Origin of the sequence: Saccharothrix deserti (assembly GCF_009769385.1) — a bacterium.
In the GTDB taxonomy this organism is placed as follows: Bacteria; Actinomycetota; Actinomycetes; order Mycobacteriales; family Pseudonocardiaceae; genus Actinosynnema; species Actinosynnema deserti.
The window spans coordinates 1-171,345 of the sequence record NZ_VKAB01000027.1 but is presented as its reverse complement, the minus strand read 5'-3'; the positions used below and the strand labels follow the sequence as shown (position 1 = coordinate 171,345).

Annotated in this window: 176 protein-coding genes, 1 tRNA gene and 1 pseudogene; 85 read left to right on the top strand and 93 right to left on the bottom strand. The window is 70.6% G+C overall.

Annotated features, from left to right (window positions below):
- Nucleotides 1-432 precede the first annotated feature (432 nt).
- Together FM051_RS36045 and FM051_RS36040 are read right to left on the bottom strand one after the other, a co-directional pair.
- Entirely contained in the window at nt 433-765 is a 333-nt protein-coding gene (locus FM051_RS36045; RefSeq protein WP_158842777.1) for a nucleotide pyrophosphohydrolase, read from the bottom strand.
- Nucleotides 762-1,673 carry an AraC family transcriptional regulator gene (locus FM051_RS36040; protein ID WP_158842776.1) on the bottom strand — a complete coding sequence of 304 codons (912 nt, stop codon included), beginning with the start codon at nt 1,671-1,673 and terminating at the stop codon, nt 762-764. The genes FM051_RS36045 and FM051_RS36040 overlap by 4 nt, the downstream gene beginning before the upstream one ends.
- Before the next feature lie 71 nt (nt 1,674-1,744).
- Here FM051_RS36040 and FM051_RS36035 point away from each other — a divergent pair, with 71 nt between their 5' ends.
- Nucleotides 1,745-2,545, top strand: a complete 801-nt coding sequence (locus tag FM051_RS36035) for an NAD(P)H-binding protein (RefSeq protein WP_202918770.1) — start codon at nt 1,745-1,747, stop codon at nt 2,543-2,545.
- Nucleotides 2,546-2,585: 40 nt separating this feature from the next.
- Here FM051_RS36035 and FM051_RS36030 read toward each other — a convergent pair whose 3' ends face one another.
- Entirely contained in the window at nt 2,586-3,605 is a 1,020-nt protein-coding gene (locus tag FM051_RS36030; RefSeq protein ID WP_158842775.1) for a helix-turn-helix domain-containing protein, read from the bottom strand.
- Between the two features lie 23 nt (nt 3,606-3,628).
- Nucleotides 3,629-4,273: a hypothetical protein gene (locus tag FM051_RS36025; protein ID WP_158842774.1), complete on the bottom strand. Its 645-nt coding sequence runs from the start codon at nt 4,271-4,273 to the stop codon at nt 3,629-3,631.
- 400 nt (nt 4,274-4,673) lie between these two features.
- Here FM051_RS36025 and FM051_RS36020 point away from each other — a divergent pair, with 400 nt between their 5' ends.
- Both FM051_RS36020 and FM051_RS36015 read left to right on the top strand, forming a co-directional pair.
- The gene (locus FM051_RS36020; RefSeq protein WP_158842773.1) at nt 4,674-5,489 is read left to right on the top strand and encodes an alpha/beta fold hydrolase; all 816 of its coding nucleotides are present in this window, start codon (nt 4,674-4,676) and stop codon (nt 5,487-5,489) included.
- A gap of 5 nt (nt 5,490-5,494) precedes the next feature.
- The gene (locus FM051_RS36015; RefSeq protein ID WP_238412286.1) at nt 5,495-6,694 is read left to right on the top strand and encodes a PP2C family protein-serine/threonine phosphatase; all 1,200 of its coding nucleotides are present in this window, start codon (nt 5,495-5,497) and stop codon (nt 6,692-6,694) included.
- A gap of 34 nt (nt 6,695-6,728) precedes the next feature.
- Here FM051_RS36015 and FM051_RS36010 read toward each other — a convergent pair whose 3' ends face one another.
- The 4 genes from FM051_RS36010 to FM051_RS35995 form a co-directional block, all read right to left on the bottom strand.
- On the bottom strand, nt 6,729-8,717 hold the full coding sequence (locus FM051_RS36010) for a GmrSD restriction endonuclease domain-containing protein (RefSeq protein WP_158842771.1): 1,989 nt from the start codon (nt 8,715-8,717) through the stop codon (nt 6,729-6,731).
- A gap of 90 nt (nt 8,718-8,807) precedes the next feature.
- Entirely contained in the window at nt 8,808-9,188 is a 381-nt protein-coding gene (locus FM051_RS36005; protein WP_158842770.1) for a peptidase inhibitor family I36 protein, read from the bottom strand.
- Between the two features lie 66 nt (nt 9,189-9,254).
- A complete protein-coding gene (locus FM051_RS36000; protein WP_158842769.1) occupies nt 9,255-10,100 on the bottom strand; it encodes a DUF72 domain-containing protein in 846 nt (281 codons plus the stop codon).
- Nucleotides 10,101-10,162: 62 nt separating this feature from the next.
- A complete protein-coding gene (locus FM051_RS35995; protein ID WP_158842768.1) occupies nt 10,163-10,909 on the bottom strand; it encodes a DUF72 domain-containing protein in 747 nt (248 codons plus the stop codon).
- A gap of 54 nt (nt 10,910-10,963) precedes the next feature.
- Here FM051_RS35995 and FM051_RS35990 point away from each other — a divergent pair, with 54 nt between their 5' ends.
- The 4 genes from FM051_RS35990 (at nt 10,964) to FM051_RS35975 (ending at nt 12,516) form a co-directional block, all read left to right on the top strand.
- Nucleotides 10,964-11,257 (top strand): type II toxin-antitoxin system Phd/YefM family antitoxin, encoded by a 294-nt coding sequence (locus tag FM051_RS35990; protein ID WP_158842767.1) that lies wholly within the window; start codon nt 10,964-10,966, stop codon nt 11,255-11,257.
- Nucleotides 11,254-11,664 carry a type II toxin-antitoxin system VapC family toxin gene (locus FM051_RS35985; RefSeq protein WP_158842766.1) on the top strand — a complete coding sequence of 137 codons (411 nt, stop codon included), beginning with the start codon at nt 11,254-11,256 and terminating at the stop codon, nt 11,662-11,664. Before FM051_RS35990 ends, FM051_RS35985 begins: the two co-directional genes overlap by 4 nt.
- 129 nt (nt 11,665-11,793) lie before the next feature.
- Nucleotides 11,794-12,282, top strand: a complete 489-nt coding sequence (locus FM051_RS35980; RefSeq protein WP_158842765.1) for a hypothetical protein — start codon at nt 11,794-11,796, stop codon at nt 12,280-12,282.
- Nucleotides 12,283-12,285: 3 nt separating this feature from the next.
- Complete coding sequence (locus tag FM051_RS35975) at nt 12,286-12,516, top strand: hypothetical protein (protein WP_158842764.1); 231 nt, start codon at nt 12,286-12,288, stop codon at nt 12,514-12,516.
- Here the strand turns inward: FM051_RS35975 and FM051_RS35970 are convergent.
- From FM051_RS35970 to FM051_RS35940, 7 genes are all read right to left on the bottom strand, one after another.
- The gene (locus tag FM051_RS35970; protein WP_158842763.1) at nt 12,513-12,965 is read right to left on the bottom strand and encodes a hypothetical protein; all 453 of its coding nucleotides are present in this window, start codon (nt 12,963-12,965) and stop codon (nt 12,513-12,515) included. The two genes, FM051_RS35975 and FM051_RS35970, sit on opposite strands and share 4 nt — an antisense overlap.
- Nucleotides 12,966-13,102: 137 nt before the next feature.
- Nucleotides 13,103-13,387, bottom strand: coding sequence for a hypothetical protein (locus FM051_RS35965; protein WP_158842762.1), 285 nt, complete (start codon nt 13,385-13,387; stop codon nt 13,103-13,105).
- A 12-nt stretch (nt 13,388-13,399) separates the two neighbouring features.
- Entirely contained in the window at nt 13,400-13,687 is a 288-nt protein-coding gene (locus FM051_RS35960) for a hypothetical protein (protein WP_158842761.1), read from the bottom strand.
- Between the two features lie 278 nt (nt 13,688-13,965).
- On the bottom strand, nt 13,966-16,077 hold the full coding sequence (locus FM051_RS35955; RefSeq protein ID WP_158842760.1) for a 3-hydroxyacyl-CoA dehydrogenase NAD-binding domain-containing protein: 2,112 nt from the start codon (nt 16,075-16,077) through the stop codon (nt 13,966-13,968).
- Entirely contained in the window at nt 16,074-17,294 is a 1,221-nt protein-coding gene (locus FM051_RS35950) for a thiolase family protein (RefSeq protein WP_158842759.1), read from the bottom strand. Before FM051_RS35950 ends, FM051_RS35955 begins: the two co-directional genes overlap by 4 nt.
- Before the next feature lie 82 nt (nt 17,295-17,376).
- Nucleotides 17,377-17,826 (bottom strand): ABA4-like family protein, encoded by a 450-nt coding sequence (locus FM051_RS35945; protein WP_158842758.1) that lies wholly within the window; start codon nt 17,824-17,826, stop codon nt 17,377-17,379.
- On the bottom strand, nt 17,823-18,719 hold the full coding sequence (locus FM051_RS35940; protein WP_158842757.1) for a hypothetical protein: 897 nt from the start codon (nt 18,717-18,719) through the stop codon (nt 17,823-17,825). Before FM051_RS35940 ends, FM051_RS35945 begins: the two co-directional genes overlap by 4 nt.
- 80 nt (nt 18,720-18,799) lie before the next feature.
- On the opposite strand from FM051_RS35940, the gene FM051_RS53380 reads away from it, so the two are divergent.
- Entirely contained in the window at nt 18,800-19,480 is a 681-nt protein-coding gene (locus tag FM051_RS53380; RefSeq protein ID WP_274383534.1) for a MerR family transcriptional regulator, read from the top strand.
- 68 nt (nt 19,481-19,548) lie between these two features.
- Here the strand turns inward: FM051_RS53380 and FM051_RS35930 are convergent, their stop codons facing one another.
- Nucleotides 19,549-20,790 (bottom strand): ribonuclease D, encoded by a 1,242-nt coding sequence (locus FM051_RS35930; protein WP_158842756.1) that lies wholly within the window; start codon nt 20,788-20,790, stop codon nt 19,549-19,551.
- A 67-nt stretch (nt 20,791-20,857) separates the two neighbouring features.
- Entirely contained in the window at nt 20,858-21,574 is a 717-nt protein-coding gene (locus FM051_RS35925) for a response regulator (protein WP_015099292.1), read from the bottom strand.
- A 254-nt stretch (nt 21,575-21,828) separates the two neighbouring features.
- Between FM051_RS35925 and FM051_RS35920 the strand changes: the two genes are divergently transcribed.
- The gene (locus FM051_RS35920) at nt 21,829-22,992 is read left to right on the top strand and encodes a dipeptidase (protein ID WP_158842755.1); all 1,164 of its coding nucleotides are present in this window, start codon (nt 21,829-21,831) and stop codon (nt 22,990-22,992) included.
- Nucleotides 22,993-23,020: 28 nt separating this feature from the next.
- On the opposite strand, the gene FM051_RS35915 is transcribed toward FM051_RS35920, so the two are convergent.
- A complete protein-coding gene (locus FM051_RS35915; protein ID WP_158842754.1) occupies nt 23,021-23,557 on the bottom strand; it encodes a DUF3000 domain-containing protein in 537 nt (178 codons plus the stop codon).
- A gap of 84 nt (nt 23,558-23,641) precedes the next feature.
- Here FM051_RS35915 and hemE point away from each other — a divergent pair, with 84 nt between their 5' ends.
- The 4 genes from hemE to FM051_RS53375 are packed head-to-tail and all read left to right on the top strand — an operon-like array spanning nt 23,642 to nt 26,950.
- On the top strand, nt 23,642-24,694 hold the full coding sequence (gene hemE / locus FM051_RS35910; RefSeq protein WP_158842753.1) for a uroporphyrinogen decarboxylase: 1,053 nt from the start codon (nt 23,642-23,644) through the stop codon (nt 24,692-24,694).
- Complete coding sequence (gene hemG, locus FM051_RS35905) at nt 24,691-26,109, top strand: protoporphyrinogen oxidase (RefSeq protein WP_158842752.1); 1,419 nt, start codon at nt 24,691-24,693, stop codon at nt 26,107-26,109. Before hemE ends, hemG begins: the two co-directional genes overlap by 4 nt.
- A gap of 17 nt (nt 26,110-26,126) precedes the next feature.
- Entirely contained in the window at nt 26,127-26,819 is a 693-nt protein-coding gene (gene hemQ, locus FM051_RS35900) for a hydrogen peroxide-dependent heme synthase (RefSeq protein WP_158842751.1), read from the top strand.
- A complete protein-coding gene (locus tag FM051_RS53375; RefSeq protein ID WP_274383533.1) occupies nt 26,816-26,950 on the top strand; it encodes a hypothetical protein in 135 nt (44 codons plus the stop codon). Before hemQ ends, FM051_RS53375 begins: the two co-directional genes overlap by 4 nt.
- A gap of 48 nt (nt 26,951-26,998) precedes the next feature.
- Here the strand turns inward: FM051_RS53375 and FM051_RS35895 are convergent, their stop codons facing one another.
- From FM051_RS35895 to FM051_RS35840, 12 genes are all read right to left on the bottom strand, one after another.
- Entirely contained in the window at nt 26,999-30,256 is a 3,258-nt protein-coding gene (locus FM051_RS35895; RefSeq protein WP_238412285.1) for a S8 family serine peptidase, read from the bottom strand.
- A 242-nt stretch (nt 30,257-30,498) separates the two neighbouring features.
- Nucleotides 30,499-33,564, bottom strand: coding sequence for a S8 family serine peptidase (locus FM051_RS35890; protein ID WP_158842749.1), 3,066 nt, complete (start codon nt 33,562-33,564; stop codon nt 30,499-30,501).
- Nucleotides 33,565-34,021: 457 nt separating this feature from the next.
- Nucleotides 34,022-37,225: a S8 family serine peptidase gene (locus FM051_RS35885; protein WP_158842748.1), complete on the bottom strand. Its 3,204-nt coding sequence runs from the start codon at nt 37,223-37,225 to the stop codon at nt 34,022-34,024.
- Nucleotides 37,226-37,440: 215 nt separating this feature from the next.
- Nucleotides 37,441-37,977 carry a hypothetical protein gene (locus FM051_RS35880; protein ID WP_158842747.1) on the bottom strand — a complete coding sequence of 179 codons (537 nt, stop codon included), beginning with the start codon at nt 37,975-37,977 and terminating at the stop codon, nt 37,441-37,443.
- The gene (locus FM051_RS35875) at nt 37,959-38,300 is read right to left on the bottom strand and encodes an SCO6045 C-terminal-like domain-containing protein (RefSeq protein ID WP_158842746.1); all 342 of its coding nucleotides are present in this window, start codon (nt 38,298-38,300) and stop codon (nt 37,959-37,961) included. Before FM051_RS35875 ends, FM051_RS35880 begins: the two co-directional genes overlap by 19 nt.
- Nucleotides 38,297-39,094: an MbnB/TglH/ChrH family RiPP precursor modification enzyme gene (locus FM051_RS35870; RefSeq protein WP_158842745.1), complete on the bottom strand. Its 798-nt coding sequence runs from the start codon at nt 39,092-39,094 to the stop codon at nt 38,297-38,299. The genes FM051_RS35875 and FM051_RS35870 overlap by 4 nt, the downstream gene beginning before the upstream one ends.
- 49 nt (nt 39,095-39,143) lie before the next feature.
- Entirely contained in the window at nt 39,144-40,010 is an 867-nt protein-coding gene (locus tag FM051_RS35865; protein WP_158842744.1) for a TIGR04222 domain-containing membrane protein, read from the bottom strand.
- On the bottom strand, nt 39,994-40,914 hold the full coding sequence (locus FM051_RS35860; RefSeq protein ID WP_158842743.1) for a TIGR04222 domain-containing membrane protein: 921 nt from the start codon (nt 40,912-40,914) through the stop codon (nt 39,994-39,996). Before FM051_RS35860 ends, FM051_RS35865 begins: the two co-directional genes overlap by 17 nt.
- Nucleotides 40,911-41,891, bottom strand: a complete 981-nt coding sequence (locus FM051_RS35855) for a TIGR04222 domain-containing membrane protein (RefSeq protein ID WP_158842742.1) — start codon at nt 41,889-41,891, stop codon at nt 40,911-40,913. Before FM051_RS35855 ends, FM051_RS35860 begins: the two co-directional genes overlap by 4 nt.
- A gap of 241 nt (nt 41,892-42,132) precedes the next feature.
- Nucleotides 42,133-42,570, bottom strand: a complete 438-nt coding sequence (gene msrB / locus FM051_RS35850; protein ID WP_158842741.1) for a peptide-methionine (R)-S-oxide reductase MsrB — start codon at nt 42,568-42,570, stop codon at nt 42,133-42,135.
- A gap of 66 nt (nt 42,571-42,636) precedes the next feature.
- Nucleotides 42,637-42,951, bottom strand: a complete 315-nt coding sequence (locus FM051_RS35845; RefSeq protein ID WP_158842740.1) for a hypothetical protein — start codon at nt 42,949-42,951, stop codon at nt 42,637-42,639.
- Nucleotides 42,952-42,989: 38 nt separating this feature from the next.
- Nucleotides 42,990-43,934 (bottom strand): asparaginase, encoded by a 945-nt coding sequence (locus FM051_RS35840; protein ID WP_158842739.1) that lies wholly within the window; start codon nt 43,932-43,934, stop codon nt 42,990-42,992.
- A gap of 72 nt (nt 43,935-44,006) precedes the next feature.
- On the opposite strand from FM051_RS35840, the gene FM051_RS35835 reads away from it, so the two are divergent.
- Nucleotides 44,007-44,651, top strand: a complete 645-nt coding sequence (locus FM051_RS35835; protein ID WP_158842738.1) for a GntR family transcriptional regulator — start codon at nt 44,007-44,009, stop codon at nt 44,649-44,651.
- 18 nt (nt 44,652-44,669) lie between these two features.
- Here the strand turns inward: FM051_RS35835 and FM051_RS35830 are convergent, their stop codons facing one another.
- From FM051_RS35830 to FM051_RS35820, 3 genes are all read right to left on the bottom strand, one after another.
- Nucleotides 44,670-45,533 (bottom strand): alpha/beta fold hydrolase, encoded by an 864-nt coding sequence (locus FM051_RS35830; protein ID WP_158842737.1) that lies wholly within the window; start codon nt 45,531-45,533, stop codon nt 44,670-44,672.
- 76 nt (nt 45,534-45,609) lie between these two features.
- On the bottom strand, nt 45,610-46,779 hold the full coding sequence (locus FM051_RS35825) for an acyl-CoA dehydrogenase family protein (RefSeq protein ID WP_158842736.1): 1,170 nt from the start codon (nt 46,777-46,779) through the stop codon (nt 45,610-45,612).
- An 11-nt stretch (nt 46,780-46,790) separates the two neighbouring features.
- Nucleotides 46,791-47,942, bottom strand: a complete 1,152-nt coding sequence (locus FM051_RS35820) for an acyl-CoA dehydrogenase family protein (RefSeq protein ID WP_158842735.1) — start codon at nt 47,940-47,942, stop codon at nt 46,791-46,793.
- 76 nt (nt 47,943-48,018) lie between these two features.
- Between FM051_RS35820 and FM051_RS35815 the strand changes: the two genes are divergently transcribed.
- The 6 genes from FM051_RS35815 (at nt 48,019) to FM051_RS35790 (ending at nt 54,624) form a co-directional block, all read left to right on the top strand.
- Complete coding sequence (locus FM051_RS35815) at nt 48,019-48,633, top strand: TetR/AcrR family transcriptional regulator (RefSeq protein WP_158842734.1); 615 nt, start codon at nt 48,019-48,021, stop codon at nt 48,631-48,633.
- A gap of 30 nt (nt 48,634-48,663) precedes the next feature.
- Nucleotides 48,664-49,659: a non-homologous end-joining DNA ligase gene (gene ligD, locus FM051_RS35810; RefSeq protein ID WP_158842733.1), complete on the top strand. Its 996-nt coding sequence runs from the start codon at nt 48,664-48,666 to the stop codon at nt 49,657-49,659.
- Between the two features lie 49 nt (nt 49,660-49,708).
- Nucleotides 49,709-50,596, top strand: a complete 888-nt coding sequence (locus FM051_RS35805) for an aminoglycoside phosphotransferase family protein (RefSeq protein ID WP_158842732.1) — start codon at nt 49,709-49,711, stop codon at nt 50,594-50,596.
- Between the two features lie 98 nt (nt 50,597-50,694).
- Complete coding sequence (locus FM051_RS35800) at nt 50,695-50,892, top strand: hypothetical protein (protein WP_158842731.1); 198 nt, start codon at nt 50,695-50,697, stop codon at nt 50,890-50,892.
- 129 nt (nt 50,893-51,021) lie between these two features.
- Complete coding sequence (locus FM051_RS52305; protein ID WP_158842730.1) at nt 51,022-53,775, top strand: glycosyl hydrolase; 2,754 nt, start codon at nt 51,022-51,024, stop codon at nt 53,773-53,775.
- 159 nt (nt 53,776-53,934) lie between these two features.
- Nucleotides 53,935-54,624, top strand: a complete 690-nt coding sequence (locus FM051_RS35790) for a DUF6319 family protein (RefSeq protein ID WP_158842729.1) — start codon at nt 53,935-53,937, stop codon at nt 54,622-54,624.
- Between the two features lie 360 nt (nt 54,625-54,984).
- Here the strand turns inward: FM051_RS35790 and FM051_RS35785 are convergent, their stop codons facing one another.
- Nucleotides 54,985-56,499: an alpha/beta hydrolase gene (locus FM051_RS35785; RefSeq protein ID WP_238412284.1), complete on the bottom strand. Its 1,515-nt coding sequence runs from the start codon at nt 56,497-56,499 to the stop codon at nt 54,985-54,987.
- Nucleotides 56,500-56,649: 150 nt separating this feature from the next.
- On the opposite strand from FM051_RS35785, the gene FM051_RS35780 reads away from it, so the two are divergent.
- A complete protein-coding gene (locus FM051_RS35780) occupies nt 56,650-57,555 on the top strand; it encodes an EamA family transporter (RefSeq protein WP_158842789.1) in 906 nt (301 codons plus the stop codon).
- 6 nt (nt 57,556-57,561) lie between these two features.
- Here FM051_RS35780 and FM051_RS35775 read toward each other — a convergent pair whose 3' ends face one another.
- The 7 genes from FM051_RS35775 to FM051_RS35740 all read right to left on the bottom strand — a co-directional run bounded on the left by FM051_RS35775 (nt 57,562) and on the right by FM051_RS35740 (nt 61,776).
- Nucleotides 57,562-58,041: a hypothetical protein gene (locus FM051_RS35775; protein WP_158842727.1), complete on the bottom strand. Its 480-nt coding sequence runs from the start codon at nt 58,039-58,041 to the stop codon at nt 57,562-57,564.
- A 27-nt stretch (nt 58,042-58,068) separates the two neighbouring features.
- Nucleotides 58,069-59,142 carry an ATP-dependent DNA ligase gene (locus tag FM051_RS35770; protein ID WP_158842726.1) on the bottom strand — a complete coding sequence of 358 codons (1,074 nt, stop codon included), beginning with the start codon at nt 59,140-59,142 and terminating at the stop codon, nt 58,069-58,071.
- A complete protein-coding gene (locus tag FM051_RS35765; protein WP_238412283.1) occupies nt 59,127-59,735 on the bottom strand; it encodes an alkaline shock response membrane anchor protein AmaP in 609 nt (202 codons plus the stop codon). Before FM051_RS35765 ends, FM051_RS35770 begins: the two co-directional genes overlap by 16 nt.
- A gap of 3 nt (nt 59,736-59,738) precedes the next feature.
- Complete coding sequence (locus FM051_RS35760) at nt 59,739-60,032, bottom strand: Asp23/Gls24 family envelope stress response protein (protein ID WP_158842725.1); 294 nt, start codon at nt 60,030-60,032, stop codon at nt 59,739-59,741.
- Nucleotides 60,033-60,203: 171 nt separating this feature from the next.
- Nucleotides 60,204-60,470 carry a hypothetical protein gene (locus FM051_RS35750; RefSeq protein ID WP_158842724.1) on the bottom strand — a complete coding sequence of 89 codons (267 nt, stop codon included), beginning with the start codon at nt 60,468-60,470 and terminating at the stop codon, nt 60,204-60,206.
- Nucleotides 60,470-60,916, bottom strand: a complete 447-nt coding sequence (locus FM051_RS35745; RefSeq protein ID WP_158842723.1) for an Asp23/Gls24 family envelope stress response protein — start codon at nt 60,914-60,916, stop codon at nt 60,470-60,472. The genes FM051_RS35750 and FM051_RS35745 overlap by 1 nt, the downstream gene beginning before the upstream one ends.
- Nucleotides 60,917-61,008: 92 nt before the next feature.
- A complete protein-coding gene (locus tag FM051_RS35740; protein ID WP_158842788.1) occupies nt 61,009-61,776 on the bottom strand; it encodes a pyrimidine reductase family protein in 768 nt (255 codons plus the stop codon).
- Nucleotides 61,777-61,815: 39 nt separating this feature from the next.
- Here FM051_RS35740 and zapE point away from each other — a divergent pair, with 39 nt between their 5' ends.
- From zapE to FM051_RS35725, 3 genes are all read left to right on the top strand, one after another.
- The gene (gene zapE, locus FM051_RS35735) at nt 61,816-62,826 is read left to right on the top strand and encodes a cell division protein ZapE (protein ID WP_158842722.1); all 1,011 of its coding nucleotides are present in this window, start codon (nt 61,816-61,818) and stop codon (nt 62,824-62,826) included.
- Nucleotides 62,827-62,906: 80 nt separating this feature from the next.
- Nucleotides 62,907-63,149 (top strand): DUF3040 domain-containing protein, encoded by a 243-nt coding sequence (locus FM051_RS35730; protein WP_238412290.1) that lies wholly within the window; start codon nt 62,907-62,909, stop codon nt 63,147-63,149.
- Nucleotides 63,150-63,286: 137 nt separating this feature from the next.
- Complete coding sequence (locus FM051_RS35725; protein WP_158842720.1) at nt 63,287-64,906, top strand: ABC-F family ATP-binding cassette domain-containing protein; 1,620 nt, start codon at nt 63,287-63,289, stop codon at nt 64,904-64,906.
- Nucleotides 64,907-64,910: 4 nt separating this feature from the next.
- On the opposite strand, the gene FM051_RS35720 is transcribed toward FM051_RS35725, so the two are convergent.
- Nucleotides 64,911-65,630, bottom strand: coding sequence for a histidine phosphatase family protein (locus tag FM051_RS35720; protein ID WP_158842719.1), 720 nt, complete (start codon nt 65,628-65,630; stop codon nt 64,911-64,913).
- A 74-nt stretch (nt 65,631-65,704) separates the two neighbouring features.
- Here FM051_RS35720 and FM051_RS35715 point away from each other — a divergent pair, with 74 nt between their 5' ends.
- Nucleotides 65,705-66,340 (top strand): hypothetical protein, encoded by a 636-nt coding sequence (locus FM051_RS35715; protein WP_158842718.1) that lies wholly within the window; start codon nt 65,705-65,707, stop codon nt 66,338-66,340.
- On the opposite strand, the gene FM051_RS35710 is transcribed toward FM051_RS35715, so the two are convergent.
- Both FM051_RS35710 and rocD read right to left on the bottom strand, forming a co-directional pair.
- Entirely contained in the window at nt 66,306-67,676 is a 1,371-nt protein-coding gene (locus FM051_RS35710) for a DUF2252 domain-containing protein (RefSeq protein ID WP_158842717.1), read from the bottom strand. The two genes, FM051_RS35715 and FM051_RS35710, sit on opposite strands and share 35 nt — an antisense overlap.
- A gap of 127 nt (nt 67,677-67,803) precedes the next feature.
- Entirely contained in the window at nt 67,804-69,018 is a 1,215-nt protein-coding gene (gene rocD, locus FM051_RS35705) for an ornithine--oxo-acid transaminase (RefSeq protein ID WP_158842716.1), read from the bottom strand.
- Nucleotides 69,019-69,159: 141 nt separating this feature from the next.
- Between rocD and FM051_RS35700 the strand changes: the two genes are divergently transcribed.
- The 6 genes from FM051_RS35700 (at nt 69,160) to FM051_RS35675 (ending at nt 74,457) form a co-directional block, all read left to right on the top strand.
- The gene (locus FM051_RS35700; protein WP_158842715.1) at nt 69,160-70,029 is read left to right on the top strand and encodes a PPK2 family polyphosphate kinase; all 870 of its coding nucleotides are present in this window, start codon (nt 69,160-69,162) and stop codon (nt 70,027-70,029) included.
- Nucleotides 70,030-70,172: 143 nt separating this feature from the next.
- Nucleotides 70,173-71,255, top strand: coding sequence for a lactonase family protein (locus FM051_RS35695; protein WP_238412282.1), 1,083 nt, complete (start codon nt 70,173-70,175; stop codon nt 71,253-71,255).
- Between the two features lie 56 nt (nt 71,256-71,311).
- Nucleotides 71,312-72,052, top strand: a complete 741-nt coding sequence (locus FM051_RS35690) for an SGNH/GDSL hydrolase family protein (RefSeq protein WP_158842713.1) — start codon at nt 71,312-71,314, stop codon at nt 72,050-72,052.
- Between the two features lie 42 nt (nt 72,053-72,094).
- Nucleotides 72,095-72,889, top strand: coding sequence for a HipA family kinase (locus FM051_RS35685; RefSeq protein WP_238412281.1), 795 nt, complete (start codon nt 72,095-72,097; stop codon nt 72,887-72,889).
- Nucleotides 72,873-73,262, top strand: a complete 390-nt coding sequence (locus FM051_RS35680; RefSeq protein ID WP_158842712.1) for a DUF3037 domain-containing protein — start codon at nt 72,873-72,875, stop codon at nt 73,260-73,262. Before FM051_RS35685 ends, FM051_RS35680 begins: the two co-directional genes overlap by 17 nt.
- Nucleotides 73,263-73,305: 43 nt before the next feature.
- Nucleotides 73,306-74,457: an LCP family protein gene (locus tag FM051_RS35675; RefSeq protein ID WP_238412279.1), complete on the top strand. Its 1,152-nt coding sequence runs from the start codon at nt 73,306-73,308 to the stop codon at nt 74,455-74,457.
- Between the two features lie 71 nt (nt 74,458-74,528).
- Here the strand turns inward: FM051_RS35675 and FM051_RS35670 are convergent, their stop codons facing one another.
- The gene (locus FM051_RS35670) at nt 74,529-75,719 is read right to left on the bottom strand and encodes an MFS transporter (protein WP_238412277.1); all 1,191 of its coding nucleotides are present in this window, start codon (nt 75,717-75,719) and stop codon (nt 74,529-74,531) included.
- 48 nt (nt 75,720-75,767) lie between these two features.
- Between FM051_RS35670 and FM051_RS35665 the strand changes: the two genes are divergently transcribed.
- Nucleotides 75,768-76,490: a TetR/AcrR family transcriptional regulator gene (locus FM051_RS35665; RefSeq protein WP_158842711.1), complete on the top strand. Its 723-nt coding sequence runs from the start codon at nt 75,768-75,770 to the stop codon at nt 76,488-76,490.
- 28 nt (nt 76,491-76,518) lie between these two features.
- On the opposite strand, the gene FM051_RS35660 is transcribed toward FM051_RS35665, so the two are convergent.
- Complete coding sequence (locus FM051_RS35660) at nt 76,519-76,686, bottom strand: hypothetical protein (protein ID WP_158842710.1); 168 nt, start codon at nt 76,684-76,686, stop codon at nt 76,519-76,521.
- Nucleotides 76,687-76,881: 195 nt separating this feature from the next.
- Here FM051_RS35660 and FM051_RS35655 point away from each other — a divergent pair, with 195 nt between their 5' ends.
- The 4 genes from FM051_RS35655 to FM051_RS35640 all read left to right on the top strand — a co-directional run bounded on the left by FM051_RS35655 (nt 76,882) and on the right by FM051_RS35640 (nt 81,417).
- The gene (locus FM051_RS35655; protein ID WP_158842709.1) at nt 76,882-77,649 is read left to right on the top strand and encodes a 3-hydroxybutyrate dehydrogenase; all 768 of its coding nucleotides are present in this window, start codon (nt 76,882-76,884) and stop codon (nt 77,647-77,649) included.
- Nucleotides 77,650-77,698: 49 nt separating this feature from the next.
- Nucleotides 77,699-79,036 carry an MFS transporter gene (locus tag FM051_RS35650; RefSeq protein ID WP_158842708.1) on the top strand — a complete coding sequence of 446 codons (1,338 nt, stop codon included), beginning with the start codon at nt 77,699-77,701 and terminating at the stop codon, nt 79,034-79,036.
- Nucleotides 79,037-79,040: 4 nt separating this feature from the next.
- The gene (locus FM051_RS35645) at nt 79,041-80,891 is read left to right on the top strand and encodes a helix-turn-helix domain-containing protein (RefSeq protein ID WP_158842707.1); all 1,851 of its coding nucleotides are present in this window, start codon (nt 79,041-79,043) and stop codon (nt 80,889-80,891) included.
- 247 nt (nt 80,892-81,138) lie between these two features.
- Nucleotides 81,139-81,417: a GatB/YqeY domain-containing protein gene (locus tag FM051_RS35640; protein WP_238412276.1), complete on the top strand. Its 279-nt coding sequence runs from the start codon at nt 81,139-81,141 to the stop codon at nt 81,415-81,417.
- A 77-nt stretch (nt 81,418-81,494) separates the two neighbouring features.
- On the opposite strand, the gene FM051_RS35635 is transcribed toward FM051_RS35640, so the two are convergent.
- Nucleotides 81,495-82,790 carry an alpha/beta hydrolase family protein gene (locus tag FM051_RS35635; RefSeq protein ID WP_274383531.1) on the bottom strand — a complete coding sequence of 432 codons (1,296 nt, stop codon included), beginning with the start codon at nt 82,788-82,790 and terminating at the stop codon, nt 81,495-81,497.
- A gap of 139 nt (nt 82,791-82,929) precedes the next feature.
- Here FM051_RS35635 and FM051_RS35630 point away from each other — a divergent pair, with 139 nt between their 5' ends.
- Both FM051_RS35630 and FM051_RS35625 read left to right on the top strand, forming a co-directional pair.
- Nucleotides 82,930-83,877, top strand: coding sequence for an extracellular catalytic domain type 1 short-chain-length polyhydroxyalkanoate depolymerase (locus FM051_RS35630; RefSeq protein ID WP_158842704.1), 948 nt, complete (start codon nt 82,930-82,932; stop codon nt 83,875-83,877).
- A 113-nt stretch (nt 83,878-83,990) separates the two neighbouring features.
- The gene (locus FM051_RS35625) at nt 83,991-84,266 is read left to right on the top strand and encodes a hypothetical protein (protein ID WP_158842703.1); all 276 of its coding nucleotides are present in this window, start codon (nt 83,991-83,993) and stop codon (nt 84,264-84,266) included.
- Nucleotides 84,267-84,357: 91 nt separating this feature from the next.
- Here the strand turns inward: FM051_RS35625 and secA2 are convergent, their stop codons facing one another.
- The gene (secA2, locus tag FM051_RS35620) at nt 84,358-86,676 is read right to left on the bottom strand and encodes an accessory Sec system translocase SecA2 (protein ID WP_158842702.1); all 2,319 of its coding nucleotides are present in this window, start codon (nt 86,674-86,676) and stop codon (nt 84,358-84,360) included.
- Between the two features lie 76 nt (nt 86,677-86,752).
- On the bottom strand, nt 86,753-89,722 hold the full coding sequence (locus tag FM051_RS35615; RefSeq protein WP_238412275.1) for an acetyl-CoA carboxylase family protein: 2,970 nt from the start codon (nt 89,720-89,722) through the stop codon (nt 86,753-86,755).
- Nucleotides 89,723-89,878: 156 nt separating this feature from the next.
- Here FM051_RS35615 and FM051_RS35610 point away from each other — a divergent pair, with 156 nt between their 5' ends.
- The 3 genes from FM051_RS35610 to FM051_RS35600 all read left to right on the top strand — a co-directional run bounded on the left by FM051_RS35610 (nt 89,879) and on the right by FM051_RS35600 (nt 92,482).
- Nucleotides 89,879-90,844: a sporulation protein gene (locus tag FM051_RS35610; RefSeq protein ID WP_158842700.1), complete on the top strand. Its 966-nt coding sequence runs from the start codon at nt 89,879-89,881 to the stop codon at nt 90,842-90,844.
- Nucleotides 90,845-90,859: 15 nt separating this feature from the next.
- Entirely contained in the window at nt 90,860-91,132 is a 273-nt protein-coding gene (locus tag FM051_RS35605; protein WP_158842699.1) for a GlsB/YeaQ/YmgE family stress response membrane protein, read from the top strand.
- Between the two features lie 84 nt (nt 91,133-91,216).
- The gene (locus FM051_RS35600; protein ID WP_158842698.1) at nt 91,217-92,482 is read left to right on the top strand and encodes a PIN-like domain-containing protein; all 1,266 of its coding nucleotides are present in this window, start codon (nt 91,217-91,219) and stop codon (nt 92,480-92,482) included.
- On the opposite strand, the gene FM051_RS35595 is transcribed toward FM051_RS35600, so the two are convergent.
- The gene (locus tag FM051_RS35595) at nt 92,479-93,102 is read right to left on the bottom strand and encodes a TetR/AcrR family transcriptional regulator (RefSeq protein ID WP_158842697.1); all 624 of its coding nucleotides are present in this window, start codon (nt 93,100-93,102) and stop codon (nt 92,479-92,481) included. The two genes, FM051_RS35600 and FM051_RS35595, sit on opposite strands and share 4 nt — an antisense overlap.
- A gap of 87 nt (nt 93,103-93,189) precedes the next feature.
- Between FM051_RS35595 and FM051_RS35590 the strand changes: the two genes are divergently transcribed.
- The 7 genes from FM051_RS35590 to FM051_RS35560 all read left to right on the top strand — a co-directional run bounded on the left by FM051_RS35590 (nt 93,190) and on the right by FM051_RS35560 (nt 99,909).
- Entirely contained in the window at nt 93,190-94,335 is a 1,146-nt protein-coding gene (locus tag FM051_RS35590; RefSeq protein WP_158842784.1) for an acyl-CoA dehydrogenase family protein, read from the top strand.
- A 112-nt stretch (nt 94,336-94,447) separates the two neighbouring features.
- A complete protein-coding gene (locus tag FM051_RS35585; protein ID WP_158842696.1) occupies nt 94,448-95,209 on the top strand; it encodes an SDR family NAD(P)-dependent oxidoreductase in 762 nt (253 codons plus the stop codon).
- A gap of 98 nt (nt 95,210-95,307) precedes the next feature.
- Nucleotides 95,308-96,513 carry a hypothetical protein gene (locus FM051_RS35580; protein WP_158842695.1) on the top strand — a complete coding sequence of 402 codons (1,206 nt, stop codon included), beginning with the start codon at nt 95,308-95,310 and terminating at the stop codon, nt 96,511-96,513.
- On the top strand, nt 96,510-97,988 hold the full coding sequence (locus FM051_RS35575; protein ID WP_202918768.1) for a vWA domain-containing protein: 1,479 nt from the start codon (nt 96,510-96,512) through the stop codon (nt 97,986-97,988). The genes FM051_RS35580 and FM051_RS35575 overlap by 4 nt, the downstream gene beginning before the upstream one ends.
- Nucleotides 97,975-98,733, top strand: a complete 759-nt coding sequence (locus tag FM051_RS35570; RefSeq protein ID WP_158842694.1) for a hypothetical protein — start codon at nt 97,975-97,977, stop codon at nt 98,731-98,733. Before FM051_RS35575 ends, FM051_RS35570 begins: the two co-directional genes overlap by 14 nt.
- A 22-nt stretch (nt 98,734-98,755) precedes the next feature.
- Nucleotides 98,756-99,340, top strand: coding sequence for a TetR/AcrR family transcriptional regulator (locus tag FM051_RS35565; RefSeq protein WP_158842693.1), 585 nt, complete (start codon nt 98,756-98,758; stop codon nt 99,338-99,340).
- A complete protein-coding gene (locus tag FM051_RS35560) occupies nt 99,337-99,909 on the top strand; it encodes a DinB family protein (protein WP_158842692.1) in 573 nt (190 codons plus the stop codon). Before FM051_RS35565 ends, FM051_RS35560 begins: the two co-directional genes overlap by 4 nt.
- 189 nt (nt 99,910-100,098) lie before the next feature.
- Here FM051_RS35560 and FM051_RS35555 read toward each other — a convergent pair whose 3' ends face one another.
- Nucleotides 100,099-100,551 (bottom strand): MaoC family dehydratase, encoded by a 453-nt coding sequence (locus FM051_RS35555; protein WP_158842691.1) that lies wholly within the window; start codon nt 100,549-100,551, stop codon nt 100,099-100,101.
- A gap of 1 nt (nt 100,552) precedes the next feature.
- A complete protein-coding gene (gene fabG, locus FM051_RS35550) occupies nt 100,553-101,314 on the bottom strand; it encodes a 3-oxoacyl-ACP reductase FabG (protein WP_158842690.1) in 762 nt (253 codons plus the stop codon).
- Nucleotides 101,315-101,420: 106 nt separating this feature from the next.
- Between fabG and FM051_RS35545 the strand changes: the two genes are divergently transcribed.
- Both FM051_RS35545 and FM051_RS35540 read left to right on the top strand, forming a co-directional pair.
- Complete coding sequence (locus FM051_RS35545) at nt 101,421-102,260, top strand: SDR family NAD(P)-dependent oxidoreductase (protein ID WP_158842689.1); 840 nt, start codon at nt 101,421-101,423, stop codon at nt 102,258-102,260.
- Between the two features lie 5 nt (nt 102,261-102,265).
- Nucleotides 102,266-103,219 carry a quinone oxidoreductase family protein gene (locus FM051_RS35540; protein WP_158842688.1) on the top strand — a complete coding sequence of 318 codons (954 nt, stop codon included), beginning with the start codon at nt 102,266-102,268 and terminating at the stop codon, nt 103,217-103,219.
- Between the two features lie 89 nt (nt 103,220-103,308).
- Here the strand turns inward: FM051_RS35540 and FM051_RS35535 are convergent, their stop codons facing one another.
- A complete protein-coding gene (locus FM051_RS35535) occupies nt 103,309-103,725 on the bottom strand; it encodes a DUF6319 family protein (RefSeq protein ID WP_158842687.1) in 417 nt (138 codons plus the stop codon).
- A gap of 102 nt (nt 103,726-103,827) precedes the next feature.
- Between FM051_RS35535 and FM051_RS35530 the strand changes: the two genes are divergently transcribed.
- On the top strand, nt 103,828-104,175 hold the full coding sequence (locus FM051_RS35530) for a DUF6401 family natural product biosynthesis protein (protein WP_158842686.1): 348 nt from the start codon (nt 103,828-103,830) through the stop codon (nt 104,173-104,175).
- A 176-nt stretch (nt 104,176-104,351) separates the two neighbouring features.
- Here FM051_RS35530 and FM051_RS35525 read toward each other — a convergent pair whose 3' ends face one another.
- From FM051_RS35525 to FM051_RS35505, 5 genes are all read right to left on the bottom strand, one after another.
- Nucleotides 104,352-105,239: a mechanosensitive ion channel family protein gene (locus FM051_RS35525; protein ID WP_158842685.1), complete on the bottom strand. Its 888-nt coding sequence runs from the start codon at nt 105,237-105,239 to the stop codon at nt 104,352-104,354.
- Nucleotides 105,240-105,302: 63 nt separating this feature from the next.
- Entirely contained in the window at nt 105,303-105,530 is a 228-nt protein-coding gene (locus FM051_RS35520) for a hypothetical protein (RefSeq protein WP_158842684.1), read from the bottom strand.
- A gap of 34 nt (nt 105,531-105,564) precedes the next feature.
- Nucleotides 105,565-106,767, bottom strand: a complete 1,203-nt coding sequence (locus FM051_RS35515) for a S8 family serine peptidase (protein ID WP_158842683.1) — start codon at nt 106,765-106,767, stop codon at nt 105,565-105,567.
- A 140-nt stretch (nt 106,768-106,907) separates the two neighbouring features.
- Nucleotides 106,908-108,092, bottom strand: coding sequence for a cation:proton antiporter (locus FM051_RS35510; RefSeq protein WP_158842682.1), 1,185 nt, complete (start codon nt 108,090-108,092; stop codon nt 106,908-106,910).
- Nucleotides 108,093-108,097: 5 nt separating this feature from the next.
- Nucleotides 108,098-108,580 carry a cation:proton antiporter regulatory subunit gene (locus tag FM051_RS35505; protein WP_158842681.1) on the bottom strand — a complete coding sequence of 161 codons (483 nt, stop codon included), beginning with the start codon at nt 108,578-108,580 and terminating at the stop codon, nt 108,098-108,100.
- Nucleotides 108,581-108,601: 21 nt separating this feature from the next.
- Here FM051_RS35505 and FM051_RS35500 point away from each other — a divergent pair, with 21 nt between their 5' ends.
- The 7 genes from FM051_RS35500 (at nt 108,602) to FM051_RS35470 (ending at nt 114,622) form a co-directional block, all read left to right on the top strand.
- Nucleotides 108,602-109,717, top strand: a complete 1,116-nt coding sequence (locus FM051_RS35500) for a DUF1015 family protein (RefSeq protein ID WP_158842680.1) — start codon at nt 108,602-108,604, stop codon at nt 109,715-109,717.
- Between the two features lie 90 nt (nt 109,718-109,807).
- Nucleotides 109,808-110,536 (top strand): (d)CMP kinase, encoded by a 729-nt coding sequence (cmk, locus tag FM051_RS35495; RefSeq protein ID WP_158842679.1) that lies wholly within the window; start codon nt 109,808-109,810, stop codon nt 110,534-110,536.
- Nucleotides 110,533-111,177 (top strand): lysophospholipid acyltransferase family protein, encoded by a 645-nt coding sequence (locus tag FM051_RS35490; protein ID WP_158842678.1) that lies wholly within the window; start codon nt 110,533-110,535, stop codon nt 111,175-111,177. Before cmk ends, FM051_RS35490 begins: the two co-directional genes overlap by 4 nt.
- Nucleotides 111,174-112,580 (top strand): ribosome biogenesis GTPase Der, encoded by a 1,407-nt coding sequence (der, locus tag FM051_RS35485; RefSeq protein ID WP_158842677.1) that lies wholly within the window; start codon nt 111,174-111,176, stop codon nt 112,578-112,580. The genes FM051_RS35490 and der overlap by 4 nt, the downstream gene beginning before the upstream one ends.
- Nucleotides 112,581-112,601: 21 nt before the next feature.
- Nucleotides 112,602-113,258, top strand: coding sequence for a response regulator (locus FM051_RS35480; protein ID WP_158842676.1), 657 nt, complete (start codon nt 112,602-112,604; stop codon nt 113,256-113,258).
- A 38-nt stretch (nt 113,259-113,296) separates the two neighbouring features.
- A complete protein-coding gene (locus tag FM051_RS35475; protein ID WP_158842675.1) occupies nt 113,297-114,370 on the top strand; it encodes a sensor histidine kinase in 1,074 nt (357 codons plus the stop codon).
- A gap of 178 nt (nt 114,371-114,548) precedes the next feature.
- Nucleotides 114,549-114,622: transfer RNA gene (locus FM051_RS35470), tRNA-Pro, on the top strand.
- 137 nt (nt 114,623-114,759) lie between these two features.
- Here FM051_RS35470 and FM051_RS35465 read toward each other — a convergent pair.
- From FM051_RS35465 to FM051_RS35445, 6 genes and pseudogenes are all read right to left on the bottom strand, one after another.
- Nucleotides 114,760-115,965, bottom strand: coding sequence for a tyrosine-type recombinase/integrase (locus FM051_RS35465; RefSeq protein WP_158842674.1), 1,206 nt, complete (start codon nt 115,963-115,965; stop codon nt 114,760-114,762).
- 360 nt (nt 115,966-116,325) lie between these two features.
- Complete coding sequence (locus FM051_RS35460) at nt 116,326-117,861, bottom strand: YfjI family protein (RefSeq protein WP_158842673.1); 1,536 nt, start codon at nt 117,859-117,861, stop codon at nt 116,326-116,328.
- Nucleotides 117,862-118,166: 305 nt separating this feature from the next.
- Nucleotides 118,167-118,526 (bottom strand): annotated as a pseudogene (locus FM051_RS52300) (DNA cytosine methyltransferase); the annotation flags it as partial.
- Nucleotides 118,527-118,585: 59 nt separating this feature from the next.
- On the bottom strand, nt 118,586-119,569 hold the full coding sequence (locus FM051_RS52295; RefSeq protein ID WP_238412274.1) for a bifunctional DNA primase/polymerase: 984 nt from the start codon (nt 119,567-119,569) through the stop codon (nt 118,586-118,588).
- Between the two features lie 189 nt (nt 119,570-119,758).
- Nucleotides 119,759-120,649 (bottom strand): restriction system modified-DNA reader domain-containing protein, encoded by an 891-nt coding sequence (locus FM051_RS35450; RefSeq protein ID WP_158851201.1) that lies wholly within the window; start codon nt 120,647-120,649, stop codon nt 119,759-119,761.
- A 28-nt stretch (nt 120,650-120,677) separates the two neighbouring features.
- Nucleotides 120,678-121,814, bottom strand: coding sequence for a hypothetical protein (locus tag FM051_RS35445; RefSeq protein WP_238412898.1), 1,137 nt, complete (start codon nt 121,812-121,814; stop codon nt 120,678-120,680).
- Between the two features lie 428 nt (nt 121,815-122,242).
- Here FM051_RS35445 and FM051_RS35440 point away from each other — a divergent pair, with 428 nt between their 5' ends.
- A complete protein-coding gene (locus FM051_RS35440; protein WP_238412897.1) occupies nt 122,243-123,019 on the top strand; it encodes a MarR family transcriptional regulator in 777 nt (258 codons plus the stop codon).
- A 741-nt stretch (nt 123,020-123,760) separates the two neighbouring features.
- Here the strand turns inward: FM051_RS35440 and FM051_RS35435 are convergent.
- From FM051_RS35435 to FM051_RS35405, 8 genes are all read right to left on the bottom strand, one after another.
- Nucleotides 123,761-124,078, bottom strand: a complete 318-nt coding sequence (locus FM051_RS35435) for a hypothetical protein (RefSeq protein WP_158851199.1) — start codon at nt 124,076-124,078, stop codon at nt 123,761-123,763.
- A 113-nt stretch (nt 124,079-124,191) separates the two neighbouring features.
- A complete protein-coding gene (locus tag FM051_RS35430; RefSeq protein WP_158851197.1) occupies nt 124,192-124,785 on the bottom strand; it encodes a cupin domain-containing protein in 594 nt (197 codons plus the stop codon).
- Between the two features lie 69 nt (nt 124,786-124,854).
- Nucleotides 124,855-125,694, bottom strand: coding sequence for a hypothetical protein (locus FM051_RS35425; RefSeq protein ID WP_158851195.1), 840 nt, complete (start codon nt 125,692-125,694; stop codon nt 124,855-124,857).
- A complete protein-coding gene (locus FM051_RS35420; RefSeq protein WP_238412896.1) occupies nt 125,691-126,059 on the bottom strand; it encodes a hypothetical protein in 369 nt (122 codons plus the stop codon). Before FM051_RS35420 ends, FM051_RS35425 begins: the two co-directional genes overlap by 4 nt.
- Nucleotides 126,041-126,211 carry a hypothetical protein gene (locus tag FM051_RS52290; RefSeq protein ID WP_238412895.1) on the bottom strand — a complete coding sequence of 57 codons (171 nt, stop codon included), beginning with the start codon at nt 126,209-126,211 and terminating at the stop codon, nt 126,041-126,043. Before FM051_RS52290 ends, FM051_RS35420 begins: the two co-directional genes overlap by 19 nt.
- 43 nt (nt 126,212-126,254) lie before the next feature.
- Nucleotides 126,255-126,509, bottom strand: a complete 255-nt coding sequence (locus tag FM051_RS35415) for a hypothetical protein (RefSeq protein WP_158851193.1) — start codon at nt 126,507-126,509, stop codon at nt 126,255-126,257.
- Between the two features lie 84 nt (nt 126,510-126,593).
- Nucleotides 126,594-128,390, bottom strand: coding sequence for a vWA domain-containing protein (locus tag FM051_RS35410; protein ID WP_158851191.1), 1,797 nt, complete (start codon nt 128,388-128,390; stop codon nt 126,594-126,596).
- A 47-nt stretch (nt 128,391-128,437) separates the two neighbouring features.
- Complete coding sequence (locus FM051_RS35405; RefSeq protein WP_158851189.1) at nt 128,438-129,715, bottom strand: AAA family ATPase; 1,278 nt, start codon at nt 129,713-129,715, stop codon at nt 128,438-128,440.
- 748 nt (nt 129,716-130,463) lie between these two features.
- On the opposite strand from FM051_RS35405, the gene FM051_RS35400 reads away from it, so the two are divergent.
- Nucleotides 130,464-130,628: a hypothetical protein gene (locus tag FM051_RS35400; protein ID WP_158851187.1), complete on the top strand. Its 165-nt coding sequence runs from the start codon at nt 130,464-130,466 to the stop codon at nt 130,626-130,628.
- A gap of 29 nt (nt 130,629-130,657) precedes the next feature.
- Entirely contained in the window at nt 130,658-131,125 is a 468-nt protein-coding gene (locus FM051_RS35395) for a winged helix-turn-helix transcriptional regulator (RefSeq protein WP_158851185.1), read from the top strand.
- A 28-nt stretch (nt 131,126-131,153) separates the two neighbouring features.
- Here FM051_RS35395 and FM051_RS35390 read toward each other — a convergent pair whose 3' ends face one another.
- The 13 genes from FM051_RS35390 to FM051_RS35330 form a co-directional block, all read right to left on the bottom strand.
- Nucleotides 131,154-134,198, bottom strand: coding sequence for a BTAD domain-containing putative transcriptional regulator (locus FM051_RS35390; RefSeq protein WP_238412894.1), 3,045 nt, complete (start codon nt 134,196-134,198; stop codon nt 131,154-131,156).
- 214 nt (nt 134,199-134,412) lie between these two features.
- Complete coding sequence (locus FM051_RS35385) at nt 134,413-134,850, bottom strand: hypothetical protein (protein WP_158851181.1); 438 nt, start codon at nt 134,848-134,850, stop codon at nt 134,413-134,415.
- Nucleotides 134,851-134,904: 54 nt separating this feature from the next.
- Nucleotides 134,905-135,294: a hypothetical protein gene (locus FM051_RS35380; protein WP_158851230.1), complete on the bottom strand. Its 390-nt coding sequence runs from the start codon at nt 135,292-135,294 to the stop codon at nt 134,905-134,907.
- An 86-nt stretch (nt 135,295-135,380) separates the two neighbouring features.
- Nucleotides 135,381-135,902 carry a TadE/TadG family type IV pilus assembly protein gene (locus FM051_RS35375; RefSeq protein WP_238412893.1) on the bottom strand — a complete coding sequence of 174 codons (522 nt, stop codon included), beginning with the start codon at nt 135,900-135,902 and terminating at the stop codon, nt 135,381-135,383.
- Between the two features lie 5 nt (nt 135,903-135,907).
- On the bottom strand, nt 135,908-136,360 hold the full coding sequence (locus FM051_RS35370) for a TadE/TadG family type IV pilus assembly protein (protein ID WP_158851179.1): 453 nt from the start codon (nt 136,358-136,360) through the stop codon (nt 135,908-135,910).
- Between the two features lie 5 nt (nt 136,361-136,365).
- Nucleotides 136,366-136,554, bottom strand: a complete 189-nt coding sequence (locus FM051_RS35365) for a hypothetical protein (RefSeq protein WP_158851177.1) — start codon at nt 136,552-136,554, stop codon at nt 136,366-136,368.
- 49 nt (nt 136,555-136,603) lie between these two features.
- Nucleotides 136,604-137,497 (bottom strand): type II secretion system F family protein, encoded by an 894-nt coding sequence (locus FM051_RS35360; protein ID WP_158851175.1) that lies wholly within the window; start codon nt 137,495-137,497, stop codon nt 136,604-136,606.
- Between the two features lie 5 nt (nt 137,498-137,502).
- Entirely contained in the window at nt 137,503-138,420 is a 918-nt protein-coding gene (locus FM051_RS35355; protein WP_158851173.1) for a type II secretion system F family protein, read from the bottom strand.
- The gene (locus FM051_RS35350; protein ID WP_158851171.1) at nt 138,408-139,895 is read right to left on the bottom strand and encodes a TadA family conjugal transfer-associated ATPase; all 1,488 of its coding nucleotides are present in this window, start codon (nt 139,893-139,895) and stop codon (nt 138,408-138,410) included. The genes FM051_RS35355 and FM051_RS35350 overlap by 13 nt, the downstream gene beginning before the upstream one ends.
- Complete coding sequence (locus tag FM051_RS35345) at nt 139,895-140,800, bottom strand: CpaE/TadZ family protein (RefSeq protein ID WP_158851169.1); 906 nt, start codon at nt 140,798-140,800, stop codon at nt 139,895-139,897. Before FM051_RS35345 ends, FM051_RS35350 begins: the two co-directional genes overlap by 1 nt.
- Entirely contained in the window at nt 140,800-141,510 is a 711-nt protein-coding gene (locus FM051_RS35340; protein ID WP_158851166.1) for an SAF domain-containing protein, read from the bottom strand. Before FM051_RS35340 ends, FM051_RS35345 begins: the two co-directional genes overlap by 1 nt.
- A 122-nt stretch (nt 141,511-141,632) precedes the next feature.
- Entirely contained in the window at nt 141,633-142,361 is a 729-nt protein-coding gene (locus FM051_RS35335; protein ID WP_238412892.1) for a hypothetical protein, read from the bottom strand.
- Between the two features lie 293 nt (nt 142,362-142,654).
- Nucleotides 142,655-143,200 carry a hypothetical protein gene (locus FM051_RS35330; RefSeq protein ID WP_238412891.1) on the bottom strand — a complete coding sequence of 182 codons (546 nt, stop codon included), beginning with the start codon at nt 143,198-143,200 and terminating at the stop codon, nt 142,655-142,657.
- 460 nt (nt 143,201-143,660) lie between these two features.
- On the opposite strand from FM051_RS35330, the gene FM051_RS35325 reads away from it, so the two are divergent.
- On the top strand, nt 143,661-144,146 hold the full coding sequence (locus tag FM051_RS35325) for a prepilin peptidase (RefSeq protein WP_238412890.1): 486 nt from the start codon (nt 143,661-143,663) through the stop codon (nt 144,144-144,146).
- A 42-nt stretch (nt 144,147-144,188) separates the two neighbouring features.
- Here the strand turns inward: FM051_RS35325 and FM051_RS35320 are convergent, their stop codons facing one another.
- Both FM051_RS35320 and FM051_RS35315 read right to left on the bottom strand, forming a co-directional pair.
- On the bottom strand, nt 144,189-144,680 hold the full coding sequence (locus FM051_RS35320) for an NUDIX domain-containing protein (RefSeq protein WP_158851162.1): 492 nt from the start codon (nt 144,678-144,680) through the stop codon (nt 144,189-144,191).
- Nucleotides 144,668-145,879, bottom strand: a complete 1,212-nt coding sequence (locus tag FM051_RS35315; protein ID WP_158851160.1) for a helix-turn-helix domain-containing protein — start codon at nt 145,877-145,879, stop codon at nt 144,668-144,670. Before FM051_RS35315 ends, FM051_RS35320 begins: the two co-directional genes overlap by 13 nt.
- Before the next feature lie 1,024 nt (nt 145,880-146,903).
- Here FM051_RS35315 and FM051_RS35310 point away from each other — a divergent pair.
- The 12 genes from FM051_RS35310 (at nt 146,904) to FM051_RS35255 (ending at nt 155,784) form a co-directional block, all read left to right on the top strand.
- A complete protein-coding gene (locus tag FM051_RS35310; RefSeq protein WP_158851158.1) occupies nt 146,904-147,149 on the top strand; it encodes a hypothetical protein in 246 nt (81 codons plus the stop codon).
- Nucleotides 147,150-147,374: 225 nt separating this feature from the next.
- Complete coding sequence (locus FM051_RS35305) at nt 147,375-147,857, top strand: hypothetical protein (protein WP_158851156.1); 483 nt, start codon at nt 147,375-147,377, stop codon at nt 147,855-147,857.
- A 2-nt stretch (nt 147,858-147,859) separates the two neighbouring features.
- Nucleotides 147,860-148,564 carry a 7-cyano-7-deazaguanine synthase QueC gene (gene queC, locus FM051_RS35300; protein WP_158851154.1) on the top strand — a complete coding sequence of 235 codons (705 nt, stop codon included), beginning with the start codon at nt 147,860-147,862 and terminating at the stop codon, nt 148,562-148,564.
- A 281-nt stretch (nt 148,565-148,845) separates the two neighbouring features.
- Nucleotides 148,846-149,544: a reverse transcriptase domain-containing protein gene (locus FM051_RS35295; protein ID WP_238412889.1), complete on the top strand. Its 699-nt coding sequence runs from the start codon at nt 148,846-148,848 to the stop codon at nt 149,542-149,544.
- A 5-nt stretch (nt 149,545-149,549) separates the two neighbouring features.
- A complete protein-coding gene (locus FM051_RS35290) occupies nt 149,550-150,107 on the top strand; it encodes a formylglycine-generating enzyme family protein (RefSeq protein WP_158851220.1) in 558 nt (185 codons plus the stop codon).
- The gene (locus FM051_RS35285; protein ID WP_158851152.1) at nt 150,104-150,574 is read left to right on the top strand and encodes a DUF6884 domain-containing protein; all 471 of its coding nucleotides are present in this window, start codon (nt 150,104-150,106) and stop codon (nt 150,572-150,574) included. The genes FM051_RS35290 and FM051_RS35285 overlap by 4 nt, the downstream gene beginning before the upstream one ends.
- Nucleotides 150,559-151,623: a glycosyltransferase family 2 protein gene (locus tag FM051_RS35280; protein WP_238412888.1), complete on the top strand. Its 1,065-nt coding sequence runs from the start codon at nt 150,559-150,561 to the stop codon at nt 151,621-151,623. The genes FM051_RS35285 and FM051_RS35280 overlap by 16 nt, the downstream gene beginning before the upstream one ends.
- Entirely contained in the window at nt 151,620-152,597 is a 978-nt protein-coding gene (locus FM051_RS35275; RefSeq protein ID WP_158851150.1) for a radical SAM protein, read from the top strand. The genes FM051_RS35280 and FM051_RS35275 overlap by 4 nt, the downstream gene beginning before the upstream one ends.
- The gene (locus tag FM051_RS35270; RefSeq protein WP_158851148.1) at nt 152,594-153,163 is read left to right on the top strand and encodes a phosphoribosyltransferase; all 570 of its coding nucleotides are present in this window, start codon (nt 152,594-152,596) and stop codon (nt 153,161-153,163) included. The genes FM051_RS35275 and FM051_RS35270 overlap by 4 nt, the downstream gene beginning before the upstream one ends.
- 13 nt (nt 153,164-153,176) lie before the next feature.
- Nucleotides 153,177-154,295 carry a glycosyltransferase family 4 protein gene (locus FM051_RS35265; protein WP_238412887.1) on the top strand — a complete coding sequence of 373 codons (1,119 nt, stop codon included), beginning with the start codon at nt 153,177-153,179 and terminating at the stop codon, nt 154,293-154,295.
- Nucleotides 154,295-155,149, top strand: coding sequence for a 5'-3' exonuclease (locus tag FM051_RS35260; RefSeq protein ID WP_158851144.1), 855 nt, complete (start codon nt 154,295-154,297; stop codon nt 155,147-155,149). The genes FM051_RS35265 and FM051_RS35260 overlap by 1 nt, the downstream gene beginning before the upstream one ends.
- A 5-nt stretch (nt 155,150-155,154) precedes the next feature.
- Nucleotides 155,155-155,784: a PIG-L deacetylase family protein gene (locus tag FM051_RS35255; protein ID WP_238412886.1), complete on the top strand. Its 630-nt coding sequence runs from the start codon at nt 155,155-155,157 to the stop codon at nt 155,782-155,784.
- An 18-nt stretch (nt 155,785-155,802) separates the two neighbouring features.
- On the opposite strand, the gene FM051_RS35250 is transcribed toward FM051_RS35255, so the two are convergent.
- The 6 genes from FM051_RS35250 to FM051_RS35225 form a co-directional block, all read right to left on the bottom strand.
- Complete coding sequence (locus FM051_RS35250) at nt 155,803-156,366, bottom strand: flavoprotein (protein WP_158851142.1); 564 nt, start codon at nt 156,364-156,366, stop codon at nt 155,803-155,805.
- The gene (locus FM051_RS35245; protein ID WP_238412885.1) at nt 156,363-157,604 is read right to left on the bottom strand and encodes a helix-turn-helix domain-containing protein; all 1,242 of its coding nucleotides are present in this window, start codon (nt 157,602-157,604) and stop codon (nt 156,363-156,365) included. The genes FM051_RS35250 and FM051_RS35245 overlap by 4 nt, the downstream gene beginning before the upstream one ends.
- A 50-nt stretch (nt 157,605-157,654) precedes the next feature.
- Complete coding sequence (locus FM051_RS35240) at nt 157,655-158,563, bottom strand: phosphotransferase enzyme family protein (protein ID WP_158851140.1); 909 nt, start codon at nt 158,561-158,563, stop codon at nt 157,655-157,657.
- Nucleotides 158,556-159,860, bottom strand: coding sequence for a helix-turn-helix domain-containing protein (locus FM051_RS35235; protein WP_158851138.1), 1,305 nt, complete (start codon nt 159,858-159,860; stop codon nt 158,556-158,558). The genes FM051_RS35240 and FM051_RS35235 overlap by 8 nt, the downstream gene beginning before the upstream one ends.
- Nucleotides 159,861-159,937: 77 nt before the next feature.
- Entirely contained in the window at nt 159,938-160,297 is a 360-nt protein-coding gene (locus FM051_RS35230; protein ID WP_158851136.1) for a hypothetical protein, read from the bottom strand.
- A gap of 14 nt (nt 160,298-160,311) precedes the next feature.
- Nucleotides 160,312-161,595, bottom strand: a complete 1,284-nt coding sequence (locus FM051_RS35225) for a helix-turn-helix domain-containing protein (RefSeq protein ID WP_158851134.1) — start codon at nt 161,593-161,595, stop codon at nt 160,312-160,314.
- Nucleotides 161,596-161,994: 399 nt separating this feature from the next.
- On the opposite strand from FM051_RS35225, the gene FM051_RS35220 reads away from it, so the two are divergent.
- The 11 genes from FM051_RS35220 (at nt 161,995) to FM051_RS35170 (ending at nt 171,069) form a co-directional block, all read left to right on the top strand.
- The gene (locus FM051_RS35220) at nt 161,995-163,353 is read left to right on the top strand and encodes an NsdA family TPR-like regulatory protein (RefSeq protein WP_238412884.1); all 1,359 of its coding nucleotides are present in this window, start codon (nt 161,995-161,997) and stop codon (nt 163,351-163,353) included.
- Nucleotides 163,343-164,200, top strand: coding sequence for an AAA family ATPase (locus FM051_RS35215; protein WP_158851129.1), 858 nt, complete (start codon nt 163,343-163,345; stop codon nt 164,198-164,200). The genes FM051_RS35220 and FM051_RS35215 overlap by 11 nt, the downstream gene beginning before the upstream one ends.
- Nucleotides 164,201-164,334: 134 nt before the next feature.
- Nucleotides 164,335-165,084, top strand: a complete 750-nt coding sequence (locus tag FM051_RS50870; RefSeq protein ID WP_202919185.1) for a 6-carboxytetrahydropterin synthase — start codon at nt 164,335-164,337, stop codon at nt 165,082-165,084.
- On the top strand, nt 165,045-165,794 hold the full coding sequence (locus FM051_RS35205) for a 7-carboxy-7-deazaguanine synthase QueE (protein ID WP_274383835.1): 750 nt from the start codon (nt 165,045-165,047) through the stop codon (nt 165,792-165,794). The genes FM051_RS50870 and FM051_RS35205 overlap by 40 nt, the downstream gene beginning before the upstream one ends.
- Nucleotides 165,784-166,536, top strand: coding sequence for a hypothetical protein (locus FM051_RS35200; RefSeq protein ID WP_158851125.1), 753 nt, complete (start codon nt 165,784-165,786; stop codon nt 166,534-166,536). Before FM051_RS35205 ends, FM051_RS35200 begins: the two co-directional genes overlap by 11 nt.
- Nucleotides 166,533-167,246, top strand: coding sequence for a 7-cyano-7-deazaguanine synthase (locus tag FM051_RS35195; RefSeq protein WP_158851123.1), 714 nt, complete (start codon nt 166,533-166,535; stop codon nt 167,244-167,246). Before FM051_RS35200 ends, FM051_RS35195 begins: the two co-directional genes overlap by 4 nt.
- Before the next feature lie 33 nt (nt 167,247-167,279).
- Nucleotides 167,280-167,732, top strand: coding sequence for a nucleoside 2-deoxyribosyltransferase (locus tag FM051_RS35190; protein ID WP_158851121.1), 453 nt, complete (start codon nt 167,280-167,282; stop codon nt 167,730-167,732).
- Nucleotides 167,733-167,782: 50 nt separating this feature from the next.
- Complete coding sequence (locus tag FM051_RS35185) at nt 167,783-168,715, top strand: sugar phosphate isomerase/epimerase family protein (protein WP_158851119.1); 933 nt, start codon at nt 167,783-167,785, stop codon at nt 168,713-168,715.
- Entirely contained in the window at nt 168,699-169,421 is a 723-nt protein-coding gene (locus tag FM051_RS35180) for a beta/alpha barrel domain-containing protein (RefSeq protein ID WP_158851117.1), read from the top strand. The genes FM051_RS35185 and FM051_RS35180 overlap by 17 nt, the downstream gene beginning before the upstream one ends.
- On the top strand, nt 169,418-170,164 hold the full coding sequence (locus tag FM051_RS35175) for an HAD family hydrolase (protein WP_158851115.1): 747 nt from the start codon (nt 169,418-169,420) through the stop codon (nt 170,162-170,164). Before FM051_RS35180 ends, FM051_RS35175 begins: the two co-directional genes overlap by 4 nt.
- A gap of 29 nt (nt 170,165-170,193) precedes the next feature.
- Nucleotides 170,194-171,069, top strand: a complete 876-nt coding sequence (locus FM051_RS35170) for a hypothetical protein (protein ID WP_158851113.1) — start codon at nt 170,194-170,196, stop codon at nt 171,067-171,069.
- Nucleotides 171,070-171,345: the final 276 nt, after the last annotated feature.

Below are 171,345 nucleotides of genomic sequence, written 5' to 3'. Positions count from 1 at the left end.
AGTTAAGCCTTCCAGCGCCGATGGTACTGCACTCGTGAGGGTGTGGGAGAGTAGGACGCCGCCGAACATTCTTTCCCTCAGGGGCACCCGATACGGTCGGGTGCCCCTGAGGGCTTTTTGCGTTCGGGGCATGTTTCCAACTGACCGCGAACCGTCACTTTCCGGTTGTCTCCACCGCTGTCCGGGCGATGCGCCTGGCGCGAGCGGGTGATGTGCGGCTTGGCCCCCTTGATCGTCCTTACCGTAACGGCATGACCAGCGGTGAGTGGCCAGGGGAGGCGTCAGTGCCGTGGCGAGCGCGCAGACGAAGAGGCAGGCACTCCCGTGCCCGCCCGCCGTCGTCATCCCCGCAGATGTGGGCTCCGGCCCTTCTCGGCTCGATCCTCCTCGTAACGTTGATCCTTCTCCTGCTGACCTACGTCTGACACCGGCTCATTCGACGGGCTTGAGGTCACCGGTCGGGAAACGCCGTTCGTTCCGCTCGATCTTGGCGAACGCGGCCTCGATGAGATCCACGTCCAGCTTGTCGGCCAGCCGCACCAGGTAGTGCATGACGTCGGCCAGCTCGTCGCGCACCTTCCAGGCCAATTCCGGGTCGTCCATCGCGTGCGCGGCCTGTTCGGGCGTGAGCCACTGGAACAGGTCGGTCAGCTCGCCGACCTCCCCGGACAACGCCATCACGAGGTTCTTCGGGGTGTGGTACTGGTCCCAGTCGCGGGCGGCGGCGAACCGGCGCAGCGCGTCCCGCAGGTCTTCCAGGTTCATGCCCGCAGAGCTACCACACGGTGGTCGCTGGGCCGCACGCCGCGTACCCGTTTGAACGCCGTGCTGAACGCGAACCCGTCCGCGTAGCCGACGGCACGCGCGACCGAGTCGATGGTGGTGTCCGGTCGGGTGAGGAGGTTCGCGGCGACGTCCATGCGCCACCCCGTCAGGTAGGTGAGCGGTGGCACGCCGACCAGTGTGGTGAACCGCCGCGCCAACGCCGCCCGCGACACCCCGGCGCGCGCTGCGAGTTCCGCGACCGTCCAAGCGCGCTGTGGTTCGTCGTGCATCGCGCGCAGGGCCGGTCCGACGATCTCGTCGCCCAACGCTCGGTACCAGCCCGGCGTGTTCGCCTCGGGCCGGTCGAACCACTCGCGCAGCGCGTACACCAGGAGGAGGTCCAGCAGTCGGTCGAGGACGATGTCCTGGCCGGGGCGGTCCTTGGCGATCTCCGCGGACAGCACGTCGACAGTCGGGCACTCCCCGTCCGCACACGACACGACCAATGCCGTCGGCAGGGCGTTGAGCAGCCGGTGGGACACGCCGCCCTCGACCTCGTAGGCGCCGGTGATCACCAGCACGTCCCCGTCGGCCGGGAACCCGTAGGTGCGGGTGCCGACGCGCCACTGTTCGCAGTCCGGTTCGTCGAACTCGATCTGCGTCGGCGTCGACGGGTCGTCGGCCAGCACGAACCGCAGCGGTCCGCGGATCAGGCCGATGTCACCCGGACGCATCAACGCGTGGGTGCCGTCCTCGGCGAGTAGCCAGACGTCGCCGCGCACGGCGGCCACGAGGGTGAGCGGCGCCGTCTCCGCGAACGCCAGCGACCACGGCGGTGAGGCGAACGAGCGGCACACGTCGGCGCGCTGCGCGTGCACGCCGCGCAGCAAGTCGGTGAGGGCGTCCATGTAGACGATTGAACATGGATCCGGGACGGTGAGCCATGTTCCGTCCAGCACGATCTTGATTGGCTGGTGGCATGACAATCCTGGTTATCGGCGGCACCGGCAAGACCGGCCGCCGCGTCACCGCCGCCCTCGACGCCATCGGTGTCGCCAACCGTCCCGTGTCCCGCCGTTCGGCGATCCGCTTCGACTGGGCGGACGAGTCCACCTGGGGACCCGCCTTGGACGGCGTCACCGCGGTTTACCTCGTGCCGCTCGGGACGACCCTGGACGACGCCGAGGTGGCGGCGTTCGTGCCGCGGGCGGTGGCGGCGGGTGTGCGGCGGATCGTCGCCCTGTCAGCGCGCGGGATCTCGCCCGAGGACGGCCGCGAGCGCGCGGTGCGGGAGTCCGGAGTGGACTGGACGATCCTGCGGCCGACGTGGTTCTCGCAGAACTTCAGCGAGGACTACTTCCTGGGGGAGGTGCTGGCGGGCGAGCTCGTGCTGCCGCCCGGCGGCGACGGCGCGCACCCGTTCATCGACGCGCAGGACATCGCCGACGTGGCGGTGGCGGCGTTGACGCAGGACGGGCACGCGGGCGTCACCTACGAGCTGTCCGGGCCGGAGGCGTTGACGTTCGGCGAGGTGTTGGCGCGGATCGGTGACGTGTCGGGTCGTTCGATCCGCGTGGTCGACGTGCCCCCGGCCGACTACACCGAGCTCTTGGTGCAGGGCGGTTTCGACCAGGAGTACGCGGAGGTGTTGACGATGTCGTTGACCGCGATGCGTGACGGTCACGACGCCGCGTTGTCCGACGGTGTGCCGTCCGTGCTCGGGCACGACGGGCGGCTGTTCGGCGACTACGTCAAGGAGGCGGCGGGCGCCTGGGCCTGAGCGAGGACGAGCAGGTGCTCTTCGGTGGGCTGGTCCACGGCTACCTCCGGACGAGGGTGAGGTGCGGTTTGGTGGGGTGGCCGCCGTCGCCTTGGCCGGGCAGGGCGGTGAGGACCAGGCCGAAGACGAGGCCGTTGAGTTCTTCCACGTCGAGCAGGAGTTCGCGGGCGACGCCGTGCGGGGTGGTGCCTTGGGCGCGCAGGGTGCGGAAGACCTTGGTGAGCAGTTGGGATGTCTCGCGGCGGGTCATGCCGGTGGTGCGGCGGGCCAGTTGGGCGCACACGGTCGCGTATTGGGGCTGGGTGAGCAGGCCGAGGTCGCGGAGGCGGTGCGCGAGGGTGACCGGGGAGACGTGCCAGGTGGCGCTGTGTGCGAGGACCTGTTCGGTGAGCGCGCCCCGGGGGACGGCGGCCAGCACACCGGCGCGGGGGAGGAGGAACGCGGTCGCGAACGTTTGCGCGTCGTCGTTGCGGGTGAGGTGGCCGAGTTCGCGGGCGGCGTCGAAGCGGGCCTGGTCGGGGGTGGCCGTCGGGTCGAGGAAGACGTAGGGGGTGCCGGCGTGGCGGACGGAGAACGGGCCCGCGGCGGCGCAGTCCTGGGGCAGGGAGAACACCCGGACGCCGTGCGCTTCCAGGAGGTGGACCATGTTGGGCGCCGGGCGGTGCGGGATGCCCCACCGGGCGCGGACCATCTCGGCCGCGGTCTCCGGGTCGTGGTGTTCCCACGTCGGCACGTCCGGTTCGGGGAACGTGAACGCGCGGGTCAGCCAGGCGTCGAAGGCGATGGCGAGGCGGGCGGCGCTGATCGCGGCGTCCCGTTGCCGCTTGGGCGCCGGTCTGGTGAACACCGCCTCGATGTCCGGCACGTCGTCGGCTTCCAGGAAGCCCGCCGGGAAGCCGAGGGCCTCGGTGAGCCTGGCGGTGGTGGCCGGTCGGGGTTGGCGGCGGCCGTGCTCGTAGTCGCCGATGCTCGCCGGACTCGTGCCCGCCTTGCGCGCCAGCTCGACCGCGGTGAGGCCGCGACGGGTCCGGGCCAGGACGAGGCGGGAGGGCGTGAGCATGATCGCGCCATTCTCGCACCCGCCTACCGGCGCAGCGTGACGGTGACGTCGATGTCGTCGATGTCGTCGGGGCCGTCCGTGCCGCGTGGTGTGGGCAGGGGGCCGAACACCAAGGGCGGCAACGTGATCCGGTGCGCCCACCGGTCCACGACCTGGCCCTGCGGCGTGGGCTCCGGCTGCGCCACCTCGCGCAGGACGACCAGCCGTTCACCTTCCTGGTGGGGGTAGGTGACCAGGAACCACAGCTTCCACTCGTGCGTGTGGAGCGAGTCGAAGAGCGTGAACTGGTCCCGGTCGTTGCCGCGCATCATGGCCGCGATGGCGGGGCCCTTGGCGTAGTCGCTGCGCAGGGGAGCGCCGAGCGTGCCGGTGTGGCGGTTGCCCTGGAGGGTGCCGAGGACGACGGGTTTGGTGGGGTGCTGGACGAGCCCGGCGTTCCACTTGTCGACCCGCGTCCAGCCCTCGGCGACGAGCACTTCGCGGAGTCTGCCGACCCGGTGGATCCAGTCCAGCAACCCGGCCCCGTTGGTCGGCCCCAACGGCGGCGCGGACGCCCGCGCGTCGACCCCGGCCCAGATCGCCTCGTCCAGGTGGTCGACCCGCAGCCCCAGCTCGGCCAGCTGAGCGTGGTGGTCTTCGGTCAGCTCGGTGGCGTTCGACATCCTCATGCCGGGCACGGTAACCGCGCCCACCGACAATTCCCGGTCGCGTCGGGCTCGGCCGGGGGTCAGCGTGCCACCTGCGGCAGGTCGTCCTCTCCGGTCGGGGTTTCTTCGGTTTCCCGGTGGAGGGCCGCTGGCCGGCCGGCGGACGACCGGCTGCCGGAACAGCGATCGACCCACATCGACCCACGAGGAACAGGACGCCTGCCAGCGCGGGCGGCACGGTCAGCAGGGCTGGGTAGGCCCGGATACCGGCCGTGTGCCCCACCTCGTCGTGACCGGGAGTCCGTCCGGCGCTCGCCTCGGTGCCACCGTTGGCCGGCTGGGCTTTGGTCGGACGCCGCCACCCTCCGTCGTTCGAAGCCCGAACGGGCGGGTACCACGGTCCGTGGGACAGGATGTGGTGATGGATGTGCTGAGCCGGAACAACGTGGTTGTCACCGGCAACGTCGACGGCCCCGTGGTGGTGCTCGCGCACGGTTTCGGGTGTGACCAGAACTTGTGGCGGCTGGTCGTGCCCGCGCTCGCCGAGAAGTGCCGGGTCGTGCTGTTCGACCACGTCGGGGCGGGGCGGTCGGATCTTTCGGCGTGGGACGCGCGGCGGTACTCGACGCTCGACGCGTACGCCTCCGATGTGCTCGACATCTGCCGTGAAATCTGCCGTGAGCTGGACGTGCGCGACGTGGTGTTCGTGGGGCACTCGGTGTCGGCGATGATCGGTGTGCTGGCGGTGGCCGCGGAGCCGGCGCGGTTCGGCAAGCTCGTGCTGCTCACACCGTCGCCGCGCTACATCGACGACGGTGACTACCGGGGCGGGTTCAGCGCCGCCGACATCGAGGAGCTGCTCGACTCGTTGGAGAGCAACTACCTCGGTTGGTCGGCGACGATGGCGCCGGTCATCGTGGGCAACCCGGACCGGCCGGAGCTGGGCGAGGAGCTGACCAACAGCTTCTGCCGCACGGACCCGGAGGTGGCGAGGGTCTTCGCCCGTGCGACGTTCCTGTCCGACAACCGGGCGGACCTGGAGCGGGTGAGCGTGCCGACGCTGGTGTTGGAGTGCGCGCAGGACGTGATCGCGCCACGCGAGGTCGGCGCGTTCGTGCACGCCCGGATACCCGGCAGCACGCTCGTCACGCTCGACGCCACGGGCCACTGCCCTCAGCTCAGCGCCCCGGAAGCCACCGCGGCGGCCATGTTGCGCTTCGTGACGGACACGCTGTGACGGGCGTGACCGGGGACGAGCCGGACCGCGACGCTGTCTCGGCACTGCTGGAGGACAGCGCGGAAGACCTCTACGAGAACGCGCCGTGCGGCTACCTGTCCACTTTGCCGGACGGGCACATCGCGAAGGTGAACGGGACCCTGTTGCGGTGGCTGGGTTACCAGCGCGAGGAGTTGGTGGGACGGCGGCGGTTCGCCGATCTGCTCAGCGTCGGCGGCAAGCTCTACCACGAGACCCACTTCGCCCCGCTGCTGCGGATGCAGGGCGAGGTGCGCGGCGTGGCGTTGGAGATGGTCGCAGCTGACGGCAGGCGGCTGCCGATGCTGGTGAACTCCACGGTCAAGACGAGTGGTGACGGCGAGCCGCTGCTGATCCGCACCACGGTGTTCGACGCGCGTGACCGCCGTGCGTACGAACGCGAACTGTTGCGCGCACGGCAGGAGGCCGAGCGGGAACGCGACGAGATCCGGCGGCTCGCGACCACGCTCCAGCGCACCCTGTTGCCGCCGGTGCTGCCGACCGTGCCGGGTGTGGAGATCGCCACGCACTACCACCACGCCTCGCCGTTCGAGGTCGGCGGCGACTTCTACGACGTGTTCCCGTTGGCGGACGGCAGGTGGGGCGTGTTCCTCGGCGATGTGTGCGGCAAGGGCGCCGGTGCGGCGGCGATGACGTCGCTGACCCGTTACACCCTGCGCTCGGCCGCCGTGTACGACCCGGACCCGGCCGCGGTCCTGACCAACCTCAACACCGTGCTGAACCAGGAGCAGGACGGCGGGCAGCCGGGTTTCTGCACGGTGACGTTCGGTGTGCTCGCCGTCGACCCGGACGGCTGCACGCTCACCCTCGCCTCCGGTGGCCACCCTCCGGGTCTGCTGCTGCGTGCGGACGGCACGGTCGAGTACGTGGAGACGCCCGGCGGCCAGCTGATCGGAATCCTGCCCGACGCCCGCGTGGTCACCGCCACCGTCCGCCTGTCCGCCGGTGACACGTTCGTGTTGTACTCGGACGGCCTCATCGAGGCCCGTGTCGGCGACACCCGTTACAGCGAGCAGGAGCTGCTGGAGTTCGCGGCCACCCTCGCCTCCACGGCGGCGGCGGACGTCGTCGGGGCTCTCGTGGACCTGCTGGCCGGCTTCGGCGAGGGCGTCGAAGACGACACCGCCGTGCTCGCGCTGGGCGTTCCCGCCCCCCGGCGCTGCTGAGACCCGTTTCGTGCGGTGCAACGGCTCCGGCCCGTCAGTCGACGCTGGTAACCGGAAAGGGAAGGCGTTCACCGTCCCACGCGGCAGATCCCGGCTCGACGAAGTCCGCCATGGTCCGCGCGTCCTCCCTTTCCCGGTCGAGTACCTTGCGCCACTCCGAGGCGGTGCCGGTGACGAGGAACGGTCCGATCGGAATCTCGATCGTGTCGTCATCGACTCGGACAGGCACACTCTCACCCGCAACCACGAGGTCGCCGTCGACGCCTGCTGTTGCCGCGGTGATCGCGTCGTCGAGTTCGGTGGCCGACATCGTCGCGGACCACGTCGTGTCCGCGTTGCGAGCGGTCGCGAACAGCACGTCTTCGCCTGCGGGGTTGTCGTGCAGCACGAACTCGAGCACGGAGCCGGACATCGGATCGACGGACTCGTCCGCAGGCGCCAGCCAGGCCGGTCGGAACCTGTCGAAGAGTCCGGTCATCGCGTCCGCGAGCAGTCGACGCCGGACCGACAGGAACGATCTGTATTCGGCTGCATGCCGCAGTTGTTCGTTCAACGGTATGAGGTGCGCGGTCAACTCCTGATCACCGAGCGTGGGGAAGTAGTCCACCGGGGACCGGTGACTGATCTTCCTGTTGGCCTTGCCCGAGATGAACGCGAGGTTGGCGAGGTCGTTGATCTCCGCCTTGCTGTACTTCGCCGGATGGCTCTTGAGCGTCGCTTGCGGGTGGATGTGGTGGTACTCCAACGTCTGGCTGCCTTCCGCCGCGGCCGAGATGCCGATGCTGTCCCACCAGTCCTTGGCGCCTGCCTCCTTGGCGACGAGGAAACTCAGGAAGAAGTACGGGCTTCCCACAGACCGTCCGGCGAGGTCTTGAGGCGTGATCGTGAGACCCGTGGCGCTGACACCCAGATTGCTCAGCAGCCGGCGAACCGGATCGGCCATGCGGGCCGCCGGGATGTCCTGGCCCAGCCGGGTGTCGGTGGAACCGCTGTACCGGTTGCGGACGGTGGCCGCCAGGAACCAGTAGAGGATGCCGTCGGCACTCGCGCCGTCCAACTGCTCGTCTTCCCGCTCGCCCAGCAGGACGATCAACGGCAACAGGACGATCATCGAGGGCAGCAATCGGCTGTGCGAGGCACCCAGGTTGTTCTGGAGGAGCGGCACGAGGTGCCGCAACCCGCGCTGCACGGTGTTCCAGCCACGTTCCAGCTGGTCGTCGGTGGCGGCGACGAGCCGTGCGTGCGACCACGCGGACAGGCCGCGTCCGAGTACCGCGCCGGTGAGAGCCCTGGTGAGGAAGGTGACGTCGACGTCGCCGAACCCTCGCTGAGTCCAGTACGCGGCTTCCCCCTCCAACCTCTCCAGCACACCCGGCCATCGAGCGGACAGGGTCGCCAATGCCAGATCGGACGTCTTGAGCGGACGTCCGCCGCTGTTGACGCGCACGAAGATCTGGGTGACCTCGTCGTAAGGGAAGTCCCGCAGCACCTCCATGTGGAACTTGTGGCTCGGGATGGCAGCCAGCCGCTGGAGTCGCTTGCTGATGTCGTTCGGCGTCAGGTCGGGATTGCGCTCGTGCAGGCCGCTGACGAGGTGCCACTGGTCGACACCCGGTTTGAGGACGTCGTAGACCTTGATCCAGCGCGGGTCCTTCGCGGTCGCCGCGCTCTGATTCTGGAACTTCTCGCTTTCGACGTTGAAGACGATGGCGGCTTGCGGGTGGTCGGTGAGCACTCGGTGCAGCGACGTGACCCGCTGCTGGCCGTCCAAGAGGTAGAGCGGGACGACGGCAGGCTGGACCACGGGCCTGTCGATGGCCGCTGCCCTGGTCTGAGGTGTTTCGTCGGTCTGCCAGAAGAGCAGAGACCCGGACAGGTAGCCCCGGTAGAGCGACTCGATGAGCTTGGCCACCTGGGTTGGTTTCCACACGTAGCCACGTTGGATCTCCGGCAGCTTGATCTCACCGCGTTCGATCTGGCCTACTAGTGCGCTGATTTCGCGCTCCGTCTTGTCAACGGGCATGTGGACGTGCTCCCGGTGGGGTTGGAACGCACCTCGTGCGCGATCACTCCGTCATCGTCCGGCGGCGTAGCGTCGTTAGCACCGGCCGGGCTAGGGCTCCCAGACCTGTATCGCCCGCACCACGAAAGGGGCGTCGGGCACGTACGTGCCCTTGCCGGGGTAGGTGGTGAACTCGGCCTCGGTCGAGCACGTCGCGCCTTGGAATACCGAGGCGTCCCTGGTCAGGCGGTTCACGAACGAGCGCGCCACGAATTTGTCCGGCAGGGGGATGCACTCGCTCGGGTTGGCGGTTTCCAGGTCGAGGCGGTGGACCTTGCCGGTGTAGTTGGTACCGGCCCAGGCGCAGAACTCGCCGCGGTCGCAGGTCGGGTCCGGTTGCTGGGCCACCGCCATGCCGCTGGACGCCATGCCGCTGGACGCCAGGGCGCCGGCGGTGAGGGTCAGGGCGGTCAAGAGGCCGCGGGGCGTCATTCGGGTCACCTCCACCGCACCAGAGTGCTGTGATCGGCGGCGGTGTGGGGGTGGAAAGCCTGGCGTTCACCTCATTGTGTGGGGGCGTGTCGGGGGAACGGGTAGGCGGGTGGCGAGGCGGACCGCGTCGTGAGGTGCCACCGCGTCGGTGTCGTTGTCGAAGTACACGTAGACGTCGTGGTCCACGGCCCACGCCTTGATCTTGGCGGCCCACTCGTCCAGTTCGCTGTCGGAGTAGCTGCCGACGTACAGGGCCTGGTTGCCGTGCAGCCGCACGTAGGCGAAGTCCGCCGTGACGTCTTCGAGGTACGGGAATTTGCCGGCGGTGTGGGAGACGACGAGCGCGATGTCGTGCGCCCGCAACAAGTCGTGGAACTCCGGCACCAGGAACGTCGAGTGGCGGACCTCCAGCGCGTGCCGCAGTGGCCGGTCGGTGTCGGTCGTGGTCCAGGCCCGTTCGTCGGGCAGTCGCTCGTCGTGACGCTCGGCGAGCTTGGCCGCGGCCGAGGTGGTGCGGGGGAGGAGGTCGAAGAACGCGGCCAGGCGTCCGGGGTCGTAGCGGAGCTTGGGCGGCAACTGCCACAGGAACGGGCCGAGCTTGGCCTCCAGCGCGAGCACACCCGAGGCGAAGAAGTTGGCCAGCGGGGTCTCCACGTCGCGCAACTGCTTGAGGTGCGTGATGAACCGGCCGCCTTTGACCGCGAAGGCGAAGTCCTCCGGCGTCTGCCGCGCCCACGCCCGGTAGCTGGACGGGCGTTGCAGCGAGTAGAACGAACCGTTCAGCTCCACCGAGGTCATGAGGCCCGAGATGTGCTCCAACTCCCGCCGCTGCACCAGGCCTTTCGGGTAGAACGCGCCACGCCACGCCGGGTAGACCCAGCCCGACGTCCCGATGCGAACCTCACCCGTCATGTCCCAGTGGTACCCATCTGATCCACGCGTACCCCCGTGCCGCGGTGGCAGGCTGCCCAGGCTCAGCTGAGCCGGTCGATCAAGGCGAGGGCGTCGTGCGGTGCCGCGCCGCGCATCGTGTTGTCCAGGTACGCGTAGACGTCCCGGGTGGCCGACCATTCGCGGAATCTGGCGGCCCAGCGGTCGAGGGCGGTGTCGGAGTACGTGCTGATGTACAGCTCTTTGTCGCCGTGGAGGCGGGCGTAGACGAAGTCGGTGGTCAGCTCGCACAGTTCCGGGAAACGGCCTGCCGACTCGGCGACGACGAGCGCGACTCCGTGCCGTGCCAACAACTCCGCCAGTTCGGGCTTGTCCCAGCTCGGGTGCCGGACCTCCACCGCGTGCCGAACCGGTGGGCCGGGCAACAGTTCCAGGAACGCGGCCAGGCGCTCGGGACGCCACGGCAGCGTCGGGGGGAGCTGCCACAGGATCGGCCCGAGTTTCGTTCCCAGGTCGAGCACCCCGGACGAGAAGAATTCCGACACGTCCTTCTCGACGTCGCGCAATCGCTTGATGTGCGTGATCTCCCGATGGCCTTTGACGGCGAACACGAAGTCGTCGGGTGTGCGTTCGGACCACGACTGGAAGTCCGTCGGCTTGCGCAGCCCGTAGAACGAGCCGTTGATCTCCACCGTGCCGAGCCTGCGGGACAGGAACTGCAATTCCAGGCGCTGCTGCAACCCACGCGGGTAGAAGTCACCGCGCCACTCGGGATGGCGCCAGCCGGACGTGCCGATTTTGATCTCACCCACAGTGACCGTGTTGCCCATGAGTAACCGCTGAAACGTGTAGCACAGCTGTAGCACTCCGAGTATGATTGTGTCATGGCTGTCGCAACCACCGGTCACACGATCGGCCAACGGGAACTCCGCAACGACAACGCCGAGATCATGCGGCGGGTCGAGGCGGGGGAGCGCTTCGTGGTGACCCGCAACGGCAAGCCGATCGCCGACCTGGTGCCGCACGCCGAGTCCAGGCCCCGGCACACGCTCGCCGAGACGCAGGCCGAGTTCCGCAAGCTGCCCCGGGTGGACGCGGCGCGTTGGCACGCCGACCGCGTGGCCGACGACGAGTTCTTCGGCGCCGACGACCCGACCGAAGACCCGTGGCGCCGGTGACCAGGCGGATTCTGCTGGACACCGGCGTGGTGATCCGGCTGGAGGACATCGACTTCGGCGACCTCGCCCGCGCCGAGCCCGCGATCAGCGCCGTCACCGCGGCGGAGTTGGCCTACGGGCTGGACGTGGACGACCCGGTCGAGCGGTTCGCCCGCACCGAGCGGTACTACGCCGCGCTGGACCGGTTCGAGGTGCTGCCGTTCGACCTCGCCGCCGCCAAGATCTACGGCACGCTCGCCGCACTGGTCCGCCGCACCGGCCGCAGCGCCCGCCCGCGCCGGATGGACCTGCAGATCGCGGCCACCGCCGCCGCGCACGGCATGCCGGTGTTGACCACCAACGTCAAGGACTTCACCGGACTGGACCGGGTGGTCGAGGTCATCGCCGTCCACCCGGTCGAACACTGACCACCGAGTCGACCACCTCGCGCGGTACTCGTGCGCTATAACGGTGTGCATATCGGAGCCACGGTGGGACGGGCTGCTCAGCGGTGATCCGGGCAGGCCGAACGCGGCATCGACGACTGGGTCGAGGGGATGCGGCAGCGCGCGGACAAGCTGCGGGCGTTGCGCGCCGAGGTGGAGCGGATCCAGGTCACCGAGACCAGCGCGAACGGCGCCGTGGTGGTGACCGCCGACTCCGACGACATCGACGACGTCGCCGGGCACGTGGCCGACGTGCCGAGAGCGGACGGCGGCACGGGGTTCAGCCGCGCGGAGATCGAGCAGATCAAGAACCACGTGTTCGAGGACCTGCACCCGTTGGAGGGCCAGAACGGCGGCACGGTGATGGCACGGTTCGACCCGAACCCCGACATGGCCGAGGCCTGGCTGCGGCTGCGGTCCGGTCGGGCACGGCCGGAGGACGTGGCGCTGTTGGAGCACGAACTGGCCGAGGCCCGATACTGGCAGCAGAACCCGAACGCCTCGTACAAGGACGCCCACGCCGCGGCGAACGAGGTATCGCGGTGGGAGAACCAGATCCCGCCCGTGTCCAACGAGGACTACAGCAAGCCCTGGAGGTAGGCCGTGGCCATGCTCGTGTACCCGCACAAGGCGGAGGAGACCGCGGCCGGCGTGCGCTACCGGTTCCACACCGACTGCGGCGCGGAGCGGTTCCTGGTGCTCGACAAGACGTCCGAGACCATCCAGCCGGACGACGGCAACCGCGACGGCGTGTTCCGCGCGGCGGCGGGAAAGCTGGCCAAGGCGTGGCTGAGCACCCACGAGGCCCCCGACCGCCTGGTGCACCAGAGCTAGAACCCCGCGCCGTCCAGCGCGCCGGTCACCACCCGGTCCACGCGGGCCTGCTGCGGATCACGGGCCAGCGCCTCCGTGCACGGGCAGCGCGCCAGATCGCTGCCGCACAGGTACACCCCGAGCACCCGCAGGCTGCGCGCCGTCTGCCGCAACCGCGCCGCGCCCCTGAGCCGCACCTGCCCGTAGACGGCCTTCGCCAGCTGGTACGGCGCACCGGGCCCGAGATCGACGCACGCCTGGCTGTCCAACTCCTCCGCCACGTGCGCGATGGGCCGGCACCCGCACGCCCGCGCCGACCGCACCAACCGCTGGTCCAGCTTCGCCACGAGCCGCTTGGCCACCTCGTCCCGCCAGGCGCGGTCGGTGCGGAGGAAGGCGACCAGCTCCTCCACGCGCAGGGGATCGGGCTGTGGACGGCGGGCGCGCGCTCTTCGTCGTTGAGGGGTCATGCCACCAACATCGGGCGTTTCAAACCGTTGTGAGGCCCCCTCACCCACCTGCCAGAGGAATGCACTCGCGCGCAGTAACGAGCCGTACGCGCAGAGACACCAGTGCGCCGGCCGCATGAAGCCGGCAACGTGAGCGGTCAGCGGGGCGCTGTGGGTGCTCGGAACAGGGTGCGTCCGAAGGAGAAAGCGATCCCCGCCAACGTCGCGGGCACTGCCGGCAGGACCAGGTAAGCCCACACACCGCCGGTGAACCCGACCTGCCCGCTACCGCTTGTCACCGTCATGACCAGGAGGAACCAGGCCATGACGGTGACGATCACCGAGCCTGCCCAGCCACCCGCCAGCGCGCGCCTGGCCGTCCTCGCGCCGTTGCCGTCGAGGTGCTCACCGTGAACGCAGGACCGTGCCGAAAGCAGGCTCACGCAGGACATCGGTCATGGCAGCAACCCCACTCGGCGCAGCAGTGTGTTCGGATCACTCACCAGGGCGGTGAGTTCGGTGATGGCGGGGCTCTGCGGGCCCTGCGCCAGATCGGTGGGAACGCTGTGGGCCCGTAGGTTCCGCAGCACTTCCAGGAACTCCTGCTGCATCTCGGTCACGCGGGCCGAATGCGTCCAGGCCGGATCGACCTCCAAGTCGAGGACGCGGCCGCGGTGAATCGTGCCGCGCACGTGTCCGCCCCGGCTCTCCATGGTTGTCGGCCGGTCCACGACCTCGGTCATGCGCTGCTGTCAGGACGTCTTGTGCCTCGGGTTCCTTTGGTTCGGATCGAGTGCGCCGGCTCTTCCTCGTCACCCTCTTCGAAGCCGAATCTGAATACGCAGTCCAAGTCTCCCCCTGCTATCCGTGATCAACCAATTCCGCACCGTAGTCGATGGCATGGGCGGTGCGCAGGCGGTTGGCGTTACCGGTCCGGTAGCGGGCGACGTCGGTGAAGTCCGACAGTCACCACTGTGCCCCGGCTGCCGAAGGCAAACCGGGGCACAGTGGGCGAGGAGGCTCAGGCCGGGACCGAGGCCACTCCCGGGGCCAGGAACCGCTTGCCCGTCACCTTCTCCGAGATGCCCGACCGGTCCAGGTACGGGGTGATGCCGCCCAGCCAGAACGGCCAGCCGGCGCCGAGGAGCATGCACAGGTCGATGTCCTGCGCCTCCGCGACCACGCCCTCGTCGAGCATGATCCGGATCTCCTCGGCCAGCGCCTCCAGCGCCCGCGCGAAGACCTCGTCACCGGTCAACGGCTTGTCGCCGAACGACCACAGCGCCTGCACCTCGGGGTCGACGGTCTGCTTGCCGGTCGAGTCCCACTGGTAGACGGCGGTCTTGCCGGCCTGCACGAACGCCTTCATGTTCTCCGACACGCCGAACCGGTCCGGGAACGCGCCGTGCATCGTCTCGGCCACGTGCAGCGCGACAGCGGGGCCGACGAGTTGCAGCAGCACGAGCGGCGACATCGGCAGGCCCAGCGGCTCGGTCGCCTTGTCCGCGACCTCGAACGGCGTGCCCTCGTCGATGGACTTCACGACCTCGCCCATGAACCGGGTCAGCAGCCGGTTCACCACGAACGCCGGCGCGTCCTTCACCAGCACGGACGACTTCTTCAGCTGCTTGCCCACCGCGAACGCGGTCGCCAGCGTCGCGTCGTCGGTCTGCCCGGCGCGCACGATCTCCAGCAGCGGCATGATCGCCACCGGGTTGAAGAAGTGGAAACCCACGACCCGCTCGGGGTGCTTGAGCCCAGAAGCCATCTCGGTGATCGACAGCGACGACGTGTTGGTCGCCAGCACCGCCTCGGCCGAGACGAACTCCTCGACCTCGGCGAACACCTTCTGCTTCACGCCCAGGTCCTCGAACACGGCCTCGATGACGAAGTCCGCGTCCGAGAACGCCGCCTTGTCCAACGACCCCGTGACGAGCGCCTTGAGCCGGTTCGCCTTGTCCTGCGACACGCGCTTCTTGCCGAGCAGCTTGTCGATCTCGGCGTGCACGTACCCGACGCCCTTGTCCACCCGCGCCTGGTCGATGTCGGTGAGCACCACCGGCACCTCCAGCCGCCGCGCGAACAGCAGCGCCATCTGCGAGGCCATCAGGCCCGCGCCGACGATGCCGACCTTGGTGACCTTGCGCGCCAACGACTTGTCCGGCGCGCCCGCCGGCCGCTTGGCCCGCTTCTGCACCAGGTTGAACGAGTACAGCCCGGCCCGCAGCTCGTCGCTCATCACGACGTCCGCCAGCGCCTCGGTCTCGGCCGCGTAGCCGCGGTCCAAGTCGTTGGCACGAGCCAACTCCAGCAGCTCGAGGGCCTTCAACGCGCCCGGCGCCGCGCCCTTGGTCTTGCCCTCGACGATCGCACGGGCCCGCGCCACGGCCGCGTCCCAGCCCGCGCCGCGGTCGATCTCCTTGCGCGGCGGCACGACGTCGCCGCCCACCACGGAGGCCAGCCACAGCAGCGACTGCTCCAGGTAGTCGGCCGAGTCGAACAGCACGTCCGCGATGCCCAGCTCCAACGCCTGCTTGGGGTTGAGCATCTTGTTCTGGTTCAACGCGTTCTCGAAGATCACGGTGACCGCGTCGTTCGGGCCGATCAGGTTCGGCAGCAGCTGCGTGCCGCCCCAGCCGGGGAACAGGCCGAGGAACACCTCGGGCAGCGCGATGGCCGCCGCGTTGGACGCCAGCGTCCGGTAGTGGCACGACAGCGCCAGCTCCAGGCCTCCGCCCATCACCGCGCCGTTGACGAACGCGAAGGTCGGCACGGACGACTCGGTGAACTTGCGGAACACGTCGTGGCCGAGCTGCCCGATCGTCACGGCCTGCGAGCGTTCCGAAGCGCCCTCGACGGCCGTCAGGTCCGCGCCGACGGCGAAGATGAACGGCTTGCCGGTGACCGCGATCGCCGCCGGGGACGCCGCCGCGGCCTCGTCGAACGCCGCGTTCAGGCTCACCAGCGACTGCGGGCCGAACGTGGACGGCCGGGTGTGGTCCAGGCCGTTGTCGATGGTGATCAGGGCGACCTTGCCGGTCACACCGGGCACCGAGATCAGCCGGGTCTTCGCGACCGTCACGACCTCGTCGGGGAAGAGGGCCTTGGCCTCGTCAGCGGTCAACGTGGTCACTTGCCGTCTCCGTTCCAGTGGGGGTTCTCCCAGATGACCGTGCCACCCATGCCGATGCCGATGCACATGGTGGTGATGCCGTAGCGCACGTCGGGGCGCTCGGCGAACTGCCGCGACAGCTGGGTCATCAGGCGCACGCCGGAGGAGGCGAGCGGGTGGCCGGTGGCGATCGCGCCACCCCACTGGTTGACCCGCGGGTCGTCGTCGGCGATGCCGAAGTGGTCGAGGAAGGCGAGCACCTGCACGGCGAACGCCTCGTTGATCTCGAACAGGCCGATGTCCTCGATGGACAGACCGGCGCGCTTGAGGGCCTTCTCCGTCGCGGGCACCGGGCCGACGCCCATGACCTCGGGCTCGACACCCATGAACGAGTAGCCGACCAGGCGCATGCCGACCGGCAGGCCCAGCTCGCGGGCGGTCTCCTCCTCGGCCAGGATGCAGCCGGTCGCGCCGTCGTTCAGGCCCGCCGCGTTGCCCGCGGTGACCCGGCCGTGCGGGCGGAACGGCGTCTTCAGCTTGGCCAGGTCCTCGACCGTGGTGCCCGGACGCGGCGGCTCGTCGGCCGTGGCCAGGCCCCAGCCGTTCTCCGCGGAACGGGTCGCGACCGGCACGAACTCCGGGCCGATCTTGCCGTTCTTCACCGCGTCGGCGTACTTGGCCTGCGAGGCCGCCGCGAAGGCGTCCGTGCGCTCCTTGGTGATGGCCGGGAACCGGTCGTGCAGGTTCTCCGCCGTCGAGCCCATGACGAGCGCGGACGGGTCCACGATCTTGTCGGACAGGAACCGCGGGTTGGGGTCGACGCCCTCGCCCATCGGGTGGCGGCCCATGTGCTCGACACCGCCCGCGATGACGACGTCGTACGCGCCGAACGCGATACCGCTGGCCGACGTCGTCACGGCCGTCATCGCGCCCGCGCACATGCGGTCGACGGCGTAGCCGGGCACCGACTTGGGCAGGCCCGCGAGCAGCGCCGCGGTGCGGCCGATGGTCAGGCCCTGGTCGCCGGTCTGCGTGGTGGCCGCGATGGCCACCTCGTCGACCCGCTCCGGTGGCAGCTCGGGGTGGCGCCGCAGCAGCTCGCGGATCACCTTGACGACCAGGTCGTCGGCACGGGTTTCCGCGAAGATTCCCTTGGGGCCGGCCTTGCCGAACGGCGTGCGCACGCCGTCCACGAAGACCACGTTTCGAACGCGTGCCGGCGCTACTGGTGCGGCCACGGCGTCTCCTCCACTTGTGGTGACGAGTCCCCCGAGCGGCGGGCGCGACTCCTACCGATCGGTAACCCAACTCTAGCCCCTGTTACTGGCGGGTAACCACCGTGGTCGCCCTGTCTCGTGCGTCACAGAACGCGCGGATGGCCAGGAACAGCCCGAACCCGAACGGGGACAGGATGATCGTGAACACCAGCAGCGGGCCCATGAGCAGCGGGTGCAGGCCCAGGCGGCGGCCTTCCCGGAACATCCACGCCCCGATCAGCAGGTCCCACGCGATCACCTGCGCCCAGATCGCGGAGGCGCCCCAGGAGGTGCCCAGGAACTCCCTCAGCGTGTCCAGGTCCGGGCTGCTCATCGTGGCCCACAGTTCGGGGAGGTGGGCGGCGACCAGGACCGTGTAGACGACGAGCGGGGGCACGGCGATCAGCGGGGACGACGTGATCCGGGCCGTGCCCGACCACTTCGGGGCGAAGATCATCAGCCCCCAGAACGGCACGGTGAGCCAGAACGTGAGCTGGAACAGGAACCCGGTCATGCCGGCACCGCCTCCGTCGTGTCGTCCGTCGTGCGCAGAGTCCTCGCGATCACCGTGACGGTCCAGGTCACCACGGCCGGCGCGCCCAGTGCGGTGAGCAGGTCCGGGCGCAGCAGCGGCTGTCCGCGTAGCGCCTGCCACGTCACCAGGGCCGTCAGGCCCGCGTAGCCGATCGCCAGGCCCCAGACGAGCTTCGTGGTCGCACGTCGGCGGAACAGCAGTACGACCAGTGGGATGACCTGGAGGGCGTGGATGCCGACGAAGTGCGGGATGCGCAGGTCGCCGCCTGTGGTGCTCCACCCGGTCAACGCCATCTGCGGGCCGCCGTCCCGCACGCCGACGCTGTGCGCGCCGACGATCCCGGCGGCGACGTCCTCGTCGTTCCGCTGCCCGGTCATGAGGATGCCGAGGGCGAGGCCGATGAGTGCGAGGAACAGGCCCAGTCGGATCGCGAGACCCGTGGTGCGGTCGCTGAACCTGGTGAACAGCAACGCCACCGCGATCACGGCGTGCATGATCCAGAGGGTCAGGATGCTGTAGGTCATGATGTCCCACAGGAGCTCGTCGAACGGCGTGGCGGTGTTGAAGTGGCTCCGCGTGCCCCGGACGACCTGTCCGACGATGACCGCCATCTCGCTGGTCCCCATGAGCGCGACCACCGTGCCCGCCCACCGGGTGGCGCGGCGGAATCGGGTGGTCAGGGTGAGCATCCAGGCGAGCGTGATGGCGTAGAGGCCGAGGGACGCGGCGAACTTGAGCGGTTTGAACCAGATCGGCGACCCGACCAGGATGCGGTCGTCCACGACCAGGCCGACCAGGGAGACCGGTACCAGGGCGGCCATCAGCAGGGCGAAGAGCACCAGCGGTGGGTGCCAACGGAGAATGCGGGTCACAGGTAACTCCCCAGGATGGATAGCGGTGCTTCCTACTATCGGACAGTAGCACTATCCATTCTGGGAAGACCCTCAGGAAGATGGAGCACATGCGCATCGCGGAACTCAGCCGCACGACCGGCGTGCCGGTACCGACGATCAAGTACTACCTGCGGGAGGGGTTGCTCCCGGCCGGTGAGCGGACCAGCCCGAACCAGGCCCGGTACGGCGAGGACCACGAGCGCAGGCTGCGCCTGGTGCGGGCGATGGTCGAGGTCGGCGGGCTGCCGATCGCCGTGGTGCGCGAGGTGCTGGCCGCGCTGGACGACCCGGAGAAGTCGCTGCACAAGTCGCTGGGCACGATCGAGGCGGCCATCGGGCCCGCCGAGCCGTCGACCGACGACGAGGTGGCGGTCCGGCAGGCCGAGGAGTTCATCGCGCGGCAGGGCTGGGACCACAAGCCGCAGGCGCCCGGGTTCCAGGCTCTGGTGAGCGTGCTGGCCACCGCCCGCCAGATCGGGCACCCCGGGTTCGTGGAGCTGCTGGACGACTACGCGCGGGTGGGCCGGACGCTGGCCGAGATGGACCTGGCGTACGTGCTGGGCATGCCGTCCAGGGACGAGGTCCTGGAGGGCGTCGTGGTCGGCTCGTTCCTGGGTGACGCCGCCGTGGCGGCCATCCGCCGACTGGCGCGCCGTGACCTCTCGGCCCGTCGTTCCGCCGAGGTGGACTCCGGCTCGGGTGCGGACGACGCCGCACCCGAGCCACGTCCGGAGTGCTGAACGTTCAACTCGGGTGTTCCGAACGCAGGACAAGCACGTTCCGAACGCAGGACACGCGCTTGGCCGCGCTAGGGGTCGGGGGTCAGGGCCTGGGAGAGGACCTCGGCGGTCAGGTTGACCTGCCAGTTCCGCGCCCCACCCTCACGCAGCGCCGCCGCGACGCCTTCCGGTGAGATGTCCGCCGGCGGCTGCCAGCACGTGCGCCGCACGAGGTCCGGCAACAGCAGGTTCTCGACCGGCAGGGTGTTCGCCTCGGCTACCGCGGTCAACGCGGTTCGGGCCGCGGCCAGGCGGGCTGCCGCAGCCGGGTCCTTGTCGGCCCACCGGTTGGCGGGCGGCGGACCGTCGTGCTGCTGCGACGGCTCCGGCAACTCGGTCCGGGGCAGTGCCGCGGCACGCTGCAACGCGCCCAGCCACACGCCGACCATGCGGCGTTGCGCCCGACCCCGGAACACCGGCAGCGCCGACAGCGCCGCCTCATCGGCCGGACCGCGCACCGCGGCCTCGACCAGCGCCGAGTCCGGCAGCACCCGACCGGGCGCGATGTCGCGTTCGCGGGCCAGCGCGTCCCGCGCCTCCCACAGCGCCCGCACCGCGGCCAGTTGCCGCGGACTGCGGATCCGGTGGATTCCCGACGTGCGGCGCCACGGCTCCGCACGCGGACGCGGCAGGGGAGCCGTGCGGGCGGCCTCGAACTCCTCGAGCGCCCACTCCAGCTTCCCCTGCCGCTTGAGCTCCTGTTCGAGCACGTCACGCAGCTCGACCAGCAGTTCGACGTCGAGTGCGGCGTAGTTCAGCCAGTCGGCGGGAAGGGGGCGGCGCGACCAGTCGGCCGCGCCGTGCCCCTTCTCCAGCCGGTAGCCCAACAGCCGCTCGACGAGCGTGCCCAGCGCCACCCGCTCGAACCCGGCCAGCCTGCCCGCCAGCTCGGTGTCGAACAACGCGCTCGGACGCAGGCCGAGTTCGGCGAGGCACGGCAGGTCTTGCGACGCCGCGTGCAACACCCACTCGGTCCCGTCCAGCGCCTCGACCAGCGGGTCGATTCGACCGCCGAGGGCGATCGGGTCGACCAGCACGGTCCCGGCGCCTTCCCGGCGCAATTGCACCAGGTAGGCACGTTGCGAGTAGCGGTATCCCGAGGCTCGCTCGGTGTCCACCGCAACCGGACCCGTCGCTCCGGCGAGCGCATCAGCGGCACGCCGGAGCGACGGTGCGTCGGCAACGACAGGCGGAACACCGTCAGCGGGTTCCACCAGCGGCACCGGATCAGCACCGGTTGGTTCGGTTGGCTCGTCGGAGGGTACGTCCACGGCGGAAGACCCTACGACGAACGCACCACTCGCGGGTGTGTTCGGCCGGTTCAGTGTGCCGACCTGGTCAGCGGATCACGCCGGCACGCATGGCCAGCGCGACCATCTGAGCCCGATCCCCGGTGCCCAGCTTGCGCCCGATCCGCGACAGGTGGCTCTTCACCGTCAGCGCGGAAAGGCTGAGCGCTTCGCCGATTTCCTTGTTGCTCTGGCCATCGGCGACCAGCTGGAGGACCTCGACCTCACGCGCGGACAGTTCCCGCGGCGTGTTGTCGGTGCCCGGCACCCTCGTGCCCGCGGCGAGCACGGGCGCGACGCTCGGGTCTGCGTAGACGCCGCCGTCGAGGACCCTGCGCACCCCGTCGGTGACCACCATCGGCGAGGCGGACTTCAGCAGGTACGCCTGGGCGCCCGCCTGGAAGGCCGACCTGACCGCGTAGGGGTCGTCGGAGGACGCGAGGACCACGATGCGGGGCCAGCCCTGGGCACGGAGTTCCGTGACCAGGTCGATGCCGGTGCCATCCGGCAGACCCAGATCGAGGATCGCGAGGTCGCACGGTCCGGTGGCGAGTGCCCGCGCCCGAGCCTCCGCAACCGAAGCCGCCTCATGCACTGTCCCGGCTCCCATCTGGGTGAGCCGAGCCGATATCGCCTCCCTCAGCAGTGGGTGGTCGTCGACCACCAGCACTGAAAAAAGCTCCTCCCGCGGGTGCGGGACCATGTTCGCCGGCAACGAGCCGGCTGGCGTGGTACGAACGGCCTGACCTAAGCCGACGGCAGCCACGTCACTACCTCCCTGGAGTCGGTCGTGCCCCCCGACCGGCACCGGGACTTTCGGCCAATCAGCCGCGCCACTGATCGACCGAAAGTGGTGTCGTCTGGGGCAGCGTAGCCGCCCAAGCGGGTCTACGGGACGATCAATCGGGTATCTATCCCGAATGAGTTGTCACTGATGGCCCCCGTTGTCACACGATCGGATGACAACTGAAGAGGTCGCGTAACGCGAGCGGTTCTCACGACGACATCAAGGAGTTGCGGGTGGCGAGCACCACGGGTGAGAGTCGGGCCGAGGAACTGCTGGCCCGCGTGCCGCTGGTGGACGGGCACAACGATCTGCCGTGGGCGTTGCGCGATCTCGTCGCTCCGGGGCAATTCGGTGAAAAGTCAACACGCGTCGATCCGGCCGCGGCCACGTTTGTCGTCGATCTGATGACGCTCCAGTCGGGGTTGCAGACCGATCTGGCGCGGGCACGCGACGGCCGGTTGGGGATGCAGTTCTGGTCCGTGTGGGTCCCTTGCCGACTGGCGGGTGACGCAGCGGTGACCGCCGTCCTGGAGCAAGTGGAGTTGGTCCACGCCCTCGCCGACCGCTACCCCGGGCACCTGCGGATCGCGACGACCGCCGACGAGGCCGAACGGGCGTTCGAGGACGGGCGGATAGCCTCCCTGATCGGCGCGGAGGGCGGACACTCCATCAACGGCTCGCTGGGCGTCCTGCGAGCGCTGAGACGGCTCGGCGTGCGGTACATGACGCTCACGCACAACGAGAACACCGAGTGGGCCGATTCGGCTACCGACGAACCCGTGCACGGCGGGTTGTCGCCGTTCGGGCGGGACGTGGTGCGGGAGATGAACCGGATCGGGATGCTGGTCGACCTGTCCCACGTGGCGGCCTCGACGATGCGGGACGCGCTGGAGGTGTCGTCGCGGCCGGTGGTGTTCAGCCACTCGTCGTGCCGGGCGGTCGCCGATCACCCGCGCAACGTGCCGGACGACGTGTTGACGCAGCTCAAGGGCAACGGCGGCGTGTGCATGGTGACGTTCGTGCCGCAGTTCGTGTCGCAGGCGCACGTCGAGTGGGACACCCGGCTGAAGGACGCGATGGAGGCGGCGGGGGAGAGCCACAACGACCTCGAGGCCCGGCACCGGTTCATCGACTCGTGGTCGGACGGCGGCCCGACACCGCACGTGACCATGGACGACGTGGTCGCGCACCTGGAGCACGCCCGCGAGGTGGCCGGCGTCGACCACATCGGGCTGGGCGGCGACTACGACGGGACGCGCAGCCTGCCGGAGGGCATGGAGGACGTGTCGTGCTACCCGAGGCTGATCGGCGCGCTGCTGGACCGGGGCTGGAGCGAGGACGACTGCGCCAAGCTCGCCGGCCGCAACATCCTCCGCGTGCTCCGCGACAACGACTGACCCCGGCGGGGGTGGTCGGCCGAGCGGGTCAGTGGAGGGTGGTGATGCCCACCGGGGGCAGGCCCACGGCGGTGGCCATGAGGTCGAAGAAGGCGGTGCCGTGGGCGGCCAGGTCGGCGGTCCGGGCGGTCCAGGAGGCGCGCAGTTCCAGGTCGTCGGTGCGGGCCGGGCCGGCGATGTCGCCGAAACGGGCCGACGAGGTCTGGGTGACGGTGCCGCCCAGCGCCAGGAACTCGGCGCCCGCCACCTCCAGCGCCTCCACCAGCCACGACCAGCCCACCTCGGGCAGCAGGGGGTCGGCGGCCAACTCGGCGTCCAACTCCACCCGCACGTACGCGACCAGCCGGAACACGCCCGACCACGCCTCGACCCCGTCGGGGTCGTGCAGCAGCACCAGCCGTCCGGTGGACAGCTCGTCGGCGGGCCCGGTCACCTCCGCGGTCAACGCGAAGGACCAAGGCGCAAGCCGCTGCGGCGGGCGCACCTCGGTCAACTCCAGTTCGGGTCGGGTTCGCACCGACCGGAGCGTCGCCACCGCCCGCTGGAACAGTTCGGGCTCCGTCACACCACGGACTGTAGGCCCCTAAACCTCGGAAAGTGAGCGCGGCACGCCGGGCCTGAAAACGCCTTCCGCCCAACACGTGGGACGATGTCGGGCGAGATGAACGACATCACCGAAGCCCCGTTGCTCGTCGCCGCGCGCGGCGGCCGGCCCTCACGCACGCCGGTCTGGTTCATGCGCCAGGCGGGCCGATCGCTGCCGGAGTACCGCAAGCTGCGCGAAGGCACCGCGATGCTGGACGCCTGCATGGACCCGGAGATGGTCTGCGAGATCACCTTGCAGCCCGTCCGGCGCCACGACGTGGACGGCGCGATCCTCTTCTCCGACATCGTCGTGCCGCTCAAGGCCGCGGGCATCGACCTGGACATCGTGCCCGGCACCGGGCCGGTGGTCGCCAAGCCGATCGCGACCGAGTCGGACGTCCTGGCCATCGCCGAGCTGCACGAGGAGCAGGTGCGGCCGGTGGTCGACGCGATCGGGCTGCTGAACGCCGAGCTCGGCGACGTGCCGCTGATCGGTTTCGCCGGCGCGCCGTTCACCCTGGCGTCCTACCTGGTCGAGGGCGGCCCGAGCAAGCACCACGAGCGCACCAAGGCGCTCATGCACGGCAACCCCGACCTGTGGCACGCGCTGCTCGACCGGCTGGCCGGCATCACCGCCGAGTTCCTGCGGGTGCAGGTGCGCGCGGGCGTGAAGGCGGTGCAGCTGTTCGACTCGTGGGCGGGCGCGCTGTCCGAGCGCGACTACCGCGAGTTCGTCCTGCCGCACTCGACCAGGGTGCTCCAGAGCATCGAGGGCGTGCCGCGCATCCACTTCGGCGTCGGCACGAGCGAGCTGCTGCCCGCGATGCGCGAGGCCGGCGCGGACGTGGTGGGCGTCGACTGGCGCACCCCGCTGGACGTCGCCGTGAAGCGGCTCCAGCAGGCCGCGCCCGAGCTGCCGCTGCCGGTGGTCCAGGGCAACCTCGACCCGGCGCTGCTGTTCGCGGGCCTGCCCGCGTTGGAACGCGAGATCGAGCGGATCAAGCGCGAGGGGCAGGCCGCCGCCGGCCACATCTTCAACCTCGGTCACGGCGTGCTGCCCGACACCGATCCGGACGTGATCACCAGGGCCGTCGAGATGGTGCACCGGACGACATGAGAGCGCTGCGAGTCGCGGTGGTCGGCGGCGGGATCTCCGGCCTGGCCGCCGCGCACCGGCTGCGCCACCTGCTCGGGCCGTCGGCCGAGATCACCGTGGTCGAGCAGGCCGACCGGCTGGGCGGCAAGCTGCGCACCGCCGAGGTCGGCGGGCGCGCCTACGACGTGGGCGCGGAGGCGTTCCTGCACCGCCGCCCCGAGGCCGCCGAACTGGTCGCCGAACTGGGCCTGGCCGACGAGCTGGTCCACCCGACGAAGGCCCCGGCGAGCATCCACGCCGCCGGCGACACCCGGCCCATCCCGGCGCACACCCTGATGGGTGTCCCCGCGTCGGTGGAAGCGGTCCGCCAGGTCCTGTCGCACGAGGGCCTGCGCCGGGTCGCCGCCGAACCCGACCTGCCGCCGATCCGGCTGGACGGCGCGGACGTCGCGGTGGGCGCGCTGCTGCGCGAACGGTTCGGCCCCGAGGTGGGGGACCGCCTGGTCGGGCCGCTGCTCGGCGGTGTCTACGCGGGCCGCACGGAGGTCCTCGGCCTGCGCGCGACCATGCCGCAACTGGCCACCGCACTCGACTCGGGTGTCGGCTCGCTGCTGGCCGCCGCCGCGACCACGATGCCCGCGCCACCCCAACCGAGGGTCACCCGACCGCCCGTCTTCGGCACGCTCCGCGACGGCCTGTCGACGTTGGTCGAACGGCTGGCCGAGGTGACGAAACCCCGGATCAGGCTCGGCCTGCCGGTGCGCGCCCTGATCCGCCGTGGGCACGACTGGCGGCTGGAGATCGGCCCCGCCACCGCGCCGCAACACCTGGACGTGGACGGCGTGGTGCTCGCCGTGCCCGCACCCGCCGCGCGCAAGCTGCTCGCCGACGTCGCGCCCGCCGCGTCCCGCCGCTACGCCGAGGTCGAGGTGGCGTCGATGGCGGTGGTGGCGCTGGCCCTGCCGCCCGGCACCGAGCTGCCCGAGCGTTCCGGCGTGCTGCTGGCCGAGGGCGAGCGGGCACCGGACGGCGTGCCGTTCACCGCGAAGGCGTTCACCTTCTCCAGCCGCAAGTGGGCGCACCTGGCCGGTGAGCCGGTGCTGGTGCGCGGCAGCGTCGGCAGGCACGGCGAGGCGCACCTGTTGCAGCGCGACGACGACGAGCTGGTCACGGCGGTCCGGCACGACCTGGCGCAGCTGACCGGGATCACGGCCGAGCCGATCGACACCGCCGTCACCCGCTGGGGCGGCGGCCTGCCGCAGTACGGCGTGGGTCACCTGGACGTCGTCCAGGCCATCGAGGACGCGGTCGCCGAGGTGCCCGGCCTGGCCGTGGCGGGCGCGACGCTGCACGGCGTCGGCATCCCCGCGTGCATCGCGACGGCGGACGCCGCGGCGGCCCGTGTCGCCGCTCACGTGCTCGGCCGCGTGCGCTGAGTGAGAGGATTGAGGGCATGGCCCGCCTGAACTACAACGAGTTGAACGACACCATCCGCTACACCATGTGGTCGGTCTTCCGGGTCGAGCCCGGTCGCCTGCCCGACGACCGCGGCCCGGCCGCGTCCGAGGCGCAGGAGTACCTGGACGGCCTGGAGTCCAAGGGCGTGGTGGTGCGCGGTGTGTACGACGTGGCGGGTCTGCGCGCGGACGCCGACTACATGATCTGGTGGCACGCCGAGGAGATCGAGCAGGTCCAGCACGCCTACAGCGGGTTCCGCCGCACCGCCGTCGGCCGCGCGTCCACCCCGGTGTGGAGCCAGGTCGCGCTGCACCGGCCCGCGGAGTTCAACCGCAGCCACATCCCGGCGTTCCTGGCGGGCGAGGAAGCCCGCAAGTACGTCTGCGTGTACCCGTTCGTGCGGTCCTACGAGTGGTACCTGCTGCCGGAGGAGGACCGCCGCCGCATGCTCGCCGACCACGGCAAGGAAGCGCGGGACTACCCGGACGTGCGGGCGAACACGGTCTCGTCGTTCGCGCTGGGCGACTACGAGTGGATGCTGGCGTTCGAGGCCGACGAGCTGCACCGCATCGTGGACCTCATGCGGCACCTGCGCGGCACCGAGGCGCGCCGGCACGTGCGCGAGGAGATCCCGTTCTACACCGGCACCCGCGTCCCGGCCGCCGAACTGGTCACGAACCTGCCGTGAGCGCGGCGACGATCCGCTTGGCGTGGTGGCTGCCGATGTGCGCGCCGAACGTGCCGAGCACGATCGACGAGCCGTCCCGGAACGACGACCCGGACGAGGGCGGCTCGATCTTCCGCCAGGACTCGTGGTGACACGGGAGGAGGGGCGCCCGGCCTCGGACGCCCCTCCTCACCGGTCCGCTACTTCGTGATCTTGTAGGCGCGGATCACGGAGTGCTCGAACGTGTTGCCCTTGCTGTCGGAGCCCTTGGCGCGCAGTGATGCGTAGCCTGCTTGGTCGGTGTTGCGCACGAGTGCGGTGTTGCCGATGACGGGGATTTTGGTCCAGGTTGTGCCGTCGTCGAAGGATGCTTCGATCTCGATTTTGCGGACGTGTCCGTTGTCGGCGCCCTGCTGTTGTTCGACGGTCAGCGGGATGCGCAGGACGCGGCCGGCGGGGGTGCTGCCGTTGGCGTCGAGTTTGGGTGTGAACCGGACTACGGACAGGGGCAGTCTGCGGCTTTGTTCACCGGGCACGGTGTCCGAGCGGAACGTCCACGCGCTGGTGACCCGCGATGCGAACTCGGAGACGCCCGGCGCGCGGACGACGTCCACCTCCGCCCGGTAGCGGGCCACGCCGCCGGGCACGGTGAACCGCCCGCCCGGTTCCGCGGTCTCGCCGACCTTCTGCCCGTCCCGGTACAGCGTGGTGCGGGCGGACGAGTAGGCGGACGCGCCGACGTTTCCCCCGCCGTCGTTGAACAGCGGCACGGACACCGTGAGCACGTCGCCGGTCCGACTCAGGTAGTCGAACCGGGTCGGCGGCGCGCCGGGGCCGAACACCGGGAAGTTGAACCGCTCCTCGGCGCGGCTGCCGCCCCGGTAACCGCGGTCCGGCGACGTGAAGTTCGAGACGATGTCGAAGTCGCCCCGGATCTGCAGCATCGACCAGTTCCACTTGACGCCGTCGGCGACGGTCACGTGGTCGACCGCCTCACCGCCCTGCCGCACCGGGAACAGCGCCGCCCAGCCGCCGGAACCGGCGGGCCCGACGGCGTTGCCGCCGTGGATGAACTCGTCGGCGGCGGGGCTGGGGCCGAACTTCGTCCGCACCTCGGCGAGGTCGCCCTTGGCGGGGGTGCGGGTGAAGCCGGTGGGCACCTCGCCGTACTCGATCCACGCGAACCGGTAGTTCACCGGGGTGTCGCCGATCGGCTTGCCCTCGAACTGGGACGTGACCATGACGTTGAGCTGGTCGTCCGGCAGTGCCGGGCCGACGTGGCCGAGCGTCAGGTTCTCCGGGAACCCGCCGAGGAACGCCGCGCCGAAGCCGACCGACCTGCCCCCAAACACGCGGTTGAGGCTGACGTCGCCGATCACCGTGACCGCGTCCGGGTCGGGTGCGGCGATCTTGACCGGTTTGGCGGTGCGGGCGTCGAACGTGATCGTGGCGTCCTTGTCGACGGCCAGGCTCGGCTGCGGCAGCACGGTCATCCGGTGGTCGGCCTCGTCACCGGTCACGATGCTGGCGTAGAGCATGTACTCGCCCTTGGGCAGGCGGGTGGTGACGCTGTTGTCCGTGTCGCCCAGGAACATGAACGTGTCGTTGTCCACGCCCATCACGACACCGGTGTAGACCGTGGGCGCCTGGCCGTTGGCGTCGAGGAAGTCGGTCGTGATCTGGTAGCTCTCGACCTCGCGGTTGACGCTCATCGGTGTGCGCAGGTCGTTGCCGGCGACGACGGTGCCGGAGAACAAGCCGTCGACCGTGCCGACTCTGGTGTCGGCGGTGATCGTCACTTTCGCCTCGCCGCCGGCGGGGACGGTGACGGTTGCCGGGCTGATGGTGAACATGCCGGCGGGTGCGGGCTTGCCGTCCGGTCCCTTGGCGTCGACGGACACGTCGAACGTGACCGGCTCTGTGCCGCTGTTGCGGTAGGTGAGTTCCTTGACGATCGGGGTGTCGTCGGTGTGCGGCCACTGCTGGAGACCCATGGCGAGGCTGGCGGGCTCGGAGGTGACCGTCGTGGTGATCGCCTTGGCCAGGTCGACCCGGCCGGTGCCCTGGTCGAACGCGGTCAGCGCCGGGTTCGCCTTGGCGGAGGCCATGAGCGCGGCCTTGATCTGCGCGCCGGTCCAGTCCGGGTGCTGTTGCGCGATCAACGCCGCCGCGCCGGCGACGTGAGGGGTGGCCATCGACGTGCCGGACAGCGCCACGTGGTTCTCGTCCACCGGCGTGCCGATGCTGCCGGTGGCGGCCTTCGCCGCGACGATGTCCACGCCGGGCGCGGTGATGTCGGGTTTGACCGCCCCGTCGCCGATCCGTGGGCCACGGCTGGAGAAGGGCGCGATGCTGTCGTCACGCTCGACCGCGCCGACGGTGAGTGCGGCGTCCGCGCTGCCCGGTGAGCCGACCGTGCCGGGCCGGCCGGAGTTGCCCGCCGCGATCACGAACAGCGTGCCGCTCTCGGCGGACAGCGTGTTGACGGCCGATTCGAGCGGGTCGATCTCCGGCGAGTCCCCGCCGCCCAGACTGAGGTTGACCACGTCGGCGCCTTGCTCGACGGCCCACTGCATGCCGCCGAGGATCCAGGACTCCGCGCAGCCGTAGAGGACGCAGACCTTGCCGTCGAGGATCTGTGCGTCCGGCGCGACGCCCTTGTACTTGGTGTCGGTGCTGGCGATGGTCGCGGCGACGTGCGTGCCGTGACCGTCCACGTCGGTCGCGTCGGGATCGTCGGTGAAGTTCTGCTCGGCGACTTCCTTGCCGGCGAGGTCGGGGTGCTTGCCGTCCACACCGCCGTCGAGCACGGCGACCTTGACGCCTTGGCCGGTGTAGCCGGCCTGCCAGGCGGTGGGTGCGCCGATCTGGGCGGTGGAGCGGTCGAGGCTGGGCTGGCGCAGGCCGTCCAGCCAGACCTTCGCCACAGCGGGGTCGTTCAGCAGGGCCTGGAACGCTGTCCCCGCCTCGGTTTTCGCGGTCTGCGCGGCCACCGCGTTGACGGCGGGCAGGTCACGCGTGACCGTGGTCCCGGTCGACCGCAGTCGCGCGTCACCGTGCTGGGTGACGATCAGTGGCAGGGTGTCGCGCTTGGCGTCGTCGTAGCCCGCCTCGACCAGCCCGGTCACGTCGAACAGGCGCAGGTCGAGCTTGCCGTTCGCGACCGCGCTCACCGCGTCGCGCGGGACGACGTGCAGGTTGCCGTCTCGGTGGAACGTGTGGAAGCCGACCTTCGTACGGCCGGGACCGGCATGGAACGAGCCGAACGTGGCGCCGTTGAGCACGACCCGGTCACCGGTGATCAGGGTGACGGTCGGTCCGGCGCCGGGCTGGCGCTGCGGTTGGCCCGGTGTCGCGGCGGCAACCCCCGTTGCCGTGCCGGCCGCGAGTACGGCCGCCAGGACGGCGGCCCCCCATCCCAGTCCGCGTCTTCTTGATCTCGACGTCAACTCAGACACCTCCCGAATCTGGTTGTCCGCGTGGCGGAAACGCGCAGTCGGAAGGCGCCGCCGACCCACGGTCGCGGCGATGAACCGGAATGAGACGAAGCCCCCCAACGACTTCGACGCTATCCACCCGTCAGGGTGAGGGCAGCGTCTCTTTGAGGGGAGTTCACCACCCGATCGGGCTAGTCGTTGCTTACTCGTCGTCGTGGGATTAGGGAGAGAGGGCATACGGGTGAGCGAATGCCCCCATCCCGTCACTTGATCTTGTAGGCGCGGATCACGGAGTGCTCGAACGTGTTGCCCTTGCTGTCGGAGCCCTTGGCGCGCAGTGATGCGTAGCCTGCTTGGTCGGCGTTGCGTACGAGTGCGGTGTTGCCGATGACGGGGATTTTGGTCCAGGTTGTGCCGTCGTCGAAGGACACCTCGACCTCGACCCGGCCGACCCTGCCGTTGGCCGCGCCCTCCTGCTGCTCGACCACGAGCGGCACCCGCAGCACCCGGCCGGCGGGCGCGACACCGTTCGCGTCGAGCGCCGGGGTGAACCGGACCACGGTCAACGGCAGCGGCGCGTACCGATCACCCGGCACGGTGTCCGAGCGGAACGTCCACGCGCCGCTGACCTTCGAAGTGAACTCCGCGACGCCCGGCGCGCGCACGGCTTCGGTTTCGAGCCGGAAGTCGGCCGCGCCCGACGGCACGGTGAACAGGCCGCGACCCGGCTGGGTGGTCTCGCCGACCTTCACCCCGTCGCGCAGCAACGTGGTCCGGCCCGACGAGGTCGCCGAGTAGCCGCTGTTGCCGTTCCGGTCGCCGAACAGCGGCAGCCAGAAGTCGACCCGGTCACCGCCCCTGGACAGGTACGGGAACGCGGTGGTGGGCAGGGCAGGCCCGAACACCGGGTGGTGCAACGACTCCCGGTACGTGCGCCCGGCTTGGAGGGTGCGCAGCGGTGTGACCACTTCGGCCTCGATGCCGACGTCCCCGAACTGCGCGAGCGACCACAACCACCGGATGCCCGGCCCTGTGGTGGCGTAGTCGATCGACCTGCCCGGCGTGGTCACCGCCGCGTCGATGGCGAGACCGTTGAAGCCCTCGGGTGTGATCACGAAACCGGCGTAGCCGTACTCCTCGCCGGCCGTGCCGGGACCGAACTCCGACCGGACTTCCGCCAGATCCCGCTTCGCGGGGGCGCGGACCAACCCGGTGGGCACCTTGCCGCGTTCCAGCCACGAAAGCCGGTACGTCACCGGGGTCGTGCCGACCGGGGTGCCGTGGGCCTGCGTGCTCAGCATGGTGGACAGGTCGCCGGCGGGCAGCTCGGGACCGAGGTGCGCCGTCGACACGGTGCCGAAACCGCCCGGGAACAGCGAGCCGGTGGCGATCACCGGACTGCCGTCGCGGTTGCGGCTCAGGAGGATGTCGCCGACCGGCGTCTCCACCTCCGGGTCCGGGAAGGTGATCTCCACCGGCTTGGCCTTGCGGGCGTCGACGGCGATCGTGGCGTCACCGGTGACGCGCAGGCCCGGGTGGGGCAGAAAGGCGGTCTTCGTCTCGTCGGTCGTCACCTCGGACATGACGAAGTACTCACCCTTGGGCAGCCGGGCGGTGGCTTTGCCGCTCTCACTGCTCAGGAACACGGTCTTGTCGTTGTCGAGGCCGGCGACGAACGTGAACTGCGTGGTCGCCGGCTTGCCGTTGGCGTCCACGAAGTCGAACGTGACGTCGTAGCTCTCGACCTCGCGGTTGACGCCCACGGGCACACGCAGTTCGACGCCGCCGCCCGAGGCGACGACGGTGCCGCCGTACGGGCCGTCGACCGTGGCCGCCTTGGTGTCGGCGGTGACGGTCGCCTTGGCCTCGCCACCCGCCGGCACGGTGATCGTGGCGGGGCTGACGGTGAACACACCGGCCGGCACGGGCGCGCCGCCGGGACCCTTGGCGTCGATGGTGAGGTCCAGCGTGACCGGCTGCGCACCGGCGTTGCGGACGGTGAACTCCTTGGTGGTCGGGGTGTCGTCGTCGTGCGGCCACCTCTGCAGACCCAGCGCCAGGCTCGGCGGGGCGGCGGTGACCGTGGTGGTGATGGCCTTGGCGAGGTCGACGCGGCCTGTGCCCTGGTCGAATGCGGTCAACGCGGGGTTGTTCTTCGCCGACGCCATGAGCGCGGCCTTGATCTGCGCTCCGGTCCAGTCCGGGTGTCGCTGTGCGATCAACGCCGCCGCGCCCGCGACGTGCGGCGTGGCCATGGACGTGCCGGAGATCGCCACGTGCTGCTCGCCCACCGGGGTGCCGATCTGCCCGGTGCCGGACTTCGCCGCGACGATGTCCACACCGGGCGCGGTGACGTCCGGCCGGGGCGCGCCGTCGCCGATCCTCGGGCCGCGACTGGAGAAGTCCGCGATGCTGTCGTCACGCTCGACCGCGCCGACGGCGAGCGCCGCGTCCGCGCTGGCCGGGGAGTTCAACGTCTCCGACCCGCCGGAGTTGCCCGCCGCGATGACGAACAGCGTGCCGGTCTGCGCGGACAGCGTCTCGACGGCCTGTTCCAGCGGGTCGACGTCCTCGGTGTCCACGCCGCCCAGGCTCATGTTCACCACGTCGGCGCCCTGGTCGGCGGCCCACTGCATACCGTCGAGGATCCAGGACTCCAGGCACGCGTCGAGGGAGCAGACCTTGCCGTCGAGGAGCTGCGCGTCCGGCGCGACACCCCGGTACTCCCCGCCGGAACTGGCGACCGTGGCGGCGACGTGCGTGCCGTGGCCGACGAGGTCGGTGGTGTCGGGGTCGTCGGTGAAGTTCCGCTCGGCGAGCTCCCGGCCCACGAGGTCCGGGTGGCCCTGGTCCACACCGGTGTCCAGCACGGCCACCTTGACGCCCTGGCCGGTGTACCCGGCCTGCCACGCGGTGGGGGCGCCGATCTGGGCGACGCTGCGGTCCAGGGTCGGTCGGCGGACGCCGTCCAGCCAGATCTTCTTGACGCCCGGGTCGTCGACGAGCGACTGATAGGCGGATTCGGACTTGGCGACCTGTGCGGCCACGGCGCCGACGGCGGGGAGCGCGCGGGTGATCCGGACGCTGTCGCGGGTTTGGGCGCCGGTGATGATCAGCGGGACGTTGTCGCGCCCGGCGTCGTCGTAGCCCGCGTCCACGAGCCCGGTGACGTCGAACAGCCGCGGGTCCAGCTTGCCCTCGGCGAGCGGTCGGGCCGCGTCGCGCGGGATGACGTGCACGTGACCGTTGCGCTGGAAGCGGTGGAACGTGATGTTGTCGCGGTCCCGCCCCGGGGTGACCGAGACGAGCGAGTCGCCCTTGACGACCACCTTGTCACCGGTGATCAGGGTGACGGTGTGGCGTTGGCCGTCGGCTCGGCTCGGTGGTGCGGGCGACGCGGTGCCGGTGGCGGTGGCAGTCGTGGTGCCGGTGGTGAGTCCGGCCGCCAGTAACGCGGCCCCCCCCAGACGACTCCACGCCTCCGTGATCTCGGATTCAACGCAGATACCTCCCGAATCTGGTTGTGCGCGCTGTGGAACGCGCCGCCGGGAGGCGTGGTGCGGTTGAGGTGTACCTGAAACGATGCCGCCCTGAATGACGAGCCCCCCGACACCTGGACGCTATCCACGTCCGGGAGCGGATTCAGCGGCCCAACGTGGTGCGTGCGGGCGGCCGGGTAGCGCAACCGGCGTTGCTCGCCGACGGGTCGGACGATCTTGAAAACGGCGAAGAGGGGCACCCGTTCCGCACGGGCGCCCCTCTTCGGATCAGGCGAATTCGTGAACGTCAGGCGACCTTGTAGGCACGGATCACGGTGTGCTCCAACGCGTTGCCGTTGCTGTCGGTCGCCTTCACCCGCACCGAGCCGTACCCGGCCGCGTTCGGGTTGGCGATCGTGGCCACACCGGCGGCCACCGGCACCGGCGTCCACGTCGTGCCGTCGTCGAACGACACCTCGACGTCGATCCGGTCCACCCGGCCGTTCGGCGCGCCTTCCTGCTGCTGCACGGTCAGCGGCACGCGCAGCGCCTGGCCCTTCGGGGCCGAACCGGCCGCGTCCAACTCCGGCGTGAACCGGACCACCGACAACGGCAGCGGCACGTACTCGTCGCCGGACGCCGTGTCGGAGCGGAACGTCCACGCGGCGCTCACCTTCGTGGCGAACTCCGACGTGCCCGTCGCCCGCACCGCGTCGGTCTCCACCCGGTACGCCGCCGCGCCCGCGGGCACCTCGAACAGCCCGTTGGCCGCGTACGTCGTCTCGCCGACCTTCGTCCCGTTGCGCAGCAACGTGGTCCGGGCCGAGGAGACCGCCGAGTTGCCGCCGTTGCCCGCCCGGTCGGTGAACAGCGGCAGCGCGAAGCTGATGTCGTCACCGTTGCGCGCCAGGTACGGCGACCGCGACTCGGGCAGCGCGGGGGAGAACACCGGGTCGTTGAACCGCTCGTCGTGCTTCCCGCCCCGCTGGTAGGTGCGCTCCGGCGAGGTCAGCGTCGTCTCGACGGAGCCGTCCGCGCCGAACTGCAGGAAACCCCAAGACCACGCCAGATCCGTGGTGACCCGGTTGATCGCCTCACCCGGCGACGCCACGTCCGGCAGCCACGCCCAGCCGCCGACACCGCCCGCGGTGATCGGGTTGCCGCCGTGGCCGAACTTGCGGCCCGCCGGTCCGGGGCCGAACGTCGTGCGTACCTCGGCCAGATCGGCCGCGGCAGGCTCCCGCACGAACCCGGTGGGCAGACTGCCCTGCTGCGACCAGGCGAACCGGTAGGTCACCGGCTTGTCGCCGTCCGGTGCGCCCCGGAACTGCGCGCCGAGCAACGCGGTCACGTCGCCCGCGGCCAGTTCCGGACCCACGTGCGCGATGGACACGTTCGGGCCGAACCCGCCGAGGAACGCGGTGCTCACGCTGGCCTGCCGGTCACCGTGGCTGCGCACCACCGTGACGTCGCCCAGCGCCTCCTCGGCCGCCGCTTCCGGCGCGGTGATCTTCAACGGCTTGGCCGTGCGGGCGTCGAACACCACCGTGGTGTCCGCCGTGACGCTCAGACCCGGCCGGGGCAGCAGCGCCAGCCGCGTGTCGTCGGTCTGCACGTCGGAACTGGTGAAGTACTCGCCCTTGGGCAGCCGCAGCGTGAACGAGCCCTCCGCGTCGTAGGGGAAGACGAACGTGCTGTTGCTCATCCCGATGATCGACGTGTAGTAGTCGGTCGCGGGCGCGCCCGAGCCGTCCAGGAAGCTGAACGCCACGTCGTAGCTCTCCACCTCCCGGTTGACGCTGAGCGCGGTGCGCAGCGGCGTCGGACCGCCAGTCGCCACCACCGAACCGACGTACAGGCCGTCCGCCGAGCCGAACCTGGTGTCGGCGGTGACCGCGGCCGCCGCCTCACCGCCCGCCGGGACGGTCACCTTCGCCGGGGACACACCGATCAGGCCCGCCGGCGCCGACCCGCCGTCGGGACCCTTCACGTCGGCGGTCAACGTCAGCGTGATCGGCGCGGTGCCGTCGTTGCGGTAGGTGACGGTCTTGGTGATCGGGGTGTCGTCGTCGTGCGGCCACCTCTGCAGACCCAGCGCCAGGCTCGGCGGGGCGGCGGTGACCGTGGTGGTGATCGCCTTGGCCAGGTCCACCCGGCCCGCGCCCTGGTCGAACGCGGTCAGCGCCGGGTTGTTCTTCGCCGACGCCACCAGCGCCGCCTTGATCTGCGCGCCCGACCAGTCCGGGTGCTGCTGCGCGATCACGGCCGCCGCGCCCGCCACGTGCGGGGTCGCCATCGACGTGCCGGACATGGCCACGTGGCCGTCACCGACCGGCGTGCCGACGGTGCCGCGGCTCGACTTCGCGGCCACGATGTCCACGCCCGGCGCGGTGATGTCCGGCTTGACCGCACCGTCACCCACGCGCGGGCCCCGGCTGGAGAACGGCGCGATGCCGTCCTGCCGGTCCACCGCGCCCACGGTCAGCGCGGCGTCGGCGCTACCGGGCGAGCTGATCGTCTCCGGGCGCGAGTTGTTGCCCGCCGCGATCACGAACAGCGCACCGGTCCGCGCGGACAGCGTGTTGACCGCTTCTTCCAGCGGGTCGATCTCGGCCGTGTCACCACCGCCCAGGCTCAGGTTGATGACGTCCGCGCCCTGCTCGGCGGCCCACTGCATACCCGCCACGATCGCCGACTCCTGGCAGCCCGCCGCGACGCACACCTTGCCGTCCAACAGGTCCGCGTCCGGCGCGACACCCTTGTACTTCGTGCCGGAGCTCGCGATGGTCGCGGCGACGTGCGTGCCGTGGCCGACGCCGTCGCCGTTGTCCGGGTCGTCGGTGAAGTTCTTCTCCGCGACCTCGTGGCCCGCCAGGTCCGGGTGGCCCTGGTCGACACCGGTGTCCAGCACGGCCACCTTCACGCCCTTGCCGGTGTGCCCGGCCTGCCACGCGGCCGGCGCGCCGATCTGCGCGGTGGACCTGTCCAGGCTCGGCCGGCGCAACCCGTCCAGCCACACCTTGCGCACGCTCGCCCTCGACACGAGCGTGCGCCAGGTGTCCGCCGCCTCGGACTTGACCACCTGCGCGGCGTACGAACCGACCGCGGGCAGGGGATGACCGACGCGCAGACCGGCGGCTGCCGGCTCCTCGTCACCGGTCACGATCAGGGGCAGGTTGTCGCGCCCGGCGTCGTCGTAGCCGGACTCGATCAAGCCGGTGACGTCGAACAGCCTCGGGTCGAGCCGGCCCTGGGAAACCGCTTTCGCCGCGTCGCGCGGCACGACGTGCAGGTGACCGTCGCGCCGGTAGCTGTGGAACACCGTGCGTTCCCGCCCCGGCGCGGCGATCAACGCGTTCACCTCGTCGCCGAGGAGCACCACCTTGTCGCCGGTGATCAGGGTGACCTCGTGGTGCTCGCCCCCGGTCGACGGCGGGCCGTCCTCCGCCCCCGACACCCCTGGACTGCTCGCGGTGAGGCCGGCCGCGATCAGCACGGCCCCCCACGTCATGCCACGCCAACGTTTGCTCTTCAACTCTCGAACCTCCCGGTGAGGTGCCGCGCATGGCGGGACGCGGCCGGAAGGGCGTAGCTACCCGCGGTCGCGGCGGATTTACCGGGAGCGACGTTGCCCTTGACCTCACCGACGCTAGAGGTTTGGTGGAGGACCGACAGCCGCTGATTGGTCGGTAGTTTCTTGACCAATTCAGCCGAGTGAGCGGTTACCTAGCGTTCGGTCACTGAGCCGTCGGAACCAACTGAGATACCTGCCTGCGGCCCACCCGCTGGGCAGTCCGGACCGTTGGGGTAGACCATTTCGGGGCTCACCGCGATCTGGCGGTCGACCAGCACAGATCCGGATTGGTCTAGCAGGCGCACGGTCGCCGTGACGGGCCTGGCGGGCAGCTCCGGGAGGTTCGCGAACCCGGTCATCCCTTCGGTCGGCTCGGTGCGCGCGCCGCACGAGTCGTCCGGGTCGGTGCCGGTGCAGGTGGTCGAGGCGACCTTGCTCGACGGGTGCAGCTCCAAGGCGGGGGTAGCACAGGACGTGTCCCAGCAAACCTCGATCGTCCCCGAAACAACTTCGGGGTGTGTGACGTCCACGCTCACACCCACGGGTGTGCCGATCGCCGTGCAGGGCACACCGTCGCCCGCGTTCGTCGAGCCGCACGCCGTCGCCAATAACAGCACGCCCAGGCCCCAGATCCGTTTCCACATGTCCCTCTGACGGAACCGGACCATGATCAGGTTGCGCGTCGCCACCAACGCTTCTTCGGTGCGGTCGACTCGCCCCGGGCGACGGCCCACTCGGCGAACCGGGCGGCGTCCTCGCGGAACCGCGTGCCGACCTCTTTGGGGTGGGCACGCGCGTAGGCGTCGAACAACGGCCGGAACCGCTCGCCCAACTCGGCGGCCACGTCCGGGCGCAGCATCTCCACGATTCCGCGCCGTTTGTTGAGCAGCGCGCGTTTCTCAATACGCACCCGCTCCTCGTCGAACCCGGCGGGGACTTCGCCGTCGGCGAGCAGCGCCCGCAGCAGCTCGGCTTGAGCCGCGCCCAACCGGTCGCGCTGAGGCTGCGTCACCCCAGCACCGCCCGGATCGCGGCCAGTTCCCCGGCCAGTTCCGCGTCGGCCGGGTAGTCGTCGTCGCGTTCCAGCAGCACGCCGGGCGGGTCGACGCGGGCGCGGAGCTGCGCGAGGACGTCCAGCACTTCGGGGATGACGGCGTGGGCGTGCGTGTCGTGGTAGACGCCCTGGTGCTCCTCGCCGCCCGCTACGTGGACGTAGGCGAGGCGTTCCAAGGGGATCTCGTCCAGGAAGCGGGACACGTCGGTGCCGAGGTTGCGGGCGTTGGCGTAGAGGTTGGCGACGTCGATCAGGAGGTGGCAGTCGGTGCGGTCGACCAGTTCGGCGAGGAACTGGCCCTCGGTCAGCTCGCCGTCCGGCCACTCCAGCAGCGCGGCGACGTTCTCCAGCGCGAGAGGCACCGGCAGGTCTTGTCGGGCGGCCTTGACGTTGGCGACGAGGACGTCCAGCGCGTCGCGGGTCCGGGGGAGCGGCATGAGGTGCCCGGAGTCCAAGCCGCCCGCGCGCACGAAGCAGACGTGATCGCTGACCAGCGGGGCGTCGAGTGCTTCGGCGAGGGCCGCCAGGTGCGCGACCCTTTGCGCGTCTACGGGTTCCGCGCCGCCCAACGACAGCGAGACGGCGTGCGGCAGCACGGGTACGCCGCGTTCCCGGAGCAGCAGAACGGATTCCGGCAGGTGCGAGACGTGCAGGTTCTCCGCGACGACTTCGACGAAATCGACGCCGGGCAACTGCTCGACGGTGAGATCGATCTCCGGCCGCCACCCGATACCGACACCCAGCTTCTCCACGAGCCACCCGCCTTTCCCACCGCTACCGCGCTGATCGTCCGGCCTCGGTTCAGTCACCCCCACCGCCGCCACCGCAACCGCCCCCGCCGCACGACGAGCCGCCGCTGTCCGAGCTGCCGCTGTCACTCCCCGAGCTGCTGGTGGAGCAACCGCCGCATCCGCCGGAGTCCGGCCCGCTCCCACTCGTCCGCCGCCGCAAGGTCGCCGCGGCGGACGGCTCGATGCCCAGCACAGACCACACGTAGCGACGCTCGACCCGGCCCAGCAGCCCGTAGGCCGCCACCAGCACGAGCCGATCCGACGACACCGTGGCCTGCCGCAGCCGCCGCACCGCGAGACGTCCGGCGCCGGTCAGCGGACGCCTCGCCCGTCCGAGCACGAGCGACACCAGCAGCGCACCCACCACCGCACCGCCGGCCACCGCGAACGGCAGGTCCAGCGCGATCTTCGCGAACACCGCGCCCACGGCCGCGGCCACCACCAGCTGCCGTGCCCGCCGCACCGCCCGCCGTCGACCGGGCGAGACCACCAAGCCCCGGGAGATCAGGTGCTGCCGCAGCGCCTGCGCCTCGGCGCTGTCCGCCGTCACGCTGATGAGGTCGCCCAGCGAACGCGGCACCGAGCGGAGCACGCAGGCCTGGAGCGGGGTCCGCGCGCGGCCGTGCCCCTGCACGCCGCTGACCAGGCCCTCACGCGAGATCCGCAGCGCGCCCGCATCGAGCAGCGCCACCACCGCGACCTCGGCCGCCCGGCCCGGACCGCCGGCCAGGAAGGCCTGCTCCTCCGGCTCCAGCGCGTTCTGGCCGAGCGCGTTCTGCCCCGAGCCGTTCTGCCCCGAGCCGTGCCGGCCCAAGCCGTGTTGGCCCAGCCCTGCCTGCCCGTGCCCGGCGTGCCAGGGCTCAGGCGTCGAACCCACCGAAGCCGGCGTCCAGGAATTCGCCACCGTCATCGCCCTCCAACCCGTCGCCCACCAGATATTGGCTGGCCAACCACCCACCCGCGAACCACCCGCCGGCCACCAGCCACCCGTTGCGGCGCTGCCAGCGCTGCGGTTCGACCACCACGGCACGCCTGCGCCGGGGGAGCGGTCCCTGTGACGTTTCCGCAGGTGCGATCGGTTCCGCCCGTTCGCCGTCGAACACCGCCGTCTCCGCCCGTGCCGACCCCCTGAACGGCACGGGCGGGACGGCGGTGCGCGTCAGGCCGTAACGGGCGGTCACCTCGGCCGGGTCGACCGGGGCGAGGCCCGCCGTGGCCTCCTCGTACGCCCGCGCACCCCTCCTGGTCAGGACGGGCGGCGGACCCAACAGCAGCAGAACCGCGAGCCCACCGGTGACGGACAGCGCGGTGACCGTCTCCCACCCGCCAGGACCCGCGAACACCGCCAACACCGCGAGCAACACCAGCGGCACGAGCGCGAGCACCGCCCGCACCAGCCGCCGGCGCGGCGCCACCAGCAGACCACCCGCGACCAGGCGTTGCCCGATCCGCCGGGCCGGACCGCTGGTCGCCGCGCCGACCACGAGTTCGTCCAGATCCCGAGGCCGGTCGAGCCGGGCCAGCACGACCGCCTGCAACGCGGTCACCGGCTGCTCCTCACCGGGCACCGCCGCGACCGTCGAACCGGACACCCGCGCCCGGTTCTCGGCCACCAACCCCGCCACGGCCACCTCGACCGCCCGCACCGGCCCGCCGCCGAGGTAACCGATCTCCTCGAACGTCAGGGGCCGATCGGGCACGGCGCCGGCGACCCGCTTGAGCCGCAGACCGACCACCACCGCCGCGACGAGCGCCGGGCCGTACCACCACAGGAACGTCATGGCGTCACCCTAGGAGCCATCAGCCCGGACGCCGCCGCGATCGGGAAAGGCCGGAAGGAGCCGATCAGCTCCCGCCGCCACCGCCGCAGCCCCCACCGCCACCGCCGCCGCCGCTGCTGCTCCCACCGCTGCTGCCGCAACTGCTGCCGCCGCCCCCGCTCGTGGCGATGAACGCCCCGGCCGAGTGCGAGCCACCGGAGTTCGCACGACGCGTCTGCGGGCGCACCGCGGCGCGCAGCACGACGTTCGGGTGCGCGCTGAAGCCGTTGAGAGCAACCAGCTCGGCGTCGTTCGCCGAGCTGGTCCCTCCCCACCCCCCCGGTGAACTCGCCTGCGCGAGCTTTCGCCACCGCCTTACGGCCCTTCGCGGTGCGCGTCAACGGATTCGCCTTCAACAGCAGCACGATCAGCACGCCGGTCAGCACGAGCTGGAGCGTCAACCACCCCACGGGCGCGCCGATCGCCAGCCCGTTCACCCAACGCAGGAGCCCGACGGCGAGCAGCAGCGCCATCGGCACGACGCCCACCCGCAACCGCGACTTCGCCCGCTCCGGCGTGACCAGGTAGTCCATTTCGGACAGTCGACGTCCGATCGCCCGCGGCGCGTCCTGCTCCGACACCGAGGTGATGAGCAGCGTCGACGTCCGGTAGCGGTAACGGTTCACGTCGGCGAGCACGGCCTGGTCGACCGGGTGGTCGGCCACCGGCGATCCGACGATCCGCACGGCCCCGTTGCGGGCCGGCACCAACGCGCCGGACGAGATGAGACCGGCCACGGACGTCTCGACCACCCGTCGTGGTCCGCCGGTCAGGTAGGCGATGTCCAGCAAGGTCAAGTCGAGCGCACCCGCGGGGGCGCCTCCCCGCGTCCCCCGCAGGCGCACTCGAACCAGGATCGCGAACGCCAGCGACACGGCCAACGCGATCCAGTACAACTCAAGGAATTCCGGGCCTGAAAGCCCCCACGGTCGCTCCACGGTCCACCCCCTGTGGGCCTCGGTGGAACCAGGTCCACCAGCTGAGGAGGCAATCGTGTGCTTCAGGCCACACCCCAGCAAGAGGGCTTTAGCAAGCCTTAGGGTTCCGACCGGGTGATGTCACCAGGACATCAGGAGGACGACGCGCCGTCCACGCCGCCGGAGCCTTCGCCGTCAGTGCCCTTGAAGATGCGCATGATTCCTCCTGGTGTGGATACCGTCATCATTCGGAGTAGCGCGTTCAGTCTGCTTGACCGGAAGGGTTTTCGACCAGACGCAAACTCACCGAGTTGATGCAGTAGCGCTGGTCCGTCGGGGTGTCATAGCCCTCACCCTCGAAAACGTGCCCGAGGTGGCTGTGGCATGTGGCGCACAACACTTCCGTGCGGACCATGCCGTGGGTGCGGTCCTCGCGCAGGATGACCGTGTCCCCGGCCAGCGGCGAGAAGAACGACGGCCAGCCGCAGTGCGAGTCGAACTTGGTGTCGCTGCGGAACAGCTCGGCCCCGCAGGCGCGACACTCGTAGACACCCTCGGTCTTCGTGTCGGTGTACTCGCCGACCCAGGCGGGCTCGGTGCCGGCGTCCCGCAGCACCGCGTACTCCTTGGGGGTCAGGATCTCCCGCCACTCGAGCTCGGAGTGGACCACCTTCGGGGTGGCGCCGACGACAGGTTCCATACCTCCACGTTAGTCGAACGCGTCGGCAGGCCGTCGGTCGAAGAAGGCGGGGGCGGCCGAAGAAGGTCAGTCGAAGAAGACGGACACCAGATCGCCCAGGTAGTACCAGATGCTGACCGCCACACCCAGCAGGATCAGGCTCACCACCACGACCGCGGTGAGCCGGCGCAGACCGCCCGCGCGGTTCGCCGAGTCCGCGAACTGCTCGACGCCCGCCAGCGAGCCCTCGACCGTGAAACCGGGGGGCTGCCGCTGCATCCGGTCGAGGTGCTCGGCGAACGCCCTGGTCTCGGGGTCGTCGGGGTCGAGGCCGATCAGCTCGTCGTCGATGCCGCCCTGCGGGCGTTCGTCCGGTGCGTCGTCGGCTCTGGCGCTGGCCATGGCTTCAGCGTAATGGGCGGTTCAACCGGATGGCAGACTCAACCCACCAGGACTGGGGACGGCTTGATGGCGCCCACCGCCCGACCGTGGCCGAGCACGGGGAACGTGGCCAGCTCGTCCGGCGCGCCGACGCCGAGCCTGCGCAACGCGGCCACCAGCACCACGGCCCGCGCGCGGCTGGAGCCGTCGGCGATCTTGCACGCCACGGCTTCACCGGTCGGCAGGCCGATCGCGTAGACGCCCTCCGCGCCGTCCTTGGCCACCGCGCCGGGGATCGCCCGCATCAGCTTCGTGACGTCGCGGTTCGTGCCGCCGACCCACTCGGGGTGGCGGTTCATCGCCTGGGCGATCCGCCGCTCCGGGCCGTCCGCGGCACGTGCCAGCGTGCTGAACGCCCTGGCCAGGCCCTTCAGGCTGATGCCGAACAACGGCGCGCCGCAGCCGTCGACGCCCTCCGCGCCGATGCGCTCGCCGGCCAGTTCCTCCAGGGTGTCGCGGATGGCGTTCTGGAGGGGGTGGGCCGGGTCGAGGTAGTCGTGGGTCGACCAGCCGTTGACGACGCAGGTCGCGAGCATGGCGGCGTGCTTGCCCGAGCAGTTCATGTACTCGGGGGCCTTGGTGCGGCCTGCCGCGAGGTGGGCTTTGAGGGCGTCCTCGCCGATCGGCAGGTCGGGGGTGCACTGGAGGGCGTCCTCGGCCAGGCCGTGTGCGCGGAGGATGCGGTGGACGCCGTCGATGTGGAAGTCCTCGCCGGAGTGGCTGGCGCAGGCCAGGGCCAGCAGCTCGTCCTGGAGGTCGAGGCCGTGGCGGAGCATGGCCAGCGCCTGGATCGGCTTGTTGGACGAGCGCGGGTAGGTGATGTCGTGCGGCCGGCCGACGGTGAGCACTTCCCGTCCCGTCCGGTCCAGGGCGATCACCGAGCCGTGGTGCACGGACTCCAGGAACCCGCCTCGCCAGACCTCCGCGACCAGTTCGTGTGCCATGCGTCCCTCCCTGCAGCGCTGTCAACTGTCGACAGTTAACATCGTGTCGTCGTTCGGCGCTAGGAGACGTTCGTGACACCTCCCCTGCACATGAGCTTGGCCGGTCAGACCGTGGACGTGCTCCGCGAGCTGGTGCTGACCGGCGAGATCCCGCCCGGGGCGCGGGTGAACGAGGTCGAGCTGGCCCAGCGGCTGGGCATTTCGCGCGGGCCGCTGCGCGAGGCGATCCGGCACCTGGCGTCCGAAGGGCTGCTGGTGCTCGCGCCGCACCGGGGCGCCTCGGTCCCGACGGCCGACGCTGCCGACGTGCAGGCCCTGTTCGAGCTGCGGGCGGCACTGGAATGCGCGGCGGCGGAACTGGCGGCCTCCCGGCGGACCGACGCGGACGTGGTGCGGCTGCGCGCGGTGTGCGAGGAGTCGCGGCGGGCGTACTCGGCGGGTGAACGCTTCCCGTACCGGTTGGACCTGGCGTTCCACCAGTCGTTGCTGGACGCGGCGCGGAGTCCCCGGATCGCGGAGCAGGTGCGGTTGGTGCAGCAGCGGGTGGTGTTGCTGCGCAGCGGGCTGCGGGACGACCCGCCGCACCAGCAGGCGTCGTTGGACGACCACGACGCCCTGGTCACGGCCATCGCCGCCGGCGATCCGTCCCGTGCTTCGGACGTGATGCGCAAGCACCTGGCCCGCGTCTGCGCCCAGATGCTCACCAGCCTCGGCTGACCGGCCGGGTACCGCGGGTCAGTACGTGGCCAGGTGGTCGAGGAGGTGGAGGGTTGTCTCCTCGGCTGCCTCCTCGGGCACGAAGTGGCCTGCCTCGGGCACCACGTCGAACCGGTACGGGCCGGTTGTCCACTGCGCTGTGTTCCGGGCCGTGTCGGGGGAGACGACCTTGTCGTCCTCACCCCACAGGTAGCGGGTGGGCACGGGAACCGGCTGGTAGGCGTCGGTGAAGTCGTTGGCGCGGTACCAGTTCAGGGCTGCCGTCAACGCGCCCGGTTCGGTCAGCTTCCGCACGTACTGCGCCACGCGTTCCGGCGGGATCGCGGACGGCCAGCCGTCGCGCAGCCACGCGGCGTTGTCGGCCAGCAGGACGCGTTCCGCCTCGCCGGGGTCGCGCAGGTGGTCCAGGTGCGACCACCTGCGCCGCTGGTCCGGGTCGGTGCGCAAGGCCTCGGCCAGGGCGCCCGGGTGGGGTGCGGACACGGCCGTCAGCGTGCGCACGCGCAGCGGGAACCTCGACGCCGTGATCCACGCCGTGATCGCGCCCCAGTCGTGCCCGACCAGGTCGAACCTCGTCCACCCCAGCGCGTCCGCGATCTCGACCACGTCCCGCACCGCGTGGTCCAGGCCGTAGGCGGCCACCGGCTTCGGTCGCACGCCCGGCGAGTAGCCGCGCAGGTCCGGTGCGACCGCGCGGTACCCGTGGGCGGCCAACGCCCGCAGCTGGTGTGACCACTCGATCCCGCACTCCGGCACACCGTGCAGGAGCAGCACCTTGCGACCGGCCGCGGGACCGGTCGCGATGGCGTCGAACGTGCCTGCCGGGGTCGTGATGCGGCGACGCGTCAGGTCGGACTCGAAGAGCGCGGGTCGTGATCGCATGCACTCATCGTGCTCGGACGGTCGCGGTCAGTCCCTGGTGTGCGCTCCCGGAGGGCGGGTGGGGGCAGCCCTACCCTCAGCCGAGTGTCCCGGTCACCTTCGCGTGGCCCTTGAGCAGGTTGCGGGCGATGGTGCGGCGCTGGATCTCGTCCGTGCCCTCGTAGATGCGCAGCAGCCGCAGTTCCCGGTACCAGCGCTCGATCGGCAGTTCACGCGTGTAGCCCATGCCGCCGTGGATCTGGAGGACCCGGTCGACGATCTCGTTGGCCTTGATGCCGCCGTAGAGCTTGGCCATGCTCTGCGCCTGCCGCGAGTCGGCCTTCTGGTCGACCAGCCACGCGGCGTGCAGCACGAGCCACCGCAGCGCCTCGATCTCCACCGCCGAGTCGGCGATCATCCACTGGATGGCCTGGTACTCGGCGATGGGCTGACCGAACGTCACCCGGTTCTTGGCCTGCTCGATGGCCATCTCCACCAGCCGTTCGCACGTGCCCAGCGCACGTGCGGGCAGCAGGTAGCGGCCCTGGCCGATCCACTGCATGGCCAGGTGGAAACCGCGACCGACCTCGCCCAGCACGTTCTCCTCGGGCACGCGGACGTTGTCGAACACGAGCGCGGCCGGACCCCACTGGCCCATGGTCGGGATCGGCTCGGACTTCCAGCCCATGTCCCGGTCGACCAGGAAGCACGTGACGCCGCCGTCCGCGCCCTTCTCGCGGTCGGTCACCGCGAACACCATCACGAAGTCGGCTTCGTTGCCCTGGGTGATGAACGTCTTCTCGCCGTTGATCACCCACTCGCCGCCCTCCTTGCGGGCGGAGGTGCGGATGGCCTTCGCGTCCGAGCCCGCGCCGGGCTCGGTGATCGCGAAGCACGACACGCGCTCACCGGAGATGGTGGGCAGCAGGTAGCGCTGCTTCTGCTCCTCGTTGGCGTGGAACAGGATGTTGTCCGCGTAGCCGCCGAAGCGGAACGGGACGAACGTGCGGCCCAGTTCGGCCTCCAGGAGCGCCGTCATCAGCGCGCCGAGGCCCATGCCGCCGTACTCCTGGGGCGTGAGCACGCCGAAGAAGCCCGCCGCCTTGGCCTTGTCCTGGAGTTCCTTCAGCTCGTCACGGGTCAGACCGGGCTGTCCCAAGCGCTCGCGGCGCAGCACCTCCGGTTCCAGCGGCGCCACCTCCTTGCGCACGAAGGTCCGCACCCAGTCGCGGATCTCCTTCTGCTCCTCGTCGAGCGTGAAGTCCATGCAGTCCTCCTCTATGCGAACGCGTTGATGCCGGTCAGCGCCCGGCCGATGAGCAATTTCTGGATCTGGCTGGTGCCCTCGTAGAGGGTCGTGACCCTCGTGTCGCGCAGGTACTTGCCCACCGGGTACTCGTCGATGTAGCCGTACCCGCCGAAGACCTGGATGGCGTTGTTCGCCACCCGGACGGCGGCTTCGCTGGCGTAGAGCTTCGCCATGGACGCCTCCGTGCCGAAGGGTTCGCCCCGGTCGGCGAGGTCCGCGCACCGCCACGTGAGCAGCCGGGCGGCGTCGGTTTCCACCGCCATGTCGGCCAGGAGTTCCTGCACGAGCTGGAAGCCCGCGATGGGCTTGCCGAACTGCTCGCGTTCCTTGGCGTACTCGAGGCTCGCCTCCAGTGCACCGCGCGCGGCGCCGACGCAGCCTGCGGCGACGGACATCCGGCCACGGTCGAGGGACGCCATGGCCAGCTTGAAGCCCGCGCCCTCGTCGCCGAGGCGGTTCTCGTCGGGGACCCGGACCTGGTCGAGGGTGAGTTCGGCGGTGGCCTGGCCGCGCATGCCGAGCTTGCCGTGGATCTCGGTGGCCCGGAAGCCGGGCGAGTCGGTCGGCACGAGGAACGCGGTGATGCCCTTCGGGCCGGGGCCGCCGGTGCGGGCGAAGACCAACGCCACGTCGGCCCACGTCCCGTTGGTGATGAACACCTTCCGGCCGGTGATCAGCCAGTCGTCGCCGTCGCGGACGGCTTTGGTGGCCAGGGACGCGGCGTCGGAGCCGGTGCCGGGTTCGGTCAGGCCGAAGCAGCCCAGTCGACGGCCCGCGCACAGGCCGGGCAGCCAGCGTTGTTTCTGCTGGTCGGTGCCGTGTTTGAAGATGGTCTTGGCGACCAGGCCGAGGGAGACGGAGATGATGCCGCGCACCGCCGAGTCGCCTCGGGCGATCTCCTCCAACACCAGGCAGTAGGCCAGGTTGTCGCCGCCGGAGCCGCCGTGCTCCTCGTCGATGCCCAGGCCGAGGAAGCCGACCTCGCCGAGGGCGGGCACCAGCTCGCGGTCGATGGCCTCGTCCCGGTCCCAGCGCGTGGCGTGCGGGACGATCCGCTCCTCGGTGAACCGGTGGGCGAGCTCCTTGAGCTGCCTGTGTTCGTCGGAGATGCGCAGATCCACCGGGTGGCCTCCTAACCGAACGGTGTTAGGTTATCTAACCTAGGCGCGGAGACGACCACAGGCAAGGGGAGCGGACATGCCGAGGAACCCCATCCTGAGTGCCTCGCGCATCCGGACCGCCGCACTCCACATCATCGACCGGGACGGGCTCGACGGCCTGTCGATGCGCAAACTCGCCGCCGAGCTGGGTGTTCAGGCCGCGTCGCTGTACGGGCACGTGAGCACGAAGGACGATCTGCTGCACGAGGTGGCGGCCGGGATCCTGGAGAAGGTCGACGTGTCCGGGTTCGAGAGCGGCGACTGGCGGCAGGGCCTGCTCAGCTGCGCCCGTTCCTACCGGGCGGCGCTGGCCGAGCACCCCAACATCGTGCCGTTCCTGGCGTACGGGCCGGCGCACCGCGAGGCGTCGCTGCGCCGGCTGGACGTGGTGCACGGCGGGCTGGTGTCGGCGGGGTGGTCGCGGCGGGAGGCGACCATGATCGCGGCGTCGTTGCTGTACCTGGTGTTCGGCGCCGCGCTCACGTCGTTCTCCAGCGGGTTCTCCGAGGACCAGGCGTTCTACCGGGACCGGTACCCGAACCTGGACAAGGCCCACCTGCTGACGTCCGTGGCGCGGGAACTGGACCACGACAGCTTCGAGTTGGCGCTGAACGCGTTCGTCACCGGGCTGGCGGCGCGAGTGCCTGGGTGAGTCGGTGGTTCGTTGGTTAGGCTCGCCCACGTGGCCCAGGCTGTGGAACTGAACGTCGGCGAACGCGTGGTGCGGGTGTCGAACCCGGGCAAGGTCTACTTCCCCGAGCGCGGGATCAGCAAGCTGCAGGTGGTCGAGTACTACCTGGCTGTCGCCGAACCGCTGCTGCGCGTGCTGCGCGACCGGCCGACCACGTTGAAGCGGTTCGTCGACGGGGTGACCGGGGAGGCGTTCTACCAGAAGCGGCTGCCCAAGGGGGCGCCCGAGTGGGTCGAGACGGCGCGCGTCAAGTTCCCGTCCGGGCGGCCGGCGGACGAGGTGTGCCCGACCGAGCCCGCGGTGCTGGCGTGGGCGGCGAACCTGGGGACGTTCGACTTCCACCCGTGGCCCGTGCGGCGGTCGGACACCGATCGACCGGACGAGCTGCGCGTCGACCTCGACCCGCAGCCGGGCACGGACTTCCGGGACGCGGTCGAGGTCGCGATGGTGCTGCGGGAGGTGCTGGACGAGCTGGGGTTCACCGGGTACCCCAAGACGTCCGGCGGTCGGGGCGTCCACGTGGCCGTGCGCATCCGGCCGGAGTGGGATTTCGTGGACGTGCGGCACGCCGTGATCGCGCTGGCGCGCGAGGTGGAGCGGCGGGCGCCGGACAAGGCGACCACGTCGTGGTGGAAGGAGGAACGCGGCGAACGCGTGTTCCTGGACTTCAACCAGGCCGCCCGGGACCGCACCATCGCGTCCGCCTGGTCCGTCCGCGGCACCCCGCGCGCCACCGTGTCGACTCCGGTGACGTGGGAGCGCCTGTCCACTGTGGACCCGGACGAGTTCGACGTGTTCACCGTGCCGAAGTACTTGGCGGACAACGGCGATCCGCATGCGGGCCTGGACGACGAGGCGTTCGGCATCGAGACCCTGCTGGAGTGGTACGAGGCCGACGACCGAGGCGAAATGCCGTACCCGCCGGACTACCCCAAGATGCCCGGCGAGCCGATGCGGGTGCAGCCGTCGCGTAAGAAGGCCGACTGACCCGATATTCGCTCGCGCCGGATCGGGGAGGCGATCTAGCGTCCCGCGCGTGAGCTTCCCGGCGGCGGTTACCGAAGAGCAGTTCGACGCGCTCGACGACGAGGCGTTGCGGCCCGGTGTGGGGGCGTTGTGCGCCCACCTCGGGGTGTCCGGTGACGTCGAGCGGTTCGTGGACGGGTCGTTGCCGGTTTACGCGGTGGGGGATGGGCATGTGCTCAAGTTGTTCCCCACCGTCCACCTGGACGAGGTGGCGATCGAGCGGGACGTGTTGGAAGCCGTGCGGGGGCGGTTGCCGGTGCCGACGCCCGGGTTGTACGCGGCCGGTGAGTTCGGTGGGTGGGGTTATGTCCTCATGGAACGCCTGCACGGCGAGAGCCTGAAGGACGTGTGGCCGCGACTGGACGAGGACGCGCGGCAGGACGTGTCACGGCAGGTCGGTGAGGCGTTGGCCGCGCTGCACGACGTCACGCCGCCGGAGTTGGAGCCGGGCGACTGGGCCGAGTTCGTGCGGGTCCAGCGGGACGGGTGCGTCGAACGGCAGCGGAGGCGGGAGCTCGGGGCGGAGTGGTTGGAGCAGATCCCCGACTTCCTGGACGGTGTGGACCTGGGGCGACCCGAGTTGGTGCTGGCGCACACCGAGGTGATGAGCGCCCACCTGCTCATCGCCGACGGACGGCTCAGCGGCCTGTTCGACTTCGAGCCCGCCATGCGCGCCGCCCGCGAGTACGAGTTCGTCGCCACCGGCGTCTTCCTCACTCGCGGTGACCGGAAGGCCAACCGGGCGTTGCACGACGGGTACGGCCGCACGGTCGACCCGCGCAAGGTGCTCGCCTACACGCTGCTGCACGTCTACTCGAACCTGCCCTGGTACCTGCGCGAGGTGCCGACCCGGGCCAAGACCCTGGACGAGTTGGCGGACCGCTGGTTCGGGCACTGACTTTGCGCCAACCGGCTGTTTCCGGCCTCGGTTCAGCCGCGATCCGACTGGTCCTCTCGTACGATGGACGGCAACGCCGAAGAGAGGGAGGCAAGTCGATGACGCATGCGTATGTGGTGCGGTTCGTCGGCGGCCCTCTGGACGGCCGGGTCGACTCGCACGCCAAGCCGCCCGAGTCGCCGAAGCAGACCGTCACCCACGTTCACCTGCACGGCGGTCCCAAGATCGTGCACCACTACGACCTCCAGTACGCCGTCGAGTACGGCTGCGAGTACCGCCTCCGGGTCGAGGAATAGCGCCAGGCGCCCCCCGGCTCTTGACAGGGTCAGAACGGTCGGCCGTAGACAGACAGCAACCACGGGTTTACCGTTTGCGATGCGTGAGAGCGCTCTCACAGTGCTGTGAGTCCCCTGCTGGAGGTCCCCGTGCGTTCAATCCGCCCCCACCTGGCGGCCGCTGCGGTCGCCGTGGCCGCGGCTGCCGCGATCCCCCTCGCCCTGCCCGGAACGGCCGGCGCCGTGACGGTCGGCGCGGGCAGCTACGCCACCACCCGCCCGGCGGGCGCGGTCGGCCCGTCGAACTCGGACGGCGCGGCCGTGACGCCGAAGGTCACCGCCCGGATGGCCGGCCGCCCGGTCCCGACCAACGACTGGTGGTCGTCACTGGCCTTCCAGCGCTACGCGGGCAACCCCTACTCCGAGAACATGTACGCCCACCCGCTGACCTTCCACGCGGCGGCGCAAGGCCTGGGTGTCGGCTACCCGACCAGCCCGAACGTCACCTCCGACGGCAGGTTCTACGAGTTCATGCACCAGGACGACCTGTTCGTCGGCGTCAGCGGCCTCAACGCGCCGCGCACCGAGGTCGACGGCTGGTCCGACTGGACCGTCACTCCACTGTGGACCGACGGCGCGCGCACCCTGCGCACCACCATCGGCCACGGCTCGCCGTACGTGTACGCGGAGGCGACCGGCGGCGCGGCCAGGGTCGGGTTCAACGGCGCCACCACGATCTGGAGCAACACCGGCACCACGCTCGGCGTCACGGTCAACGGCCGCGACTACGCGTTGTTCGCGCCGAGCGCCTGGTCGGTCGTCGGCGCCGCCGAGGCCACGGCGTCGGCCGGCTTCTTCTCGGTGGCCGTGCTGCCGAACCGCGACGCGCTGCCCCTGTTCCAGCGCTACGCGTTCTCCTTCGTCACCGATACCAAGGTCAACTGGACGTACGACTCGGCGAACGCCCAGCTCAGCGCCACCTACACGGCCGCGACCACGGCCCGCCAGGGCACCCAGACGGGCACCCTGCAGGCCCTCTACCGGCACCAGTGGCTCAACTCCGCCGACAGCGTCACCGCCCACCGCTACACCTCGCCGCGCGGTGAGATGCGGTTGCGCGAGGGCTCGTCGTTCACGACCCGCAGCACGTTCAACGGCGTCCTGCCGGCGCTTCCCCTGTCCTCGGCAGCCGACCGGAACCGGCTGCGGGCCGAGATCGACCAGGAGCTGAACGCCGCCGACCCGTGGAAGGGCGCGGCCGACACCTACTGGACCGGCAAGGCCCTGTGGCGCCTGGCGGCACTCGCGCGGGTGGCGAACCAGATCGGGTACACGGCGGGCCGCGACCGGCTGCTGGCGCTGGTCCGCGACCGGCTCACCGACTGGCTCACCGCGACGCCCGGCGAGGCCGACAAGCACTTCGCCTACGACGCGACGTGGGGCACGCTGATCGGCTACCGCGCGGGCTTCGGCAGCGACGCCGAGCTGAACGACCACCACTTCCACTACGGCTACTACGTGCTCGCCGCCGCCGTGCTCGCGCAGCACGACCCGGCGTGGGCGTCCGACTCCCGTTACGGCGGCATGGTCAAGCTGCTGGTCAAGGACGCGAACAACTACGACCGCGCGGAGACGCGCTTCCCGTTCCTGCGCAACTTCGACGCGTACGCGGGGCACGGCTGGGCGTCCGGCCACGCCGGGTTCGCGCACGGCAACAACGAGGAGTCGTCGTCCGAGGCGATGATGTTCGCCACCGCCGCGGTGCTGTTCGGCCAGGCCACCGGGGACACCGCGCTGCGCGACGCGGGCATCTACCTGCACACCACGCAGGAGACCACGATCGGCCAGTACTGGTTCGACAAGGACAACGCGGTGTTCCCGTCGTCCTTCGGCCACGACACGCTCGGCATCGTGTGGGGCGCGGGCGGCAGCTACAGCACGTGGTGGACGGCGAACCCGGAGGAGATCCACGGCATCAACATGCTGCCGATCACCGGCGGCTCGCTGTACCACGCGGACTACAAGGCCGACATCATCGCCAACGTCAACGAACTGCGCGCCAACAACGGCGGCACCGAGGTCGAGTGGAAGGACGTCATCACCCAGTTCCTGGCGATCGCCGACCCGGCGCAGGCACTGGCCAACTACGGCGGCGGCCTGACCCCGGAGGACGGCGACTCACGGGCACACGCCTACCACTGGGTCACGTCGCTCGACACCTACGGCACACCCGATCTTTCCGTCACGGCGAACGTGCCGACGCACGCCGTGCTGAGCAAGAACGGCGCCCGCACGTACGTGGCCTACAACCCCGGCACGGCGGCGACCACCGTGACGTTCTCCGACGGGCAGACCCTGTCCGTGCCGGCGTCGTCCACCGCGTGGCGCGGGCCGGCGGGCAGCGGCGTGGACTCCGGATCGGGTGGTGTGAACCCCACTACTACTACGACCACGTCCACCACGACGACGACCACGACGGCCCCGCCGCCCAGCCGTGACGCCTTCGGCACCATCCAGGCCGAGTCCTACGACCAGCACAACGGCCTGGTCAAGGAGACCACCACGGACACCGGTGGCGGCCAGAACATCGCCGCCGTCGCCAATGGCGACTGGGCGCTCTACCGGGGCGTCGACTTCGGCACCCGCACCGGGCGGCAGTTCGTCGCCCGCGTCGCCAGTGGCGCGGCCGGCGGTGTCAGCGGTCTGGTGGAGGTCCGGATCGGCAGCCCCACGGCCACGCCGGTCGGCAGCTTCGCCGTCGCCGACACCGGCGGCTGGCAGAGCTGGCGCACCGTGCCCGCCAACATCAGCGGCCTCACCGGCAAGCACGACGTGTACGTCACCTTCACCAGCGGCCAGCCCGCGAACTTCGTCAACGTCAACTGGATCACGTTCGGTTCCTGACCAGCCCACCGCGCCACCACGAACTGCTGTACCACGCCTGTAAGCAAGAAACCCGCCCCCGTGCGAGGTCGCCGTCTGCGGAGCAGCGGCAATTCAAAACTGTCGGTGCGGTAGGGCAAGCTGCACCCGACAGGTCTTGTGCAAGTCGTGGAGGTACCGATGGCGAAGGCGAAGCAGAGCTCGTTGTCCCCCCAGGACATCGACCACTTGCGCGCGGAACTGGCCGCCGGCCGCCCGCCCGCGGTCTGGTTCACCTCCGCCGCGGTCGGGGTGGAGGCCGGGCGGTCGGCGAAGGTGGTGGCGTTCACCGAACCCGCCGAGGGCGACTACATCCAGGTGCGGCCGACGGGGGAGAAGGACGAGCTGTCGTTCTCCCCGGCCGAGCTGACGGTGGAGAAACCAGCTCCGCGCAGACGTGCGCCCGCGCCCGTCGCGGCGAAGGCGGCCGAACCCGAGGCGCCCGCGCCGGTCGAGCACATCTACACGCCCGCGCCGCCGCCCCCGAAGCCCGCTCCCGCGCCCGCACCTCCGGCCGCCGAGCGCAAGCCCGCCGAGCGCAAGCCCCCGGCGCGCAAGCAGGCGAAGCCGGCCGAGGTGACGGTGACGCTGGTGTCGACCGCCGACGGCGAGTGGACGGTCGACGTGCAGTGGGGTTCGAAGCGCACGTTGAAGGCCGCGCCGGTGGCCGCGTCGGCGGTGTCGCAGGCGGCGAAACTGCTGCCCGCGGAGGTCGACGAGGCGGTGGAGAGCGTGCTCAGCGCGGCGCGGGAACGTCATCTCGCCCGCGTGGAGCAGCTGCGGGCGGAGCTGGAGGCGGCGCAGCGGGCGTTGGACGACCTGACCGGCTGACGGAATGCGAACACGTATTGCAACGTATTGATGATTGGCGTTCCGCGATCGGGTGAGGGGACTTCCCCTGGCCGGCGGTAGGGCTGGACGGTGAGGTCGAAATACCTTCGGACCTACCTTCGGTCGCCAGGAGGTCCGCTCGATCCAGGGGAGTCAACGATGGTGGTAGAGAGCACGACGGCGGAGCAGGTCCAGCTCGACGGCTGCGGTTGCTGCAACGGCTGCACCGGCCCCGGCTGCGGGTGTTGCTCCAGCTGTTAGGCCGTGACTGTTATGTCGTGAACGGGAAGTTCCCGGCCCCGGCCGCGCCCCAGCGCGCCGGGGCCGCGGTGTGCTCGCGGGTCAGGGGCAGGGTCAGGCTCAGGGCGGGCAGACGGTGCCGCTGGTCGGCACCTTCGCGTTGACCAGGAACTCCTGGGACGCCGCCGTCGCGCACGCCGACTGCCCGAGCGCGCCGTGCCCGGCGCCCTGCCAGCCGATCACGATGCCGGCCGGCAACGCCTGCGCCGCCCGTTCACTGCCCGCCTGCGGCGTCACCGGGTCGGCGGCCGTGGTGAGGACCAGGATCGGGGGCGCGCCGACCAGCCTCGGCACCTTCGCGGGCTGCGGCACCGGGAACGGACCGCAGGCCAGCAGCTCGCGGGCGAAGTAGGCGCCGAACAGCGGGTGCTTGGTCCGCCAGTCCGCGGCCATCCCGGCCACCCGCTCGGGCGGGATCCGGGTCGTGGTGTCGTTGCAGCTGGTGATGATCTCCGCGTCCAGCCACGGCGGGTCGTCCTCGTCCCGACCGACCAGGAGCGGCTCGACGAACGCGCTCAGCTTGGTCTCGTCGCCGGCCTCCGCGGCCACCAGGGCGTCGGCCAGGGCAGGCCACCGCGACCGGTCCGCCAGACCCGCCAGCACCGCCACCGTCGCCGTGCCCGGCGTCAGGTCGAAGTCACCGCCGCGCAACGGCCGGTCCCGCAACGACCCCAGCAACGCCTTGAACCGGTCCGTCGCCGCCGCGCCCAGCGGGCAGCCCCGGATCACGCAGTCCTTCTGGAACTCCGAGAACGTCTCCTCCGCCGCCACCGCGCGCGTCTCCGCCACGCCCGGCACGTCCAGCGTCGGGTCCGGCGCGCCGTCGAACACCATCCGCCCGATCCGGTCCGGGTAACGGCTGGCGTACACCGTCAGCACCTTCGAACCGTCACCGATGCCGATGGCGTTCAGGTGCGGCACGCCCAGCTCCTCGCGCAGCTGCTCGAGGTCCGCCGCCGCACGCCACGAGTCCACCGCGGGCAGCCGGTTCTCCAGGTCGAGCACGCACTCCCGGCTGGCCAGCGTGTAGGCATCCGCCAACTCCTCGTGCGACTCCTCGCCCGGATCGGCCTCCACGATCCCCACCCGCGCCGCGTCCGGCACGCACTGCACGCCGTCCGACTTGCCGGTGCCCCGCCGGTCGACGCCGATCAGCGTGAACGTGCTCAGCACCTGCGGCGGGAGGCTCGCGGCCAGCCGTGCCGCCTTCAGCGTGCCCGGCTCGCCACCCGCTTCGCCGACCACCACCAGCGGGCTGCCGCCGGTGCCGACGCGCAGCAGCGACATGCCCAGGCTGCCCCGGCCGGGACGGCTCGGCAGGTCCAGCCGCACGGTCAGCCGCGCGCACTCGTAGTCCCAGCCGCCGGCCGGAACCGTGTCACCCATCCGTGCCCTGGTGGAGTCGGTGCACGTCGACCAGGACAGGCCGGGCGACTCGTAGTTCGCCAGCGGCGGCACCTCGCGGGGACCGGCCGGGACGGTGGCGGTCGACGGCTCCTCGCCGTCACCGTGCACGGCGATCACCGGACGGGTCGACGGACCCGCGCTGCACGCGGCCAGCGCGCTCAGAGCCACCAGGATCAAGGTGGCGTGACGCCGACGCGGCACAGCGGTCCCTCGCTCTCTCCACACACCGTTCGGTCTGCCCGAAGGGGCTGGTGTAGAGCCTCACACAGTCCAGGTGAGACTTCGGTGAGCGGGCTGGGGGAGGATGGCCGGGTGGTCATGGTGCACGTCGAAGGCATTCCCGAACGCCGGTACCACCGCTCGGGGCCGTTCGCGCCGGCCGCCAAGGCGTTCGGCGCGATCCCGCCGCCCGCGCTGGTGCTGCTGGGCGTGATCAGCGTCCAGGTCGGCGCGGTGGTGGCGAAGCAGTTGTTCACCCTGGCGGGTGCCGCGGGCACGGTGACGTTGCGGCTCGTGCTGGCCGCCGTCGTGCTGCTCGTGGTGTGGCGGCCGTCGCTGCGGCTGGACCGGCGCACGTACCTGGTCATCGCGGGGTACGGGCTGGTGCTCGGCGTCATGAACCTGACCTTCTACCAGTCGATCAAGCACATCCCGCTGGGCGCGGCGGTCACCATCGAGTTCCTGGGGCCGCTGGCGGTGGCCGTGTTCGGGTCGCGGCGCTGGCTGGACGGGCTGTGGGCGCTGCTCGCGGCGGCCGGTGTGCTGCTGCTGACCAGGGCCGACGGTGGGCTGGCGCTGCCGGGCGTGCTGTTCGCGCTGGCCGCGGCCGTGTGCTGGGCCGGGTACATCCTGCTGACGGCGGCGCTGGGCAGCCGCACGTCGGACGGCAAGGGGCTGGCGTTGGCGATGGTGTTCGGCGCGGCGGTGGCGCTGCCGTTCGGCGTGGCCGAGGCGGGCTCGATGCTGCTCGACCCGGTGGTGCTGATCGCGGGCGCGGCGGTGGCGCTGCTGTCGTCGGTGATCCCGTACTCGCTGGAACTGGAGGCGCTGCGCCGCATCCCGCCGCGCGTGTTCGGCATCCTGATGAGCCTGGAGCCGGGGGTCGCGGCGCTGGCCGGGTTGATCGTGCTGCACGAGTCGCTGCACCCGGCGCAGTGGGCCGCGGTCTTCTGCGTGGTCCTGGCGTCGATCGGGGCGACCCGGACGGCGAGACCCGAGGTGTGAGCGGCCTTAGGTCGGTACCTCGCCGGCCTTCACCGGGAGTTCCGCGGACTTCGGCGGGGGTTCCTCGACGCTCAGCCGCCCGTCGACCAGTTCCCCGCCGCGCTGCTCGAAGATCGTCGCGTAGGTCGTCGAGTACTTGCGGTAGACGGCCAGCAGGTCACCGTCGCCCGTCCCGACCACCTCGGCCCGGAACTCGTCCCTCAACCGGCGCATGGTGTTCACGGCCGCGCGCCGGCTCTGGCTGTGCAGGTAGGGCTTGAACGTCACGTTCAAGCCGCCCACCACCGCCGCCGTGAGCAGCAGCACCTTGCCCAGCACCGTCTCGGACGAGGTGAAACCCACCGCCAGCACGGCGGGCACGAAGATCAATACCACGGTGTAGAGCAGCCCGGTCGTCCGGTGAACGACCCGCCACTGCGACAGCCGGCGGCAGTCGAGCCGCATGCGGTCGTCGAGTTCCTGGATGAGCGCCTCAACGTCAGCCACAATCCGTCACGGTACTCACTCGCGGCGTCACGCGGGGCGAACTTCGCCTCGCAGCACGGATTCCACGTCGTAGCGCGCGGGCTGGTCGAGCTGGTCGTAGCGGCACGACTCGGGCTCGCGGTCCGGCCGCCAGCGGCGGAACTGGCCGTTGTGGCGCAGCCGGGCCGGGGCGACGCCCTCGGTCTGCGTGTACGCGATCTCCAGCACGCGTTCGGGCCGCAACGGCACCCAGTCGGCCTGCTTGCCGCGCCACCGGTTGATCTCGCCGGGCAGGCGGCGGCCGTCCGGCTCCACCAGCCACGGGTGGTCGCCGGACGTGATCAGGTCCTTGAACTCCTGCGCCAGCGCACGCCGTTCGTCCGCCTTGAAGGAGCCGACCACGCCCACGTGGTGGAGGACGCCGGCGTCGTCGTGCAGGCCCAGCAGCAGCGAGCCGACCGCCGTGCCCGGCTCGGTGTCCTTGTGCCAGCGCAGCCCGGCCACCACGCAGTCGGCGGTGCGGGCGTGCTTCACCTTGATCATGCTGCGCTTGCCGGGCGTGTACTCGCCGGCCGCGGGCTTGCCGATGACGCCGTCCAGGCCCGCGCCCTCGAACAGCTCGAACCACTGCAGCGCCAGGTCGGCGTCGGTGGTCGCGGGCGTGAGGTACAGGCCGTCGCCGGGCGTGACCAGGCCTTCCAACGTCGACCGCCGGCTCGTGCACGGCTCGTCCAGCAGCACGTCGTCGCCCACCGCCAGCACGTCGAACGCCACGAAGCTCGCCGGTGTCTGCTCGGCCAGCAGCCTCACGCGGCTCTCGGCCGGGTGGATGCGCTCGGACAGGGCGTCGAAGTCCAGCTTGTCGTCCTTCGCCACGACCAGCTCGCCGTCGACCACGATCCGCGGCGGCAGGGTGCGCAGCAGCGCGGCCTCCGCCTCCGGGAAGTACCGGTTGAGCGGCTTGCCGCTGCGTGACTGCAGGAACACCTCGTCGCCGTCGCGGAACACCAGGCAGCGGTAGCCGTCCCACTTCGGCTCGAACACCAGGTCGACGCCGGTCGGGATGCGGTCGACCGAGTTGGCCAGCATCGGCTGCACGGGAGGGGTCAACGGGAGCGCCACCCGGCCATCCTGCCGGGTGAACCGGCCCGGCGCACGCGTTGACGCTCCCTCTTCGCAAGATCGAGCCGCACCACCGCGGGCAGCACGTCGACACCCAGCGCGGTCCGCGCCCGCGACAGCACCCGCTCGTCCAGTTCACGCCACACCCGCCGGACGTCCGCGCCCTGCCGCAACGTCAACCGCAGCCGCAACGCGGGCGTGCCGACCACGGACACCTTCGCCCCGCCCACCCCGGAGACCTGCTCGGCGTCCGCCTTCACCGCCGCCGCCAACGCCTTGGCGGTGAGCACCACGTCGTGCTCCAGGAGCAGGTCGGGATGCCGTTCCGGGCGCACCGCGCGCCACGCCCACCGCAGCCCGAGGAACACGACCAGCAGACCCGGCACGATCAGCCCGATCCGGACGGGCAGCAGGTGCCGGCGCGCCCAGTCGAGCGCGACCGGGTCGAGCACCGGGCGGTCCACCCAGGACCACTCCGGCACCGGCCACCGCCGGCCGGACCAGTGCCACCCGACCGCGCCGACCACCAGCGCCCCGGCACCGGCCACCGCCAGCCCGAGGAACGGCGACAGCACCCGCAGCAGAACCCGCATCGCCTACTCCACTCGCGGCCGGGTCTCGGCGCGCAGCGCGGACACCGTCACGGCGACCGACCGGACCCGGTACCCGGTGATCCGCTCGACCTCCTCGGTGACGCTGCGCCGCACGTCCGCGGCGGCCGTGCGGACCGGCGCCGGGTAGCGCAGCGCCACCTTCACCGCGACCGCCACGTCACCGCCCGACCCGTCGACCTTCACCGACGCGCCCGGCCGGGTCCCCGGCACCAGGCGGACCGCGTGCGCGACCACCTTCCGCACGACGGACGGGTGGATCTCCAGGGTGCCCCTCACTTGTCGCGGCCCCGGCCGAGCAGATCGGCGAGGTCGATCTCGCCGTCCAGCACCCGGCCGGCGACCAGCCCGATCACCCCACCGCCAGGGTCACCAGGAAGGCGGTGAAACCGCTGGTCGCGGCCAGGCCCAGGACCAGGCCGGCGAGCAGTCCGGTCTGCGTCGCGCTCATCAGCTCTCCTCCTCGGGGTCGACGAGGTCGGACACCACGACGTCCACCGGCACCGGTCCGGCGACCTGGGCCACCTTCGCCCGCAGTTCCGCCACCACCTCGGTGATCGGGCGGCCCAGCCGCAGCACCACCGCGACCTCCACCCGTTCCTCGACCCGCACCCCGACCACGTGCCGTCCCGGCAGGTAGGAGGCGAACACGCCGTCGAGCCGGGCCACGGCCGGGTGCGCGAGCAGGGCGGCCTCGACGTCCTCGGAGACGTGCATCACTCGACCCGGGCCTGCGCCGACTCGGTCTCCTCGTCATCCTCGGGCAGGTGGATGTCGTTGACCGCGATGTTGACCTCGATGACCTCCAGCCCGGTGATCCGCTCCACGGCGGTGATCACGTTGCGCCGCACGGCGCGCGCCAGGTCGACGATGCCCGCGCCGTACTCGACCACGATGTCCAGGTCGATCGCGGCCTGCTTCTCGCCGACCTCGACGGCGACGCCCGCGGTGTTCGCGGTGCCCGCGCCGGGGATCCGCTCGCGCAGGGCGCCGAACGCCCGCGACACGCCGCCGCCCAGGGCGTGCACGCCGGAGATCTCCCGCGCCGCGATGCCCGCGACCTTCTGCACGACCGACGAGGCGATCGTGGTCCTGCCCTGCGCGGTGTCGTCGGCCAGGCGGGCGGGGACGTTCTCGGGCTTGACGGCGGTGGTCTGCGCCATGGGAAGTCCTTTCCGAATCGTCGCGTGCACGTTCGGATGCGGACCGTATCCGGGTCAGGACGTGGATGTGGCGCGCGTCACCGGATCAGGCGTCACCGGGTTTCAGGTCGGACCTGCGGCAACCCGGCCTTGCGATAACGCAGCAGCAGCGCGCTTTCGTGGTGCAGCACGGACTCCAGTTCCATCGACCGCGGTGTCGGCGGCAGCGGCCCGGCCGAGATCCGCCCGGCGTCACCACCGGCGAGCAGCGGGGCGAACGTCACGCACAGCACGTCCACCAGGTCCGCCTCGATCAGCGCGCCGAACACCGTCGGCCCGCCCTCGCAGTCGACCCGGCGCAGCCCGCGCTCGTCGAGCGCCGCCAACGCCAAGCCCATGTCCACGGTCTCGTCACCGGCGACGACCACGTCCGCGCCCGCCGCCGCGAGCGCGTCGCGCCGTTCGACCGGCGCGACGTGCGTGGTGAGGATGATCGGCGGCACGGACGTGCTGGTCAGCAGCGTGGACGTCGGCAGGATCGAGCACCGCGCGGTGACCACGGCGATCGGCGGCACCGGCGCGAGCCCCAGCCGGGCCCGCCGCGACGCGCGGACCTCGCCCGCCTTGACCCCGTGGTAGCCCTCGATCAGGGCCGTGCCCGCGCCGACCAGCACCACGTCGCACAGGTCGCGGCCGAGCATGAACACCTTGCGGTCGGCCTCGTTGCCCAGGCCGCCGGACTTGCCGGCCACCGACACCGCACCGTCCAAGCTGGACACGAAGTTCACCTGCACCCACGGCCGGTCCAGTCCGTCGGGGTAGTCGTAGAGGCGTTCCAGCTCTGTGTCGGTGATCTCGTCACCGCGTGGTGGCCACAACATCCGCACGACCACATCCCAACACGCCGTTACCATCCGAGCATGTCCGCCCCTCCGCGCCTGTCCGACCGGATCCCGCACGTAGCCGCGGACGAACTGGTGGACGCCATGGTGCCGCCGCCCCGGTTCGACGGCGTGCGCTTCGACACCTACCTGCCGAACCCCGAGGAGCCGAGCCAGTCGGCGGCCGTGCGGGCGTGCCGGGAGTTCGCCGAACGCGTGTCCGAGGGCGGCAGCCGGGGCTGGCTCGGTCAGCTGTTCAAGCGGTCCAACGACGACGACGCCAAGCCCGGCCTGTACCTGGACGGCGGGTTCGGCGTGGGCAAGACCCACCTGCTGGCCTCGATCTGGCACGCCGTGCCCGGCCCGAAGGCGTACGGCACGTTCGTGGAGCTGACGAACCTGGTCGGCGCGCTCGGCTTCGCCGAGACGGTGCGCCGGCTGTCGTCGCACAAGCTGCTCGCGATCGACGAGTTCGAGCTGGACGACCCGGGCGACACGATGCTGGTCACCCGCCTGATCAAGGAGCTGACCGGTGCGGGCGTGTCGGTCGCGGCGACGTCGAACACGCTGCCGGACAAGCTCGGCGAGGGCCGGTTCGCCGCCGCGGACTTCCTGCGCGAGATCCAGTCGATGTCGGCGAAGTTCACCGTGGTCCGGGTCGACGGGCCCGACTACCGCCACCGCGGCCTGCCGGACGCGCCGCCGCCCATGGCCGACGAGGACCTGGTGGCCAAGTCCGAGAGCACGCCGGGCAGCACGCTGGACGATTTCGCCGACCTGTGCGCGGCCCTGGCCAGGATCCACCCGTCGAGCTACGGCCGGCTGGTGGACGGGGTGACCGCGGTGCACCTGCGCCACGTCCGGCCCGCGCCCGATCAGGCGGTGGCGTTGCGGCTGGTGGCGTTCGGCGACCGCCTCTACGACCGGGACATCCCGGTGGCGGTGTCCGGTGATCCGCTGTCCGAGCTGTTCACGGCCGAGATGCTGCGCGGCGGCTACCGCAAGAAGTACCTGCGGGCGGTGTCCCGGCTCGTCGCGCTGTCCCGTTGAGCCATTCGCCGCGTTTGCCGGACGAAACCCCCGTTCAGCGGTGGTTTTGCGGTTTTGGCGCCGGGTATCCCACGGCCGTGATGAGCGAAGCGGAACGCCGCACCCTGAGTGAGATCGAGAGCAGACTCGCGGACGAGGAGCCGGGCCTGGCCTCGGCACTCGTCGCCGGGAAACCCCGGCACCCGGTGCTCAGCTACGCCCTCGTGGCCACGTTCACCGGCCTGGGCGTGCTGTTGCTGTTCCTTGGAGCGTTCGGTCCCGCGCTGGCCTCGTTGGGGTTCGGCGCGATCCTCGTCTTGATGCGCGGCTACACGTGGCGTTGAGCGGTGCCCGGTCCTCCGGGCACCGGGTCGCGGCGCGCTCATCCGCAGGCGACCGGTGACCAGGGACCCGCGTCACACTTCGCCGATACCGCCAAATCAGTTGGCCATGAGGCGTGGCCATGCCCCACCATGCGCGGGTGGGATACCTGGACGCCAACGGCCTCGCCTTCCGACTGCCGGACGGCCGTGAGCTGTTCCGCGACGTGTCGTTCAAGGTCGGCACGAACAGCGTGGTGGCGTTGGTCGGCGCCAACGGCGTCGGCAAGACCACGTTGTTGCGCATCCTGTCGAACGAGTTGGTGCCCACCGCGGGCAGCGTCCGCGTGCAGGGCGGCCTGGGCGTGATGCCGCAGTTCGTCGGCTCCGTCCGGGACGAGAGCACCGTCCGCGACCTGCTGCTGGCCGCGTCACCCGCGCCGCTGCGGGCCGCCGCCGCGGAACTGGACGCCGTCGAACTCCAGCTCATGGAGACCGACGACGAGCCGACCCAGATGCGCTACGCCGACGCGATCACCGCGTGGGGCGAGGTCGGCGGCTACGACGCCGAGGTGCTGTGGGACACGGTCACGGTGGCCGCGCTGGGCGTCCCGTTCGACCGGGCCCGGTTCCGCGAGGTCCGCACCCTCTCCGGCGGCGAGCAGAAACGCCTGGTCCTCGAAGCGCTGCTGCGCGGGCCGGAACAGGTGCTGCTGCTCGACGAGCCGGACAACTACCTGGACGTGCCGGGCAAGCGGTGGCTGGAGGAACGGCTGGGCGAGACCGGCAAGGCAGTGCTGCTGGTCAGCCACGACCGGGAACTGCTCGACATCGCCGCCACCCACGTCGTCACGGTCGAGGCGCACTCCGCGTGGACGCACGCCGGTTCGTTCGGCACCTGGCACGCCGCCCGCGCGTCCCGCATCGAACGCCTCGCCGAGCTGCACCGCCGCTGGAACGAGGAGCACGAGCACCTCAAGGAACTCGTCCGCACCCTGCAGATCCAGGCCCGGATCAGCGAGGTGATGGCCGCCAAGTACCGGGTCATGCGGGCCAAGCTGGAGCGGTTCGAGGAGGCGGGCCCGCCGCCGGAGCTGCCGACCGACGAGAAGGTGACGCCCCGGCTGCGCGGCGGTCGCACCGGCGTGCGCGCGATCACCTGCCAGAACCTCGAGCTGACCGGGCTGATGAAGCCGTTCGACACGGAGATCTTCTTCGAGGACCGGGTCGCCGTGCTCGGCTCGAACGGCTCGGGCAAGAGCCACTTCCTGCGGCTGCTCGGCGGCGGCGACGTCGCACACACGGGCGTGTGCCGCCTGGGCGCGCGCGTGGTGCCGGGCCTGTTCGCGCAGACCCACCAGCACCCGGAGTGGATCGGCCGCACGCTGGTCGACATCCTGTGGCACGGCTCGGACGGCCGCGCGGGACGCGACCGGGGCGCGGCGATGGCGGTGCTCAGCCGCTACGGCCTGGGCAAGCAGGGCGACCAGCGGTTCGAGACGCTGTCCGGCGGGCAGCAGGCGCGGTTCCAGGTGCTGCTGCTGGAGCTGTCCGGCGCGACGCTGCTGCTGCTCGACGAGCCGACCGACAACCTCGACCTGAACTCGGCCGAGGCGTTGCAGGACGCCCTGGAGGGGTTCACCGGCACCGTCGTCGCGGTCACGCACGACCGGTGGTTCGCCCGCGGGTTCGACCGGTTCCTGCTGTTCCGGTCGGACGGCGAGGTGGTCGAGGTGGACGAGCCGGTGTGGGACGAGGCGCGGGTGAAGCGGGCCCGGTGAGCGCTCAGGCCGTGCGGGTCGCGGTGTCCTCGGACGTCGTCGGCTCGGCGCCTTGCTCGACCAGGTGAGCGGCTTCGAATTCCCGCTCCAGCACCCACAGCCCCTCCTCGCGCCGCCACGACGTCAGCGACCCGTTGGGCACCACCGAGTTGCGCGCGAACGCCGCGATGTCCCGCTCCGGCAGGCACTCCAGCAGGTAGCGCAGCAGGTACGCGGTGATCTCGTGCCCGAACAGCAGCACCCGCCGACCGTCCAGGTCCCGCAGCAGCGACCGCAGCCGCAACGCCACGTCCGCCCACGACTCGCCGCCGGGCGGCCGGTAGTAGAACTTGCCGAGCCGCCGCTCGCGCGCCGACTCCTCCGGGTACCGCTTGGCCACGCCGTGGGTGGTCAGCAGGTCCAGCACGCCCAGTTCGCGGTCGCGCAGCCGCTCGTCCACCAGCGTCCGCGGGTGCCCGCGCAGGGCGAGCCGCGCGGTGTCGATGGTCCGCCGGTACGGCGAGGACACCACCAGGTCCGGCCACTGCTCGCGGGGCATCGTGGCGAACCACCGCCCCAGCGCCCGGCCCTGCCGCTCGCCTTCGGGGGACAGCGGCACGTCCGCGTCGCGCAGCGGGATGTCGATCATCTCGTGCCCGGCCGCCTCCGCGGCGTGCCACGCCACGTTGCCGCTGCTCTCGCCGTGCCTGATCAGCCCTATCCAGTCCACCCCAAGAGAATCCACCCCAGCCAACTTAGCCGCACGGCGCCGCTCGGGCACTCCCTGGCGTTCACCTCGGAGCGGTAGAACTTGCGTCCGTGGACCACGTGGACGCGTACTGCGAGCGCCTTGCGCCGGGGCTCTGGGCCGAACCGCTCAACGCCGTGAGCAACGCCGCCTTCCTGATCGCCGCGGCACTGCTGTGGTGGCGCCACCGGCCGCGGCCCAAGAGCCTGCGGGCGCTGCCGGTGCTGCTCGCCCTGGTCGGGTTGGGCAGCCTGAGCTTCCACACGGTGGCCGACACGCTCACCAACTGGTTCGACGTCGGCTTCATCGCGGTCTACGTGATCTGGTACCTGATCGTGTTCGCGCACTACTACCTGAACGCCCGGTGGGTGCTCGCGTGGTTGGCCGCGCCGGCGTTCGTCGTCCTGGCGGTGGCCACCGGTCCGCTCACCTCGGTCGTCCCCGGCGGTTCGGGCATCTACCTGGCGCCGTTCCTGTCACTGCTGATCATCGCGGTGATCGCGTGGGCGCGCGGCCTGCCGTGGCACGACCTGGCGCGGGCGGCGGGCGTGTTCGTGGTGTCGGTGACCCTGCGGACGCTCGACCAGCCCCTGTGCGGGGCGTGGCCGAGCGGCACGCACTACTTCTGGCACCTGTTCAACGCGGTGGTGCTGTTCCTGGTGGCCCGGCAGGTCATTCGATTTCAGCAGGCAGCCGACCGGACCTGACCGCCGCCGCCAGCGCCTCGTGGTCGGCACTGGTCTGGTCGGCGTAGTCCAGCGCGTACCGGGCGATCGCGTCGTCCAGGTCCTCGCCGTCCTCGCAGTACCCGGCGAGCAGCCGGGGGTCCACCGACCGGCTGTGCGCGCGGGCCAGCAGCGCGCCCGCGAGCCGGCCGTAGTCGTCCAGGTCGTCCCGCTTCAACGTGGTCGCGTCGATCTCGCCCTTGCGGTTGCGGAACTGGCGGACGATGAACGGGCGTCCCTCGATCGTGGTCCAGCCGAGCAGGATGTCGGTCTCCGCCTGCACGAGCCGCGCGCCGTGCACGATCCGCTTGCCCTCGTGCTTCACCGCCGGTGCGTCGAGGAACGGGGCCAGCGTCGACGGTCGCGCCTCCTTGGCCTGGAGGACCAGTGCCTCGTCACCGTTGCCGTGCAACAGGATCAGGTAGTTGCGCCAGCCGACGCTGCCGGTGCCGACCACGCGGAACGCCACGTCCGACACGCCGTAGCGCATGATCAGGTTGAACCGCGACTCGCGCAGCGTGTCCACATAGGACGGCAACGCGTCGACGACGGATTGCGCGACGTCCGGGGAGATCCGGGTCAGCACCGGGGGATCGGAGACGAACCGGATGTGCTCGCCCTCGCGCCGGGTCCACTTCGCCGCCACCCGGGCGCTGGTGTTCTTGCGCGCCTTGGACGCGGCCTTGCTGAAGTTGTCCAGCAGGTCGTCGGCCTTGGTCTTGGTCAGCACCGACTCGTCGAACAGCGCGCTCCACGAGTCCAGGAACGGGATCTCGGCCAGGTGCCGTGCCGCGTCCCGGTAAGCGCGCACCGCGTCGGACGCCGCGTCGCGGCAGCCCTTCTCGGACACGCCGCCTTCCCGGCCCGCCAGCACCAGCGACGTCGCCAACCGCTTGAGGTCCCACTCCCACGGGCCGGGCAGCGTCTCGTCGAAATCGTTGATGTCCATCACGATCTTGCCCTCGGGCGTGCCGTAGAGGCCGAAGTTCGCCGCGTGCGCGTCACCGCACAGCTGCGCGTCCAGCCCGCTGCGCGCGCCGACGGCGAGATCGCCCGCCATGAGCCCGGCGCTGCCCCGGAAGAACGCGAACGGCGAGGCGAGCATCCGGCCGGTCCGCAGCGGCACCAGCTCCGGCAGCCGGCCGGCGTTCGACGTGCCCATGAACTCGACCACGGTCGGCCGGTCCGGCGCGAGCGGCATCTTGCGGTGCGCCTCGTGGCTCACCGCCGCCCGCAGCTCGCGGCCGCGCGCCAGGACTTCTCCAGGTTCCGCCCACTGTCCCAGCGCGACAGCCGCTTCGGCCCGCTTCGGTTTCATGGCCGCTGCTCCGCAGACGGCGGCGAGGCCGCCTGGAAGTCGGCAGTTCGAGCCTGATTTTCCGACGATCGAAAAGCGTGATCGCCGGAAAACGAGTCTCGACCTACCGACGCGGCCTCGCAGGGGTTCACCCGAGCACCTTAGCGATCGCGTCCAGGCCCTGGTCCAACTCCTCACGCGTGATCACGAGCGGGGGAGCGACGCGCAGGGTGGTGTCCTGGGTCTCCTTGCACAGCACGCCGAGCCCGGCCAGCGCCTCCGACGCCTCACGTCCGCGCGGCCCGCCGGGCGCGATCTCCACGCCGGCCCACAGCCCGCGCCCGCGCACCTCGGCGACACCGTGCCCGATCAGCTCGCCGAGCCGGGCGTGCAGGTGGTCGCCCAGTTCGCGGGACCGCTCCTGGAACTCGCCGGTCGCCAGCAGCCGCACCACCGCCCGGCCGACCGCGCAGGCCAGCGGGTTGCCGCCGAACGTCGACCCGTGCTCACCGGGCCGCAGCACGCCCAGCACCGCGCGGCTGCCGACCACCGCGGACACCGGCATGATCCCGCCGCCCAACGCCTTGCCCAACGTGTACAGGTCGGCCCGCACGCCGTCGTGGTCCAGCGCCAGCAGGTCGCCGGTGCGACCGAGGCCGGACTGGATCTCGTCCGCGATCAGCAGCACGTTGTGCTCGTCGCACAGCGCCCGCGCCCCCGCCAGGTAGCCCGCCGGCGGCACGACCACGCCCGCCTCACCCTGGATCGGCTCCAGCAGCACGGCCGCCGTCCGCTCGGTGATCGCGTCCCGCAGCGCGTCCAGCGACCCGTAGTCGACGATCTTGAACCCCGGCGTGAACGGGCCGTAGTCGTTGCGCGCGACGGCGTCGGTGGAGAACGACACGATCGTGGTGGTGCGGCCGTGGAAGTTCGACCCGGCGACCACGATCTCGGCGGTGCCGTCCGGCACGCCCTTCACCCGGTACGCCCACTTGCGGGCCACCTTGATCGCCGATTCGACGGCCTCCGCGCCGGAGTTCATCGCGAGCACCATCTCGGTGCCGGTCAGCTCCGCCAGCTCGCGGCAGAACAGGCCGAACTGGTCGTGGTGGAACGCGCGGCTGGTCAGCGTGACCCGGCCCAACTGCTCCACCGCGGCGGCCACCAGGTCCGGGTGGCGGTGCCCGAAGTTCAGCGACGAGTAGCCGGACAGGAAGTCCAGGTACCGGCGTCCCTCGACGTCGGTGACCCACGAGCCCTCGCCGTGGGAGATCACGACCGGCAGCGGGTGGTAGTTGTGCGTGCTCCATTCCTCGTCGAGCGCGATGAACTGCTGGGAGGTGGGAGCGACGGTGGCGGTCATGTCACCAGGCTAAGGGGCCTGCGCCAGCGATTTCATCCGTCAGCTGTTGCGCGTCCGGGGTCTTCGTTGCGCAATCGATCTGTTTCGCGGCGATCCGTTGTGCGGCGCGTACGGCGACGACCAGCCGGTTACCCTCCGACGATGGCCAAGAAGTCCGCGCAGGTCCAGTCGATATCGGAGGCTTTCCGGGTGAACCCGGAGGAGTTCGACCTGGCGAAGGTCGACCCGGCCGCGACCACGGTCGGTCCGCAGTCGAAGGTCGAGGCCGCCGATGACGTGGCGGCGATCGGGGACGAGCTGGACCGGCTCCAGGAGGCGCTGTACGCGGAGGGCGTGGGCGGCGGGCGTCGGCGGGTGCTGCTGGTGCTCCAGGGCATGGACACCTCCGGCAAGGGCGGCACGATCCGGCACGTCGCGGGCCTGGTCAACCCGCAGGGCCTGCACATCGCCTCGTTCAAGAAGCCGACCCGCGCCGAGATGCGGCACGACTTCCTGTGGCGCATCCGCCGCCAGGTGCCGCTGCCCGGCTACATCGGCGTGTTCGACCGCTCGCACTACGAGGACGTGCTGGTCACGCGGGTGGACAACCTCGTGCCGGCGGCCGAGTGGCGTCGCCGGTACCGGCAGATCAACGCGTTCGAGGCGGAACTGGCCGGGCAGGGCGTGACGACGGTCAAGTGCTTCCTGCACATCTCGCCGGAACGGCAGCGCGAACGGCTCATCGCCCGCCTGGAGGACCCGCTCAAGCAGTGGAAGTACAACCCGCAGGACCTCCAGGCGCGGGCCAAGTTCTCCCGCTACCAGTTGGCCTACCAGGACGCGCTGGTCAAGTGCGCGACGTCGGACGCGCCGTGGTTCGTCGTGCCGTCGGACCGCAAGTGGTACCGGAACTGGGTGGTCGCCCGGCTGCTGCTGGAGACGCTGCGCGACCTCGCGCCCGAGTACCCGGGGCCCTCCTACGATCCGGGCGTCGAGTTGGCCCGGCTCCGGGAATCCGACCCGTTGCGCTAAATGCAATCTTCGTTGCGCCTCTTGCTTCCGTGTGATGGTCCAGGCCACTGTGGGACCCGCCGTGGGCGGTCGAGCGGAGGTTCGGTGTGGTGGTGGACAGGCGGCGGTTCCTGGGGGCTGTCGGCGTGGGAGCGGGGTTGTTGATGACCGAGGGTGTCGCTCGAGCGGACGAGGGTGGAGCGGACGGGTCACGCGCGGAGGTCCGCGTCTACCTGGGCACCTACACGTCGTGGCCGGGCGGTGGCACGGGCATCGGGCTCGGTCTGTACGACACCGCGACCGGCGGGCTGCGCGTCACCGGCGTGGTGGAGGACGTGCCCAACCCGTCGTTCGTGATCGGCGCGGGACGGCGGGTGTACGCGGTCAACGAGCAGTCCGACGGCGAGGTCACCGCGCTGGCGGTCGGTCCGGACGGCGTGCCCAAGGTGATCAACAGCCAGAGCACCGGCGGCGCGGACCCGTGCCACCTGGCTCTGCACAAGGGTTTCCTGCTGTCGGCTAACTACAGCTCGGGCAGCGTGGCCGTGCACCCGGTGCGACCCGACGGTGGGCTGGGCGAGCGCACCGACCTCGCGGTGCACCGGGGCAGCGGGCCGGACCCGGAACGGCAGGAGGGGCCGCACGCGCACCAGGTGCTGCCCGACCCGGCCGGCGAGTTCGTGCTGGCGGTCGACCTGGGCACCGATTCGGTCTACAGCTACCGGCTGGGCGACCGGGGCGGGCTCACCCTCGCCGGCACCGCCCGCGTGCACCCAGGCGCGGGACCGAGGCACCTGGCGTTCCACCCGTCCGGCAGGTTCGCCTACATCGCCAACGAACTCGACTCCACGATCGTGGTGGCGACCTACGACCGGGGTGTGCTCAAGCCCGGCCCGAAGGTGAGCACGCTGCCCGCCGGCGCGCCGACCACGCCGCGCAACTACCCGGCCGAGATCCTCGTGTCGGCGGACGGTCGGTTCGTCTACCTGTCCAACCGGGGCCACGACAGCGTGGCCGTGTTCGCCGTCGAACGCGGCGGCGCGGCGTTGCGGCTGGTGGAGGCGGCGCCGGTCGGCGGGAAGTTCCCCCGGCACATCACGCTCGACGCGGCCGGGCGGTTCCTGCTCGCGGCCAACCAGAACTCGGACGACATCACCACGTTCGCGGTCGACCGGACGACCGGGAAGCTGCGTCCGGTCGGCACTGTCGACGCGCCGATCCCGGTGTGCGTCGCACTGAAGGGGTAACTCCCGACGGGTTAACTTCGGCCTGGCGCACCGTCCACAGTGGTATGCCGGGGGGCATGAGGATGCTGGCGTTCGCACTGCTGATGGCCCTGACCCCCGCACCGGCCGCGCCGGAGCTCGTCGCGTTGGGTGACTCCTACGCGGCGGGCACCGGCGCGGGCGACGAGGCGATCGACGACTGCCGGCGGAGCCCGCACGCCTACCCGAGACTGTGGGCGCAGCGCAACGGCGCGTCGCTGGTGATGAGCGCCTGCGCGGGGGCCGACACGGCCGCGGTGGCGCGGCAGGCGGAGCGCATCACGCCGTCGACCACGCTGGTCACCATCACCGCGGGCGGCAACGACGCCGGGTTCCGCGACGTCATGACGACCTGCACGACCGGCGACGACGACGAGTGCGTGAGCCGGGTCGGCGCCGCCGAGCGGTTCATCCGGGACCAGCTGCCCGGCCGGCTGGACGCGCTGTACGGCGCGGTGCGCGGCCGGACGTCGGCCGAGGTCGTCGTGCTCGGCTACCCGCGGCTGTTCTCGTTCGAGTCGTGGTGCCTGATGAGCGGGAAGAAGCGGGAGGCGGTGAACCGGGCGGCCGACGTGCTGACCGAGGTGATCGGGAAGCGGGCACGTGCGGCCGGGTTCGAGTTCGCCGACGTGCGCAAGGCGTTCGACGGGCACGGCGCGTGCTCCGACGAGCCGTGGGTGAACGGCCTGGTGCTGATCCCCGTCGACCGGTCCTACCACCCGAACCGGGCCGGTCACGAGTCCGGCTACCTCCCGGCGTTGACGGCGGCGGCCCGGTAACCGGTTGGCGGTCACGGCCGTCGATTGACCATGATGCGGGGCGTGAACTCCACGAATGGTCTGCGCCGAGTCGCGGCCACCCGCTACGTCACGCCCTTCCGGGAGGGCGGTTCGCTCCCCGGGCTGGTCGAAGCCGACGACCTGGGCATGTACGTGCTCAAGTTCCGCGGCGCGGGCCAGGGCGTGAAGGCGCTGATCGCCGAGATCGTGGTCGGCGAACTGGCCCGCCGCCTCGGCTTCAAGGTGCCGGAGATCGTGCTGGTCGAGCTCGACCCCGAGATGGGCCGGTCCGAACCGGACCAGGAGGTGCAGGAGCTGCTGAAGGCCAGCGGCGGGCTGAACCTGGGGTTGGACTACCTGCCCGGCTCGTTCGACTACAACCCGGTGGTGCGCGAGCCCGCCGCCGATCTCGCCACCCGGCTGCTGTGGCTGGACGCGCTCACGCTCAACGTGGACCGCAGCTGGCGCAACCCGAACACCCTGCTGTGGCACCGGGAGCTGTGGCTGATCGACCACGGCGCCTCGCTGTACTTCCACCACTCGTGGCGGCCGGACCGGTTCCCGGCGGCGAGCTACCGGTTCGACGCGGCCGACCACCTGATGCTGCCGTTCGCGGGCGACCTGGCCGAGGTGGACGCCGAGCTGTCCGCCCGCGTCACACCCGAGCTGGTGCGCGAGGTGCTGGCGCTGGTGCCGGACCAGTGGCTCGCGCAGGACGAGACGTTCGGCACACCGCCCGCCGTGCGCGAGGCGTACGAGTCGTTCTTCACCGCCCGCCTGGCCGCGCCGCGCACGTGGGTCGACGCGCTGGAGGCCGCCCGTGCCGCACGTGTTTGAGTACGCGGTGCTGCGCGCCGTGCCACGGCAGGAGCGCGGCGAGTTCGTGAACGTCGGGGTGCTGGTCTACTGCCCGGCGCTGGACTTCCTCGGCGCCCGCGTGCACGTGGACGAGGCGCGGTTGCTGGCACTGGACCCGTTCCTGGACGTGGAGGTGCTGCGGGCGAACCTGGAGCACCTGGGGTTGTCGTGCGACGGCGCGCCGACGGCGGGCCCGGTGTCGCGCACGTCGCCGGGGCAGCGGTTCCGCTGGCTGACCGCGCCGCGCAGCACGATCATCCAGACCTCGCCCACGCACACCGGCCTCACCGAAGATCCGGAGGCCGAGCTGAACCGTCTGCTGGCGGTTCTCGTGCTCCCTCTGGAGCACTAAGGTGGCAACCTCTCGCCGCGCACCGCGTCTTTAGGTGCGAGCAGTGACCGACACACGGACGGGGCCGTTGATGAGCGCCGGATACCAGCAGGGCGGGTATCAGCAGGGCGGATACCGACAGGGCGGGCAACCGCGACAGGCCGGATACCAGCAGGGCGGTCCGCGGCAACGCGGCCCTCAGCCGGGTGGGTACCGGCAGGACGGGTACCGGCAGCAGGCCGGACCGCGTCCGGCGGTCAAGCGCCGCAAGCCCAGAATCGGGCGGATCATCTCGATCGTCCTGGTCGTGCTGCTGGTGCTGGGTGTCGGCATGTGGTTCTACGTCGACTCCTCGCTGCGCCGGATCGACGCCCTGACCGACTACGAGGACAGGCCGGCCGACACACCGGGCACCAACTGGCTGCTCGTCGGGTCGGACGCGCGTGACGACCTGACCGAGGCGCAGAAGGCCGAACTGTCCACAGGTGACGCGGGCGGTCAGCGCACGGACACCATCATGCTGCTGCACATCCCGGAGGGCTCCGGGAACTCCACATTGGTGAGTGTGCCGCGCGACTCCTATGTGGACATCCCGGGCAACGGCAAGAACAAGATCAACGCGGCGTTCGCGTTCGGCGGCGCGCCCTTGCTGGTGCAGACCGTCGAGGGCGCCACGGGCATCCGCATCGACCACTACATGGAGATCGGCTTCGGCGGGTTCGCCGGGATCGTGGACGCGGTCGGCGGCGTGGACATGTGCATCGAGGAGCCGATGCAGGACCCGTTGGCGGGCCTCGACCTCCAGACGGGCTGCCAGGAGCTGGACGGCGCGCAGGCGCTCGGCTTCGTGCGCTCGCGGGCGTTCGCCACGGCCGACCTCCAGCGGGTGGAGAACCAGCGCAAGTTCCTCGCCGCCCTGTCGGAGAAGGCGACGAGCTTCGGCACGCTGGCCAACCCGTTCAAGGCGTTCCCGCTGCTGTTCGCGGGCACGGACTCGATCTCGGTGAACTCCGACGACCACCTGCACAACCTGGCGGGCATGGCGTTCGCCATGGGCGGGGGAGTGGACACGGTCACCGTGCCGGTGGGCGGCACGCCGACCGTGCCGGGCGCGGGGTCGGTCGTGCAGTGGGACCGGGAGAACGCGCTGCGCCTGTTCGGCGCTCTGGAGAAGGACGAGGCGGTTCCGGCCGACCTGCTCCCGCAGCCGAAGTAGCGGACAGTCAGTCGAAGGTCGGGCCGCCGGGCACTCGCGCCCGGCGGCCCGACCGTTTTCTACGCCGTTTTCTACGCCGTGGTGACCGGGATGTCGGCGACGCCGAGCCGCCGCACCGCCCGTGGCACGACGAACGCGCCCGCGAGGATCATCCCGGCGGCCACCACGCACGCCACCCACCAGTTCGCGCCGTCGTACAGGGCGCCCGCCACCAGGCTGCCGATCAGCGCGCCGACCAGGCACGCCGCCTCGTACACGCCCATGGCCCGGCCGACCCGACCGTCGGACGCCTCGGCGATCACGGCCTGCTGCACCGGCATCACCGCCGCCCACGCCAGCCCGCTGAGCACCCACAGCGCCGCGATCACGTACGGGTTGGGCGCCCACGCGAGGCTCGCCGCGAACACGCAGCTGGCCAGTGACGCGACCGTCAGCACCCGGCGGCGGCCGAACCGCAGCACGTACCGGTGCAGGTACTCGGCGGCGGCGCTCATCGCGATCGCGCCGGGCAGGAACACGAGCGCGACCTCCTGCACCTCGAGGCCGAACCCGCGTTGCAGGTGCAGGAGCAGCAGCAACCCGACGGCCGCCTCCGCCGCCGTGGTCATCACCACCGCGAACAGCATCGGCCGCAACCGCTTGCCCACCGCGCCGAGCCCGGCCGCCGCCACGCCCTCACCGGTGCGTTCCCGGCGGCGCGGCGCCGACATCAGGAACACCGCCGCCGTCACGCACGCCGCCGCGCACGCCCAGAACACGCCCGCGAAACCGATGACGCCCAAGGCCGTCATCCCGACCACGAACGCCACCCAGGACCCCGTCTCCTGGGCGGAGAGCAGGCGCGGGAACACCGCCGAGTCCTCGGCCAGCCGTTCGCTGACGATGGCCCGCACGGCGACCCACAGCAGCGCGCCCCCAGCGCCGCCGACCGCCGCCGCGCCGTACGCGAGCGGTGCGCTCTGCGCCAGCGCGTACCCGGCGCAGGACAACGCGTAGAGCAGTGCGCCGATGGCGGCGGTGTGCCGTCGTTCCCAGCGGTCCGCCAGCACGCCCGCGAACGGCCGCACGACCACCGACAACGCCATCTCGACCGCCATCAGCACGCCGACCTCGGTCGCGCTCAGCCCGATGGTCGCGCCCGCCCACAGCGGTAGCACGAAGTCGATCAGCTCGGTCGGCCCGTTGGTCAGCGTCGCCGCCGTCAACGTGCGCCGTTCCCGTCGAACCCCCGGTGTCTTCGCGTCCCCCACGTCGTCCCCCAAACCCCGAACATCGTTCGTTCAACTCCGAACGGTATACTGAGTTTCACCATGAACGCAAAGGAAGACGCGCAGCGGCGAGTGCTGGAGCTGCTGTGGAAGGACCCCCGCCGCCCGGCCCGGGGCCCGCAACGGGGCCTCACGATGGAACGGATCGTGGCCGCCGCGATCCAGGTGGCGGAGACCGAGGGTCTGGCCGCGCTGTCCATGCGTCGGGTGGCGGTCGAGTTGGGCGTCGGCACGGCGTCGCTCTACACGTACCTGCCGGGCAAGGCCGAGCTGGAAGCCCTGATGGTCGAGGCGATCGGCGCCGACGACCCGCTGCCGGACGACTGGCCGGGCGACTGGCGCGACAAGCTGGAGGCGTGGGCCCGCACCGACCGCGAGACCTACCGCAAGCACCCGTGGATGCTGCACGTCGTCGCCACCGCCCGCGCGCCGGGCCCGAACATGCTGCGGTGGCTGGACTCGGCGTTGCGGGTGCTGGAGGGTGTCGGGCTGACCGAGGCCGAGAAGGTGGCGGTGATCGAGTCGATCGACGCCTACGTGCGCGGCCAGGTCCGGCTGAGCCTCGACCACCCCGAGCCGAGCCCCGACGAGGTGCGCGAACGCGACGCCGTGCTCGGTGAGCTGGTGGACTTCGCGCCCTACCCGGCGCTGGTCGCGGCCGTGCGGGCGGGCGTCTCGCCGTACGCGGAGGACAAGTTCGAGTTCGGGCTCCGGCTGATGCTGGACGGCGTCGAAGCCCTCATCGCCGGCCGCGCGGCAGGGTGACCCACGCGCGCGGCCGGCCCTGGTGGTCTCAGTCCTCGGCGGGGCCGGTCTGCTGCTCGGCCTCGGTCGCGGCCTCGGTCGTGCTGTCCGCGGCGGTCTGCGCGGTGGCGGTCTGCACTGCCTCGGCGGCCTCGCTGACGAGGATGATCCCCTCGAACTCGCGCAGCAGGTCGTCGTAGATCGGCGTGAGTGACACTTGGTAACCCCCAAAACGTGGTTCGTCCCCCGAACGGGCCAAAGCAGCCTACCTATGGCCGCACCCTCGCTTCACCCGGTATTCGACAACTGGATCACCGCCGCGCTAACTGTTGGCTAAACACACCTGCCGCCCACACGTTGTGGCGACCGCTCACATGGGCGGTGAACCGCAGGTCACCTAGCGTTTCCGGTCATGACGAGTGTCACCGGTCACAGCGACGACCTGTCCGGTCGCACCGCCCTGGTCACCGGCGCCGGCAGCGGCATCGGGCGGGCCTGCGCGGTCGCCCTCGCGCGGGCCGGGGCGAAAGTGCACCTCGTCGACCGCGACGCCGAGTCGGTCGCCGACGCGGCCCGCGAGACCGGCGGCACCGAGCACGTGGTCGACCTCGCCGCCGAAGACCCCGCCCGGGACCTGCCCACCGAGGTCGACATCCTGGTCAACAACGCGGGCCTGCAGCACGTCGCCCCGATCCACGAGTTCCCGCCCGAGAGGTTCACGCTCCTCCAGCGGGTCATGGTCACCGCGCCGTTCCTGCTCGCCCGGCACGTCCTGCCGCACATGTACCAGCGCGGCTGGGGACGGGTGGTGAACGTCTCCAGCGTGCACGGCTCCCGTGCCAGCGCGTTCAAATCCGCCTACGTCGCCGCCAAGCACGGCCTGGAAGGGCTGAGCAAGGTCATCGCCCTGGAAGGCGCGCCGCACGGCGTCACCAGCAACTGCGTGAGCCCCGGCTACGTGCGCACCCCGCTGGTCGAGAACCAGGTCGCCGACCAGGCCCGCGCGCACGGCATCGAGCCCGAGCAGGTGCTCGCCGACGTGATGCTCACCCGGCACGCCATCAAGCAACTCGTCGAACCCGCCGAGGTGGCCTCCGTCGTGCTGTGGCTGTGCGGCGCGCACTCCGGCCACGTCACCGGCTCGACGTTCACGATCGACGGCGGCTGGACCGCCCAGTAAGCCGCCCAGTAAGCCTCGTCCCCCCACCCCCAACGAAGTGGTGACCGACATGAGCAACGCCGCCCCTCCGCAGCCGAAACCCACCTTCGCCAAGGTCGTCATAGCCAGCCTCATAGGCACGACCATCGAGTGGTACGACTTCTTCCTCTACGGATCCGCCGCCGCCCTGGTGTTCAACAAGCTGTTCTTCCCCACGGCGGACCCGCTCACCGGCACCCTGCTCGCGTTCACCACCTACGCGATCGGCTTCCTGGCCCGTCCGCTGGGCGGCCTGGTGTTCGGCCACTTCGGCGACAAGCTCGGCCGCAAGAAGCTGCTCGTGCTCAGCCTGGTGCTGATGGGCGGCGCGACGTTCGCCATGGGCCTGCTGCCCACGTACGCCGCGATCGGTGTCGGGGCGCCGCTGCTGCTGACGCTCCTGCGGCTGGTGCAGGGCTTCGCGCTGGGCGGCGAGTGGGGCGGCGCGGTGCTCATCGTGTCCGAGCACGGCAGCGCGGAACGGCGCGGTTTCTGGGCGTCGTGGCCGCAGGCGGGTGTGCCGATGGGCAACCTGCTGGCCACCGCCGTGCTCGCGGTGCTGGCCGGCGTGCAGAGCGACGAGGCGTTCCTGTCGTGGGGCTGGCGCGTGCCGTTCCTGCTGTCCGGTGTGCTCGTCCTGATCGGACTGTGGATCCGGCTCAGCGTGTCGGAGTCGCCGATTTTCCTCGAGGCGCAGAAGAAAGTCGAGGCAGGGAAGATCCAGGAGAAGCCACCGATCGTGTCGGTGGTGCGCGACCACTGGCGCGAGGTGCTGATCGCGATGGGCGCGCGCATGGCGGAGAACGTCTCGTACTACGTGATCACCGCGTTCATCCTGGTCTACATCACGTCGGAGCTGGGCATGTCGCGTTCGACCGGCCTGAACGCGGTGCTCATCGCCTCGGCCGTGCACCTGGTGACGATCCCGCTGTGGGGCGCGCTGTCCGACCGCATCGGCCGTCGCACCACGTACCTGATCGGCGCGGTCGGCATCGGCCTGTGGATGTTCGCGTTCTTCGCGCTGCTGGACACCAGGTCGTTCCTGCCGATCACGCTGGCCGTGACGGTCGGACTCCTGCTGCACGGCGCGATGTACGGGCCGCAGGCGGCGTTCTTCTCCGAGCTGTTCGGCACGAAGGTCCGCTACTCGGGCGCGTCCATCGGCTACCAGCTCGCGTCGATCGCGGCCGGCGCCGTGGCACCTCTGATCGCGACCGCACTGCTCTCCGCCTACGACAGCACGTTCCCGGTCGTGCTGTACGTGCTCGGGATGTGCGTGCTGACCGTGATCGCGGTCTTGGCGGCGAAGGAAACCAAGGGCACGTCGTTGAACCGAACCGTCACCGAGCCGGCATCGGTGTCAGCATGAGGGCATGAGCGAGGCGGACGCGGTGGAGCACCTGCTGGAGTTGCTCGACCTGCTCGCGACCGACGCGGGCAGTGAGCGGCTGGCGGCGGTGCTCCCCGCGGCGCGTGCGGCGGGGGTGCCGGATCGCGAGTTGGACCGCATCGCCCGCGCCACGGAGTGGGCGTTGCGGATCCGCCGCACGCTCACCGCTCACCGCCGCCGTGAAGCCGAACTGGAAGCGCTCTTCGATACCGCGAACGACCTGGCCGGCGTGCGCGACCCGGACGCCGTGCTGCGGTCGATCGTCCGACGCGCCCGGCTGCTGCTGGGTGCGGACATCGCGTATCTGAGCATGAACGAACCGGGCGAACGCGGCACGTACATGCGGGTGACGGACGGCTCGATCTCCGCTCTGTTCCAACAAGTCCGGCTCGGTATGGGCGAGGGACTCGGTGGGCTGGTGGCACAGACCGCGCAGCCTTACGTGACCGCCGACTACTTCGCCGACGACCGGTTCAACCACACCGGCCCGATCGACGCGGCGGTGCGTGACGAGGGCCTGGTCGCGATCCTCGGCGTGCCGCTGAAGCTCGACCGCCGGGTCATCGGCGTGCTCTACGCGGCCAACCGGTCGCCGCGCCAGTTCCCGCCCGACGAGGTGGCGCTGCTGTCGTCGCTGGCCGACCACGCCGCCATCGCGTTGGACACGGCGCACCTGCTGGAGGAGACCCGCGCCGCGGGCGAGACGATCCGCGCGCACAACGAGGCCATGCGCCGCGCCGAGGACGCCCACGACCGGCTCACCGACCTGGTGCTGCGCGGCGCGGACGTGCCCGAGGTGGCCGCCGCCGTGGCCAAGGTGCTCGACGGCGGGATCGTGGTGCACGACAACGACGGCGCCGAGTTGGCCCGCATCGGCACGTCCCGCGCCCTCGCGCCGCGGACCGCGGTCAACGCCTCCCGCGCCAGCGGCCGGGCCATCCCGCAGGACGGCACGTGGGTGTGCGCCGTGCTGGCGGGCCGTGAGCTGCTGGGCAGCATCACGCTCACCGACCGCCCGGATCTCGGTGACGCCGACCGCAGGCTGTTCGAACGCGCGGGCGTCGTCACCGCCCTGCTGCTGCTCCTGCGCCGCACGGTCGCGGAGGCGGAGAACAAGGTGCGCGGCGAGCTGATCACCGACCTGTTGACGTCCGCGGTGGATTCGGTCGCGTTGCGCGCCCGTGCCCGCCGGGTCGGCGTCGAGCTGGCCGCCGACCACGTGGTGCTGGTCGCGGACGGCCCACGTGACCGCCTGCTCGCCGCCGCCGCGCACCACGCGTCCGCCGGTCGTGGGCTGGCGGGCGTGCACGGCGAACACGTCGTGCTGGTGCTCCCGGGCGCGGATCTGGCGTGCGCGGCGAGGGACGCGGCGCGGATGCTGGGCAAGGCGGTCGGCCTGCCGGTGACCGTCGGTTCCGGTGGACCGGCGCACGGCCCGGAAGGCGTCGCCGCCGCGCACGCCGAGGCCGTGCGGTGCCTCAAGGCGCTGCTCCAACTGGACCGCAAGGGCACCGGCGGCACGTTGGCCGACCTGGGGTTCGTCGGCGTCCTGCTGGGCGACCGGGCCGACATCGCCGGCTACGTCCGCGCCACCCTCGGCCCCCTGCTGGACTACGACGCGAGCCGAGGCACCGAACTGGTCCGCACGATCACCGCGTACTTCGCGTGCGGCGCGAACCTCAGCCGTGCCAAGGACGAGCTGCACGTGCACGTGAACACGGTCGTGCAGCGCCTGGACCGGGTGGCGAGCCTGCTGGGCGAGGACTGGCAGTCACCGGAGCGGGTGCTGGAGGTCCAGCTCGCGCTCAGGCTGATGAAGGTGCTGGGCTCGTGATGGTGCTGGTCCAACCGTGCACTGGTGTGGATCGGCCAGCGCGACTTCGGATCATGATCGGCAACCCGCGGGACCCCGATATCGTACAGCCGTATTGCTACGGTCGTCCTACCCGGTACGGCGGCCCCGATGCCATGTCCCCCCACTCGGATTGGGATCTCGACATATGCGCGCCAGCCTGCGTGACGACCTGAAAGCGGCTCTCAAGGGCCGGAACGTCGTCGCCATCACCGCACTCCGTTCCGCCTTGGCGGCGATCGACAACGCCGAGGCCGTCCCCACCGACCACTCGTTGGACGGCGTCACGGGGAATGAACACGTTGCGGGAGCGGCAAGCGGCCTGGGTGCGGCAGAAGCGGAACGTCGTCACCTCACCGAGGCCGATCTGCGGTCGATCGTCGAAAACGAAATACGGGAGCGCTCGGTCGCCGCGGAGGAGTACGACCGGCTCGGCCGCACCGACCTCGCCGACCGACTCCGTGCCGAGGCCGAGGTGCTGAGCCGGTACCTGCCACCGGTTCTTTGACGACTCCGGTTCTTTGACGACTCCGGGTCCCGCCGCTCGGCCGCCCCCAGAGCACACCGAGCGGCGGGACGCTGCGGTTACGACAGCGCGCACTCCGTCGTGCTCACCGCCGCCGGGCGGGGGACGGTTGCCGACGCGGGTGGTCGCGTGCCCGACAGCCAGCCCTCCAGCGCGGTGAACGCCGAGCGGTGGCACGGGGTCAGCGGCCGGAGGCGGTCCGGGAACGCGTCGAACAGCGAGTCCACGTGCGTGCCTCCCTCGATCCGGTAGTAGCGGAACAGCGCGCCGCGTCCGGCCCGGCGCACCATGTCCGCGTACACGTCGGAGTCCTGGGAGATGGGCAGCAACACGTCCAACGTGCCGTGCAGGGTGAGCAGCGGCCTGCCGATCCGCCCGGTCAACGCGATCCGCGAGACGGCCCGCTGCGCCTCCGGTCGCGAGAAGTAGTCGTAGTCCGCGTCGCACAGCGGCGTGCCGGGCGCGCAGAACGGCGTGCCCGCCTCCTGCGCGCCGTCCCAGGTCGGGTCCAGTTCCTCGCGGTAGATCCGCTGGGTGAGGTCCCAGTAGTACTGGTGGTGGAACGGCCACAGGAACTCCGACTCGGCGGGGAACCCGGCCGCCGCCACCGCCGCCTTGTCACCGGTCGCGTACCCCGTCAACGCGGGCGGCAGGAACGTCAGCAGGTTCGGGCCCCGCGCGGTCCACAGGGTGCCCTCCCAGTCCACGCCGCCGTCGTACAGCTCGGGGTGGTTCTCCAGCTGCCACCGCACCAGGTAGCCGCCGTTGGAGATGCCGGTGGCCAGGGTCCGGGACGGCGGCCGGCAGTACCGCTGCGCCACCACGGCCTTCGCCGCGCGGGTCAGCTGGGTGACCCGGTGGTTCCACTCCACGATCGCGTCACCGGGCCGCGTGCCGTCCCGGTGGAACGCCGCACCGGTGTTGCCCTTGTCGGTCGACGCGAACGCGTACCCGCGGGCCAGCACGAAATCGCTGATCGCGCGGTCGTTGGCGTACTGCTCCCGCACACCGGGGGAGCCCGCCACGACGAGGCCGCCGTTCCAGCGCTCCGGCAGCCGGATCACGAACTGCGAGTCGTGCGCCCAACCGTGGTTGGTGTTGCCGGTCGAGGTGTCGGGGAAGTAGCCGTCCACCTGCACCCCCGGCACGGGGGTCGGCGCGGGCAGGCCCGCCGGGGTGAGGCCGGCCCAGTCGGCGGGATCGGTGTGCCCGCCCGCGGTGGACAGGTCGGCGTGGGTCAGTTCCTGGTGCGCGGCACCGGGAACGCGCAGGGGCCCGCATCCTTGGGCGGACGCGGGAACGGCCTGCGCCGTCGTCGCGAGGAGCGCTGCGATCAGCGGAACGGCGATGTTCACCCGTGGCACGGTAAGACGGCCCGCCTTGCGGCGTAATGGGTCCGGTCGCCATGCCGGGCCGCGCGGTTGTGGTGTGGTGCGCCATCGTGCCGCCCCACAAGGCCTTCTACGGTCGAGAAGCGGACAAGGAGGTCCGCACATGCGCAAACCGACGTTGGTCGCCCTGTTGACGACCGCGATGTTGACCGCGTTGACGATCACGCCGCAGGCTCACGCCGCGAGCGTCACCGAAGTCCCGGCGTTCGGGTCGAACCCCGGGAACCTGAAGATGTTCCGCTACGTGCCGGACGGCCTGCCCGCCGGACGGCCGCTGGTGGTCGTGCTGCACGGCTGCACCCAGGACGTCGGCTACGGCACGTCCAGCGGGTGGGTGTCGCTGGCGGAACGGCTCCGGTTCGCCGTCGTGCTGCCGCAGCAGCAGAGCGCGAACAACTTCAGCAAGTGCTTCAACTGGTTCCAGGCCGCGGACACCACCCGCGGTCAGGGCGAGGTCGCGTCGATCGCGTCGATGGTGACGCGGATGAAGACCGACTTCGGCACGTCCACCACCTACGCGACCGGCCTGTCGGCGGGCGGTGGGATGACGTCGGCGCTGCTCGCCACTTACCCGGACGTGTTCGCGGGCGGCGGTGTGGTGGCCGGGCTGCCGTTCGGCTGCGCCACGACCATGATCGACGCCTACGGCTGCATGAACCCGGGCAAGGACCTGACCGCCCGGCAGTGGGGCGACAAGGTGCGCGCGGCGAGCGCCCACCGGGGTCCGTGGCCGACCATGACCGTGTGGCACGGCACCGCGGACTACACCGTCGCGGTGGCCAATCAGCGGGAGATCGTCGATCAGTGGACCGACGTGCACGGCGCCGACGCCACGGCGGACGTCACCGACACCGTGGCGGGTTACCCCCATGCGGTCTATCGCAACAGCGTCGGGTCACCGGTCGTGGAAACCCACACCGTCACCGGTATGGGGCACGGTCAACCCGTGGATCCCGGCACGGGGCCGCAGCAATGTGGGGCTGCGACGGCGTATGTGCTGGACGTCAATGCCTGTGCGGCGTGGTACCTCGCCCAGCGGTGGAACCTTTAGTCCCACGATCGGGTGTGTTTTGTGGGTCCATGCAGGGGTAGCTGAGTTGCCCCAGCGAAGTTCGCACTGCCAGGTGATTTACGTTCACCCGCCGTGAGGTGTCTGCTTCCGGGGTGACTGAGCAACGGCGCTCTACGCGCATCGAGCAGGAGTGGGACCTGATCCGGCGCATTCAAAACCTCGCCCATCGAGCCGAACGCACCGCGTTCGACCATTCGAACCTCGTCGGTCCGCCACCGTCCCAGCAGCACCTGGACATCCTGGCGGAGATCCGTGCGCTCACCGAGCAGGCGGTGGCGCAGCGGATGCCGAGATCGAAGACGTCGAAGACTCTGCCCCGCCAGGCGGAGCCGGTCGAGGACAAGAAGGTCTCCGCACCCGTCCGTTGACGCCGCCGCGGGCTGGGCCTGCCTCCCAGCCCGCACGGAGTCCGCACCGCGGCGGTCCTGGCGACTGGCGACGGCGACTAGCGACTGGCGACTAGCGACGGCGGACGAGCTTCACCAACCCCTTGAACGTCTCCTCCAGGCCGGAGGAGAACGGGTTGTCGTTGACCAGGTACGTCCAGGTGGTGTTCGGGCGCTGCACGCCCGCCTCGGCCAGGTGCGCGCCGTCGGCGTCGATCTTCACCTTGGCGAAGGTCTCCTCGGCCTCGTCCCACGCGTCCGGGATGATCTTGTGGTAGGCCGGGATGGCCTCGCGGTGGAACTCGTCCAGCGGGTTCTGCCGTGCCAGCGCCCGCAGGTGGATGCCCTCCCGCAGGTCGGTCAGGAACGTCAGGTGATCGCTCCACCGCTGGTCCAGGTGGTGCAGCGCGATCAGGCGGGCCGCGGAGACCTTGATCTCCTCGTCCAGGTCCGCCAGCTCGTGCACCCGGTCCGGCTTGCGCTCGGACAGCTCCTGCCAGGCCAGGTCGGTGCGCACCAGCTTGTCCCGGTACTCCAGCATCAGCTGGCGCTGGTGCTCGATCAGCTTGTTGTAGCGCCAGGTGTTGCGGTGGATCTCCAGGTGCACGCCCTCGGCGATGCGCTGCGCGTGCTCCACGGTGTGCAGGGTGCCCGCGTCGGTGATCCGGCCGTCCTCGTCCACCTCGGCCGGCTCGTCGTGGTCCGGCACGTACTGGGTGACCAGCTCGTCCTGCAACGAGGAGAAGAACACCGAGCCGCCCGGGTCGCCCTGGCGTCCCGCGCGACCGCGCAGCTGGTCGTCCAGCCGGCTGCTGGAGTGCCGGCCGGTGCCGATCACGTAGAGGCCGCCGAGCTCGGCGATGCGCTCCCGGTCGGTCGAGTCGTGCCCGCCGAGCCGGATGTCCGTGCCGCGGCCCGCCATCTGGGTGGACACGGTGATCCGCTCGAACGAGCCCGCGTCGGCGATGATCGAGGCTTCCTCGGCGTCGTTCTTCGCGTTGAGCACCACGCAGCTCAAGCCGGCCTCGGCGAGCTTGCGGGACAGGCGCTCGGACTCGGCCACGTCGAGGGTGCCGACGAGGATCGGGCGGCCGGTCTCGTGCACTTCCTTGATCTCGGCGACGATCGCGGCTTCCTTCTGCTCCAGCGTCGCGTACAGCCGGGGCGCCTCGTCCTCCCGGATCGTCTCCACGTTCGGCGGGATGACCAGCACTTCCAGCTGGTAGAAGTCGCGCAGCTGCTCGGCGACGGCCACCGCCGTGCCCGTCATGCCGCACACCGACGGGTAGCGGCTGAGCAGCGCCTGGACGGTGATCGAGTCCAGCACCTCGCCCGCGTCCGTGGTGGCCACGTTCTCCTTGGCCTCGACCGCCGCCTGGAGGCCGTCCGGCCAGCGCTGGAGCTTCGCGATCCGGCCGCGGGTGTCGTTGATCAGGTGCACCTTGCCGTCGCGGACGATGTAGTCCACGTCCCGGTGCAGCAGGACCTGCGCGTGCAGGGCCACGTTGACCTTGCTCAGCGTGGTCGAGACGTGCTCGTCGGAGTACAGGTCGATACCGCCGAGCGACCGTTCGACCAGCTCGCTGCCCGCGCCGGTGAGGTAGACGTTGCGCTCTTCGTCGTCGATCTCGAAGTGCAGGTCGCGGCGCAGCCGCTTGACCAGGTCGGCCAGCGCCGGGTCGACCGCCGGGCCCGCCGTGGAGCCCGCCAGGACCAGCGGCACGCGCGCCTCGTCGACCAGGACCGAGTCGGCCTCGTCCACCAGCGCGACGCGCGGCTTGGGCACGATGATGTCGGCCTCGTCGGTGGCCAGCCGGTCGCGCAGCACGTCGAAGCCGATCTCGGAGACCGAGGCGTAGGTGACCTCGGCCTGGTACGCGGTGCGGCGCTCCTCGGGCTTGGAGCTCTGGTCGATCCAGCCGACGCTCACGCCCAGCAGCTCGTAGAGCGGGCCCATCCACTGGGCGTCGCGCTGGGCGAGGTAGTCGTTGACCGAGACGACGTGCACCTGGTCGCCGCGCAGCGCGAAACCGGCCGCGGCGATGGCGCCGGAGAGCGTCTTGCCCTCACCGGTGGCCATCTCGACCACGTGGCCCTCCAGGAGGCCCAGGGCACCGAGGATCTGCACGTCGAACGGGCGCAGGCCCAGCGCGCGGTCGGCGGCCTCGCGGCCCAGCGCGCAGACCTCCACCAGTTCGGGACGGCCGAACTCGGGCTTCTCGCGCAGCTTGGCGGCCGCGGCGGTCAGCTCCTCGTCGCTCAGCTCTTTCACGCGCTCCGCCTGCTCGTTGACCTCGTCGAGCAGCTTCCGGTAGGGCGTGAGGTCGGCGGAGCCTGGCTTCTGCGCGAACCGGCGCAGCCGCTGCTTGAACCGTCCCAGGAGAGTCGTCACGGACCGGCAACGTACGGCACGTCCCCAACGTTCCGCACGTCACCCGTTTGACAGTTCACGATTACCCCGCGACTCGTCACTCACCGTGACGGCTTTCCCCTGGCCTGGTCGTGAGGAGGGTGGTGATCCAGCGCCGGGTGTCCGCCGGGTCGATCACGTCGTCGATCTCGAACGCGGACGCCACGTTGAGGGCCTTGCCGTGTTCGTAGGCGGCCGACACCATCGCCGTGAACGCCTCCTCGCGCTGCGCCGGGTCGTCGATGGCGTCCAGTTCGCGCCGGTACCCGAGCCGCACCGCACCTTCGAGGCCCATCGGGCCGAACTCGCCGCTCGGCCACGACACGGCGAACAGCGGCACCTTCAGGCTGCCCGCCGCCATCGCCTGCGCGCCCAACCCGTACGCCTTGCGCAGCGCGACGAACCCGAACGGCACGTCGAGGTTCGCGGCGGTCACGAGCATCCCGGTCAGGCGCCGCACGGTCGCGGTGCGCTCGGCGTCCGGTCCGACCATGAATCCCGGCGTGTCGCACAGCGACAGCACCGGCAGGGCGAACGCGTCGCACAGCCGGAGGAACCGCGCCGCCTTGTCCGCCGAGTCGGCGTCGATCGCCCCGCCGAGGTGGCCGGGGTCGTTCGCGATCAGCCCCAGCGGCCGGCCCTCGACCCGGACCAGGGCGGTGACGATGCCGCGCCCGAACTCCCGCCGCAGCTCCAGCACCGACCCGGTGTCGGCGAGCGTCTCCACCACGGTCCGCACGTCGTAGGCGCGCACCCGGTTCTCCGGCACGAGGTGCCGCAGCAGCCGCTGGTCGGCGCACTCCCAGCCGTCGGTCGACCACCCGTCGGTCGACCACCTGTTGGCAGGCCCCTGGAAGTACGAGAGGTACTTCTTGGCCACCGCGACGGCCTCGGCCTCGTCGGACACGAGCACGTCGATCACGCCGTTGGGCACCTGTACGTCCACCGGCCCGATCTCCTCGGGCCGGAACACGCCGAGCCCGCCGCCCTCGACCATCGCCGGGCCGCCCATGCCGATGGTCGCGTCACGGGTCGCGATGACGACGTCGCACGTGCCCAGCAGCACGGCGTTCCCGGCGAAGCACCGGCCGGACGCGATGCCCACCAGCGGCACCCGCCCGGAGAGCTTGGCAAACAGGTGGAACGCCATGCAGTCCAGCCCGCTGACGCCGCCGTGGTCGGTGTCGCCCGGCCGACCGCCGCCGCCCTCGGCGAACAGCACCACGGGCAGCCGCCGCTGCTCGGCCAACGCGAACATCCGGTCCTTCTTGGCGTGGTTGCGCAGACCCTGGGTGCCCGCGAGCACCGTGTAGTCGTAGGACATCGCGACGACCTGGCCGCCGTTCACCGTGCCGACGCCCGCGACCAGCCCGTCCGCGGGCGTGCGCTCGACCAGTTCGTCCAACGACCGCCGGCGGCGTTGCGCGGCGATGGCCAGCCCGCCGTACTCCACGAAGTCGGTGCACAGGTCGCTGATGTTCTCCCGGACCGTGCGCCGCCCGGCCGCGTGCCGCTTCGCCTCCGCCTCGGGACGGGAGAAGTCGTGCCGTGCCAACGTCTCCGCGAGATCCGGCCGCACGTCGTCCAGGTCGACCGCGACGGCCTTCTCCTCCACCGCGACGTCCACCCCTTCGGCCAGCAACGCGCCTTCCGCCACCGTGTCGCCGACCTCGACCAGCACCCGCGCGTCGCCGATCGGCACGACGTGCTGCATCTTCATCGCTTCCACGACGACCGCGCCGGACTCGATCGCCACGACGGTGCCCTGCACGGGAGCGCGCGCTCCGGTGTCCTCGCGCGGCAGTGAGTCCACCAGTCCCGTGTGTGCCTTCAGGACATCCGGGTGGTCCAGGAGCCCGCGCAGGAAGCCGATGTTCGTCTTCGCACCGTCCACAATGAACTCGTCCAGCGCGCGGCGGGCGCGGCGCAGTGCGGTGTCCAGGTCGTCGGCGTGCACCACGACCTTCGCCAGCAACGGGTCGAAACCGAGACCCGCCCGGTAGCCGACCGAGGCGTGCGTGTCGACCCGGACACCCGGTCCGGACGGCGGCACGAACGCCGACAGCCGTCCCGTCGAGGTCAGGCTGACGCGCAGTTGCAGCGCGCTGCCGCGCGGCGTGTGCGTCAGGTCCGGCTCGACCTCGGTCGCCAGCAGCAGTTGGGCGCGCACCAGGTCCAGCCCGGTGACCTGCTCGGTGACGGTGTGCTCGACCTGGAGCCGGGGATTGGCCTCCAGGAACGCGAACCGGCCGTCCGGCGCGACCAGGAACTCCACCGTGCCAAGCCCGGTGTACCGGACGGCGCGCGCGATCGTCGCCGCCGCCTCGTGCAGCGCGGCGCGCAGGTCGGGGGAGAGGTCCGGCGCGGGCGCGACCTCGACCAGCTTCTGGTGCCTGACCTGCAACGAGCAGTCGCGGTCGCCCAGCACCGTCGTGCCGACCAGCTGCACCTCGACGTGCCGGGCCGGTTCGAGCAGTTCCTCCACGAACACGGTGTCGTCGCCGAACGCGGCCAGCGCCTCGGCCCGGCACCGCTCGACCGCGCCGGAGAGGTCGGCGAGCCGCCGCACCACCCGCACGCCCTTGCCGCCGCCACCGGCGACGGCCTTCACCACCACCGCGCCGTGCGCGCGGAAGAACTCCTCGAACCCGTTCTCGGCGCCCGCGAGCACCGGCACGCCGACCTCCGCCGCGAGGGCGCGTGCCCGGCTCTTGTCGCCGAGCAGTTCGAGCACCTCGGGTGGCGGTCCGACGAACGTGAGCCCGGCATCGGCGCAGCGCCGGGCGAACCCGGCGTTCTCGGCCAGGAACCCGTAGCCGGGGTGCACCAGATCGCACCCGTCCGCGGCGGCGAGCACGGCGTCCACGTCCAGGTAGGAGCCCCGGAGCCGGACCGCGCGGTCGGCGAACCGGCCGTGCGCGTCGTCGGAGTCCGTGACCAGGGCGACGGTGCGCCAGCCGAGGTCGGCGGCGGCGCGGAGCACCCGGACGGCGATCTCTCCTCGGTTGGCGACGAGCAGCGTGGGCACCTTCAACCTCCTGAGCGACCGCTTAGTATGTGACCGCCGTCGCATACTGGCATCTGCGCTTAGCGTTCGTCCAGAGGGAACCGATCCACCTACCGAGGCGTCCTTGGGACAATCCGCCCAAGGGCGTGACCCAGAAGCAGGCCAGGAGGCACCACCGTGGTTTTCAAGAGGATGTTGCGCGCGTTCGGAGTCGGCGGTCCCTCGGTGGACACGGTGCTGGCCAACCCGAACGTCCGGCCGGGCGAGCTGCTGACCGGTGAGGTCCGCATCGCGGGCGGCGACCACCCGGTCGACATCGACCAGGTCAAGCTGTCCCTCGTCACCCGGGTCGAGGTGGAGAGCGGCGACAACGAGCACAACCGCAACGTCGAGTTCGCGCGGATCGTCGTCGGCCAGCGGATCGCCGTCGCGGCGGGGCAGAACCTGGTGCTGCCCTTCCAGTTCCCGGTGCCGCTGGAGACGCCGCTGACCGTCGTGCACGGGCAGCCGCTGCACGGGATGACGATGGGGCTGCGCACCGAGCTGGAGGTGCGCGGCGCGGTCGACCCCGGTGACCTCGACCCGGTGGCCGTGCACCCGATCGGGTCGCAGGAGCACGTGCTGAACGCGTTCGGCGCCCTCGGGTTCCGCTTCCAGCGCGCCGACAACGAGTCGGGGCGCATCCACGGCGTGCCGCAGCAGCTGCCGTTCTACCAGGAGATCGAGTTCCTGCCGCCGGCGCAGTTCCTGGGCAAGATCAGCCAGTTGGAGCTGACGTTCGTGGCGGACCCGCACCGGCTGTACGTGGTGCTGGAGGCGGACCGCCGCGGCGGGTTGTTCCGGCAGGGCGGTGACTCGTTCGGGCACTTCGCCATGTCGCACGATGAGGTGATCCGCACGGACTGGGCGGCGCTGCTGCACCAGTGGATGGACCAGGCCGCGGGCAGGCGATCCTCCGGCGGTTACGGCATGCACGGCGGTCACCACGGCGGTCACGGCGGTCACGGCGGCCACCACGGCGGTCACCACGGCGGGGGAATCGGCGCCGGTGGTGTGGTCGCTGGAGCTGCGGCCGGCGTGTTCGGTGGGATGATGATGGGCGAGGCCCTCGACGAGATCGGGGACTTCTTCGAAGGCGACTAACCTTCAGGAGGCACAGTGGGCATCGGCGGTGTGATCAGTGCTCTGATCGTCGGCCTCATCATCGGTTTGCTGGGCAAGCTCGTGGCGCCGGGCAAGCAGGCCATTCCCATCTGGCTGACCATCGTGGTCGGCATCGTGGCGGCGTTCCTGGGCACGTTCGTGGCTCGGGCTCTCGGCGTGGAGGACACGCCCGGCATCGACTGGATCGAGATCATCGCGCAGGTGGTGATCGCCGCTGTCGGCGTCAGCCTCGTCGCGGGGTTCTACGGCAAGAAATCCATCCGCTAGCCCCCGACCGGACCAACAGGGCCTCCCGGAACGTTCCGGGAGGCCCTGTGCCGTCCGCGGGAAAAGTGAGGAAGGATCACAGGTATGGCCAACGAGCCCTCCATCGACGACCCGAGCGGTTCCGAGGCCCCGCGTGGCATCCTCGACGGCTTCGGCGCCTACCGCACCACGAGGCCGGACCACTACCGCGACCTGTTCGCACGCGGGATGGTCGTGCTCGACACCGCCACCCTGCTCGACTTCTACCGCTGCACCGCCGCCACGCGCGCCGACTTCCTCCACGCACTGAGACGCCTCCGCGACCGCCTGTGGGTGCCGCACCAGGTGCTCGCCGAGTTCTGGCGCGACCGCGAAGCGGCGCTCGGTGACGTCGAGAGGGCGACCGGGCAGGCGACGGCCGCCCTGCGGAAGGCGGAATCCCAGGCGTTGCAAGGCCTGCGGGCCTGGGCGAACCGGGTGTCGCTCGCACCCGAGGAGCTGACGTCGCTGGAGCATGGCCTCCGGGACGCGCACGCGCACGTGGTCACGCGCCTGACCGAGGTCACCAGGCAGGACTTCGTCACCGTGGTGGACACCGAGGAGGACCAGGTCGTCGCCGACCTCGACGGCCTGCTCTACGGCCGCGTCGGCGCCCCGCTGCCGCCGGACGAGCACCGGGCGGCGGTGACCGAGGCCGCCAGTCGGGCGTTCGGCGACTACCTGGTGTGGAAGCAGCTGCTGGTGGAAGCGACCCGGCGCAAGCAGGACGTCCTCCTCGTCACCGGTGACACCGAGGAGGACTGGTGGCGCCTGGACAAGAACGACAACCCCAAAGGGCCGCGGCCGGAGCTCTACGAGGAGATGCGGGCGGTGGCCGGGGTCAGGTTGTTCATGATGCGGCCGGACACCTTCCTCCGGCACGCGAAGGAGCAGTTCGGTCTCCCGGTGCGGGGGGAGTCCATCGACGACGTCGAACGCTCCCTCCGGAACCAGCCCGAATCCCTGGCGCTGGAGATGCTCGCGGTCGACTTCACCGACGTCTTCGGGAAGCGGGGCTTCACGCCGGTGCTCGCGGCGAACAAGGACGGTTACGTGATCATGTCGGCGGGCGAGGCGGGTGACCGGTGCCGCGCCTTCGTCGTCAACCCGCCGCTGGGGACGCCGGCCGGTGCCGTGAAGTGGATCCGCAGGGTGCTGCGCCGGCACGCGGAGGAGGGGAGCGACGACGTGGTCGTGCTCCCGGGTCGGCGCGGCGACGGGCTGCTCAACGGCCTGGACAACGTCGGCGTCGCGACCGTCTGGCAGACCGGGGACGGTTGGGCGGGCACCGAACTCGCCCACGAGCAGGGTTGGGTCGAGCAGCCCGCCTAACGCCCCGCCGTGCCGACCATGCGCAGCACCAGGTCGGCGTAGAGGTCGCCGATCTCGGCGGGGGTGCGACGGCCGGAGGGCTGGTACCACCGGGCCACGTCGATGCACAGCGACAGCACCGCGAGAGTCGCCCCGCGCACGTCGGGCACGTCGAACACGCCCGCCGCCACGCCGTCCTCGACCATCCCGCGCACCGCCGCCTCGATCCGCCGGCGCAGCTCCACCACCTCGGCCAGGTGCTCCGGCGTCAACGCGCTCAACTCGTACTGCACGACCCGCGCCGTCGTGTGGAACTCGGCGTGCCAGGACGCGAAAGCGCGCACGGCAGCCGCCAGCCGGGCCGCCGGATCGTCCTCCGACACGGCCGTGAGCACCGACAACGACGTCCCGTGCCCGATCCGCGAGATCTGGAACAGCAGTTCCTCTTTGGACCGGTAGTGGATGTACACCGCGGCTGGCGACATGCCGGCCTGCGCCGCGATGTCACGCGTCGTGGTGGCGTGGTAACCGCGCACCGAGAACGCGGCGGCGGCGGCGATCAGCATCCGCCTGGCCGCCGGCGGCGTGACCGAGGACCATGTCTCATCCAGGAGCGCGAACTCACCCTGGGTCGAAGTCATGCACTCTCCTTGACACGAGCCCGAACGATACCGCAGGCTAAGCACACGCTTAGATCTAAGCAACCGCTTAGTATGGAGGACGTGAGAGTGCGCCGCACGCTGTTCGAACCCGACCACGAAGCGTTCCGCGAGTCCGCGCAGGCGTTCGTCGACCGCACCCTCAAGCCGAACTACGAGAAGTTCGTCGAGCAGCGCCACATCGACCGCGACGTGTGGCTCGAGGCCGGCAAGCAGGGTCTGCTCGGCCTGGAGGTCCCCGAGGAGTACGGCGGCAGCGGCGCGAACGACTACCGGTTCAACGCCGTGCTCGGCGAGGAGGTGTCCAAGGCCAGCGCCGGCATGGCGTCCTGCCTGGGCATCCACAGCGACGTCGTCGCCCCGTACCTGGTCGACCTGTGCACCGAGGAGCAGAAGCAGCGCTGGCTGCCCCGGTTCTGCGCGGGCGAGATGACGACCGGCATCGGCATGACCGAGCCCTCCGGCGGCTCCGACCTGGCCGCGCTCAAGAGCAACGCGGTCAAGGACGGCGACGACTGGATCCTCAACGGCTCCAAGACGTTCATCACCAACGGCTTCTCCGCCGACATGATCGTGGTCGCCGCGCGCACCAGCCCGGAGAAGAAGGCCAGGGGCATCACCCTGTTCGCGGTCGAGACCGGCATGAAGGGCTTCGAGCGCGGTCGCAAGCTGGACAAGGTCGGCCAGCCCGAGTCCGACACCGCCGAGCTGTTCTTCGAGGACGTCCGGATCCCGGCGGAGAACGTCATCGGCGAGGTCGACCAGGGCTTCATCTACATGATGGAACGCCTGCCGCAGGAACGCCTCGGCGGCGCGATCTCCAACCTGGCACACGCCAGGCAGGTCCTGGTCGAGACGATCGCCTACGTGAAGGAGCGCAAGGCGTTCGGGCAGGCCATCGGCTCGTTCCAGTACAACAAGTTCACCCTCGCCGAGCTGGTCACCAAGATCGACGTGACGCAGGCGTTCCTGGACCAGTGCACCGACGCGCACACCCGGCGCGAGCTGAGCGCCGTGGACGCGGCCAAGGCCAAGTACTGGAGCGCGGACGTGCAGAACGACGTCATCGACGCGTGCGTGCAGCTGCACGGCGGCTACGGCTACATGACCGAGTACCGCGTGGCCCGTGCCTGGATGGACGCGCGGGTGACCAAGATCTGGGCCGGTTCCAACGAGATCATGAAGGAACTCATCGGCCGCGACCTGGGCCTGTGATCGTGTCCGAACAACCACCACGCGAGGTCGCGTCGGTCGTTCGTGACCGACTTCCAGGCGACCGAGCCCGCCGTCTGCGGAGCAGCGGCAATTCACACAGAGAGCGGATCTGATGGGAATCCTGGACAAGTTCCGGCTGGACGGGCAGGTCGCGATCGTCACCGGCGCGTCCTCCGGCCTGGGCGTGGCGTTCGCCAAGGGCCTGGCCGAGGCCGGCGCGGACGTCGTGCTCGCCGCCCGGCGGGTCGACAAGCTCAAGGAGACCGCGCAACTGGTCGAGAACGCCGGACGGCGCGCGCTGATCGTGCGGGCCGACGTGGCGCAGCCGGACGACTGCCGCGAGGTCGCGCGTGCCGCCGCCGAGTTCGGCCCGGTGCACGTGCTGGTGAACAACGCGGGCGTGGCGTCGGCGGTGCCCGCGTCCCGTGAGACGCCCGAGCAGTTCCTGGGCGTCATGGACGTGAACCTCAACGGCGCGTACTGGATGGCGCAGGCGGCGGCGGCCGTGATGACCGACGGCGGGTCGATCATCAACGTGTCCAGCGTGCTCGGCCTCGTCTCCGGTGGTCTGCCGCAGGCCGCGTACTCGGCGTCGAAGGCCGGTCTGCTCGGTCTGACCCGCGACCTGGCGCAGCAGTGGACCGGCCGCAAGCGCATCCGGGTCAACGCGCTCGCGCCCGGCTACTTCGCCTCCGAGATGACCGACCAGTACCCCGAGGGCTACCTCGAATCGCACATCTCGCGGCTGCCGATGGGCCGGGTGGGCGATCCGGAGGAGCTGGCGGCGGCGGTCGTGTTCCTCGCTTCGGCGGCAGGCGGTTACACCACCGGCGCGACGTTCGTGGTCGACGGCGGTGCGACGATCGGGAGCTGATCCCCGCTGGGGGTGATTCCCCGACTTGTAACCCACTCCGGCGGCACGGCGATCTAGCCTGGTACCAGGGGAGATCGCCGTCCGCACGGGGGAGTGGCGTGGTCGCGAAGAGCTCTGCCGAAGAACCGACCTTCACCGTCACCGAGCCGCCCAGATCCATTTTCCGCCGCAAGCGCTTCCTGCTGCCGTTCGGCATATCGGCGGGCGTCGCGTCGGCGGGTGCCATCGCGTTGTTCGTTTCGGGAACGGTCGCGCTGCCGTTCCAGGAGATCACCGTCGTGCGGGCGATGATGGCATCCAAGTCGGTGTTCTTCCAGGACACCGAGGTCCGCCGGATCCTGATGGCCAACCGCATCGAGGTGCGGGTCACCGACTCGGGTGGTTCACGGGAGCTCATCAGGGACAGGCAGAACCGGGTCCGCGAGTTCGACTTCGTGATGCCCTCCGGCCAGGTCGCCGGCGAGTTGATCCGGGACCGGTTCGGCGGCCGGGTGTACTTCCCGTTCTCCAGCCCGCTGGTGCTGGGCGCGTTCAGGGAGTACGCGGAAGCCCTGGAGAGCGAGGGAATCGCGGAACCGCAGAAGAGCGGGGAAGACAACCTCTACTACACCCTCGACATGGGCCGGTTCGTCAAGCTGTCTTTGCCTGCGGACGGGAGATCGTCGGCGGCGACCTGGGACGGGTTGAAGAAGCCCGTCGACAACCGCAACCAGATCGTCGCGCAGACGCCGAGCCCGTGCGTCTCCTACTCGGGTTCGGCCTGGCTGGGCCTGGTCGCGTTCGCCGAGAACAATTTCGTCGTCCCGAAAGAGCAGACCGCCCTGGCCGTGGCGGAGCGGATCAAACCGGTGTTCGAGATCGAGGGCCTGCACGCCTCGGCGATCGGCACCGCGTTCTTCCACCCCGACGGCCGCACCGCCGCCCCGGTCGGCGTCATGTACGAGCACCAGTACTTGGCGCACCAGCTCGACACGGTGGCGCGGACCGGCAAGCCGGACTACGAACGCGTGCTGCTCTACCCCGACACGAACCACCGCACCGAGCCGTGGCTTATCGCGTTCAGCCCGGCGGGCGAGCGGGTCGGCGACCTGATCCGCAACGACCCCGGCCTGCGCCGCCGCGCCCTCGAACTCGGGTTCCGGCTGGACAACCAGGATTCGACCGCGCTCAACGGTCTGCTCAACGAGCGCGGTCTGCCGGAGCCGGTGCTGAGCAGCACGGAAGGGTTCCTGCCCAAGCCGCCGGACCTGGAGGCGATGATCAGGGAGGTCGGCCGCTGCCCTGAGATCCAGGTGCCGATATGAGGCTGACGGCGGTCCTCTTGTCGGTGGCGGTCCTTTTGTCGGTGGCGGTGCTGGGCGGGTGCACGTCCGGCACGCCGGAGTCGACCACGTTGACCGTGCTGGCCAGTTCGGAGCTGGCGGACCTCGCGCCGGTGCTGGCCGACCTGCGCCGCGACACCGGGGTGGAGCTGGAGCTCGACTACCGGGGCACCGTGCGGGCCGGCGAGGAGCTGGCGGTGGGCGTCGACCACGACCTCGCGTGGTTGGCCACGAACCGGTACCTGCAGCTGAAGAACGCGGACCTGCCGCTGTCCACCACCACGATGCTGTCGCCGCTGGTGCTGGGCGTGAAGGCGGGCAAGGCGGGGGTGTTGCACGGGGCGTCGTGGGCGGATGTCGCGGGTCGTGCGGCGGCGGGGGAGCTGCGGTTCGGCATGGCGGACCCGAGGGTGTCCGGTAGCGGGATGGCGGCGTTGATCGGGGTGGCGACGGCCGCCGCCGGGACGGGTGCCGCGCTGCGTCCCGAGGACGTGACCTGCGACAAGCTCCAGGGCTTCCTCACCGGACGGGTGTTCGGCGCGGCCGGCGCGGCCGAGGTCGTGGACGAGTACGTGAAGCGGCAGGACGAGGTGGACGCCGTGGTCGCGTACGAGTCGACGGTGCTGTCGCTGAACGCGTCCGGGCAGCTGCGCGAACCGTTGGAGGTCGTGTACCCGCGGGATGGGATCGTGCTCTCCGACTATCCGTTGATGCTGCTCGAACCCGACAAGCGCGCCGCGTACGACCGGGTTGCGCAGTGGCTGCGGTCGCCGTCCGCCCAGCGGGCGATCATGGAACGCACGTGGCGCCGGCCGGTGGACCCGCAGGTCGAGCGCACGGAGAAGCTGCGTGAGCCCATCGGCACCGCGCTGTACTTCCCGGGCACGCAGGAGGTCGTGGACATCCTGCTCGCCGCCTACGACCGGGCCGGCGCGCCGGGGCGGGTGGTGTTCGTGCTGGACCACTCGACGTCCATGGCGGGCGGGCGGATCGCCGGGCTGCGGGAGGCGTTCGCGACGCTGAGCCGGGCGGGCGGGTTCGACCGGTTCCGGGTGGGGGAGACGGTCGTGCTCGTGCGGTTCGCGGGGACCGTCATGGAGGAGCGCAGCGTCGTGGTCCAAGGGGTGGCGGACCTGGAGGCGCTGGCCGGTGCGCTGGCGTCGGCCGGGCTGGCGGACGACGGCACCGCGATCTGGTCGGCGCTGGACCACGCCTACCGGATCGTCGGTGACGGCACGGTGGTGCTGATGACCGACGGCGAGAACAACGCCGGGATGAGCGCGGACGAGTTCCTGGCCGCGTGGCCGGACCCGCCGGCGCGCACGTACGCGATCCGGTTCGGCGAGGCCGACCCGGTGGAACTGGACCGGGTGGCACGGGCGACCGGTGGGCGGGTGGTGGACGCCGGTGCGGGGTCGCTGTTGGAGGCGCTGAGGGAGATCCGTGGCTGTCGATAGGGAACTCTGGTGGTCGGTGTGGTGGCCGTGGGCGGTCTTGTGGATCGCCACCGCGCTGGCACTGGTCGTGGCGGTCGGGGTGGCCGTGTGGGCGTGGCGGGTCAGGCGCCGCTACCTCCCGGGCGAGGTGCCGGGCGTGCCCATCTACCTCGATGACAAGGCGGTCATCGGCATCTACCAGGTGGGCCGGTTCGGTGACGCCATCACCAAGGAGGTCATCCAGCGGGTCGGCTACACCAAGGACGGCAAGATCGCGCTGCCGGGCCTCGATGCGGCCGCCGGGGCGGCCCACAGCCACGAGGTGATCAAGACCTACATGGAGACGCACGAGCCGATCGCGGTGATCGGCGTGCTGATGGCCGCGCTGGAGTCCGCCGACGGGGTGGTGCACGTGGACCTGCGCCGGCTCACCCTGCGCCGCAACACAGCGCTGGAGCAGCACCTGCGTTCCCTGGACGGCCCGCCCATCTCGGCCAGGCTGCGGTGGATCGATTCGTACGTGTCCGTGAAGGGCACGTTCCGGATGGACTCCGAGCGCGACGGCACGACCGTGTTCCTGGCCGCGTTCGGCGCCCAGGACAACCCGGAGGAGGGCCCGCAGATGAGAATCGCGTGCAACAGCGCCGGCCTGCGTGACGAGCTGGTGCCCGAAGGCGCGTTCAACGCTCGCTGCCTGGGGCGGGTGCAGGCGTGGAAGGCGGAGGAAGGGCACCTGGTCATCCGGCCGATCGCCATGTTCCAGTGATCGGGCGTGCCATGCTTGGCCCATGGCATCGGTACCGGAGCGGTTGATCGACGCCGCGACGCGGTTGTTCGCCGCCAAGGGCTTCGACCGGGTCGCGGTGCAGGAGATCGTGGACCTGGCGGGCGTCACCAAGGGCGCCATGTACCACTACTTCGGGTCCAAGGACGACCTGCTGCACGAGATCTACGGCAGCCTGCTGCGGATGCAGACGGAGCGGCTGGAGCACTTCGCGTCCGGGTCGGCGCCGGTGGCCGAGCGGCTGCACGCGGCGGCGGTCGACGTCGTGGTGACGTCGGTGGACAACTTCGACCAGGCGCGCGTGTACTTCCGTTCGGCCGACCACCTGGCCGAGGACAAGCGGCGGGAGATGCGGGCGGAGCGGCGGCGCTACCACGAGCGGTTCCGGTCGCTCGTGGAGGAAGGGCAGGCGGCGGGCGTGTTCCGGACCGACGTGCCGGCGGACCTGACCGTGCACTACTTCTTCGGCACGGTCCACCACCTCGGCCAGTGGTACAGCGCCGACGGGCCGTTGTCGGCGAAACAGGTGGGCCGTCACTTCGCCGACCTGCTGCTGGCGTCGTTGCGTCCCGTGGAGGGCTCGTCGTGAAGTCTCACCTGCACCGCTACCTCCGGACCGCGCGTGAGGCGCTGCTGTGGAAGCTGGACGGCCTGTCGGAATACGACGTGCGGCGACCGTTGACGCCGACGGGCACGAACCTGTTGGGCCTGGTCAAGCACCTGGCCGGGGTCGAGGTGGGGTACTTCGGCGACACGTTCGGCCGACCGTTCGCCGAGCCGTTGCCGTGGATGAGCGACGATGCGGAGCCGAACGCCGACATGTGGGCCACGGCCGACGAGTCGCGCGAGGACATCGTTGCCCTCTACCAGCGGGCCTGCGCGCACGCGGACGAGACGATCGACGCGCTCGACCTCGACTCACCCGGCACGGTGCCGTGGTGGCCGAAGGAGCGTGAGGCGATCACCCTCCACGTCGTCCTGGTCCACATGATCGCGGAAACCAACCGCCACGCCGGACACGCCGACATCGTCCGCGAACTCATCGACGGCACAGCGGGCCTCCGCCCGGACGCCGACAACCTCGCCCCGGTCGACGCCACGTGGTGGGAGCAGTACCGGGCCAACCTGGAACGCGTAGCCCGCGAGGCCAACGCCTGACCGTCGCGCACAACGCCCGCACCCAGTGGCGTGGTGGGCAGCGGGCGAAAGCCAGCACCTGCAGCACTTGTCCACAGCCCGCGCTTCCTCGCCCGGCTTTGTCGGTCCCTTGTGGCAGGCTGAAAGCAGGGGTCCCCTTGGCGAGGACCCCTGCGCAGCCGGTGGCGGTGGACCCCGTGGGCCGGTGGGTCAGGGGACCAGCAGGACGACGGTCTCCGCTACGCACCCGGGCTTCGGGTTGCCCTCGATCTCCACGGTCACCTTCACCACCGCCTGCTTGCCCTGCGGCACGTCGGTGATCTCCGCCAACTCCGCGCCGGCCCGCACCCGCGACCCGACGACGACCGGGCTCGGGAAGCGCACCTTGTTCAGCCCGTAGTTCACGCCCATGGACAGGCCCTGCACCGTGTAGATGTCCCGCACCAGCATCGGGATCAGCGACAACGTCAGGTACCCGTGCGCGACCGGCGCGCCGAACGGACCGCGTGCGGCCTTCTCCAGGTCCACGTGGATCCACTGGTGGTCGCCCGTGGCGTCGGCGAACAGGTTGATCTCGGCCTGCGTGATCTCGTGCCACCCGCCGTGACCGAGGTGCTCGCCCTTGGCCGCCGCCAACTCGTCGAGGTTCGCGAATACCCGCATGTCAGTCCTTCGGTCCGCCGGCGACGTAGACGACCTGACCGGACACGAACCCGGCGCCCTCGCTGACCAGGAACGACGCCGTGTGCGCGATGTCCTCCGGCGTGCCGACGCGGCCGACCGGGATCATCGCCGCCGCGCCCTTCTTGAAGTCCTCGAAGTCGACGCCGACCCGCGCCGCCGTCGCGGCGGTCATGTCGGTCGCGATGAACCCCGGCGCGATCGCGTTCACGGTCACGTTGAACTTGCCCAGCTCGATCGCCAACGTCTTGGTGAACCCCTGCAGGCCCGCCTTGGCCGCCGAGTAGTTCGCCTGACCCCGGTTGCCCAGCGCCGACGTGCTCGACATGTTGACGATGCGGCCCCACTTCGCCGCCGTCTGGAACTTCTGCACCGCCCGGCTCATCAGGAACGAGCCGCGCAGGTGCACGTTGATCACCGCGTCCCAGTCGTCGTCGGTCATCTTGAACAGCAGGTTGTCCCGCAGGATGCCCGCGTTGTTGACCAGGACGGTCGGCGCGCCCAACTCGTCGGCGACCCGCTGCACCGCCGCGTCGACCGCCGCGCTGTCGCTGACGTCGACACCCACCGCGATGGCCGTCCCGCCGGAGGCCTTGATCTTCTCCACGGCGTCGGCACAGCTGCCCTCGTCGAGGTCGAGCAGCGCGACGGCCAGGCCGTCCTGCGCGAGCCGCGTGGCTACGGCGGCGCCGATGCCGCGTGCGGCACCGGTGACGATGGCCACCCGTGCGTCCGTCTCGGCCACGGTCAGTCCTCCTTGATCTGCGGGCCTAAGCAACCGCTTAGTAACCTACCTGGCAGGGTCGCCTTGACGCCAGAGCGCGTCAGGAGAACCATACCGACTGGTCGGAATGTCAGCCAGAGGAGGCGCGGTGGAGTTCTCGGGCAAGGTCGCACTGGTCACCGGAGCCGCGAACGGCATCGGGGCGGGGGTGGCGCGCAGACTGGCCGCCGCCGGCGCGTCCGTCGTCGTCGCCGACGTGGACGACGATCGGGGCAAAGCCGTCGCCGACGAGGTGGACGGCGTGTTCGTGCACTGCGACGTCAGCGATCCCCGGCACGGCGAAGCGGCGGTGACGACGGCCGTGGAGCGGTTCGGCGGGCTCGACATCGCGGTCCTGAACGCGGGCATCGGCACCGGGTTCGGCCTCGGCGACGACTTCGACCCCGAGCGGTACCGCAAGGTCATGGGGATCAACTTCGACGGCGTGGTGTACGGCGTGCACGCGGCGTTGCCCGAGCTGAAGAAGCGCGGCGGGCGCATCGTCGCCACCGCCAGCATGGCCGGCCTGATGGCGATGCCCATGGACCCCCTGTACGGCGCGAACAAGGCCGCCGTCGTCGGGCTCGTCCGCGGCCTGGGACCGGTGCTCGCCACCGACGGCGTCACCGTCAACGCCGTGTGCCCGTCGTTCGCCGACACCGCGATCATCTCCGGCTTCAAATCCGCACTGGTGTCCTCCGGCATGCCGGTGATGAGCGTGGACGACGTGGTCGACGCGTTCGTCGCCGTGTTGCGCGACGGCAAGCCAGGCGAATGCTGGTTCGTGCAGGCCGGACGTCCCAGCGCGCCGTTCACCTTCCCCAACCCGCCCGGCCCGCGCACCGCCACCGGCGAGCGCGTCTCCATCGACCACGACCCGATCACCGACCCGATCACCACCGACCCGATCACCACCGAGGAGAACTGACACCCGTGCGCGCCATCCAGATCACCGAGTTCGGCGGACCGGAAGTCCTCAACGAGGTCGAACTCCCCGATCCCGTCGCGGGGCCCGGCGAACTGCTCGTCGAGGTCAGCCGCGCGGGCCTCAACTACGCCGACACCCACCAGGCCGAGAACTCCTACCTGGCCAAGATGCAACTGCCGATGGTGCCCGGCGGCGAGGTCGTCGGCACGGCGGGCGACCGCCGCGTGGTCGGCCTGACCAACCACGGCGGGTACGCGCAGAAGGCCGTCGTGCCCGAGGCGACCGCGTTCGACGTGCCCGAAGGCGTGGACGACCTCACCGCGTTGAGCATGGTCGTGCAGGGCGCGACCGCGTGGCTGCTGCTGCGCCGCAGCGCGCACATGGAGCCGGGTGAGACCGTCGTCGTGCACGCCGCCGCGGGCGGGGTCGGGTCGCTGGCCGTGCAGCTGGCGAAGAAGTGGGGCGCGGGACGCGTCATCGCCACCGCGAGCACCGAGGACAAGCGCAAGCTCGCGCTGGACCTGGGCGCGGACGTCGCCGTCGACTCCACCGCGGAGAACATGACCGACGTGCTGCGCGAGGCCAACGGCGGGCGGCGGGTCGACGTCGTGCTGGACATGACCGGCGGCGCCGTCACCGACCAGAGCGTGGCCGCGCTCGCGCCGTTCGGGCGGCTCGCGTTCTACGGCATGGCCAGCCGGCAGAGGCCGACCCCGGTCGACCCCGGCCGGCTGCTGTCGCACTCGACGGCCATCGCGGGCATGTGGCTGCCGCACGCGTTCAAGCTGCCCGGTCGCGTCGTGCACCGGGCCATGGCCGAGCTGTTCGACCTGGTCCTGGCGGGTGACCTGCGTGCCGTGCCGGGCGGCGAGTACGGGCTGTCCGAGGTGCGCAAGGCGCACAAGGACCTGCGGGCCCGCCGCACCACCGGCAAGCTGGTGCTGGACCCGTCACGCTGAGGCGTCGCGCTGAGGTATCGCGCTGAGGCGTCGCGGAAACGGGGGCCGCTCGTCGATCGGGTGGCCCCCGTTCCCGGATGTCCGGTCGGTCAGTCGCTCAGTTCGGCCAGTGCGGCCTTGACCTTCGCGAGCTCGGCCTCCAGCTCTTCCATCCGCGTGCGGTGCTGGGTACGGGCTGCCTCGATGACCTCGTCGATACCGCCGGCGATGTCGTCGTGCAGCTCCTTGGCCGCCCGCGACACCGCCGCCGCCGAGATGACGAGACCCTGCACGACCCGCTTGGTGCCGTGCACCAGGTCGGCCTGCCACTCGCCGTCGGCGGTCCCGGTGACGGTCAGCGTGAGCTCGACCGTGCGGGTCTTCTTGGCCGTCGACTTGGGCCGCTTCGTCGCGGGCTTGGCCTCGGTCTCTTCCTGCGGCACGGGTGCGACCTCCTGCTGCACGGGTGCGGCGGGCGCCTCGGCGTCCACCTTCTCTTCCTGCTCCACGAGCGTGTCCGCCTCCACGTTCTCGTTTCCTCTCTGCGCATCCGGCTCGACCCGGCGTGATCATAGAACACGTGTTCGATGATGGGTCGATCGCCCCGCACAGCGTAGGGTGTCGAGCTTGTGAGCGGTTGGAGGGACTTCTCCGCTCGCCGGTTCTTGGACCGGCTGAGCGACGAAATGGGTATCGCGGCGGTCTTGACGCCCGGCGTGTTGGCGCCCGGTGTGCTGGCCGTCGTCGACCAGCACGGTGCGGCGGTGCGCGACATCCTCGCGTTCGGCGTGCCCGCGGCGGCGGTGGCGGGTGTGGTGCTGCTCGCCGGCTACGCCAAGGGCGTGCTGGACGAGGCGACGGCGCAGGGCTGGGCGCCGCCGTCGATCGTGGACTGGGCGAACGCGGACTGGACGACGCTGAGACTCGCCGCCGTCTGCCACCTGGCCCGCCGCGACGAGCCGGCCCTCGAGGCCTAGGTCGCGGCGTCGTCGCACCGGCCGACCGACCGGACGTCGCGTCACAGCGTGCTCGGCAACCGGAATTGTCGGACCCCTCGGGCAGAATAAAAGCAGGGGTCCCCTTGGCGAGGACCCCTGCGAAGCGTTCGATCCGATCTGGCGTGTGTTCTACCGCGTGCGGTTGCCGAATGCGGTTACCGCTGCTCACCCGGCGGGTACTGGCCCGGCTGCGGCTGGACCGGTTGGCCGACCGGCGGGGTCGGCATGTTCGCCGCGTGTGCCGGGGTCTCGGTGACCCGGGTCGTCTGCTCGCCGGCCGCCGTCGGCGCGACCTGCGTCCGCTGCACGTCCTCACGGCCGCGCTGGTAGGCCTCGGCCTGCGCCTTGGCCTGCGGCACCTCGTTCTCGGCCCTCGTCAGCCAGCCGTCCCAGCGCTGCTGCATGGGCCTGATCAGGCCACCGCCGACGCCGACGACCGCGATACCGCCGATCGTCGCGAGGATGGTGATCAGGATCGGCGTGGTGACGGTGGTGGCGACACCGATCTGGTTCAGCGCCGCGATCACACCGAGAGCGATGATGAACCACGAGGCGATCTTGCCGAGCGTCGGACCGTAGGTGAGCCCACCGAGCGCACGCGTCGCGATGTCCTGCACGGCCCGCGCGATGGCGGCGGCGACCACGATGATGACGATCGCGACGATCGCCCGCGGCAGCCAGGCCACGATCTGGTTCAGCAGGTCGCTCACCGGGTTCGCCCCGAACAGCCCGAACGCGATCTGCAGCGCGATCAGCAGCACCGCGTAGTACACGAGCTGCGCGACCAGCCCCGAGGCGTCGAACTTCGAACGCTCCAACGCTTCGTTGATGCCACCGCGCTGCACGGCGCGGTGGAAGTGCACGCGCTCCAGCACCTTGTTCACCGCGGAGCGCAGCACCCGGGCGACGATCCACCCGATGAGCAGCACGACGAGGAACCCGGCGAGCTTCGGCAGGAAGGTCACCACGGAGCGCAGGGCGTCACCGGCGGCGTCACCGATGCCTTGAGCCTGCACCGTCTGCACGGCGAGCAGGGCTTTCATCGTCTTCGACCTCCTCGGACGACCGGTTCGTCTCTGCCAAACCGGTTACCCGATGTGGTCGGGTCAAACCTCGGGGGTCGGCGGCAGCCGCACGGTGCGGTCCACCTCGACGTGCGAGACGCCGGGCACGGCGCCGAGCAGGTCGCCCACCTCGGGAGCGACCCGCCCGGTCACCACGCCCAGCGTCTCCAGCACGTTCTCCACCACCATCCCGGCGTCGCGCAGCGCGGACACCACGGTGGGCAGGTCGGCCAGGTTGTCGTCGGCTACCGAGACCACGACCTTGTCCACGGCGCCTCCGTCGGTGATCCGGCTCCTCGGTGCACTAGGGAGCTTGCACCAATCCTGCACCCACATCCGTGGAAGGCAAGCCCAGCCGACGGGCGGACTGCGACAACCTCGCCCACAGCTCCCACCCGCGCGAGCCGTACTTCTCCGCGATGAGCGCGGCGATGCCCGCGACGTGCGGCGTCGCCATGCTGGTGCCCTGGATGCGCTTGTGCATGCCGAGGCCGCCGTCCTCCTTGTTCCAGCTGGAGTAGATGTCCACACCCGGGCCGACGAGGTCGATCTGGCCGATGGTGTCGACGGTCCCGCAGGAGAAGAACGCGATCGCCCGCTGCACGTCCACCGCGCCGACGGAGAGGATCGACGGGCAGTTGGCCGGGTGGCCCACCGGCGCGAGCTTGCCCGGCCGGTCGCTCTCGTTGCCCGCGGCCGCGACGATCAACGAACCCTTGCCCATCGCACGCGTGGCGGCCTGCTCGAAGATCTGCGAGTGCGGCGTGCCCGCCCGCACGGCCGCGCCCAGCGACATCGAGATGACCGCGCAGCCGTTGGCGATGGCCCACTCGATACCGGCCAGGATGCCGCTGTCCGTGCCGCTGCCCTTGTTGGACAGCACCTTGCCCGCGTAGATCTCGGCCTCGTAGGCGACGCCGTATCCCGGACCGCCGCTGGCCGCCTGACGCGGACCCGCGGCGGAACCGATGCAGTGCGTGCCGTGACCGTGCGCGTCGTCCACCGACTCGCCGGTGATGAACGACTGCGTCATCACGACGCGGCCCGCGAAGTCCGGGTGCGCGACGGTGAAACCGGTGTCGAGCACGGCGACGCGCACACCCTTGCCGGTGGACTTGCTGAGGTTCGCGCCCACGGCCTGGAGGCCCCAGGTGAACACGGACTCGTCCACGGCGGGCGCCGCGGCCTCGTCGGTGCCCGTGTCCGGCGGCGCGGAGTAGGCGTGCACGATCCGCTCGGCCTCGACCACGGAGATCGGGCCCGGCGACTCGGCGGCCTGGGTCAGCTGCGCGACCTGGTCCGGTGTCGCGTCGACCACGGCGATGCCCAGGTCCTGGAAGATCAGGCCATCGGCCGCGGCGAGCTCTTCGGTGCTGGCGGCGTCCGCGGTGCTGGCGGCGTTGATCCCGGCGACCCGGTTCATCTCCCGCGCGCCCGCCGCGACGGACTTGTCCTCGAGGAGCACGAGATAGCGGCCAGTGGTCTCGGCGCCCGTTGGTTGTGACATGACGGTCCCCTTCGGGGTTGGACGACAGTCAGGTGTAACCCCGGATCACGCTCGTGCTCAATCGGCCGTAAGAGTTGGCCGCGTGAGTCGAACGTGGTTCGTATGCCTAGTGGAGGCTCCGAACGGCGAAGAGATACAGGTCAGGCCGCCGCAGGCTCGGCACCACGCTTTCGAGTGAACTTTCTCGCCACCGGTTCCACCACCCGTGCCGCGACCGGCCCGAGAACCGCCATCAGGAGCACGTACGCCGTCGCCAGGGCCGCCAACCGCCCGTCCACCGCGCCGGACGCCACGGTGAGCGACGCGATCACGATGGAGAACTCGCCACGCGCCACCAGCGCCGCGCCCGCCCGCGCCCGGCCCATCCGCCCGACGCCCTGCCGCCGTGCGGCCCACCACCCGGTGGCCACCTTCGTCAACGTCGTGACCACGGCCAGCGCCACCGCCAGCCCCAGCACGGGCGGGATCGACGCCGGATCCGTGTTCAGGCCGAACACCACGAAGAACATCGCCGCGAACAGGTCGCGCAGCGGCTCCAGCATCCGGGTGGCGTTCTCCGCCGTCGACCCCGAGATCGCGATGCCCAGCAGGAACGCGCCGACCGCCGCGGACACCTGCAACTGCGACGCCACACCCGCGACCAGCAACGCCGCGCCGAGCACCTTGAGCAGGAACACCTCCGGGTCCGGGCTGTCCACCAGCGCCGACACGTACCGGCCGAACTTGAGCGCGATGATCAACACGACGGTGATCGCGGCCAACGAGATGCCCACCGCGCTCAACCCGCCGAGGAAGCTCACGCCCGCCAGCAGGGCGGTCAGGATCGGCAGGTAGACCGCCATCGCCAGGTCCTCGAACACCAGGATCGACAACACCACCGGCGTCTCCCGGTTGCCCAGCCGGCCCAGGTCGCCGAGCACCTTCGCGATGATCCCGGACGACGAGATGTAGGTGACGCCGCCCATCGCCAGCGCGCCGACCGGACCCCAGCCCAGGATCAGCCCGGCGATCACGCCCGGCGTCGCGTTCAGCACGATGTCCACCACACCGGCCGTCCACGACCGCTTGAGGCCGGTCACCAGCTCGGCGGCCGAGTACTCCAGGCCGAGCAGGAGCAGCAGCAGGATCACGCCGATCTCGCTGGAGATGTGGGTGAAGTCCTCGATGCCGTGCAACGGCACCAGGCCGCCCTGGCCGAACGCCAGGCCGCCGATCAGGTAGAGCGGGATCGGGGAGATGCCGATCCGCCACGCCATCTTGCCGAGCAGGCCCAGCCCGAAGAAGACCGCGCCCAATTGGATGAGTGCGATTGCGGTGTTGTGCAAGGTGCTCAGCCACCGCCCAGCAGCTCGCCCGCCTCGGCGAGACCGGACGTGGTGCCGACCACGACGACGAGGTCGCCGCCCGCGAAGACGAAGTCCGGCCGCGGCGACGGGTGCACCGCGCCGCCGCGCACGACGGCCACGATGGACGCGCCGGTGCGGGTGCGCAGCTCGGTCGCGGCCAGCGCGGCGCTGTCGAACCGGGAGCCGGGCACGATCGGGAACTGCCTGGTCGAGATGCCCGCGACGTCCCGGTGCTGCTCTTCGAGCAGCGCGACCAGCTGCGGCGCGCCGAGCAGGCCCGCCAGGGTGCTCGCCTCGGCGGGCGTCAGCGCTATCGACGCCACGCAGTCGTCCGGGTCGTCCGGGTGCGAGACGATCAGGTCGAACTTGCCGTCGCGGTGCGTGATCACCCCGATCCGACGGCCTGCTCGGATCATGAAGTCCTGGCGGGTGCCGATCCCCGGAAGCGGCGTCACCTCGACGTTCATCCACCCGATCATAATCGGGTGATGGGACGTGTCGGGGCGATCAGCCGGGGATGGGTGGTCCGCGACCGCGTGCCCGGACCGGACGTGGACGAGTTCGCCGAGCCCGAGCGGATCGTCGCCGCGCTGGCCCGCGCCCGTCCCGGCACGCTGCTCGCCGTGCAGCACCCGCACCGCACGCCCGCCGCGCTGGCCGCCGGGTCGAGCCTGTTCGACGCCCTGCCGCACGCCCGCGCCGAACTCGCCCACCTGCGCCGCAACGCCTACCGCGAGGTGCGCGACGTCGTTGCGCCGTACCGCGTGGACGGCCCGGACGGCACCGCGTACGGGCTGCTGTGCATGGTCGACCCGGCGGCCGTCGGGCACACCGAGGACGTCTACCCCGACGTGGTCGCCGAACGCGCCCGCGTGCTGTCCGGCCTCGGCTGCGTGACCAGTGCGGCGATGCTCGTGCCGGTCGCCCGCGAGGTCGGGCTGACCCGGCTGGTGGCGGAGGTGGACGACGAGCCGGCCGTGTCCGTGGTCGATCCCGGTGGGCGGCGGCACTGGCTGTGGCTGGTGGGGCCGGGCGACCGCCAGGACGCCCTGCTGGCCGCCGCCGGCGAGCACCCGTTGATGGTGGCCGACGGCAACCACCGGGTGGCCGCGTCGGCCGGGCTGTCCGGGCTGTTGGCGCTGGTCACGGCCGGTCCCGACCTGCGGATCGGGCCTATCCACCGGGCCGTCGTCGGCACCGGGCTGTCGTTGGCGGACCTGACCGTCGCGTGGCGTGCGGTCGGGCTGACGGTGACGCCGGTCGACGCCGCGACCCGCCCGTCACCGGGGGTGGTGGTCGCGGTGGCCGGCACCTCCGCCGTTCGCGTCGAACTGCCGTCGGACGGCGTGGACCACGCGTTCGTGGAGGCCGTGCTGCTGGACAAGGCGCTCGGGCTCGACCCGGAGAGCCCGCACGTGCGCCCGGTGACCGGTGACGTCCCGGTGGCCCCCGACGGCGCGGACCTGGACGCCGTCCTGCTGATGGCACCCGTGCCGCTGGCCGACGTGCTGGCCGTGCACGCGGAAGGCGGCCGGATGCCGCGCAAGAGCACCTACTTCACCCCGAAGCCGCGCAGCGGCCTGCTGCTGGCGGATCTGGACTGACCTGGGCACGGACTGGCCCTGATGCGGGTGTGACGTGCCGCACCAGGCACAATTGGCGGTTGACGACCGTCGCGTTGAGGAGGAAAACCCGTGGGACACGGTGAGCTGCGTGGCGTTGTGGCCCTCGACGGGCCCTCCGGCACCGGCAAGTCCTCCGCAGCACGCCGACTCGCGGCCACTCTCGGCGCGCGCTACCTGGACACCGGCGCGATGTACCGCGCGATCACGCTGGCCGTGCTGCGCGCCGGCGTCGACCTCACCGACCAGGCACGGGTCGCCGAGGTCGCCCGTGCGGCGCCGGTCGTCCAGGGCACGGACCCGGACCGCTCCACGACGTTCCTGGACGGCGAGGACGTCGGCACGGAGATCCGCGGCCCCGAGGTGACGCTGGCCGTGTCACCGGTCTCGGCCGTGCCCGCGGTGCGCGAACTGCTGGTCGCCGAACAGCGCCGGATCATCGCGACCGCGTTGGACGAGGCGGGCGGCATCGTGGTGGAGGGCCGTGACATCGGCACCGCCGTCGTGCCCGACGCCCCGCTCAAGGTCTACCTGACCGCCGACGCCGAGGCCCGCGCCCAGCGCCGCGCCAAGCAGGACACCGCCTCCGGCCGCGAGTCCACGTTGGACGCGACGCTCGCCGACGTGCAGCGCCGCGACGCCTACGACTCGTCGCGCGCGGTGTCGCCGCTGCGTGCCGCCGACGACGCGGTGGTGCTCGACACGACGTCGCTGGACCTCCCCGGCACGCTGGACGCGCTGCTGGAACTGGTGGACGACCACGGCCTGATGGCCCGGACGAGCGGACGGGTGCGCGGGTGACCGACCAGCTCCCCGAGGGCTCGGCGCCCTGGCTGCACGACATCGGCCGGTGGATCTCGCGCGGGCCCTTCCGGACGCCGTTCCGCGTGCGGGTGCACGGCGTCTCGCGGATGCCGCTGGCAGGCCCGGTGGTCGTCGTGGCGAACCACAGCTCGATGGCGGACGGGCCGATATTGTTCGGCGTCCTGCCCCGGCGTGTGGTGTTCTTGATCAAGCAGGAGATGTTCAAGGGCGTGGTGGGCACGCTGCTGCGCAAGATCGGCCAGCTGGCCGTGCGGCGCGGCGAGCCCGACCGGGCGCCGCTGCTGGCCGCGCAGAAGGTGCTGCGGGCCGGTGGCGTGGTCGGCGTGTTCCCCGAGGGCACCCGCGGCACGGGCGACGTGACCGAGGCCCAGAAGGGCGCGGCGTGGCTCGCCCGCTCGACCGGCGCGGTCGTCGTGCCCGTCGCGTGCCGGGGAACCCTGCGCCCGGCCGGAACCGGACGCCGGTTCCGGCCCGTGGTGGACGTGCTCGTGGGTGAGCCGTTCGAGCTGCCGACCGACAAGGGTCGCCAGGCGCTCGTGAAGGCCACCGAGCAGGTCCGCGACCGCTTGGCCACGTTGGTGGCCGAGCTCGACAGCCAGCGAGGAGAAGCAAGATGACGGACTTGGACGGCACCTGGGCGGACGAGTCCGACTGGACCGCGTTCGACGAGACGGTGGAGGGCGAAGAGGGCGGCGCGCCGCCGATGCCCGTGCTGGCCGTGGTCGGCCGGCCGAACGTGGGCAAGTCGACCCTGGTCAACCGCATCATCGGCCGCCGTGAGGCGGTCGTGCAGGACGTGCCAGGCGTCACCCGTGACCGGGTGGCGTACGACGCGTTGTGGAACGGGCGCAAGTTCACCGTGGTCGACACCGGCGGCTGGGAGCCCGACGCCGTCGGCATGATGGCCGCGGTCGCCGCGCAGGCGGAACTCGCCATGGCCACCGCCGACGCGATCCTGTTCGTGGTGGACGCCACCGTCGGCGCGACGACCAACGACGAGGCCGCGGTGAAGCTGCTGCGCCGGTCCAAGCGGCCCGTGCTGCTGGTGGCGAACAAGGTCGACGACGAGCGGCTGATGGCCGAGGTCGCGTCGCTGTGGTCGCTGGGCCTCGGTGAGCCGATCCCGGTGTCCGGCCTGCACGGACGCGGTTCGGGCGACATGCTCGACGCGATCCTCAAGGCGCTGCCGGAGACGCCGCGCGAGACGTTCGAGGCGGTCCGCGGCGGCCCGCGCCGGGTGGCGCTGGTCGGCCGGCCGAACGTCGGCAAGTCGTCCCTGCTCAACCGGCTCAGCGGCGAGGACCGGTCCGTCGTGCACGACGTCGCGGGCACCACCGTCGACCCGGTCGACTCCCTCGTGGAGCTCGACGACGAGCTGTGGCGGTTCGTCGACACGGCCGGCCTGCGCAAACGGGTGAACTTCGCGTCCGGCGCGGAGTACTACGCGTCGCTGCGCACGAAGGCCGCGATCGAGTCCGCCGAGGTGGCGATCGTGCTGCTGGACGCGTCCGAACCGATCAGCGAGCAGGACCTGCGGGTGCTGACCATGGTCGTGGAGTCGGGTCGGGCGTGCGTGCTGGCGTTCAACAAGTGGGACCTCGTGGACGAGGACCGGCGGCACGCGATGGTGCGTGAGCTGGAGCGGGGCCTGGTCCGGGTGCCGTGGGCGGAGAAGGTGAACATCTCCGCGTTGACGGGACGCGCGGTGCGCAAGCTCGCGCCCGCGTTGCGGACGGCGTTGAACTCCTGGGACACCCGGGTGCCCACCGGACGGCTGAACTCGTGGCTGACCGACCTGATCGCCGCCACCCCGCCGCCGGTGCGCAGCGGCAAGCAGCCGAAGGTGCTGTTCGCCACCCAGGCGAGCACCCGTCCGCCGACGTTCGTGCTGTTCACGACGGGTTTCCTGGAGGCCGGGTACCGGCGGTTCATCGAGCGGAAGCTGCGCGAGGAGTTCGACTTCGCGGGCAGCCCGGTGCGCATCTCGGTGCGGGTGCGGGAGAAGCGCCCGAAGAAGTGATCGGTTGCTCCGGCAGGCGGAATGCGGTTGCCTGGCGTCGTGCCGGTGCGATTGGTCCTCGCTGACGATGAAGCGCTGCTCCGCCGAGGGCTGAAGGTGTTGCTGGAGGCCGACGGCCGGGTCGAGGTGGTGGCGGAGGCCGCGGACGGCGTCGGCCTGCTGGACGTCGTGCGCCGGTTCCGGCCGGACGTGGCGCTGGTCGACGTGCAGATGCCGGGCATGGACGGTCTGGCGGCGTTGAAGGCACTGCTGGCGTGGCCGGACCCGCCCGCGTTGGCGGTGCTGACGACGTTCGACCTGGACGATTACGTGGCGACGGCGTTGGAACTGGGAGCCCAGGGCTTCCTGCTCAAGGACGCCGAGCCCGACGCCCTGGTCCGCGCGGTGCTCGACCTGGCCGCCGGGGGAGCGGTCCTGGACCCCAGGATCACCGCGCGGCTCCTGCCCAAGCTGCGTGCGGCCCGCCTGCGCGACAACCCGCACCTCGACGGCCTGAGCGCCCGTGAACGCCAGGTCCTCACCCTCTTGGCGAGCGGGCAGCCGAACAGCGCCATCGCCGCGTCGCTGGGCCTCAGCGAGGCGACGGTGAAGAGCTACGTCTCCACCGTGCTCACCAAGCTGGGGGTCGAGAACCGAGTCCAAGCCGCCCTCGTCGCGCACCAGGTGGGCACGTGGTGATCTTCCTCGAGTTCCTGGTCGTCACGGTGCCCGCCGCGATGGTCCTGCTGGCCGACTACGTCCCGTACACGTGGTCGATCCCCACAGCGCTAGCGGCGTGCCTACTCCTCCCGATACGCCGTTGGAAACCCTGGACAGCGGCCCTGATCTGCATGCCAGGCCTCATCGGAGGACTCGGCTGGCCACCCACCGTCGTCGCCATGTACCGCATAGGCCGCAAGTCCTCGGTACCAGTGATGATCACCTGGGTGACTCTCGCAACCATCCTCCCGTCCACCCTGGTGGTGGTCACCCAGTCCCTGGCCCCCGCCGCCGCCCTCCTGACGTTCACGTTCAGCCTCTTCATGGCCGGCGCCCCCACCGCCTTGGGCGCCCTGATCACCACCAGACGCGAACTGACCGCGAGCCTCACCGAAGCCTCCCGCGCCCGAACCGCCGAGCTGGAGGCACGCGAACACGGCGCCAGGGCCTCCGAACGCGCCCGAATCGCCCGGGAGATCCACGACGCCGTAGGCCACCACGCAACCCTCATCGCCGTCGAGTCGGCAGCCCTGGCAGCCACCACCGAGGACCCGAAAACCCGCGACACGGCCCTACGCCTTCGAGCACTGGCCAAGGAAGCCCTGGCCGAGATGCGAGCGGCACTGGGCCTCCTCAACACCGAACCAACCCCGGGCTTCGAAGGCATCGAGTCCCTCATCGACCGAGCAAGATCAGCAGGCCTGACCGTCACCTACGAAGACCAAAGCGGCCAACCACCACCACCCGCCACAGGCCGCGCGGTGTACCGAATCATCCAGGAAGCCCTGACCAACGTCACCAAACACGCCCCCGGTGCCGCGGTCCAAGTGCGACTGTCTAAAAAGGACGGACGCCTGCGGGTCTCGATAGTCAACGGTCCACCCACAACCCGAACACCGCCACCAGAGCAAGGCGGCCACGGCCTACACGGTCTACGAGAACGCGTGAGCCTGGTAGGCGGCACCCTGACCACCAACACCCGACCAGACGGCAGCTTCGCGGTGGAAGCGAACCTACCCTCGGGTCCGTCGAAAGTTGACGCAGATGACTCGACTTTCGGCGGTAGTGCACGAAACCCGGCGAACGCATAGTAGGCAGGGCGTCGATCCGGGGGAGCGGTTGAGGCCGAGGGGAGCACAGAGGCCCGCCAAGAGGTGGGCCTCTGTCATTCCCGCAGGTAGACCGCCTGATCGCCCAACCCGGGGGGCCGCGTCGGGGGCTCGTTGCGAGTGCGCTAAGCTATCCGCGCACCCCACAACGGGATGCGGCCGGGACGTGGCGCAGTTTGGTAGCGCACTTGACTGGGGGTCAAGGGGTCGCAGGTTCAAATCCTGTCGTCCCGACGGTCTGAAGAAGCCCCGCTGATCTAGGTAAAACACCTGATCAGCGGGGCTTTTTCGTGCCCGGATGTGGATCATGTCCAAGATCGTCACAGCCTGGTTTTGTGGACCATTTGTGGACCGGGGGCTGTGAGACGTGGTTAGACGGCGCGCAGCCGCGGGGTTTGCGTGGACTTCTGGAGGTGCTGGGAGAGCAGCGCGCCCGCGTCGGTGACCGATCGGCGGTCGGGATGCAGGTAGCGCTGTGTGGTGGTCAGAGACCCGTGTCCGGCGATCTTCTGGAGGTGGTGGACCGGCACGCCCGCGTCGGCCATCCACGTCAGCCCGGTGTGGCGCAGGTCGTGGCGGCGTAGGTGTTCGTATCCGAGCTTGTTGACGACGTCGTCCCAGTGGGTGGCGTCGCGGAGTACGGCGGTGGTGATCCGGCCGCCTCGTGGGCCGGTGAACAGGCGTGCGTCTCCGGTGCCGTCCGTCTCGGCGATTCGTCGTTCCACGAGTTCGCGGATCTCTTCGATGATGGGGACGCGGCGTGCGCGTTTGCCCTTGGTGCCTTTGTCGATCAGTCCGCCCGGTCCGTTGGTGGTCTGGCGCCGCACGTTCCAGGTCCACTCGGTGGTGTCGAGGTCTTTTACGCGGCAGCCGGACACTTCGCCAATGCGTGCCGCGGTGCACGCGGCGAACAGCACGACGTCGCGCCAGCCCTCGTACTCGTTCGAGGAACTGGCGACCAGCGCATCGGCAAGGTGGGTGAGCGCCGTCCAGTCGGCCAGCGCGAGGGATCGCGGGTCGTCCAGCTCGTCTTCGGCGCGGGCGTACTCGCGCTGCCATCCGGTGATCCTGGCCGGGTTGCGGTCGATGATCTCGTCGCGCAACGCCTGTTCCATGACGCGGACTAGGACGGCGATGCTGTTCTTCACGGTCGAGCGGCTGTGCTCGTCGGCGATCCAGCCGTGTACGGCGCGGTCGACGACGCCGTGCGTGACCATCTGGACGGGGATGTGCCCGATGGTCGGCACGACGCGTTTGCGCCATCCGGCCAGGTAGGGATCGGTGGTCTTGGCTTCCAGGCCGCGGAGCGCCAACGGCATGTTGGCGTTGCCGTAGTCGGTGAGCGTCATCTCTCCGGCGCTGGGGTCCACTCCGCCGGCCGCCGCGCGCTTCATGGCGTCGATCCAGGCTTGTGCCTGCTCTTCAGTCATGCACGACTTGGACAACGAAGGGCGTTTGCCGGTCGCGGGGTCGGTCCAGCGGACGCGGGCGCGGTAGGGCGTCGGACGGTCGGGGAGGTGCTCGATGTCGTCGGACAGTTCGACGCCGATCGGTGGACGTCGTCCGGGCTTGGGCATGGCTGGGGCTCCTTGGGCCTCCGCAGAATCCGCAGAATCCGCAGAATTGACCGGATGTGGTCGTTTGTGCTGGTAGGCAGGTTGTGGGGTGATCATGGTCAGACTCCGCAGAATCTCCGCAAAACCTCCGCAGAATTCACGGGGCCGGTCGCGGCCGGGGTGGGCGGCTGCCGGACCTGCCCTCGTCGGGTGCTCCAGGTGATCCGCGTGCTGGGCACCCGGTGGGTGGGGCCTGGTGGATTCTGCGGAGGTTTTGCGGAAGTTCTGCGGAGAGCACGGCCGTTCGGGGCGCACCCTGCTTGATCTGCGGAAACAGGTCGGTCGGCGGGATTCTGCGGATTGTGCGGATTCTGCGGAGGGTCACGACTGGTCTCCGGCCCGGTGGGTGGGGTGGACGTAGTACGTCGGGGACGGCTTGCGGCCGGGTCCACGTCGTTCGGGCGGCGGGCTGTGGTGGATGTGGCCGTGCTGTTCGAGCAGGTCCAGGGCGGGGGTGAGGTCACCGACCTTCTTGAACCTGGCGCGGTTCATCGCGGTGAACAGCTCCCGGACGGTGAACGAGGTGGGGTGGGTACGCTCGATCCAGTCCAGGACTACCTGTGCGTCGTCGATGACGGGGTCGCTGCCCATGCGGTCGAACGCGGCGAGGGCGTGGGCGGCGGCGTAGTCGGTGATGCGGCGTGCTGCGGTGAAGGTGTCGGTGGTGATGGCACCGGCCCAGCTGGTGGGGTTGTGGGCGAGGTGGAGCAGGGCGGCGATGCGCGCGGTGAGCCCGGCCTGTTTGCCGCCCCAGTCGCCGAGGTGTGCCCAGGAGCCGGTGACGGGGTGCAGGCGGGGTTCGATCTCGTCTTGCAGGTCGGCCATGAGGTCGTCGGCGGCCGGGGTGAACACGAGCACGGCGGGGTCGGTCCACTCGGCGAGTTCGCGTACCAGGGACCGGATGCGGGTGTCGTAGGCGTCGGCGATTTCGGGCGCCGCAGGGGTGGGGCGGGAAATGCGGCTGCCCACGGTGTTGACGGGCAGGGAATACATGATTCGGGCCAGCAGCCCGGTTCCCCGGAACGCTTCGTTGCGGGCCAAACCGTCCAGGATCGACGGCTGGACGGTCAGGCCCAACGTGATCGCGGGTTCCTCGACGGCGGTGGCTTCCCGTCCTTGCCGGTCCACCAGGTGGAGGTCACCGGCGTGGCCTTTGAGGAACACGTCCAGGTTCGGCGATCCCGAGTAGCGGCCGGCGAGCGTGCCGAACAGCCCGCCTTCGGCCGACAGCACGGCGATCCGGCCGCCGTGGTCGGCCAGCAGAGTCGCGACGACTTCCGGCGTGGCGTCGTCGGCGATCAGCCGCGGGGTGATCGGCATGGCGCTCTTGTCGACCTGCATGGCGGCGTTCACCGCGGCTTCCAGCGCGGCGTCACGGTCGGACAGGTCGGCCGACAACACGGCCTTTTCCGCGCGGGCGGCGAACTCTTCGGCGGCGCGTCGCCCGATACGGGCTGACTCGATCTCTGCTTTCGCCTCGGCGACGAGTTCCTTCTCCACCGCGCGGATCGGCCGGGTCATCGCCTTGAACACGGCGGATTTCCGTGATGCGGGCGGGAGCACGACGACGGAGTAGAGGTTGACCGGCTCATCCCAACCGGGCCGCACCTGGACCCGCACCCGCCCGCCGGCCGCCGTGGACAACGCCACCAGGGCGAGGCATCCGGCGAGATCGGGCGGGGTCTGGGTGAGGTTGGCGACTGCGGTGACGTGGTCGGCCAGCCACGTCGGGAACGCGTCGATCGGGAAGGGCGGGACGGCGCGGCTGGTGCCCAGTGGCATCGGCGCTTCCCACTCTGGCGCCGGGGTGGTGGTGTCGGTTTCGGGAACGGCGTGCAGTGTTCGTGTGGTGCTCATGCTGCGCCGTCCCGTTCGTCGCGGTCTGTGGTGATGATCAGGCGGCCGATGTGTTCGGCGACGGTGGGCACGACGGCGTTGCCGAGTCCGCGACGTCGGTCCACCCCGGCGGAAACCCCATAAGCCACTCCATGAGGTCGGGGTTGACCGGTCCACGGCCGTCCCGGTTGCGCACCGCGTCGGTGAGGTTCCAGTGGTGCCGGTCGCGGCCCAGGACTCCACCGCGACTGGCATCCGATGCTCGTGGTGTGGGCCAGTCCGAACAGCCGCTCACGTGGGTGTGGGGCACCCACTGCACAAGCGGAGGTACGGCCGATGCGGTGTCGGTAGCCGGCTCGAACAAGGTCGGCGTGGACGATGTGAAGTCCACGGGTGAGCAGACCGGGCACGTTTTCCCACAGGACCCATCGGGGCCGTAGGGCGAGGATGACGGCGAGCATTGCGGGCCATAGCCACCGGGGGTCGTCGGTGCCGAGACGCCGTCCGGAGTCGCTGACGGGCTGGCAGGGAAACCCGCCGGCGACGACGTCCACGACGGGCCGCTGTTGGGACTGCCACCACTCGGCGGCGGTGCGGACGTCGTCATGGCGGGGGACCTCCGGCCAGTGTCGGGCCAGCACGCGCTGGCAGAACGGGTCGATCTCGACTTGGCCCACTACGTGCATCCCGGCGCGCTCCAGGCCCAGGGACAGGCCTCCGATTCCGGCGAACAGCTCCAGGACGTTCACGCGGCACCTCGGCGGGTTTGGTCGGCGGGTGCGGTGCGTGGGCGTTGCTGTCCGGCGCGCAAGCCCTTCTCGATCACGCGGCGGATCTCGCGTTCGGTGCACCGGCACGGTCCGTTGATCATGTGGGTAGCGGCTGCGTACAAGGCTTGTTCGGCTTGAAACGCAGGGAGCATCCCGCCACCGACGAGTTGGCCCAGTTGCCCGGATGCGGCGTACAGGACGCTGTTGTGCTCGTTGGGTGCGGCTTGTGCGACGTATCGGCACTCGCCCCGGACAGCGGCGTCGACGTAGGCGGGCAACCGCTGTGAGGCGATCTGAGGGGCCGCTGTGGTGGTCGTGACGGGCTTGGGGGACAGGCGGTGGACCAACCAGGTGGGCAGATCGGCCACGGGGAGGTCTTCCACGAGTTCGTATCGGCCGGTCGGGGTGGTCGATCCGGGGGCGACGACGTAGCCGCCCCAGCCGCGGGTGTCGACCTTCCACCCGAGTCCGTTGCCGGTGGCTCCCTGGGTGTTGCGCAGCTGCGTGCCTTCGGGTGCGTGGAAGTAGAGGTGCCGGCCGCCGCTGGGGGTGTCGACGGTCAGCGTCTCCCACGGCACCGGCTGACCGGCCTGCTGGCAGACCACGGTGAACACGTCGCGTCCGTCCCGGACCCCCTCCCGTTTCCAGCCGTCCGGGGGCACGTCGGCGGGTGAGTCGAGGGTGTCCATGTCCACCACGAGCAGCCCGCTTCGTCCGGCCGCGATGCCGACGTTGCAGCCGCTGTAGCGGCGGCTGTTCCAGAACCACCGCACTTGGTCGGGGTCGTTCATGGCTCGCTGTTCCCATCCCTGGTGGGTGGTGGCGCAGATTCCCGAACGCGGACAGTCGTCCTCGCCGTGCAGAGCGGGCGGCTTCTTCGAGTTGGGCCGGATGGGGAAGACGTGCCAGCCCCGCGCGACGGCATCGAGGGCGACGGTGAGCATGTCGTTGGTGTGCACGGTGGTGGTCTCCTTCCGGTGGTCGGGGCGTGGGGGGCGGGGCGGGGGGGGGCCCCGCGCCCCCCCGCGGGGTTGGGCCCGGGGGGGGGGTGGGGGCGGGGGGCGGCCCCGGGGGGGGGGGCGGGGGGGTGGCCGGGGGCGCCACACCCCCACGGCGGTGGGCGAGGTCCCCCGGACGGTGGTGGCGGGTTACCGCTCGTGCGGGGCGCGCAGTTCGGCTCGCAGGTCGTCCAGGGCGCGGCCGTCGGCGGTCCGCCGCCACGCGCTCCAGCCGTGGTGGTGTTTGCCGCCGAGTGCGGTCGCGGCGGCCGAGGGGGTGGCGAAGACCCGTTCGTCGGCGAGCAGGAAGGTGCCGTCCATGCGGATGCGGGCGGTGTGGCGGACTTGGCCGGCACGGCGGTCCCACACCAGCTCGTCGCCGACCTCCAGGAGTTTGGCGGTGAGCAGGTCGCTCACGACGGTGCCCGCCCACCGAAACGGCGAGGAGCCCGGCCGTTCGGAGTTCAGCACCATGTCGCGGCTGAGGGTCTCGGCGGCGTCGACGTACAGGCTCATCACGGCGGCGGCGGTGGGAGCGAGGGTCCACGGCCAGCGCTCGTCCATCCCCGACCAGCGGCCGACGGGCAACCACCGGCCTCGATAGGCCAGCAGCATCTCCACGTCGACGGCGTGCTCGTCGCCCTCCGGCAGGTCGGGGTCCTGGTCGGGAGGGGTCAGTCGGATGACGAGGTCGCCGTCGTGCAGGTCGGCCGGTGGCCGACCACGCAGCCACGTTGCGGTGAACAGGGCGACCTGTCCGGCGGTGTCGGGGTCGACGTCGCCGAGGATGTCCACGGCGAGTACGAGCATCGCCCAGGCGTCGTGCGGGGTGCGCATCGGTGTGGGGCCGAGGGACGGCACGAGCACCGTCGCGTCGACGGGCAGTCCTTCCCAGCGCAGCAACGCCGTCTCTTCGTCGGGCTGTGGCGTCGCGGTGGACACGCCGGGGTCATCGGTGCGCTGGTCGGTGTTCGGCGCGGCAGCGGCCGACTGGTGGGGCGGGACAGGGTTGGATCCGGTGGTCACGGTGGTGCCCTTCAAGGTCGGATGGTCGTGCAGCGGTTGGGTTTCATCGGCGCAGGACGTTCACGCGCTCGCCGCCGAGCAACGGCTTGTCCTCGGGACCGGCGAAGTGCGGGTCGATCCAGATGGGGCGGTGGTCGCCTCGGCTGGGGTAGTACTGGTTGCGCCAGTGACCGCGCACGATCCACCGGTGCCGGTACTCCCGCGTGCCCTTCCCGAAGTCGTCGTCGGGGCGGTCGGGGGGCTCGGTGCGGGCGCGCCGCAGGTCGATGTAGCGCACGGTGGGGTCCAGAACCGGGTCGAGGCGTTCGATCCGGCGGCGGGCGGCGCGAGGCGCGGTCATCGACTCCGAGCGCACGAGGGTCTGTCCCATCAGCAGCCATGTGGCGAGAATGGTGCGCTGCAAGGCGACCGTGGCGTCGGTGTCGACAGTGGACTCGCCTCCGGACACCCCGCCCGGCCAGCCTTGCATCTCGGTGAACTCCATCGGTGTGAGCGCGCACCACTCGTAGCCGTGCGGCGGGGCGAACGACGGCGGCACCGGGGCGCGCTCCAGGTTCGGCAGGAACGTGGCGAGGATGTGGTCGGCCGCCTGGTCGGCGACCTCCGCGTCGGCGGAGGGTTTGTTCTCCGGTGACGGTTCGGGAAGATCGCGCGTGGCGGCTGTTCTGGCTCGTGCCAGCACCTCGTCGTGGGGTGCCTGTGCGAGCGTGCGGCCGATCCGCACGATGCCGCGCTGCGATGGGGATGTGGTTGCCCAGGTGTGCGCCCACAAGCCTCCGCGTCCCGGTCCCCACGAGACGACCGAGACGTCGTCGTGGCGCGCGCCGGCGGTTCCCTCTACCGGTGGGTGCTCGTAGACCATCAGGCCGACCTGGGCGGGCAGGTCCTCGGGGTGCAGGCGGTAGTCGGTCAGCGTGTCGGCGGCGTGGCGGGCGAGGTCGGTCATGTCGGCGGATACGTAGAACAATTCAGCCGCCGGGAACTGGACCGCGAGCGTGCCCGCGATCGTGGCTCCTACGTCGTCGATACGGTCGAACACACGGGACTCGGTGGCTCCGTCGGGGCTGGGACCGAGGAAGAAGCGGAACCAGTTCCCCGCCCCGTCGAGTCCGGGATCTCGCGCCCAGTCGGTCATCCGCGCCCGGATCTCGGGCACGTCCCGCGCTGTCACGGCGGTCATGACGATTTCCCCTGCGGCGCGGCGTGGTTAGTGAACGCGAGGCGCCGTTCCGTGCTGTGTGCACCGCGGGCCCGGCACCGCCGGCCGCCCCACGGCGAGAGCGCGGGAAAGTCGCGCATTCGTCAACCCCCTTTGTTCCCAATGGTTTGTCGGTCGGGCTGACGTGTATGGACGCTTCGTGCGGACCGGGATGTCAATGCCGGTGCGTGATGCGCGAACGAAGTGGACCTGTTTGTACCAACGACACAGGCGGATCGGTGTCCGTCCACACGAGACAAGTGTTTTTTTGATGTACCGCTTGACTTCATGCGCCGAAGGAAGCGTCCATAGTCGTGCGGCCCGACAACCACCGGATGCGCACCGGGGGCCGCACCCGCTCCGGCCGGGGCATGACCACCCACCCGACACGTCACCACTGCGAGGTAGTCATGTCCACCACCACGACCCGCACCCTGCGCTCCGTCCCCGACCCGGCGAAGCCGCGCACGGACACCGAGGAGAAGCTGTGGCAGGCACTGCGGGACAACCCCGGCAGCACCGCCGCCGCCCTGTCCACCGCCGCCGGAATCGGCAAATCGACCGCTCCCAAGCTCCTCACCCGCTGGGAGAAGGACGGCCTCGTCACTCGCACCACCGGAATCGCCGACGGGGGTTCGCGCCCCGCCGACCGCTGGTCCATCACCACGGACGACCAACCCACGGACGACCAGCCGACCGACGACCAGCCCACGGACGACCAGCCGACCGACGACCAGCCCACGGACGACCAGCCCACGGACGACCAGCCGACCGACGACCAGCCCACGGACGACCAGCCGACCGACGACCAGCCCACGGACGACCAGCCCACGGACGACCAGCCCACGGACGACCAGCCCACGGACGACCAGCCCACGGACGACCAGCCGACCGACGACCAGCCGGAGGTGGCTGGCGAGTCGGGCGCGGACGGCGGGCAACAGGAGAAGCCCGAGCGGTTGGCACCGGGGGCGCTGCGCGGGATGGTCGAGGACTACCTGCGCGACAACTCGGGCGAGTTCAGCCCGAACACGATCGGCAAGGCGCTGAACCGATCCTCGGGTGCCGTGCACAACGCGCTGGAGAAGCTGGTCGAGAGCGGCTACGCCGTGCGCACCAGCGACAAGCCCAAGAAGTACTCGCTCGCCCCGACGGCCACCGAGTCGGCGGACACGTCGACGAAGTAGCGTCGCCGCAAGGTGACCGCGTGATTCGTGCCCTCCAACGGTCCGCCGTTGGAGGGCACGATTGCTCGCAGTGCCGGACACCCGGCATCGGGGTCTGGCGGCGCGCTCCCACCGTCCCCGTCCGGCGGGCGTTGTGCAGTTGTTCCGCCGAATCCACTGCTATGCGCCCTTCCCCTATCGACGGGATAGCGGGCGACGTGGGCGCGCCACATTCGTGGCGTGCGGTTGTCCAAGCGCGCGCTGTCGTGGTTGGTGTCACCCCGCCGCCGGGGTCATGCGTGGTCCGCCGCGTCCCGAAAGACGAATAACCCCAACCGGTCCGGCCGCCAGCGGTAACGGAGCCCCTCGGGGGGCACTATGCGCGGCAACGGTCGCGGGCCGAGTCCGTGATCGTGATCGGTCGCGCCGAGTGTTGTCGGCCTCGATTCCGTGCCTGGATGCGGTAACGAACGGGGAGCCGACCTCGGCCGGCGAGCAGGTGGGATCAGGAAAGGCAGGCTTGCCGCGGCTCGGCTCCCCTTCCGGAAGGGGGAAGGTAGGGCGAGCTGTCGAGGGTGCTGCCTCCGTGCTTCCCACCGACAATCGGATGGACGTGGCACCCGTCAAGCCCGCCGGGCTCGAGCCGACACGTTCGCCGTCAGGCGGGGTATCGCGGTGCGCGCGTGAAGGCCGACCAGCGACCCGTACGGGGTCGCTGGCGGGATTGGGCGCATAAATGCCCGTCGGTGGTGGAGGCGGTGGTCAGGTGCAGGCGTCCCACTGTCGGGTGGTGGGGTTCCAGGTGGCCTGGGTGTACAGCCGGTTGAGGTCGGGCAGCCCGGGGAGGTCGGACCGGTTGGGCATGATCATCCAGCCGAGGCGCTCGCAGTCGGCCTCGCCCGGCCAGCGGCCGGTCCAGGTGTCGATGCCGCAGTCGTGGTCGGCCTCGCAGCTCAGCCGTTGCAGCCCGGTGACAAGGCACCTCGCGACGTCGCAGCCGTCGACGTGCGGCTCGCCGATCGCGACGTCGCAGTCCGGGCACTGCGGCTGGGGTGCGAGCAGGTCGTGGAGGTCGGGCATGGTTCCGTTTCGCCTTCCTGGTGGTTGCCCGTGCGGGCGCCTCGGGTCCGGGTTACCGAGTCGGCCGGGGTGCGGGGGCCCGGTTGCTTCGTGGAAGTCGGCGTTGGTCGCGGTCATTCGCCGAGCTGCAGTTTCGCGTCGGCGGGGTGCTCGAAGTAGCAGTCCTCGTCGCAGTCCTGGGTGCCCGCGCTGGTGATGAACGGGCAGTCGTCGCGGTGGGCTTTGGTGAAGGTGACGCTGCCGTCGGGATGTTCGATGATGTGCAGCGCGCCGCCGTGGCTGTACGCCCAGGCGATCTCGTCCGGGTCGATGCGGTGTTCGGCGTCGAAGCCGTAGCTAGTGGCCAGCAGCGCGCTGATCGCGCCGTGCACGTGGGGCGACACGGTCACCGTGGTCGGTGGCGCGGCGAGGATCTCGGCCGCGCGGCGCAGGAGCTGCTCGGTCAGCGGACCGAGGACGGTCACGGCGTGGACGTCGTGGCGTGGCGTCGGGGTGTCGTGCCACCAGTTGCCCGGAGCCTCGGCGGCCAGCTTCGTCCAGGTCATCTGGTCGTTGAGGACCTCGGCGACGGCGAGGCTCTGGTTGATGTAGAAGTCGCGTTCGACGCGGGCTTGGACGGTGCGTCCGGCGATCTCGACGGTGCGGGTGTAGTGGTAGCGGTTCGCGGTGGCTCCTGCGGCCTCGTCGCGTTCGATCATGACGGTCATCGCTGGTCTCCTTGGGTGCGGGTCGGGTGCCCGTCGGAGTCGTCGCCCGGCGGGCGTGGACCGGCGGGTTCAACGGGTGGCGAGTTCGGTGCGCAGGTCGGACAGCGGGCGGTGGTCGCGGGTGCGGTGCCACAGGTGCCAGCCGTTGACCGTGCAGCCCGAGAGGCTGGTGGCGAGGGCGGTGACGGTAGAGACGGCGAACTCGTGCGGTCCTCCGTCGTGCAGCACACCGCCCGCGCGGACGGTGGCGGTGTGCCCAGCCCATTCGAGCTGTTCGCCGACCTCGACCAGTCCGGCGTCGATCAGCGCGGCGAGGGCGTCGGGCGCGGGACGGCGAGGCGCCGAGCCCGCGGACTCGCCGGCGAGCCCGAGTCCGCGCGAGAGCCAGTCGGGCATGGAGGCGGCGATCGGACCGGTGAGCGTGGCCCATTGCGCGTCGCCGAGGGCGGCGTCGGCGAGGTAGCGCATGTGCACGAGCACCGACATGGCGACCTCGTGCGGCCAGCGCGCACCCACGGCGCGCCACCTGCGCACGGTGCGCCACTCGCCCTGCATGGCGGCGAGGACCTCGACCTCGGCCGTGGCGGGGTCGTCGTCGGCGGGCGGGTACAGCCGCACCACGACGTCTCCGGTGTGCAGGTCGGCGGGCGGCGGTGCGGGCAGCCACACGCCCGCCAACAGGGCGGCGGTGTCGGTGTGAGCGGGGTCGGGGCGGGGCCCGTCGCCGACGAGGCGAACCGAGGCTCCGGCGGCGTCGATGGTGTTCACCGCCACCACGACCAGCCCCCATGCTCCGGCGGGCGGACGCATCGGCACGGCGGCTGGTGGTGTCGGGGCGAGCAGCACGGTCTCGGGTGGCAAGGCGTTCCGGATCGCGTCCGTCGGCGTCGTGACGTGGTGGGTGGTCATGGTTGCCTCTTCCGGGGCTTCACGAGTTGGGTCTGGGGTGCGCGTCCGGCGGCGGTGGGCACTCCGGTGCCGGGATCGCGTATGAGCGGGAGCGGCACCGACGGCGGGGCGGCGGGGTCGCGCAACCAGGCGTCCATGTCGGGCGGTTCCATGTCGCCGCCGTGGGGTTCCTGGGGTGCGCGGGGGTTGAGCCGTTCCCATCGCACGCCGCCGCCCACGGTGGCGAACACGCCGCCGGGGTCGGGGTCGTAGGTGAGGATCCAACTGTTCAGGTGGCTGGTGGACCACGGCCACGGCCAGCCGGTCCGGCGCGGAAAGGCCGCGCCGAGGTCTTCGGTCTCCCAGGTCACGAACAGGTCGGCCACGGCGTCGCGGTAGGTGGTCTCGTCGGTCGAGTCAGAGCGAGCCGTCCGGGCGGGACGCGCAGCAGGTTGTCGGGGTCGCAGTTCCATTGCAGGGAGCCGAGCCATTCGGCGTCGTGCCCGCGCCCGACGTAGAAGTCGGTCTTGGTGGACATGCGGCTCACCGCCCGCCCGGTACGCCGGGCGCGGTCATGGTCATCACGACCACCCCAGGGCGTTGGCGGCGAGGGCGGGCAGGTAGCCGACCTGGTCACCCGCGCCGAGCCACACCACGGGCGGGTCGGTGGGCGGGGTGCCGTCGCCTTCGGCGTCGTCGGGGGTGCACACCACCCGCCCGAGGGCGTGTTCCATCGGGTAACCGGGCTGGGTGGCGAGCCGGACGGGCGTGGTGGGGTCGTAGGCGGTGAGGGCGGCGATCAGGTCGCCCACGGTCGCGATGGGGGTGTCGGTCATCGTGATCACCTCGGGTGTCTGTCGTTTCCGTCGGGTCGGAGTCCGGTCCGGGGGCGGGTGGTCGCCCCCGGACCGGGGCGGCGGCTAGCGGGTGGCGGCGCGCAGGGCGGCGGTGGCGGCGCGCCCGATGGCCTGGGCGGCGGCGGTGGGGTCGGTCAACCGGTGCACGGTCGCCCCGTCGAGGGGGGTGTCGGTGTCGTCGATGGTCAGCCACAGCACCGCGCACCCGGCGGCGCGCAACCGGTCGAGGCGTTTCTGCCCGTCCCGGCGGGGCTGGTCACGGAACCGGCCGTCGGACACGATCACCACCAGTCGCGCCGCGCCGGGGCGGGACAGTCCGAGGGCACCGTCGAGGGCGTCCAGCGCGGTGGGGATGTCCTCCCAGTTGTCGTTGGAGTGGAACTCGGTGACCTCGGAGGGGGTCTTGCCGGGGTGGGTGAGCGGGCGGACATGGTGTCCGAAGATCACGCTCGCGGTCTGGGCGGGCACCCTGGTATGGCGGGCGGCGTCGGCGAGGATCCACGCCGCCGAGGCCACGTGGTCGCGCGCCCACCCCATCGAGCCGGACACGTCGCAGGCCACCCCGACCCGCAACGGCGGGACGGTGACCGGTGTGCGGGTGATGCGGGTGAACGGTTCGGCGGTCACGGTCGCCCCGGCGGCGCGTTGGGCTTCGGCGGCACGCACCCCGCGCATCCGCAACCGTCCCGGCGGCACGTCGGAGGTCGACTTCACCGCGACCCGCTCCCGGATCCCGGCGGTGTCCAACGCCCGCGCCAACACCCGCGCGGCGGTGCGCTCCTGCGGGGTGGGCCGGCGGGTGCCGGACGTGGCGGTCGACCCGGTACGGGGACCACCGAGGGCGAACACCGACCGCGCCGCCTCCCGTGCCTTCTCGTCGGCGGCGGCCTCGCGTGCCTTCGCGGCGGCGGCGACGGCGGCGGGGTCCTCGGGTGCCTTCTCGCGCGCCACGTTCGCCGCCACCCCGTCGAGCACGGCGGCGATCGCGCCCGCCAACGGCGACGGGGTGGCCGGGGCGTTGGGGGTGCCGGTCCCGGTGGTGCCGCCGGACGGGTCGGGGGTGCCGGACGGGTCGGGTGCCGCGCCGGGGTCCGGGTCGTTGGGGTCGGTGTCGGGGTCGGTGCCGAGGATCTCGCACCACTGCCGCCCGAGGTCGAGCATGGTCTGGCCGTCGTCGTCGGCGGTGCGCAACGCCGTGCGCCACACCGCCCGCAACTTGTCGAGGGTGTCCGCGCCGAGCACGTCCTGCACGACACGGGCGACCGGGGCGACCTCACGGCGGGTGAGCACGCCTCCGTCCGCCCGTCCCAACAGCAGCGCGGCGGTGTGCGCGGCGTGCGCCGGGGTCATCTGCGGGGCGGTGGCGGGGTCGGCGAACAGGTGCAGGTCGGCGGCGACGATGCTCTTCACGCACGCCCGCAGCCAGTGCCGGTCGTCGGGGCGGCGGCGGATGTGCGCGGCTTCCATGCGGGGCTCTTCCAGCAGCATGGCGGCGGCGACCACGCCGGGCGGGGCGTCGTCCGGGGGTTCCCACACGGTGTGCCGGGCGTGCCCGCACTCGTGGGTCAGCGCACCCCACGCCGGGGCGTAGCGGGGGCGGTCGGACAGGTTCGCGGGGTCGACGGTGGCGGGGTCGACGCCGAGGTGGTCGCCGTCGACCTCGATCAGTGCGCGGGCGGGGTAGAAACACGCCGGGGCACCGCCGCCCGCGCCGGGCGCGATGGTGACCACGAGGTCGTCCCGGTCGGCGATCACGGGGACCTCGTCGGCGAAGGCGGTGGACAGGGTCAGCCATTCGGGGCGGGCGGGGAACACGGCGGCACCGGTGGCGTCCGGGTCGGCGGTGAAGTGGGTGCTCATGGAACGGTCCTTTCACGACAGTCGCGGGGTGACGGTTGGGTGGGGTGTCAGGGTTTGGCGGGGGTGATGCGGGCACCGAGGGCGAGTGGGGTGACGGTGCGCCCGAAGGCGGCGCGCACCACGGCGGCGACGGTGGCGCGGTCCTCTTCCGGGGCGATGCCCACGAGGTTCGCGGCGGCGGCGTCGACGCCCAACACGGCGGCGATCTTCTTGAACGCCAACAACTCGCGCAGTTGCGGTGCCCATCCGACCTCACCCTTCTCCTGCCGGGTGGCGAGGTTGCGCGCCACCCGCACCGCCTTGCCGTCCACCCCCAACTGGTCGGCGAGGTCGTAGTCGGAGGACACCTGCACCTGCACGGAGAACCGCGACGACAGGGCGTCGGTGAGCACCGCGCCGTGCACGCCGGGGTTGTGTCCGGCGACCACGTAGAACCCCGGCGCGGCGTCGACGACCTCGCCGCCGTTGGCCTTGATCACGATCTGCCGGCGTCCGTCCATCGCGGGGTAGACCACGGCCAGCACGGTCGGCGGGATCAGGGTGGCGTCGTCGATGAACAGCGGCACGCCCTCGCGCATCGCGCGGACCAGCGGACCGTGCACGAACACGAACTCCCCGTCTGGGGTCTTGGTGTAGTCGCCCACGAGGTCCGCGACCACGGTGTCCCCGTCGCCCTGCACCGTGACGCAGTTCGGGAACGCCGCCTCCACCACGCTGGTCTTGCCCGTGCCGGGTGGTCCGTACAGCAGGGCGGCGACCCCCGCCTCGCGCAGCCGCCGCAACGCGGTCACGTCCGGCAACGTCGTCCCCGATACCAGGCGCGGGTGGTACTCCGTGCCGTTCGGACGCATCACGGGACCGGTCACCGCCGCCGAACCGGTCGCCGAACCGCCCGCCCCGGACGGGGCGGAGGTCGGCGCGGGCGCGGCGGTGGACGGGGCGGACGTGGCAGGGGCGGCGGCGGTCTTCTTGGGGCGGCGCGGGCGGGGCGTTCCGGATGGCGCGGGGGCGGGAGTGATGGTGGGGGCGGCGGCGGACGCGGTGGTCGCCGTCGCCCGATAGGCCAGCGGCGTCGTGGAGGCGACCTCGGCCTCGCCCCGGTCGGTCAACACCTTGCACGCGTTGCCCACAGCGCCCGAGGACCGGTTCAGGGTGTGCGCGATGGCGCGCGGGGTGAGGGCGGTGCCCGTGTTGTCGGCGAGGACCTTCGCGACCATCGCGCGCAGTTCGCCGTTGCGCAACCGGGGCACGGTCCCACCCGCCGGGGCGGCGGGGGTGGTGGCAGGGGCGGCGGGTGCCGGAGCGGGCGGGGTCGGGGTGGTCATCGCGGGTGGTCCTTTCGATTCCGCACGGTGGACGGGCGCGCATTCTGCAAGGCTTTTCGGTCATTTCCGGGTTTCGTTCACCGGGCATGGCTCGCGCCGGGTGTGGTATTCGATGTGATTCCGGTTCCCCTGGCGACAATTCAATTATGACTCTGCGCCGCGCCGTTCGCAACGGGTTTGACAGCTCATTTTCAAGACTCTTTTCGGGCCGTCGCGCGGTCGCCATTCACTGAAATGACAGGCTTGGGCGTGCACCGATATTTTCGAGCGTCGCGCCGCACGGTTTCCGCAGGTCAGCGACACGTGAGACGTGAAGGAGGCCGCGGACGCAAAAGCGACGCCGGCCACAAATAAGGAGATCGGCCGCAAGCAGAAATAAGGAACGGGAAATAATGAATGGCATTGACGACAAGAAGGGAGACCGGCGATTGCGACACACGACAGCGACAGGCGAGCAGGGAGACGGCAGGTCAGGGAGCTGACCGCCAGCCGCCCCGATGTGTTCACCGGCTTGTGGGCAAGCGAGTCTGGGATACCAGCGGATCCCCCTACAGGGCCCTGACCGGCGTCTTCGCCGACTGGAGGGGGTGGCGTTCTAACGGGATCCCCAAGATGATCCCCAATGTGATCCCCCATATGAACCCCCAACGGACGTCACCGTACGCGCAGACGATCTCGATCTTGGCTACACACAGTGACATTTAGATGAGTAGGAATACAGTGGGCGAGGTGCACCGTTTGGCGTAGCGTGAAGGACGTTCGCCTTCTCGCCGGCGAGACGGAGAGCGACGACGCGATCGCGCCGAACAGGCACGATCGCATCAGCGGCACGCTCGGGGAAGGCGCTGCCGCACTACGCGACGAGGGGCGCGGCTCGGGGGTCGGGTCGGTGCACATGGGGAGGGTGCGGTGACGGAGAGAGACGACAGAGTCCTTCGTGGGGTGTACGACCTGAAGAACCTTTTCGGGGACAAGTGGGTACCCGCCATCATGGTGGCACTTCGAGACGGCCCGCTGCGCCGGGTCGAGATTCTCTCCACGGTCAACTCGTATTCCATCGACGAGAATTGGTCGGACAAACACGCTGTCCTGCACGATAGCATTCTGGCGCGCACATTGAAAAAGATGCGCGAACAGGGGATCATCCTCCGCGAAAGCCACACGGAGACTTTTCCGCCGGAAGTGACTTACTCGTTGAACCCCGAAGTCGTCGAGGTATTGACGCTGGCAGAGCCACTGATCGCGTGGACCGAGAAACACCCGGAACTTCTCGCACAAGCCCAGGCACACAGCCGTCAAAACAATGGAGATGCCGGCGATCTCGGCGACGTGACCGAACTCGACGGAGCCGGCGATGCCGTCCCGTCCGTCGACCACCGTCCGGATCGGGCGGACGGCCCCGCCGGTTGACCACCGCCCGTGGGGCGGTGTGACGCGGTCACCCGGCTCTGCTGTGCTCACGGTCGGCTCCCAACGGCGGGCGCTGCTCGGTCGTCGCTTCGTGACGGCGGCGCAGCCGGTCGGCCAGGCTCACGGCCTGCTGGCTGGGCCGGTCGTCGACCTCGGCCAGTCGGGTGGTGAGCAGGGTCAGGGTGCGTGGGATGGCGTCGAGCTGTCCGAGGCGTTCCTGCAGGCGCATGATGTCGCGGTAGATCAGCTCGTTGTGTGGGTCGAATGCGCGTGCCACTTCCAGCAGGTCGAGTGTCTGCTGGGGGTCGTGGTCGACCAGGGCGCGGGCGAGGGCGGCCACGGCGTCGATGGCGTCGCGGCGGATGGCTTCGCGGGCGGTCTCGATCCACTCGGTGCTCATTCCGTCGGCCAGCGGGCCGCCGTAGTGGTCGACGATGTGCCGGTACGCCTCGACCCGGTCCTGCTCGGTGGCGGCGGCGCGGCGGGTGGCCACGGCGGCGGCGAAGCGGTGGTAGTCGACCTCCACCAGGTCCGGGTCGAGGCGGTAGCGGCCCTCGCCGACCAGGACGATGTCGGACAGGGCGCCGTCGGTTGCCGCGGTCACGGCGCGGCGCAGTCTGCTGAGGCTGGTGTTCATGGCGTTGGTGGTCTTCTCCAGCGGGCTGTGAGCCCACAGGGCGCCGATCAGCGCCTCACGGCTGGCGCCGTCGGGATGCAGCGCCAGGAACACCAGCAGTTCCCGGACGCGGGGCTGGAACTCCGAGGTGATCTCGCGCTCGACGATGTCGTCACCGCGTGCGGCGGGTTCGGGTCGCCACCACACTCGTGGCGGCCCCAACACGCTGATTCTCAGCGGCACGAGCGCGTCCTCGCCGGAACCGCCGGGTCGCTCGGGTCGGTGGCTGTCGACCCGGTTCCCGGCGTGGGCGGCATCCGGCGTGTCGGCGTTCCCGGTCACCTCGCCCGCGGGTTCGTTCCGGGCGGGTGCGGGCGGGGAAGGGCGTAGGCGAAGACCGGGCGGGGACACGGGTGAGGAGGTCGATCCGAGGATCTCCAGCTCGGTGTCGGCCGGTGGCTGCGCAGCGCCGTCGGCCGGGAGGATCTCCAGGTCGGTGTCGTCGGCCGAGACCTCGGCTTGCCCGGTGGCGGCGTCCTGGCCGTTCTCGTTCGCCTCGGGGGTCACCGGTTGGTCGGGATCGGTGTCGCCGGCCACGGCGTGAGGCCGTGGCCTCGATGGCGGGCCGTGCTCGTCGACCGTGACGGGCTCGGGTTCAGGATCGGCGCGGTGCAGCAGGACCAGTAGGTCGGCGGTGTCGGTGTCGCCGAGCCGGAACACGCGCGTGCCGCGCAGGGGCTCGCCGGGGCCGGGGCTGGTGGCGGAGATGGTGCCGTCGTCGCGGACGTAGGCGGTGACACCGGGCGCCCACTGGCCCAGCAACAGCCCGGTCACGCCGAAGCCCGCCCCGTTGTCCAAGACCGCTTGCAGGCGCTGCCGCTGCCGTTCGGGTGCGCGGGCCACCAGGACTACGGGAGGCCCCGCATCGGCACCTCCGCTTTGATGACGGCTGGCGCGCACCAGGGTCTCGGCCTCCAGTTCGTCCAGGGCGGTGTCGAGGTCGGCCACCACGCGCAGGCTCGCCGGCAGTGCTGTTCGGGCGGCCTGGCGGCCGAGCAGGGCGGCGAGATCGGCTGCTGGGACGATCACGCGCACGGGTTCCGACGTGGTGGCCAGGGTGGCGACCAGCAGGGCGCGGACCGCTGCGGGGGCGCCCGCGCCGATCAGGCCCAGGCCGTGTGCGGCGGCCAGGTCGAGCGCGATCTCCCTGCCGTCGAGCACACCCACCGCCAGGACCGACGCCTCCTCACCGGAACGACCCGCCGCGCCCAGCACCACCGGGGGTGCCGATGTGCGCCGAGGCCGCTCGTCCGGTTCGCCGGCGTCGAGGTCGAGGTCGTCGTCCTGGTCGGCGCGCAGGTGTGCCAGCCGCAGCTGGTACACCACCGGTGCGACGGGCAGGTCGGTGCGGTCGCCGCTGCCGGGCCGGTAGCGGCGCCGGTGACGACGGCGGGCGACGAGCAGGGCGGCGCTGACCGCCGCGGCGAGCCCGAGCCCGACGAACAGCTCATCACCCCAGCGGAACCCCGGCTCACCCGTCACGTCCGGACCCGACTGCGGCGCCTGCTGGGTGTTCGGTCGTGCCGGGGTGGTCTGGGGTGCCGGGGTCGTGTGCGGTGTCTGTTGTGTGGAGGGAGCGGGCGTCGCCGGGTTGCTCGGTGTCGAGGTGGCCGGTGGGGGCGTCACGGGTGCCGGAGGCGGAGGTGGTGCCGGCGAAAGTGGTGGCGGGGCGTGTTGGTCGGGTGGTGTCGTGGGCACGGTGGCGTCGTCGGGCAGAGCCATCTCCTCACCGGCGAAGACGAGGCTGGGGCGGGTGAACGTGCCACCGTCGGGTTGAGGTTTGCCTTTGTTGAGTTCGTAGATCTCCGGCCAGCGGTTGCCGTCGCCCAGGGTGCGTTCGGACATCCGCCACAGCGAGTCGTACACGCCGGTCTCGGGGTCGTAGGGCCGCACCACGTCCGACTTCGCGGGGGTAAGCCGTTCGACCACGGCCGGAGCGGTGTGGTGCGGTGCGGCGTACGCGGCGTGCCGGATACCCCCGACGCCCTGGTCGGACGGGTAGTGCCAGGCCGGGGCTGTAGCCACGATCTCGGAGCCGGTGTCCGGTCCGGTGAAGGGCGTGCTCGTGCGGGCCGGGTCGGTTCGGTGACCCAGGATCGAGATCAGGACCGCGCCGACGAGCACAGCCGCGACCCGGTGCACCGGTCCGGCCGCGGACAGGTCCGGCAGCCGCGCGTCGCGGGCGATCTCGACCGCGCAGCGTGCCACGTCGAGCGTGAACAGCGCCCATACCAACCAACTGGCGCAGGCCAGGAAGTCCAGCAGGAACGTGGTCGTCATCGGACCGAGCAGCACACCCTCGACCTCCGCCCACGAGGGCACGTGGTCGGGCAAGGGCCAGCCGATGAAGTGGGTGAGTGCCCACGGCAGGCCGGCCAGCAGCCCGACCAGGACCACGGCGGCCAGTAGCCCTCGCAGCAGCCTTGCGACGAACCCGAGGACGCGCCCGGCGCCGTGCCGGGCACGACCTCGCGCGCCGGCCGGCCGTACAGGCTTCCGGCGAGACGGATGCGATGGTGCGGTCACAACGTGCTCGATTCCTTGGCGGTACAGGCTTACAACTCGCGTCCTCTGGACTCGAGCGCCGCGGGGCCGGACGGCAGAGCCGTCGTCACGTCACCTGGGCGGTGACCCGCTCGGGTGTGGCCGTGGTATCGGTGGGAGGTACGGCGGGCTCGACCGCTGCGGACGCCGAACCGGGCTTTGGCGTTCCAGGTGCGGACGCTCCGCGACTCGCGTCGCTCCTCGCACCGGACGCCCCGGTGGCGGGCTTCTTCCGCTTGGCGCGCGTCGCCTTGCGTCCCGCGAGCCATTGCGAGAGGTCGGTGGCCTTCACGTCGGTGAACTCGGCCATCTCGTCGACGTCGATGACGTCTTGGGCGTTGGCGAGGACGTCGCCGAGCTGCCGCTCGATGTCCTGGAGTTGTTCGACGATGTCGGCCCGACGCTGGACGAGTTCGCCGACCTGCCGTGCCGCAGCCGCTCTCCGCGCGCTGCGGGCGGTGTCGGCCTCCTGGATACGGAGCTCGATCTCTTCTGGCGTTGCCATGCCGATATTCCTTGTCGTTGACGCGCCTCACCGGTACGGGCGACGCGGGGGTGGTCAGGGGTCGATCGCGGTCACGCCGCGCTGTGGATGGGCGCTTCCCTGCCCGTGCACCGACAGCGAGCCGATGCCGACCAGCCCAAGCAGCTGCGTCGGCTGCGAGGCGGTCACGGTGACCGTGACGGTGTCGCCGGAGACGGTCACCGTTCCGGTGGCGCCCTCGGCCGCCAGATGCGTCTGGGCGTTCGCGACCGCCTGCGCGGGCACCAGCCTCAGCGCGCCGCTGTCGCGGTAGGCGGTCAGGTCGATGGCCTGTGCTCCGGCGCGGGCGGCGGCCTCGGCCTGGCCGTTGGCCCGCACCTTTGCGGCCAGCGCGAGGCCGCCGTCCAGGGTGAGCCCGGCCAGGGCGAGGATGCCGGTGGTGAGCACGACGACGAACGCGGTCACGCGGCCCTCGTCGGCGCGCCACCAACGGCGGCGGGCCCTCCACCACGCCGCCCATCGGCCCTGCCGGGTCCGGCGTGCGGGGCGGCTCACGTCTCGCTCCCGGTGTTCACCGTCGAGCGCCAGACGTCGACCGGTTCGATCGCGCTGGCCGACAGCCGCTTGCCGCCGGGGACACCGAGGATGAGCGCGTCGCCGAAGTCCACGTCGCAGGACACGGTGACGCTGACCGTGCCGCCGGGTCGCAGACCGCCGGTCGCGGTGGTGACCGTCAGAGAGCGGCACACCACCCCTGCCGAGGACAGAGCGGCGGCCGCGGTGGACTGGGCGGCCGACACCGCAGCGGCAGGAGTGCGTTCGATACTCGCAGCGCGGGCGGCCTGGTGGGCGGCGTCGTCGATGCGGATGCGGGCGTCCACGCCCCGATGGATGACCACGCCGACGAACACCAGCAGCATGATCAGGAACGGGGTGGCGATGGTGACTTCGGCGGCGACGGAGCCGTCGTCGGCGCGCCACCACGCCGACCAGCCGCGTCGGCCGGGCCGTACGCGGCCCGGGTGCCGCCGTGGCGGCCTGATGGCGGTCGTCGGTGTCGGTGGTGTGGTCATGGCGGTCACCCGCCCGTCAGGTCGGGCACGAAGCGTTCGACGGGTCCGGCGGCTTCGGCGTGCACGGGCAGGCTCAGGTACGGGATCACCGGGGTGGCCGTCCCGGAGATGCGCACCGACGCCGAGGCCGCGCCGCGGTCGGTGGCGACCGTGGCGCCGGTGAGCGGGCCGCCCGCCAGCTGGTCGAGGATCTGCTGCGCGGTTGCCGTGCCCGCTGCCGCGGTGCCGTTCTGGGCTCGTGCGGTGGCGAGGCCCTGCGAGGCGGCGGCCTGGGCGATGTGGGTGGCGTGACTCCACAGTGCGAACTGGATGATCGCCAGCAGCATCAGCAACAGCAGCGGGGTGGCGATCACCAGCTCCGCGCCGGCCGAACCACGATCACCCTTCAGCGCCCGCCGGACTCGGACCGTCCACCCGCCACGCACGTACCCTGCGGGCCGAGGTTTCCTGTGGCTCATGGTGATCACATGGTGATTCCGTTGGCCTTGGTGAGGACCTTGGAGACGACGATCGCGATCACCACGAGCGCGGCGGCGACGAGCAGCGCGGTCACCAGAACGGTCTCGGTCGAGTATCCGGCCTCCGGCCGTTGGCGCAGCGCCTCCCACCGTGCTCGCAGCACCGTCCACAATGCCTCCACTTGTGAGAGCATCCGTTCTCCTCTCTTGTCATTCCCGTGAGACTCATGCCCGCAGGAGGCGTCACAGTCCATTGAGGACATGGGTTAATGCGGGAAAGGCGATGAAGACCAGGAACCCGAGGAACAGCAACATCACCGGCAGCGACATGCGCTCGGTGGCGGCCTGGGCGTCGCCTTCGGCTTCGGTGATCTGGTGGGTGCGCAGGGTGGCGGCTTTGGCCGCCAGGCTGGTGCGGACCTTGGCGCCCTCGGTGCCGGCCAGGCTGACCGACGCCGCCAGCTCCGCCAGTTCGGTGACGTCGAGCTCCTCGCCGAGTTGGCGCAGCGTCGCCCACGGGGTCGTCCGGGTCAGGCGGGCGGTGTCCAACGCGCGGCGGATCTGCTCGAAGGCCCACCCGCGGCCGATGTTCACCGAGTCGCCCAGGGCACTGTCGACACCGGCGCCACCGGCCAGGGTGATCCACACCAGGTCCAGGTAGGCCGACAGCGCGTGCCGGAACCCGACGCGTAGCTTCGCCGCGTCGGAGCGGGCTTGCAGGTCCGGCAGGACGAACCCGACCGCGGCGAGCACGAGCCCGGCGATGATCGGGAACTCGAAACCCGGCCCGAGCCCGGCCAGGGTGAGGACCACGGTCAGCAGCACCGGCAGCAACAGCCCGGCGACGGCGAGCGTGGCCTTTTCCGCCAGGTGGGTCGAGGTCGAGCGGCCGATGACCGCCAGGTCGCGCGCCAGGCGCGGACCGGGAAGTCCCAGCGCGCGCAGCGGCGCGACGGCGGGGCGGCCGAGCCGGGCGGCCCAGCCGGTGTCGTCGGTGGCGAGGATCGGCGGCGGGGCGGGTGGCGCGGTGGCGCGGGCCAGGACGGCGCCGAGCGCCGGTCGTGGCGGGAACAGCCAGACCGCCAGCGCCCACAGCCCGATCCCGAGACCGGTGCCCAGCGCGATGTAGGTGATCACGGCGGTTACACCTGCCTTTCGGTGACGAGCACCGCGCGGTCACCGGTGGGTTCGGCGGCTGTGGACAGGAACCGGTCGGGTTGGGCGACGCGGGCGATGCGGGCCAGCCACGCGAACCCCAACGCGAACAGCACCCCGATGCCCAGTAGGACGATCTGCCCGGTCGCGCTGTCGTAGGCGGTCATGTAGTCGCGGTTGAGCAGCACCACGGCGACGGCGAAGGCCAGGGTGGTGCCGACGATGACGCGCACCGAGGTGCGGGTGCGGGCGCGTCCGGCTTCCACGCGCATCCGCATCGAGGCTTGCCCGCGGGCGGCGTCGGCCAGCGAGCCGAGCAGGTCGGCCAGTTGGCGGGTCTGCTGTTCGGCGGCCAGCAGCAGGGCGGCGACGACCAGGTCGCCGACCGGGTCGTCCAGCCGCTCCCCGAGCCTGCGCAGCGCGGGCGCCAGGCGATCTCCGTTCTCGATCCCGGCGGCGAGTTCGCCGACCTCGCCGCGGATCGCCGCCGGCGCCAGCGGCGCCGTGGCGAGGACGGCCTGTTCCAGCCCGGCGGCGGCCGACAGGGTGTCGCGCAGCATCTCCGTCCAGGTCGCGATGGCCTCGATCCGGGCGACCCGGAGGGCGTGCTCGGGGTCGCGGCCCAGCACCCGCGGCAGCGCCCAGCACGCGAGCCCGGCCAGCACGGCGCCGACCACCCACCCGGTCAGCAGGCCGGCCACCACCCCGACGGCCACGGCGAGCGCGAGCCGTAGCGTGCGATGGTCGTCAGCCTGGCCGCCGGCGCGGGTTCGGCGGCGGCGCGGGCGGTGGGGGTCGGTGCCGCGCCAGCCGAGGATCACCAGCAGCAGGCCGAGGCCGGTACCGGCGCCGAGCAGTGCCGCCGCGGCGGTGGTGGGGCTGAGGGTGATGTTCACGGCGTCCACCAGCCCTCGGGGTTTTCCAGCACGCCGGGGTCGAAGCCGACGTCGACCAGGTCGTCGAGGGTGTCGGTGCGCAACGCTCCCGCCACCGGCCGGGCGCGCCGGTCGGGGCCGGGGCGGTAGACCTCGTTGGAGATGACCTGGGGCCCGTCGGCGCCGACGACTTCGCGGATCGAGGACACCACGCGGGTGCGGCGGTCCTCGGCACGGGCCAGGTGCACCACGAAGTGCACCGCCGAGGCGACCAACAGGTTCGTCGCCTCCAGCGGCAGCCGCTCCACGCCCTGGGCGGCGTAGGACGCGAGCCGGGTGAACGCGATCCGGGAGCTGGAGGCGTGCAGGGTGGCCATCGAGCCGTCGTTGCCCTGGCTCATGGCGTTGCACATCGGGATGACCTCGGGCCCGCGGATCTCCCCGACGATCACCCGGTCCGGGCTCATCCGCAGGCCCCAGCGGACCAGTTCGGCCTGGCTGATCGCGCCCTCGCCCTCGACGTTGGGTTCGCGGGCCTGGAACGCGGTCACGTCGGCGTGGATGTCCGGGTCGTGGTCCAGCCCGAGTTCGAAGGCGTCCTCGATGGTGACGATGCGCTCCAGCGGGTCCATCTCCGAGGCCAGCGCCCGCAGCAGCGTGGTCTTGCCCGCCCCGGTGCCGCCGGTGATCAGGACGTTCTTGCGGGCCTTGACCAGCGCCCGCAGGAACCGCTCCAGGCCGGGGTCGAGGGTGCCGCGCCGCCGCAGCTCGGGCAGCGTGACGGTGAGGTAGCCGTGGCGGCGGATCGACAGCGCCGTCACCCCGCCCGCGGTCAGCCCCATCACGGCGAACAGCCGCTCCCCGCCGGGAAGTTGGAGGTTGACCGCCGGGGAGCCTTGGTCGAACCGGCGCTCCTGGCTGCTCGCGCGTGCGGCGAGCAGCCGGACCAGGTCAGTCAACTCCTCGTTCGACCCCGCGATCGGGCCGACCTGGGCGCGGCGGCCGTCGTCGAACTGGACGAAGACCCGGTCGAACCGGTTGGCGTTGATCGTCTCCACGGTCGGGTCGTCCAGCAACGGCTGCAAACCCGCCATGCCGAACAGCTCGTTGACGACCTCGGCCACGACCCGCTGCTCGGCCTCGCGGGACAACAGCTGCCGCCCCGCGGCCAGCTCGTTCTCGGTGTGCACGCGCAGCGCCTCGTCGAGGATGCCGCGGGCCAGCTCACGCCGCGCCTCGCGCGTGGCGGTGGTCCCGGTGCGGTCCTGCTGGTCGGCCACCCGCTGCGGAAGCTCGGCGTTCAACCGCTCCCGCAAGTGTTGCCGCAGCCGGATCGTGGCGGCCGAGAGGTCCACCGCGTCGTCCTCGGCGTCCCATCCCAGCGGCGGCGCGCCCGCACCGTGACCAGGTGCGGCCTGACCGGCAGCATCGAGATCCGGGCCGTCGGGCTGCTGGTGAGGCCGCAGCGGCACGGGCGCCGGGTAGCGGTCGGTCGGGTACGTCATCACGACTGCCCTCCTTGTCGACCGTCGTCCTGGTCGGCGGCGGGCCTGTGCGCGGCGCGGACGCCGTTGGGTGAGACCGCGTCGGGCGGACCTCCGGGCACCGCACGCAGTTCCGGGACCTGGGTGGCCGGCGGAGTGGGTTCGGCTGGTCGCCGGACGGGTGCGGAGGGACTCTCGTGGGCGGCGAGCCGGGTGGCGACCTTGTGCGCGAACCGGCCCAACGCGGAGTGCGCCGGGCCGCTGCGCCCCCAACGCCGCTTGCCCGGCCTCCCGCACAACACCGCCGCGCCGCTCGGGTCGTGCGGTACCCGTCCCAGCGGCGACACGCCGAGTTCGCGGGCGACCTCCGCGGTGGAGTAGCCCTCGCCGACCAGCAGCAGCACCGGGTTCGGGCTCCAGCGGCCGACCGCGGGCAGCCGGCGCGGCAGGTGTGCGAGGTCGTCGGCGTGCGCACGCGACAGCAGCACCACGACATCGGAGGAGCGCACGATCGACAGCGCCGGCGAACCGGGATCCACCCGCCCGCAGTCGACGACCACCACGGTTCCCGGTTGATTCCCCGCCGCGCGCAGGACCCCGAGCCCGCCGGCGGGGTCGGGTGCCAGCGCGGCCAGCGCCGCGCGGGCCTGGTCCGCGTCCGGCGGGGCCGCGATCACCGGCAGCCCACCGGGCAGTTGCCGGGTGTGCTGCCACACCAGGTCGGCATCGCCGCCACGGCGCGCGGCGGCGGCCAGGCTCACCAGGCCCGGCGTCGACGGCAGGGAGAACCGCAAGGCCAGGTCGCCGCCGGACGGGTCGGCTTCGACGACAAGGGTGCGGGCCGGTGCCGGCCAGCGGGCCGCCAGCGCCACGGCGAACGTGGTCGCGCCCGGCGAGCCCTTCAGGGACAGGACCGAGACCAACATCAGCGGCCTCCCGTGGAGAGCATCACGATCGACAACTGCCCGGCCGGCACCGCGGCGACCTGGCGGGCGGCGGACTCGGCGAGCTGCACCGAGACCACGGTGGTCTGCTCGTTCGGCGGGACGATCACGCTGGTCACCACGGCGGGCCACACCGTTCCGCCATCGGAGGGTGGGCTGCTCACCGTGCCCGCCTGACCGGGTACGAAGACCACCGAGACGCGCGTTCCCGGGGCGACCTCGGGCGGGAACTGACCGGCCTTGAGCGCGAGTGCGGCGATCGCCTGCCCGTCCGCCGGCACGGCGGCGCCACCGACGGAGTTCGGGGTGATCAGTGCCCCGGCCGACAGGCTCGTGGCCATCGGCCTGCCCACCACGGTGGCCGCCTGGTCCGCACCCACCACCGCGACGCCGGGATCGACCGCGACGTTGACCTGCCGCAGGTCCTGCGCGGTCAACACCTGGCCCACCGACACGTCCCGGGCCAGCGCGAGGACCGCCTGCCGATCACCTGAGTTCAGCGAGATCAGCACGAACCCGCCCACACACGCCAGCACGAGCAGCACCCCGAGCAGCAGGTACGGGACGCTGCGACGACGACCCGCGGTGCGCAGCCGCGAGGCGGGCGGCTTCCTGCCGTCGCTGATCCACGGGCCGTCGGCCCTGCCGGCGGGTCGGTCGGTGTCCGCCCGGATCGTGGTGTTGGTGCTCACGCCGGTACCTCCAGAAGGCATGGGGGTAGTGCGCCGCGTCGCCGAAGGGTGTCCAGCGAGCGGAACAGGTGATTTCGCTGTTGGCTATGAAGAGATCGGAACCGTTGGGGACCGGGTGTCGGTCAGCCGCCACCGTTGTTGAGCGCCTGGGACTCCGCCACGCGGAAGGTCGCGTCGCCCGTCGTGGTCATGTCCGGGAACGTCCCGCCCTGCCCCGCGCCGGACCAGGTGACCGTCCAGTGCACGGTCGCCGTCACCGGGTACGCCTGCCCCGGCTGACTCGCCGAGGAACGGCGGTAGACGTGGCCGCAGTCCGGCGAGGGTGCCTTGGGGTCGGTGCCCGCCTTGTACGGGGTTCCGGCGCCGGTGCAGGTGACGGTGGAGCCGTCGCCCATCGACCAGGTCACCGACGTCGGCGTCGCGACCGCCGTCACCGAGACACCGGGTACCGAGGCCGTGGCCGAGACCGGGCCCCAGCCACCGGACAACCACATCCAGGTCGGCAGGTTCACCAACTGGTCACCGGCCGGGTTCGCCGCGATCGTCGGCGAGGGCAACCGAAGCTGCTTACGCGCCATCTGCGCCAGCTCGGCGGGCGAGGGCAACAGGGCCGCGCCCGGCTGCTGCCCGTCGGGAATCCACACCGGCGGCCGGTAGAGCCCGTCCGTGACGCCATCGGTGGTGCATTTCCACACGTACCACGCGCCGGGCCCCTGACCGGGCTGCGCTGCCTGCGCGCGAACCACTGCCGGGCGGAACACCGCAGCGTGCACAACCCCGCCGGTCGCGGTGGGCGGTTTGTAGGCGGCGGTGACCACGCCGCCGGCCGGTGGCTGGTAGTCGCTCTTCACATACGAGCAACTCGCGAGATTCGAGTCACCGCCTATGATCGTGTCTCCGGGGTTGCTGGGCTTCCCGCTGCTGGGGTCGTTGCCGGTACCGGGGTAGTTCGGATTGTTGCCTTGCCCGGGGTTCCCGCCGGGCCGTCCGTTGTTGCCGTTGTTGCCCGCTCCCAGCTCACACGCCGGTGTGGGAACTTGGCTGCAATTCGTGTTTCCCCAGCCGCCGTCCGCCAGGGCGGGAGCTGCGAGACCGAGCAGGCTTGCAGCGACGATCCCGGTGATGGTTGCGAAGCGTCGCATGGTCAACACGTCCCCACGTCGTGTACGCCGAAGTCCGACACCTTCCACGAGCCGTCGGACTGCTTCTCAACGATGGCGTTGATCGCTTGACGGCCTCCCGGCTCGTTGTCGGCGAGTTGCCCGTTGTCGGCGCGGTACTTCAACCAGTTCGTCGAGTCACCGCAGTCGGAAACAATGATCTTTTTAGGGTCGCCGGCGGGTTCCACAGAGGACACGGTGGGGTTCAACACCGGATCGCCCTTGGTGACCAGGCCGTTGTAGTGATCGGCGTACAGGCCGCGCGACAGGTTCGTCAGCGCGACGCCTGTCGCGTGCTGCCCCAGCTTCGGTGACTGCCAGTCCGATGTCCGCCCGGACTCGACGAAGTCCTGCCACATCCCTCGGTACGCGGTCAAGGCGTCGTTCTTGGCCTTGTCTTCGGCGGACAGTGGGGTGCTCGGGCTCGACGCCGCTGGAGGCGCAGCAGCGGGACTCGATGTCCCGGAAGGCGGGCTCGCCGAGTTGCCCGAGCTACAGGCCGCGAGCACTGCAAGGCTCACCGCGCCCACGAGTGCGCGACCACCCCAGGAGCGAAACGTCCCCCCTGCCACAGGTGCACCCCCCGACTTCCGTAACGATCGTCTCTTGTGTCTGGTGATACTGACCACGTCTACACCACGGCCCCCCACCGACTGCAAAGTCGGTAAGCACTGACTTTGAAGTCGGTATGGCAATCTCTGACCAAGATTCACTCTTTTGGATCATTCACGTCACTCTGCGAGTTCAACAGGGGTATCAGTTGAACCAAAGTTCGCGACACTTTGGGCGGCAACTCGTGTTGATATTGCTACAAACAGTGATGTGCGGTGCGGTCAGTTGACGCCCGGTGTGTTGATCATTTGTTGGACGGCAGTGGGCGCAGCCGTCGGTGGGGTGCTGGCCCTCTGGACTCGAAGACTGCTCCGAGCCACGCCGTTCGGTCCGCGAGCATGGGTCGCGTCCTCGGCCCTCACGGCGATCTTGTTTGCTGTGCTGGCGTGGCGTCTTGGAACCGGCTTCGATCTCTTGGCCTACAGCTACCTGGCCGCCGTGGCAGTGCCGCTCGCGATAGTCGACCTCGCCGAGCAGCGTCTGCCGAGCAAGGTGGTTCTCCCCAGCTACCTCGTGCTCGGTGGAGTCTTCGCCACCGAGACCGCCCTGAACTCGAGCTACGCCGACTTGCTACGGGCGTTGGCCGGGATGGTCGTGCTCGCCGCGGCCTACCTTGTGCTCGCCCTTGCGCTCGGCGGGCTCGGTGCCGGCGATGTGAAGCTCGCCGGTCTGCTTGGCCTTGCCCTTGCGTGGCTGAGTTGGGGGGCGGTGCTGACAGGAACGTTCGTTGGGTGGCTGCTCGCTGCGGTCGCGCGCGTCGTGTTGAGACTGGTCTGGCGAGTCGAGCGTCATGCGCCGATGCCGCTTGGTCCTTACCTAGCGCTCGGCGCCCTGGTGACCGTGGCCGTGGGACCGCCGGGCTGACTACGCGAAGCTCTGGCCTCGCGGCCGACACGGACGAGTCGGTTACTCGGAATAATCCATAGTTCCCGTGGCGAGGGCGTCGTATGCCCGGGTCAGGCGTTGGGCCATGTCGGGACGCAGCCTGGCTCTGGCTTCGACGAGTTCGACGAAGGCGAACTCACTGATCTCGGGATCGCTGATCTGGATGGCGGCAGCTTGCTCAGGCCGCAGTGTTCCTCCGTCGAAGATGAAGACCAGCTGGTCATCCCACGGCCCGTGAGGACCGACCCAGTCCAGGACGAGGATGCGACCGGCAGCCACGGCAAGACCGAGTTCTTCGGCCAACTCCCGCTCGCTGGCCTTCCGAGGTGGCTCGTTGCTCTCGGCCATGCCTCCGGGCAGGTCCCAGTCCTCTTTGTAGGTTGGATTCACCAGCAGGATCCGGCCTGCCTCGTCGCGAATGAGCAGGTCGGCCGCTACCCGTTTACGGGCTTGTTTCGCGTTGCCCTCGGCAAGATATGCGTATCGCTCTTCGTCATCGGTCACACCGGCCACGAGGCAACCTCACCATTCCGGTCACCTGAGATCGAGGAGAGGCCAGCGAGCGACGCGAGGAACGTCGCCACCTCTGGCGACTTCGGCGCAAGGCTGAGAACGCCACCAAGGGCGCGAAGTTGATGCACGACACGGGCAGAGTTCAACGAGGTGATAGTGCTGCACGCTTCGTGGCCTATCGCTGCCGCCTCATCGGTCCGTCCGGCGTGGACCAGGACGTTGGCGAGTGTCAGTTGGGCGAAAGTGCGACTCCGGACACGGTCACCCGAGCGGAGGCGGATGACTTCGCGAGCGCGGCGTTCGGCTTCACCGAGTTCGGTCAACTGGAGGAAGCACAGAGCCGCCTCGCTCGCGAGCGACGCCTCGTCGAAGGCCGCGATCCACTTCGCGGGTTCCTCTCCCGCGGCATGACCCAACGTTCGCTCGGCGTCTTCCAGTGCTCGCGCGCATCCGACACGATCGCCGACCAGTGCGAGGCCGCGTGCACGCATGGAGTGCAGTCGTGCGACAAGTCTGGTGGTGCCCTGAGCATGGTCGGCCTGGTCGAGACCTTGTGCCGCGATGCGCAGCGCGTCTCGCGGTTGGCGCAGTTCGATCGCCAAATGAGCCATCGACGCGCAGGCGTTGGCTGCCAACGCACGATCATCTCCGGCCACGGCAAGTCTGAAGGCGCGGTCGAAGTACTGACGAGCAGGACCGTCCTCGCCGCTGTCGTGTGCCATCCATCCGGCGATTTCGGTGACAGAGGCGGCGGCGGCGAACAACCGGGGAACCGAGACTCCGCCCGATGGGGAGAGCAATTGTGGCGCGACTTCTGCCGTGAGGTAATGCGCGATTGACGGATAGAGTGCGCCTCCACCCATTCTGCGATCTGCGACCTGGAACTCCTGGGTCGTCGCGTGAATGCTCTCAACGACATCCGACCCGGCGAGGGAATTCGGCCTTAAAGAACTGCCGAGAGCGGAGGGGGCCGACCTCGCACTGTTGGCCTGGGTCTGGCTGAGCAGCTCGGCGAGCCCGTCCGGTGTGACCTGTAGCGCCTTCGCCAAGTCGGGCCGGTTCCACGGTTGCGGTGCCTGGACGCCGCGTTCCCATCGGGCAACCGTCGAGCGCTCGACGCCGAGTCGCTGGGCAAGCGTCTCTTGAGTGAATCCCAGAGCCGTACGACGGTCCGCGAGGCTTTGTCGTCGCGTTGCCATGTCGTCTCCGTCCGCGCCGGTCGCGTCCTGATGGTCCCGTCGCTGTTTGCCCAGGTCAACCGTAGCTCGCGACGGGTCCGACCCGTCAACCCTAGAGGATCTTCCCGACAGGCGGACCTGGGCACGCAATCAGTGGTTCTTGGTGCCCGAGGTGTCGTTGACGTTCGGGGGCGATTACCACAACCCACTCCAACGTGCCCCGCCTTTTAGCGGCGAATACCCACGGTGGCCCAAGTTTCACCCATTCGGCACACCCTCCCCCGAATCGGCATTTCCGCAGGTCACGATAGTTGCCGCCCCCTGGACGCCCCATCGCCGCCGCGTGGTCGCTCTGGTTCATTCCGCGCGCCGGACGTTTAGCTGCGTTGGCGGGTTTTACAGCGGCTCTACCAGCGCCGTTGCCGCCGGAACGCCGATCGCTCGCCCGGTTTCGACCGACGAGCGAACAACACGCTCGACGCTATGAGGAGTAGCAGAAGTTCGGAACAAAAGTAAATCGGGACTCGCTGACTATCGGAGTAGATGATGACGCTCTCCCAGCGATTCGCGAAGCCTACGGTTTCGCGATGCCCACAAACAAAGCTCGCTGTGCCGCGTTTCCTCGTGCAGCCGGTGTGGGTACGGAGTTGGACCACCGCACGAGGCGGTGACGCACGATGAACGACCGCGGACCTTGGGCGGTGACGTGCCGCGATGTCGCCGGCCGCCCTCGAAGTCTGAAGGTGCTCGTGCGCGGCTCGGAGGTCGTGGTGGTGGCGCCCCCAGGTGAGGCCGCCGCCCTCGACGCTGCTGAGGCCGAGCAGTTCCGCTCCGTCTTCGCCACGGCCACGAAGGTGGCCGCCACGCCCGCGCCAGGTGGATCTGGCCCCTCCGAGGAGACCGGCACGACGAGCACGGTGCAGCAGTACGGCGACGGCCGTCCCCCAGCCGTCGCGGGGCGCCCTGCCGCACCGCCATGTCGCGGCGGAACCACGACCCCGATACCTGGTTCCGCCGCGATCCCCGCCCGGCGAGGTGGGTACGCATGATCCCGCTGGCCCCGGTGATCACCGCGATCGCCGCCGTGGTGTTCGTGAGCTGCCTGCTATACCGCGCCTTCCGGCGACGGCGTCCCAGCGCGCCTCGTGTTGGCAGGCACTGCCGTGCCGAGTCTCGTGTCGGCAGGCATTGGCGGAAACCGGATCAACCTCCCTCACCGGTATTGCGGCATGCGCTGAAGACGGTCGGCACGCACGGCTTGGGCTTCATCCGAGAAAGCGAAGCCGCATGAGGCGGGTCGGAGTCCTGTCCACCCCAGCGTCTCCGGTTCCCGTCTGACGGCGTGTTCGGAGCGCTGCCTGGAGTTGTCTGATTCGGATTCTCTTGCGCCGGCCGTTGGTTCGGCGCATCCGGCGCGGCGTCGAGTGCCGCGCCCCTCGATCACGGCGGGGCCGGAGCTTTCCTGCGGGACTTCGGCTCCGCCGAACCAACCCCTCCCTCGCGAAGGAGCACGTCCATGACCACGGCCACCGCAACGGAAATCGAGCAGGGCGCGCCGGTCGACGCCAGCGCGCTGTCGCAGTACTACACCGACCTGCTGAGCTGGCCGACCACGATCGACCCGTCGACGGGCGAGGTCCGGCTGCGTCTGGGCGACACGGTGGACGCGCTGATCATGCGGGCCGGGTTCGGCGGTGAGGTCAACCACCAGCTCGTCCGGTCGATGCTGAGCGCGCCGATCATCGTCGTGCCCGGCAAACCGGACGACTGGATCTTCCTCACCCAGCCGCGCACCACGATGCGCGAATCCACCATCGCCGATCTGGTCTCCTTGCAGGTCGGGTGGAAGGAGGTCGGGTCCACGATTGTGTTGCCTGCCTTCGGATCCGCCGAGGACGAGCTGCGGTGGTTGGCGCAGCCCAAGGCCGACCTGGAGCTGCCGCCGTGGGGTGCCGTCGTCGGTGCCGTCCGCCGCACCGCCTCCTCGCGGGCGTGGTGATCATGTCGATCGACCAGGCCGAGCACCGGCACCCCGAGCACACGGTCGTGATCGCCTCCGGCGGACTGGACTCCACCGTGCTGGCCTACTGGCTCGCCGCGCGGCACAGCCGCCTGACCCTGCTGTCGTTCGACTACGGACAACGTCACCGCGTCGAACTCCGCCACGCCGCCGAGATCGCGCGGCTGCTCCACAGCCGACACGAGATCATCGATCTGACCAGCCTCGGCGCACTGATGACGGGCTCCGCGCTGACGGACGCCTCGGTGGCCGTGCCGAACGGGCACTACACCGACGAGTCGATGGTCGTCACCGTGGTGCCCAACCGCAACGCGGTCATGCTCGACATCGCCGTCTCGGTCGCGATCGCGGCGCGTGCCGACGCGGTGGCCTTCGGCGCGCACGCCGGGGACCACAGCGTGTACCCAGATTGCCGGCCGGAGTTCGTCGAGCGGTTCGCCCGCAGCGTCCACGCGGCCAACGACGGCCTGCTGGTGCCCGAGTTCCAGGTGCTCGCCCCGTTCCTATCACTGAGCAAGACCGACATCGTGCGGCTCGGCATCGCGCTGGAGGTGCCGTTCGCGCGGACGTGGTCGTGCTATCGGGGCCAGGAGGTGCACTGCGGGACATGCGGCACCTGTGTCGAGCGCCGGGAAGCGTTCCGCGACAACGACATTGACGACCCCACCGTGTACCGGGCTGCGTAAGGGGAAGTGCGATCGTGGACGTAGACGCGGCAGTGTCGGGGCCTGAGCGGGGCCGTCTTTCCCCTGGTCACAGCCTGCGCGTGTTGGGTTGCGGGCCTGACGTCGGTGACCGGGGGATCGTTCCTGCCGCCCAAGCACCGACGACGCTAGCGGACCCGCCCAGCGCGCCGCTACCCACCTCGGTGCAGACGCACTCGCTGATGCCGTTGTTGGGCGAGAAGCATCTACGGGCCGCGCTGCGGCAGTGCGGCCGACGCGCCTCGGCACCCGGCGCTGACCGGATGACGCTGGCGGAGTTGCGCCGACGCTCCGGCGAACTCCTGCCTGCTCTGGCCGAGCAGTTGGCCGAGGGCACGTGGCGGCCAGGGCCGGTACGTGAGATCCGCTTCCCGACCTATACGGGCAAGCCGATGGTGGCCTGCGTGCCCACGCTGATCGATCGGCTCGTGCATCGCGTGCTGCGCAACGCCATCGAGCCGATCCTGGAGGCCCGTGTGCTGCGGGACTGGGTGTCGGGCTACCGACCTCGCCGCAACCGCATGACGGCTCTGCGTCAGGCCGCGGCCTTCTCCGAGGCCGGATTCCGCATGGTGGCCGATGTCGATGTGGCGTCGGTGTCCGACGGTGTGACGGTCGAGGAGGTCGTCGACTGGTGCGCCGCACACATCCACGACGGCACCTTTCTTACGCGGGTGCGTACCGCCTTGTCCGCGATGCCTCATCCGATCGCACCAGGTTCGGGACTGGCCCCGATGCTGATCAACCTTCGACTGTCGCGAGTGGACGCCCTGCTGGACGGGTTACGGGTGGTCCGCTTCGCCGACAACTACGTGGTCTTCGCCCGCGACCGCGACCACGCGCAGGACGCCTTCACGACCATCGCGGAGGCCCTCGTCCAGTTCGGCCTGCGCCCCAACCAGTCCAAGAGTCGCGTGCGCGCGCAGGCCAACGTCGAAGACCTCTTCCTGATCGGGGGTTGAGCGAAGTGAACGTGGAGTGGGTCGAGGTGCCCGGCGGAACGTGCGCCTTCGGCGACGACGCCCGGCCGGTCGAGGTCGGTGCACTGCTGTGGACACGCGCTCCGGTCACCTACGCGCAACTGGGGTGCGCGCGTTCTGGCGTGGACGGCCTGCGCCCGGTCACCGGGATCAGCCACGCCCAGGCGATCCTGGTCGCGCGGGCCCTGGGCGGGCGGCTGCCGACCTCGGCGGAATGGGAATGGATGGCGGGCGGGCCGCAGCGGCGGCGCTGGCCGTGGGGCGATCAGGAGTGGTGCCCGGAGTTGGCGAACCTGCGTGACAGCGGGCTCGATGCCACCAGCCCGGTCGACGCCCATCCCGCCGGGGCGACGCCCGAGGGGCTGCTGGACGTGGCGGGCAATGTGTGGGAGTGGACTCTGCGCGCCACGATGGGCAACGGCGTGACGCTGCGCGGCGGCTCCTATGCCTCGCTCCCGCTCTACGCGCGGACCACGTTCCGCAACGCCGCGCCCGCCGAAGTCGCCTCGCCGGGTATCGGGTTCCGGGTGGTGCGTCAGCCATGAGGCTCACCACCAACGACGCGCGGCTCACGCCGGACCAGGGTCTGGTCATCGTCTCCTGCAGCCGGGAGAAGGCCGTCACCACCACACCGGTCCCGGCCCTGGACCTCTACCAGGGCGCGCTCGTCCCACATCTGCGGGAACACCTGGCAGACGTCTACCGGTCGCGGATCAGGATCCTGTCCGCCGAGCACGGTCTGCTGCACCCCGACGAGCCGATCGGCACCTACGACCACAAGCTGCGCAGCCTCGGCGAGGCGGAACGTCTCCAGGAGCGCGTCTCCGCACGGTTGGCCGCCGACCTGGCCGCCCCGACACTGCGACAGGTCCTGGTCGTGTTGGAACCGCTCTACCTGACCGCCGCAGCCTGCCTGTTCGACTACGTGCCCCCGCTCGGGTTGACGCTGCTGCCGGAACCATCCGATTGGAGCGGCGCGAGCGTTGTGCTGACCCGGTGGGGTTGGCTGTGACCGACGCCCAGCCCGTGCCGCTGCGGGAAGAACTGCTGCGGCACGGCAACAACCACACGTCCAGCACCCACGCCTGGGAGGCGGTCGCCGACGGGCTCGGCTGGCACCAGCCCACCCCCTCGGACTGCTGGCTCGCGCCGTCGCGCACCGTCTCGGTGGTCATCCCCGCCCACCAGGTCGGCTACTGCCTGCCCACCGTGCTCGACGCCCTGGAGGCCCAGCACCACCGCCACCGGTTCGAGGTCATCGTCGTCGACGACGCCAGCACCGACGACACCGCCGAGGTCGCCGTCCGGCATCGGGTGGTTGACCGGTTCGTGCGGCTGCCGCAGCGAATGGGTGCGGCCACCTCCCGCAACGTCGGCACGGCGGTCGCGGGCGGGCAGACCGTGCTGTACCTCGACGGCGACATGGTGCTCCCGCCGCACGTGATCACCGACATCGCTACGCGCGCCACCGACACCAGCGTGCTGGTCGGGTTCCGCCACAACCTGCGCTACGAGGTCCACTCCCGCGACCCCGCCGTCCTCGCGCGCGTCCCGCACCTCGGCGCGGACCATCGGGTCGTGTGGCGACCACCGCCGAACACAGTGCTGCCCTACAGCGGGATCACCCTGCCCGAGCCGCTCGACGGACGTCCGCTGGACGACACCCACGAGTTCATCGACCTCGGCTACGGGCAGCGCTACTACGACTGGGACCTGCCCCGCATGGTCGTCACCGCCCTGGTCGCGGTGCCCCGGGCCGCAGTGCTGGAGGTCGGCGGGTTCGACGCGGAGTTCTCCCGCCTCGGCTGGGGCATGGAGGACACCTACCTCGGGGCCTGTCTGATCGCCGCCGGGCTGCTGGTCATCCCGCTGCGCCAGGTCGTCGGGTTCCACCTCGACCCTCCCGACGCCGCCGAGCAGTGGCAGCACAAGCTCGCCGGCTGGCCGCACACCCTCGCCCGCTACCGGGCCCTGCTGGACCTGCCCGCCCCCAGAGGCCGGGCCGAGCACTTCATCGCCGCCATGACCGACCTGCTCACCCACTGCGAGGTACGCCCATGACCACGACCTCCGCGACCACTGCCCGCGGCTCGGTGCGCCGCACGGTCGCCACCGGCACGCGCGGCGGGATCGGCGTCGTCTACGACCCGCTCACCGGCCAGACCCACCGCCTCGACCAGCCCGTCCTCGCCGGACGCACCGCTCTGACCTCGCAGGGCATCGCGGACCTGCCCGAGCTGCACCCCGGCGAACTGGGCGACTGGATGCCGGTCAGCGTGTGCTGGTCGCCCATCGTGCGCTGCAACCTGTCCTGCCTTCACTGCCTGGACGACAAGACCGTCCCCGAGCTGGGCCGCGGTCCACGAACCGAGGTCGCCGCCACGCTGGCGTCCTCCGGCGTGCTCGGCGTCGACATCTCCGGTGGCGAACCGCTGCTCATCCGCGAACTCGGCGCCCTGCTCGACGTGCTCGTCGACGGCGGCTGCGCGGTCAGCGTCACCACCAACGGCACCCAGCTCGTCAGCCGCGCCAAGGCGCTCGCCAGCCGAGTCGACGCGATCCGGGTCAGCCTGGACGGCCCCGACGCCGAACGGCACGACCGCTGGCGCGGCGGCGGGTCGTTCACCAAAGCGGTGTCCGGTATCCGCGCCGCTGTCGCGCACGGCATCCCCACCCAGATCCAGACCGTGCTCATGCGTTCCACCGCGCCGCACCTGCCCGCCGTGGTCGAGCTGGCCGACCGGCTCGGCGTCCACGGCGTGACCTTCCTGCAGTACCTGCCCATCGGCGAAGGTGCCGCCCTCGCCGACGCCGAGCAGCTACCCGACGACGAAGCCCACGACCTGGTCACCGGGCTGCATCCGGCACCGGTCGCGGTCCGGCTGCGTACCCATGCCGACGCCGCCGGGTTCACCGTCGTGCGCGCCGACGGACAGGTCTGGCGAAACACCCACGACACCACCGCCATCAGCCCGCTGCGCCCGCTGACCGGACCCGCCAGCCTGGTCCTGACCGGACGGGACGGCTCGGCATGACTCGTACCCGCACCCCACAACGCGTCTTCGAGCACCAGCGGATCTGGCGGATCACCCCCGACGCCCTCCGCGAAGCCTGCCTCCTGCTGTTCGCCGCCATCCAACGCGACCACCCGCAGATCGACCACGTCATCGGGATCGCCGATGGCGGCGTCGCACCAGCTCGCATTCTCGCCGGTCGGTTCGGTGTGAAAGGTCGGACGGTGCAGGCCAGCCACAACGCCGACGACGCCATCTACCGGCAGGCCACCGGCAAGGTGAGCGTCGAGTTCGACGCCTTTCGCCGCACCCTGGGACGAAAGAAACTCGGCGGCACGGTCCTGGTCGTCGACGACATCTGCGGCAGCGGCGCCACCCTGCACAAGCTCCGCAACGTGCTCACCCCAGTGCTCACTCCGGACGCCCGCCTGATCACCGCGACCCTATGTCTCAACAGCGGCGCGCAGACCCGACCTGACTACTCGGTCTGGACGGTGTCGGACTGGGTCAGTTTCCCCTGGGAGAAACGCCCCGACAAGCCCATCACCACCATGCCGATGCCCGAGCAGGTGACCCGCCATGCCTGACCACGACAAACCGTTGACCGTCGCGTTCGTCCTGGCCTCCTACACCCGAGACGCCCCGGCCGGGATGGAACGCGCCACCGCCGCCCTCGCTCACGGGCTGCGCCAGCTCGGGCACCGAGCCCTGATCATCACCGCCACCGAGCGCGAGCAGGCCACGGGCGAGGCGATCGACGAGGACGTCGTCGTGCTCGGCTCGGTCGGGGTCACCTTCCCGGCCGACGACGAAGAGCTGCGGGACGCGATCAGCGCCCACGGCCAAGACCAGATCATCGCCGCCGACCTCCGACACCTGTACCGCCGCCACCGCGTCGACGTCGCCGTGTACGTCGACGCCCTGTGGGGCCTCGGGCGACTGGCCCCGCTCTGCCGCGGCGTGAGGTCGGTGCTCGCGATGCACGTCGTCGGTCACGACGAGGACCTGCTACCCGCGCTGAAGCGCGCCGACGTGGTGATCGCTCCGTCGACCACGGTCCTCGACCAGGCGCACGGCCGGAGCTATGACACCACCCGCTGGCAGGTCGTGCCCAACGCCCTGCTTGGCGAGCAGACCCCGCCCACCGATCAGCGCAGGGAGGTGCTGCGGATTCACGGGCCGGTACGGGTGCTGGCCAGGCTCGGCCCGGAGAAGAACGTCCATGCCCTGCTCGACGCCGGCCGCCTCATCGAACGCCACATCGAGGTCGTTCTCGCCGAGGCCGGGTTCGAGCAGGCCCCCGGCGCGCAGTCCGCCGAGTTTCGGCTTTGCGCCCACTCGGCCGCGCGCCTGCTGATGGGCAGCATCCACGACGGCTTGCGCTGGAATCAGGTTCAGCCGTGGCTGGCCGAGGCCGCTGTGGTCATCGTGCCCTCGACCAAGGAGACCTTCGGACTGGTCGCGCTGGAGGCGATGAGCGCGGGCACCCCGGTCGTCACGTTCGACGTGGGCAACCTGCCCACGCTCGTCGGTACCGGCGACGACGCGGGCGGGATCATCGTGCCCCGCGCGCACGGCGAATTCGGTCTCTGGCGTGCTGCCGAACTCCTGCTCGACGATCCGCTACGCTACGCAGCGCTATCAAGGGCTGCGTACTACCGCTCGCGGGACTATCTGCCCACCACAGTCGCCCAAGACTTCGTGAAGGCGGTGCGGTGATGTCCGCTGTCCCTCTCCTGCTGGTAGACGGCCACAACCTGCTCTGGCGTGGCGCGTTCGGATTTCCCGCCGCCATCTACTCCCGTGACAAGACCCGCGAGCTCACGGCCGAGTTCGCCTTCTTCGCGCTACTGCGCGTGGCCATCCGCGAGGAGTTCTCCGCTCCGCCCGAGGTGCTCGTGGTGTTCGACGGCCAGCACGGCGCGGCCGAACGCCAGACCACCGACGGCGACTACAAGGCCAACCGGGTCGTGGACGAGGCCGCACTCAAGCCCATCCGGGCGATTCCGCACGTCCAGGACGCCCTGACCGCCTACGACCTGGCCTGGATCGAGATCGACACCGCCGAAGCCGACGACGTGATCGCCACCCTCGTCGCCACCACAGGCCGGGACGAACCCGAGCGGCCGGTGTGGATCATGTCCGGCGACCGCGACTTCTACCAACTGGTCACCGACAACGTCCTGGTGCTCAACACCGGGATGAACCGAGGCCGCCGCCACATCGGCCCCGCCGAGGTCCTCGCCCGCCACGAGGTCACCCCGCCGCAATGGCCGGACTTCTGCGCGCTCAAAGGCGACGCCTCCGACAACATCCCCGGTGTGAAGGGCATCGGCGCGCGCACCGCTGCCAAGCTGCTCCAAGGCGGGCTCGCCCTCGACCAGCTCCCCGACTCCGGACGGCTGACCGGTGCGAAAGGCACGGCCGTGACCAACGCCTGGGACCAGATCCTCTCGTGGCGGGACCTCATCAGGATGCGTGTCGACCTCGACCTTCCGCTGCTACCGACTGGCCGGCCGAGCCGGTCCCTGCCCAAGCCTGCCGAGGTCATTGACAAGCTCGGGCTCTGGTGAACCCCGTGACCACGCCCGCCTTCGCCGCGCCCGGCTCCGTGCTCACCGTGATGGCCCACCCCGACGACGCCGAACTGTGGGCCGGGGGCACGCTGGCCCTGTGCGCCGCCGCCGGGGCCGCCGTCACCATCGCCGTCCCGCGCCATCCCGAACCGCGCGCCGCCGAGGCCGCCGCTGGGGCGGCCGTACTCGGCGCCGGGCTCTACCAGATCGAGCAGCCCACTGCGGCGGCCCTGCGCGAGCTGCTGCTCGAGTCCCGCCCCGAGGTCGTCATCACCCACCCGCTGCGCGACGTGCACGCCGACCACCGACGGATCGCCGAAGCCCTGCTCGACGCACTGCCCGAGGTGGTCATCACCACCGGGCATCCTCGTCGCGTCTACACCGCCGACACCTACAACGGCCTCACCCTCGACGGCACCATCCCCGCGCACACCATCGTCGACATCAGCAGCACCTGGACCACCAAGCAACGCGCCCTGGCCGCACACGCCTCGCAACCCATCGACGAGCACTTCGGCCCGATGGCCGAGACCCTCGCCCGCCTGTGGGGCATCCGCATCGGCGTCACGCACGCCGAGAACTTCGTCCCACTACCCGTCCTCGGCCGCCTGCCCGCCGCTGCAGCCCTGTGACCTCGACCGGCCCTGCGATCATGTGGCGGACGGTGAACCGGTCGACGATTCGCCGCTGGTGTTCGCGGTCACGGCTGACAGGATCTGTGTCCAGTCGAAGGTGGCCAGCCCGTCCTCGGCGCGGGTGGTGACCGCATCGGGGTCAAGCATGACCACTCCGCACTGTGTCAGGCGTTCCACGCTGTCAGCGTACGCAGGATGCTTGCGCAGCAACGCTTTCACGCACGGTGCAGCGATGATCGGTATCTCGGCGCCGAGCAACTCGTTCAACACGCCCAGAGCCACACAGTCGCTGATACCCGCAGCCCACTTGTTGAGGGAGTTGAACGTCAGCGGCGCGGCGATGACGAGATCTGCTGTCGGCAGCGAGTCCTGTTCGCCTGGTGGGCGTGCTGTCACCCGCGCCAAGCAGCCAGCTTCGGCAGCGAGTGCGTCGAGGTCGATCCACGAGGCCGCAGTGGGAGTAGCGATCAACGACACCCTCCATCCCTGCTTGGACAGCAGGGTGACGAACTCGTCGATCCGTAGCACCGGCGGCGCGCCCGTTACTACGAGGTAGACAGAGCCGCGGTTCTGGCTCACGCCGCCACTCCGGTACGGATTGCCAGTTCGCGCAGGCCGGGCACCTCACGACGCCGTTCACGTGCCATCAGGTCTCGGATGAGGTTGTGGGCTGTACGACTGGTGTAAACGATCTCGGGCGCGATGCGATCGGTTTCCAGCAAGTGCAGCACTGCAAGGGCATCTTCGTCGATCTGCGTGTGTGCCCAGGCGCTGTCGAGGTGGAACTGGGCTCGCCGGCCGCGCAATCCTGTGGGCATACGAGTGGGATCGAGTCGTTCGCTGATGGCGAGCAGTTGGTACGGGTCGTCCAGGGCCACGGCCGCCGACATGCGGTGAATGGTGACGTTAGTGGGGCCAAACGCGGTATAGCCGACGTTGGCGTCTCGTCCGAGCCGGTCTGCCAGCCGTTGTGCCGTCTCCAGCCTGCCACGGGCAGTGGCGAGGTCGTTTCGCCTGGCTGCGATGATCGCCGCGATCAACGTCAGCGCGCCCGCCCGACTGATGCGGCGAGGGTCATCGCCGGTCACGGTTGCAGCAGCACCGACCGCGAGTTCCTCTGCAACGGCGGCTTGATCAAGCTTGAGCAAGGCGCAGGTCATCTGGTACGCCGCACTAGCCTGTCCGAACGGATCGTCGGCTTCGTCGGCAGCCGCTTTCGCACGTTCGGCGGCGACACGTGCCGCCGCACCGTCACCTGTTTTGGTTGCCAGCTTCGCTTCCACCACTGCGGTACTGCATCGCAGGATCAGAGCTTGGCGTCGTTCTTGTCCCCGACTGGTGGACATCAACGCAGTTATGGCGTCTGCGACAGTGGACAGCGCGCTGGCGACCTCGGCGTATCGAGCGGCTTGATAGGTCTCGTGCAACCTCGTCACAGCGGCCGTTGTCGAGGACAGATCTTGCAGAGCAGCAACTCCATCGGAGCTGGCTTCGGCGACGCTGTCAGGCGCGGCGAGCCAACGGTGTGCAAGCACCGTACCCGTTAGCAGGGCTGTATCCCGCATGATTTCACGTCGACTGATCATGGCCTCGGTAGGCGCGGCGCCGGATGTCGAGGGGTTAAGTAGTGTGTCGAGCTCAGCGAGCGAGAGCTTGAGTTCCGATGCGATTCTCAGCCGACGCCACGGTTGTGGCGTGAGCGTGCCACGTTCCCATCGACCGACGGTTGAGGCTTCGACACCGATCTTCTGCGCAAGCGATTCCTGTGTGAAGCCCATCGCCTCACGTCGAGCCGCGAGTTCCTGTCGTCGGTCCAACGTTTACCACCTCGGATGTTCGATGTACGAGTAAGTCGGAGGTCGCCGACTCAAAACGCCGACCACGACCACGGTCGACTGATTTCGCCCCGCAAACAGGCCACCCGGTGTCGTACCTGTTCGGCTGCTTCCGGGTTGGCATTGGCTTTGCCGAGGACGAAGACTGTCCAACGTAGTTCTCTGATCGTCGCCAGGGTGCGATAGCCAGGCAACGCGGTCATGTCGTAACCGCCGTAAGCGTCCACGAATGCCTGGTAATCCAAGTCCGCGATCCGGGCGAAGTCGGTGTAATCGACGGCCAACGAGACCAGGTCCCACTCACGAGGCCCGATCCCGATATGGTCGAGATCCAGCAACACTGGGGCGCCGCCCGCGCTGGGGACAACGACGTTGCCCTGCCATGCATCGCCGTGGATGACGCACTGAGGTAGTCCCGGAACGAGCGCCAAGTACTCTTTGTGCAGCCGCTCCGTGAGATCTCGAAGCCAGGCCCGGTCAGCTTCCGGCAGGGCGTTTCCGCCGTCGATTGAGTCGCGCAGGCCCTCGAAGGGGTCGACAACGGAGAAGGAGGGCGCTTCTGGTATTTCCAGGGCGTGAAGTCGTGCCAGTACTGCGCCTAGTTCGGCGGGCGTGGCGTGGCGATGTTCGGGCAGCTCTACCCACCATGTGACGGGCCGATCCCCGACAATCGTGGGCTGGTCGATGTTGTCGAGGGCACGCACGACGGGGATCCCAACCTCGGCCAACCAGTGCGAGGCACGGACCTGACGGGCTGCGACACGTTGAGACCCCGGAGGGCCAACGCGAGCGACGACCTCACCGGTCAACCGGTAGAGCACGTTGGTGCCGTCACGGATCAGTGTGGCTTCCGCGGTTGGCACACCTGCTTTGCTGCCCGCTACTGCCAGCACCTCGCGTGGATTTCTGGACAGAACCGCATCGGTGTCCACATCAGACATCGCTCATAGCCGATGCCACGAAGTCCGAGAGTACGGCCACTTCCGGGATCGACCGGTGACGTTTGCACGCCCGCATCAGCTTGGAGAGTTCCTCATCCATCCGCCGAGAGTTCAACATCGCGGCGTCAGCGATGGCCTGCCGTCCGATGTCGACGGCTTCACGTGGGTCACCGATCGTCATGTGCAAAGTAGCCAAGCGGGTCCTGGAGAATGTTCGTGAGCGCGGATAGGCATCGCTGTGCAGTCGGATCGCGGTTTCGAGGCGTTCGGCGGCATCGCCCGGCCGCTTGCCCGCCACCGCGAGCGGAGTAAGTGCTCGCGCGCTGCTACCTGCGTGTTCGGCCTCGTCGTAATAGACGAGCCAGGGCGGGTTGGTGGCCACTTGCCGGTGGGCGAAGTGCATGTCGGCGCGGTCTACGTCGGCTCGTGCTTCGTCATGGCGGCCCAGCATCGCCAGCAATCGAGCGCGGACAACGCCGATCATTGCCCTCGCGGTGGCGGTGAGCCGGTCAGCTCGGACCTGGGCGAACTCGATCAACGACAGGGCCTCGTCCAGGTTGCCCAGGTAGATGGCTTGGCGGGCCATGTCGGCGAGGGTCGCTGCACGCAGTTCCCACGAGCCGCCCTGCTCGGCGCACCACAGGCCGAACCGGAAGCATCGCGCTGCGGCGTCATGGTTACCGACGTCGAAGGCTGAGAACGCGACAACTCCCGCCAAATTTCCGACCGCTTCGAACATGCCCGCTTCAACGGCTGTGCTGGCCTGTGCGCTCAGCAGGCGGCTGGCCCATCGCAGGTGTGCGGCCCCTGCCTCGCCCGCCATGCCGCCGCCGTAGAGGTTCTCACTAGCGGCGAGCGTGCCCGTCATCAGCTTGACCTGCTCGACCTCGGCCCATCCGATCCGACGTGGCGACTTCACGGTCAAGGTGAGTGATTCCAGGAACGTGGCCGGCACCGTTCCCACGTCGACGCGTGCGGTGGGGTCATACGCCGCCGAGATCGCGGAGGCAGACGGATTCGACACCAGGGAGGTCGCCGGGGCTTGCCCCGAGGCCGCGGGCCCGGTGAACGGCTGCCAGTCTTGGGCCGGACGTTGTCCAAGCAACACGTCCAACTCGTCGAGTGAAACGTCCAGGGCTTTCGCGATTCGAGGGCGCCGCCACGGCTGAGGCGTCAAGGTACCGCGTTCCCACCGTCCGACCGTGGAGAACTCCACACCTACGGCCGTGGCCAGTTTCTCTTGGGTGAAGCCCATCGCCTCGCGTCGAGCCGCGAGCGCCTCACGCTTGTTGCCCATGCCGCTCATCCACCTTGTTCAGCCGTCGGCCTCGTCGGGTTAGCAGCCTCGGCCTGTCCGCCTATGACGCCGCAAGGTCAGGCGTCTTGTTCGATGCGCTCGAAGATGTCGATGTCCGTCGCCTTCTGCCAGTCCGGCAAGTCGTCCCAGTCCGCGACGTACGACGGCTTCGGCTCAGGGAAATGCTTGAAGATCTGACCGATCCAGCACAGCGCCACAAAGCGGCCTTTCTGGTCTGGGGTGAGCTTGGAGGTGGCGCCATCGGTGGCCTTGATGAAGGCAAGGACCTGGTCGTACACGGCAGTCGCGGCGTCCCGTTCCCAGTCCGGGGTCTGGTCCCACGGCGTGATGTAGCCGGGCTTCGGCTCTCCGGGGTAATGCTTAGTGACTCCGGCGATCCATGCCTCGCGGAACACGCGGCCACGGTCGTTGTGCATTCGGTTGTCCTCCATCACGCGGCGCGGTTGCCGACGAGGTCGGTGATCTCGGCATCGAGTCGCTGGATCTGTTGGTGGTTAAGCAAGGGGACGAGGTATGGCTGTAGAACGCGCAGCTTCCGTGCGATGACCCCGGAGCCCGTCTGGCGGGCGGCGGCCAGCACGGTGTCGGCGTAGGTGACGACCTGGTCTGGGTCGCGGCGGTGCACCCCGATCATTGCCAGGTCGGTCAGGACGCCTGCTTTCCGGCGGGCGGTCAATGTGCCCTGCAGGGCGTCAACCAGGGCGGCTTCGGCTAGGTCGTGGCGGCCCAGCGTGACGTAACAGGTACCGCGTTCCTCGGCCAAGCGCGAGCCGTCAAACCGGAGCCAGCCGCCGTTGTGTACCGGGCCCTGTAGGTGCTGGACCTCCGCAGCGGTGTCGAGGGCGCGTTGGCAGGAGTCGAGGTCGCCGAGGCCGGCGAAGGTCTCGGCCTGCACGACGGCGACCCAGTGGCGGGTCGACAGGCCGGAGTCGCCTCGGCGGGCGAGCGTGGCGGCCAAGTCGAGCACGGGTGCGGCTTCGGAGAACCGGCGCTCGTACACGGCGATGAAGGCGTGCCTGGTCAGCGCGCAGGCCCACAGGTCGGAAGCGGCGGCCTCCTTGCCCGCTGTCGCCGCCAGCGCGTAGCAGTGGGCGGCGTCGGTGTACCGGTCGCCGTCAAAGAAGATCTCGCCAGCCAACTGGAAGAGGTCGGCGGTCAGCTCGCACAGCCGCCGCCGAATCGCTGGTGTCTGCGGTCGGCGTAGGGAGTCGGTGAGCACGTCGAGTTGGGCCCGCACCAGCGGCAGTACCTGGGCCTTGGTCGGCGACAGGGCATACACGCGCCAGAGGTGGGAGTTGAGTTGGGCGAACTCTGCCGCCCCGGCCGTGTCCACCATGCCGGTGTGAGCCGCGGCGGCGAGCCGGTCGACGTCGCCGAGGGCCGTCTCGTCAGCAGGCAGGGCGAGCAACGCGCCCGTCATGCTGAACAAGCGCAGCAGGTCTCGACGGTTCATGTCGTCGGCCTCCGCAGGGTCGGGTGGTACAACGGCAACGGTAGAAGTCTGCCGGGGTGGCGTGAGCAACGCACCCAACTCGTCGAGGTTCACACCGAGCGCCTTGGCGATACGTCGGCGGCGATACGGCTGCGGGGTCAGGTCGCCCCGTTCCCAGCGTCCGACGGTGGAGAACTCCACCCCCACTGCCGCCCCAAAGCTCTCCTGGGTGTAGCCCATCTGCTCACGCCGCGCGGCGAAGGCATCTCGCCGGTTGCCCATGAACACCACCTCGCACTGTTGGTCACCTGCCACGATAACCAGCTACCGGTCAAGACTGATCACCCGCTCGGCGAGCTGCACCCGTTCGGACTACCACCTCAGAAAAAGTCGTTTGCGCAGGTCAGGAGTGGTGACGCCTCATTGTCGCCTTGTTGCCGCCCCATCGGCGCTCTGGCTGTCGTTGATCACCGAGCGTTGACTGGCCTCGCTGCGGTCCGGGAGGGCTTCCACTTCGGCGCAGCCTGGGTATCCGGAACCGTTTTCACCGGGACGTGCCGCTGAGGGGTGAGTGGTGGTGAGACCGCCCTCCACGTCGACGGGATTCCACTCGCGGGTGTGCTGGCGGGAGCGCTCGGCCCACCGTGGTCCGTGAGCTCCACACCTCAGCCCAACCTCGCCTTGACCCGTCTGGTCGAGGCATCCGGTGCGGCGAAGAAGTCGTTGGCTTTCCGGCTCAACCAGCTCGCGGAGACCGCCGGTCTGGAGACGCACTACACCCACACCAGTTGGACGAACTGGATGAAGAGGGGAACGCGGCCAGCCCAGGCGGTGCGCCCGCTCATTGCCCAAGTCCTTGCAGAACGCCTCGGGCGCCCGGTCGGCCTGGCTGAGATCGACCTGGACCATGATTCTGACGCCGACTCGAGTATCGGCTTGGAGTTCCCGCGTGAGCTCGGCACGGCTGTGCAAGTCGCGACCAGGTTCTGGAGCCAGGTGGACCGGCGCGACGTCCGCCGCAGCCCTGGCGTCGCCGTCGCCAACTACAACACCCCGGTCCGCCGCTGGCTCACGCTACCCGTCGACGACACCGCCGCCTCGCGGTCACCCGCAGCCTTCCGGCGCGTCGGGAAAGCCGATGTCGTCGAACTGCTTGAAACAGCTGAACAGGCCCGGCAGTGGGATTCCCGTTACGGCGGTGGGAACTGGCGCACGTCTCAGCTCACCGTCTGCCTCAAGGAACGCGCGGCCCCGCTGCTGCACGGCTCCTACAGCGACTCCGTCGGGCGCCAGCTGTTCACGGCCACGGCGCAGCTCGCTCGGCTCGCCGGATGGACTGCATTCGACAACGGTGACCACGTCAACGCCCAACGGCACTACATCCAGGCGCTGCGCCAGGCCCGCGCAGCGGGTGATGTCCCGCTCGGCGGCTACGTGCTGATCTGCATGGCCCTGCAGTGCAGCCTCGGCGGATTCCACGACGACGCGATCGACATGGCCGACAGTGCGTTTCACCGCGTCGGCGGGCACGCCACACCGCGGGTGAAGGGCTTCTTCAAGCTGATCGAGGCCCGGATCTGGGCACGCAGCGGAAACGCACGCATGGCCGACGGTGCGCTCGCCGCAGCGGAGCGCCTGCTCGACGCCGCCAACTCCTGCACCGGGGACGATCCGGCCTGGATCGACTTCTTCGATGAGCGCCGGCTCGCCTCCGATGCGGTCGAGATCCAGCGTGATCTCGGTCGACCGCGCGCAGCACTGCGCTGGAACACGTTCGCCGAGATGCCGACCGACACCTTCGCCAGGGCGTACGCCATCCGCCAAAGCGTCCTAGGCAGCACCTACTTACAGGAATACCGGCCCGACCTCGAACACGCTCTAGACCACGGTCACCGCGCCGTGTCCGCTCTCGCCGTCGTCAGCTCGGCCCGCGCCGTGGACTACCTCAATGCCCTGATCTCCCGAATGTCACGCTGGCGCACCGAACCTGGCGTGGTCGAGTTGACACGTCGAGTAAAAAGCGCGATCCATGCGACCTGACTACGGAAAGAACCCGCTCGTGAAGACCTCCGGAGCCCTTCATATCGACCTTCCGAACCCTGCCCTGGTAATTCTTGTAGGCTTGCAGGGAAGCGGTAAAAGTACCCTTGCACACCGACACTTCGCCCCCGTTGAGATTCTTTCAATGGATGAGTTTCGTGCCCGAATGTGCAACGACCCAGCCAGTCAGTCGAACAGTTCTGCGGCACGCAAGCAACTGCTCGACATGCTCCGCCAGCGCCTCCGGAACAGGGTCACCACCGTGGTTGACTCTACGAACCTACGCAGCGATCAGCGTGCGGAACTCCTCGACATAGCAACGAAGTTTGAGACACCTGCGATTGCCCTTGTGTTCACCGCCAGCGCGGAGTGGTGTCGAGAGCGCATTGACAATCGGGCGAGCATCATCCGCGATGACGTCCTCTCTCAGAATTCTGATCTGTTGGAGCAGACGCTGCGCAGCATCGACGACGAGGGCTACTTCGCAGTGTTTCGTCTCAGCACTGAGCAAGCGGAGTCAATTAGGTTCGAGCACGCCTTTCCTGACGATCCTGACCCGGATCGCTGGTTTGAGGTCGAGCAGCTCCGCCCGCGCGTATGGGTATTTCGGCACCCTGCCGACGAACTTCGACGTCACCCCGCGGTTCTCGCCGAAGCACGGCCGACCTGGGACTTTATCGCTCGCGTTGCCGCCGATATGGCACTCACCGCGCGGACTGCGTTGGCGAACACGCAGGTCCGCACGCAGGTCGGCGCAGAGTTGCGCGTACAGCTACCACACTGCCTGCCCATCCACCTTGTCGCCCGGCAGGACGGCTGGGAGCGCACGCCGCCAGACGCCAGGTGATTCGTGAGCCCCCTCGTGAGCCCTCCCGCCGCGATCCACATCACGATTCCATGAGCTGGATCACAAGCAGCCACCATGAAAGGACGGACCGTGAGGCCCATCCAGCGAGCTCAACCCGAGTCGCGGTGAGCGACGTGGCTCGGGGACGCTACTGCATCGGCGACGGCAGCTTCTCGTTCGCCGCGGCGCACCACCTCACCAATCTGCCCGACGCCGAGAACAAGGCCGCGCGACCCCACGGTCACACCTTCACCGTCGAGGTCCAGCTCACCGACACCGAACTGCGGGCACCCGGTTTCGTGGCGGACTACGCCGAACTCGCCCCCGTCGGTGAGTATCTCAAGCGCGAACTGGACCATCGCGACCTCAACGCCTTGTTCACGTTCGACACCACCACCGACGCGCTCGCCCAGCACATCACCGCGTGGTTCCTGGCCCACATGCCACCCGAGCGCGGGAAGCAGCTCCACGCCGTCCACGTCGACTTCGGCGCAACCACCGGGGCGCACCAGCGCGTCGATGACGAATCGTTCACCTTTGAGGCTGCCCACCACCTGGAGGGCCTGCCTGACGGACACAAGTGCGGCCGGCCTCACGGCCACTCTTATCGGGTGGACCTCCGGCTGGACCGACAGACGAGTCCCCGCCGCCGCGCCAGGCTCCGCGCCCTGCTCGCCGAGTATCTCGACCGTCACCTGGACCACCGCGACCTGAACGCCGTGCTCGAGTTCCAGCCGACGTCGGAACTGCTTGCCGAGCACCTGTATGCCCGGACCCTCGGCCAGGCCAACGCGAGAGAGGCCGCTGCGGTCCAGGCGGTTCGCGTCTGGGAGTCGCCGCGCCGATGGGCCGAGTTCACCCAGGACGAGCGGAGCGGCCGGTGACGATCACACTGGCCGACGACGAGCTGCTCGTCGCGGAGAAGTTCGGCCCGACCGTGCAAGGCGAAGGTCCGTCGATCGGGCGTCGGGCCGTGTTCATCCGCCTGATGAACTGCAACCTGACCTGCGAAGACTGCGACACGCCCTACACCTGGGACGGTGCCCGGTTCGACTTGGACGCCGAAGGCACCGTCAACTCGATCAACGATCTACTGGCCTGGGCGACGGCGCAGCCGGTCGACCTCGTGGTGATCACGGGCGGCGAGCCGCTGGTCCAGCAGCGCCGCCTCGTCGCACTCGTGCAGGGGCTCGTGGACGCCGGGCTGCAGGTGGAGATCGAGACGAACGGCACGATCGCGCCCGCACCGGACCTGCTCACATCTGTCACCCGGTTCAACGTGTCGCCGAAGTTGTCGAGCTTCGGCGTCGGGATGCCGACCTCGAAGCGGATCAAGGGCCGCGTGCTCGGCCACTTCGCGGCCAGCGGCCGGGCCGTGTTCAAGTTCGTCGTCTCCAGCATTGCCGACCTCGACGAAATCACCGAACTCGTTGCCAACCACGATCTGACACCGGTGTACGTAATGCCCGAAGGCCGGACCGCCGAGGAGGTCACGAGGCGGCTGGCCGAGATCGCCGACCCGGCCATTGAGCGGGGCTTCCACCTCACCACGCGGCTGCACGTGCTCGTCTGGGGAGACCAGCGTGGCCGTTGACCTTGTCGCCGGTCGGCCCGACCCGCAGCCCTATGAGGCCGCCCGCGGTGTGCTGATCACCGTCGAAGGGATCTGGGGCACAGGGAAGACCACGACCGCCACCGCGCTGGGCGAGCGGCTGACCGCCGCCGGGTTCTCGACATGCGTCCTGCACTACGGGCCCCGCCACGGCGTCGTCGAACGCCTGTCGGACATGCTCGACAACGCGCCGCTGCGCCGCCGCGACGGCCTCGGCGGCTACGCCGCGCCGCACCACGCCACGGTTGACGTCCTGCTGCGGTTGTGCCGGGAGTCCTACAACCACCGCGTCCTCTACCGGCCGGCGCTGGCGGAGCACGACGTCGTGGTCGTCGACCACGGCGTGTACTCCAAGCTCGCCTACGCCTTGGCGGTGCTGACCGAACAACACCCCGACGTGGATCCGGCGCTGCTGCTGAAGCAGGTCCGAGCGGTCGCCGCACCGTGGTTCCTGCACCCCGATGTCGCGCTGTGGCTGGAAATGCCCTGGCCGCTGGCCCGCGAACGTGCCATCGCCCGTGGCCGCGGCGGCGGCAACCCCGGCTCGGTGGAGCGGCTGTTGTTCCTGCCTGGCTACAGCCACGCCTACCGCCTGCTCGCCGACGCCCTCCCCGACCGCATCCGGCGGATCCGGGTCGGCGCCCGCACCACGCCGAGCGTGCTGGCCGAGATCGACGAACTGCTCTCGCCCGTGCTGCACACCCAGACAGGAGCGTTGCGATGACCGAGAACCGGATCCCAGAGGTCCTGTTGTTCTCCGCCGGGTTGGACTCCTACCCTGCCTGGCACTACCTCGGCCGCCCACCGAGCCTCTACTTCGACCTCGGTCACCGCTACGCCAGCCAGGAACGCGCCGCCATCGCCGCGCTCGCCGACGCCGCCGGGATCGAGGTCGAGATCAGCGACGAACTCCGGCTCGGGGCGTGGGAGGCCGAGGACGCGATCATCCCGCTGCGCAACGTGCACCTGGCGATGCTCGCGGCCAACCGCGCGGAAACGGTGTGGTGCATCGGCGTCAAGGGCGACCACACCCTGGACAAGAGCCGCGAAGCGTTCGCCGACATGGGCCGGTTCATCGCCCGTTTCTCGGAGCGATTGCTCCGCGTCGACAGCCCATTCTGGGACATGACCAAGACCGAGATCATCGCCTGGTACCTCGCGCAGGGCCTGCCGGTCGACCACCTGCTGCTCACGTTCTCCTGCAGCCGCACCGACGGCAGCACCGTGCATTGCGGCCGATGCCCCAGTTGCCTGCGCCGCTGGACGTCCCTGGTCAACAACGGCGTCGAAGCCGAGTTCGAGCAGCAGCCCTGGACCTGGGATCGGGTCCGCGAGTTCTACATCCCGGCCATGCGCGAGGGCCGCTACCCCGACCACCGAGCGCACGAGTTCTTCGCCGCGCTGGCCACCGTCGGCGCGGCCGTGGCGAGCTGACCAACCCCCTGCCGACCTTCGAGGAGCATGCCCATGAAGGCATACATCGCCGCACCATTGTTCTGCGACGCGGAGAAAGGGTTCAACCTCCAAGTTGACGCCGCGGTACGCGCCCTCGGCCTCGACACCTTTCTGCCCCAGCGCGACGGCGGCGAAGCCGCCCCCTTGGTCCGCCAGGGCCTGGACGAGGACACCGTCCGGCGCCGGCTCTACGAGCTGGACTGCGCCGCGATCACCGAGTGCGCGATCTTCGTGTTCATCCTGGACGGCCGCGTCCCCGACGAGGGCGGCTGCGTGGAACTCGGCATGGCCCGCGCCCGCGGCGCGGACTGCTTCGGCCTGCAGACCGATTCACGCCGCTTCGGCGGCACCGACTCCAACAACCTGATGATCGACTACTCCCTCAACGGCGGCATCGCACGCTCGATCGACGAGCTGAGCACCCTGCTGCGCGCCCACCTCGACGCGCTCACGCCCGCCCGCTGACCGAACCCCCTTCCGCTCGACACATCACCGATCCGACAAGGAGCCTTGCCATGCCCCTGGGCGTCAACCTCTGCTTCGCCGTCAAGCGGATGCCGGAACCGGAACGCTGGGCCGCGTTCGTCCGCGAAGAGCTCGGCCTCGATCGGGTGCAGTTCACCTTCGACCTGCTTGACCCCTGGTGGCCCGACGACCAACGCGCCCGGCTGGCCCGCCGGGTGCGCGACGCCGCCGCGGCCCACGACCTGATCATCGACTCGTGCTTCGTCGGGCTGGCCCACTACGTGCCCAGCGGCCTGCTCGACCCGGACGCCGACGCCCGCTCCGCCGCCCTGACCTGGTGGCACCGCGCCATCGACCTCACCGCCGAACTCGGCGCTCCGGCGGTCGGCGGCCCGATGGGCACGATCAGTGAGGCTGACGCCGCCGATCCCGACCGCCGAGCCGACCGCCAGAACGAACTCGTCGACCACCTCGAACGACTCGCCCGTCGCGCCGCCGACAGCGGAGTGCGCGAACTGCTGGTCGAGCCGACCCCGATCCTGCGGGAGTACCCGGCCTATATCGACCACTGCCAGACCCTGCTGAACACCCTTCGCGGGCGCGGGATTGACAACGTGGGGCTCACGCTGGACACCGGGCACGCGCTGTTCCAACGGCTGCACGGCGCCGACGCCGGGATGGAGAGCTGGATTCACAATCTCGGCTCGCGCATCCGGCAGATCCACCTGGACAACACCGACGGCCACGGCGACCCGCATTGGGGCTGGCCGCACCCGCAGGGCACCTTCGACGTCGGCGCGCTCGCAGCCTGCCTGACCGACAACGACCTGGCCGACATCTCGGTGATCCTGGAGGTCTACCCGCGGTTCGAGGACAACACCGCCGAGGTGCTGAAGCTGATCGCCAGCTCCGTCGAACACTGCCGCGCCCACTTCCCCGCCTCCGCAGACGACCAGGTGGTCCGCAATGCTGCGGCTGGCTGAGCTGTACCCGCGCGACCGGCTCGCGGTCGAGGTGTCGCTGTGGTCGGCCGACCTGGCGCACCTGGGCGCGGAGGTCACCCGGCTGACCCCGCACGCCGACGTCTTTCACATCGACGCCTCCGACACCCGCTTCGTGCCCAGCCCGCTGTTCTTCCCCGACCTCGTCGCGGCGCTACGCCAGCACACGGAGGTGCCGTTCCACGTCCACGTCATGGCCGAGCGCGCTCTGCCCCTGGTTGAGGACTTCGCCCGTGCCGGAGTGGACCTGTTGTCCGTGCACGCGGAGGCCAATGACGTCAGCGAGGCCCTGCAGACGATCCGCGCGCTGGGCGGTGCCGCTGGCCTCGCGTTGCGCCTGGACACACCCGTCGACACCGTCGCCGCGTACCTCGACGACGTCGACTTCGTGGTCCTCATCGGCACGCCGCTGGGTACCAAGGGCACCGCGATGGACCCGGCCGCGCCGGATCGCGTCCGGCATCTGCGGGCACTGGCCGCAAGCACCGGCCGAGACCAGCTTCCCGTCATCGCCGACGGCGGCATCCGCAGGAACACCGTTCCCGCGCTCGCCGCCGCTGGCGCCGACGCCGTAGTCGCCGGATCGCTGCTGCTGGGCAGCGACGACCTCGCTGCCACCACCACCTGGCTGCACAACCAGCGGCGCGATCCGGCGTCCGACGGACAGCGCGCCGAGGAGCGAACGTGACTCCGGCCGCGGCAGGCCCGTTGGAGAGCTGGGTGGTCAGCGTCGACCTGTGGGGAACGCTGATCACTTACGGCGACCGCGAGGCCGAAGCCGCCTGGCGGATCCGCGAGTTCGAGATCGTGCTCGCCGAGTTCGGCCACGACCTACCCGACGACCAGGTCCGTGAGGCGATCCTCGCCGTGCGCGCGGACACCCAGCAACGTCAACGCACAACCGGCGAACAACCTCCGGTACGCGGCCAAGTCGAGCAGATGCTCACCGTCATGGGCCTGTCCCCGGACACGCGGCTGGTCGACACCCTGCTCGTCCCGCACACCCACGCGGTCCTGCGGGCGTGCCCCGACCTCATCCCTGGCGCGCACAGTGCGCTCTGGACGCTGCGGCAGGCCGGCGCCCGGCTCGTGCTGACCTCCAACACACTCGCCACCCCGGCGTCGGTGTCCCGGCTCATCCTCGACGACCACGACCTGGCCACGGTGTTCGACGAAACCGTCTTCTCGTCCGACGTCGGGCTGGCCAAGCCCCGCCGGGAGATGTTCGTCGCGGTCGCCGCCGCTGCGGGCGCGGACCTGGACCGGGTCGTGCACGTCGGCAACAGCCTGACCACCGACATCCACGGCGCGCTGAACGCCGGATGCCGCGCGGTGCTGTTCAACCCGCGTGGCAAACCCTGCCCCACCGGCGTACAGGACATCACCAGCCTCGACCAGATGCCTGACGCCGTCCTGGCCACCTGCTCCTGAACCCACCGCCGATCCGAGGAACCCGTTTGATGATCACGCCGCTGGACATCCCCACGGCCCGTGTCTCTCCTCGCCCGCTGCCGCCGAGCGGTCTGGACCTGCTCGTCGCGGCATCAGCCCGCGAAGGCCGGGCCCGCCACCTCCGCGATCTGCTGACGGGTGCCGACGCCGACGGATCGGTCTACCTGGTCTACCCCGACGAGGTGCGCGCGATGCTCAATCGTGGCATCGACCCCCAGCTCTACCTCGCTTACCGCGACATCGCCGCGCCCCGACCCAAGACCGGCCAGCCGATCGACGGCGCGGAAGGCACGCACGCCTGGTTCGCCGACCTCGTCGTCTACACCGCCGCGAACCTCGGTGGCAGCCCGGAACTTGGCCGGTCGCTCGGCCACTGGAACACCCCGGCACAGGTCGAAATCTTCCAGTGCCTGTCCGGACGGGTTCTCATGCTGCACACCAACATCGACGACAACGGAAACTCCACAATGGACTACCATGTGTGCCGTGCTGGTGATCACGTCGTCATCCCGTTCGGTGCCTGGCACCTGACCGTTGTGCTCGACGCTCCGGCGGCGGTGTTCAACATCTACACCGACGTCGCCGACCTGCTGAACGGACACACCAGCCGGGAGGCAGTCGACAGCGACCTGAAGTACCGAGCGGCCCCAGCGCCCGAGCTGACCATCGCGCGCACGGCCTCGAAGATCGCCGTGGTCGGCTCCAGACGTGAGCTCACCGAGCGGCCTTTGCGGCGCGGTGAGTCCCCGAACTGGGCCGAGGGCCTGCTGATGCCCTCCGGATTGGCCGCGCTCTACCGTCACGCCCCGGCCGCCGAACTGGCCCGGTTGCAGCAGCACGCCGCGCACTTCGGCAACCGTCCGATCCCCGCCACGGCGTCATGACGAGCTCACACAAATACCCCGGCCAACCCGCGCTCACCAACGTCTTCTGCCCACTACAGCCCCTGATCGGCTACACCGCGCCCACCTGCGCGACGCGCCGCTTCACCCAAGGACCGGCGAGCGTCACCCTGCGCGCCGACCGCAGCGAACTAGTGCCGCATCAGGCAACGTTCGCCCTGACGTGACACGCCGCGCGGGTCCTGTTCCGGGCGGTGCGTGTCCGTCAGGCTGGGTGAGTGGCAGATCGGGTACGTGTCCGTGGGATCGATGACGACG

What these genes read in the sequence shown, in the direction of transcription:
- FM051_RS36045 (WP_158842777.1), bottom strand. Translation starts at nt 765, where the DNA reads ATGAACCTGGAAGACCTGCGGGACGCGCTGCGCCGGTTCGCCGCCGCC.
- FM051_RS36040 (WP_158842776.1), bottom strand. Translation starts at nt 1,673, where the DNA reads ATGGACGCCCTCACCGACTTGCTGCGCGGCGTGCACGCGCAGCGCGCC.
- FM051_RS36035 (WP_202918770.1), top strand. Translation starts at nt 1,745, where the DNA reads ATGACAATCCTGGTTATCGGCGGCACCGGCAAGACCGGCCGCCGCGTC.
- FM051_RS36030 (WP_158842775.1), bottom strand. Translation starts at nt 3,605, where the DNA reads ATGCTCACGCCCTCCCGCCTCGTCCTGGCCCGGACCCGTCGCGGCCTC.
- FM051_RS36025 (WP_158842774.1), bottom strand. Translation starts at nt 4,273, where the DNA reads ATGAGGATGTCGAACGCCACCGAGCTGACCGAAGACCACCACGCTCAG.
- FM051_RS36020 (WP_158842773.1), top strand. Translation starts at nt 4,674, where the DNA reads ATGGATGTGCTGAGCCGGAACAACGTGGTTGTCACCGGCAACGTCGAC.
- FM051_RS36010 (WP_158842771.1), bottom strand. Translation starts at nt 8,717, where the DNA reads ATGCCCGTTGACAAGACGGAGCGCGAAATCAGCGCACTAGTAGGCCAG.
- FM051_RS36005 (WP_158842770.1), bottom strand. Translation starts at nt 9,188, where the DNA reads ATGACGCCCCGCGGCCTCTTGACCGCCCTGACCCTCACCGCCGGCGCC.
- FM051_RS36000 (WP_158842769.1), bottom strand. Translation starts at nt 10,100, where the DNA reads ATGACGGGTGAGGTTCGCATCGGGACGTCGGGCTGGGTCTACCCGGCG.
- FM051_RS35995 (WP_158842768.1), bottom strand. Translation starts at nt 10,909, where the DNA reads ATGGGCAACACGGTCACTGTGGGTGAGATCAAAATCGGCACGTCCGGC.
- FM051_RS35990 (WP_158842767.1), top strand. Translation starts at nt 10,964, where the DNA reads ATGGCTGTCGCAACCACCGGTCACACGATCGGCCAACGGGAACTCCGC.
- FM051_RS35980 (WP_158842765.1), top strand. Translation starts at nt 11,794, where the DNA reads ATGCGGCAGCGCGCGGACAAGCTGCGGGCGTTGCGCGCCGAGGTGGAG.
- FM051_RS35970 (WP_158842763.1), bottom strand. Translation starts at nt 12,965, where the DNA reads ATGACCCCTCAACGACGAAGAGCGCGCGCCCGCCGTCCACAGCCCGAT.
- FM051_RS35960 (WP_158842761.1), bottom strand. Translation starts at nt 13,687, where the DNA reads ATGACCGAGGTCGTGGACCGGCCGACAACCATGGAGAGCCGGGGCGGA.
- FM051_RS35945 (WP_158842758.1), bottom strand. Translation starts at nt 17,826, where the DNA reads ATGACCGGGTTCCTGTTCCAGCTCACGTTCTGGCTCACCGTGCCGTTC.
- FM051_RS53380 (WP_274383534.1), top strand. Translation starts at nt 18,800, where the DNA reads ATGGAGCACATGCGCATCGCGGAACTCAGCCGCACGACCGGCGTGCCG.
- hemE (WP_158842753.1), top strand. Translation starts at nt 23,642, where the DNA reads ATGTCGGGCGAGATGAACGACATCACCGAAGCCCCGTTGCTCGTCGCC.
- hemG (WP_158842752.1), top strand. Translation starts at nt 24,691, where the DNA reads ATGAGAGCGCTGCGAGTCGCGGTGGTCGGCGGCGGGATCTCCGGCCTG.
- hemQ (WP_158842751.1), top strand. Translation starts at nt 26,127, where the DNA reads ATGGCCCGCCTGAACTACAACGAGTTGAACGACACCATCCGCTACACC.
- FM051_RS35885 (WP_158842748.1), bottom strand. Translation starts at nt 37,225, where the DNA reads ATGACGTGGGGGGCCGTGCTGATCGCGGCCGGCCTCACCGCGAGCAGT.
- FM051_RS35860 (WP_158842743.1), bottom strand. Translation starts at nt 40,914, where the DNA reads ATGACGTTCCTGTGGTGGTACGGCCCGGCGCTCGTCGCGGCGGTGGTG.
- msrB (WP_158842741.1), bottom strand. Translation starts at nt 42,570, where the DNA reads ATGGAACCTGTCGTCGGCGCCACCCCGAAGGTGGTCCACTCCGAGCTC.
- FM051_RS35845 (WP_158842740.1), bottom strand. Translation starts at nt 42,951, where the DNA reads ATGGCCAGCGCCAGAGCCGACGACGCACCGGACGAACGCCCGCAGGGC.
- FM051_RS35840 (WP_158842739.1), bottom strand. Translation starts at nt 43,934, where the DNA reads ATGGCACACGAACTGGTCGCGGAGGTCTGGCGAGGCGGGTTCCTGGAG.
- FM051_RS35830 (WP_158842737.1), bottom strand. Translation starts at nt 45,533, where the DNA reads ATGCGATCACGACCCGCGCTCTTCGAGTCCGACCTGACGCGTCGCCGC.
- FM051_RS35825 (WP_158842736.1), bottom strand. Translation starts at nt 46,779, where the DNA reads ATGGACTTCACGCTCGACGAGGAGCAGAAGGAGATCCGCGACTGGGTG.
- FM051_RS35815 (WP_158842734.1), top strand. Translation starts at nt 48,019, where the DNA reads ATGCCGAGGAACCCCATCCTGAGTGCCTCGCGCATCCGGACCGCCGCA.
- FM051_RS35800 (WP_158842731.1), top strand. Translation starts at nt 50,695, where the DNA reads ATGACGCATGCGTATGTGGTGCGGTTCGTCGGCGGCCCTCTGGACGGC.
- FM051_RS35790 (WP_158842729.1), top strand. Translation starts at nt 53,935, where the DNA reads ATGGCGAAGGCGAAGCAGAGCTCGTTGTCCCCCCAGGACATCGACCAC.
- FM051_RS35780 (WP_158842789.1), top strand. Translation starts at nt 56,650, where the DNA reads ATGGTGCACGTCGAAGGCATTCCCGAACGCCGGTACCACCGCTCGGGG.
- FM051_RS35765 (WP_238412283.1), bottom strand. Translation starts at nt 59,735, where the DNA reads ATGCGGGTTCTGCTGCGGGTGCTGTCGCCGTTCCTCGGGCTGGCGGTG.
- FM051_RS35750 (WP_158842724.1), bottom strand. Translation starts at nt 60,470, where the DNA reads ATGCACGTCTCCGAGGACGTCGAGGCCGCCCTGCTCGCGCACCCGGCC.
- FM051_RS35745 (WP_158842723.1), bottom strand. Translation starts at nt 60,916, where the DNA reads ATGGCGCAGACCACCGCCGTCAAGCCCGAGAACGTCCCCGCCCGCCTG.
- FM051_RS35740 (WP_158842788.1), bottom strand. Translation starts at nt 61,776, where the DNA reads ATGTTGTGGCCACCACGCGGTGACGAGATCACCGACACAGAGCTGGAA.
- zapE (WP_158842722.1), top strand. Translation starts at nt 61,816, where the DNA reads ATGTCCGCCCCTCCGCGCCTGTCCGACCGGATCCCGCACGTAGCCGCG.
- FM051_RS35730 (WP_238412290.1), top strand. Translation starts at nt 62,907, where the DNA reads ATGAGCGAAGCGGAACGCCGCACCCTGAGTGAGATCGAGAGCAGACTC.
- FM051_RS35710 (WP_158842717.1), bottom strand. Translation starts at nt 67,676, where the DNA reads ATGAAACCGAAGCGGGCCGAAGCGGCTGTCGCGCTGGGACAGTGGGCG.
- rocD (WP_158842716.1), bottom strand. Translation starts at nt 69,018, where the DNA reads ATGACCGCCACCGTCGCTCCCACCTCCCAGCAGTTCATCGCGCTCGAC.
- FM051_RS35700 (WP_158842715.1), top strand. Translation starts at nt 69,160, where the DNA reads ATGGCCAAGAAGTCCGCGCAGGTCCAGTCGATATCGGAGGCTTTCCGG.
- FM051_RS35695 (WP_238412282.1), top strand. Translation starts at nt 70,173, where the DNA reads ATGACCGAGGGTGTCGCTCGAGCGGACGAGGGTGGAGCGGACGGGTCA.
- FM051_RS35690 (WP_158842713.1), top strand. Translation starts at nt 71,312, where the DNA reads ATGAGGATGCTGGCGTTCGCACTGCTGATGGCCCTGACCCCCGCACCG.
- FM051_RS35665 (WP_158842711.1), top strand. Translation starts at nt 75,768, where the DNA reads ATGAACGCAAAGGAAGACGCGCAGCGGCGAGTGCTGGAGCTGCTGTGG.
- FM051_RS35655 (WP_158842709.1), top strand. Translation starts at nt 76,882, where the DNA reads ATGACGAGTGTCACCGGTCACAGCGACGACCTGTCCGGTCGCACCGCC.
- FM051_RS35650 (WP_158842708.1), top strand. Translation starts at nt 77,699, where the DNA reads ATGAGCAACGCCGCCCCTCCGCAGCCGAAACCCACCTTCGCCAAGGTC.
- FM051_RS35645 (WP_158842707.1), top strand. Translation starts at nt 79,041, where the DNA reads ATGAGCGAGGCGGACGCGGTGGAGCACCTGCTGGAGTTGCTCGACCTG.
- FM051_RS35630 (WP_158842704.1), top strand. Translation starts at nt 82,930, where the DNA reads ATGCGCAAACCGACGTTGGTCGCCCTGTTGACGACCGCGATGTTGACC.
- FM051_RS35600 (WP_158842698.1), top strand. Translation starts at nt 91,217, where the DNA reads ATGGCCAACGAGCCCTCCATCGACGACCCGAGCGGTTCCGAGGCCCCG.
- FM051_RS35595 (WP_158842697.1), bottom strand. Translation starts at nt 93,102, where the DNA reads ATGACTTCGACCCAGGGTGAGTTCGCGCTCCTGGATGAGACATGGTCC.
- FM051_RS35585 (WP_158842696.1), top strand. Translation starts at nt 94,448, where the DNA reads ATGGGAATCCTGGACAAGTTCCGGCTGGACGGGCAGGTCGCGATCGTC.
- FM051_RS35575 (WP_202918768.1), top strand. Translation starts at nt 96,510, where the DNA reads ATGAGGCTGACGGCGGTCCTCTTGTCGGTGGCGGTCCTTTTGTCGGTG.
- FM051_RS35565 (WP_158842693.1), top strand. Translation starts at nt 98,756, where the DNA reads ATGGCATCGGTACCGGAGCGGTTGATCGACGCCGCGACGCGGTTGTTC.
- FM051_RS35555 (WP_158842691.1), bottom strand. Translation starts at nt 100,551, where the DNA reads ATGCGGGTATTCGCGAACCTCGACGAGTTGGCGGCGGCCAAGGGCGAG.
- FM051_RS35545 (WP_158842689.1), top strand. Translation starts at nt 101,421, where the DNA reads ATGTCAGCCAGAGGAGGCGCGGTGGAGTTCTCGGGCAAGGTCGCACTG.
- FM051_RS35525 (WP_158842685.1), bottom strand. Translation starts at nt 105,239, where the DNA reads ATGAAAGCCCTGCTCGCCGTGCAGACGGTGCAGGCTCAAGGCATCGGT.
- FM051_RS35515 (WP_158842683.1), bottom strand. Translation starts at nt 106,767, where the DNA reads ATGTCACAACCAACGGGCGCCGAGACCACTGGCCGCTATCTCGTGCTC.
- FM051_RS35505 (WP_158842681.1), bottom strand. Translation starts at nt 108,580, where the DNA reads ATGAACGTCGAGGTGACGCCGCTTCCGGGGATCGGCACCCGCCAGGAC.
- FM051_RS35500 (WP_158842680.1), top strand. Translation starts at nt 108,602, where the DNA reads ATGGGACGTGTCGGGGCGATCAGCCGGGGATGGGTGGTCCGCGACCGC.
- der (WP_158842677.1), top strand. Translation starts at nt 111,174, where the DNA reads ATGACGGACTTGGACGGCACCTGGGCGGACGAGTCCGACTGGACCGCG.
- FM051_RS35480 (WP_158842676.1), top strand. Translation starts at nt 112,602, where the DNA reads ATGCGGTTGCCTGGCGTCGTGCCGGTGCGATTGGTCCTCGCTGACGAT.
- FM051_RS35475 (WP_158842675.1), top strand. Translation starts at nt 113,297, where the DNA reads ATGGTCCTGCTGGCCGACTACGTCCCGTACACGTGGTCGATCCCCACA.
- FM051_RS35465 (WP_158842674.1), bottom strand. Translation starts at nt 115,965, where the DNA reads ATGCCCAAGCCCGGACGACGTCCACCGATCGGCGTCGAACTGTCCGAC.
- FM051_RS35460 (WP_158842673.1), bottom strand. Translation starts at nt 117,861, where the DNA reads ATGAGCACCACACGAACACTGCACGCCGTTCCCGAAACCGACACCACC.
- FM051_RS35445 (WP_238412898.1), bottom strand. Translation starts at nt 121,814, where the DNA reads ATGACCGCCGTGACAGCGCGGGACGTGCCCGAGATCCGGGCGCGGATG.
- FM051_RS35440 (WP_238412897.1), top strand. Translation starts at nt 122,243, where the DNA reads ATGTCCACCACCACGACCCGCACCCTGCGCTCCGTCCCCGACCCGGCG.
- FM051_RS35435 (WP_158851199.1), bottom strand. Translation starts at nt 124,078, where the DNA reads ATGCCCGACCTCCACGACCTGCTCGCACCCCAGCCGCAGTGCCCGGAC.
- FM051_RS35430 (WP_158851197.1), bottom strand. Translation starts at nt 124,785, where the DNA reads ATGACCGTCATGATCGAACGCGACGAGGCCGCAGGAGCCACCGCGAAC.
- FM051_RS35425 (WP_158851195.1), bottom strand. Translation starts at nt 125,694, where the DNA reads ATGACCACCCACCACGTCACGACGCCGACGGACGCGATCCGGAACGCC.
- FM051_RS52290 (WP_238412895.1), bottom strand. Translation starts at nt 126,211, where the DNA reads ATGTCCACCAAGACCGACTTCTACGTCGGGCGCGGGCACGACGCCGAA.
- FM051_RS35415 (WP_158851193.1), bottom strand. Translation starts at nt 126,509, where the DNA reads ATGACCGACACCCCCATCGCGACCGTGGGCGACCTGATCGCCGCCCTC.
- FM051_RS35410 (WP_158851191.1), bottom strand. Translation starts at nt 128,390, where the DNA reads ATGAGCACCCACTTCACCGCCGACCCGGACGCCACCGGTGCCGCCGTG.
- FM051_RS35405 (WP_158851189.1), bottom strand. Translation starts at nt 129,715, where the DNA reads ATGACCACCCCGACCCCGCCCGCTCCGGCACCCGCCGCCCCTGCCACC.
- FM051_RS35385 (WP_158851181.1), bottom strand. Translation starts at nt 134,850, where the DNA reads ATGGCAACGCCAGAAGAGATCGAGCTCCGTATCCAGGAGGCCGACACC.
- FM051_RS35375 (WP_238412893.1), bottom strand. Translation starts at nt 135,902, where the DNA reads ATGACCACACCACCGACACCGACGACCGCCATCAGGCCGCCACGGCGG.
- FM051_RS35370 (WP_158851179.1), bottom strand. Translation starts at nt 136,360, where the DNA reads ATGAGCCACAGGAAACCTCGGCCCGCAGGGTACGTGCGTGGCGGGTGG.
- FM051_RS35365 (WP_158851177.1), bottom strand. Translation starts at nt 136,554, where the DNA reads ATGCTCTCACAAGTGGAGGCATTGTGGACGGTGCTGCGAGCACGGTGG.
- FM051_RS35350 (WP_158851171.1), bottom strand. Translation starts at nt 139,895, where the DNA reads ATGACGTACCCGACCGACCGCTACCCGGCGCCCGTGCCGCTGCGGCCT.
- FM051_RS35345 (WP_158851169.1), bottom strand. Translation starts at nt 140,800, where the DNA reads ATGTTGGTCTCGGTCCTGTCCCTGAAGGGCTCGCCGGGCGCGACCACG.
- FM051_RS35315 (WP_158851160.1), bottom strand. Translation starts at nt 145,879, where the DNA reads ATGGCAACGCGACGACAAAGCCTCGCGGACCGTCGTACGGCTCTGGGA.
- FM051_RS35310 (WP_158851158.1), top strand. Translation starts at nt 146,904, where the DNA reads ATGATCCCGCTGGCCCCGGTGATCACCGCGATCGCCGCCGTGGTGTTC.
- FM051_RS35305 (WP_158851156.1), top strand. Translation starts at nt 147,375, where the DNA reads ATGACCACGGCCACCGCAACGGAAATCGAGCAGGGCGCGCCGGTCGAC.
- queC (WP_158851154.1), top strand. Translation starts at nt 147,860, where the DNA reads ATGTCGATCGACCAGGCCGAGCACCGGCACCCCGAGCACACGGTCGTG.
- FM051_RS35295 (WP_238412889.1), top strand. Translation starts at nt 148,846, where the DNA reads ATGACGCTGGCGGAGTTGCGCCGACGCTCCGGCGAACTCCTGCCTGCT.
- FM051_RS35285 (WP_158851152.1), top strand. Translation starts at nt 150,104, where the DNA reads ATGAGGCTCACCACCAACGACGCGCGGCTCACGCCGGACCAGGGTCTG.
- FM051_RS35275 (WP_158851150.1), top strand. Translation starts at nt 151,620, where the DNA reads ATGACCACGACCTCCGCGACCACTGCCCGCGGCTCGGTGCGCCGCACG.
- FM051_RS35270 (WP_158851148.1), top strand. Translation starts at nt 152,594, where the DNA reads ATGACTCGTACCCGCACCCCACAACGCGTCTTCGAGCACCAGCGGATC.
- FM051_RS35260 (WP_158851144.1), top strand. Translation starts at nt 154,295, where the DNA reads ATGTCCGCTGTCCCTCTCCTGCTGGTAGACGGCCACAACCTGCTCTGG.
- FM051_RS35240 (WP_158851140.1), bottom strand. Translation starts at nt 158,563, where the DNA reads ATGTCTGATGTGGACACCGATGCGGTTCTGTCCAGAAATCCACGCGAG.
- FM051_RS35235 (WP_158851138.1), bottom strand. Translation starts at nt 159,860, where the DNA reads ATGGGCAACAAGCGTGAGGCGCTCGCGGCTCGACGCGAGGCGATGGGC.
- FM051_RS35230 (WP_158851136.1), bottom strand. Translation starts at nt 160,297, where the DNA reads ATGCACAACGACCGTGGCCGCGTGTTCCGCGAGGCATGGATCGCCGGA.
- FM051_RS35225 (WP_158851134.1), bottom strand. Translation starts at nt 161,595, where the DNA reads ATGGGCAACCGGCGAGATGCCTTCGCCGCGCGGCGTGAGCAGATGGGC.
- FM051_RS35215 (WP_158851129.1), top strand. Translation starts at nt 163,343, where the DNA reads ATGCGACCTGACTACGGAAAGAACCCGCTCGTGAAGACCTCCGGAGCC.
- FM051_RS35205 (WP_274383835.1), top strand. Translation starts at nt 165,045, where the DNA reads ATGGGCCGAGTTCACCCAGGACGAGCGGAGCGGCCGGTGACGATCACA.
- FM051_RS35195 (WP_158851123.1), top strand. Translation starts at nt 166,533, where the DNA reads ATGACCGAGAACCGGATCCCAGAGGTCCTGTTGTTCTCCGCCGGGTTG.
- FM051_RS35190 (WP_158851121.1), top strand. Translation starts at nt 167,280, where the DNA reads ATGAAGGCATACATCGCCGCACCATTGTTCTGCGACGCGGAGAAAGGG.
- FM051_RS35185 (WP_158851119.1), top strand. Translation starts at nt 167,783, where the DNA reads ATGCCCCTGGGCGTCAACCTCTGCTTCGCCGTCAAGCGGATGCCGGAA.
- FM051_RS35180 (WP_158851117.1), top strand. Translation starts at nt 168,699, where the DNA reads ATGCTGCGGCTGGCTGAGCTGTACCCGCGCGACCGGCTCGCGGTCGAG.
- FM051_RS35170 (WP_158851113.1), top strand. Translation starts at nt 170,194, where the DNA reads ATGATCACGCCGCTGGACATCCCCACGGCCCGTGTCTCTCCTCGCCCG.